229 protein-coding genes (2 of these 229 only partly in view) are annotated in these 221825 nt (G+C 67.4%); 111 read left to right on the top strand and 118 right to left on the bottom strand.

The features are described 5' to 3' along the window. The 9 genes from NGM07_RS16595 to NGM07_RS16635 form a co-directional block, all read right to left on the bottom strand. Positions 1-191: the beginning of an aldo/keto reductase gene (locus tag NGM07_RS16595; protein WP_253513551.1), read on the bottom strand. It extends 655 nt beyond the left edge of the window; 191 of the gene's 846 nt are visible here — the first part of the coding sequence; the start codon lies at positions 189-191; the stop codon falls past the left edge of the window. Between the two features lie 485 nt (positions 192-676). After that, positions 677-1444 (bottom strand): adenosylcobinamide amidohydrolase, encoded by a 768-nt coding sequence (locus NGM07_RS16600; RefSeq protein ID WP_253513552.1) that lies wholly within the window; start codon positions 1442-1444, stop codon positions 677-679. Then, positions 1437-2447 carry an aminotransferase class I/II-fold pyridoxal phosphate-dependent enzyme gene (locus NGM07_RS16605; RefSeq protein ID WP_253513554.1) on the bottom strand — a complete coding sequence of 337 codons (1011 nt, stop codon included), beginning with the start codon at positions 2445-2447 and terminating at the stop codon, positions 1437-1439. The genes NGM07_RS16600 and NGM07_RS16605 overlap by 8 nt, the downstream gene beginning before the upstream one ends. Continuing rightward, a complete protein-coding gene (locus NGM07_RS16610) occupies positions 2434-3039 on the bottom strand; it encodes an NTP transferase domain-containing protein (protein ID WP_253520232.1) in 606 nt (201 codons plus the stop codon). The genes NGM07_RS16605 and NGM07_RS16610 overlap by 14 nt, the downstream gene beginning before the upstream one ends. Continuing rightward, positions 3039-3836 (bottom strand): adenosylcobinamide-GDP ribazoletransferase, encoded by a 798-nt coding sequence (gene cobS, locus NGM07_RS16615; RefSeq protein ID WP_253513556.1) that lies wholly within the window; start codon positions 3834-3836, stop codon positions 3039-3041. The genes NGM07_RS16610 and cobS overlap by 1 nt, the downstream gene beginning before the upstream one ends. Next, positions 3833-4777, bottom strand: a complete 945-nt coding sequence (gene cbiB / locus NGM07_RS16620) for an adenosylcobinamide-phosphate synthase CbiB (RefSeq protein ID WP_253520233.1) — start codon at positions 4775-4777, stop codon at positions 3833-3835. The genes cobS and cbiB overlap by 4 nt, the downstream gene beginning before the upstream one ends. Next, positions 4774-5397: an HAD family hydrolase gene (locus NGM07_RS16625; protein ID WP_253513558.1), complete on the bottom strand. Its 624-nt coding sequence runs from the start codon at positions 5395-5397 to the stop codon at positions 4774-4776. Before NGM07_RS16625 ends, cbiB begins: the two co-directional genes overlap by 4 nt. A gap of 134 nt (positions 5398-5531) precedes the next feature. Further along, the gene (locus NGM07_RS16630; protein ID WP_253513560.1) at positions 5532-6233 is read right to left on the bottom strand and encodes an NADH-quinone oxidoreductase subunit B; all 702 of its coding nucleotides are present in this window, start codon (positions 6231-6233) and stop codon (positions 5532-5534) included. 248 nt (positions 6234-6481) lie between these two features. Beyond that, complete coding sequence (locus NGM07_RS16635; protein ID WP_253513562.1) at positions 6482-7684, bottom strand: M24 family metallopeptidase; 1203 nt, start codon at positions 7682-7684, stop codon at positions 6482-6484. A gap of 389 nt (positions 7685-8073) precedes the next feature. Between NGM07_RS16635 and NGM07_RS16640 the strand changes: the two genes are divergently transcribed. Next, entirely contained in the window at positions 8074-8703 is a 630-nt protein-coding gene (locus NGM07_RS16640; protein ID WP_253513563.1) for a twin-arginine translocation signal domain-containing protein, read from the top strand. A 39-nt stretch (positions 8704-8742) separates the two neighbouring features. Here the strand turns inward: NGM07_RS16640 and NGM07_RS16645 are convergent, their stop codons facing one another. The 4 genes from NGM07_RS16645 to pth2 all read right to left on the bottom strand — a co-directional run bounded on the left by NGM07_RS16645 (position 8743) and on the right by pth2 (position 12849). Beyond that, positions 8743-9726 (bottom strand): transcription initiation factor IIB, encoded by a 984-nt coding sequence (locus tag NGM07_RS16645; protein ID WP_253513565.1) that lies wholly within the window; start codon positions 9724-9726, stop codon positions 8743-8745. A 283-nt stretch (positions 9727-10009) separates the two neighbouring features. Beyond that, the gene (truD, locus tag NGM07_RS16650) at positions 10010-11368 is read right to left on the bottom strand and encodes a tRNA pseudouridine(13) synthase TruD (protein WP_253513567.1); all 1359 of its coding nucleotides are present in this window, start codon (positions 11366-11368) and stop codon (positions 10010-10012) included. Positions 11369-12011: 643 nt separating this feature from the next. Next, positions 12012-12470 carry a hypothetical protein gene (locus tag NGM07_RS16655; protein ID WP_253513569.1) on the bottom strand — a complete coding sequence of 153 codons (459 nt, stop codon included), beginning with the start codon at positions 12468-12470 and terminating at the stop codon, positions 12012-12014. 40 nt (positions 12471-12510) lie between these two features. Then, complete coding sequence (gene pth2, locus NGM07_RS16660; protein WP_253513571.1) at positions 12511-12849, bottom strand: peptidyl-tRNA hydrolase Pth2; 339 nt, start codon at positions 12847-12849, stop codon at positions 12511-12513. Between the two features lie 81 nt (positions 12850-12930). Here pth2 and NGM07_RS16665 point away from each other — a divergent pair, with 81 nt between their 5' ends. The 5 genes from NGM07_RS16665 (at position 12931) to NGM07_RS16685 (ending at position 16662) form a co-directional block, all read left to right on the top strand. After that, positions 12931-13554, top strand: a complete 624-nt coding sequence (locus NGM07_RS16665) for a YIP1 family protein (protein WP_253513573.1) — start codon at positions 12931-12933, stop codon at positions 13552-13554. 72 nt (positions 13555-13626) lie between these two features. Then, positions 13627-14346: a Yip1 family protein gene (locus NGM07_RS16670; protein ID WP_253513575.1), complete on the top strand. Its 720-nt coding sequence runs from the start codon at positions 13627-13629 to the stop codon at positions 14344-14346. A 79-nt stretch (positions 14347-14425) separates the two neighbouring features. Next, on the top strand, positions 14426-15064 hold the full coding sequence (dcd, locus tag NGM07_RS16675) for a dCTP deaminase (RefSeq protein WP_253513577.1): 639 nt from the start codon (positions 14426-14428) through the stop codon (positions 15062-15064). Beyond that, positions 15061-15960: a thiamine-phosphate synthase family protein gene (locus tag NGM07_RS16680; RefSeq protein WP_253513579.1), complete on the top strand. Its 900-nt coding sequence runs from the start codon at positions 15061-15063 to the stop codon at positions 15958-15960. Before dcd ends, NGM07_RS16680 begins: the two co-directional genes overlap by 4 nt. A gap of 96 nt (positions 15961-16056) precedes the next feature. Beyond that, positions 16057-16662: a HalX domain-containing protein gene (locus NGM07_RS16685; protein ID WP_253513581.1), complete on the top strand. Its 606-nt coding sequence runs from the start codon at positions 16057-16059 to the stop codon at positions 16660-16662. 81 nt (positions 16663-16743) lie between these two features. On the opposite strand, the gene NGM07_RS16690 is transcribed toward NGM07_RS16685, so the two are convergent. After that, the gene (locus NGM07_RS16690; protein WP_253513582.1) at positions 16744-18039 is read right to left on the bottom strand and encodes a sensor histidine kinase; all 1296 of its coding nucleotides are present in this window, start codon (positions 18037-18039) and stop codon (positions 16744-16746) included. Positions 18040-18645: 606 nt separating this feature from the next. Here NGM07_RS16690 and NGM07_RS16695 point away from each other — a divergent pair. Then, positions 18646-19254 (top strand): DUF7344 domain-containing protein, encoded by a 609-nt coding sequence (locus NGM07_RS16695; RefSeq protein WP_253513584.1) that lies wholly within the window; start codon positions 18646-18648, stop codon positions 19252-19254. A 29-nt stretch (positions 19255-19283) separates the two neighbouring features. Here NGM07_RS16695 and NGM07_RS16700 read toward each other — a convergent pair whose 3' ends face one another. Together NGM07_RS16700 and NGM07_RS16705 are read right to left on the bottom strand one after the other, a co-directional pair. Further along, entirely contained in the window at positions 19284-19559 is a 276-nt protein-coding gene (locus NGM07_RS16700) for a DUF8593 domain-containing protein (RefSeq protein WP_253513586.1), read from the bottom strand. 135 nt (positions 19560-19694) lie between these two features. Continuing rightward, on the bottom strand, positions 19695-19937 hold the full coding sequence (locus NGM07_RS16705; protein ID WP_253513587.1) for a DUF8593 domain-containing protein: 243 nt from the start codon (positions 19935-19937) through the stop codon (positions 19695-19697). Between the two features lie 115 nt (positions 19938-20052). Between NGM07_RS16705 and NGM07_RS16710 the strand changes: the two genes are divergently transcribed. Further along, positions 20053-20787: a class I SAM-dependent methyltransferase gene (locus NGM07_RS16710; RefSeq protein ID WP_253513589.1), complete on the top strand. Its 735-nt coding sequence runs from the start codon at positions 20053-20055 to the stop codon at positions 20785-20787. A gap of 17 nt (positions 20788-20804) precedes the next feature. On the opposite strand, the gene NGM07_RS16715 is transcribed toward NGM07_RS16710, so the two are convergent. Beyond that, positions 20805-21554 carry a 4-phosphopantoate--beta-alanine ligase gene (locus NGM07_RS16715; RefSeq protein WP_253513591.1) on the bottom strand — a complete coding sequence of 250 codons (750 nt, stop codon included), beginning with the start codon at positions 21552-21554 and terminating at the stop codon, positions 20805-20807. A 434-nt stretch (positions 21555-21988) separates the two neighbouring features. Further along, positions 21989-22825 carry a pantoate kinase gene (locus tag NGM07_RS16720; protein ID WP_253513593.1) on the bottom strand — a complete coding sequence of 279 codons (837 nt, stop codon included), beginning with the start codon at positions 22823-22825 and terminating at the stop codon, positions 21989-21991. Between the two features lie 187 nt (positions 22826-23012). Here NGM07_RS16720 and NGM07_RS16725 point away from each other — a divergent pair, with 187 nt between their 5' ends. Continuing rightward, positions 23013-23870 (top strand): formate/nitrite transporter family protein, encoded by an 858-nt coding sequence (locus NGM07_RS16725; RefSeq protein WP_253513595.1) that lies wholly within the window; start codon positions 23013-23015, stop codon positions 23868-23870. Between the two features lie 137 nt (positions 23871-24007). On the opposite strand, the gene aspS is transcribed toward NGM07_RS16725, so the two are convergent. The 7 genes from aspS to NGM07_RS16760 all read right to left on the bottom strand — a co-directional run bounded on the left by aspS (position 24008) and on the right by NGM07_RS16760 (position 32738). Further along, on the bottom strand, positions 24008-25309 hold the full coding sequence (gene aspS / locus NGM07_RS16730) for an aspartate--tRNA(Asn) ligase (protein WP_253513597.1): 1302 nt from the start codon (positions 25307-25309) through the stop codon (positions 24008-24010). Positions 25310-25472: 163 nt separating this feature from the next. Further along, positions 25473-26084, bottom strand: a complete 612-nt coding sequence (locus NGM07_RS16735; RefSeq protein ID WP_253513599.1) for a TetR/AcrR family transcriptional regulator — start codon at positions 26082-26084, stop codon at positions 25473-25475. A 195-nt stretch (positions 26085-26279) separates the two neighbouring features. Next, complete coding sequence (locus NGM07_RS16740; protein WP_253513601.1) at positions 26280-27080, bottom strand: ABC transporter permease subunit; 801 nt, start codon at positions 27078-27080, stop codon at positions 26280-26282. Continuing rightward, positions 27073-28095 (bottom strand): ABC transporter ATP-binding protein, encoded by a 1023-nt coding sequence (locus tag NGM07_RS16745; RefSeq protein ID WP_253513603.1) that lies wholly within the window; start codon positions 28093-28095, stop codon positions 27073-27075. The genes NGM07_RS16740 and NGM07_RS16745 overlap by 8 nt, the downstream gene beginning before the upstream one ends. Before the next feature lie 263 nt (positions 28096-28358). Further along, positions 28359-29081 (bottom strand): phosphoglycerol geranylgeranyltransferase, encoded by a 723-nt coding sequence (locus NGM07_RS16750; RefSeq protein WP_253513605.1) that lies wholly within the window; start codon positions 29079-29081, stop codon positions 28359-28361. A 135-nt stretch (positions 29082-29216) separates the two neighbouring features. Continuing rightward, on the bottom strand, positions 29217-29942 hold the full coding sequence (locus NGM07_RS16755; RefSeq protein ID WP_253513607.1) for a CBS domain-containing protein: 726 nt from the start codon (positions 29940-29942) through the stop codon (positions 29217-29219). Between the two features lie 276 nt (positions 29943-30218). Continuing rightward, positions 30219-32738: a DNA topoisomerase I gene (locus NGM07_RS16760; RefSeq protein ID WP_253513608.1), complete on the bottom strand. Its 2520-nt coding sequence runs from the start codon at positions 32736-32738 to the stop codon at positions 30219-30221. Positions 32739-32955: 217 nt separating this feature from the next. On the opposite strand from NGM07_RS16760, the gene NGM07_RS16765 reads away from it, so the two are divergent. Next, complete coding sequence (locus NGM07_RS16765) at positions 32956-33537, top strand: hypothetical protein (protein WP_253513610.1); 582 nt, start codon at positions 32956-32958, stop codon at positions 33535-33537. A 98-nt stretch (positions 33538-33635) separates the two neighbouring features. Further along, the gene (locus NGM07_RS16770) at positions 33636-35030 is read left to right on the top strand and encodes an MATE family efflux transporter (RefSeq protein ID WP_368410314.1); all 1395 of its coding nucleotides are present in this window, start codon (positions 33636-33638) and stop codon (positions 35028-35030) included. Between the two features lie 446 nt (positions 35031-35476). Here the strand turns inward: NGM07_RS16770 and gatB are convergent, their stop codons facing one another. Beyond that, positions 35477-36973, bottom strand: coding sequence for an Asp-tRNA(Asn)/Glu-tRNA(Gln) amidotransferase subunit GatB (gene gatB / locus NGM07_RS16775; protein ID WP_253513614.1), 1497 nt, complete (start codon positions 36971-36973; stop codon positions 35477-35479). A 166-nt stretch (positions 36974-37139) separates the two neighbouring features. On the opposite strand from gatB, the gene NGM07_RS16780 reads away from it, so the two are divergent. From NGM07_RS16780 to NGM07_RS16790, 3 genes are read left to right on the top strand one after another with little or no spacing between them, the layout of a single operon-like run. Then, positions 37140-37409, top strand: a complete 270-nt coding sequence (locus NGM07_RS16780; RefSeq protein ID WP_253513616.1) for a DUF7518 family protein — start codon at positions 37140-37142, stop codon at positions 37407-37409. Between the two features lie 21 nt (positions 37410-37430). Further along, positions 37431-41009 (top strand): chromosome segregation protein SMC, encoded by a 3579-nt coding sequence (gene smc / locus NGM07_RS16785; RefSeq protein WP_253513618.1) that lies wholly within the window; start codon positions 37431-37433, stop codon positions 41007-41009. Beyond that, positions 41002-42330: a segregation/condensation protein A gene (locus NGM07_RS16790; RefSeq protein WP_368410217.1), complete on the top strand. Its 1329-nt coding sequence runs from the start codon at positions 41002-41004 to the stop codon at positions 42328-42330. The genes smc and NGM07_RS16790 overlap by 8 nt, the downstream gene beginning before the upstream one ends. Before the next feature lie 124 nt (positions 42331-42454). Here the strand turns inward: NGM07_RS16790 and NGM07_RS16795 are convergent, their stop codons facing one another. The 6 genes from NGM07_RS16795 to NGM07_RS16820 all read right to left on the bottom strand — a co-directional run bounded on the left by NGM07_RS16795 (position 42455) and on the right by NGM07_RS16820 (position 47974). Next, positions 42455-43216, bottom strand: coding sequence for an SDR family NAD(P)-dependent oxidoreductase (locus NGM07_RS16795; RefSeq protein WP_253513619.1), 762 nt, complete (start codon positions 43214-43216; stop codon positions 42455-42457). 117 nt (positions 43217-43333) lie between these two features. Further along, on the bottom strand, positions 43334-44188 hold the full coding sequence (gene mtnP / locus NGM07_RS16800) for an S-methyl-5'-thioadenosine phosphorylase (RefSeq protein WP_253513621.1): 855 nt from the start codon (positions 44186-44188) through the stop codon (positions 43334-43336). Between the two features lie 131 nt (positions 44189-44319). Continuing rightward, positions 44320-44658 (bottom strand): DMT family transporter, encoded by a 339-nt coding sequence (locus NGM07_RS16805; protein ID WP_253513623.1) that lies wholly within the window; start codon positions 44656-44658, stop codon positions 44320-44322. Positions 44659-44782: 124 nt separating this feature from the next. Beyond that, positions 44783-46648, bottom strand: coding sequence for a PhoX family protein (locus NGM07_RS16810; protein ID WP_253513624.1), 1866 nt, complete (start codon positions 46646-46648; stop codon positions 44783-44785). Positions 46649-46868: 220 nt separating this feature from the next. After that, entirely contained in the window at positions 46869-47126 is a 258-nt protein-coding gene (locus NGM07_RS16815; protein ID WP_253513626.1) for a hypothetical protein, read from the bottom strand. A gap of 140 nt (positions 47127-47266) precedes the next feature. Continuing rightward, complete coding sequence (locus NGM07_RS16820; RefSeq protein ID WP_253513629.1) at positions 47267-47974, bottom strand: phosphoribosyltransferase; 708 nt, start codon at positions 47972-47974, stop codon at positions 47267-47269. A gap of 194 nt (positions 47975-48168) precedes the next feature. Here NGM07_RS16820 and NGM07_RS16825 point away from each other — a divergent pair, with 194 nt between their 5' ends. Beyond that, a complete protein-coding gene (locus tag NGM07_RS16825) occupies positions 48169-49548 on the top strand; it encodes a chymotrypsin family serine protease (protein WP_253513631.1) in 1380 nt (459 codons plus the stop codon). 94 nt (positions 49549-49642) lie between these two features. Here the strand turns inward: NGM07_RS16825 and NGM07_RS16830 are convergent, their stop codons facing one another. Next, entirely contained in the window at positions 49643-50176 is a 534-nt protein-coding gene (locus tag NGM07_RS16830; RefSeq protein WP_253513633.1) for a hypothetical protein, read from the bottom strand. 81 nt (positions 50177-50257) lie between these two features. Then, positions 50258-50926, bottom strand: a complete 669-nt coding sequence (locus NGM07_RS16835) for a helix-turn-helix domain-containing protein (RefSeq protein ID WP_253513635.1) — start codon at positions 50924-50926, stop codon at positions 50258-50260. Between the two features lie 52 nt (positions 50927-50978). Here NGM07_RS16835 and NGM07_RS16840 point away from each other — a divergent pair, with 52 nt between their 5' ends. Continuing rightward, complete coding sequence (locus NGM07_RS16840) at positions 50979-51884, top strand: PhzF family phenazine biosynthesis protein (protein ID WP_253513637.1); 906 nt, start codon at positions 50979-50981, stop codon at positions 51882-51884. Positions 51885-51919: 35 nt separating this feature from the next. Here NGM07_RS16840 and NGM07_RS16845 read toward each other — a convergent pair whose 3' ends face one another. Further along, entirely contained in the window at positions 51920-52072 is a 153-nt protein-coding gene (locus tag NGM07_RS16845; RefSeq protein WP_253513639.1) for a hypothetical protein, read from the bottom strand. Between the two features lie 158 nt (positions 52073-52230). Here NGM07_RS16845 and NGM07_RS16850 point away from each other — a divergent pair, with 158 nt between their 5' ends. The 6 genes from NGM07_RS16850 to NGM07_RS16875 all read left to right on the top strand — a co-directional run bounded on the left by NGM07_RS16850 (position 52231) and on the right by NGM07_RS16875 (position 57994). Next, complete coding sequence (locus NGM07_RS16850) at positions 52231-53199, top strand: AIR synthase family protein (RefSeq protein ID WP_368410315.1); 969 nt, start codon at positions 52231-52233, stop codon at positions 53197-53199. Between the two features lie 154 nt (positions 53200-53353). Next, positions 53354-54421, top strand: a complete 1068-nt coding sequence (locus NGM07_RS16855; RefSeq protein ID WP_253513642.1) for a glucose 1-dehydrogenase — start codon at positions 53354-53356, stop codon at positions 54419-54421. Next, positions 54418-55065 (top strand): transcriptional regulator GfcR, encoded by a 648-nt coding sequence (gene gfcR / locus NGM07_RS16860; protein ID WP_253513644.1) that lies wholly within the window; start codon positions 54418-54420, stop codon positions 55063-55065. Before NGM07_RS16855 ends, gfcR begins: the two co-directional genes overlap by 4 nt. 283 nt (positions 55066-55348) lie before the next feature. Next, positions 55349-55690, top strand: coding sequence for a glutaredoxin family protein (locus tag NGM07_RS16865; RefSeq protein ID WP_253513646.1), 342 nt, complete (start codon positions 55349-55351; stop codon positions 55688-55690). 192 nt (positions 55691-55882) lie between these two features. Further along, positions 55883-56458: a DUF7110 family protein gene (locus NGM07_RS16870; RefSeq protein WP_253513648.1), complete on the top strand. Its 576-nt coding sequence runs from the start codon at positions 55883-55885 to the stop codon at positions 56456-56458. Between the two features lie 564 nt (positions 56459-57022). Beyond that, positions 57023-57994 (top strand): phosphoadenosine phosphosulfate reductase family protein, encoded by a 972-nt coding sequence (locus NGM07_RS16875; protein WP_253513650.1) that lies wholly within the window; start codon positions 57023-57025, stop codon positions 57992-57994. Between the two features lie 246 nt (positions 57995-58240). Here NGM07_RS16875 and NGM07_RS16880 read toward each other — a convergent pair whose 3' ends face one another. Together NGM07_RS16880 and NGM07_RS16885 are read right to left on the bottom strand one after the other, a co-directional pair. After that, a complete protein-coding gene (locus NGM07_RS16880; RefSeq protein WP_253513652.1) occupies positions 58241-58435 on the bottom strand; it encodes a DUF7333 family protein in 195 nt (64 codons plus the stop codon). 87 nt (positions 58436-58522) lie between these two features. Then, positions 58523-59263 carry a hypothetical protein gene (locus NGM07_RS16885; protein ID WP_253513654.1) on the bottom strand — a complete coding sequence of 247 codons (741 nt, stop codon included), beginning with the start codon at positions 59261-59263 and terminating at the stop codon, positions 58523-58525. Positions 59264-59445: 182 nt separating this feature from the next. On the opposite strand from NGM07_RS16885, the gene NGM07_RS16890 reads away from it, so the two are divergent. Next, positions 59446-61758 carry a PAS domain-containing protein gene (locus NGM07_RS16890; protein WP_253513656.1) on the top strand — a complete coding sequence of 771 codons (2313 nt, stop codon included), beginning with the start codon at positions 59446-59448 and terminating at the stop codon, positions 61756-61758. Positions 61759-61803: 45 nt separating this feature from the next. On the opposite strand, the gene NGM07_RS16895 is transcribed toward NGM07_RS16890, so the two are convergent. The 3 genes from NGM07_RS16895 to NGM07_RS16905 all read right to left on the bottom strand — a co-directional run bounded on the left by NGM07_RS16895 (position 61804) and on the right by NGM07_RS16905 (position 64122). Continuing rightward, the gene (locus NGM07_RS16895; RefSeq protein ID WP_253513658.1) at positions 61804-62313 is read right to left on the bottom strand and encodes an SHOCT domain-containing protein; all 510 of its coding nucleotides are present in this window, start codon (positions 62311-62313) and stop codon (positions 61804-61806) included. A 63-nt stretch (positions 62314-62376) separates the two neighbouring features. Next, positions 62377-63210 carry an aldo/keto reductase gene (locus NGM07_RS16900; protein WP_253513660.1) on the bottom strand — a complete coding sequence of 278 codons (834 nt, stop codon included), beginning with the start codon at positions 63208-63210 and terminating at the stop codon, positions 62377-62379. Positions 63211-63315: 105 nt separating this feature from the next. After that, on the bottom strand, positions 63316-64122 hold the full coding sequence (locus NGM07_RS16905; protein ID WP_253513662.1) for an aldo/keto reductase: 807 nt from the start codon (positions 64120-64122) through the stop codon (positions 63316-63318). Positions 64123-64237: 115 nt separating this feature from the next. On the opposite strand from NGM07_RS16905, the gene NGM07_RS16910 reads away from it, so the two are divergent. Further along, positions 64238-64942: a helix-turn-helix domain-containing protein gene (locus tag NGM07_RS16910; RefSeq protein WP_253513664.1), complete on the top strand. Its 705-nt coding sequence runs from the start codon at positions 64238-64240 to the stop codon at positions 64940-64942. Between the two features lie 288 nt (positions 64943-65230). Here NGM07_RS16910 and NGM07_RS16915 read toward each other — a convergent pair whose 3' ends face one another. After that, the gene (locus NGM07_RS16915) at positions 65231-66073 is read right to left on the bottom strand and encodes an SDR family oxidoreductase (protein WP_253513665.1); all 843 of its coding nucleotides are present in this window, start codon (positions 66071-66073) and stop codon (positions 65231-65233) included. Positions 66074-66194: 121 nt separating this feature from the next. On the opposite strand from NGM07_RS16915, the gene NGM07_RS16920 reads away from it, so the two are divergent. From NGM07_RS16920 to NGM07_RS16950, 7 genes are all read left to right on the top strand, one after another. Next, entirely contained in the window at positions 66195-67619 is a 1425-nt protein-coding gene (locus NGM07_RS16920) for an ABC transporter substrate-binding protein (protein ID WP_253520236.1), read from the top strand. 3 nt (positions 67620-67622) lie between these two features. After that, entirely contained in the window at positions 67623-68456 is an 834-nt protein-coding gene (locus tag NGM07_RS16925) for an ABC transporter ATP-binding protein (RefSeq protein WP_253513667.1), read from the top strand. A gap of 361 nt (positions 68457-68817) precedes the next feature. Next, entirely contained in the window at positions 68818-69516 is a 699-nt protein-coding gene (locus NGM07_RS16930) for an ABC transporter ATP-binding protein (RefSeq protein ID WP_253513669.1), read from the top strand. Next, on the top strand, positions 69513-70583 hold the full coding sequence (locus tag NGM07_RS16935; RefSeq protein WP_253513671.1) for a branched-chain amino acid ABC transporter permease: 1071 nt from the start codon (positions 69513-69515) through the stop codon (positions 70581-70583). The genes NGM07_RS16930 and NGM07_RS16935 overlap by 4 nt, the downstream gene beginning before the upstream one ends. A gap of 229 nt (positions 70584-70812) precedes the next feature. Then, positions 70813-71979: a branched-chain amino acid ABC transporter permease gene (locus NGM07_RS16940; RefSeq protein WP_253520238.1), complete on the top strand. Its 1167-nt coding sequence runs from the start codon at positions 70813-70815 to the stop codon at positions 71977-71979. Further along, a complete protein-coding gene (locus tag NGM07_RS16945; protein WP_253513673.1) occupies positions 71976-73007 on the top strand; it encodes a 3-oxoacyl-ACP synthase in 1032 nt (343 codons plus the stop codon). The genes NGM07_RS16940 and NGM07_RS16945 overlap by 4 nt, the downstream gene beginning before the upstream one ends. 237 nt (positions 73008-73244) lie before the next feature. Continuing rightward, positions 73245-74579: a S8 family peptidase gene (locus tag NGM07_RS16950; protein WP_253513675.1), complete on the top strand. Its 1335-nt coding sequence runs from the start codon at positions 73245-73247 to the stop codon at positions 74577-74579. Between the two features lie 53 nt (positions 74580-74632). On the opposite strand, the gene NGM07_RS16955 is transcribed toward NGM07_RS16950, so the two are convergent. Next, on the bottom strand, positions 74633-75865 hold the full coding sequence (locus NGM07_RS16955) for a digeranylgeranylglycerophospholipid reductase (protein ID WP_253513677.1): 1233 nt from the start codon (positions 75863-75865) through the stop codon (positions 74633-74635). Continuing rightward, entirely contained in the window at positions 75862-76023 is a 162-nt protein-coding gene (locus tag NGM07_RS16960) for a hypothetical protein (RefSeq protein WP_253513679.1), read from the bottom strand. Before NGM07_RS16960 ends, NGM07_RS16955 begins: the two co-directional genes overlap by 4 nt. A gap of 278 nt (positions 76024-76301) precedes the next feature. Here NGM07_RS16960 and NGM07_RS16965 point away from each other — a divergent pair, with 278 nt between their 5' ends. Beyond that, the gene (locus NGM07_RS16965) at positions 76302-76601 is read left to right on the top strand and encodes a hypothetical protein (RefSeq protein WP_253513681.1); all 300 of its coding nucleotides are present in this window, start codon (positions 76302-76304) and stop codon (positions 76599-76601) included. A 91-nt stretch (positions 76602-76692) separates the two neighbouring features. Here NGM07_RS16965 and NGM07_RS16970 read toward each other — a convergent pair whose 3' ends face one another. After that, positions 76693-77556 carry a 2-oxoacid:ferredoxin oxidoreductase subunit beta gene (locus NGM07_RS16970; protein ID WP_253513683.1) on the bottom strand — a complete coding sequence of 288 codons (864 nt, stop codon included), beginning with the start codon at positions 77554-77556 and terminating at the stop codon, positions 76693-76695. Next, entirely contained in the window at positions 77553-79310 is a 1758-nt protein-coding gene (locus NGM07_RS16975) for a 2-oxoacid:acceptor oxidoreductase subunit alpha (protein WP_253513685.1), read from the bottom strand. Before NGM07_RS16975 ends, NGM07_RS16970 begins: the two co-directional genes overlap by 4 nt. 205 nt (positions 79311-79515) lie before the next feature. On the opposite strand from NGM07_RS16975, the gene NGM07_RS16980 reads away from it, so the two are divergent. From NGM07_RS16980 to NGM07_RS16990, 3 genes are all read left to right on the top strand, one after another. Further along, complete coding sequence (locus NGM07_RS16980) at positions 79516-80166, top strand: ferredoxin--NADP reductase (RefSeq protein ID WP_253513687.1); 651 nt, start codon at positions 79516-79518, stop codon at positions 80164-80166. 170 nt (positions 80167-80336) lie between these two features. Further along, a complete protein-coding gene (locus tag NGM07_RS16985; protein WP_253513688.1) occupies positions 80337-80651 on the top strand; it encodes a YbjQ family protein in 315 nt (104 codons plus the stop codon). 322 nt (positions 80652-80973) lie between these two features. After that, positions 80974-82890 carry a S8 family peptidase gene (locus NGM07_RS16990; protein ID WP_253513690.1) on the top strand — a complete coding sequence of 639 codons (1917 nt, stop codon included), beginning with the start codon at positions 80974-80976 and terminating at the stop codon, positions 82888-82890. A 13-nt stretch (positions 82891-82903) separates the two neighbouring features. Here NGM07_RS16990 and mce read toward each other — a convergent pair whose 3' ends face one another. Further along, a complete protein-coding gene (gene mce / locus NGM07_RS16995) occupies positions 82904-83287 on the bottom strand; it encodes a methylmalonyl-CoA epimerase (RefSeq protein ID WP_253513692.1) in 384 nt (127 codons plus the stop codon). Positions 83288-83357: 70 nt separating this feature from the next. On the opposite strand from mce, the gene NGM07_RS17000 reads away from it, so the two are divergent. Further along, positions 83358-84146, top strand: coding sequence for a helix-turn-helix domain-containing protein (locus tag NGM07_RS17000; RefSeq protein ID WP_253513694.1), 789 nt, complete (start codon positions 83358-83360; stop codon positions 84144-84146). Positions 84147-84559: 413 nt separating this feature from the next. Here the strand turns inward: NGM07_RS17000 and NGM07_RS17005 are convergent, their stop codons facing one another. Beyond that, positions 84560-84919, bottom strand: a complete 360-nt coding sequence (locus NGM07_RS17005; protein ID WP_253513695.1) for a DUF7979 domain-containing protein — start codon at positions 84917-84919, stop codon at positions 84560-84562. 263 nt (positions 84920-85182) lie between these two features. Between NGM07_RS17005 and NGM07_RS17010 the strand changes: the two genes are divergently transcribed. The 3 genes from NGM07_RS17010 (at position 85183) to NGM07_RS17020 (ending at position 87342) form a co-directional block, all read left to right on the top strand. Then, positions 85183-86076 carry a halocarboxylic acid dehydrogenase DehI family protein gene (locus NGM07_RS17010; RefSeq protein WP_253513697.1) on the top strand — a complete coding sequence of 298 codons (894 nt, stop codon included), beginning with the start codon at positions 85183-85185 and terminating at the stop codon, positions 86074-86076. A 353-nt stretch (positions 86077-86429) separates the two neighbouring features. Continuing rightward, positions 86430-87236, top strand: a complete 807-nt coding sequence (locus NGM07_RS17015; protein ID WP_253513699.1) for an alpha/beta fold hydrolase — start codon at positions 86430-86432, stop codon at positions 87234-87236. Further along, entirely contained in the window at positions 87196-87342 is a 147-nt protein-coding gene (locus NGM07_RS17020) for a hypothetical protein (protein WP_253513701.1), read from the top strand. Before NGM07_RS17015 ends, NGM07_RS17020 begins: the two co-directional genes overlap by 41 nt. 308 nt (positions 87343-87650) lie before the next feature. Here the strand turns inward: NGM07_RS17020 and NGM07_RS17025 are convergent, their stop codons facing one another. The 4 genes from NGM07_RS17025 to NGM07_RS17040 all read right to left on the bottom strand — a co-directional run bounded on the left by NGM07_RS17025 (position 87651) and on the right by NGM07_RS17040 (position 91002). Further along, positions 87651-88664 (bottom strand): alcohol dehydrogenase catalytic domain-containing protein, encoded by a 1014-nt coding sequence (locus NGM07_RS17025; protein WP_253513703.1) that lies wholly within the window; start codon positions 88662-88664, stop codon positions 87651-87653. A gap of 557 nt (positions 88665-89221) precedes the next feature. Beyond that, a complete protein-coding gene (locus tag NGM07_RS17030; RefSeq protein ID WP_253513705.1) occupies positions 89222-90076 on the bottom strand; it encodes an arsenite methyltransferase in 855 nt (284 codons plus the stop codon). After that, on the bottom strand, positions 90069-90449 hold the full coding sequence (locus tag NGM07_RS17035; RefSeq protein WP_253513707.1) for an ArsR/SmtB family transcription factor: 381 nt from the start codon (positions 90447-90449) through the stop codon (positions 90069-90071). The genes NGM07_RS17030 and NGM07_RS17035 overlap by 8 nt, the downstream gene beginning before the upstream one ends. A 208-nt stretch (positions 90450-90657) precedes the next feature. Beyond that, entirely contained in the window at positions 90658-91002 is a 345-nt protein-coding gene (locus NGM07_RS17040) for a DUF7344 domain-containing protein (protein WP_253513709.1), read from the bottom strand. A gap of 518 nt (positions 91003-91520) precedes the next feature. Between NGM07_RS17040 and NGM07_RS17045 the strand changes: the two genes are divergently transcribed. Together NGM07_RS17045 and NGM07_RS17050 are read left to right on the top strand one after the other, a co-directional pair. Next, a complete protein-coding gene (locus tag NGM07_RS17045) occupies positions 91521-91787 on the top strand; it encodes a HalOD1 output domain-containing protein (RefSeq protein WP_253513711.1) in 267 nt (88 codons plus the stop codon). Positions 91788-91961: 174 nt separating this feature from the next. Then, entirely contained in the window at positions 91962-93278 is a 1317-nt protein-coding gene (locus NGM07_RS17050; RefSeq protein ID WP_253513712.1) for a M14 family zinc carboxypeptidase, read from the top strand. A 149-nt stretch (positions 93279-93427) separates the two neighbouring features. Here NGM07_RS17050 and NGM07_RS17055 read toward each other — a convergent pair whose 3' ends face one another. The 3 genes from NGM07_RS17055 to NGM07_RS17065 all read right to left on the bottom strand — a co-directional run bounded on the left by NGM07_RS17055 (position 93428) and on the right by NGM07_RS17065 (position 97081). Further along, on the bottom strand, positions 93428-95110 hold the full coding sequence (locus tag NGM07_RS17055) for an acyl-CoA mutase large subunit family protein (protein ID WP_253513714.1): 1683 nt from the start codon (positions 95108-95110) through the stop codon (positions 93428-93430). Between the two features lie 696 nt (positions 95111-95806). Continuing rightward, positions 95807-96385 (bottom strand): GNAT family N-acetyltransferase, encoded by a 579-nt coding sequence (locus tag NGM07_RS17060; protein ID WP_253513716.1) that lies wholly within the window; start codon positions 96383-96385, stop codon positions 95807-95809. 234 nt (positions 96386-96619) lie between these two features. Next, entirely contained in the window at positions 96620-97081 is a 462-nt protein-coding gene (locus NGM07_RS17065) for an MGMT family protein (RefSeq protein WP_253513718.1), read from the bottom strand. 129 nt (positions 97082-97210) lie between these two features. On the opposite strand from NGM07_RS17065, the gene trpC reads away from it, so the two are divergent. Genes trpC through NGM07_RS17085 form a run of 4 tightly spaced genes read left to right on the top strand, consistent with a single transcriptional unit; the run spans position 97211 to position 100897 of the window. Then, on the top strand, positions 97211-97969 hold the full coding sequence (trpC, locus tag NGM07_RS17070; RefSeq protein ID WP_253520239.1) for an indole-3-glycerol phosphate synthase: 759 nt from the start codon (positions 97211-97213) through the stop codon (positions 97967-97969). Then, the gene (trpB, locus tag NGM07_RS17075) at positions 97966-99261 is read left to right on the top strand and encodes a tryptophan synthase subunit beta (protein ID WP_253513719.1); all 1296 of its coding nucleotides are present in this window, start codon (positions 97966-97968) and stop codon (positions 99259-99261) included. Before trpC ends, trpB begins: the two co-directional genes overlap by 4 nt. Further along, complete coding sequence (gene trpA / locus NGM07_RS17080) at positions 99251-100069, top strand: tryptophan synthase subunit alpha (protein WP_253513721.1); 819 nt, start codon at positions 99251-99253, stop codon at positions 100067-100069. Before trpB ends, trpA begins: the two co-directional genes overlap by 11 nt. Before the next feature lie 27 nt (positions 100070-100096). Next, on the top strand, positions 100097-100897 hold the full coding sequence (locus NGM07_RS17085) for a 2-amino-3,7-dideoxy-D-threo-hept-6-ulosonate synthase (RefSeq protein ID WP_253513723.1): 801 nt from the start codon (positions 100097-100099) through the stop codon (positions 100895-100897). 314 nt (positions 100898-101211) lie between these two features. Here NGM07_RS17085 and NGM07_RS17090 read toward each other — a convergent pair whose 3' ends face one another. Further along, positions 101212-101862, bottom strand: coding sequence for a hypothetical protein (locus NGM07_RS17090; protein ID WP_253513725.1), 651 nt, complete (start codon positions 101860-101862; stop codon positions 101212-101214). 203 nt (positions 101863-102065) lie between these two features. On the opposite strand from NGM07_RS17090, the gene mfnA reads away from it, so the two are divergent. Together mfnA and NGM07_RS17100 are read left to right on the top strand one after the other, a co-directional pair. Further along, positions 102066-103115 carry a tyrosine decarboxylase MfnA gene (mfnA, locus tag NGM07_RS17095; RefSeq protein WP_253513727.1) on the top strand — a complete coding sequence of 350 codons (1050 nt, stop codon included), beginning with the start codon at positions 102066-102068 and terminating at the stop codon, positions 103113-103115. 44 nt (positions 103116-103159) lie between these two features. After that, complete coding sequence (locus tag NGM07_RS17100) at positions 103160-103804, top strand: DUF3267 domain-containing protein (RefSeq protein ID WP_253513728.1); 645 nt, start codon at positions 103160-103162, stop codon at positions 103802-103804. Positions 103805-103838: 34 nt separating this feature from the next. On the opposite strand, the gene NGM07_RS17105 is transcribed toward NGM07_RS17100, so the two are convergent. Together NGM07_RS17105 and NGM07_RS17110 are read right to left on the bottom strand one after the other, a co-directional pair. Next, positions 103839-104255: a rhodanese-like domain-containing protein gene (locus tag NGM07_RS17105; protein ID WP_253513731.1), complete on the bottom strand. Its 417-nt coding sequence runs from the start codon at positions 104253-104255 to the stop codon at positions 103839-103841. Between the two features lie 130 nt (positions 104256-104385). After that, entirely contained in the window at positions 104386-105054 is a 669-nt protein-coding gene (locus NGM07_RS17110) for an HVO_2922 family protein (RefSeq protein WP_253513733.1), read from the bottom strand. A 91-nt stretch (positions 105055-105145) separates the two neighbouring features. Here NGM07_RS17110 and NGM07_RS17115 point away from each other — a divergent pair, with 91 nt between their 5' ends. From NGM07_RS17115 to NGM07_RS17125, 3 genes are all read left to right on the top strand, one after another. After that, positions 105146-105715, top strand: coding sequence for a YqaA family protein (locus NGM07_RS17115; RefSeq protein WP_382193691.1), 570 nt, complete (start codon positions 105146-105148; stop codon positions 105713-105715). Positions 105716-106184: 469 nt separating this feature from the next. Further along, positions 106185-108320 carry a methionine--tRNA ligase gene (gene metG, locus NGM07_RS17120; protein ID WP_253513735.1) on the top strand — a complete coding sequence of 712 codons (2136 nt, stop codon included), beginning with the start codon at positions 106185-106187 and terminating at the stop codon, positions 108318-108320. 92 nt (positions 108321-108412) lie between these two features. Beyond that, complete coding sequence (locus tag NGM07_RS17125; protein ID WP_253513737.1) at positions 108413-109261, top strand: class I SAM-dependent methyltransferase; 849 nt, start codon at positions 108413-108415, stop codon at positions 109259-109261. A gap of 520 nt (positions 109262-109781) precedes the next feature. Here the strand turns inward: NGM07_RS17125 and NGM07_RS17130 are convergent. After that, complete coding sequence (locus NGM07_RS17130) at positions 109782-110066, bottom strand: GYD domain-containing protein (protein ID WP_253513739.1); 285 nt, start codon at positions 110064-110066, stop codon at positions 109782-109784. Positions 110067-110177: 111 nt separating this feature from the next. Here NGM07_RS17130 and pyk point away from each other — a divergent pair, with 111 nt between their 5' ends. After that, positions 110178-111926 carry a pyruvate kinase gene (gene pyk / locus NGM07_RS17135; protein ID WP_253513741.1) on the top strand — a complete coding sequence of 583 codons (1749 nt, stop codon included), beginning with the start codon at positions 110178-110180 and terminating at the stop codon, positions 111924-111926. A 15-nt stretch (positions 111927-111941) separates the two neighbouring features. On the opposite strand, the gene NGM07_RS17140 is transcribed toward pyk, so the two are convergent. After that, on the bottom strand, positions 111942-112394 hold the full coding sequence (locus tag NGM07_RS17140; RefSeq protein WP_253513743.1) for an ester cyclase: 453 nt from the start codon (positions 112392-112394) through the stop codon (positions 111942-111944). Positions 112395-112880: 486 nt separating this feature from the next. On the opposite strand from NGM07_RS17140, the gene NGM07_RS17145 reads away from it, so the two are divergent. The 6 genes from NGM07_RS17145 (at position 112881) to NGM07_RS17170 (ending at position 116535) form a co-directional block, all read left to right on the top strand. Continuing rightward, a complete protein-coding gene (locus NGM07_RS17145) occupies positions 112881-113075 on the top strand; it encodes a DUF7312 domain-containing protein (RefSeq protein ID WP_253513745.1) in 195 nt (64 codons plus the stop codon). 191 nt (positions 113076-113266) lie between these two features. Then, complete coding sequence (locus tag NGM07_RS17150; RefSeq protein WP_253513747.1) at positions 113267-113809, top strand: NfeD family protein; 543 nt, start codon at positions 113267-113269, stop codon at positions 113807-113809. 124 nt (positions 113810-113933) lie between these two features. Continuing rightward, a complete protein-coding gene (locus NGM07_RS17155) occupies positions 113934-115094 on the top strand; it encodes an SPFH domain-containing protein (RefSeq protein WP_253513749.1) in 1161 nt (386 codons plus the stop codon). A 138-nt stretch (positions 115095-115232) separates the two neighbouring features. Next, positions 115233-115610, top strand: coding sequence for a hypothetical protein (locus tag NGM07_RS17160; RefSeq protein WP_253513751.1), 378 nt, complete (start codon positions 115233-115235; stop codon positions 115608-115610). Then, complete coding sequence (locus NGM07_RS17165) at positions 115603-115764, top strand: hypothetical protein (protein ID WP_253513752.1); 162 nt, start codon at positions 115603-115605, stop codon at positions 115762-115764. The genes NGM07_RS17160 and NGM07_RS17165 overlap by 8 nt, the downstream gene beginning before the upstream one ends. A 159-nt stretch (positions 115765-115923) precedes the next feature. Further along, positions 115924-116535: a winged helix-turn-helix transcriptional regulator gene (locus tag NGM07_RS17170; protein WP_253513754.1), complete on the top strand. Its 612-nt coding sequence runs from the start codon at positions 115924-115926 to the stop codon at positions 116533-116535. Between the two features lie 689 nt (positions 116536-117224). Here NGM07_RS17170 and NGM07_RS17175 read toward each other — a convergent pair. Continuing rightward, positions 117225-117470, bottom strand: coding sequence for a DUF7123 family protein (locus NGM07_RS17175; RefSeq protein ID WP_253513756.1), 246 nt, complete (start codon positions 117468-117470; stop codon positions 117225-117227). Positions 117471-117949: 479 nt separating this feature from the next. Here NGM07_RS17175 and NGM07_RS17180 point away from each other — a divergent pair, with 479 nt between their 5' ends. After that, positions 117950-119803: a flippase-like domain-containing protein gene (locus tag NGM07_RS17180; protein ID WP_253513758.1), complete on the top strand. Its 1854-nt coding sequence runs from the start codon at positions 117950-117952 to the stop codon at positions 119801-119803. A 36-nt stretch (positions 119804-119839) separates the two neighbouring features. Here the strand turns inward: NGM07_RS17180 and yjjX are convergent, their stop codons facing one another. Next, positions 119840-120418 (bottom strand): inosine/xanthosine triphosphatase, encoded by a 579-nt coding sequence (yjjX, locus tag NGM07_RS17185; RefSeq protein ID WP_253513760.1) that lies wholly within the window; start codon positions 120416-120418, stop codon positions 119840-119842. Positions 120419-120481: 63 nt separating this feature from the next. Beyond that, positions 120482-121288, bottom strand: a complete 807-nt coding sequence (locus NGM07_RS17190; RefSeq protein ID WP_368410316.1) for a cobalamin-binding protein — start codon at positions 121286-121288, stop codon at positions 120482-120484. A gap of 278 nt (positions 121289-121566) precedes the next feature. Here NGM07_RS17190 and NGM07_RS17195 point away from each other — a divergent pair, with 278 nt between their 5' ends. From NGM07_RS17195 to NGM07_RS17210, 4 genes are all read left to right on the top strand, one after another. Continuing rightward, positions 121567-122529, top strand: coding sequence for a transcription initiation factor IIB (locus NGM07_RS17195; protein WP_253513764.1), 963 nt, complete (start codon positions 121567-121569; stop codon positions 122527-122529). Between the two features lie 90 nt (positions 122530-122619). After that, positions 122620-123654, top strand: a complete 1035-nt coding sequence (locus NGM07_RS17200; protein WP_253513766.1) for a DNA-methyltransferase — start codon at positions 122620-122622, stop codon at positions 123652-123654. A 31-nt stretch (positions 123655-123685) separates the two neighbouring features. After that, positions 123686-124354 (top strand): type I 3-dehydroquinate dehydratase, encoded by a 669-nt coding sequence (locus NGM07_RS17205; protein ID WP_253513768.1) that lies wholly within the window; start codon positions 123686-123688, stop codon positions 124352-124354. Between the two features lie 448 nt (positions 124355-124802). Then, positions 124803-125264 (top strand): zinc ribbon domain-containing protein, encoded by a 462-nt coding sequence (locus NGM07_RS17210; RefSeq protein ID WP_253513771.1) that lies wholly within the window; start codon positions 124803-124805, stop codon positions 125262-125264. A gap of 6 nt (positions 125265-125270) precedes the next feature. Here the strand turns inward: NGM07_RS17210 and NGM07_RS17215 are convergent, their stop codons facing one another. From NGM07_RS17215 to ppsA, 4 genes are all read right to left on the bottom strand, one after another. After that, positions 125271-126437: a 3-dehydroquinate synthase II gene (locus NGM07_RS17215; RefSeq protein WP_253513772.1), complete on the bottom strand. Its 1167-nt coding sequence runs from the start codon at positions 126435-126437 to the stop codon at positions 125271-125273. Positions 126438-126530: 93 nt separating this feature from the next. Beyond that, positions 126531-127985, bottom strand: a complete 1455-nt coding sequence (locus NGM07_RS17220; protein WP_253513774.1) for an extracellular solute-binding protein — start codon at positions 127983-127985, stop codon at positions 126531-126533. Between the two features lie 59 nt (positions 127986-128044). Then, positions 128045-129124: a hypothetical protein gene (locus NGM07_RS17225; RefSeq protein ID WP_253513776.1), complete on the bottom strand. Its 1080-nt coding sequence runs from the start codon at positions 129122-129124 to the stop codon at positions 128045-128047. Positions 129125-129533: 409 nt separating this feature from the next. Then, on the bottom strand, positions 129534-131885 hold the full coding sequence (gene ppsA / locus NGM07_RS17230) for a phosphoenolpyruvate synthase (RefSeq protein WP_253513778.1): 2352 nt from the start codon (positions 131883-131885) through the stop codon (positions 129534-129536). A gap of 228 nt (positions 131886-132113) precedes the next feature. Here ppsA and NGM07_RS17235 point away from each other — a divergent pair, with 228 nt between their 5' ends. From NGM07_RS17235 to NGM07_RS17245, 3 genes are all read left to right on the top strand, one after another. Beyond that, complete coding sequence (locus NGM07_RS17235) at positions 132114-132539, top strand: hypothetical protein (RefSeq protein WP_253513780.1); 426 nt, start codon at positions 132114-132116, stop codon at positions 132537-132539. 282 nt (positions 132540-132821) lie between these two features. Continuing rightward, a complete protein-coding gene (locus tag NGM07_RS17240) occupies positions 132822-133925 on the top strand; it encodes a phosphotransferase family protein (protein WP_253513781.1) in 1104 nt (367 codons plus the stop codon). Positions 133926-134087: 162 nt separating this feature from the next. After that, the gene (locus tag NGM07_RS17245) at positions 134088-135356 is read left to right on the top strand and encodes an HAD family hydrolase (RefSeq protein ID WP_253513783.1); all 1269 of its coding nucleotides are present in this window, start codon (positions 134088-134090) and stop codon (positions 135354-135356) included. A gap of 45 nt (positions 135357-135401) precedes the next feature. On the opposite strand, the gene NGM07_RS17250 is transcribed toward NGM07_RS17245, so the two are convergent. Both NGM07_RS17250 and NGM07_RS17255 read right to left on the bottom strand, forming a co-directional pair. Next, complete coding sequence (locus NGM07_RS17250; RefSeq protein WP_253513785.1) at positions 135402-136970, bottom strand: right-handed parallel beta-helix repeat-containing protein; 1569 nt, start codon at positions 136968-136970, stop codon at positions 135402-135404. A 399-nt stretch (positions 136971-137369) separates the two neighbouring features. Then, complete coding sequence (locus tag NGM07_RS17255) at positions 137370-137642, bottom strand: MoaD/ThiS family protein (protein ID WP_253513786.1); 273 nt, start codon at positions 137640-137642, stop codon at positions 137370-137372. A 100-nt stretch (positions 137643-137742) separates the two neighbouring features. Here NGM07_RS17255 and NGM07_RS17260 point away from each other — a divergent pair, with 100 nt between their 5' ends. After that, positions 137743-138663, top strand: a complete 921-nt coding sequence (locus NGM07_RS17260) for a dihydrodipicolinate synthase family protein (RefSeq protein WP_253513788.1) — start codon at positions 137743-137745, stop codon at positions 138661-138663. 237 nt (positions 138664-138900) lie between these two features. Beyond that, a complete protein-coding gene (locus tag NGM07_RS17265) occupies positions 138901-140139 on the top strand; it encodes a mandelate racemase/muconate lactonizing enzyme family protein (protein ID WP_253513790.1) in 1239 nt (412 codons plus the stop codon). 59 nt (positions 140140-140198) lie between these two features. Here the strand turns inward: NGM07_RS17265 and NGM07_RS17270 are convergent, their stop codons facing one another. Next, complete coding sequence (locus NGM07_RS17270) at positions 140199-140477, bottom strand: hypothetical protein (protein ID WP_253513792.1); 279 nt, start codon at positions 140475-140477, stop codon at positions 140199-140201. A 293-nt stretch (positions 140478-140770) separates the two neighbouring features. Between NGM07_RS17270 and NGM07_RS17275 the strand changes: the two genes are divergently transcribed. The 3 genes from NGM07_RS17275 (at position 140771) to NGM07_RS17285 (ending at position 144027) form a co-directional block, all read left to right on the top strand. Continuing rightward, complete coding sequence (locus tag NGM07_RS17275; RefSeq protein WP_253513794.1) at positions 140771-141985, top strand: MFS transporter; 1215 nt, start codon at positions 140771-140773, stop codon at positions 141983-141985. Positions 141986-142062: 77 nt separating this feature from the next. Then, on the top strand, positions 142063-142359 hold the full coding sequence (locus tag NGM07_RS25610) for a DUF8530 family protein (RefSeq protein WP_382193654.1): 297 nt from the start codon (positions 142063-142065) through the stop codon (positions 142357-142359). A 3-nt stretch (positions 142360-142362) separates the two neighbouring features. Beyond that, the gene (locus NGM07_RS17285; RefSeq protein WP_253513797.1) at positions 142363-144027 is read left to right on the top strand and encodes a methyl-accepting chemotaxis protein; all 1665 of its coding nucleotides are present in this window, start codon (positions 142363-142365) and stop codon (positions 144025-144027) included. A gap of 314 nt (positions 144028-144341) precedes the next feature. Here NGM07_RS17285 and NGM07_RS17290 read toward each other — a convergent pair whose 3' ends face one another. From NGM07_RS17290 to NGM07_RS17315, 6 genes are all read right to left on the bottom strand, one after another. After that, positions 144342-144692, bottom strand: coding sequence for a HalOD1 output domain-containing protein (locus tag NGM07_RS17290; RefSeq protein WP_253513798.1), 351 nt, complete (start codon positions 144690-144692; stop codon positions 144342-144344). Positions 144693-144762: 70 nt separating this feature from the next. Next, the gene (locus NGM07_RS17295) at positions 144763-145431 is read right to left on the bottom strand and encodes a helix-turn-helix domain-containing protein (RefSeq protein WP_253513800.1); all 669 of its coding nucleotides are present in this window, start codon (positions 145429-145431) and stop codon (positions 144763-144765) included. 162 nt (positions 145432-145593) lie between these two features. Then, positions 145594-146136, bottom strand: coding sequence for a peptide-methionine (S)-S-oxide reductase MsrA (msrA, locus tag NGM07_RS17300; protein WP_253513801.1), 543 nt, complete (start codon positions 146134-146136; stop codon positions 145594-145596). A 136-nt stretch (positions 146137-146272) separates the two neighbouring features. Then, the gene (locus tag NGM07_RS17305; protein ID WP_253513803.1) at positions 146273-146674 is read right to left on the bottom strand and encodes a DUF488 domain-containing protein; all 402 of its coding nucleotides are present in this window, start codon (positions 146672-146674) and stop codon (positions 146273-146275) included. Positions 146675-146720: 46 nt separating this feature from the next. Beyond that, on the bottom strand, positions 146721-148133 hold the full coding sequence (locus NGM07_RS17310; RefSeq protein WP_253513805.1) for a serpin family protein: 1413 nt from the start codon (positions 148131-148133) through the stop codon (positions 146721-146723). 144 nt (positions 148134-148277) lie between these two features. Next, positions 148278-148922 carry a rubrerythrin family protein gene (locus NGM07_RS17315; protein ID WP_253513807.1) on the bottom strand — a complete coding sequence of 215 codons (645 nt, stop codon included), beginning with the start codon at positions 148920-148922 and terminating at the stop codon, positions 148278-148280. Positions 148923-149002: 80 nt separating this feature from the next. Between NGM07_RS17315 and NGM07_RS17320 the strand changes: the two genes are divergently transcribed. Beyond that, the gene (locus tag NGM07_RS17320) at positions 149003-150208 is read left to right on the top strand and encodes an MBL fold metallo-hydrolase (RefSeq protein WP_253513809.1); all 1206 of its coding nucleotides are present in this window, start codon (positions 149003-149005) and stop codon (positions 150206-150208) included. A 105-nt stretch (positions 150209-150313) separates the two neighbouring features. On the opposite strand, the gene NGM07_RS17325 is transcribed toward NGM07_RS17320, so the two are convergent. From NGM07_RS17325 to NGM07_RS17335, 3 genes are all read right to left on the bottom strand, one after another. Further along, on the bottom strand, positions 150314-150535 hold the full coding sequence (locus NGM07_RS17325; protein WP_253513810.1) for a hypothetical protein: 222 nt from the start codon (positions 150533-150535) through the stop codon (positions 150314-150316). Positions 150536-150749: 214 nt separating this feature from the next. Then, complete coding sequence (locus tag NGM07_RS17330; RefSeq protein WP_253513812.1) at positions 150750-151550, bottom strand: hypothetical protein; 801 nt, start codon at positions 151548-151550, stop codon at positions 150750-150752. Positions 151551-151580: 30 nt separating this feature from the next. Continuing rightward, positions 151581-151817 (bottom strand): hypothetical protein, encoded by a 237-nt coding sequence (locus NGM07_RS17335; protein ID WP_253513814.1) that lies wholly within the window; start codon positions 151815-151817, stop codon positions 151581-151583. A 412-nt stretch (positions 151818-152229) separates the two neighbouring features. Between NGM07_RS17335 and NGM07_RS17340 the strand changes: the two genes are divergently transcribed. Both NGM07_RS17340 and NGM07_RS17345 read left to right on the top strand, forming a co-directional pair. Further along, entirely contained in the window at positions 152230-152823 is a 594-nt protein-coding gene (locus NGM07_RS17340) for a flavin reductase family protein (RefSeq protein WP_253513816.1), read from the top strand. Then, positions 152820-153770: an AAC(3) family N-acetyltransferase gene (locus NGM07_RS17345; RefSeq protein WP_253513817.1), complete on the top strand. Its 951-nt coding sequence runs from the start codon at positions 152820-152822 to the stop codon at positions 153768-153770. Before NGM07_RS17340 ends, NGM07_RS17345 begins: the two co-directional genes overlap by 4 nt. Before the next feature lie 6 nt (positions 153771-153776). Here the strand turns inward: NGM07_RS17345 and NGM07_RS17350 are convergent, their stop codons facing one another. Further along, positions 153777-154118 (bottom strand): 2Fe-2S iron-sulfur cluster-binding protein, encoded by a 342-nt coding sequence (locus tag NGM07_RS17350; RefSeq protein ID WP_253513819.1) that lies wholly within the window; start codon positions 154116-154118, stop codon positions 153777-153779. 121 nt (positions 154119-154239) lie between these two features. Here NGM07_RS17350 and NGM07_RS17355 point away from each other — a divergent pair, with 121 nt between their 5' ends. Together NGM07_RS17355 and NGM07_RS17360 are read left to right on the top strand one after the other, a co-directional pair. Continuing rightward, entirely contained in the window at positions 154240-155610 is a 1371-nt protein-coding gene (locus tag NGM07_RS17355; protein WP_253513821.1) for a geranylgeranyl reductase family protein, read from the top strand. Positions 155611-155846: 236 nt separating this feature from the next. Further along, positions 155847-155996, top strand: a complete 150-nt coding sequence (locus tag NGM07_RS17360; protein ID WP_253513823.1) for a hypothetical protein — start codon at positions 155847-155849, stop codon at positions 155994-155996. On the opposite strand, the gene NGM07_RS17365 is transcribed toward NGM07_RS17360, so the two are convergent. The 4 genes from NGM07_RS17365 to NGM07_RS17380 form a co-directional block, all read right to left on the bottom strand. Further along, complete coding sequence (locus NGM07_RS17365; protein ID WP_253513824.1) at positions 155997-156449, bottom strand: SRPBCC domain-containing protein; 453 nt, start codon at positions 156447-156449, stop codon at positions 155997-155999. A gap of 259 nt (positions 156450-156708) precedes the next feature. Further along, entirely contained in the window at positions 156709-157455 is a 747-nt protein-coding gene (locus NGM07_RS17370) for a proteasome assembly chaperone family protein (protein WP_253513826.1), read from the bottom strand. Positions 157456-157550: 95 nt separating this feature from the next. After that, complete coding sequence (locus NGM07_RS17375; protein ID WP_253513827.1) at positions 157551-157916, bottom strand: hypothetical protein; 366 nt, start codon at positions 157914-157916, stop codon at positions 157551-157553. A 74-nt stretch (positions 157917-157990) separates the two neighbouring features. After that, a complete protein-coding gene (locus NGM07_RS17380; protein WP_253513829.1) occupies positions 157991-158269 on the bottom strand; it encodes a hypothetical protein in 279 nt (92 codons plus the stop codon). 135 nt (positions 158270-158404) lie between these two features. Here NGM07_RS17380 and NGM07_RS17385 point away from each other — a divergent pair, with 135 nt between their 5' ends. Beyond that, a complete protein-coding gene (locus NGM07_RS17385; protein WP_253513831.1) occupies positions 158405-159313 on the top strand; it encodes an RsmB/NOP family class I SAM-dependent RNA methyltransferase in 909 nt (302 codons plus the stop codon). Next, positions 159310-159810, top strand: coding sequence for a DUF7122 family protein (locus tag NGM07_RS17390; RefSeq protein WP_253513833.1), 501 nt, complete (start codon positions 159310-159312; stop codon positions 159808-159810). Before NGM07_RS17385 ends, NGM07_RS17390 begins: the two co-directional genes overlap by 4 nt. Before the next feature lie 18 nt (positions 159811-159828). On the opposite strand, the gene NGM07_RS17395 is transcribed toward NGM07_RS17390, so the two are convergent. Continuing rightward, positions 159829-161427: a DUF790 family protein gene (locus NGM07_RS17395; RefSeq protein WP_253513835.1), complete on the bottom strand. Its 1599-nt coding sequence runs from the start codon at positions 161425-161427 to the stop codon at positions 159829-159831. A gap of 261 nt (positions 161428-161688) precedes the next feature. On the opposite strand from NGM07_RS17395, the gene NGM07_RS17400 reads away from it, so the two are divergent. After that, entirely contained in the window at positions 161689-162045 is a 357-nt protein-coding gene (locus NGM07_RS17400) for a hypothetical protein (RefSeq protein WP_253513836.1), read from the top strand. A 56-nt stretch (positions 162046-162101) separates the two neighbouring features. Here NGM07_RS17400 and NGM07_RS17405 read toward each other — a convergent pair whose 3' ends face one another. After that, positions 162102-163547 carry a DEAD/DEAH box helicase family protein gene (locus NGM07_RS17405; protein WP_253513838.1) on the bottom strand — a complete coding sequence of 482 codons (1446 nt, stop codon included), beginning with the start codon at positions 163545-163547 and terminating at the stop codon, positions 162102-162104. A gap of 170 nt (positions 163548-163717) precedes the next feature. Between NGM07_RS17405 and NGM07_RS17410 the strand changes: the two genes are divergently transcribed. From NGM07_RS17410 to NGM07_RS17445, 8 genes are all read left to right on the top strand, one after another. After that, on the top strand, positions 163718-164173 hold the full coding sequence (locus tag NGM07_RS17410; RefSeq protein WP_253513840.1) for a luciferase domain-containing protein: 456 nt from the start codon (positions 163718-163720) through the stop codon (positions 164171-164173). Positions 164174-164287: 114 nt separating this feature from the next. Beyond that, on the top strand, positions 164288-164944 hold the full coding sequence (locus NGM07_RS17415) for a nucleotide exchange factor GrpE (protein WP_253513842.1): 657 nt from the start codon (positions 164288-164290) through the stop codon (positions 164942-164944). 200 nt (positions 164945-165144) lie between these two features. After that, a complete protein-coding gene (gene dnaK, locus NGM07_RS17420) occupies positions 165145-167064 on the top strand; it encodes a molecular chaperone DnaK (protein ID WP_253513844.1) in 1920 nt (639 codons plus the stop codon). 140 nt (positions 167065-167204) lie between these two features. Beyond that, positions 167205-168380: a molecular chaperone DnaJ gene (dnaJ, locus tag NGM07_RS17425; protein ID WP_253513846.1), complete on the top strand. Its 1176-nt coding sequence runs from the start codon at positions 167205-167207 to the stop codon at positions 168378-168380. A 394-nt stretch (positions 168381-168774) separates the two neighbouring features. After that, positions 168775-169341: a type 1 glutamine amidotransferase domain-containing protein gene (locus tag NGM07_RS17430; protein ID WP_253513848.1), complete on the top strand. Its 567-nt coding sequence runs from the start codon at positions 168775-168777 to the stop codon at positions 169339-169341. A 61-nt stretch (positions 169342-169402) separates the two neighbouring features. Further along, positions 169403-170488 (top strand): CPBP family intramembrane glutamic endopeptidase, encoded by a 1086-nt coding sequence (locus NGM07_RS17435; protein ID WP_253513851.1) that lies wholly within the window; start codon positions 169403-169405, stop codon positions 170486-170488. A 44-nt stretch (positions 170489-170532) separates the two neighbouring features. Next, positions 170533-171420, top strand: a complete 888-nt coding sequence (locus NGM07_RS17440) for a hypothetical protein (protein WP_253513853.1) — start codon at positions 170533-170535, stop codon at positions 171418-171420. 431 nt (positions 171421-171851) lie between these two features. After that, positions 171852-173885: an AMP-binding protein gene (locus NGM07_RS17445; protein WP_253513855.1), complete on the top strand. Its 2034-nt coding sequence runs from the start codon at positions 171852-171854 to the stop codon at positions 173883-173885. Positions 173886-173912: 27 nt separating this feature from the next. On the opposite strand, the gene NGM07_RS17450 is transcribed toward NGM07_RS17445, so the two are convergent. From NGM07_RS17450 to lonB, 6 genes are all read right to left on the bottom strand, one after another. Then, positions 173913-174329: an Ig-like domain-containing protein gene (locus NGM07_RS17450; protein WP_253513857.1), complete on the bottom strand. Its 417-nt coding sequence runs from the start codon at positions 174327-174329 to the stop codon at positions 173913-173915. 47 nt (positions 174330-174376) lie between these two features. Then, on the bottom strand, positions 174377-174901 hold the full coding sequence (locus tag NGM07_RS17455) for a GNAT family N-acetyltransferase (protein ID WP_253513859.1): 525 nt from the start codon (positions 174899-174901) through the stop codon (positions 174377-174379). Between the two features lie 64 nt (positions 174902-174965). Continuing rightward, positions 174966-175553: a GNAT family N-acetyltransferase gene (locus NGM07_RS17460; protein ID WP_253513861.1), complete on the bottom strand. Its 588-nt coding sequence runs from the start codon at positions 175551-175553 to the stop codon at positions 174966-174968. Next, the gene (locus NGM07_RS17465) at positions 175553-176077 is read right to left on the bottom strand and encodes a GNAT family N-acetyltransferase (protein WP_253513863.1); all 525 of its coding nucleotides are present in this window, start codon (positions 176075-176077) and stop codon (positions 175553-175555) included. The genes NGM07_RS17460 and NGM07_RS17465 overlap by 1 nt, the downstream gene beginning before the upstream one ends. A 61-nt stretch (positions 176078-176138) precedes the next feature. Further along, positions 176139-176945, bottom strand: a complete 807-nt coding sequence (locus tag NGM07_RS17470; RefSeq protein ID WP_253513864.1) for a hypothetical protein — start codon at positions 176943-176945, stop codon at positions 176139-176141. Between the two features lie 128 nt (positions 176946-177073). Further along, positions 177074-179083 carry an ATP-dependent protease LonB gene (gene lonB / locus NGM07_RS17475; protein ID WP_253513866.1) on the bottom strand — a complete coding sequence of 670 codons (2010 nt, stop codon included), beginning with the start codon at positions 179081-179083 and terminating at the stop codon, positions 177074-177076. A gap of 170 nt (positions 179084-179253) precedes the next feature. Here lonB and NGM07_RS17480 point away from each other — a divergent pair, with 170 nt between their 5' ends. From NGM07_RS17480 to NGM07_RS17490, 3 genes are all read left to right on the top strand, one after another. Next, complete coding sequence (locus NGM07_RS17480; RefSeq protein WP_253513868.1) at positions 179254-179772, top strand: nicotinamide-nucleotide adenylyltransferase; 519 nt, start codon at positions 179254-179256, stop codon at positions 179770-179772. Positions 179773-180364: 592 nt separating this feature from the next. Further along, complete coding sequence (gene pyrF / locus NGM07_RS17485) at positions 180365-181171, top strand: orotidine-5'-phosphate decarboxylase (RefSeq protein ID WP_253513870.1); 807 nt, start codon at positions 180365-180367, stop codon at positions 181169-181171. Between the two features lie 45 nt (positions 181172-181216). Beyond that, entirely contained in the window at positions 181217-181483 is a 267-nt protein-coding gene (locus tag NGM07_RS17490) for a DUF7520 family protein (protein ID WP_253513872.1), read from the top strand. Between the two features lie 87 nt (positions 181484-181570). Here NGM07_RS17490 and NGM07_RS17495 read toward each other — a convergent pair whose 3' ends face one another. The 3 genes from NGM07_RS17495 to NGM07_RS17505 all read right to left on the bottom strand — a co-directional run bounded on the left by NGM07_RS17495 (position 181571) and on the right by NGM07_RS17505 (position 183465). Continuing rightward, positions 181571-182155, bottom strand: a complete 585-nt coding sequence (locus NGM07_RS17495; protein WP_253520241.1) for a trimeric intracellular cation channel family protein — start codon at positions 182153-182155, stop codon at positions 181571-181573. 26 nt (positions 182156-182181) lie between these two features. Next, on the bottom strand, positions 182182-182943 hold the full coding sequence (locus NGM07_RS17500; RefSeq protein WP_253513873.1) for an SAM hydrolase/SAM-dependent halogenase family protein: 762 nt from the start codon (positions 182941-182943) through the stop codon (positions 182182-182184). Positions 182944-183108: 165 nt separating this feature from the next. Then, positions 183109-183465, bottom strand: coding sequence for an ester cyclase (locus NGM07_RS17505; protein WP_253513876.1), 357 nt, complete (start codon positions 183463-183465; stop codon positions 183109-183111). Between the two features lie 84 nt (positions 183466-183549). Here NGM07_RS17505 and NGM07_RS17510 point away from each other — a divergent pair, with 84 nt between their 5' ends. Further along, positions 183550-184650, top strand: coding sequence for a pyridoxal phosphate-dependent aminotransferase (locus NGM07_RS17510; protein ID WP_253513878.1), 1101 nt, complete (start codon positions 183550-183552; stop codon positions 184648-184650). A 45-nt stretch (positions 184651-184695) separates the two neighbouring features. On the opposite strand, the gene NGM07_RS17515 is transcribed toward NGM07_RS17510, so the two are convergent. The 3 genes from NGM07_RS17515 to NGM07_RS17525 all read right to left on the bottom strand — a co-directional run bounded on the left by NGM07_RS17515 (position 184696) and on the right by NGM07_RS17525 (position 186918). Continuing rightward, on the bottom strand, positions 184696-185607 hold the full coding sequence (locus tag NGM07_RS17515; RefSeq protein ID WP_253513880.1) for a glycosyltransferase family 2 protein: 912 nt from the start codon (positions 185605-185607) through the stop codon (positions 184696-184698). 44 nt (positions 185608-185651) lie between these two features. After that, positions 185652-186359, bottom strand: coding sequence for a class I SAM-dependent methyltransferase (locus NGM07_RS17520; RefSeq protein WP_253520242.1), 708 nt, complete (start codon positions 186357-186359; stop codon positions 185652-185654). Positions 186360-186513: 154 nt separating this feature from the next. Further along, positions 186514-186918 carry a PPOX class F420-dependent oxidoreductase gene (locus NGM07_RS17525; protein WP_253513882.1) on the bottom strand — a complete coding sequence of 135 codons (405 nt, stop codon included), beginning with the start codon at positions 186916-186918 and terminating at the stop codon, positions 186514-186516. Between the two features lie 153 nt (positions 186919-187071). On the opposite strand from NGM07_RS17525, the gene NGM07_RS17530 reads away from it, so the two are divergent. From NGM07_RS17530 to NGM07_RS17545, 4 genes are all read left to right on the top strand, one after another. Further along, positions 187072-187341, top strand: coding sequence for a MarR family transcriptional regulator (locus NGM07_RS17530; RefSeq protein ID WP_253513884.1), 270 nt, complete (start codon positions 187072-187074; stop codon positions 187339-187341). A gap of 99 nt (positions 187342-187440) precedes the next feature. Beyond that, on the top strand, positions 187441-188256 hold the full coding sequence (locus NGM07_RS17535) for an MBL fold metallo-hydrolase (protein WP_253513886.1): 816 nt from the start codon (positions 187441-187443) through the stop codon (positions 188254-188256). Between the two features lie 58 nt (positions 188257-188314). Continuing rightward, the gene (locus NGM07_RS17540) at positions 188315-189067 is read left to right on the top strand and encodes a YkgJ family cysteine cluster protein (protein WP_253513888.1); all 753 of its coding nucleotides are present in this window, start codon (positions 188315-188317) and stop codon (positions 189065-189067) included. 407 nt (positions 189068-189474) lie between these two features. Next, positions 189475-189891 carry a TRAM domain-containing protein gene (locus NGM07_RS17545; protein WP_253513890.1) on the top strand — a complete coding sequence of 139 codons (417 nt, stop codon included), beginning with the start codon at positions 189475-189477 and terminating at the stop codon, positions 189889-189891. A 117-nt stretch (positions 189892-190008) separates the two neighbouring features. On the opposite strand, the gene NGM07_RS17550 is transcribed toward NGM07_RS17545, so the two are convergent. Beyond that, on the bottom strand, positions 190009-190749 hold the full coding sequence (locus tag NGM07_RS17550) for a hypothetical protein (RefSeq protein WP_253513892.1): 741 nt from the start codon (positions 190747-190749) through the stop codon (positions 190009-190011). 107 nt (positions 190750-190856) lie between these two features. On the opposite strand from NGM07_RS17550, the gene NGM07_RS17555 reads away from it, so the two are divergent. Further along, positions 190857-191486, top strand: coding sequence for a DUF106 domain-containing protein (locus tag NGM07_RS17555; RefSeq protein ID WP_253513894.1), 630 nt, complete (start codon positions 190857-190859; stop codon positions 191484-191486). A gap of 25 nt (positions 191487-191511) precedes the next feature. Here NGM07_RS17555 and NGM07_RS17560 read toward each other — a convergent pair whose 3' ends face one another. Continuing rightward, positions 191512-193239 (bottom strand): radical SAM protein, encoded by a 1728-nt coding sequence (locus NGM07_RS17560; RefSeq protein WP_253513896.1) that lies wholly within the window; start codon positions 193237-193239, stop codon positions 191512-191514. A 312-nt stretch (positions 193240-193551) separates the two neighbouring features. Here NGM07_RS17560 and NGM07_RS17565 point away from each other — a divergent pair, with 312 nt between their 5' ends. The 3 genes from NGM07_RS17565 (at position 193552) to NGM07_RS17575 (ending at position 195326) form a co-directional block, all read left to right on the top strand. Next, positions 193552-194664, top strand: coding sequence for a hypothetical protein (locus NGM07_RS17565; protein WP_253513898.1), 1113 nt, complete (start codon positions 193552-193554; stop codon positions 194662-194664). A gap of 87 nt (positions 194665-194751) precedes the next feature. Continuing rightward, positions 194752-194910 (top strand): DUF7559 family protein, encoded by a 159-nt coding sequence (locus tag NGM07_RS17570; protein ID WP_253513900.1) that lies wholly within the window; start codon positions 194752-194754, stop codon positions 194908-194910. Then, positions 194907-195326 (top strand): Hsp20/alpha crystallin family protein, encoded by a 420-nt coding sequence (locus NGM07_RS17575; protein ID WP_253513901.1) that lies wholly within the window; start codon positions 194907-194909, stop codon positions 195324-195326. Before NGM07_RS17570 ends, NGM07_RS17575 begins: the two co-directional genes overlap by 4 nt. Before the next feature lie 63 nt (positions 195327-195389). Here the strand turns inward: NGM07_RS17575 and NGM07_RS17580 are convergent, their stop codons facing one another. The 8 genes from NGM07_RS17580 to NGM07_RS17615 all read right to left on the bottom strand — a co-directional run bounded on the left by NGM07_RS17580 (position 195390) and on the right by NGM07_RS17615 (position 201602). Beyond that, the gene (locus tag NGM07_RS17580) at positions 195390-196580 is read right to left on the bottom strand and encodes an NAD(P)/FAD-dependent oxidoreductase (protein WP_253513903.1); all 1191 of its coding nucleotides are present in this window, start codon (positions 196578-196580) and stop codon (positions 195390-195392) included. Beyond that, positions 196577-197347: a creatininase family protein gene (locus tag NGM07_RS17585; protein ID WP_253513905.1), complete on the bottom strand. Its 771-nt coding sequence runs from the start codon at positions 197345-197347 to the stop codon at positions 196577-196579. The genes NGM07_RS17580 and NGM07_RS17585 overlap by 4 nt, the downstream gene beginning before the upstream one ends. Positions 197348-197422: 75 nt before the next feature. Further along, complete coding sequence (locus NGM07_RS17590; RefSeq protein WP_253513907.1) at positions 197423-197935, bottom strand: DUF8215 family protein; 513 nt, start codon at positions 197933-197935, stop codon at positions 197423-197425. A 170-nt stretch (positions 197936-198105) separates the two neighbouring features. After that, positions 198106-198888, bottom strand: coding sequence for a DUF7388 family protein (locus tag NGM07_RS17595; protein ID WP_253513909.1), 783 nt, complete (start codon positions 198886-198888; stop codon positions 198106-198108). 428 nt (positions 198889-199316) lie between these two features. Beyond that, on the bottom strand, positions 199317-199592 hold the full coding sequence (locus NGM07_RS17600) for a hypothetical protein (protein ID WP_253513911.1): 276 nt from the start codon (positions 199590-199592) through the stop codon (positions 199317-199319). A 19-nt stretch (positions 199593-199611) separates the two neighbouring features. Then, positions 199612-200214 carry an NUDIX hydrolase gene (locus NGM07_RS17605; protein ID WP_253513913.1) on the bottom strand — a complete coding sequence of 201 codons (603 nt, stop codon included), beginning with the start codon at positions 200212-200214 and terminating at the stop codon, positions 199612-199614. Between the two features lie 110 nt (positions 200215-200324). Further along, a complete protein-coding gene (locus tag NGM07_RS17610; RefSeq protein WP_253513915.1) occupies positions 200325-200849 on the bottom strand; it encodes a DUF7109 family protein in 525 nt (174 codons plus the stop codon). A 66-nt stretch (positions 200850-200915) separates the two neighbouring features. Next, the gene (locus tag NGM07_RS17615; RefSeq protein ID WP_253513917.1) at positions 200916-201602 is read right to left on the bottom strand and encodes a helix-turn-helix domain-containing protein; all 687 of its coding nucleotides are present in this window, start codon (positions 201600-201602) and stop codon (positions 200916-200918) included. Between the two features lie 174 nt (positions 201603-201776). On the opposite strand from NGM07_RS17615, the gene NGM07_RS17620 reads away from it, so the two are divergent. Further along, on the top strand, positions 201777-202166 hold the full coding sequence (locus NGM07_RS17620) for a DUF7344 domain-containing protein (protein ID WP_253513919.1): 390 nt from the start codon (positions 201777-201779) through the stop codon (positions 202164-202166). 70 nt (positions 202167-202236) lie between these two features. Here the strand turns inward: NGM07_RS17620 and NGM07_RS17625 are convergent, their stop codons facing one another. Continuing rightward, the gene (locus NGM07_RS17625; RefSeq protein ID WP_253513921.1) at positions 202237-202410 is read right to left on the bottom strand and encodes a hypothetical protein; all 174 of its coding nucleotides are present in this window, start codon (positions 202408-202410) and stop codon (positions 202237-202239) included. Positions 202411-202672: 262 nt separating this feature from the next. Here NGM07_RS17625 and NGM07_RS17630 point away from each other — a divergent pair, with 262 nt between their 5' ends. Continuing rightward, on the top strand, positions 202673-203344 hold the full coding sequence (locus tag NGM07_RS17630; protein ID WP_253513923.1) for a helix-turn-helix domain-containing protein: 672 nt from the start codon (positions 202673-202675) through the stop codon (positions 203342-203344). Between the two features lie 132 nt (positions 203345-203476). Next, a complete protein-coding gene (locus tag NGM07_RS17635; RefSeq protein ID WP_253513925.1) occupies positions 203477-203863 on the top strand; it encodes a DUF7344 domain-containing protein in 387 nt (128 codons plus the stop codon). A gap of 55 nt (positions 203864-203918) precedes the next feature. Here the strand turns inward: NGM07_RS17635 and NGM07_RS17640 are convergent, their stop codons facing one another. Then, on the bottom strand, positions 203919-204743 hold the full coding sequence (locus NGM07_RS17640) for an amidohydrolase family protein (RefSeq protein ID WP_253513926.1): 825 nt from the start codon (positions 204741-204743) through the stop codon (positions 203919-203921). A gap of 182 nt (positions 204744-204925) precedes the next feature. Here NGM07_RS17640 and thsA point away from each other — a divergent pair, with 182 nt between their 5' ends. Then, the gene (gene thsA, locus NGM07_RS17645; RefSeq protein WP_253520243.1) at positions 204926-206488 is read left to right on the top strand and encodes a thermosome subunit alpha; all 1563 of its coding nucleotides are present in this window, start codon (positions 204926-204928) and stop codon (positions 206486-206488) included. 228 nt (positions 206489-206716) lie between these two features. On the opposite strand, the gene NGM07_RS17650 is transcribed toward thsA, so the two are convergent. The 3 genes from NGM07_RS17650 to NGM07_RS17660 all read right to left on the bottom strand — a co-directional run bounded on the left by NGM07_RS17650 (position 206717) and on the right by NGM07_RS17660 (position 209837). Next, positions 206717-207526, bottom strand: a complete 810-nt coding sequence (locus NGM07_RS17650) for a DUF1801 domain-containing protein (protein ID WP_253513928.1) — start codon at positions 207524-207526, stop codon at positions 206717-206719. Between the two features lie 187 nt (positions 207527-207713). Further along, complete coding sequence (locus NGM07_RS17655) at positions 207714-208793, bottom strand: SDR family oxidoreductase (RefSeq protein ID WP_253513930.1); 1080 nt, start codon at positions 208791-208793, stop codon at positions 207714-207716. Positions 208794-209021: 228 nt separating this feature from the next. Further along, on the bottom strand, positions 209022-209837 hold the full coding sequence (locus NGM07_RS17660) for a GHMP family kinase ATP-binding protein (RefSeq protein ID WP_253513932.1): 816 nt from the start codon (positions 209835-209837) through the stop codon (positions 209022-209024). A gap of 188 nt (positions 209838-210025) precedes the next feature. On the opposite strand from NGM07_RS17660, the gene NGM07_RS17665 reads away from it, so the two are divergent. Then, positions 210026-210598 (top strand): hypothetical protein, encoded by a 573-nt coding sequence (locus NGM07_RS17665; RefSeq protein WP_253513934.1) that lies wholly within the window; start codon positions 210026-210028, stop codon positions 210596-210598. A 22-nt stretch (positions 210599-210620) separates the two neighbouring features. Here the strand turns inward: NGM07_RS17665 and NGM07_RS17670 are convergent, their stop codons facing one another. The 4 genes from NGM07_RS17670 to NGM07_RS17685 form a co-directional block, all read right to left on the bottom strand. After that, positions 210621-211352, bottom strand: coding sequence for a hypothetical protein (locus NGM07_RS17670; RefSeq protein WP_253513936.1), 732 nt, complete (start codon positions 211350-211352; stop codon positions 210621-210623). 78 nt (positions 211353-211430) lie between these two features. Beyond that, a complete protein-coding gene (locus tag NGM07_RS17675; protein WP_253513938.1) occupies positions 211431-212399 on the bottom strand; it encodes a nucleotidyltransferase family protein in 969 nt (322 codons plus the stop codon). Positions 212400-212550: 151 nt separating this feature from the next. After that, positions 212551-212952: a DUF7344 domain-containing protein gene (locus NGM07_RS17680; protein ID WP_438267713.1), complete on the bottom strand. Its 402-nt coding sequence runs from the start codon at positions 212950-212952 to the stop codon at positions 212551-212553. Between the two features lie 60 nt (positions 212953-213012). Then, positions 213013-214752, bottom strand: a complete 1740-nt coding sequence (locus tag NGM07_RS17685; protein WP_253513943.1) for a bacterio-opsin activator domain-containing protein — start codon at positions 214750-214752, stop codon at positions 213013-213015. A 105-nt stretch (positions 214753-214857) separates the two neighbouring features. Here NGM07_RS17685 and NGM07_RS17690 point away from each other — a divergent pair, with 105 nt between their 5' ends. The 3 genes from NGM07_RS17690 to NGM07_RS17700 all read left to right on the top strand — a co-directional run bounded on the left by NGM07_RS17690 (position 214858) and on the right by NGM07_RS17700 (position 216588). Next, complete coding sequence (locus NGM07_RS17690) at positions 214858-215142, top strand: transcriptional regulator (RefSeq protein ID WP_253513945.1); 285 nt, start codon at positions 214858-214860, stop codon at positions 215140-215142. 348 nt (positions 215143-215490) lie between these two features. Next, positions 215491-216009: a CinA family protein gene (locus NGM07_RS17695; RefSeq protein ID WP_253513947.1), complete on the top strand. Its 519-nt coding sequence runs from the start codon at positions 215491-215493 to the stop codon at positions 216007-216009. 96 nt (positions 216010-216105) lie between these two features. Next, positions 216106-216588, top strand: coding sequence for a metal-dependent hydrolase (locus NGM07_RS17700; protein ID WP_253513949.1), 483 nt, complete (start codon positions 216106-216108; stop codon positions 216586-216588). Between the two features lie 375 nt (positions 216589-216963). Here NGM07_RS17700 and NGM07_RS17705 read toward each other — a convergent pair whose 3' ends face one another. After that, complete coding sequence (locus NGM07_RS17705; protein ID WP_382193622.1) at positions 216964-217722, bottom strand: PHP-associated domain-containing protein; 759 nt, start codon at positions 217720-217722, stop codon at positions 216964-216966. 290 nt (positions 217723-218012) lie between these two features. Between NGM07_RS17705 and NGM07_RS17710 the strand changes: the two genes are divergently transcribed. The 5 genes from NGM07_RS17710 to NGM07_RS17730 all read left to right on the top strand — a co-directional run bounded on the left by NGM07_RS17710 (position 218013) and on the right by NGM07_RS17730 (position 221556). Continuing rightward, complete coding sequence (locus NGM07_RS17710) at positions 218013-219167, top strand: acyl-CoA dehydrogenase family protein (protein WP_253513951.1); 1155 nt, start codon at positions 218013-218015, stop codon at positions 219165-219167. Between the two features lie 30 nt (positions 219168-219197). Further along, positions 219198-219857, top strand: a complete 660-nt coding sequence (locus NGM07_RS17715; protein ID WP_253513953.1) for an HAD family hydrolase — start codon at positions 219198-219200, stop codon at positions 219855-219857. 401 nt (positions 219858-220258) lie between these two features. Continuing rightward, positions 220259-220942: a helix-turn-helix domain-containing protein gene (locus NGM07_RS17720; RefSeq protein WP_253513955.1), complete on the top strand. Its 684-nt coding sequence runs from the start codon at positions 220259-220261 to the stop codon at positions 220940-220942. 141 nt (positions 220943-221083) lie between these two features. Continuing rightward, complete coding sequence (locus tag NGM07_RS17725) at positions 221084-221377, top strand: DUF7344 domain-containing protein (RefSeq protein WP_253513957.1); 294 nt, start codon at positions 221084-221086, stop codon at positions 221375-221377. Next, positions 221374-221556: a hypothetical protein gene (locus tag NGM07_RS17730; protein ID WP_253513959.1), complete on the top strand. Its 183-nt coding sequence runs from the start codon at positions 221374-221376 to the stop codon at positions 221554-221556. The genes NGM07_RS17725 and NGM07_RS17730 overlap by 4 nt, the downstream gene beginning before the upstream one ends. Positions 221557-221595: 39 nt before the next feature. Here NGM07_RS17730 and NGM07_RS17735 read toward each other — a convergent pair whose 3' ends face one another. Then, a protein-coding gene (locus NGM07_RS17735) for a DUF7565 family protein (RefSeq protein WP_253513961.1) crosses the window boundary here: on the bottom strand, positions 221596-221825 show its 3' portion. The gene runs 76 nt beyond the window's last position; 230 of the gene's 306 nt are visible here — the last part of the coding sequence; the start codon falls outside the window, past its right edge; its stop codon occupies positions 221596-221598.

The following is a 221825-nucleotide window of genomic DNA, read 5'->3' on the forward strand; positions in this document are numbered from 1 at the left end:
TCGGCGTCGGCCAGCACGTCACCGATTTCGGCCTCGTTCATGTAGCCCTCGGCGGTGTCGACGTGGGTGTAGCCCGAGTCGAGGGCGGCCCGCACCGAGTCGCGGACGTCGTCGTCGTGGAGCTTCCACGTTCCACAGCCGACCAGGGGCATCTCGTCGCCGCTCGGCAGGGTCACTGACGGTGTACTCATACCGCCCGCAGGTGTGAGGCGTATCGCCTTCAATCGTGGGACTTCCCTCGCTTCTTGCCGAGAGCGCGGGCCGTCTTCCTCGAATGGTGGCGTGCATCAAATAACGGGGTAATACCGGGGAGATTATACCGAACCCGACGAGAACCGAGGCTATGCCCTCCGAAACGAACGCGCTCTTGCAGTCGATACGCCACTGGTTGCGAGTAATCGCGCTTTTACTCGGAATCGGACTGATCACGTTGGCCCACATCGGTTACGTCCAAAACGCAACGCACCTTCTGTACTGGCAGAGTCTCGTATTTAGCGTCGTTGGCGTACTCGGCAGCGTCGTCGCGCTCGGTGCGGGTATACGGATACTCGGCAGACGCTCACGTTCCGAGTCCGTCGACCGGTCGACCGAGTAACCGAATCGCTCGATTCGTGGTTTCGACCGAGCACGGACGACAGCGAGGTCCCGAACCGAGAAACACCATCATCAACCACTACTACGGCTCGAACGTCTCCGCCGTCCGGTCGGTCGTGACGCCGTACTCGGCCGCCTCGACAGACTCGGGCAGGGCAGTCTCGGCGTAGCGCGACCGGAGACTCTCCCGGAGGGCGTCGCGCACGCACGCCCTGGCGGCCGCGCCGACGGACGTTCCGCTCCCCGCGAACGTCGCCGGTTCGCCCGCAGGGTCGCAGGCGGCGACCACCGCGTCGGTCGTCGTGCCTGGGAACCCCGTCTCGGCCAGCAGGGTCGCGGTCTTGGCCTCGACGGCGACCGACAGTAGCGTCGCGAGGCCGGCGTTGTCGAGCGCCCGCGTCGTCCCGACGACGACGTTCACGGTGCCGGGTCGCCACTCGTCGGTTTCGCGGGTCGACCGTTCGGCGTCGTCCGACCCCTCCGACGCCTCCGAGTCGCCGGACCCGGCCGCCGCGGCGGCCGGGTCCGGCGACGCCAAATCGACCATCGGGAGCGCCGCCGGGTTCGAGACGCCCGCGGTGACGACCGCCTCGACCGACCCCCGGCGCGCCCCGCGGGCGTGGCGGAGGTCGACGCCGGTCAGTAGCGCCGGGCCGGGTTCGGCGAACCCGGCCCGGTCGCGGCGCTCGGCGACGTAGTCGTCGAGGTCGGTGCGGTCGAATCCTTCGGGGACCGAGACGTTGTAGGCGGCCGCCGCGTCCGCGAACCCGCCGGCCCACCCCGTGGAGAGCCACCGAGTGTCGGGTCGGCGCAACCGGAGCGCGTCGGCCCGCACCGTCGTCTCAAACATCGCGCATCACCGCCAGCAGGCGGTCGTTCTCCTCGGGGAGGCGGACCGCGACTCGAACGTGCGAGTCGAGGCCACGGAACGTCGTGGCGTCCCGTATCGCGATTCCGCGCTCGCGGGCGGCCGCGACGACCGCCCCGGGGTCGCGCTCGCCGACGTCGACCAGCAGGTAGGGCGCCTCCGAGGGGTGGACCTCGAAGCGCTCGCCGAGCGCGTCGGCCATCCTGGCGCGCTCGCGCCGGACGCGTTCGCGGGTTTCGGCGACGAACGCCCCGTCCCGGAGGCAGTGCGCGCCCACCGCGGCGGCGGGCGTCCCGAGGTTCCACGCCCGACGCGCCGTTTCGAGCGCCTCGCGCTCCTCGCCAACCCCGACCGCGAACCCGGCGCGCAGGCCCGGCAGGCCGAACAGTTTGGTGAGCGAGCGCGCGACCACGACTCCCTCGGTGTCCGCGAGCGACGGTCGGTCGGTGAACCCCAGGAACGCCTCGTCGACGACGAGCAGGCAGTCGGCGTCCCGGCATTCGGCCGCGAACGCCCGGAGTGCCTCGTCGTAGGCTCGGCCGGTCGGGTTGTTGGGGTTGCAGACCACCGCGGCGGCGCGGCCGGCGGGGTCGGCGTCCAGCACCTCGGCGGCGGGGACGAACTCGGGGTCGCCGCCCTGCAGGCGCACCTCGCGGGCGTACTCGCCGAAACTCGGGTACGGGACGAGCACGGAGTCGCCGGGCGCGACGCTCGTGGCGAACGCGAGTCGGAGCGCCGCCAGACCGCCCGGCGTGGGGACGACGCGTTCCGAGTCCTCGACGCCCGCGAACTCGGCGGCGGCCGCCCGGAACTCGGGGTAGTCGTCGTTCGGGTACGACCGCGAGGCGTCGAGCGCGTCGGCGTAGACTTCCTCGACGCCGTCTGGCGTCTTCGGGTTGGTGTTCGCGCTGAACTCCAGCAGGTCGGGGTCGTCGCTCCCGCCGTGGGGGACTCGCCCGACCGCCCGGACGCTATCGGGGTCCATCGTCGCCTCCCGGTTCTCTCGGCGGGGAATCCGACAGCAGTTCCGCCGCGAGTTCGGCGTCCGAACGTCGGTTCACGTTGACCGCGAATCGTGCGTCGTAGGTCGTGTACATGGTGTCTCGGTCGGCGTCGGCGACGACGTTGGCGCCGGTCGGCGCGAGTTCCCGGCCCCGGCCGTCGCCGTCGGGTTCGAAGGTGGTGTCTGCGCTCGCGCCCAGCGCGCGCTTCAGCGCGGCGGGGACGCAGACGGTGAGCGACCCGCCGTCGAAGGCGTCGAGGACGTCGTCGACGGCGTCGCCCGCTAGCAGGGGCAGGTCCGCTGCGACCGTGAAGACCGGCTGGTCGACGGTTTCGAGCGCGACCTGGAGGTCGGCGACGTAGCCCTCGCCGGGCGTCTCGACCACGCCGAGCGAGTCGCGGGCGGCGGCGTACTCGCGGGTCGCGGGAGCGTGGGGCGAGACGACCGCGTAGGTGGTATCGACCCGACTGTCGGCGAGTGCGTCGGCGACGCGCTCGACCATCGGGACGCCACCGACCTCGAACAGCGGTTTCTCGCGCTCGGCGTCGAGGCGGGTGCCGCGCCCGCCGCACATCAGAAGCGCGTCCACGCGAGCACCTCCGAGAGCAGTCCATTTGTGAGTCCTACGCGGAGTCCCGCGTCGAGCGCGACGACGCCGGCGTGGAGTCCCGCGAGTCGGGCGAGTTCGTTGGTCGCGCCGAAGGCGTCGCCCGAGACGCCGCCGAGCGCCCGCCGGGTCCAGCCCAGGACCGCCAGCGACGCGACGAGTGCGCCGGCGAGCGCGGCCGCGCCGACCCAGCCGAAGAGGAGAACCGGGGCGGCGACGGCGGCCGCGGCGAGTAGCGCCGTCGGCCCGTTGTCGGTGAACCCCGAGCCGAGTCCCTCGTGGGCCGGGTCGCCGAGGCAGGCGAGGCCGGCCATGCCGAGTTTCGCGCCGACCTCGGCCGCGACGACGACGGCGACCGCTGCGAGGGGCCGAACCCGGGCGAGCGCCAGTCCCGCCAGCGCGAGGCCGGCGACGACGAGCGCCAGTGCGAGCACCGCGCCGACGCCCGCGTCGGTGTCCTTCATCACCGCGCGGCGGTCGGCCGAGTCGCCGTGGACGACCGCGGCGTCGCCGAGGTCGGCGACGCCGTCGGCGTGGTTGATGCCGGTGACGGCGTAGACGGCGAGGAGGTACGCGAACGCGGCGGTCGGCGCGGGGAGTCCGAGGAGGAACGCGACCGAGACGAGCGCGCCGACGACCCACCCGGCGAGCGGGAAGGCGGCGGGCGTCGCCCGGAAGGCGTCCCACGCTCGCCGGTCGCGGCCGGTCGGCAGTCGGGTCAGGAAGCCCAGCGCGCCCCGGACCGCGCTCACGATTAGGGTCACGGAATCACCTCCGAAGCCCCGAAGACGAACAGCACCGAACCGACGTACGCCAGCGCGCCCGCGACGCCGACGATACGAATCCCGGCCAGCGACGTCTCGACCGTCGGGAATCCGGCTCGTGGGTTGAGCGCATAGACGCCGGGCTTCTCGAGGCGGGCGTCCACCGCCGCCGCCAGCGTCGCCATCGGCCACCCCGAGTTCGGCGAGGGCGGCGCGTCGGCCCACCGTCGGGCGGCGACCAGCGACCCGGGCGCGAGCGCGGCGAGCGCGACGAGCGCCGCGCTCGCCCGCGCGGGGAGCCACATGACGGCGTCGTCGAGTCTGGCGCTCGCCGTGCCGTGGGGTTTGTGGGGGTAGCCGAGCATCGAGTCGAGCGTGTTGACCGCCTTGACCCACGCGGCCGCGCCGGCCGCCAGCGCGAGCGAGACGGGCGCGAGCGCGGCGAACGCCAGCAGGGGCGCGACCAGGCCGTCGGCCAGGTTCTCGGCGGCGCTCTCGACCGCGGCGCTCCGGACCTCGCCGGCCGACAGGTCGGCGGCGTCCCGACCCGCCAGCCAGCGCAGGCGCTCGCGGGCGGTCGGGAGGTCCGAATCGGTCGCGAGCGCGACTTCGCGGGCTTTCCGATAGAGCATCCTGAGGCTGGTCGCGCTAAAGAGTGCGAGTCCCGCGATGAGGACGCCGGCCCAGGGCGCGAGTCGCCCCGCGAGCGCGGTCGCCGCGGCGACCGCGCTCGCGGCCAGGAGCGGAAGGACGACGGCGACGGCCAATCCCGCAAATTGCGGTCCTGGCCGTCGCCACTCGCGGTCGAACGGGGCGACGAGCCTTCCGAACCAGGCTACCGGGTGGAACCGGGTCGGGGGTTCGCCGACCGCCAGGTCGAGCGCCAGCGCCAGCGCGACGGCCCACACGGGGTTCGCCGGAAGTTCGACGGCGGGATTCATCCGTTCGTCTCCAACCACGTCGGGAACTCGACCAGCGGAACCTCCGACACGAGGACGGCCTCGCCGCCGGCGTCGGCGACGCCGCCGTCGGTTTCGGGGTCGTCGCCGACGTGGACGAGGTCCTCGACGGGTGCGCCGAGTTCGTCGGCGCAGGTTTCGAACGCCCGCGGATGGGGCTTGCGCCACCCGCAGGCGACGCTGGTCACGACGGCGTCGAAGGCGTCGCGGTCGAGGTCCGAGCGGATCACGGTTCGGCGGGCGAGTTCCGGCACCGAGCAGTTCGAGAGCAGTCCCACCGGACCGCGCTCGCTCGCCGCCCGGACCGCCTCGACCGCGCCCGCTCGCGTCTCGACCTCGGGGTCGAACGCCGCCACGACCGCACGCCGGGCGGCGTTGCCCGGCGCGTCGACGCCCCTGCTGGCGAGTGCGGCGCTGACGTGGGCCGGGAGCGGAACTTCCGCGCCGGAGGGAGCGTCGACGTGGACCTCGCGGTAGGCGTCGCCCCAGTCGTCGGGGACCGCCACGTCGCGCTCGCGGAGTTCCGCGGCGACGGCGTCGGCGGGGTCGCTCGGCCGGTCGGCGTCCACGAGCGTCCCGAAGAGGTCGAACGATACTGCCACTACGTCGGTATTAGGGCAAGTGAACTTGAAGAATTCGGAGCGACTCGGCCGCCTCTCGGAGCGAACATATGGACCCACTACCCGCCGGTATGCGAGCGCGGGGAACGCGACGCTCGTCGACTTCAGTCACCTCCTTACGGCGAATCGGCCCAGTTGTAGCGCATGACGAGGGTGTCCTCGTCGATTTCGCCCGCGAGTTTGTCGACGAGTTCGTCGCGTTCGAGGTCGCCGAACTGCTCGAGTTCGTAGGGTTTGACCGTCACCGGACTCGACTCCCCGTTTGCGATGCGCTCTTGCAGTTTCACCACGCCGTAGATGAGCGCCTCGGGCCGCGGCGGACAACCGGGAACGTGGATGTCGACGGGGATGACTTCCTCGGCGCCCTTGATGACGTTGTAGCCCTCCTGGAACGGGCCGCCCGAGATGGAACAGACGCCCATGTTGACGACGAACTTGGGTTCGGGCATCTGGTCGTAAACTCGCTTCATCCGCGGGGCGAACTTCGAGACGATGGTCCCGGGCACGATCATCACGTCCGCCTGCCGGGGCGAGGCTCGCGGCACCCCGGAGCCGAAGCGGTCGAGGTCGTGCTTGACCGCGTAGGTGTGCATCATCTCGAGGCTACAGCAGGCGATGCCGAACTGCAGCATGAACATCGACGAGCCCCGCACCCAGTTCATGAACTTGTCGAACTTCGTGAGAATGAACGGCGAGGAGCCGAACGCCTCCCGAAGCTTCGAGTTGAATCGGCTGTCGACGCCCTCCCTCCGCGCCTCACGCGTCTTGGTCTGTGGTGCTGTACTCTCGTGAATCGCGTCCCGCGGTTCGTTGCTCATTGTCCGTCTGTACGCTCCCGGGGACCGGGCCTGACCGCCGAGTGCGGAACTCCCCTCCCAGAAATACCGCGTAGAAGTTCGTGCGTGGCCCCGTCGGTCCCTCGACTGGCGTTCTTCGGCGAGCACGAAGAGTACTCTGGCCTCGTCCAGACAGTTCTCGAACCGTCTCCGTCATCGCCTGCGAGCGCCCGAGTGCGGCGGAGAGACGGTCGTTGCGGAACGCGATTCAGACGTGACCTTCGCCGACGCTACTCGACGGCGATGACGTTCGATTCGAGGTCCCGCGGGAAGTAGGTCAACCACTCGACGCCGTCTTCGGTGATGGCGACGGTGTCCGAGTGGCGATACCCGTACTCGTCGGTGTAGATGCCGGGTTCGATGGTGTAGACGTGGCCCGGTTCCATCTCGGCGTCTCCCTCGTCTCTGGTTTCTCGGCCCTCGCAGTGGGCGGTCCACCCACGGTCGATGTACGGCGGTTCGTGGGCGCCGAGACCGATGTTGTGCCCGACGTGGTGGCGCGCGAGGTCGGCGACGCCCTGCTCCTCGAAGTAGTCCCACACGGCTTCGTCGACGCTGGAGACGGGGACGCCCGGCCCGAGCGCGTCGATGGCGATGGTCTGGGCTTCGAGCATCAACTCGAAGTAGTGGGCCTGCTCGTCGGTGGGTTCGCCCAGGAACATCGTCCGTTCGAGTTCCGAGAAGTAGCCGTCGACGTTCGCGCTCGCGCCGGTGATGAGCACGTCGCCCTCCTGCAGGCGGCGGTTCGCGGTGTGGCCGTGGGGCAGGGCGGTCTGCTCGCCGGTGATGTAACCCGCGAACGCCGGGCCGTCGCCGCGAGTGCGCGGGACGTACTCCGAACCGAGCGTGTCGAGCATGGTTCTGGAGGCCTCCATCGACGCCCGCTGGCTCACGGTCGCGGGGTGGGCGCCGACCTCGGTGTAGTCGGCCAGGTAGCGGTGGGCGAGGTTGCCCCACCGCGCCGACTCCCGTATCAACTCGACCTCCGCGTCGGATTTAGCCCACCGCATCCGGTCGACCCAGTTCTGGGTTTCGACGGTCACGAACTCCGAGAGCTTCGGCCCCTCGTAGCCCATCACGCCCGGCGCGCCGTCGGCGTCGGCCGCCACGGACTCGGCGCCGAGGTCCGAGAGCATCGACGCCGCGGTTCGAATCGGCTCGCCGCCGGGGTAGTCGAAGTAGTGGTGGACGGCGTCGACGCGCGGGTTGGCCTCGACGCGCTCGACTTCGAGGCGCGGCACCGTCAGTTCGACGCGGTCGTCGGTGACCGCGAGCGCGACCGGCCGCTCGGTCTGGATGTGGTCGAAGCCCGTCAGGTACTCGATGCTGGTCGCGCCGAACCAGACGCCCGCCTCGGCGCCTGCATCGGCGATGCGCTCGCGGACGGCCGCGAGTCGGTCGGCGAACTCGGAGTCGGGTACGCGGGTCGGCATTTGCTACGAGCGACGGAACGCGCCGTGTTAAACGTTCACCCGCAGGCAAATCGGCCGGCGACGCGACGACCCATCGGGTCGTCGGGTCGCCGATTCGTCTCTCGTGTCGACTCCTCTCGCGTCGATTCTTCTCACCTGGACTCCTCTCGCGTAGATTCTCCGCTCGGATAGGCGACACTTATCGAGAACGCCGACCCGAGTCAGACGCGGGGACCGACGGTTCGCTCGGCCTAACTCCGCGCCCGCGGTCCAAATACGGGATTTCGAACGGGAAACGCCCGATTTCCCGCGTAAATCTGCCTTAATCCGGTTTCAAGCCGTCTGAACCGGGGTTGAGGGCTGTACGGATTCAAACGGCTCGACGGCGTCCGGATGACCTGGGAGAACAGATGGTTGACCCAGAACAAGACGCTGATACGAACGACACGATAGACCGACGAACGATACTGAAGGGGACCGCCGTCGCGGGGTTCACCGGCGCCGGACTGACCGGCGCCGCGAGCGCCCAGTCCTGGAAGGAACTCCGGTTCGACTCGGTTTCCGAGGAACTGTTCTCGTACACCGTCAGCGTGAGCGGGGAACTGAAGCGCGCGCCGAACCGGGACGGGGGCGACGAACTGGTCGACGAGAACACGGCGCGGGGCCGGGCCAGGGGCGGCAACCACGACGACTGGTACTTCACGGGCGAGATTACCCAACTCCAACTCAGCGGGCCGGGGAAGGTGTACGTCGACGGAGAACTCGTCGAGGACACCACCGACGACAGCGGGGACCTCCCCAACACGGTGACTATCGAGTCGAAGGGCGAGAAGGTCCGCTATCGGTTCCAGGTCGGCGGAGACGTCGAAAAGGCGGGCGAGGCCGGCGGCACCGACGAGATAGACGGCCACCGGGTGCGGGGCACCGTCGGGACGAGCGACCCCGACGACGAGATAGACACCTACCGGTACTCCGGCGATATCGCGTTCGACGATCCGTCGGGACCGCTGTCGGTGACGCTCGACTTCGGGGACGAGTAGCGGAGGCGACGGGCCTGCGGCCCGGGCGCGCCGGACTGCTCAGCCGTGGATGCCCATCGCTTCGATTTGCTCTTGGTAGCGGTTGCGGATGGTGACCTCGGTGACCTGCGCGACGTCTGCGACCTCGCGCTGGGTCTTCTTCTCGTTACAGAGTAGCGACGCCGCGTAGATGGCGGCCGCCGCGTACCCCGTCGGCGACTTGCCCGACAGCAGGCCCTGCTCGGAGGTCGTCTCGATGATCTCGTTGGCCTTGGCCTGGACTTCCTCGGAGAGGTCGAGTTTCGAAGAGAACCGCGGGACGTACTTCTTGGGGTCGACGGGCTTCATCTCCAGGTCGAGTTCCTGGGAGACGTACCGATACGTTCGGCCGATCTCCTTGCGCTCGACCCGCGAGGCGCCCGAAACTTCCTCCAGACTGCGGGGGATGCCCTCCATCCGGCAGGCGGCGTAGAGCGCGCTGGTGGCGACGCCCTCGATGGAACGACCCCGGATGAGGTCTTCCTTGAGCGCCCGCCGGTAGATGACGCTCGAAACCTCACGAACGGAGCGTGGTACACCGAGCGCGGAGGCCATGCGGTCGATCTCGCTGAGCGCGAACTGGAGGTTGCGCTCGCCCGCGTCCTTCGTCCGGATGCGCTCTTGCCACTTGCGCAGACGGTGCATCTGACTGCGCTTCTTCGAGGAGATAGAACGGCCGTAGGCGTCCTTGTCCTTCCAGTCGATGGTCGTGGTCAGCCCCTTGTCGTGCATCGTGTTCGTCGTGGGCGCACCCACGCGGGACTTGCTCTGGCGTTCCTGGTGGTTGAACGCGCGCCACTCGGGGCCGCGGTCGACGTTGTCCTCCTCCAGAACTAGTCCGCACTCCTCGCAGGTGACCTCGGTTCCGTCCGGACTCTTGATGAGTTTCGCGGAGTCGCACTCCGGACACTCCTGCTTTTCGCCGCGTTGGGCCTGCTCCTCCCCTTCCTGGGCTTCCTGCTTCGTCTGTTCGCCTCGTCCTTGCCGGCGCCTAGTTCTCTCCACCCTTCGAATTTATCGAGGGGAAAGGTAAGACTTGTGTGCAATGTCGAACGGATGCGAGAGGTTGTCACGCAAAGGAATCGCGGCGGTCCGGTCGCGCTCCCGTCCGGCGTTCTGCCGCACCTGTGGGAGTCATTTCGGCTAGTTCTCGGGGCTTCCTTCGCGTATTTCGCCGGCCGTCCTTCCGCGTACACCCCTTCCGGCCACCCTTCCGCACACCCCTTCCGCACACCCCTTCCGACTGCCCTTCCGCGTACCCCTGCCGGTCGGCCCGACCCGCGTCCGTTCACTCGTCCGCCGGGTCGGTCTTGAGGAACTCCCGCAGGACCACCGTCGCGTACGACCCCTTCGGGAGCGCGAACGCGAAGGTCGGCGGGTCCGAGTCGACGTCGAGGTCGGTCCGGACAAGCACCGCCCGGCGGGTGCCCGTCGAGTGGAACTCGCCCGGGAGGTCGAAGTCGCTCGGTTCGAGGCCGAGGTCGTCTAACACCTCGCGCTCTATCTCGCCCTGTTCGCCCTCGGCGAGTTCGGTTTCGGTGCCGACCAGCGGGACGGTCACGAACGCCCGGCCGCGCTCGCAGTGGCGCGCGACCGTCTCGACGCGCTTTTCGGTCACGCGCTGTTCGCGGTCGACGTCCGGGAGCGTCAGGCCGTCGACCGTCTCCGAAAAGCAGACCACGTCGCCGGCCACCGGACGGCCGAAGGGCAGTCCCCGTTCGAGTCGCTCGCTCAGGATGCGGTTGAACGCGTACGACTGGGCGGCGTTGACGAACAGGCGCTGGAGGTTCGAGGGGACGGCCTCCAGGGCGGTCCGGAAGTCTGCGGGGTCGTCGCCGCCGGTTTCGACCAACGAGGACAGCATCGCGCGCTCGAACCCCAGGCGGTTCGGCAGGGCGTCCAGCGCGGCCTTCCAGTCCCGGTCGGCGAAGGCGTCCTCGACCTCCCGGCGGGCCCGCTGGGTCCCCTCGGGTTCGGAGTCGTAGGGGTTCCCGACGTAGGCCCGGACCGCCTCCTCCCACTCCCCGTCGGCGACCCGCAGGCCGACCTCGTGGGTGACCGGCCGGCGACTCCCGAAGCGCTGCTGGCCGAAGAAGTTCGGGACGCCGACCGTCGGCGGTTCGTCGCCGCTCGCCGGCGGTCCCGCGCCGGCGAACTCGGCCAACTCCTCGCGCACCCGCTGGGCGTTCTCTGGATGCTCGGCGTCCCGGACCGTGATCTCGAACTCGTTGCCCGCCAGGTCGCCGAACTCCAGTCCGCGACCCGCCCGGCCCAGCGCTTCGATTTCGGCGTTTCGAATCTCGACGCCGTCGAGGGCCTCGGGGTCGACTTTCCGGAGGGTGAAGAGCTGAGTCGTCACTGCGTGCTTGTCCTTGGTGCCGGCCCACGAAACGCGCTCGCGGCTGATTCCCAGCGCGTCCGAGAGTCGGCGCGCGAAGTCGTTGGTGTCCCAGCCCCGGAGCGTCGCCCGGAGCACGAGGTGGGCGTACGCCCCGGGGTCGGCGTCGAGCGGTTCGGCGTCGAAGCGCTCTATCTCCCGGACCCGGAAGTCCTCGCTGTCGACCTTGATGCGGCCGCCGACGCCGTCGGCGTCGCTGACGAAGTGTTCGATGCCGACCGCCCGCTCGACTGGGTACGCCTCGCGCATTCGTCTCCCGGTTGGTGGCGGGGTCGCTTGTATCTGACTTCCTGCGACCGGGGGTTGGTGGATGTTTGTGTGAATGGAGTCGGTCGAGATGTTGGCGGTACGAAAACGCAGGGGTAACTACGATGACCGCGACCGCTTCGAAAGCCACAGCACGCTCACCGTGGCACACAGCAACGACGATGACCGTAACCGCCCCGAAAGCCCCCGACCGCTCGCGGTCGGCCCCTTTCAGTCCCGCCCTGCCAGTTGGTCAGCCGAGCGTTCCTCTGGATTGGTTCACAGGCGGTTTCGAAGGCTGAACGCCACACATGGCGCGCGCTGGCGCGGTCCCGCGGTTTGGGTCCGCGCCATCTTCGTGCGAGGGATGAGCATCGCAGGCCGTCAGGCCGAGAAGCGCAGTCGGTTGGGGAGGGTGTGGCCTGCGGTTGCGGTGCTGTTTGGGTGGATGAAAGGGGCCGGCCGGTCGCGTATACTTTAGTCGCCTCTGCAGGCCACTATTCTCGCCGAGCGCCGCAGGCGCGAGGCATGAATATCCTGCAGAGCGACCGCGAGCGGGCGGGGGCTTTCGGAGTCATCACTGTCTTGGCTGTCTCGGAGGGTGCATGGCGAGCAGATGGAGCTTTTTGGCTGTTCTCGGTGTCCATCACCGTGGTTGTCCGTGACGGCCCGCTACCCAGTACGAACCGTCTCCCCCTCGACACCGAACGTCCGAACGTTGCAGGAACGTCGGTTCCTCGGCCAACCCGTACTCGAAGAGGACGCGGAGACAGACCGTGCCGGTCGTCCTCCGGCCGACCGACAACTCCCCGCGGACGGTGTGGTCGTCGACCACGCCGTGCACCGCGACGGGGCCGAAGCTCTCGCCCGGGTCCCGGACGACGGTTTTGCTGGTCCCCGGGGCCACCTCACGCGACACCCACTCCCCGAGTCCGTCGCTCGTCTCGACGACGAAGTGGAACGCGTGCCGGGCGTCGGTCCCGTTCGCGAGTTCGACGTCGACTCGCCGGACTTCGGCCGTGCTCTCGCCGAAGCCCGCACACCCGGCGAGCAGTCCGACCGCGGTGCTACTTCCGAAGAGGAAGTGGCGTCTGGTGGAGGGCATCTCCCGGGAGGTCGCAGCGAGGCGACGAGAGTGTTCGCATCTAGAACAGCGAGAGGTCCCCGGTGACGCGGTCGACGATTTCGTCGTCGCCCGGTCCCACGGCCAGGGCCGTCACGGTGCCGGGGTCGAGTTGGGTGTGGCCGGCGTCCCGGACGACTGCGTGGGGAAGCCCCTCCGCCCGGGCCTTCTCGGCGAGTTCGAACAGTTGGCTCTCGCCGCTGGCTTTCAGCACGACCTTCTTCTGGCCCTCGCCCTTCCAGGCTTTGCGGGCCTTGCTCCCGGTTTCCTCGTAGGCCGACAGCGAGGCGTGGGCGACCTGGGCCGCCAGTTTCCCCTGCCCCATGCCGATGTCGGTCCGCGCGACGATGGCCTGCTTCATGGTCCGAATTCGACCGGCGGGGCGTATAGCTTTGATGATAAGCGGGGCGTACTTTTGTCACCTCGCGCGGTAGTTCCCGGCGTGAGGGGCACCGACGTCCCGGGATGGTTCGACGCGCTCGTCCGTCCGGACGCCTTCTTCGAGCGGCGGGTGCCGATACGGGACCTCGGCCCGGCGAAGGTCCTGTTCGCGGTCACGCTCGCGGGGACCGTCCCCGTCGCCGTCGCGACCGTCCTCGCCTCGCCCGCCTCGCCCGCTTCGCCCACCTCGAACCGGACCCCTGCGGCCGTCGTTTCCGCGATTGCCGCCGTCTTCGTCGGTATCGGCGGTGCGGTCCTCCTCGCCTGGCTCTTCGGGAGCGTCCTGTTCTGCGTCGGCGCGTGGCTCGTCGGCGGGTCGTTCGACCTCTCGGAGACGGGGTCGGTGATGGCGTACGCGATGGGGCCGCTCGGGGTTGAGTTCCTCCTCGTTGCGGCGCTGGTCGCGGCCACGGCCGGCGTCGGCGCCGTCGCCGAGTTCGACGCGTTCGTCGGCCACCTCGACGGGGGACCACCCCCGTTTCGGACGCTCGCGCTCGTCACGAGTTGCTGGCAGGCGTACGTCGCGACCTTCGGCCTGAAGCACGCCAACGACCTTCCCCCGCGGCGCGCCGCGCTCGTCTCGGCCGCGTTCGTCCTCCCGACGGTCGTCGAAGCGCTGGCATGACCCGTCGCTCGCCGGGTAGTTTCACCGACGAAAGAGACAAAACTTTTACCGGAACGCCGAGCGGTCGGTCGTATGGTCCTGCAAGCCCTCCTCCACCCGGACGACTACTTCGCCGGGCGGTCGCCCTCGCTCGGCCGTGCGTTCGCCGTCGTCCTCGTCGTCGCGCTGATTACGACGACCGCCGTCGGCGCGTTCGGCTGGCTCCTGAGCGAACGCATCACCGCCACGACCGAGATTCCCAATCAGGAACGACCGCCGGACTGGGTCTGCGACGGCGAGTCCGACACCGAGGCCGAGTCGATGATGCGCGAGAACTGCGACGAACCGAAGACGAAGACGGTCCAGGTCGGCGACCTCATCTGGAAGGCGTTCGGCGAGAAACTGCCGCTGTTGTTCGTCGGGTCGCTGCTGGCGTGGCCGCTGTACGCAGCGGGCCTCCACGTCGCCTCCGCGGTCGTGGGTGGCCGGGGGAGCTTCCTCGACACTCTCGCGGTCACCGCGTGGGGAATCGCTCCGAACGCGCTCCAGGCGGTCGTCGGCCTCGGTCTGCTCGTCGTCTCGCTCGACGGCCTCGACCTCTCGGGGTCGAACCCCGAGATGCTCGCCTCGCAGGTCCAGTCGCTGACCGTCCGCGCGCGCGGCGGCACGACGGCGGTGAAGGTCGCGGGCGCGTGCTGGCAGGGCTACGTCTGGACGTTTGGATTGAAGCACGCCCGCGACCTCCGGACGGGAGAAGCCGCGATCGCCGGCGGTGGAATCGCGCTCGTCGCCCTCCTGTTCTCGTTCGCCTGAGCGACCGTCGCATTCGACGGCTGCGCGGCCTCGCTTCAGAGACCGTGTCCTTTACGCACCTCCGCGCTAACCCCCGAGTATGATACTGTCGGACGCCGACATCCTCCGCCGTCTGGAGGACGGCGACCTCGCGGTCGAACCCTTGGACGACCCCGACCTGCAGATTCAACCCGCCAGCATCGACCTTCGACTCGGACGCGAGTTCCTGGAGTTCCAGCACGCCAACATCCCCTGCATCCACCCGGACAGCGAGCAGGAGGTCTCGGAGTACGTCAGCGAGACCGTCATCGACGACGGGAACGAGTTCATACTCCACCCCGGCGACTTCGTGCTCGGCACGACGAAAGAGCGCGTCGAGATTCCCGCCGACCTGCTGGCCCACGTCGAGGGCCGGTCGTCGTTCGGCCGCCTCGCGGTGGTCATCCACGCCACCGCCGGCGTGGTCGACCCGGGCTACTGCGGCCAGATTACCCTCGAACTGTCGAACCTCGGCACCGCGCCCGTGGCGCTCAAACCCGGCACCCGCATCTCTCAGCTCATCTTCACGGAACTCAAATCGCCCGCCGAGCGCCCCTACGGCGAGGACCGCGGCTCGAAGTACCAGGACCAGTCGGGTCCCCAGGCCTCCCGCATCGGCGGCGACCACGAGTTCGGCGGCGACCAGAAACGGACGTCGGGCGCCGACGGGAAGACCGGCGGAGGCTCCACCGAATCATGAGGTTCGCCGAGGAGATCGTCGTCGAAGAGTTCCTCCCGACGGTCCGGTCGATGCTCGCCGAGGACCTCCGCGACCGGGGGCTGACCCAGAGCGAGGTCGCCGACCTCCTGGGAATCAGCCAGAGTGCGGTGTCGAAGTACGCCAACGGCGAGGTCGAGCGCAACGACCGGTTCCTCGACGACGACCGGGTGAAGAACCTCGTCGCCCGGGTCGGCGAGGGACTGGCGGAGGGGACGATGAGTCGGATCGAGGCGCTGGTCGAGATAGAGGTGCTGATTCGCCGCCTGGAGGACCGCGACCTCGTTTCAGAACTCCACGAACTCGAGATGCCCGAACTGTCGGGCCACGGCGGCGACTTCAACGTCCACGACCCCGAGGGCGACCTCCGGACCACCGAGCGGGTTCGGTCGTCGCTCCGGCGCGGCGTCCGCATCATCGAGAGCGCCAGCGGGTTCGCCTCGCTCATCCCCGCCGTGGGGTCGAACCTCTGCGAGTGCACGCCCGACGCCGACGGCATCGACGACGTGGCGGCCATCCCGGGCCGCATCTTCGACGTAAAGGGGCAGGCGACCATCCCCGGCGACCCCGAGTTCGGGGTCAGCGAACACGTCGCCTCGCTCCTGCTGTCGGCCCGCCGGGCGGGGAGTCCGGCCCGCGCGGCGCTCAACGTCCGCTACGACCCCGACATCGTCGCGGCCCTCGAAGAACTCGGCCACGAAACCGCCGAGTTCGACGCCGAGTACGACGACCTCGACGCGGCGGTCGGGGCGGTCATGCGCGACCACCCCGAGGCGACGGTCCTCTATCACACCGGCGGCTACGGCATCGAACCCATCGTCTACCTGCTCGGCGACGACGCCTCGGCGGTTGCGTCGATGGCCCGGAAGCTACTCTGAATCGCCGGCGCTCCTTTTCCCGGAACTCCGGAGCGGCGTGACATGTCGCTCGAAACGCTTATGCTACCGGAGACGAACTCGGCCAGGAAGACGAAGATGGACGAATCAGACGCGCCGACCGTGCTCGTCATCGAGGACGAACCGGACCTGGGTCGGCTCTACGAACTCTGGCTCGAAGACGACTACGACGTCAAACACGTCGAAACCGGCGAGCAAGCGCTCTCGGCGCTCGACGATAGCGTCGACGTCGTCCTGCTCGACCGCAGGCTCCCCGGGATGTCCGGACGGGCCGTCCTCGAAGAGATACGCGAACGCGACGTCGACTGCCGGGTGGCGATGGTGACCGCCGTCGACCCGAGTTTCGACGTCGTCGAGATGGGCTTCGACACGTACGTCACGAAGCCGCCGGACCGCGAGCAGTTGCGCGACGTCGTCGCGCAACTGCTCGACCGGGCGACGCTGGACGAGCAGATGCAGGAGTACTACTCGCTGGTTTCGCGCCGGGCGGCGCTGGAGACCGAATTCTCGTCGGCCGAACTCGCCGACAGCGAGGCGTACGCCGTCCTCGTCGAGCGAATCGAGCGCAAGCGAGCGGCGGTCGACGAGTCGCTCGGCGACGTCGGTTCCCACGACGTGTTCGTCGATTCGGTCCGCGAAGTGCTGGGGCCGGGGGACGGCGACGCCGTCTGCGACACCGACTGAGCGTCTCGTGATTTCTCGTTCGTCGGACGGTGACTCCGCGACGGACGAGACGCGTCTCGTCCGTCGCGAAGCCACTTTTGCCTACCGCTCCGCCGCACGCGGGCCGGGGCGCGCAGTATCGGGTCGAACCTCGGACGCCGAGTCGTCGCTCTCCGATGGCGAGGCGACGCCGGGCGCCGGCACGCGCGGAAGTTCCACGACGAACGTGGTTCCCTCGGGGCCGGTATCGCGCAGTTCGATGGACCCCTCGTAGCGGTCGACTAGGGTCTTCACGAGGTAGAGGCCGAGTCCGTGGTCGTCGCTCGTGTCGCTCCGCTCGAACAGCGTGGCGAGTTCGTCCTCCGGAATCCCCGGGCCGTCGTCCGAGACGCGGACGACCACGGTGTCGGGTGTCGTTTCGACGGTGACGTCGAGACGGACCGTCGCGCCGTCGCGTTCGGCGGCGTCTTCGCGAGCCCGCGAGCGAGGGCTCGTCGAACCGTGTTCCACGGCGTCTTCGCGAGCCTGCGAGCGAAGGTTCGTCGAACCGTGTTCGACGGCATTCGAAAAGAGGTTCGAGAACACGCGGTGGAGGAGGTCGTCCGCCGCCGCGTACGCGTCCTCGGCCACGGACGACTCGACGTCCCCGGAGGCGTCCCGGAGGTTCTCGAGTTCCTCGGTTACCACGTCGCCGACGTTCGTCGGTTCGCGTCGGGCGTCGTCGCCGGTCGCCTTCAGGAGCACCCGCACGTCCCTGATGACCGAGGTCATGCTTCGGCTCTGGCGTCGAATCGTCGCGAGGTACTCGACCGCCTGTGGGTCGGCGGCGTACTCCTCTTCGAGCACCGCCGCGTAGCCCTCGATGACCGTCGCGGTGTTCAGCAACTCGTGGCGGAGCAGGCTGTTCATGTAGTCGAGCCACTCCTGTCTCGCTTCGGCCTCCTCGGCCCGGACGGCGGCGCGCTCGGCCGCGCGCTCGCGCTCTATCGCGCGGGCCTCGACGATGCCGATGAAGAGGCCGAAGTTGGCACCGACGCTCGCGGCCCACCGAGTCCACCCGACGAGGAAACTGCTGTCGGTCGGCCCCCACATGACCATGATCGGCACGTTGACCGCGAGGAAGCCGAGCAGTCCGGCCGAGAGCCACTTGCCCACCCGCGGATACCGGTCGGCGTCGAGCGCGCCGCGTTCGAGCGCGTACCCGCCGTACATCAGGCCGGCGCAGAACGGCACGGTAATCGCGAAGGAGACGGCGAAGTCGGCCGACAGAAAGCGGTCGAGCGGCCCGGTGAAGATGAACAGCCACTCGCCGGCGAACGTGAACAGGAAGGCGACACCGAGGCCGACGAACAGCCGAGGAATCAGCTCCGGGTTGCGCCGGAACGCTGCGTCAGTCATCGGGCAGAGGAATCCGACGATTCCACTTAACGCTTTCTTCGAATATGAAATCTGATAACCGATTCGCGATTCTCAGAGAGACGCGCCGGTTTCGACCCCGGTTTCCGAATCGGGGTCGCGCGATTCGCTTCCGGCGCGGTGGAACCGGTGAAGTCAACCTTCGGGCGCGTGTCCGTCGTGACCGGTGGTGCGATTCCGGACGTTCGTCCGGGACGCGACCACCGTTTGTGGCGGTCGTGTCTGTTGAAATCGCGTCCGGAACGACGACATTCTCAGCGATGACATACGTGCCACTCGAGGCACGCGTCTCTCGGACGAACGGAATTCCGCGCTTCCACGGTCAGCGGTCGTAGAGCCGGCGCTCTTGCCGATAGTGGACCGTTCTTCCTCGAACTGAAGATTACCGAACGGTCGAAGGAACTCTCCGCTCGGAAACACGCTGGTACTCACCGCCGGCCGGTCGGTGATGTGCGAATAACAAAGTCCGATACGACCCGTTGAAACCCACGATGGGTCGAGCGCCACCACGTAGGAGAACGACGGGACAGACAGCCGTTGAACGCCGACGTTCGTCCAGCGACCGACCGAGGCCCCTCTCCGGCGACCATGAGTAGTCGCGAGCGGGTCGGGTCGGACGCTTCGGACGGCGCCGCCGTGATCTCGACGGATACGATCGTCGAAGCGATACAGAACCCTCGACGGCGGTACGCGCTCTACTATCTGCACAAGCACAGCGGTTGGGTCGACCTCGAAGACGTGGTCCTGCAGGTCGCCGCGTGGGAGCGGTGCCGGACGCCGGAGGAGGTGACCGCTTCCCAGCGGCGGTCGGTCTACACGTCGCTGTACCAGACCCACCTGCCCTCGCTCGCCGGCGACCGTCTCGTCGAGTTCGACAAGCGACGGAACAGGGTTCGGGGGCTCCTCGACAGCGAGAACTTCGACCTGGTGCTCGCCAACGACTCGCGCACCTCGACGGCCACGGACGGCGTCTGTCTCCTCACGACCGTGGCCAGCGTCGCGCTGGTCGCACTCGCCTGGCACGACCTCACGACCGTCGGACGACTGCCGGCGCTGTTCGTCGCGGGGACGGTCGTCCTGCTGTTCTCGCTGTCCAGCCTGGTCCACTGGTACGACTGGTATCGGTGGCAGTTGCGAACTCGGGAGATGCCGCCGGACTTCTCGGTCGCCAGGACGGACGACGCGGGCCGGAACTGACGGCAGAAACCGACGCCGCGGTCGCGAAGCTACGTCTCCGGCCGGGTCCGCAGCAGAATCTCGTCGTCATCGACCACGTCCACCCAGCCCTCCCGGAGCGCGAAGGCGTCCTCGTCGGGTTCGGCGTCGCCCCACCCGAGTTTCGCCTTGACCTCCGCGGCGAGGCTCGGTTCGGGTTCGACGTAGGCGGTCCCGTCGCGCACGTCGACCACGACGCCGATCTTCTCGTCGTCGGCGTTGATAACCGTCTTGCCCTCGTCGGTTTCGTCGAACTCCATGCGGTCGATTTCGACGGCCGCGCCCATTACGGCTGTGGCCCTCGGGTCGTCGTCGCTCGTCCCTGGCGGTCGCCGCGGGCGAAGAAAAACGAGTCGAACTCGTGCGTCACCCGCGCGTTTGCGCCGACGGCGTCGGCGCGAACGCGCGGCCTCGACCGGAGTTCAGTAGTCCTCGGCCAACACGACCTCGTCGTCGGTTATCTCGGCGATGCTCTCGTCGTCGAGCGCGTAGGTTTCGGACTCGGTGCCGCCGGACCCGAGTTCGGTCCGCATCTTCTCGACTGTCGACTCGTCGGCGCTGACCTGGGCGCGTCCGTGGGTCACCTCCGCCACCGTTCCGAGGCGCGTTCCCTCGCTGTCGACGACGGTCTTGCCCGTCTCGTCCTCGGTGAGTGCGACTGTCATTGCGCCGCAAAATAGGGTGTCCCAACTCATTACGTCACCGGCCGGCGTCGCGGACGACCGGCGTCCGGCCCGTCTCGGCCGCACCCATTTAGTCGCGGGCGTCGTAGGCCGGAGCATGTCAGCCGACGCGACGGCCGCCGCTCAGCGGTTCTACGGCCGGTGGTCCGACTTCTACGACCTGCTCGCGCGCTCGACGCCCGGACTCGGCCGCCTGCGCGAGCGCGCCGCCGACGCGCTCGCGCTCGAACCGGGCGACACCGTGGTCGAGATGGGCTGTGGCACCGGCGCGAACTTCCCGCACCTCCGCCGACGCGTCGGCCCGGCGGGTCGCGTCGTCGGCGTCGACTTCACCCGCGGGATGCTCGAACGCGCCCGCTCGCGTTCCGAGGCGGCTTCGCCGCCTCGGAACGCGAGCGGGGAGCGAACCGACCCGCGAGCAGTCGACCGCGAGGGCTGGGAGAACGTCCACGTCGTGCAGGGGGACGCGACCGACGTCGAGTTCTGCGAGCCGCCGGACGCGATACTGGCCACCTTCGTCGTCGGGATGCTCGCCGACCCCGCGCGAGAGGTGCACCGCTGGGCCGACATGCTCGGGCCGGGCGGTAGTCTGGCGCTGTTGGACGCCGCACAGACGACTCGCTGGTTCGGCTGGCCCGTCAACCAGGCGTTCCGTGGGCTGGTCGTGGCCTCGGCGCCGGGCGACAGGAAGGACTACGCGGAGGCGCCGTGGACGATGCTCGACCGCCGGGTCGCCGACGCGCGCGCCGCGCTCCGCGAGCGCGCGTCGGCGACGACCCACACCGAACACGCGCTCGGCGTGGTGCGGGTGACGGGCGGGCGAATCGAGTAGCGACCCGGGGACCGTCCTCAGTCGAGGTCGCCGCCCCGAATCGCTCGTTCGGCCGCTTCGAGCGCCGCCTCGCGGTCGAACGACGCGACGATAGCCCGCAGTTCCTCGTCGCTCGCGTCCCGAAGGTCGCGGGCGTGTTCGGTCATTCTCGGCACGGCGCGGATGACGTTGTCCACGATGGGAATCGTCGCGCTCCGGGCCGACCGCGACATCGGGTTCAGGTCGATCACGATTTCGGTCTTGCCCATCTCGGCCAGCGCCTCCGCCCGGTCGCCGTCCTCCAGGGGCACGACCACGACGTCGGCCTCGTAGATGCCCTCGGCGTCGACCTTCGCGCGCTCGTGCTCGATGCCCGGGATGCGGGCGTCGGCCGCCAGGCCGAGGACCTCCGCCGCGCCGTGGTCCCGGAGGTGGTCGGCGATAGCTCGCATCCGTTCTTCGGTCCGGTTGAACAGGTTCACCTCGATTGCCGCGCCGGTGGCCTCCGCGAGCGCGACCACCTCTTCCGGGACCAGCGCGGCGAGGTTGCCGTTGACCGAGAGCACCGGCTTTTCGGCCAGCAGCAACTGGGCCGCGGCCGCGCGCTCGGCCTCGTCGGCGCTCTCGGTGGTTTCCTCGCCGAGGAGGTAGTCGAAGGCCTCGCCGCGGCCCTGCGCGATGAGTCCCTGCTTGCTCGTGATGCCCTTCTCGACGCCCTCCTCGATTCGGTGGCGCGTCAGCAGCGACTCGTAGCGCGGGTGGTCCTCCGGAATCTCCACGTCGCTCATACTCGGGTCTCCGCAGGGACGCGGGAAAAATCAGTCCATCTCCAGCGCAAGCGCGCACCTTCGAGTGTCGGCGTAACCGCGAAGGAGAACGTTTCCGACCGCTCGTTACGGAATACGACTACGACCGCGAACGAGAACGCTTCGAAAGCCCCCACCCGCTCGCGGTCGCTGGCCGGGATATCCGGGTCGGGCCTCGCTCTGCGGCTTCGCCGCTCTGCCTCGCGGTTGCCCTCGCTGTCGCTCGGACAACCGCGCGTGCGGCCCTCCCCGAATAGTGGCCCGCCCAGGCGACCACGTCCTTCGGACGCGAGCGGGCGGCCCCTTTCAGTCCCACCTGCCGGCTGGTTAGTGGAGCGCTTCCGGTGGATTGTGTCACCGAGCGCCTTCCGTGGACTGTCCGACCGAGTACTCATCGTCCGACGCTTCGCGCCGACCTACTCCGTCATCAGGGTCGCGCCTGTCGGATGTATCTCGCAGGTCTCGGCGTCGTAGCCCGCGTCGGTCAGTCCCGTTCCGAGCGCGAAGACCGTCTCGCCGAGCATCGCCATCGCGGCCTCGCCGCCCTCGTCGTGCACGTCTTCGAGGACCGCGCGCACGTCGTCGGTGAGCAGGCCCGCCTCCTGGGCGAACTCCTGAGAGGCGTCGACGAACGTCTGGAGCGTCGGCTCTTCGACCAACCGAACCAGCATGTCGACGCCGACACGCGAGAGCCGGGAAGTGTCGCCCGAGAGCACCGACTCCGTCGAGCGCTCGCCGAGGGTGAGATACTCCACGCGCGACCGAGCGGGCACGCCGTCGAGTCGGCCGTAATCGGGCGCGCCGGGGTCGAGTCGGACCGGGACGCCGCCGCGGGCCTGGGCGACCACGTCGCCGAGTCCGGTGCCGGCCTCGACCTCCGCGGCGTGGGCGACCGCGACCAGTTCGTTCTCCGAGCGCCGGCAGTCGAAGGCGGCGTTGGCGGCCAGCGCGGTGCCGAGCGCGGCCGCGCCCGAGACGCCGAAGCCCGCGCCGACCGGGAGGTCCGTGCTGGCGGTCACCCGGGCCTCGACGTCGAGGTCGTCCAGCACGCGGGTCACCGCCTCGAAGGCGGCGGGTTCGTCGTTCAGTTGCATCGCCGTCTCCTCGGCCGCCTCGACCGTCACCGTCACGCCGTCCGAGAGGGCCACCCCCGCGCCGCGCGACCCCGCTTGCTCGGGGTCGTCGTCCTCGTGGACGCTGAAGAAGCCGGTAACGTGGCCCGGCACGAACGCCCGCGCCGACTCGTCGTTCATGAGTCGGGGTGGGCACCGCTCGCTTTTAACGGTTACATATCGCGACGCGTATCGTAACGGTGGGGCGTCGTCGCACGGTACCGCGGTCGCGTCGGAGCGCGGTCCCGCCACATCCGATTTCGCCGTGGCCGCCAGTCTCTTGGGGCAATTCCACCTAGCTAGGCCACTCGATGGAAGGTTGGTATCCGTGAGCTCCGGACCGAGTGGAAACGATTCGTCGCCGACCTCGTACCGCGAGATACTGATACTCGAAATCGAGGAGGGGTTGAGCCAACTCCAACGGCCGACGTCCGGGCTGTTTCTCTCGGGGCTGTCGGCGGGGCTGGACATCGGTTTCGGGCCGTTCCTGATGGCGGTGGTGCTGACGATGAGCCAGGGCGCGTTCTCCGAACCGCTGACCGGTATCCTGCTTGCGAACGCCTACGCGGTCGGTTTCATCTTCGTGGTCGTGGGTCGGTCCGAGCTGTTCACCGAGCACACCACACTCGCGGTCGTTCCGGTGCTCAACGGCCAGGCCTCGCTCCGGAGCCTCGCGAGGCTCTGGACCGTCATCTACGTCTCGAACCTCATCGGCGGCGCGCTGTTCGCCGCGCTGGCGGTCTACGTCGGTCCCGGACTCGAGACGGTCCACCGGGGGGCGTTCGTGGAACTGTCCCGCGACCTCGTGAAGTACTCGTGGTCCATCACGCTCCTCGCGGGCATCTTGGCCGGGTGGATGATGGGGCTGATGACGTGGCTGGTCGCCGCCGGCCAGAACACCATCAGCCAGGCCGCGTTCGTCTGGCTGGTCGCGGTCGCCATCGGCATCAGCCACCTGCCCCACTCCATCGCGGGGAGCGTGGAGGTCCTCATGGGGATGTTCGTCAGCGACAGCATCTCGGTCTGGGACTTCTTCGACTTCCTGCTGTGGAGCACCATCGGCAACGCCGTCGGCGGCACCATCTTCGTCGGCCTGTTGAAGTACGGCCACGGCGTCCGCTCCGGCACGACGAAGGAGGAGATCGAGGTGTCGGTGGACGGCGAGGAGCGGGAACAGCGGATGTGAGCCTCGTTCGTCTTCCGTTTCGTGGCTCGGTCGAAACGCGCTAAACCGCCGGTTCGCACGGCGAGGATTTGGCCGCAGAAGCCCCAGTAAGCGAGAGTAGAGATAGAAACGAGAGTGGTGAGTCGTGAGTCGCCAGCCTACGGGCTCAGGCGCTGGCGGTCCCGCGGGAAGAGGACGGCTTCGCGGATGTTCTCCAGGCCGAGCATCGTCATGACGAGGCGCTCGCCGCCGAGCCCCCAGCCGGCGTGGGGCGGCATGCCGTACTTGAACATCTTGGTGTAGTAGTCGAACGCCTCGGGGTCGAGGCCCTGCTGTTCGAAGCCCTCCACCAGCTTCTCGTAGCGGTGTTCACGCTGGCCACCCGAGACGAGTTCCATCGTCGGGTGCATCATGTCGAAGCCGGTCGACAGTTCGGGGTCGTCGTCGTGGTCCTTGATGTAGAACGGCTTGATTTCGCTGGGCCAGTCGGTGATGAAGTAGTGCTCGCCGACGTCGTCGCCCAGCGCCTTCTCGCCCTCGGTGGGCAGGTCGTCGCCCCAGACCAACTGCTCGTCGAGTTCGCCGGTGGCGTTGATGCGCTCGATGGCCTCCTCGTAGGTGAGTCGCGGGAAGTCGCCCGACGGCGCCTCGAAGTCCTCGTAGCCGAGCGCTTCGAGTTCGCGCTGGCAGTTCTCGGCGACGCCCTCGTAGGCCGCCTTCACGACCGTCTCGCAGGCGTCCATCGCGTCGGTGTGGTCGAAGAAGGCGCTCTCGAAGTCGATGGAGGTCGCCTCGTTCAGGTGCCGGGGCGTGTTGTGCTCCTCGGCGCGGAAGATGGGGCCGACCTCGAAGACGCGTTCGAGTCCGGAGCCGACCATCAGCTGCTTGAACAGTTGGGGCGACTGGTTCATGAACGCTTCCTGGCCGAAGTAGGTGATGGGGAACAGTTCGGTGCCGCCCTCGGTGCCGGTCGCGACGATCTTCGGCGTGTTGATCTCGGTTGCACCGAGGTCGCGGAAGGCGTCTCGAACGGAGCGCAGGACCTCGGCGCGAATCTCGAAGATGGCCTGCTCTTCCTCCTTGCGGAGGTCGAGCGTGCGGTTGTCGAGTCGGGTCGAGAGGTCGGCGTCGACCTTGCCCGAGGGGTCGAGGGGCAGTTCGGGGTCGGCGGGCGCGACGACCTCCAGGCTCTCGGGGACGATCTCGACGTCGGTCGGCGCGCGGGGTTCCTCCTCGACGTCGCCGGTGACCTTCACGACGCTCTCGCGGGAGACGTTCAGGCCCGTCTCCACGAGGTCGTCGTCCATCTCGTCTTTCTCGAACTTCACCTGAATCTTGCCGGTGGTGTCCCGGACGATGAGGAAGGCGATGCCGCCGAGGTCTCGAATCTCGTGCGCCCAACCCGCGACCGTGACCGCGTCGCCGGGTTCGGCGTCCGCTGTGTAGGTTCGGTCTTCCATGAGTACTGATTTCTGCGGCGTTCTCTTAAACGCCGTCATTTCGTCGGAAGGAAATCGCGCCGTTAGCCACGTAGCTGTTGCGGAGGCGTGGGAACGCGTAGCGCACGATGCGCCACGCGTTCGCCATCGTCGCGGCCGGTTCCCCGTCGAACTGTCCGACGCCCTACTCCGCGGCGTCCCGGACCATCCCGGCCGCGAGCGTCGCGATGAACTCCTCGCGGACGGCCTCGTAGTACTCGTCGTCGTGGAAGTCCTCGCGGTGGTACGGCAGGAACTTCGCGACGCCGAGGACCCCGGCGAGCACGTCGACGTCCGCCTCGCGGATTCGGCCCTCCTCGCGCCACCGTTCGAGGTACGGCGCGAGGAACGCCACCGACTGCTCGCGCCGACCCCGCATCTCGGCGTCGGTGAACTGCTCGGTGAGTCGCCGGAGGTCGTCGTCGACCACGAGGCGGTGGACCAGCGGGTTCGTCTCCATCGAGTCGCACAGCAGGGTGAGGAAGGCGACGATGGCCTCCTCGGGGTCGTCCTCGGCCTCGAACGACTCGGCGATGATATCCTCGGCGAGTCGCTCGCCCTCCTCCTGCATGATCTCGAAGTAGAGACGCTCCTTCGAGTCGTAGAACTGGTAAAAGGTGCTGTTGGCGATGTCGACCGGGTCGGTGAGGTCGGCGATGGTTGTCTTCTCCAGTCCGTAACGGGTGAAGAGGTCGCGGCCGGTTTCGCGTAATTGTTCGCGTATCCGCTCGCGCTCGTCGTCGCCGAATCCCCTCATCGTCGTCCCCCGGGTGCGCTCGGCGTCTCGACGTCGGTCGTCTCGTCCTTCGTCGTCGCGTCTCTCGGTTTTGCGTCGTTCGATGTTGCGTCCTTCACGTTCCCGTCCTTCGGTTTCGTTCCCTTCGCTTTCGCGTCCTTCGCCTTCACGTCGTTCACTCTCCGGTCGTCGGATTTCGGTGGCTCGGTTCGGACCTCACGCGATGTCCACCCGGCGGAACCACCACGCGCTGACCGCGACGAGCGCGGCCGTACCGACGAGCAGGACCGCCGCGCCCGCCCAGTCGTACTCACCGCTTACCAGTACCGTGGTCGGGTCGTAGTACCGCATGGGGCTGATGGCACCCAGCCACGCCAGGTCGGCGGCCGAACTGATGGATTCCAGCAGGAACAGCGCGAACACCGCGCCCAGACCGCCCCGCTTGGCGACGTCGGCCTCGTCGAAGAGCACCGACAGTAGCAGGCCGATGCCCCCGCAGGCCAGCAGGTACGGCACCGACAGCAGGTGGACCATCACCAGGTCGGCGACCGCCACGGACTCGCCGATGGCGGCCACGCCGACGTACACCGCCGCGCCCACGATCAGGTTGAGCGCGAGCACGCCCGGCACCAGCGAGAGGAACTTGCCGACGACGACCGACCGCCGGGAAACCGGCGCGGCCAGCAGGACGTCCATCCGGTCGCGCTCGACGTCGCCGGCGATGAGGCCGCCGGCCTGGTAGGCGACGTAGATGCCGAGCATCAGCAGCCAGAAGAACTGGTAGAGTTCGACGGCCAGGAACCCCTCGATGGTCGAGAGCGGAATCGCGCCGGTCGCGCCGAACGCCGCCTTCATCGCGGGCGGCAGGCTCTCCCAGTAGGCGTCGAGGTCGACGCCCGACGACGCCATCGACGGGAACAGCGCGACGAACAGCAGCGACATCACCGCGAGCAGTCCCGCGACGACGAGCACACCCTTCAGCTTTCGCTCGGCCTCGTATTGGGCGATTTCACGCATCGTCGTCACCTCCGTTAGACGCAGTCTGACGCGCTTCGGACTCGTCTTCCGAACCGCCGGTAGTCGAGACGGCGGGCGACGCGGTCGGCGAGTCGTCGGTCGGCAGGTCCGTCGCCGCCTCCGCGGCGTCGCCGACGTCTCCGTCGTCGTAGAACCGCATGAACACGTCCTCCAGCGGCGCTTCGTCTATTTCGAGGTCCCGAACGCTGTAGCCCCGGAGGTGGTCCAGGAGGGTGTCGAACTCGCCGGTGAACATGAACGCGGCCTCGCCGTCGCTCGCCTCGAGGTCGTGGACGCCCGCGAGGTCGAAGTCCGCGGGGTCGAGCGCCCCCTCGACGCTGACCTCGACGCGCTTGCCGCTCCGGTGGAGCAGGGTTTCGATCTCTTCGAGCGCGACGAGTTCGCCCCGGCGGATGATGCCCACGCGGTCGCAGACCCGCCGCACCTCGCTCAGGATGTGGCTCGAGAAGAAGAACGTCGTGCCGCGCTCCTTCTCGGCCTCGATGAACTCGTAGAAGCGGTCCTGCATCAGCGGGTCCAGCCCCGAGGTCGGTTCGTCCATGATGACGAGGTCGGGGTCGTGCATGAACGCCAGCACGATGGCGAGTTTCTGGACGTTCCCGCGGGAGTACTCGCCGACCTCGCGGTCGACCGGCGCGTCGAACGTCTCCAGCAGTTCGGCGCTCCGCTCGTCGCCCTTGAGTTCGGCGTGGTACTCCACGATGCGGCGGCCGGTGACCCCCTCGTCGAGTCCGGGGTCGCTCGGCAGGTAGCCGATGCGGCGCTTGGCCTCGATGAGGTCGGCCTCGTCGGTCACGTCTCGGCCGAGCACGGTGGCCTCGCCCGCGGTGGGCGCGATGAACCCCAGCAGGGTTCGGATGGTCGTCGTCTTTCCCGCGCCGTTCGGCCCGAGGTAGCCGAACACCTCGCCCTCCTCCACCTCGAAGGAGAGGTCCTCGATGCCCCGCGTGTCGCCGTAGAACTTCGTCAGGCCGTCGGCCGCTATCGCAGTCATAGTTCTCTCGACTGAGAGTTAGGGGCGAGAATATATGAATGAATCGTTTTTTCATTTTTGAAGCCGCGAGAGGCGTCTTTCCGGCGGTTTCAGCGGACGGCGGAGGAATTCGGAACTCGAACCGACGGTGTCCGAACTCGGACACCTCGGGGCTTATCGCGAGTCGAAGACGGACAGACGGACCGCGGTCGCCACGGCTGGCGGTTCGCGGTATTCAGCAAGAGAGAAACGGAAAACGACGGGCCGTCGGCGGACGCCCCGACTCAGACCGACTCGACCTGCGCGGAGTCGGCGTCCTTCGCGCCCTCGACGGTCTCGCGGACCGCCTCGACGCCCTCGTCGTGGACCAGGTCGCCGACGACCACCACGTCGGCGTGTTCGGCCATCGTGTGCGCGGAGTCGTAGTCGCGGACGCCGCCGCCGTAGAAGAGGGTCGACTCCTCCAGTGCGTCGGCGGCGGCCGCGACGACTTCGGGGTCGCCGAAGGTGCCCGAGTACTCGACGTAGACGATCTCCTGGCCGTACATCCGCTCGGCGATTTCGGCGTAGGCCGCGACGTCCTCGGGCGTCTGGTCGCAGTCTGCGGCCGTGAGGTCGGCGACGCTCGCGTCGGGGTTCATCACGATGTACGCCTCGGTGGTCGTGCGCTCCCAGTCGACGTCGTCGATGCGCGCCCACTCCTTGTGTGCGCCGGTGACCCACGAGACGTCGCCGGCGTTGAGCACGATGGGCACGAGGTAGCCCGAGAGGGCGTCGTCGTCGACCACGACCGCCGGATTGCTCGGCTCCTGGTAGATAGGCACGTCGTACTTCGCGCAGGCGTCGATGACGCGCTGCATCTTCTCGGTCGTCATGTCCAGCGTCCCCCCGATTTCGAGGGCGTCGGTGCCGGTTTCGCACACGTCCTCGAAGGTCTCGCCCTCCACCAGCGTCTTGTCCGGGTCCAGCTTCACGATGTGGTCCCACTCGTCCCACGGCGCAGTCATTACCAGTGTAATCAAAACTGCCGGCTAAAACCCCTTCGGAACGGCCACCGGTCGGCGGACCTGACCGCCGACGCGTTCGGCGTGAGCCGAAAGACCGCCCGGGCGTCGACGGTCACGCCCCGAAGCGGTGTCGGGTCAGTATCGCGGGGACTGCGCCTCGATGATTCGGCTCACGTTCTCGAACTCCTCCGTCAGCAACACGGTGATGTCGTCGAGCGACACGATACCCCGAAGCGTGCCTTGGTCGTCGACGACCGGAGCGCGTCGGACGCCCCGGTCGCCGAGATTTCTGGTCACCTCGAAGATGTTCTCGTCCTCCCGGACCGTAAAGAGGTCCTCGCTCATGACGTCGCCGGCCCGTAACCGGGAGACGTCCGGGTTGTCTTCGAGTTTGAGCGCGATACTGCGGTCCGTGACGATGCCGACCGGTCTGTTCTGCTGGACGATTACGATCGACCCGACGCTCTCGCGGGCCATCTTGCCGACCAGTTCGGTGACGGGCGTGTCGGGCCGGGCGGTGACGACGTCCGTCGCCGCGATTTCGCCGATCGTCACCGGCCGGAGCGCCTCCCACTGCGGTTGCTGGGGCGGTTGTAGCTGTTGGCCGCCGCCCGTTCGCCCGGTCTGTGAGCCCTGCTGTTGGGCCATCCGCTGTCCCGTTCGTCCGGTCGATTGCTGGTACTGCCACCCCGACTGCGAGCTGCCCTGCTCCGAGGATCGCTGGTTCGGCCGCTGGCCGGATTGGAACTCCGTCGCCTGGCCGGACTGACGCGACGACGACTCTCTGCGCTGGCCGTACCGCCGCTGGACGTCTCGCTGTTGGCGTTGCTGGTCTGTCGGTTCGTATCTCCGTTCGGTCATGGAAAGTCACCGCCGGACGGCGTCGCGGTCGTCCGGCGCGAGGACCGACGCGACGCGCGAGAATAAAGCGGCGGCACGGTTCACGCCGACGCTTCACGTCGGTTCAGTTCGTCCGCGGCGGAAATCGAGACGCGTTCGATACAAGCATCGGTTTCGAGAGGCGTCGGTCCGTCTGCCCGTGATTTCCGAAACCGTTCAGCGGCGGTTCGCGCGGTATTCGTCAGATAACGTCGCCAGAAGGTGCGTCTCCGTTCGGGAACGTCGTCCGGCCGAGGGTCAGTCGGCCTTCACCTGCCAGCCGCGGAGTCGGTCCTCGCTCACGCCCTGGACCTGCGAGGCGACCGTCTCGACTTCCGCGGACTTGAGGTCCTCGATGCTCTCGATGCCGGCCTCCGCGAGCTTCTCGGCGGTCTTCGCGCCGAGGCCGTCGAGGGTTTCGAGGTCGCTCCCCGAGTCGCTCTCGCGGGCCTTGAACTCCCGGTAGTTGCAGATGGGACAGCCAAGTTCCCACGGTTCGTCGCCGGAGTGGACGACCAGTTCGGGCAGGTCGTGTTCCTCGCAGCGCTCGTCGGTGACCTCGATGTCACCCCGGCGCGGGAGCGGCAGCGAGTAGTCGCAGTCCGGATACCGGGTACAGCCGACGAGCCGCGAGCCGTTCTGGAGGCGCTTGATGGCGAGTTCGCCGTCGTCGTGTTCCTCGCCGCACTCGGGGCACTCGCCGATGACCTCGTCTTCCTGCTCGTCGGCCTCCTCGGCCTTGCAGAGCGGGCAACCGTGGACGAACGTCTGGCGACCCGCGAGCATCTTGACGTGGTGGAGGCCGTGGTCCTCGCACTCCTCCTCGAGCAGGAGCGGCTTACCGGTGTTGGGCAGCGGCAGGGTGTAGGTGCAGTCGGGGTAGCCGTCGCAGCCCACGAAGTACGAGCCGTTTCGGCTCTGGCGGATGAGCAGGTCGTGGCCCGACTCCGGGCACGGGCCGAGCGTCTTGTCGGCCTTCATCGACTTCTGGAGCAGGTCGCCGACCTCCTCGCGGGACTCGTGGAGGCTGTCGAACACCTGCTGGAGGTACTCGCGGGACTCGTCGGCCACGTCCTCCAGGTCCTGTTCGCCCTCCGCGATGGCGGTCATGTCGCGTTCGAGTTCGCTGGTCATCTCCTCGCTGACGACGAGTTCCGCGAACTCCTCGGCGGCCTCGACGACCGCCTTCGCGAGCTGGGTCGGCCGGGGCGGGTCGCTCTCGACGTAGCCGCGGTCGTAGAGCTTCTGGATGGTTTCGTGGCGGGTCGCCTTCGTCCCGATTCCCATCTTCTCCATCGTCTCGATGAGCCGCGACTGGCCGTACCGGCGGGGCGGCTGGGTCTGCTTGTCCTCGATGCGGGCCTCGGTGACGCCGAGCGTCTCGCCCTCGGTCACGTCCGGCACGTAGTTCTCGGTGGTGTTGAAGTAGGGGTAGACTGCGTGGTAGCCCTCCTCGACCAGGCGCTTGCCGTTGGACTTGAGCCTGTGGTCGCCGATGGTCGCGACCACCTTGAGGTGCTCCCACTTCGCCGGGTCGGCCACCGTGGCGAAGAAGCGCCGGACGACCAGTTCGTAGACGTCCCACTCGGCGTCCGAGAGGTCGCTCTTGGTCGGGATGTCCTCGGTCGGGTGAATCGGCGGGTGGTCGGTGGTCTCCTCGTCGCCCTCCGTCGGGGTTATCTCGTCGGCCTCCAGCAGCGCCTCGGCGTCGTCCTTGAAGTGGTAGTTCGCCGAGAACGTGTCGAGCAGCTCCTCGGGGTCGAGGTCGTCGGGGTAGACCGTGTTGTCGGTCCGCGGGTAGGTCATGTAGCCCGCGGTGTAGAGATCCTCGGCGATGCTCATCGCGCGCTGGGCCGAGTAGCCGAGACTGCCGGCCGCCCGGATGAATTGCGTGGTGTTGAACGGCGCGGGCGGGTCGTCGGTGCGGGTCCGCCGGGAGACGCGGTCGACGGTCGCCTCGCTCGCGGTTTCCAGGTCGGCGAAGACCGCCTCGGCGGTTTCCTCGTCCCAGACGCGCTCGGCCTCGTTGTCGTCCTCGTCGAGGTAGAAGTACTGGGCCTCGAAGGGCAGTTCCTCCTCGTCGGTGTCGGCCTCCGCCGCGCGCTTCTGGAGGTCGGCGAACATCTCCCAGTAGTCTTCGGGTTCGAACGCCTCGATCTCGCGCTCGCGGTCGACGATGAGCTTCAGCGTCGGCGACTGGACCCGGCCGACCGAGATGAAGTCGTCGCCGAGTTGCCGCGCGGAGAGCGAGAGGAACCGGGTCAGCGCCGCGCCCCAGATGAGGTCGATCTCCTGGCGGGCCTCGCCCGCGGCCGCCAGGTCGAAGTCGAGGTCGTCGGGGTCGGCGAACGCGTCGGTGACCTCGTTCTTCGTGATGGAGGAGAAGCGCACCCGCTGGATGGGCACGTCCTCGTTGACCTCCCGGACCAGTTCCCAGGCCTCCTTGCCGATGAGTTCGCCCTCCCGGTCGTAGTCGGTCGCTATCGTCACCGTGTCGGCCTTCCGCGCGAGGATGCGCAGGGTGGCGACGATGTTCTCCTTCGTCGCCTTCTTCTCGATGGGCGCCTCGATGAGTTCGACCGGTTCGACGTCGCGCCAGTCGTTGTACTCGTCGGGGAAGTCGACGCCCACCACGTGGCCCGACAGTCCGATACAGCGCTTGCCGCCCCACTTGTAGACGTTGACGCCGTTCTTGCGCTCGGCCTCCGCCGACTCGCCGCTCAGGATGTCGGCGATGCGCCGGGCGGCGTTGTCTTTCTCCGTGATTATCAGCTCCATGTTCCACCTCCGGCTAACCGATGTCGTTCGTCAGTCATTGTATCTGGCTAAGCAAACTGAACTGGTAAAGGTTTCGCCGAGGAGAAATCGCAAGCGGGCGGCGGGACAAGGCGGGCGTGCGCGGGCGGATGCATACCCGTGTACGAGGGGACGTGCGAGGTTCGGGGACGAGCGTCGTGGGAGCCAGGTTTATGTAACAGAATTGAACACTTCGCGTATGGCCTTCCCGACCGGACTCGTCCCCATAACGGCGTTCGTACCGACCGTCGGCGTCGCGGTTCCGGTCACCATCGGCGCACAGCTGTCCTACCGCCGCGGAAGTTCGTTCGGCGGGGCGCTCCGCGCCGCGCTCGCGGAAGCCGGCCTACTCTACCTCGTCGGCGTCCTCGTCGTCTGGGCGATGGCGCGAGGACTCACTCTGGGGAAGGCCGCGGCGATACTCGTCACCGGCGGCATCGCCGCGTTCGTCTTCCTGACCGCCCTTCCGCTGTTCGTCGGGCGACTGTTCGTCGAGCGCGTCGGCGGCGTCGATTCCGAAACCGCGTTGCGGTACGCGACCTACGGCTGGCCGGTCGCAACGGTCGTCGCGTTCGGTATCTTCGTCGCTCCCGGCGGACTCGCCACGAACGCCTTCTTCGACCTCGGCGGCGAGCGAATCTGTCTCGGCGGTCACTGTGGTATCGACGCCCGGTTCGCCGGAGCGGTCGTCCTCGAACTGCTCGTCGTTCTCGGTCCCGGAGTCGTCGGGACGACGCTTTGCTCGTCGATTTCGGCGTCCGGTGGCCCGAGGCGACTGTAGCGGAATCCGGCAGAGCCAACGGGAACCCCCGCGCTTAAGAGCGGTTCGCACGACGTTCCGGCGAGAGCGTGACGAAGCGAACCGAGAGCCGCGTGGACATGACGACCGGCGCGGTAACGCCGAAACTCGCCAGCCTGGCGTGGCCGCTGGTCGCCGGCAATCTGCTCCAGACGGTCTACAACCTCGCGGACATGTTCTGGGTGGGTCGAGTCGGCGCGACGGCCGTCGCGGCCGTCTCGCTGATGTTCCCGACCGCGTGGCTGTTCGTCTCCATCGCGATGGGCCTGACCGCGGCGTCGGTCGCGCTCGTCTCCCAGCACGTCGGCGCGGGCGAGGACCGCGCCGCCGACAACGTGGTCGCCCAGACGACCCTCCTCACTGTCGTCGTGGCGCTCGCGCTGTCGGCGTTCGGCTACGCCTTCCGGCGACCACTCGTCTCGCTGGTCGGCGCGGAGGGGCAGGTGTACGCCTACGCGCTCCAGTACATCGAAGTGCTGTTCGTCTCGATTCCGTTCACGTTCCTCTTCTTCGTCTTCCGGGCGGTGTTGCGCGGCGCGGGCGACACGCGGACCGCGATGTGGCTGATGGTGTTCTCCGCGGGGATGAACGTCGTGCTCGACCCGCTGTTCATCCTCAGCTACGGGCCGTTCCCGGCCTGGGAGGTCCGGGGCGCCGCGGTGGCGACGCTCATCTCGCGGGTGTTCGCCGCCATCGTCGGCGTGTACATCCTCCTGCGGGGCGACTGGGGCGTGAAACTGTACGTCTCGGACCTGCGGCCCGACTGGCCGGTCTTGAAGAAACTCGTCGACGTGGGCTACCCCGCGACCATCGACGGTGCGGCCCGGAGCTTCGCGGCGGTCGCCATGGCGGCGCTGGTCGCGCGGTTCGGCCCGATTCCGACCGCGGCCTACGGCGTCGGCGTCAGGCTGATGTCCGTCTCCTGGACCGTCTCAGGCGCCGTCGGACAGGCGGCCGCTACGGGCGTCGGCCAGAACCTCGGCGCCGACACCCCCGACCGCGCCGCGGAGGTGACCTGGAAGGCCACCGCGGGGACGATGGTGGTCCTGTTCGGGGCGGGCGCGCTCATATTCGCGTTCCCCGACGAGGCGATTCGACTCTTCGTCGACGACCCCGACGTGGTCGCGGAGGGCGTCGACTTCCTCCAAGTCATCGCGCCGTTCCTTGCCTTCTTCGGCGGCCTGATGGTGATACAGGGCGGCTTCCGCGGGGCGGGCAACACCCGGGCGGCGATGGCCCTCTCCTTCCTCTCGCGCTGGCTGATGCGGATTCCGGCCGCGCTCCTGTTCGCCTACGGCTGGACGCTCCCCGTGGGGTCGGTCACCCTCGCCGGACTCGCGTGGGGCGTCGACGGCCTCTGGTGGGCCTGGTCGTTCTCCGCGTTCGGGTCGTTCCTGCTCGGCGTCGCGTGGTTCAGCCTCGGGCGCTGGCGGGAGGGCGTCGTGGAGAAACAGCGACCCGCGCCTGGCGACTGAGGCACGAATTCCCGAAGTTCGAACGCGAGACGGCGGGCCGGTCGTCGGCGACGCTCGGTGATTCGGGCCACGGGACGCGCTCGGCGAATCAACCGGCGGGTAGGACTGAAAGGGGCCGCCCGCTCGCGTTCACGTGGTCGTCTCAGCAACCCCTATTCGGTGAGCGCCGGCAGGCGCGAACCGGATATGTTGCTGAGCGACCGCGAGCGGGCGGGGGCTTTCGAGGCAGTCAGGGTTGCTATTGTTGCCGCAGTCACGCCGTACTGATTCTTAGCAGTCATACTTCCTGTCGCACGAACGCTTAAATCGGAAACCGCGACCAAAACTCGACGTGACCTGAGAACGGCCGCGAGGGAGCCTCGGCGGGAGCGCGGCGCACCCCTCGCGAGTCGGACGCCTACAATTCGGAAAAGCGCCGCCTGTTCGCAACGAACGACGAGAGTCGCTCAGTCGTCGGCTTCGTCCAGTCGCTCGCGGAGCAACTGGTTCACCGACCCGGGGTCGGCGCTTCCGCCGGTCTTCTGCATGACCTGCCCGACGAGGAAGTTGAGCGCGCCGCCCTCGCCGTCGTAGTAGTCCTCGACGGCGTCGGGGTTCTCCTCGATGGCCTCGGTGACCGCGCCTTCGACCTGGCCCTCGTCGGCCTTGCCGAGTCCCTCGCGGTCGATGATGGTTTCGGGGTCATCGCCCCCGTCGAGCATCTCGCGGAGCACGACCTCCTCGGCGTTCTTGGTGGTAATCTCGTCCTCGGCGACCAGTTCCACGAGGTGCGTGAACTCGTCGAGTCGGTCGTCGACGTCGGTGATCTCCATGTCGCGGTAGTTGAGTTCGCCCAGCAGGTTGTCGGCGACCCAGGTCGCCGCGAGGTCCGGGTCGTACTCGCTGGCGACGTCCTCGTAGAAGTCGGCGACCTGTTTGGTGGAGGTGAGCTTGCTCGCGGCCTCCCGGCTCAGGCCGTACTCCTCGCGGAATCGCTCGCGGCGGGCGTCGGGGAGTTCTGGAATTTCGAGCTTCTGCTTCCAGTCGCTGACTTGCAACGGCGGCAGGTCGGCCTCCCGGAAGTAGCGGTAGTCCTTCTCCTCCTCCTTCGAGCGCATCGAGACGGTGATGCCTCGGGACTCGTCCCAGTGGCGCGTCTCCTGTTCGACCTCGCGGCCCCGCTGGACCGCGTTCTTCTGGCGAGTCGCCTCGTAGGCCAGCGCCTTCTCGGCGCCCTTGTGGCTGGAGATGTTCTTGACCTCGGTTCGGTTGGCCGACGCGAGCGTCTCCTCGCCGATGGCGCCGTCCTCGCCGACCTCGTCGCCGGGCACGACGCTGAGGTTGGCGTCGATGCGGAGCGAGCCGTCGCGCTGGCTGTCGAAGACGCCGAGATACTCGAGCACCTCCTCCAACTTCGCGAGGAACGCCCGGACCTCGCTCGCGCCGCGGAAGTCGGGTTCGGTGACGATCTCCATCAGCGGGACGCCGGCGCGGTTGTAGTCGACCAGCGTGTAGTCGGCGGTGTCGATGTTGCCGCCCTGGTGCTGCAGGCTGCCGGGGTCCTCTTCGAGGTGCGCGCGCTCGATGCCGACGGTGCGGCGCTCGCCCTCGACTTCGATCTCGAGTTCGCCGTCCTGGCAGACCGGCGCGTCGTACTGGGTGATCTGGAAACCCTTCGGGAGGTCGGGGTAGAAGTAGTTCTTCCGGTGGAAGGTCGTCTCCTCGGGGATGTCGGCGTCGATGGCCTTGCCGACCTTGACGGCCGACTCGACGGCGGCCTCGTTGAGCACCGGGAGCGCGCCCGGCAGGCCGAGACACACCGGACAGGTGTGGGTGTTCGGCTCGTCGTCGGCCACGTCGGTCGAACACCCGCAGAAGATCTTCGTGTCCGTCTCCAGCTGGACGTGGACCTCGAGTCCGATGACGACCGCGAGGTCCGATTGCTGGACAGCCTGAGCAGTCATTGCAGGTCGGTTCGGGGCGTGAGCGTTAAAAGGCTGCGGGACGCCGCGACGGCCGGAGTCGGTTTCCGACCGCCACCGCTCGCGGTTTCCCCGCCCGGCGTAATGGCCAACATTCTGATATTCGTCTGACGTACGTTTATGTATCTACCGTCGGGGTACACAGGTAATGAGCGACGCCGAGGAGCGAGTCGACGAACTCGAAACGAAGGTCGGACGACTCGAGGCGACGGTGCAGGGGTTGACCGAGGAACTCGTGGAGGTCCACGACCGACTCGAAACGCTGGAATCGGAGCGGAGCGAGTCGACCGAGACGACGAACGCCGGCCGCACGCGCACACGAAACGATAAAAGCGACGAATCTAAAAGCACAGAGTCCCAGGAAGAAGACGAGACGGGGGGAGATTCGGAGTTAGGCGACGACATCATCGTCGCGTAGCGGCCCCCGCTACGAGCAACCATGCACATCAAAAAGCTCGTCTTGGACAACTTCAAGAGCTTCGGACGTACCACCGAAATCCCGTTCTACGAGGATTTTACCACGGTCAGCGGTCCGAACGGTTCAGGCAAGAGCAACATCATCGACAGCGTCCTGTTCGCGCTCGGACTCGCCCGTACCCGCGGTATCCGTGCGGAGAAACTGACCGACCTCATCTACAACCCCGGTCACGCCGACGACGGCGGGGCCGATCACGGGACCCGTGAGGCAAGCGTCGAAGTGGTCCTGGACAACAGCGACGGGAAGGTCGACCGGGCGCAGGTCGTCAACGCCGCCGGTTCGGACAACGTCGGTGACGTCGAGGAGATCACCATCAAACGCCGGGTCAAACAGACCGACGACAACTACTACTCCTACTACTACCTCAACGGTCGGTCGGTGAACCTCTCGGACATCCAGGACCTGCTGGCGCAGGCCGGGGTGACCCCCGAAGGGTACAACGTCGTCATGCAGGGCGACGTGACCGAGATCATCAACATGACGCCGTACGAGCGGCGCCAAATCATCGACGAGATCGCGGGCGTCGCCGAGTTCGATGCGAAGAAGGAGGACGCCTTCGAGGAACTCGAAGTCGTCAAAGAGCGGGTGAGCGAGGCCGAACTCCGCATCGGGGAGAAACAGGAGCGCCTCGAGCAGCTCTCCGACGAGCGCGAAACCGCCCTCGAATACAGGGGCCTCCGCGAGGAGAAGGAGGAGTACGAGGGCTACGTCAAAGCCGCGGAACTCGAAGAGAAGCGGACCGACCTCCGCCACACGCGCGAGGACATCGAAGAGCGCGAGGAGGAACTCGCCGAGTTACAGGCCGAGTTGGACGAGCGGCAGGGGAAGGTCATCCGCCTCGAAGACGAACTCGAGGAACTCAACGCCGAGATCGAGCGGAAGGGCGAAGACGAACAGCTCGAGATCAAGAGCGAGATAGAGGCCGTCAAGGGCGAGATCGGCCGACTCGAAGACCAGATCGAGTCGGCCGAGGAGAAGATCCAGGACGCGGAGAACACCCGCCGACAGGCGTTCGTCGAGATCGACCGCAAGCAGGAAACCGTCGACGAACTCGCCGACGACGTCCGGAGCGTCAAGATCGAGAAGTCCTCGCTGAAGGCCGACGTCCAGCAGAAGGAGGCCGACCTCGCGGAGGTCGAGAAGCAGATCGAGGAGGTCGACACCGAGTACGACGAGGTGAAGGCCGACCTCGCCGAGAAGAAGTCGACGCTCGAGGAGTACAAGAGCGAGAAGAACGACCTCCAGCGCGAGAAGGATCGCCTGCTCGACGAGGCCCGGCGGCGGTCGAACGAAGAGAGCGAGAAGGAAGCCGAGTTGGAGCAGGCCCGCGAGTCGATTCCCGAACTCGAATCGAAACTGGACGACCTCTCGGCCGAACTCTCGAAGGCCGAGAAGAACCGCGCCCAGATAGACGAGGTGGTCGGCGACCTCAAACAGCAGAAGCGGGAACTCCAGGGCGACCTGGACGACGTGGAGGACAGCCTCCAGGCCAAACAGCAGGAGTACGCCCAACTCGAAGCCAACGCGAGCGAGAGCGGCGACTCGTCGTTCGGCCGGGCGGTTTCGACCGTGCTGAACGCCGGTCTACAGGGCGTCCACGGCGCGGTGGCCCAACTCGGTAGCGTCGCCGAGAAGTACGCCACGGCCTGCGAGACGGCCGCGGGCGGCCGTCTCGCGAACGTCGTGGTCGACGACGACGGCGTCGGCCAGCGGTGCATCGAGCACCTGAAGTCGCGGAACGCCGGGCGGGCGACGTTCCTGCCGATGACGGAGATGCACCGGCGCAACCTCCCGTCGGCCCCGAACGCGCCCGGCGTGGTCGACTTCGCGTACAACCTCGTCGACTTCGACTCCCAGTACGCGGGCGTGTTCGCCTACGTGCTCGGCGACACGCTGGTGGTCGACGATCTCGACACCGCTCGCGACCTGATGGGCGACTACCGCCTCGTGACGCTATCGGGCGAACTGGTCGAGAAGAGCGGCGCGATGACCGGCGGTTCGAAGGGCGGGTCCCGCTACTCGTTCTCGAAGTCCGGCAAGGGCCAACTCGAACGGGTCGCCAAGCAGATCAACGACCTCGAAGACGAGCGGCGGTCCATCCGCGAGGACATCCGGAGCGTCGAGGACCGACTCGACGACGCCCGGGACCGCAAGACCGACGCCGGAGATCAGGTGCGCTCCATCGAGTCGAACGTCGAGCGCACCGAGGAGAAGCTCGGTTCGGCGAAGTCGCGCATCGACGCCATCGAGGCGGAACTCGAGGAGATGGCCGAAGAGCGCGAGGCGGTCAACGAGCAGATGGCCGACATCGAGTCGGAAATCGAGGCCCGGAACGCCGACATCGAGGAGGTCGAGGAGGCCATCGCCGAACTCGAAGCGGAACTCGCCGACTCCCAGATTCCGGAACTCACGGCCGAGGCCGACGAGATCGAGGCCGACATCGACGACCTCGAAGACCGGATGGACGACCTCGACGGCCGGCTCAACGAACTCCAACTCGAGAAGCAGTACGCCGAGGACGCCATCGAGGACCTCCACGACGACATCGAGACGGCTCAGAACCGCAAGGCCGAACAGGAGGAGAAGATCGCGGAACTCGAAGACGAGATCGAGGACCGCGAGGAGGTCTTGGAGGAGAAGCGCGAGGCGGTCGCCGACCTCGAAGACGAACTCGCGGAACTCAAAGACGAGCGCAAGGACCTCAAGGAGGACCTCCGTGCCGCCGAGAAGGAGCGCGACGGAAAGCAGTCGGAGGTCGAGTCGGTCCAGAACCGCCTCGACAGCCTGCGCCGGAGCGCCGAGCGCCTCCAGGAGGAGGTTTCGGAACTCGAAGGCACCGTCGAGGAGTACGACGCCGACGAGATTCCCGACCTGAACGAGGTCAAACGGAACATCTCGCGGCTCGAACGCGAGATGGAGGCCTTAGAGCCGGTGAACATGCTGGCCATCGACGAGTACGACGACGTCAAATCCGACCTGGAGGACCTCGAAGAGCGCAAGTCCATCCTGGTCGAGGAGCGCGAGGGCATCCGCGAGCGCATCGACTCCTACGAGGCCCAGAAGAAGGAGACGTTCATGGAGGCCTACGAGGCCATCGCCGAGCAGTTCACCGACATCTTCGAGCGACTGTCGGCCGGGACGGGCGAACTCCACCTCGAGAACCCCGAGGACCCCTTCGAGGACGGCCTGACGATGAAGGCTCAGCCGGGCGACAAGCCCATCCAGCGGCTCAACGCGATGTCGGGCGGCGAGAAGAGCCTGACCGCGCTCGCGTTCATCTTCGCCATCCAGCGATTCAACCCCGCGCCGTTCTACGCGCTCGACGAGGTCGACGCCTTCCTCGACGCCGCGAACGCCGAGCGGGTCGGCGAGATGGTCGACGAACTCGCGGGCGACGCCCAGTTCATCGTCGTGAGCCACCGGTCGGCGATGATGGAGCGCTCCGAGCGCGCCATCGGCGTCACGATGCAGGGCGACAACGTCAGCACCGTCACCGGTATCCAACTCGGCGATAGCGGGGAGGTGCCGGCCGATGACTAGGGAGACTCCGGAGGAGTCTCCGAAAGGCGAGCGGGGAGGAGCGGAGCGACGACCCGCGAGTAGCGAGACGCGCGAGTCGAGCGAGACTCCGAAGGAGTCTCGGAAGAACGGCGAAGCCGTGAGCAAGGAATCGCCGGACGCCTCCCGGGACCCCGATGCCGAACCGCGAGCCGACGGCGTCTCGACGAGCGAAGCGAGTCGAGGCTCGTCAGAGCTGCGCTCTGACGGCGGCGAGCGCGAGCGAAGCGAGCGCGAGGCTCGTCGGGGAGCGAAGCGGACCGACGGCGGCATCCCGCTCAACATCGCGGGCCACGAGGAGGAGAAGCGAAAGCGCGAGCGGGAGGGCGAGGAATCGGACCTCCCCGGCGGGAACGCGCCTGAGTCGCCGGCGGTCGGCGGCGACTCGGGTGCGGACGGGTCGGACGACGGCGGTTCCACCTCCGAGGACGGCGACGCCATCCTCGACGAGGTGGCCGCCGACGTGCCCGATTCGGACGACGACGAGGGCGAACCGGTCGAACTGCTGGTCCAGTTGGCCGAGGAGGGCGAAATCGAGCCGTGGGACATCGACATCGTGACGGTCACCGACAAGTTCCTCGACCGCCTCGACGGCTCGGACCTCCGGACCTCGGGCCGGGCGCTGTTCTACGCCAGCGTCCTCCTGCGGATGAAGAGCGACGCCCTGCTGGCCGACGACGAGGAAGAGGAGGAACCCGAGGACCCGTGGGCGGAGTGGGGGCCGGACGCCGAGATGCCGATGGAGGGCGAGGACGGCGACTTCCCCGCCTACGACCCCGTCAACCAGCTCGAAGCCGAGATGGAACGCCGCCTCGACCGCAAGAGCGCCCGCGGGTCGCCCGAGACGCTCGACGAACTCGTCCGGGAACTCCGCGAGCGCGAGCGCGGGTCGTGGTGGAAGGAGTCCCGGAGCTACGACACCTCGAAGTCGCCCCACGGGTTCAGCCGCGGGACCCAGACCCTCGACTACCACACGGGCGACGACATGCGGATGGACGACGAGCCCTCGGAGGACGAGGCGCTCGGGACCGCCCACGACGAGCACATCGAGGTGGTCATCGACGACGTGCAGGTCGAACTGGAGCGCCAGTACGACGCGGGCCGCGAGGAGGTGCTGTACGCCGAGATCGACACCGTCGGCGGCACGCGCATCGAGACGTTCCTCGCGCTGCTCTTTCTCTCCCACCGCGGCGTCGTGACGCTGGAGCAGGACGACCTGTTCGGCGACCTCTGGGTCATCGACGCCGCGACCGCCGACGCAGAAACCGACGACTCCGACGAGGCGGAAGCGATAGCCGACTAGCTCGGTGCCGACTCGTTCGAAACCCTTTCTCCGGCGTGTCAGTACTTGCGAGGAGCGGTGCGCGACGCGCGGCGCGAATCGACAGCGAAACCGCTCGCCGGAGACGGTCGGTATCGTCGGGAGGCTATTCGGCGGGAGAAACGAACCGCTCGGTGCCCTTCTCGACCAGGGAGGGCAAGCGCCGGGAGAGGTACAGTCCGAGCTTTGTCTGCCAGTCGGCGGCAATCACCCGGTCGGTCGACTCTATCTTCCCCGCCAGTTTCCGGCCGACGTCGGCGGGGTCGCGCAGGAGCGACGCCGGATAGCCGAGTTGACTCGCCGAACGGGTGTTCGTCAGCGGCGGATGCATCAGCGTGCACGCCACGTTCTCGTGTCGCAGTTCCAATCGCAGCGAGCGGACGAGCGCCTCGATAGCTCCCTTGGTCGAAGCGTATCCGGAGAGTCCGGGATGGCCGACCAGTCCGGCCCCGGAACTCACGTTGTGGATGATACCCTCGTTCCGTTCTCGCATGGAGGGTAAGACGGCGCGAATCGCCCGGACGTACCCGAAGTAGTTCACCTCGAACTCGCGTTTCGTGTCGGCGAGCGTCTGGTCCTCGAAGGAGGCGAAGTTGAATATCGAGGCGTTGTTGACGAGGATGTCGATTTCGCCCCACCGGTTTCTCACCTCCGCGACGGCCGCCTCGACGTCGTCGTCCACCGTGACGTCACACTCCAAGAAGCGGACCCGCTCCGGGTACGATTCCTGTAGGGGTTGGACGCGTCCGCCGTCGATATCGAGTCCGGCGACCTGGTAGCCGTCTTCGACCAAGGAGGTGAGCAGGTGATAGCCGATTCCCTCGTTCGCGCCCGTGACGACGACTCGTCTCCCCTCGGTCGGGTGCATTACCTACCTGTTACGTCAGAGATAGCTATCAGCGTGGCGGTGAACCGCCCCGAAATCGCTCCCGATGTGTCTCTCGGCGCGACTCTCAACTCGGAGAAGCCCCCACTCTGCGGTCGTCTACTCCAGGTACTCGCCGACGAACGCGTCGACGCGCTCGCGGGTTTCGTCGGGAATCGCCTCGGTGGGCGTGTTGATGGTCCCCTCCAGCGCCGACCCGCAGTCGCAGTCGCGCTCGTCGGGCAGCTGGCGGATGGCGCGCTCGACGACCTCCTTGATGGCGTCTTCGTTCTCGGCGGCGTTCTCGAGCACCTCCTGGAGGGTCACCTCGCTGTCCTCCTTCCAGACGTCGTAGTCGGTGACGCCCGCCACCGTCGCGTAGCACATCTCGGCCTCGCGGGCCAACTTGGCCTCCGGGATGGTCGTCATGCCGATGACGTCCCAGCCCTGCGCCCGGTAGAACTCGCTCTCGGCGCGGGTCGAGTACTGCGGCCCCTCGATGCAGACGTAGGTGCCGCCCTTCTGGTAGTCGGCGTCGGTCGCGGCGTCGCAGGAGTCGGCGAGGTGGTCGACCATGTGGGGGCAGTACGGCTCCGCGAAGGGCATGTGGACGACGATGCCGTCGCCGAAGAACGTCGAGTCGCGGTGCTTCGTCCGGTCGAACGTCTGGTCGGGAACCACGAGCGTCTGGGGCGCCAGTTCCTCGCGGAGGCTCCCGACCGCGTTGCTCGACAGCACGCGCTCGACGCCCATCTGCTTCAGGGCGTAGATGTTCGCCTTGTACGGCGCGTTCGTCGGCGTGTGCTGGTGGTCCGGGCCGTGGCGGGGCAGGAACGCGACCTCTTCGCCGGCCATCTCGCCGACCGTGACGGGCGAACTCGGCTCGCCGAACGGCGTCGTCAGTTCGACCTCGCGGGTGTTCTCCAGAGGCAGGGCGTCGTAGATGCCGCTGCCGCCGATGAAACCGATGGTCATGAACTACAGTCGGGCGGGCGACCACTAAATGGCTACTCATTGGGTCGCGGTCTGCGTGCGAGCGGTCGACGGTCGGTGGGCGGGCGCGTAGGCGTCCGACAGTCAATGGGCGGGCGTGCGAGCGGTCGACGTCAATGGGCGGGCGCGTAAGCGTCCGAGAGGACGTTGAGGACGACGACGCCGGCGACGATGAGCGCCATCCCGACGAGGCCCGCGACGTCCACGGTCTCGTCGAACAGGAGGACGCCGATCAGCGCCGCGGCCACGATGCCGACCGCCGACCACGTCGCGTACACCAGCCCTATCGGCAACTCCTGGAGGGTGAGGCTGAGGAGGTAGAACGAACCGACGTACCCGACCACGACGACGAGCGACGGGACGACGTTCGTGAACCCGTCCGAGAACTTCAGCGCCGCGGTGCCGCTCACCTCGGCGGCGATGGCGCCTGCCAGGTAGAGGTACTCGCGCATGCGTTCGGCTCTGCGCCCACTCACCTTAAAATTTCGAGATGTTGCCGCTCGCGAACGAGGTCGCGCCCGGCGCGACCTCGTTCGCCGACCGCACGTCCGGCGTCGTCGCCGGGAGAACCCGCGGTCAGTTCCCGCGACCGGGGTCGTACACCCAGAGCATGTTCGGGCGGTGGAGGTCGCTGTCCTCGCCGATTATCACCCGACCGTCGGGCATCACGACGAGGTTGTCGGGGTTGGCTACGGCGTTCTCCGGGTCCACGGTCGAGGAGGCGTCGGTGAGTTTCGCCATCCCCTCGCCGGCGAGGCTCGTCGCCGCTTTCGCGGCCTTCTGGACGCCCTTGGCGTTCGAGTCTCCGCCCGAGTCACCCGGCGCGTCGCCGTGGTCGTGACCGCGGCCGCGCTCCTCGGCCGGGTTGAACGCGCAGTCCCGACAGACGTTCTCCTTCGAGTTCGGGTGGGCGTCGTAGGGGCACCCGCCGCAGACGTTGGCGTTCGGCCCGCCGACCACGACCGGTTCCATCCGGTGGACGTCGTAGTTTCCGTCGAGGCGCATCCGGTAGACCGCGCCGTAGTCGTTGCCTTCGAGTCGAATCCGGTCCTGGGAGTCGTCGCCCTCGCCCGTGGCCTCGTTCGGGCGCATCGTCTCGTTGACCTCGGACATCGCCATGTAGAGGAAGTCGCCCGGCTTGGCGCCCGGTCGGACGTTGACGCCCTCCATCTTGCGGAACTCGTCGGTCGCGCCGACCGCCGCCGCGGCCTTCCGCGATTCGAGGAACGCCGCCCGGTCGTCGTCGGCCTCGCCCCTCGCCCACGCCTCGATTTCGGCGTCGGTGACGTAGTCCGGGTCGGTCGAGGGCTTCTGGTCGTACTCGGCGATCCACGACTCGACCTGGTCGTCGGTCGCGTGGCCGAGTTCCACCCACCGGAGGCCGAAGCTCACGTCGGCGGGGTCGTCGACGCCGCCCTGCTGGCGGGCCCGCGCGGCGTAGAGGGTGCCCGACGAGAGGTCGCCCGCCTCGTCGGCGACGAACTTGAAGAAGACCGTTCCGGTGCCGTCGTCGCTCATGTAGACCGTCTTCCGGTCGGGCATCACGACCGCGTTCTCGTGGGAGAACCGCCCCATCGCGTAGTGCTTGGTCGGCGTCGGGTCGTCACCGGTCGGGTCGGCTATCTCGACGATGTAGCCGTACCGGTAGGCGTTTCCGAACTCGCCGAGGTACTCCTCGACGGCCGCCTCGCCATTGCCGTAGGTCTGCTCCTCGGAACTGAACCACGCCGCGGCGTCGGGTTCGTACTCCTCGGAAGTCAGCGGCGTCCCCCACGGCGAGACGGTGCCGAAGCAGTTGTTCCAGGTGCCCTCGACCGGTCGGAAGTCGAGGTTGCGCTTCTCCTCGACGGTCCAGGCGCCGGTGTCGCCCTTCTGGGAGAGCGTCATTCGGCTGACCATCCCGGGCTGTGTCTCCCAGTTGGTGAAGAGGTAGCCGGCGTCGCTACCGTCGTCGGCGGGCACGAACCCGTTGAAGTCGGGGCTCGCGCCGTCGGTCATCGGTTCGCCGTCGGCGGAGTACGGAATCCCGAGTTTCCGGCCGTCGACGGTCTCGTCGCCGCCCTCGGCGAGCACCTGGTACTCGCCTTCCGCAGTCTTGACCCGCGTCGCGGTCGACTTCGGGGGCTGGACGCTCTCGAAGTCGCTCGGCAGTCGGGTCACGTCGACGCCCGCGACCGCGCCGACCGCGCCCGGCCGGTACTCCTCCTCGGCCGCCTTCGCGGGGTGCTGGACGTTGAAGAACAACTGGCCGTCGTCGGTGAGGAAGATGCCGGTGAACTCCGCGCCGGCGACGGTGGTCGCGAACCGGTTCAGCGTCGGCTCGTTCGGTCCGTGACCGCCGCGTCCGGACCGCGCGCCCACGATGCCCGACCCCGCGTTCAGTCCGACCGACAGCGCGATGAGCGATTCGAGCGTCTCCCGTCGCGTTATATGTTCCCGCATGGACGGATAGAGGAACGCATTCGCCCACCTTCATTCTTCTGTAAGATTAATAAATTAATCTACCGTACTCTCTGTTCGCTCCGTACCGCTACCTATCCGTTTCGTTTACCAATCCGATTTACGACATCTCCGACTCGGCGGTCGAATCGCAGGTCGGTTCGCGAACGTGCGCGCCTCGAAGTGGCGACCCAAATCGGCGTGTTCGCCGGTACGTTCGAGGTCACGCCGCGCGACGTCGACCGCGAAGCCGCGTGTAGGCGACGGTGGAAAACGCCCCGAGACAGACGACCAGTCCCGCGACGCTGACGCCGAGAACGAGCAGGTGCGGAACCGACGGGAGGTTCGTCACGACGAACGCGGCGGCGAGGCCGACGATACCGGCGGTGAGCGCAAGTCGGTCGGACCGCGTCCGTGACCTCGGAACGAGCGTTCCCAGTACTGCTATCGAGACGAGCAAGTGGAGGTTGTCGATGGGCATCGTCGAGGGGCGTCCCTGGCCCTCGCTTTGCGGCGTATCGTCATCAATCTGGGGTTTCGTCTCCGATGCGAGGGCCGGTCGCGCGGTGCCCGGCGAAACTCGCCGGGGCGCTCCGGCAGGGAGTCGCCACAGCGTAACTCCTACACGCCGCCCACGTTCTCGATCAATCGCCACTCCTCGCCGTCGGATTCGATCGCGTCGCGGCGCTCCATCTCCGAGAGCACCTCGTCCATCCGGTCGGGTTGGGCGATCTCCATCTCGATGCGCTCGACGTCGTGGAACTCGCTCAGCAGGCGGCGGAGTTCCTCGGTCGTGAACGTCTCACCGTCGGCCTTGTCCATCACGCCCGCGGTGATGTCTATCATGTCCTCAATGAAGTTCCACGGGTAGACGATCCAGGCCCACTCCTCGAGTTGCTCGCCGACGTAGTCGGGGTCGAACTCGCTGGTCTGGAGCAACTGGAGCGTGGCGGTCCGGACCTCGCCGGCGTCGCGGTCGGTGACGTACTCGTAGGCGCGCTCGATGGACCCGCCGGTGTCGGCGATGTCGTCGATGATGAGTACGTCCTTGCCCTCGACGCTCCCCTCCGGCATCGGGTAGCGGACCTCCGGGTCGCCGGACTTCTGGGCGGTGCCGACGTAGTGTTCCATCTTCAGACTGGTCAGGTCGTCGAGGCCGAGGAAGTCACAGATACAGCGTCCCGCGAACCACCCGCCGCGGGCCAGCGCGACCACCACGTCCGGTTCGAAGGAGTCCCGCTTGACCTGGTCGCTCACGTCGCGGCAGAGACCGTAGATGTACTCCCAATTTGTAATCGTACACTTGAACTCGTCCGGGAGATCGCTCATACCACCTTGCGGGTCGCACCGCGGCACACTTAACGGTTTACAGGCGGCGCTCGCGGGCGCTGTCCCGGCGTTCGCGGCTCCGCCGCGGTACTTTTCGACCGCCGAGGAGATACGACCACCGAATCGGGCCGGTACTACTATTGTCGGCGGCGACCTAAAATTACTCTCTCGGGGTCGAAACCCCGTGGTGTGCCATGCCCAGTTCCGAGGACTTCGAACACTTGCTCGACTGTCGAAACGTACTGGCCGTCGATTACGACGAGGAGACCGACACCGTCACGGTGTTCGTCTCGCAGAAACTCGACCCGGACGACTTAGACGAGGCCGACGACGTGACCAAGCAGGTCCCCGACCGGAACGTCGAGGTCGTCGACGCGGGCTACGGCGAGGAGCGCGACGGCTTCGACGCCCTGGGGGTCGTCGAGATTCCGGACGCCCAGCACGACCGCAAGGACCGCCATCGGCCGGTGGTCGCGGGCGTCAGTGAGATCAACGCCGACTCGACCGCCGCGACCGCCGGGCCGTATCCCGCGCGCGTCACCGACCCCGACGCCCCGAGCGCGACGTGGGCTGAGGGTGTCGCCGCGGACGAGACGGTCCGGCTGTCGAACAACCACGTCTACGCCCGGGTCAACGCCGCGGAGTTCGGCGACGCCATCGTCCAACCGTCGCCCCGCGACGGCGGGAGCCTGCCCGACGATAAGGTGGGCGAACTCCGCGGCTACGTCCCCATCGAGGAGGGCGCGGTCGTCGACGTGGCCGCACGGTCGGCCGACCCCGAACGCGAGTCGCCGGAATACCACGAACTGCCCGTCGAGTGGCCGACCGCGATTCGCCGCGAGGGCTACCGCGAACTGCGGGGCGAGACGGTGACCAAAACCGGCCGAACCACCGGCGTCTCCTCGGCCTCGGTCCAGGCGGTCGGCGCGAGCGTCCGGGTGAACTTCGGGCCGGAACACGGCACACTGACCGTGCGCGACCAGCTCATCGCCGGCCCGATGTCGAAGGGCGGCGACAGCGGTTCGCCGGTCTTCCGGGACGAGAACGGCGAACTCGTCGGCCTGCTGTTTGCGGGCTCGGCCAACCAGACCATCTTCAACAAGGTCGCGAACGTCGAACGCGAGTTGGGCGTCGAACTGCTGACGAGCGAGGAGGGCGGCGGTGGTGGAACCGGCGGTGGCGACGGTGAGGGCGGTTCGGGAGGCGGAGACGGGACAGGTGGAAACGGCGGTTCCGCTCCCGGAGAGGGTGACGGTGCGGACCCGCCGACCTACCGCCGGACGTTCGAGGAGACGGTGACCCTCTCGATGTCGGTGCCCGAACTCGTCCTCGAATCGTTGACGGTCACCGCGCCGCCCCGGCCCGGCGGGACGGTCGAGGCGACGGCGACGGTGGCCGGCACCGCGCCCGGAACCTGCTGGCTCGAAGTCGAAGGGACTCGACTGGAGTTCGACCTGACCGCCGACGACGAGCGCGACGGCCGGTACGTCCGGCAGGTGTCGGTCGGGGTCGAAGCGCCCGACTCGGCGGGCGAGACGTTCGACGTGAGCGTCACCGGCGGCTACGTCGTCTGAGCGCGACCCCGGGTGACGATGTTCGCCGGGCTCTCCCGCGTTCTCCCTCGACCCGGCCCCGGCCGCGCTGCGGCCGGGGTCGGGTCGCGGACGTTCACCGAACGCTCGGGTAGCGCCGCACGCCCAGGTACGCCTCCTGGGGGACGTACTCGCCGTCGCGCAGCAGCCGAACCGCCCGGGCGGTGGTGTAGTGGTTGCCGTCGGCGACGTACGGCGTCGCCGACCCGCGGCGGAAGAGGACGGGTCGCTCGGTCGGCGGGTCGCCCGACGCCAGCCGGCGCACGTGGTCGACGTCGATGTCCTCGAAGGTGCCCCGGAGGTCCGAGTCGAGGATTCGCCGGGCCGCCCCGAGGATGGTGCCGTCGGGCGAGAGTTCTCGCCAGGACTCGTGGGGCGGCCCTTCGATGACCCGGAGTCGGCGGAACGCCGACTCCGAGAGGGTCGTCCGGTACCACGCCACCGGCGAGCGCCAGACGAACGCCGCCTGGAACGGCTGGAGCGCGAACAACTTCCCCATCAGTTCCCAGTCGGACTCCCGGCCGGTGAGTCGGTGTTCGGCCTCCTGCTTGCGTAGTTCGCGGGCGAGCCAGTTTCGGACGACTTCGTTCTGCGAGACGCGCTCTCTCACTGGGCGACCGTTACACCGTCGGTCGTGAAAAGCGAACCGTCACGGGGCTGCCGGAACCGGGGTTTCGACCGCTCCGCCCGTTCACTCGCGCCCGAGGTCCCGCGCCGAGCGCGTCAGCAACACCTTCTTCAGCACCTTGTCGGCGCCCCGGCGCACCCGCTCCGAAATCGCCTGCTCGGAGACGCCGAGTTCGTCGGCGAGGTCGCCGAGCGTGACCCCGCGAGGGACCTCGAAGTACCCTTCCTCGACCGCGCGGGTGAGCGCCACGCGCTGGGGGTCGGTGAGGTCGAAGACGTAGCCGCCCTCCTGCTCGTCGGCGAGGGTGTACACCCGGTCGAGGTGGAAGCTGATGTCGTGGTCGGTGCAGTAGTTGTGGAACGCCGCGAGCCCCGAGTGGTCGTCGAAGCGGATGCGGAACTTCCACTCGTCGTCGCCGTAGGCTTCGAGGATGGTCGCATCGGTTTCGGCGATGCCGTGGATGAGGCTCTCGACGTTCTCGTCCCACGCGACCCGGTAGAGCGCGCTGTCGTCGAGTCGGTCCAGCGCGGTGAGTTCGGTCACGTAGGGACTCGACCGGACGGCCGCCTCGAACTCCTCGAAGCGGTTCCCGCGGACCCAGATGTACGGCATCACCTGCCGGGAGGCCGGGACCACGCGCTCGAGTTCGACGACCGTGTCCGGCCCCTGCGCGAGCACCCGACCCAGCAGGAATTCGTCGGCGGAAATGGTGAACTCGGCGACGACGCTCATCGACGGAGATAGTTCACCAAGCAATAATACTCCTCCGTCCGTTCGACCGCGTATGCGAACACTCCGCGCCCTCCAAGTCGACGCCTTCGCCGCCGAACCGCTCGCCGGGAACGCCGCCGGGGTCGTCCCCGACGCCGACGACCTCACCGAAACCGAGATGCAGGCCATCGCCGCCGAACTCGCGGTGAGCGAAACCGCGTTCTTCCGCGAGAGCGACGCGGCCGAACGACGCGTCCGGTACTTCACGCCCACCACGGAGGTCGACCTCTGCGGCCACGCGACGATTGCTTCTCACGTCCATCTACACGAAGACGGCCGCGTCGACCCCGGCACCCACACCCTCGAAACCAACGTCGGCGTGCTCGAGATCGAAATCGAGGACGACGGCACGGTCTGGATGACCCAGGACGACCCCGAGATTCGCGAGGTCGACCTCGACTACGAGCGAGTGGCCGACGCGCTCGGCATCGACCACGCCGCGCTCGAAGACGTGGGCGCCGACCTCCCGCTGGCGGTGGCCTCGACCGGCCTGCCGTTCCTCGTGGTGCCCGTGAACTTCCTCGAACACGTGAGTGCGATGGACCCCGACCTCGGCGCGATAGAGGCCGTCAGCGAGGACGTCGACGCGACGGGAATCTACGCCTTCACCTTCGACGCCCTCGAACCCGACTCGACGCTCCACGGCCGGATGTTCGCGCCGGGGGCCGGCGTCCCCGAGGACCCCGTGACCGGAACCGCGAGCGGTGCGACGGGGGCGTACCTCCGGGAGTTCGAGGCCTTCGATTCGGAGTTCCCCGAGGAGATGACCTTCGAACAGGGCCACTTCGTCGACCGCCCCGGATACGTGCGGGTTCGAATCGAGGACGAGGTCCGGATCGGGGGCCGGGCGGCGACGGCGCTCGACGGCGAACTTCGAGTGCCGGAGATGGAAGACGACGACGGCATCATCGAGGCGTAGACCGGAGTCGAACGCGAACCGAGAGTCCGCGGCTCCTACCGCACTCTGTCGAAGACCGTCCCGTCACACCGCTTGCACGTCCGGCGGTTGAACCGGTAGGTCGTCCCGCAGGCGTGGCACCGCCAGGTCGGCCGGAACACGTCCAACTGCGAGTCTAGCTTCGATTTCAGCGATTCCAGCGCGTTCATGCGTCGTCTACGCGCCGACAGAATATCGGTCTATCGCCAGCGACGCCGACTGGCGGACCGGGCGTCACCGAAACGTCTCTGGGCGTCGGCCGACGCCCCGGCGGCCCGAACGCCGTGTCGCCGAAATTACGTACCCTCCGCGCGAACGTCCCGGCATGCTGGGAAAACTCGACCCCGAGGACCTCGCGAACTTCGTCTTCTCGCGCACGGGCGCGAGCGACGAGGACGTGGTGATGGGACCGCAGTACGGCGAGGATGCCGCGGCGATTCGGTTCGGCGACCGCCTGCTGGTTGCCAGTTCCGACCCGCTCTCGCTGGCGGAGGAGCGTCTGGGAACGCTCGCGGTCAACGTCGCGTGCAACGACGTGGCGACCTGCGGGGCCGACCCGCGGTGGCTGACCAACGTCGTCTTCCTCCCCGACGACGACCCCGACACCCTGGACGTGCTGACGAGCCAGATCGACGCCGAGGCAGAGCGTCTCGGCGTGGCCATCGTCGGCGGCCACTCCGAGTACGTCCCTGCGCTGGAGCGCCCGATGGTGTCGATGACCGCGCTCGGGGTCGCCGACGAGTACGTCCCGACCGGCGGGGCCGAACCCGGCGACCGAATTCTGCTGACCAAGGGCGCGTCCGTCGAGGGCACCGCGATTCTGGCCACCGACTTCCGCGACGAAATCGACCTCCCCGCAGACGTCTTCGAGCGCGCCGAGTCGTTCTTCGGCGATATCAGCGTCGTGCCCGAGTCGGCGGTGCTCGCTCCGCGCGCGACCGCGATGCACGACCCGACGGAGGGCGGCGTCCTCAACGGTCTGGTGGAGATGGCGACCGCCTCGGGGGTCGAGATTGCGGTCGAGCGGAGCGCCGTCCCCGTCCGCGAGGAGACGGCGGCGCTCTGCGAGGCGATGGGCGTCGACCCGCTCCGCATCTTCGGGTCGGGCGCGCTCCTGGCGGCGGTCCCCGAGGCAGCCAGCGACGACGCGCTGGCCGCGCTCGACGACGAGGGCATCGAAGCCGCCGAAATCGGCAGGGTGCGGGAACCGGGAGACGATGGCGGCCCCGGCGTCCGACTCGACGGCGAACTCTACCGGGACGGCGTGCGCGACGACCTCTACGAACTCTGGGAGTGATGGCAGTCCGAATCCGGCGCTCGCCCGGTTACGGCCGACGATGTCGGCCGTAACCGGGCGAGCGTCGACCGTCGGACGACCTTCTCGTCGACGGTCCGAATCTTTACTCAGTATAGAATAAATCTTTTTGACCTCCGGGGTCCAAGCGCCGGGTATGCAAGCAGTCGTCATCCGCCGCGGCGAAACCTCGCCCGCGGTCGAGGAACTACCCCGACCCGACCCCGAACCCGGCGAAGCGCTGGTCAGGACGCTCCGGGTGGGCGTCGACGGCACCGACCACGAGGTCATCGGCGGGAGCCACGGCGGCTACCCCGGCGGCGAGGACCACCTCGTGCTGGGCCACGAGGCGGTCGGCGTGGTCGAGGACCCCCACGACACCGACTTCGAGGTCGGCGACGTGGTCGCTCCCACGGTCCGCCGCCCGCCTGCGACGGGCGCCAACGAGTACTTCGAGCGCGGCGAACCCGACATGGCACCGCCGGAGGCCTGCGTCGAGCGGGGCATCGACCGCGCCCACGGCTTCATGGCCGAGTACTTCACTAGTCCCGAGGAGGCGCTGGTCCCAGTCCCCGAGGAACTCGCCGAGTGGGGCTTCCTGGTCGAACCGGTCAGCATCTCCGAGAAGGCCATCGAGCACGCCGTCGCCTCCCGGTCGGCGTTCGACTGGAACCCCGAGTCGGGGCTAGTGCTCGGAAACGGGAGCCTGGGCCTACTCACGCTCGCGATGCTCGACCTGCGGGGATTCGAGCGCACGTACTGTCTCGGACGCCGGGACCGCCCCGACCCGACCATCGACATCATCGAGGAACTCGGCGGCATCTACGTCGACTCGCGCGTCACGCCCGTCGACCGGATTCCCGACGTCCACAAGCCGATGGACTTCGTCTACGAGGCGACCGGCTACGCCAAGCACGCCTTCGAAACCATCGACGCGCTCGCGCCCAACGGCGTCGGCGCGCTGCTCGGCGTGCCCGAACCGTGGGAGTTCGAGATAGACGGCGGGCGACTCCACAAGGAGTTCGTGATGAAGAACAAGGCGCTGGTCGGGAGCGTCAACTCCAACCGCCACCACTTCGCGGCCGCCGTCGAGACGCTCGGCGACCTCCCCAAGTGGCTTCTGGAAGATCTGGTGACGGGCGTCCACGGGTTGGACGACTACGAGGCAGCATTCCGGAACGACGAAAGGACAATTAAGACTGCGGTACAATTCTCCCAGATATGAAGAACATAGACGACCTCATCGAGAGCGCGGCCGAGTTGGCCGAGCAGGGGCTGTCGAAGGGCGAAATCGCCGACGAACTCAACGTCTCGCGCGAAACCGCGAGTTGGCTGGTCGAACGCAGCGGCGCGGGCGACCCCGTGGCCCGGACCGCCCCCACCGGGACGGACGCCGGCGGCCCCCACGATATCCACGTCGACTGGTCGGCGCTCGGCCGCGACAGCAACCGGCTCTACCACGCCGGGGCCGCGATGGCCGACCTGCTCGCGAAGCAGGGCGAGGAGATAGACCTCACCATCGGCATCGAGAAGGCGGGCGCGCCGCTGGCGACCACCGTCGCGCGCGAACTCGACACCGACCTGGGCACCTACGCCCCCAGCAAGCACCAGTGGGAGGAGGGCGACATCGAGGACCTCGGCGGCACCTTCTCGCGCAACTTCGCCCAGATTCGCGACCGCGAGTGCTACGTCGTCGACGACACCATCACCAGCGGGACCACGATGACCGAAACCGTCGAAGCCATCCGCGAGGCCGGCGGCACGCCGGTCGCCTGCTGCGTCCTCGTCGACAAACAGGGCGTCGAGGAGGTCAGCGACGTGCCGGTCCACTCGCTCATCAACGTCGTGCGCGTCGGCAACGACGAATAACGACGGGGCGAACCGGGAACCGCGAGAGCCGACCACCCGTCCGCCGGCGAAAGTCGACCAATCAACCGCCGACGAGAGCTACCCCGGCCAAACCACCGGGGGGCTTTCGAGACATCGTTCATCGCGGTAACGGTCGTTCCTGAAGTGCGTCGAGGATTTTCGAGGCTGTCGCAGTTACTTTGTCCTCCCTCGCCATTCACGAACGGCTCGTCACGCACGCGACCACACTCTCCCGCGAATCGCCAACGCAACTTCTTTGCGCGCCGGGCGCCTATCGGTGAGTATGACTTTCCAACCCGAGAGCGAACTCACCGAGGAGGAGGCCAGCGAGGCGGTCGAATCGGCCATCGCCGACAACGACGTCGTCCTGTTCATGAAGGGCAACGAACTGATGCCCCAGTGCGGCTACTCCCAGCGCGCGCTCGAACTGATCTCGAAGTACCGCGACGACTACGAAACCGTCGACGTGCTCCCGGCGTTGCCGGAGTACCGCGCGGCCCTCGACGACCACAGCGGGTGGGAAACCATCCCCCAGACGTTCGTCGACGGCGAGTTCGTCGGCGGGAGCGACGTGTTGGCCGAACTCGACGAACGGGGCGAACTCGAAGCGACGCTGTCGTCGTAGGACCCTCGCAAGCCGTACCGAAAGGAGAGGGTCTATTTGTCTGCTCCTCGTACTGGAACACAACCGAAACATGACCCGAAAACTCGTTTCCGCGTTCCTGACGACTGAGCGAAACAGTAGGTCATATATGTTCGGACGACCTACATACCCGTGTATCGTGCCGCCAGCCGGGAACCTGCAGGTCAGCTACAAATGACGGGGCAAGTGTACCGACTCCACTCGACGCTCGAACTGCCGCTAGAAACCGTTTACGACTACTTCGAAGAGGACCCCGATCTTCCGCCGGAGATCGCCAGCGTCGACATCACTCGCCGCAAGAACACGCTCATCATCAGCGCGGTCGCTAACGACGAAACCATCAGCAAGTATACGCCGACCGCGCAGTTGAAGGCCAGCATCTCGGAGACGCGGGTGTTCACCGAGGAGGAACAGGAGAAGCGCAACGGACCGCGGTGGGCCGACGACGACGAGGAGGAGGACGAAGAGCCGCTCGGCGAACTGATCGAGATGGCCGCGTTCAAGGGCGACCGCGAAACCGTCCTCCAGAACACCGCCGTTCAGTATCCGATGTTCCTGGTGCTCTGTGACCTCGCGCGCCTCGCCGAGAAGGGGACGCTGACCGCCATCACCGAGGTCGACGGCGAACTCCAGGCGACCCGCATCGTCGAGGGCGAGGACCGCCCCGCGACCATCGAAGTGGTCGAGGGTCCGAGCAAGAACGAAAACGCCTCTAGCGGCGTCAACTGGCGGGACAACGAGTTCATCTAGACCACCTTTTTTCTTCGTCGGGTGGCCACGCGGCGCGGTGCGCCGCGTGGCCACCGCTCTCTACTCGCGGCACCGTCGGACCTTCCGGTCCGACGAGCCCTCGGTCACTTCGTTCCCGAGAACTTCGCCGCTCGCACGGCTCGTGGGAGCTTCGCTCCCACGGTGCTCGAAAAAAGCTGGACCAAAAAAGGACACGCGGCCGAGATCAGTCGCTTCGCGACTCGTCTCGGCCGCATCTTCTACTGCTGGCGCGCAGACTGCGCGCCCGCGCCCGAGCTCGTTTGTCTCGCCTATCGTTACAACGTCCCGAGCCCCACCGGCCGTCGCGCCCTCGCGTCGTTCGGACGCTCGCGGTTGGGTTTGCCTGGCGTTCCGTTTGCCCCTCCCTTTCGAGATTCGTTCGCACGCCGGCCACCAGATTCTTGTAAGGTCCGTGCGTCAGAGCCTCCCAACAGAGACTGCCTGAAACGCCCGTAAGCGGCGCGTACGGCGGAGTTCTTATCCCCTGCCGCGTCGAACAGCCGAAAAGCACTTTACCGTGGTAATTATATCTAATTACGTACGATGCCGGAAGACTTCCCGAACTACGTCGACGTCGACTACAGTGACGGCGAAGGCGAAGAGCCCGAAGACTACGCTTCGATGGAGCACAAGATCGAGAAGGCCATCGATGTCACGCGCCAGGGCCTCGAAGAGTACGAGAACCCCGCCGTCATGTGGACCGGCGGCAAGGACTCGACGCTCACGCTCTACTTCATCAAGGAGGTCGCCGAGAAGTACGACCTCGAGACGCCGCCCGCCGTCTTCATCGACCACTACCAGCACTTCGACGACATCCACGACTTCGTCGACAAGTGGGCCGACGAGTGGGACCTCGAAGTCATCTACGCGCGCAACGAGGACGTCGGCGAGTACGCCGAGGACAACGACCTCGAACCCGGCGACGACATCCCCATCGACGCGCTCAACGAGCACAACCAGCACCACGTGCGCGACATCCTCGAGTACGAGGAGGACGAGTTCCCGTTCCTGCTGGACACCTACGTCGGCAACCACCTGCTGAAGACGGTCGCGCTCAACAACGCCCTCGAAGAGTACGACATCGACGGCGTCATCTCCGGCGTCCGCTGGGACGAACAGGAGGCCCGCGCCGACGAGACGTTCTTCAGCCCGCGCCACGACCCCGAAATCTACCCGCCCCACGACCGCATTCAGCCAATCCTCCAGTTCGACGAGCGCGCGGTCTGGGACACCTTCTGGCACTACGTCGTGCCGGACACCGTCGAGGAGTACCCCGACGACGGCCACGTCCCGCAGTCCTACGACGACCTGCCGAACGACCTCACCCAGGACGACATCCCGGTCAGTCCGAAGTACTTCGCCGGATTCCGCTCGCTGGGTAGCGAAGTCAGCACCGAGAAGTCCGACGAGGAGCCGGCGTGGCTCCAGGACCTCGACAGCACGACCGAGCGCGCGGGCCGCGCCCAGGACAAGGAGGACCTGATGGAGCGCCTGCGCGACCTCGGCTACATGTAACACGACCTTTTGCTGCGCTCGGAGGTTCGCCTTCGGCGAACCTCCTCGCTGGCAAAACGTCGGTGAAAAGCACGGCGTCACCACCTACCGTCGCAGGAGAGACGGCTTCGCCGTCTCCCTGCTCCGTCGGTGGTTCCTTGGCCCGCTCGCTCACTGCGTTCGCTCGCGGTAGAGTAGATGCGGGTCGACCGCACCGCAGTCGGAAGGTCGGTCGAGCGACGTTTTCTCGTTTCTTTCGATTCTCGCTCAGCGGTGGGTGGCGCGGTACTCGCCGTGTTTGACGCCGAGGAAGAGCGCTATCAGGCCGAACACCAGCATCGAGGGAGCCACCATCATCAGCACCGTACTCGTCGCCATTACTCCCATGGCGATGAGGCCCGCCGTACCGACGGCGACGATCGCTAATAGTGCCGCGGCGGTCACAGGTACGTTAAACTCCATGTGCGGAGCGTTCGGACGAGAGGTGCAAAAGCGTTGGTCCGGTTCTCGGAATCCGAGAATCCCGGTCACGGACCTTCCAGGTGGTGTCTACGACTTCTTGGGCCGAATCACGTTCGCCAGCGAAACCACCAGTCCGAGGAGCCAGCCCACCGGCACCGCCAGCGCGAACCACATCCCCACGTAGCCCAGCCCTTCGAGGGCGAACCGCTCGCGGAGGACGGTGTTGATGCCCCAGACGTTGAGGGGGTTCTCGAGGAGCCAGACCGCCAGCGTGTAGCTCTTGGGGAAGATGACCGACGACAGCGACGGCGAGTAGAGCGCCGCCACCACCGGCGGGAGGAAGATGGCGGTCATCGCGAACGGGTAGGCGAACAGCACCGTGCTGGCCCGGCCGCCGTAGGTGCCGGTGAGATACGCCAGCGCGGCCGCGACGGTGGCGACCCCGCCGGCGGCCGCCACCGCCAGGAAGCCCGCCTCAGAGAAGCGGAGCTTCGCCAGCGCGGTCAGCGCGCCCCACGCCAGAAGCGACAGCAGGACGACGCCGACCACGCCGAGTCGGGTCGCGGTGCCGTCTATCTTGCGCGTGTAGTACCGGGTCGCGAAGCCGAACAGCGCCAGCGGGTAGAGCACCCCCACCACGGGCGTCCCGACGACGCTCCACAGCCGATAGGCCACCCGGCCCGACGTCGAGGAGGGCTCCCACTTGCCGAGGACGCCGCTGTCGCCGCCGCGTTGGCGCGGGAAGAACAGCGCCATCCAACTCTCGTGCAGTCGCTTCAGGTCGTACCGGACCGCCCCCACGAATCCGGTGTTCGTTCCGCCGTGCATCTACGGTTTTGTACGACGCGGATACTATCAAGTTTCTGGGTTGCACGTCGCCGGAACTGACCGTTCCGAGCGGTGGTCCTCGAAACGGTCGGTCGAAGCGACCTGGTCGGACCGATGCCAGGAGGGGCCGCCCGCCGACGCGAACCTTTATAAGTCCGGTTTATGTATCCGCCGAGAGACAAATGGCCGACCGCATTCGTGCGCTACTGGTCGACGACGACGCCGCGGTGTCGGAGTTGACCGCGACCTACCTCCGGCGGGTGGGCGACTCCATCTCGCCGACCGTCGAAACCGACCCCGGGGCGGCGCTGGACCGCCTCGAACGCGAGGAGTTCGACTGCGTGGTGAGCGACTACGACATGCCCCGGATGAACGGCCTCGAGTTTCTCGACGCGGTGCGGGACGTCGAACCCGACCTCCCGTTCGTGCTGTTCACGGGGAAAGGGAGCGAGGAGATCGCCAGCGAGGCTATCTCCGCCGGCGTCACCGACTACCTCCAGAAGGGTACCGGCACCGACCAGTACGAGGTGCTCGCGAACCGCATCGAGAACGCGGTCGCCCAGCACCGCGCCGAGCGTCGCGCCGCCGAGGCCGACCGGCAGGTTCGGCGCACGTTCGAACGCATCACCGACGGCTTCTTCTCGCTCGACGACGACTGGCGGTTCCGCTACGTCAACGAGCGCGCCGAGCAGTTGCTCGACCGGACCGAGGCGGAACTGCTCGGTGAGCGCGTCTGGGAGGCGTTCCCCAAAGCGGTCGGGACGCCGTTCCAGACGGAGTACGAGTGCGCGATGGAGACCCAGGAGGCGACCACCTTCGAGGAGTACTACGCGCCGCTGGACACCTGGTTCGAGGTGCGGGCCTACCCCGCCGAGGACGGCCTGTCGGCGTACTTTCGGGACGTGACCGAGCGCAGGCGGATGGGTGCCGAACTTCGGGAAACCAGGCGCAAGATCGAGGCGCTGTACGACGTGGCCGCCCGCGCCGTCTCGTCGACGACGCCCGACGAGATATACGACCTCGCGGTCGAGGCGGCCGAGAACATCCTCGAGTTCGACCTCTGTACGGTCGACGCCGAGGCCGACGGCGTCCTCGTCTCGCGGTCGGTTTCGAAGGTGGTCTCCACCGACGGCTACTACGCCGAAACCGACGTCGACGCCGAGCGCAACCTCGCGGCCCGGGCGTACCGCGAGGGCGAGACGATCATGGTCGGCGACCTCCACGAGGCCGACGCGGTGCCCGCGGAGAGCGAGTACCGGTCGGCGATGACCGTGCCGCTCGGCGAGTTCGGCGTGTTCCAGGCGGTGTCGAAGGAGTTCGACGGTTTCGACGACGACGACCGCGAACTGACCGAGTTGCTCGCCACGCACCTCACCGAGGCGCTCCGGCGAATCGAGTCCGAGCGGGAGGTCCGCGCCGAGCGCGACCGGTTCGCCGCGCTGTTCGAGAACGTCCCCAACGCAGTCGTGACGTGCGTCTACGAGGACGGCCGCCCCGTCGTCCAGGCGGTCAACCCGGCGTTCGAGGAGACGTTCGGCTGGGGTGCGGACGAGATCGTCGACGAGAGTCTGGACGAGTACGTCGTCCCGTCCGACCGGCGGAGCGAGGCCGACGAACTGAACGCGCAGGCCCAGCGCGGCACGTACGTCGACGGTCTGGAAGTCAGGCGCGAGACGACCGACGGGGTCCGGGACTTCCTGCTCCACACGGGACCGGCCCGCAGCGACCCGGACGAGCCGACGACCGAGGACGTGAGCGTCTACACCGAGATCACCGCCCAGAAGGAGCGCGAGCGGACGCTGGCGCGCCAGAACGAACGCCTCGACGAGTTCGCCAGCGTGGTCTCCCACGACCTGCGCAACCCGCTGAACGTCGCCCAGGGTCGCTTCGAGATGCTCGCCGAGGAGACGGAGAGCCCGCACCTCGACCCGCTGGGTCGGGCGCTCGACCGGATGGACGCGCTGGTCGCCGATATGCTGGCGCTGACGAAGGGCGGCGAACCTGTCGAGAACGCTGCCGCGGTGGAACTCTCGGCCGTGGCCGCCGACGCGTGGGCGACCGCCGACACCGCCGACGCGCGCCTCCGAGTCGCGGACGAGGTCACGCTCTCGGCCGCCGCCGGCCGGTTACGACAGCTACTGGAGAACCTGTTTCGGAACGCGGTCGAACACGGCGGCGCCGACGCGACCGTCACCGTCGGGGCGCTCGGCGACGCGTCGGGAGGTAGGTGCGGCGGCGAGTCCGGAAACGGGCGCACCGGGCCACCTGGCGGCGACTCCTCCGAGTCGCCGCCAGAGGGCTTCTACGTCGAAGACGACGGGCCGGGCGTGCCCGAAGGCGAACGCGGACGCATCTTCGACCACGGCTACTCCACCGCGAAGAACGGGACGGGCTTCGGCCTCGCCATCGTCGCCGACATCGCCGAAGCCCACGGCTGGACGGTCGAAGTCGGCGAGAGCGAGTCGGGCGGTGCGCGCTTCGAAATCAGGACGTGAGTCGTTTTCGAGAATCGACGGCCCGGGAGCGCGTCGACGCGACGTTCACCGGTTCCGGGGACGCTCGAAGCGCGCCATCTCGTCGGCGGTGCTCGACCGCCGGTTCTCGGTCGCCGCCGGTTCGGACCGCCGCGCGCCGGTCCCCATCACGGCGTCGAGTCGGCGCTCGAACTCGTCGCGGGTGAGTTCGCCGGCGGCGTACCGGCGCTTCAGCACGTCTTCGGCGTCCTGGCGGTTCGCCCGCGGCGTCGCCGCACCCTCGGGGTACGCCGACGGCGATTCGACGTTGCCGATGAGCGAGAGGTACACCGGCCAGAGGGTGACGACGCCGAGCAGGAACGCCGGAGGGCCGACGACGGTCCCGAACAGTCCCGTCACGAAGGCGGTGAACGTGGCCGCGGGGCTCAGCATCTCGATGCCGCCGAAGAACAAGATGGGCGCGAGGACGAGGGCCGTGCCGCCCAGCAAGGTCCGCCCGAGCGTGCCGTCGGGCGTGTAGTGTTCGACGAGTCGGTGGAGGGCGCGCAGGGTGGATTCGTCGGCGGACTCGGTCATCGCCCCACACGTCGCACACCTCTCAAAAAAGTGTTTTGTTCCGCGAACGAACACAAAATACGGTCAGTTCCACGGCGCGAATCCCGGGTCGACCTGCCGGGAACGCTCGTCGATACCGTCTATCGTCGCCACGTCCTCGTCGTCGAGTTCGAGGTCGAGCGCGCCGAAGTTGTCGCGGATGTGCTCCTCGCCGGTCGCCTTCGGGATGGTGGCGACGCCGTCGCGCTGGAGGAGCCACGCCAGGCTGACCTGCGCGGGCGAGGCGTCGTGCTTCTCGGCGACCTCGACGATTTCGGGCACGTCGAAGACCTTCCCGCGGGCCAGCGGCGAGTAGGCGACGACGTTCACGTCGCGCTCGCGGCAGTGAGCCAGCAGGTCGTTCCGGGGCAACAGCGGGTGCATCTCGACCTGGTTGGCGAACAGCGGCGCGTCGAGCGCGTCGAGCGCCGCGTCGACGTCCTCCGGTCGGAAGTTGCTCACGCCGACGTGGCGAATCAGCCCGTCGTCGCGGAGTTGGTCGAACGCCGCGAGGGTGTCCTCGGGGTCGTACTCGTCGGCGGGCCAGTGGACGTACAGCAGGTCGAGGTGGTCCACCCCGAGTTTGTCGAGGCTCTCCTTCGTCGAGTGAATCACGTCGTCGTACGAGAGGTTCGCGTTCCAGACCTTGGTGGCGAGGAAGTAGTCCTCGCGGCCGACGTCGGCCCGCGAGAGACCCTCGCCGACGTACTCCTCGTTGTCGTATATCTGGGCGGTGTCGACGTGGCGGTAGCCCATCTCCAGGGCAGTTTCGACGCTCTCGGCGCACTCTTCGGGGTCGGTGTTCTGCCAGGTGCCGAGGCCGAGGCGCGCCGTTCCGTCCAGCGTCGGCTCGTCGGTGGTCTCCGTGGACTGAGCCATAGTACTTCCTGTTGGGCGAGCGCGCCGATAGGGGTTACGGCGTCGGAAATTCGCGCTCGTTTCGGCGCCGAGTCGACGACTCGACTCGGCATAGCGAGATTCTCGCTAGTTCCACGGCGCGAACTCGGGATCGCCGAGTCGCTCGCGCCGGTCGATACCGTCGATCGTCGCGAGGTCCTCGTCGTCGAGTTCGAGGTCGAGCGCGCCGAAGTTGTCCCGGATGTGCTCCCCGCTGGTCGCCTTCGGGACGGCCGCGACGCCCTTCTCGAACAGCCACGCGAGACAGACTCGCGCCTCGCTGACGCCGTGCTTCTCGGCGACCGTTTGCACCTCCGGAACCTCGAATATCCGGCCGTGCAGCAGCGGACAGTACGCGACGAGGGCGATGCCGCGGCGCTCGCAGTACTCCCGGAGTTCCGTCTGCGGGAGCAGGGGGTGGCACTCGACCTGGTTGGCGACAATCGGAGCGTCGCAGACCTCCCGGGCCTCCTCCAGCAGGTCGGGCGTGAAGTTCGACACGCCGACGTGGCGAACCAGCCCGTCGTCGCGCAGGTCGGCGAACGCGCCCAGCGTGCCCTCGGGGTTGTAGGTGTCCGTCGGCCAGTGGACGTACAACAGGTCGACGTACTTGAGGCCGAGGCGGTCGAGGCTCTCGCGGGCGCGCGCCGGCACGTCCTCGGCCGCGAGGTCGTCGTGCCAGAGCTTCGTGGCGACGAACACGTCCTCGCGGGGCACGTCGGCCCGGGCGACGCCCGCGCCGACCGCCGCCTCGTTGTCGTAGTACCGTGCGGTGTCGACGTGGCGGTAGCCCGCCTCCAGTGCGGTTTCGACGCTCTCGGCGCATTCCTCGGAATTGGTGTTCTGCCAGGTACCGAGGCCGAGGCGAGGGACGACCGAACCGTCGTCTGTCATGTCACTCGGTTCGAGGAACGACCGCGGCATATTCGTTTCGCCGAAATCTGACCGGTACGGAGGGAAACACTTTTGCTCTCGCTGTCGTACGAGACAGGATAACAAGGTCAGACCGATGATCGACATCACGATGGACATGGAGCAGTACGACTGCCCGTTCATCGACACGACCGACGACCACGCGGTCGGCTTCTCGGCCATCCAGTGGGACTTCGACCGAGTCGCCGACCAACTGGAGACTCGAATGGTCGTGGAGGGTGAGGACCGCGACTCGCTCGACGCCGGCCTCGCCGCCTTGCGCGACCACGACAATATGCGCGACTACGCTCTGCTGACCCGCCGGGACAACGTCGCGCACATCCGGACCGTCATCGGCGAAACCGAGGCGATGGGCGCGATTCGGGACAACGGCGGCTACATCACCGGCCCGTTCTACATCGAGGAGGGGAGCGAAGTCTGGCACGTCGGCTTCGACACCGTCGAGGGCGAGGACACCACCCTGGCCGAACTCGAACGTAACAACGAGTTCGACGTGCTCGACCGCAAGAACACCGAACTCCCCGAGATGCAGGGGTTCGTCCAGAACGCCGGGGCGGCGATGACGCTCATCCAGGGCTGTCGGGACCTCTCGGACGTCGAGCGCGAGACCCTCGAAACCGCGGTGTCGGACGGCTACTTCGAGAACCCCCGCGGGGCGACGCTCGGCCACCTCGCCGACGAGTTCGACGTCTCGAAGCCGGCGGTGTCGAAGAACCTCCGGCGGGGCCAGCAGAAGATGATCCAGCGCGTGGTGGACGCGTTGGAGGAACTCGAGGAGTGATTTTGTTCGGGTTGGTGTTCGAGAACTGAGGGGGTAGTCGTTACGGCGACCACCTCGAAAGCCCCCGCTCGCTGGCGGTCGTTCCGCGGGATATTCGGCTCGCGGCTTCGCCGCTCGCCGAATAGTGGCCCGTCGGAAGCGACCAAGGGCCTGCGGCCCGCCAGCGAGCGGCCCCTTTCAGTCCCACCCTTCCGGTTGACCGGCCGAGCACGCTCCGGTGGTTGGTGTCACCGCGCGCGACCGGACCGAAACCGGTCGCGCGCAACTCTCCGAAATCGCGCTCCGACGCTACTCGTAGGTCAGCGTCATCCCGTCGTCGAACCGCAGGTCGCCGCCGTTGAGGTGGCTGGCGTGCTTCGAGAAGCCGAAGACGAACAGGTTCGCGACCTCTGCGGGCGTCATCATCTCGGTGGTGCGCGACTGGCCGAGCATCACGTCCTCGACGACCTCCTGAACCGAGATGCCGCGCTGTTCTGCGGTGTCGGGAATCTGGTCGGTGACTAGCGGCGTCTTCACGTAGCCCGTGCTGACCGAGAACGACCGGACGACGCCCTCGCCCTCCGCGGCGATGGACTGGGTCAACCCCCGGAGGCCGAACTTCGCGACGTTGTAGGCCACCTTGTCGGCGGTGACGTAGTGGCCGTGGACCGACGCCATGTTGCCGATACAGCCGAACCCCGCCTCGCGCATCAGCGGCAGGCAGTGCTTGGTGAGTTCGACCGGTGCGCGGACCATTACGTCCTGCATCGCGTCGTAGGCGTCCATCGGGAACTCCTCGATGGGGTCGATGTGCTGCATTCCCGCGACGTTGGCGAGGTAGGCGACGTCGCCGTACTCGGCGGCCGCCTCGACGATTTCGGGCACGTCCTCGCGCAGGTCGCCGGCGACGGTTTCGACGCGACCCTCGACGCCGAGTTCGTCGGCCCGCTCGGCGGTTTCGGCGAGTCCCTCCTCGTCGACGTCGGTGCTAACGACGGTCAGGCCGTTCATCGCGGCCGCCAGCGCGGTGGCCCGCCCGATGCCGGACGCGGCGCCCGTGACGAGACAGACGTTCTCGAACGCGAATCGGTCGTCGTCGACGACGAGCACGTCGTCCGCGGTCAGTTCCGGGGCGGCGATCTCCTCTGACATGGGCGAGGGGACGGTGGGGACCACCGAAAAACGCCGGGTTAACGCGTGAGCGGTCGGCGGCTGTTCACATGTTAACCCCCCAGTATTTGCCGAAGAGGAGACACTGTTCCAATCTGTTATGGTGGATGACAGCGTTTCACGGCGGCGATGGCTCACTGCGCTCGGCGCGACCGGTGCGGCCGGTCTGGCCGGTTGTATGGGCAGTGACGAGAGCGGACAGAACACGACGACCGACGGCGGCACGACCGGTGACGACTCAGGCATGACGGAAACGACGGCGAAGACGAGCAAGCAGTCGAACGTCTCGGGCAAAGTGAAGATCGGCGTGCTCCAGCCGACCTCCGGCGACCTCAAGTACTACGGCCAGCAGGCGTTGTGGGGCTTCTACTCCGGGCTGGCGTACAAGAACGGCGGCGACCCCATCAAGAAGGCGACCACGGGCACCCACACCGCGACGGTCGGCGACGTCGAGTACGAACTCGTCGTCCGGGACACCAAGTTCAAGGCCGACACGGCCCAGTCGCTGGCGACCGACCTCGTCCAGAACGAGGAGGTCGACCTGCTGTTCGGCTGTACCTCCTCGGGGTCGGCCAACCGCGTCATCAAGACGGTCGTCAAGCAGGCCCAGGTCCCGATCATGGTCGGACCTGCGGCGTCGGCCGACATCACGTCGAGTTCCGAGACGTGCGGCAACCTCGTGTTCCGCGCGAGCGAGAACACCGCGATGGACGCCCGGTCGGGCGGCAAGTACGTCGCTAGGGAGTCCGACGTGAGCAAAGTGTACCTGTTCGGCGCCGACTACTCGTTCGGCAAGGCGGTCGTCAACAACTACGAGCAGGTGCTCAAAGACGAGGGCGTCGAAATCGTCGGCAAGAAGTTCGTCCCGCAGGGCTACTCGGAGTGGAAGGGCCTGCTCGACAACGCTCAGAAGGCGGGCGCGGAGGGCATCGTCGGCGGGTTCACCGTGGCGACGCTCCCGAAACTGTTCACCTCGTACCTCAACGGGAACTACGACTACCGCGTGTTCGGCGGCTTCGCCACCCGAATCACCAACGCCATCGTGGGCCAGACGCTCCAGAAGGCGCTCGGCAAGCCGCTGACCAAGGAGAAGCTCCGGAACTCGAAGCTCGGACCGTTCACGACGCGCTACCACTGGAACCAGTACGACAACGAGATCAACAGCGCGTTCGTCGACAGCTACACCAAGACCTACGGCACCGTCCCCGATCTGTTCACGTCCGGGACGTTCACCGCCGCCTCGGCCATCGTCCAGGCGGTCCAGCAGAGCGGTTCGACGAAGGGCGCGGACATCGCCGAGGCGCTCCGCGGGATGACCGTCGCGGACACGCCCAAGGGGAAGAACGGCTACACCTTCCAGAAGTACAACAACCAGGCCCGGTCGGCGATGACCGTCGCGAACCCGGTCCCGACCACCGACCAGTGGGCCGATAGCTGGAAGGCCGCCATCATGCCCAGCAAGCCGCTCTCGACCATCCCGGCCGACCAGGCGACCATCCCGAAGAGCGGCGTCAACTGCTCGCTGTAGGCCATGTTACGAACTTCGGGACTGACGAAGGAGTTCGGCGGCCTCACCGCCGTCGACGACGTCGACTTCGCGCTCGAAGCGAACGAACTCTGCTCGCTCATCGGGCCGAACGGCGCGGGCAAGACGACGTTCTTCAACCTGCTGACCGGGACGCTCTCCCCGACGCGCGGAACCATCGAACTGCGGTCGGGGGACGGCGACGGTGGCTGGCGCGACATCACGGACGAGGAGCCACACGAGACGGCGAGCCTCGGGGTCCACCGGTCGTACCAGATCACGAACGTCTTCCCGACGAACACGGTGCTGGAGAACGTCCGCGTCGCGGCGCAGGCCCACGGCGACGACGCCGCGAAGTTCTGGCGCAACGCCGGCGCCTTCGAGGACCACATCGAGGAGGCCTACCGCATCCTCGACCGGGTCGGACTCGCCGAGGAGGCCGACACCCCGACAGAGAGCCTGAGCCACGGCGCCAAGCGCCAGTTGGAGGTCGGGGTCGCCCTCGCGGGCGACCCCGACGTGCTCCTGCTCGACGAACCGAACGCCGGCGTTTCCTCCGAGAGCGTCGACCGCATCATCGACCTCATCGAGGACGTGGCCAGCGACCACGCGGTCCTGCTGGTCGAGCACAATATGGACATCGTGATGAACGTCTCCGACCGCGTGGTCGTGCTCAACCAGGGCGCGGTCATCGCCGAGGGAACCCCGGAAGCGGTCCGGGGCGACCCGAAGGTCCAGGAGGCGTACCTTGGCGGCTACGAGGCCGGTAGTCTCAGCAGAGACGCGGAGTCGGACGCGGCGTCCGACTCCGCGTCGGACCCCGAGGAGGGAGCGGCGTGACGCGAGCTTTCGGGGTTCGAATCGGGACGCGCTCGGAGGGACAACTGCCGGGTGGGACTGAAAGGGGCCGCCCGCTCGCGGCCGAAGGCCGTGGTCGTCTCAGCGACCCCTATCGGGCGAGCGGCGGAGCCGCGAGGCGTGAATATCCTGCAGAGCGACCGCGAGCGGGCGGGGGCTTTCGAGACGTTTGTCGCATCGGATACAGTCGTTCACGGCGAGCGGGCGGTGGCTTTCGAGGCGGTCACTGCCTCGGTTGCCGTGGTGCTTTGCGGCGAGCGACCGGAAAGTCTCCAGCTAGCGGTCACTCGGCCAACACAGGCCGTGACACGACCGAATCCATTTCGATCAGAGAGGTGATTTCGTGAGTTTACTCGAAGTCGAAGACGCACACACCTACTACGGCGAGAGCCACATCCTCGAAGGCGTCTCGCTCGAAGTCGAGGAGGGCGAAGTCGTCGCGCTCGTCGGGCGCAACGGCGTCGGCAAGACAACCACGCTCAGGACCATCCTCCAGTTGACCCCGCCGCGGGAGGGCGCGGTGCGCTACCGCGGCGAGGACGTGACCGGCGACGACACCCACGAGGTGGCCTCGCGGGGCGTCGGCTGGATTCCGGAGGGCCGGCGCATCTTCACCCAGCTCTCGGTCGAGGAGAACGTCCGCGTGGCGGTGCCCGACGGCGAGAACGTCGACGAGGGCGTCGAACTCGCCTTCGAGACGTTCCCCGACCTGCGCGAGCACCGTGACCGGGACGCCGGCAACCTCTCGGGCGGCCAGCAGCAGATGCTCGCCATCTCGCGGGCGCTGGTCGGCGACAACGACCTGCTGTTGGTCGACGAACCCAGTGAGGGCCTCGCGCCGCTCATCGTCGAGCGCGTCGCCGAGGCGCTGGCGGACGCCGCCGCCGACACCACCATCCTGCTCGTCGAGCAGAACCTCCCGCTGGCGCTCGACCTGGCCGACCGCTTCTACGTCATCGACAACGGGCGCGTGGTCGAGGAGGGCGACGCCGCGAGCGCGTCGGCCGACGACGAGCGACTCAGGAGGTATCTGAGCGCATGAGCGGAATCGCACTCGCCGGTGCGAGCGCCGGCGCGAACTCGCTCGCGTTCGCACCCGCGAATCCGGTCGTGCTCGCCGGCTTCGTCGACGCGCTCGGCCAGTTCCTGCGACCCGGCAACCTCGCGTCGGTGTTCGTCGACGGCCTCTCGAAGGCCGCCATCTACGTGATGATCGCCGGCGGACTGACGCTCATCTTCGGGCTGATGGGCGTGCTCAACTTCGCCCACGGCTCGCTGACGATGATCGGCGCGTATCTGGGCGGCCTGCTGATGGTGACGGCGGTCGGCGGCGGGTCGGGTCCGGTGACGCGACTCCTGCTGTTCTTCGTCGCGCTGGCGGCGACGTTCGCCGTCCTCGCCGGCCTCGGCGGGGCGATGGAGGTCGGCCTGATACGACGGCTGTACGACCGCCCGCCGATTTACCAGATACTGCTGACCTTCGGGTTGACGCTGATACTCGACGAACTGGTCCGCATCGTCGTGTTGTTCTACGGACTTCAGCCGACCAGCGACTGGCAGGCCGCGCTCGGCACCAAGCCGGCGTTCCTCTCCCAATCGGTCGAGATCGGGGGGCTGTCGGTGGCGGGCCTCGACCTCTTCGAAATCGCGCTCGGCGCGCTCACCGTCGCGGCGCTGTGGGCGTTCCTCACCCGGACGCGGTACGGCCTGATAATCCGGGCCGGGAGCGAGGACGCCGAGATGACCGAGGCGCTCGGCATCGACGTGCGGCGGGTGTTCACCGTCGTCTTCGCGCTCGGCGCGGGCGTCGCGGGCGCGGCCGGCATGCTGCTGATGTGGGACCCGGCGTGGGCCGCCAGCGTCCCGCTGGGCGCCGACACCCTGCTCCCGGCGTTCGTGGTCGTCATCGTCGGCGGCCTCGGCACGTTCCGGGGAACCGTGGTCGCGGCGCTGCTTGTCGGGATGGTCGACGCGGTGATGACCTGGTGGTTCGTCAACGAGATCGAGTTCGCCGGTCTGCCGGAGATGACCATCTTCCTCATCCTCGTGGTGATGCTGATACTGCGGCCCCAGGGCCTGTTCGGCGTCGAGGAGGTGGGCGGCCATTAGCCCCGAGAACCCCGCGGCCCCGTCGGACGCCTCCGACCCCGATTCGGACGCGGGCGCGGTGACGGGCGACGCCGACCCGGTCGACGACGTGGACGCTCCGACCGACGCGGCGGCGGAAACCGCGCCCGACGACTCCCGGACTGAGTCGGCGACGTCGTGGCCGGTCCGCTACGCGCGCGAACACCTCGCGCACCTCGCGGTCGTCGCGTTCCTCGCGGCGTACCCCGGCATCTACTCGGTGCTGGTGACCTCGCCGCTGGGCGCGGAGATGACGACGGTGCTGCCCGACGTGGAGACGATGATAACCGTCTTCTACTTCGCGCTGTTCGCCATGTCGTTCGACTTCATCAGCGGCTACACGGGCTACCTGAGCTTCGGCCACGCGGCGTTCTACGGCACGGGCGCGTACTTCGTCGTGCTCGCGTCGAACGGGAAGATTCCGTTCGTCGCCGTCGACACGCCGTTCGTCGTCCTGCTGGTGCTGGCCGGCCTGGCCGCTGTGACGCTCTCGCTGCTCATCGGCGCGGTGTCGTTCCGGCTGACCGGCGTCTACTTCGCGATGATCACGCTGGGCTTCTCGCAGGTGCTGTACGTGTTCGTCCGCGGGTGGGACTACGCCGCGAGCAACCCGCGGGACGGCCCCGCGGTGCTCGAACGCACCGAACCGTTCAGCGTCGGCGTGCCCGGCGTTGACTCGCTGAACCTCGCCATCGGACAGCTCTCGGGCGACGAGATAGAGGGGCTGTTCGGCCTGCTCAACTTCAGCGCGACCGAAGTGTCCTACTACATGGTCGGACTGGTCGCGCTGGTCTGTTACTTCGCGATGCAGCGCATCATCCACTCCCCGTTCGGGAAGGTGATGGTCGCCATCCGCGAGAACGAGGAGCGCGCCGCGGCCATCGGCTACGACACCTTCTGGTACAAACTGGGCGCGTTCGCGGTGAGCGCGTTCTTCGCCGCGGTCGCCGGCGGCCTGCTCGCCGGCTTCCAGCGGTCGGTGTCGCCCGAGAACTCGTTCTACTTCCTCGTGACCGGCGACGCCCTGCTGGCGGCCATCATCGGCGGCTTCGGCACGCTCGCCGGGCCGCTGTACGGCTACCTCTTCGACGAGACGGTCACCGAGTTCCTCTCGAAGACCGGCGAGGGCGGCGGCCTGCTCCCCTACCTGCGGAGCCACCTCGGCGAAGGCACCCTCTCGACGGAGGTCTACAACGGCCTGACCGTCCAGCAGGGCATCGACACCTTCCTGAACGGTCACGCCGCCCTCTACGTCGGCGTGGTGTTCGTGCTGTTCGTCCTCTTCGTGCCGAACGGCCTGCTCGGGACCGTCCGGGACCGCCTCGGCGGCCCGGTCGGGAAGGAAATCGCCGAGCGACTGCGGAGTGACGAGAAGTGAACAGGGAGAACGCCGACCCCGAAATCGCGCTCACGGGGTACGGAATCTACGTTCCCGAGGAAGTCGTCACGGGCGCAGAAATCGCGGCACGGAGCGGCATTCCCGAGGAGGTAGTGGTCGAGAAGATGGGCGTCGAAGAAAAGCGCGTGTGTCCGCCGGACGCCGACCACGTCACCGACATGTGCGTGAAGGCCGCCGAACGCGCGCTCGCCGACGCCGACCTCTCGGCCGAGGACCTCGATATGGTGCTGTATCATGGCTCGGAGTTCAAGGACTTCGTGGTGTGGAGCGCCGCCGCCAACGTCGCCGAGCGCATCGGCGCCGACGAGGCGTTCGCCGCCGAGAGCTACGCGCTGTGCGCCGGTGCGCCGCTCGCGCTCCGCCAGGCCAAATCCCAACTGCTCGCCGACAGCCCGGAGAAAATCATGCTCGTCGCGGCGAGTCGCGAGGAAGACCTCGTGAACTACGAGAACGAAGACTCGTCGTTCATGTTCAACTTCGGCAGCGGCGCTGGCGCCGCCGTCCTCGAAATCGACCCCGCGGACGGTCGCGCACGCGCGACCGTCGGCGAGAGCGCCGCCGTCACCGACGGAAGCTTCTCCGAGGACGTGGTGATGCCCGCAGGCGGGTCCAGAAACCCACCGAGTCACGCCACGGTCGACGCAGAACTCCACTCGCTGGACGTGCCCGACCCCGAGGGGATGAAAGAGCGCCTCGCGGAGGTGAGCCTGACGAACTTCGAGAAAGTCGCGGACGAGGCGTTGACGCGGTCGGGCTACGACCGCTTGGACCTCGATTTCGTCGCGCTCACCCACATGAAGCGGTCGTTCCACGAGTACCTGACCGACCGCCTCGACGCCCGGAACTACTATCTGGACGAGTACGGTCACGTCCAGAGCGTCGACCAACTCCTCGCGCTCGACGAAGGCCTCTCGCGCGGCCTGGTCGAACCGGGCGACGTCGTGCTGTTCCTGGCCGCCGGCACCGGCTACACCTGGGCCGCCACCGTCGTCGAGTGGCGCGGCTGACCGCGGGCGAGGCCGAACCGATGGCAGACCGGCGGCACCGACGACGGGTCGTCGGTGCCGCCGGGATTTTCTCTGGCTCCGACCCCGTTGAATTGGCCGACAGCGCCCCCGAACCCGTCCAATGGCTTTACCGTCGGGGTCGGCGTGGCGTACTCACGTGACTCCGACGGAACTCGTCGAAGCGCACGCGGTCGAATCGCACGCCACCGTTCCCCCCGCTCGTCGTCCCGCCGCACCATGACCGACGAGTCCGTCTCGCGCCGTGGACTGCTCGCGAGCGTCGGCGCCGGGTTGGTCGGGACGGTCGGGCGCGGCCGCGGCCGCGAGGCGTCCCGGACGGCGCGCTACGTCGTCGGGACCGACTCGCGGGCCGCGGCCCGGGTCGCCGAGTCGCACGCGGCGGCGGTGAACCACGCGCTCGACTTCGGCGACGTCGGGGGCGCCGTGACCGGCCAGTTCGATTCGGCGGCCGCCGACGCGCTTGCCGGCAGGGACGACGTCCGGTACGTCGAGGAGGGGACGACCTTCCGGCCGCTGGCCGGGGAACGGACCGCGGCCGACCGGGCGCGCGAGCAGACCGTCCCCTGGGGCGTCGACCGCATCGACGCCGACGTCGCCCACGAGGCGGGTCACCGCGGCGACGGCGTCGACGTCGCGATCGTCGACAGCGGCATCCTGCCCGGCCACCCGGACCTGCGGGAGAACCTGGGCGAAGGGAAGGCCTACGTCGACTGCTGGGCCGACGCCAGACCGACGTGCCGGCTGAAACCCAGCGGTACGAGCTTCGAGTGCTTCATCGAGGTGACGCTGTGCGCGACCGACTGGGGCGACGACCTCCCCAACGGCCACGGCACGCACGTCGCGGGGACGGTCGGCGCGGTCGACAACGACGCGGGCGTGCTCGGGGTCGCTCCGGCGGCGTCGCTCCACGCGGTCAAGGTCATCAACGCCGGCGGAGTCGCCCGTGACGTCGACATCGCGCGGGCCGTCAAGTACGTCGCCGACCGGGGATGGGACGTCGCCAACCTGAGCTTTGGCAACCTCGCCGCCAGTCGGTTGCTCGCCGACGCCTGCCGGTACGCCGACGAGCGCGGCGTGTTGCTGGTCGCGGCCGCCGGCAACGGCGGGCCGCGCGACCGGACCGTGGCCACGCCCGCGCGGTTCGGGACGGTGCTCGCCGTGAGCGCGACGACCCGGGCCGACCGCGTCGCCCCGTTCTCCTCGCGCGGGCCGGCCATCGACCTCGCGGCGCCCGGCGCGGACGTCTGCTCGACCGCCAAGGCCGGCCGGTACGTCGACTCGGGCACCTCGATGGCGGCGCCCCACGTCAGCGGTGTCGGGGCGCTCCTGATGGCCGACGGGTACTCGCACGAGGAGGCCCGCGAGCGACTCCGCGAAACCGCGGAGGACCTCGACGCGCCGGCCGAACGGCAGGGCGCGGGACTGGTCGACGCCGCGGCGGCCCTCGACCTGGACTCGGACGACGACGGCGTTGGTCGCGGGGTGTGTCATCCGGCCGGCGAGGTGCCGGGTACCGGGGCTGGCGGAGTGAGCGGGTCGGAAAACCGGTAGCGGACCGCGCCCGCCGACCGACGGTTGGCCGGCGGGAGAACTTCGAGTCGGACTCAGACGCCGAGGCGCTCCCGGGCGAACCGCGCCAGTAGCGGCGCGTCCTTCAGGTGGAGCATCTTCCCGATGGCCCGGAGGTTGCCGACGTTCGCGTCGCTCAGGATGTTCTCGTTCAGTCGGTTCAGGTCGGCCATCAGGGTGTCGTAGCGCTCGTTCGGCGCGAGGTAGAGCAGTTGGGTCATCAGCAGGCGGGTCCGCATCTGGGGCGCCACCTGGTTGTGCCAGAGTTTGTCGTAGATGGAGAGCTTCTCGGCCGACGTGTCGCCGTCGCTCGCCATGAAACACCGGTCGGCGGTCACCGCCGCGGCCCGGCCGGACTTCATGCAGGTGTGGATGCCCTCGCCCCACAGCGGGTCGATGGTCGGCACCGTGTCGCCGACGGCCATGAAGTTGTCCGTGCTCAGCCCCGTCGGCATCTGGATGTGGGCCGACCCGCGGTGCTGTTTCCCTTCGAGTCGCTCGGCGTCGGCGAACCGGGGGTCCGAGTCGAGCCAGTACTGGAGGTAGTCGTCGATGCCCATCCCGTCCTTGCCGTAGTCGCGGTGGGCCTGGTTCTGGATGTAGCAGAGGCCGACCTTCGCGGTGTCCTCGCCGGTGTGGAAGATCCAGGAGTAGCCGCCGGGCGCGAGGTCGTGGTCGAGTCGGAGCATCATCGCGTCGTTGAGGTCGGCGTAGCCGTCGGCGTCCATGTCGACGCCCGCCATCTCGAACTCGATACCGATGGCCTGGTTCTCGCGCTCGAGGTCGCTCACGCCGAGTTTCTTCGCCAGCGGCGCGGCGGGACCGGTCGCGTCGATTATCACGTCGCCGTACACCTCCTGCTTGCCGCCGTAGCGGACGCCGACGATCTCGCCGTCCTCCATCACGGGTTTGTTCACCCGGGCGTCGAACCAGTACTCGGCGCCCTTCTCGCGGCCGTCCTTCACCAGGTAGCGCTTGAAGTCGGCGAACTCCAGGACCGCGCCCGGCTGTTTCCGGGTGAAGTGCTCGTTGGGCGATTCGAGGACGACGTCGTCGGTGTAGTGCATCACCACGTCGTCGGGGATGCCGAACGACCCCATCATCGAGGGGAAGGTGCCGGCAGTCGACTTGTTGCTCTGGCGCGGGAACTCGTCCTCGTCCTCGGCTTCCAGGACAACGACATCGTAACCCCGCCGGGCCAGGTCGCGCGCGCACTGGGCGCCCGCCGGGCCCGCGCCCGCGACCACCGCGTCGAAGTGCTCGGTCATGGCTCCTCGCCCCCGTTTCGTCTCGTTCGAACCGGTCGGTCGTCGGCGACCGGGCCGTCGGCAACCCCGGCGACGAGACGCCCGCCCGAGGCGCTCGCCGACCCGCGCCGCCGACTCGCCCCGCCCCCGACGAATCCGTCGTATACGTCCGCAGTCATCTCTACTGCTCGTAATCACCACTCCCATAAAAAACGGACGCAAACGCTCCTCTCCGTGCATTCTGTTGGCATCGCGCGGGCAAAAGAAGGAGACGACTCGGAATCGGAACGTCTCCGCGAATCGGTGAGTTGGTCGTCGGTCCCGGCGGCCAGGTCGACCGTACTCGTAGACTTCGAGTCGACCGTGTTCACCGGGGTCGTCGGTGGCGGCCAGGACCACGACCGGAAGTCACAGATCCCAAACAGTAATCATCCGCGGCGTGGAACTGGCTCGTACGATGGACCGACCCTGGACCACGACGGCGTGGGCGCTCGCCGACTACGCCCCGGACGCGGTGTTGGGGGTGGTACTGGCCGTCGTTCTCCCGTTCCTCGGCCTCTACCTGTTCGCGCAGGTGTCGAGATTCTACAGACTTCGCCAGCGCGACGTCGTCGGTCCGCACGTCGTCGAACCGATTCGACGGGAGTACGGCCAGTCCGTCCAGTATCACTACCGCTGCAAGTACTGCGGGATGGAACGCGAGCGCAAGGCATTCTTCCGCGACGAGGACTGCGAGGGCTTCGAAGCCGACGAGTGACGGCGACTCGCCCGGACGGTGCCTGTCGCTGTCGGCCGGTGAAAACACGAGAAATCGACCCGCTACCGTGAAGACGAACTCGAAACGCGGTTCAGTAGAACTCGCGGACGAGGTCCATCGCGCCCTCGGGCGCGCCGTCCGGAATCTCGGACATGTTCTGGTCGAGGCCGTGGAGTTCGTGGTAGGGCACGCTGTTCTCGTTCTGGTAGATGACGCCCTGGTACTCCTTGTCCGCGTCGAGGATCTTCTCCTTCGCGGCGTCGTAGTCGGTCGGGTCGTGGCCCTCGTCCTCGAGGTCCACGATGGAGTCGCGGAAGTAGTCGTAGGTGTCGACGTCGTTGAACGTCACGCACGGGCTGAAGACGTTCACGAAGCCGAAGCCGTCGTGCTCGATGGCCTTCCGGACGATCTCGGCGTGACGCTGGGCGTCGGTCGAGAACGACTGGGCGATGAACGTACCGCCCGCCGACAGCGCTAGCGCGAGGGGGTTGACCGGCGGCTGTTTCGGTCCCTCGGGGGTCGTCGAAGTTTCGAAGTCCTCGCGGCTGGTCGGCGAGGCCTGGCCCTTCGTCAGCCCGTAGATGCGGTTGTCCATGACGATGTAGGACATGTCGACGTTCCGGCGGACCGCGTGGACGAAGTGGCCCGCGCCGATGGAGTAGCCGTCGCCGTCGCCGCCCGCGACCATCACTTCGAGGTCGGGGTTGGCGAGTTTGACGCCCGTGCCGACGGGCAGGGCGCGGCCGTGAACGCCGTGGAGCGCGTAGCTGTGCATGAAGGTGCCGATCTTACCGGAGCAACCGATGCCCGCGACCACGAACGTGTTGTCGGGGTCGTTGCCGGTTTCGGCCAGCGCCTTCATCATGCCGTTCATCGTGCCAAAGTCCCCACATCCGGGGCACCACGTCGGCTGCTTGTCGGATTTGAAGTCGGTGAATCTAACCTCTGAGCTCATGCTTGGACCTCCTGAGAGAGTTTGTTCTGGATTTCCTCGGCCAGTTCGTCGGCCTTGAACCGCACGCCGTTGTACTTGTTCACGCGGTCGAGACGGGTAAGCGCGTCGCGTTCCAGCAGGTTGGCGAACTGCCCGGTTTCGTTACACTCCACGACGATGACGTTGTCCGCCGCCTCGATGTCCTCCGAGAGGTCGGGACGCGGGAAGATGTACGGCACCGAGAGGAACCGGACGCTCACGCCCTCCTCGTCGAGGTACTCGATGGCCTCGCGCATCGGGCCCTCGTTCGAGCCCCACGAGATGACGAGGTTGTCTGCGTCGGCGTCGCCGAACTCCCGGGGCGACCAGTCCTCTTCCTCCTCGGCGGTCTTGACCTTCTGGTTGCGCTTGTCGACCTGCTCGACGCGGATCTCGGTGTCCTCGGTCCGGCGACCGAGCGCGTTGTGTTCCAGACCGGTCGACATGTGGGCGCCGCCGGCCGTGCCGGGGAACGCCCGCGGACTGATGCCGTCGGCGGTCGGGAAGTGGGGCTGGAACCGGCCCTGCTCGTCGGTCCAGGCCTCGATCTCGTCCTCGTCGACGACCTTGCCGCGTTCGATTTCGACGGCGTCCATGTCGAACACCTCGGGTTCGAATGTCTGCTCGGTGACCGCCATCGAGAGGTCCGAGACGAGGAAGACGGGCGTCTGGTACTTCTCCGCGAGGTTGAACGCCTCGACGGTCTTCTGGAAGCACTCGCCGACGTTGGTCGGCGTGACGACGAACCGCGGAATCTCGCCGTGGCCGCCGTACAGCGTCATGTTGAGGTCGCCCTGCTCCTGCTTGGTCGGCATCCCGGTCGAGGGACCCGAGCGCATCACGTCGCAGATGACCAGCGGCGTCTCGCTCTGGGCGATGAGTCCGAACGTCTCGGTCATCAGGTCGATGCCCGGCCCGGAGGTCGCGGTCATCGAGCGCGCGCCGGCGCGCGCCGCGCCCAGCGCCATGTTGATGGCCGACAGTTCGTCCTCGGCCTGGACGACCTCGCCGCCGAACTGCTCGATGCGGCCCGAGAGGTACTCCATCACGTCGGTCGCGGGCGTGATGGGGTAGCCCGAGTAGAACCGACAGCCGGCGGCGATGGCGCCCATCCCGATGGCCTCGTCGCCGTTCAGCAGGACGTAGTCGTTGTCGGTGGTTTCGAGGTCGTAGTCGAAGTCGTGGTCGAACTCCTCCTGGACGTACTCCTGGCCGAGTCGAGCCGCCTCCTTGTTGTTCTCGACGATGGACTCGCCCTTGCTCCCGAACTTCTTCTCGAGCGCGCTGTCGAGGTTCTCGATGGGAAAGTTCGTCGCCTCGCAGGCCGCGCCGAGCGCGACGACGTTCTGCATGATGGCCCCGCCCGCGTCCTCCGCGAGCGACTGGAGCGGAACGTCCAGACCGATCATGCCCTCGGGCACCTCCACGTCGGCCATCTCGGTGCGCTCACCGTCGTAGATGATGACGCTGCCCTCGTGGAGTTCGTCCATGTTCTCGTCGATGGTGCGCTCGGTCAGCGCGACCAGGATGTCGAGGCGGTCGACGACGCTCTCGACGCGCTCGACGCCCGTGCGAATCTTGTAGGCCGTGTAGCCGCCTCGAATCCGGGACGCGAAGTCCTTCGAGGTGTACACGTGCCGTCCGGCCCGGGAGAGCGCCTGCGCGAAAATCTTCCCGGTTGAGTCGATGCCATCACCGGCCTCCCCGCCGATGGCCCAGTTCAAGTCTTCTGGCATTCCTAACTAGCGGGTTACCTACGCCAAATCAAAAGCCTTCTGAAGCCATTCAGTCTTCGTTCGTGCGATACGATAACTGCCGGCAACTACTACCGGATTCCCCGCGCCGAACCGGGGTCGGGTCCGGGCCGCGGGCCGCTGGGACGGGAGCCACCGCCGGACGCGTCGCGGAAGGCCTTTTTATCGGCCCACCCAACGGGGTCACATGGACGGCATGGAAGTCGCAGTGGAGTCTGTCGAGACGGTCGGCCCGGATACGGTCGCGCTGGTTCTGGAGACGCCCGACGGATTCGACGCCGCGCCCGGGCAGTTCGTGCAGTTGGCCGCGACGATAGACGGCGAGGAGGTCACCCGCCACTACACCCTCTCGTCGCCGGACGCCGAGGGGACCTTCGAGGTCACCGTCGAGGTCGACCCCGAGGGGTCGCTGAGTCCGTACCTCGCCGACCTCACCCCCGGCGACCGGGTCGAGGTCGCCGGACCGTTCGGCAACTCCTACTACGAAGGCGAGGACGGCGTCGTGGTGCTGGCCGGCGGGCCGGGCGTCGGCCCCGCCGTCGGCATCGGCGAGCGCGCGACGGAGAACGGCGGGGCGGTCACCATCGTTTACGAGGACGACCAACCGGTCCACGAGGACCGACTGGCCGCGCTCTCGGCCGCGGGCGCGAACGTCGCCATCACGACCGACGTGACCAGCGAGGACGTCGTCGCGCTCCTGGCGAACGCGACCGGCCAGGTGTTCGTCTACGGCTTCGCCGACTTCCTGGACGAGGCGACCGCGGCGCTCGACGCCGCCAGACTCAGCCCCGAGGAGGCAAAGACCGAGAACTTCGGTCCCGCCCCCGAGTCGTCGTAGCGAACGTCTCACGTCTTTTCGACGCGATTCTCCGATTCCGTGACCTTCGAAACCCGAACGAAGCGAGCGGTAACCCTCATGGATTCGCGCCCGCGACCTGCGGTTCGATTTCGCACGCGCTTCGGGTCAGCTTCGCAACAGCTATCGCGTCGCCCGCGAGTCCGCCGGACGTGATAGTCACCAACACCGAAACCGTCGCGGGTCGCGAAATCGCCGAGAACCTCGGTCTCGTCCGGGGCAACACCGTCCGGGCGCGGAACGTCGGCCGGGACATCACCCAGGGGTTGCGGAGCATCGCGGGCGGCGAACTCAAAGCGTACTCGACGCTGATGGCCGACGCCCGCGAGGAGGCGATAGCGCGGATGGAGGCCGAGGCCCGGGACCTGGACGCCGACGCCGTGGTCAACGTCCGGTTCGTCACCGCGGAGGTGACCACCGGCGGTGCCGAACTGCTGGCCTACGGTACCGCGGTCAGACTCGACTGACTCGCGAGCGCCTCCGGTTGTCCTCAGACCGACCTCAGACCGACCTCCGGCGTCGAACCACGTCCGGCCTCGACGGAGGGCCGGAGCCGACCCGTCCCGACCGGCCAGAAGTGCCTGCGTGCGGACAAAAGTCGCTGTACTTCGAACCGGGAGGGACGTACCGAGGGCCGCCCGACCACGACACCGTATCGCGGAACGAACCTGTCGCCAGATATACTATCTCTCGTTCCTCTTTAACGTCTTCTGCAGGTAGACGGAAGATAGAAATAGTGGTGTCGGACACCAAGAGGGGATGCCCGAAAAACGAGTTTCGAGGCGGAGTGTGCTGAAAGTCGCGAGCGGTTCGGTCGCGTCGCTCGGCGCGAGCGGCCTCGCCGCGGCCGGACCCGGCGACCGTGTCGAGGTGAACGTCGGAGTCGCGTCGGGTCGCGGCCGCGCGGCCGCGACTCGCGCCGCCAGCGACGTCGTCCGGACGTTCGACTCGCTCGGCGTCGTGACGATTCGGGTGCCGGAACGGGCGCTCGCCGGACTCCGGCGCAACCCCCACGTCCGGTACGTCGAGCGCAACGGCACGTACCGCGCGCTCGGCGAAACCACGCCCTGGGGCGTCGAGCGAATCGCCGCCGACGTGGCGAACGCGAACGACTTCGACGGCGAGGGGTCCCACGTCGCGATTCTCGACACCGGCATCGACGGCAATCATCCCGACCTGCAGGCAAACGTCGGCGCCGGGGTTTCGCTCGTCGACTGCGGCGGGGTCGACTGCCCGAACGACTGGTCGGACGACAGCGGCCACGGCACCCACTGCGCCGGCATCGCGGGCGCGACCAGCAACGCCGAGGGCACGACCGGGGTGAGCACCCGGACCACGCTCCACGCCGTGAAGGTGCTCGACTCGGAAGGCTATGGCACGTGGTCGGACATCGCGGCCGGCATCGAGCGAGTCGCCGACGAGGGATGGGACGTCGCCAATCTGAGCTTCGGCGGCGGCGGGTACTCGTACGTCGTCGCGGAAGCCTGCACCTACGCCGCCGGAAAGGGCGTCCTGCTCGTCGGGGCCACGGGCAACGCGGGCCCCTGCACGGACTGCGTCGAGTACCCCGCGAAGTACGACGAGTGCCTCGCGGTCGGCGCGACCACGAAAGACGACGAACTCGCCGACTTCTCGGCCACCGGTCCCGAAGTCGAACTCGTCGCGCCGGGCGAGTCCGTCTACTCGACGACCGTCGACGGCTACACCCGAAAGAAGGGCACCTCGATGGCCGCGCCCCACGTCAGCGGCGTCGCCGCGACGCTGATGGCGGACGGCCTGACCGCGGCGGAGGCCCGCACGCGCCTCCGGGAAACCGCGACCGACCTCGGCCTGTCGAGCGATGAGCAGGGGTCGGGGCTGCTCGACGCCGCGGCCGCCACCGGTGTCGGCGAGCGCGGGACGCTCGCGTTCGACCAGCCGGATTCGGGGACCTGGTTCGACGAGACGCTCTCGCGGGCCTACGGCGACGCCGTCGCCGTGGTCGGCCCGCTGTCGTTCGACGGCGCCGACCCCTCCCACGTCCGCGTCTGCGGCCTGCGCGACGTCGACGAAGGGGCGTTCCGGTACAAGATAGAGGAGTGGGACTACCTCGACGGCGCCCACGTCGACGAGACGGCCCACTACTCCGTCTTCGAGGCGGGGACGGTCGGCCGGGCGGAGGGGAGCGCGACCGCCTCCGCGAGCGGCGTCACCCTCGAAGTCGGCGCGGTCGAAACCGACCAGCGGTTCGCTCGAGTCGATTTCGCGCGCGAGTTCGCGAGCGCGCCGGTGGTCGTCAGCCAGCCCCAGACCAGACGCGGCGGGGAGGCGGTCGTGACCCGGAACCGGAACGTCTCGGCGTCGGGCTTCGAGGTCGCGCTCGCCGAGCAGGGCCGGGGTCCGCACAAGCACGAGCGGATCGGCTACGTCGCGCTCGAACCCGGCGTCGGCGCGCTCGGCGGAACGACCCTCGAAGTCGGCCGGACCGCCGACGCCGTCGACCACGGCTGGCACCGGATCGACTTCGAGCGAAGCTACGACGACCCCCACTTCGTCGCCGACATGCAGACGTACCACGGCCCGGACACCGCCGGCCTCCGCTACCGGAATCTCACGGGGAGTAGCGTCGAAGTCCGCGTCGAGGAGGAAGAGAGCGTGGACGCCGAGACGGCCCACGGCACCGAAGTCGTCGGCTACGCCGTCTCGGAGGGGACCGGCGCGTTCTGAAGGCGAATCTCACTTAGTGCTGGACGAACTCCACCAGGATTCCGCCGGTCGACTTGGGGTGGAGGAAGGCGACGTCGTGACCCCACGCGCCGGGTCGGGGCTCCTCGTCGACGAGTTCGACGCCGTGGTCGCGGGCGCGTTCGAGCGCGGCCTCGATGTCGTCGGTTTCGAGGGCGACGTGGTGGATGCCGGGACCGTTGTTCTCCAGGTACCGCGAGACGGTGCCGTCTCCGAGCGGTTCGAGGAGTTCGAAGTAGCCATTTCCGAGGTCGAGGAAGACGACCCGCAGGCCGTCGAACTCCTCCTCGTGGGCGACCGGCGCGTCGAAGAGCGCGGCGAAGCGCTCGGCGAGGCCGTCGGCGTCGTCGGTCGCGATTCCGGCGTGGTCGAATTGCATACGGGCATTGCTTCGTGCGGATGCGGTATAACGGTAGTTGGTCGCGCAGTTTCTTTATCCAGAAGTACTCGTGAAGGCCTCGGTATGTACGAAGCGTGAACTGGACGAGATGTACTCGTCACGTCCCACGCAGGGTTACAGGACTCTATGCCCGTGGGCTTATCTCTCTCCGTCCGTTTGGTCGCGTATGAGCGTTATCGCTGAATTTACCGTTCCAGCGGACACGCTTGCCCTCTCCGAGACGTTAACCGCAACCCCGGAGATGATCGTCGAGATCGAACGGGTTGTCGCACACGACGAGAACCGTGTGATGCCGTATTTCTGGGTTCGAGGCGATGACTACACCGCGTTCGAAACGGCGGTGAACGACGACCCCACCGTCCAGAACGTCACGAAACTCGACGAATACGAGGACGGCATCCTCTACCGGGCCGAGTGGACGCAGAACATCGAGAGTCTCGTCTACGCCTATCTCGAAACCGGAGCCACGATCGTGGAAGCGACCGGACGGTCGGATAACTGGGAACTCAGGATGCGATTCGACGACGAACAACTCGTCACCGACTTCCGAGAACATTGCATGCGGAACGAGATTCCGTTCGAGTTGAACCGCCTCTACCATCCGACCGAACCGATGGCGGGCGGCCAGTTCGGTCTATCACCGAAACAACGGACGGCGCTGCTTGCGGCCGTCGAACACGGTTATTTCGATATCCCACGTGCGGTTTCGATGGACGAGTTGGCAGACAAACTCGGCATCGCTCAGCAATCACTCTCGAAGTTGTTACGTCGTGCCCATCGGAATACGGTTACGAACGTCCTGACCGTGAGCCATCCTGACGATGACAACACGGCGTAGCGCCAGCACCACTCTCGCAGGGTCGAGCGACTAGACGCCGCCTGCAAAACGACACCGTGTATAAAAGATACGTATATACGCACCACAGGCCCATTCCTTCGTATCGTCTACGATTCGCCAATGACAGACGAAGCAGGAAATCTGCGTAAAATATCAAATCTCGGGGGAGGCCGGGCAGAGAGCTGACAATCGCAAGCCGCCACAGGAAAACGGGCGGTGGAACATCTTGCTGACGCACTAGATGCGGAAGAACGTGCCGAAAAGGAGTTCCACATTCGAGAGGCACTCCAACTACTCAATATCGAAGGGCGATAGATTCGCACCACGTGTCGAGCACGGACTATCTCCCTTCATCAAGTCGTACCTCTCGGAAGTTGACGGGACGGTTAAACAGAAGACATACGGCTGTTAGGTCAGAGCCGACTGGTCGTTTTCGACGCAGGGAGTCTATGGAACGGCCACAAAACCTCGTAAGTCCGATTCTGATACCGGACGGCACGGTTCTCGATCCACACCTGTTCGTCGACACCGTCTGGAATCCGTACGTAGTTATCCTCGTCGTTGAGTGCCTGTTCGAACACACGTTGTTGGTCGGGACCGAGATCCGAGAATGCGACCGTCTGATTAATCGAGTTGTCGCTATCAGCCGGGGTTACGTCAAGATAACTGGCGGTCGTATGGCCGTCTAAATCGAGTTCGGTCAGGAGGACACCACCGACACTCACCACGAGCAACAAAACGATACCCAGACCAATCCAGTAGCGGTGTTTCATATCCACGGATGAGTAAGAGGCTTGTGAGTGTTTTCTGTTCAACAAACCTGTCTTGACTGTTAGTGCAACATTCACAGTCGCACCACAGACTGGCCGATTCAGAATCCGTACTATCGACTGGGTCGGCCACTGCAGTACACGTTCACTCCAAGAAAACGTGCGATACTCGACCGTCGGCGAATCGTCGCGTACGGACGATTGCGGCTGCGGAGGGACAAACCGGGTGGCAGAGGCTTGATGTGCGGACGCGCCGCACGGGACGCATGGACACGAGCCAACAGCTGTACGAGCACGAGGCGACCGGCTGGCGGCGCGGGGTCTACGACGACATCCAGGCGACGTTCCGTGCGCCCGTCGTCAACTGGATATTCCGGGCGCTGATGGCCAACGAGCCCGATTTCACCCGCTACCTCTGGGGACAGGTCAAGCCGACGTTCGAAACCCGCGCGTTCGGTCGCTACTCGGTCGGGTACCGCGACGCCGTCCTCTCGGCCGTCGAAGCGGGAGAGACCGACCGTTCCGGCGTCCCGCGCTACCGCCGAACCGACCTCGACCTCGAACCGGCCGCGTTCCGGGAACTGCAGGGGCAGGTCGCCACCTTCGACGTGGTCGCGCCGCGACTCGCGGCGCTGTTCGAGGTCGCCGACCGGTCGCTCCGGGGCGAATCGGTGGGCGACGCCCTCGACGAAGGCGAGCACGCCGCGACCGAACCGCTCCCACCGGAACTCGACCGCGACCGCGGCCTGTCGCCGACGATGGTCGACGACCCGCCCGCGGAGCTGTCCGACACCGTCGACCGTATCAGGTCGTTCCACGGCTTCGACGACGGCCTGCCGAGCATCTACCGGTGTCTCGCGCAGTGGCCGCCGTACCTCCAGACGGCGTGGGACGACCTCGAAGAGAGGTTCGAATCCGACGACTTTGACCGGGCGTGCGAGCGCGCCGACGAGGTGACCGGGTCGTTCGTCGACTCGCTGGCGTACCCGCCGCGGCTCTCGCCCGACGACCTGCGGTCGTTCGGGATGGACGACGAGTCGATAGCAGGGTTGCAAGAACTGTTCGAGACGTTCAACCGCGGCCCCATCGAGACGGTGCTGCCCGCGCTTCACGTCTACGCGGCGACAATCAAGGTTGAGGGCCGGCGGGAGATGGGGTGAGAATACGAACCGCAGCGGACGCTCAGACCGAGCGCGACTCGTACCTTATAAATCACTTCTCTCTTCATTGGTAGAGGAGAACGGTACCGCCGTCGCCATTGTTCGCCGTGACCAATAGATTCCCGTTCGCAACTCGCTCGCGTTCCGGTTCAACGACGACCAGGTGACCGACAAGACGAACAACAGCGGCGCGTACTACAAGTCGACGACCGACCACTACAATAGTGCCTTCTACTACTTCGTGAAACTGCCCGATTCATGGTACATCGCGCTCCTTGGTCAGACCCTGCTGAATTTTCACGCGATGGTGCTATGCTAATGTGTGTCAAATGAGAACGGGGGTAGAACCATCCATGGCAGAAGCAACACCACCAGACACAGGTGGGGAACTGGAAACAGTCACGTCCGTAGACGGGACTGAGATTGCCTTCGAACGGACGGGGAGCGGGCCACCGCTCGTGCTCGTCGCTGGGGGCGGCGCGAACGATCATACTCGGTGGGAACTGGCTGGCGTCCGTCCCACCTTCGCAGAACACTGCACCGTCTATGCGATTGACGGGCGCGGACTCGGCGCGAGTGGCGACGCTGACGAGTATGAACTAGAACGCGAGTTCGAGGACGTGGCAGCCGTCGTCGAGTCGATCAACGAACCCGCCGTCCTACTTGGGCATTCGAGTGGCGCCCTGATAGCGTTAGAGGCAGCGCTGCGAACCGACAATCTCCGTAAACTCGTCCTGTACGAACCGCCAATACCGGTTAGTAACCACTACCCCGACGTTGGAGATGCAGTCGCTAAAATGGAGGCACTGATGGACGAGGGACAGCACGAACAGGTGCTCATCCTGTTTCTGCGGGAAGTCGCTAACATCCCGCCCGACGAAATCGATGCGCTCCGTGAAGCCCCGAACTGGCGGAGTCGAGTGGACGGGGCCTTCACAATCCCCCGTGCGATTCGAGGAATAAGCGAATACGAGTTCGACGCTGCTCGATTCACAGACATGACCACGCCGACGTTGCTGTTGGCCGGCAGCGAGAGCCAGCCATTCACCCATGCCGCCACGGAAGCACTCGACAAGGCACTCCCGAACCCCCAGATCGTCACGTTCGAGGGGCATGGACATGACCTGCCAGCTCCGGATGCTCAAGGACGGAGACGCTAAAGACGGTGGCTACCGCCGCCTGGCGCTCGCGGGCATCGTCCTCGGCGCTGCTGCTGGTATGGTGTTCGCTGCCATCGTGTACGTGATGATCGCAAAACCCTGGTGAGCCGGGTCGGGTGTCGGCTTGTGTGGAATATAGGGCGCGTATCGGTTACAGGTACATCCTCAGCCGACAACCATAGAATCGACACGAACCGGTGAAGCGAGGCAATGAGGAGAGAACTTGTGAAGTGAGCGTTGCGGTGTCCTGATGAACGTGGCCGCGGGAGGAGTAATCGTGATTTTACTAATTTCGATTTCCCTATCTGTGCAATGGTGCCCATCGCAAGGAGCGACGCAGTCCGTGTTGTTAGAACGGCTGCCAAATACGGTTTAGAAGTTCGGAACTGGCGGTTTGGGAAAATACCAGTACTTTCAGTTCGTCACGATGAGCTTCCCAACGCTCTCGCGGTTCTGCATCGCCGTGAACGCGTCTGCGGTTTCCTCAAGAGGATACGTCTCGTCGATTGTGGGAGTCAGGTCGCCGGCGTCGACGAGCTCAACTAGTGTCTGGAGGTCTGCCTGCGTCCCCATCGTACTGCCAATGATTCGCTTGTGGCCCAAGAACAGGTCCGGAATATCGATTTCAGAGCGGCTTCCCGCAGTTCGGCCACAGACGACCATGTGTCCACCCCGTCGAAGGACGTCGAGTCCGAGGTCGGTGTACTGGCCACCGAGGTGGTTAATCACGGAATCCGGTGTCCCGATATCACTCACCGCACGACGGAGGGCATCGGAATCTGTCCCTTGAATCGCATGATCGAGGCCCAACGCCTCGACCTCCTCGAGTTTGTCCGCTGACGAAGACGTACCGATGGTTCTCGCACCGAAGATACCGGCAAGCTGGACGCTCGCGACACCGACACCGCCTGTCGCGCCCGGAATGAAGACGAGGTCGTTTGGACCGACGTTCGCCTGCCGGAGCATATGATAGGCGGTCATGTATGCGGTCGGGAGGGCGGCCGCAGTCGTCGTCTCGACAGACTCCGGAAGCGTGATGAGTCGGTCCGCCTCGACCCGAGCTGTCTCTGCCAAGCCGCCATGATCGAGCGAGTAGTACTCACAGCGGTTCTCAGGGCCTTCACGGCAGAACCGACAGACTCCGCAGGTTTCGTTCGGGCATAGAACGACTCGCTCCCCGAGTTCGACCTCGGTCACGTCATCACCGACGGCGCGGACCGTCCCGGCTACGTCGAGGCCACTCACGAATGGGAGGTCGTCCGCATCGACCATCGCGGAGTCGCCTTCGAGGATCCAGAGGTCGTGGCGATTGATGGCGCACGCTTCGACGTCAACGATTGCTTGTCCAGCACCTGGTTCGGGCGTCGGTTGGTCGATGATCGAGACTCCCTCGGGGCCAGTGAGTTCGGTGAAGGCTGCAGCACGCATTACCCCGTGGTTCGGCTGCGAGTACAATAGTTACTGTTGGAGGATGAACTCCGTTCTACCCAGTGTCAGTCTCCTCGCCGACGAACCCGGAGTAAAGTCGGATTCATGAAATCCGTCGTTGGTGCTTTCGGCGACGCTACCGGGCATAGCCGCACTCCGCTGATGCTTCCTGTGGGTCAAGGCACGTCACGTCATCGGTGGTCGGAGGCGGGGTAATCGTAATCCGAACTCTGCCGGCGACGTCGAACGCGAATCCCCGACACTCCTCGAAGCAACGGACCAGTCTCTGGGCGCGGCGCGCGCCGAAGGAGAGACTGGTGAGGGTCACGAGGGTAACGATACCGGCCAGCGGCTGACTTACGACCCAAAGCGCGAAGGGTATCACAGCCATCATGGCGTAACTGATGAGGATACTCCGCCACGTGGGGTGGTGCGGAACTGAGTAATCTCTTGGAGCAGACGGTGGTCTGCACATATCTTCGTTGTGGTGTCTCAGTGTCCGTCTTCTCGAAGCGATGCAGTACGGTCGGTGAAGTGTCCGTTCTTCGCCAGTGCGGTCACTCCGATTCGCTTCCGAGAGCGGATTCGGAGTTCGGTGCTGGCTTCTCTCCAGTTATCGTCGCTGCGATGAGATAGTCGCTCAAATCGCGGTCGTCGTCCCACTCACGGATGAACTCGTCGCTGTCGGCTTTCGGCTCGATGGAAACGCCCGTAAATCCAGCATCACGCAACATTGCCTCGAGTGCGGGAATGGTCGATGCTCCGCCGACGCAGGCCGCCACTGACGTTGGATCCGCCTGGAGAGTTGCTGGGAACTCGGTCGTCTGGACGACGTCCGAGATGGCCAGGCGTCCCCCCGGGCGGAGGACGCGAGCTGCCTCATCGAAGACCTGCGGTTTGTCTGGTGAGAGGTTGACAACGCAATTCGACAGAATCACGTCCACAGACTCGTCGGCGACTGGAAGGTGTTCTATCTCGCCGAGTCGGAACTCGACGTTCGTCGCGTCGTTCGTCTCGATGTTTCCGCGAGCCTTCTCGACCATCTCGGGCGTCATATCGACACCGATGACGCGGCCATCCGTCCCGACTTCGCGGGCTGCGAGGAAGCAATCGAACCCACCACCGGAACCGAGGTCCAAGACGGTTTCTCCCTCTGTAAGGCTAGCAATCGCGGTCGGATTGCCACAGCCGAGGCCCAGGTTCGCTCCTGCGCTGACGGCATCGAGGTCGTCGGCGGCATAGCCGACCTGCTCTGAGCGTTCATCAGGCGAATCCCCACAGGATTCGGTGTCACCGCAGCACGACGAGGATTCCGTGGCAATCTGTTTGTACCGCTCGCGCACGGCGGTACGCTGTTCGGAGGCTGTGAGCCGTTCACCATCCCGGTCGGTGGTCGATGTGTTTTCACTCATCAGTGAGTGCCCTCGTCTCGTCGAGTACGCTCAGGAGTCGTTGCGCGCGAGGGGTTGCGGTGTAATACCGCCATCGCCCCTCCTTTCGTCGTTCGACCAGGCCGGCGCTGAAGAGCCGTGAGAGTGCTTGACTGACTGCTCCTTGACTTACACCGAGCGTTGGCTCTAGTTCACAGACGCAGATGCCGTCATCGTCGGACTCGGCGATGAGTCGAAGTGCCTCGTACCGAGTATCGTTTCCGAGGGTTGCGAGCGTCTGGACGTCTGCAGCCACCGCCGATTCTGTCAAGGGGTGTTCGACCGGACGGCAACAGTCTGCTGTTCGCTCGTCTTTGGCGCCGGGGAACTGGTCGTCTGACTTTTGCCCACTCATTTTAGCACATCCTAATATTAGAGTCTGCTAATATAGCTGTTTGGGGTATCATTCAAGCACTACAGAGAAGAAACGTGTGAAGAGGGCAAACTATCGAAGGTGGAGACGCCGATGAACTCGTAGAGACTCCGTCGTCGAATGTGGCCTCCAACCGCTCATCTCCCGTGCAAAAATCTCGGTAGATTCAACCTCATCCGTTGGGGCGTGGCTAAAGGAGTTCTCTCAAATTTAGAGCTGAGAGGTCATAGCGAAGTTGGACTGCGTCGTATTCCTGTGTGTATTCGAGAAGACTTGCGTCCTCCATCTTCGGGATATGCGAGTGGTAGAGGTCAAGATAGACTCTCTTCACGCTTTCTGCGGGAACTTCGCTGAGGGTTTCGGCATCATGTTCTAATCGCGCTACTTCATCGGCTAAATCTGCGAGCGTCATCGGAGTCGCATACGTTTCAAGGCAATAGAGAGCGTAGCGTCGCCGTTCATGAGATAATACCTCAAACAGGGTGTTATACGTCTCCTGTTTCTCCTTCTCCAAACGATTGACATCCTCAAACATGGTAACTATTAGCATAACCTCTTGTCTATCAACCCATAATACTACCCCCTCATATACGTGGTGTTGCGAAGTCCCTCACGAGAAATTCCAACGAAGATATGCCTCAATGGAGAACTCCATCGTCCACTTCACATCCCATGTCGGACCTCGCTGAGTAGCGTCGCACCAAATGCCGAGGAGAGTAGTCGAGATTCTACCTCGCCCAAACCGAATCAGGGAAGTTGTCCTGTTCGACACGCTGATCGTGCTTCCAATTATCTCCTCCCACGCTCGCTTCATCTTCGTATTCCAACATTGTCGCCCCAACCGAGTATTTGGCTTGTGGTTGTTGTCAGCCAACTCAGCAGGATGTGTGAGACGAAACCGTTGACAGTATTGGCGCTTGGTCCCAAGGGACTCGCAGCGCTACTCTCGTCTCTATCGCATCGTCCCTCTGTCTAAAAATCGTTACCAATTATGCCATCTATTTTCGCGCCTATGGTTAGTCTTTTTACCCTGTAGTAACTATTTCCGGCAACATGAGCGTAAGTAGCTTCCAACCGACAGAATCCGAAGACCAGGGCCTTATCTCACAAATCGTTAGCGGGATTGCAGACGCGAAAGGCGTCGATACCTGTGACATCGAACCGCTCCACCGCTCTATTGACCCAGAAGCACTCGTGGACCTCTTTTCCGACACCGTTAGTGGAGAAGAACGGAACGACGGCATGGCTGCCTTCACCCATTCTGACTGCAATATCGTCGTCTGTGCCGACGGTAGTATCGACGTTTTTCCGACAGAATGACGAAATGGCGGTGAGTGGTTTCTTGACGTTAGTGCCTCTCGCCATCACGTTGGTTTTGCGATAGTACGGCCAGTAGTGATATGAAGAATCAAGCGAGTTGTTCCAGCTGGGTTTCGAGTATGATATATCCGATGAATGCCTAAAGTATCTTCCTCGAAACCAAACAATAAAGCCATGAAGCGCAGAACGTTCATCAAGGCGACCGCCGGTGCATCGTTCGGTCTAGCGACGCTTGGAACGGCAAGCGCCGCCCCAGACAGGGACAAGTACCGTCCAGGCGGCCCACAACGTGGCAGTCCCCACTCGATCAATCTCAACGCGTTCCACACCAACGCCGAGCTGGCCAGTGAACTCGCAAAGATTGAACAGCAAAGTGGACGTGTCTCGCTCCGTGAAATCGGCCGCTCTGCTGGACGCAACGACCCACTCTGGGAGGTGAAGGTTGGCGACGGCGATACGAAGGTTCACCTCATCACGCAGATTCACGGTGACGAACCGATCGGGACAGAAGTCGCGCTCAAACTAATCAGGACGCTTGGGACGAGTAACTCCCAACAGGTTGAGCACATCCTCGAGAACCTCTCGTTCACCATCATCCCGCGGGTCAATCCCGACGGTGCGATGTACCACTACGACTACGACGGAGATGGGGACAGCGAGTGGGTCGGCCGCCGCCAGAACACCCAGGCGTGGGACGGTGAGTCGCGGTACAAGCCGTACTACCACTCGACCGATCCGGCCGGCGACCCCGGCTATGACATGAACCGAGACTTCAACATTCGGCCACCCTCGGAGTTCAACCCTCGGACGGACGACCAAGCAACGTGGTGGGCCGACGAACAGTACATGGACATGCCCTACGAGGGCCACACTCTGTTCGCGAGCGGTCTCCGACTCACGCCGGAGGTCCGAGCCGTGACCGAGTCGTTCAACGAAGCCAACGCCGATTATGCAATCACCCATCACCACAAGGGCGGCGACCTCTACCCGGGGACTGGCGACGGGAACAAACCGCCAAAACAGACGCTGATGAGCGTGATGGCGCCGTACGGCCCAGACTACCTCGACCGCTCGCCGTTCTACCCGGACGACCATACGCCCGTTTCGGAGGCCGTCAACCCCTTCCTCGATTACGACACCAGTACGCGCTCGATCAAGCTGAACTCGCTCGTCATCGACGCACTGGCCGAGCGCGGTAACAGCATTTTCGACAGCATCACCCGCTACGGCTACTACCCACTGTGGGGGTCGTATCTCGACGCCCTCTGCCCGAACCTCGCAAATGGTGGCGATACTGCCGCGGGCATGCTCTACGAGGTGGCCTACCAGACCGACCATCTCGGCCAGAAGAGCATCGGCCGGATGATGGAACTCACGAAGGTCGGCTTCCTCGAATCGTTCGACGCACTCGCCGACGACCCCACGCTCGGAGCCTATAGTACTGATTCCTACTTCGAGACGCCCCTCTACGGCGAGGAGATCATGCGGTAAGATTCTCGAGCCGTAGAGAATTCCGTCTGTCATACCCATCTCTCATATGGCGTGCAATTTTTCGTGTGTAGAATCGGATTCAGGGTGAGTAGCAATTAGCGCATTCCAATACACCGTAGCAGAACGAAGGTGTTGTATCGGTTGAGCCTTCAGACCGACCCGCCGGGGTGGTACTCGCCGAACACGTCCCGGAGGACGTTGCAGATCTCGCCCACCGTCGCGTACGCCTTCACGGCGTCGACGATGTAGGGCATCACGTTCTCGTCGCCCTCGGCGGCCTCCCGGAGCGCAGACAGGGTCGCCTCGACTTCCTCGTCGTCGCGGTCGTCCTTCACCGATTCGAGGCGGTCGATCTGGCGCTGTTCGTCCTCCTCGGTGACCTCCTGGATGTCGACCTCGGGTTCCTCGTCGACCTCGAACTCGTTGACGCCGACGATGACGCGTTCTTTCTCCTCGATCTCGCGCTGGCGTTCGTAGGCGGTGTCCTGTATCTGGCGCTGGACCCACTGGCTCTCGACGGCCTGGAGCATCCCGTCCTTCTCGTCGACGGTGTCGAGGATGTCGAACGCCTCCTCCTCGACGCCGTCGGTCAGGCTCTCGACGTAGTAGCTTCCGGCGAGCGGGTCGATGGTGTCGGCCGCGCCCGACTCGTGGGCCAGAATCTGCTGGGTTCGCAGGGCGGTCCTCACGCTCTCCTCGGTGGGGAGCGCGAGCGCCTCGTCCTTGCCGTTGGTGTGGAGGCTCTGGGTGCCCCCGAGCACCGCCGCGAGCGCCTGGTAGGCGACCCGGACGATGTTGTTGTCGACCTGCTGGGCGGTGAGCGTCGAACCGGCGGTCTGGGTGTGGAACTTGAGCTGTTTGGACTTGGGGTTCTCGGCGCCGAAGCGCTCCTCCATGATGGTCGCCCACATCCGCCGGGCCGCGCGGAACTTCGCCACCTCTTCGAGGACGTTGTTGTGCGCGTTGAAGAAGAAGGAGAGCTGAGGCGCGAATTCGTCGACGTCCAGGCCCGCGTTGAGGGCGGCTTCAACGTACTCGATGCCGTTGCCCAGCGTGAACGCCAGTTCCTGGGCGGCGGTCGCGCCCGCCTCTCGGACGTGGTAGCCCGAGATGGAGATGGTGTTGAACTTCGGGGTTTCCGCGGCGCAGAACTCGAAGATGTCGGTGATGATGCGCATCGACGGCTCGGGCGGGTAGATGTAGGTGTTGCGCGCGATGTACTCCTTCAGGAGGTCGTTCTGGATGGTGCCGCGCAGTTCCTCGCGGTCGACGCCCTGTTTGTCGCCCACCGCGATGTACATCGCCAGCAGCACCGAGGCGGGCGCGTTGATGGTCATCGACGTCGAAACCTCGTCGAGCGGGATGCCGTCGAAGACCGTCTCCATGTCGGCCAGCGAGTCGATGGCGACCCCGGACTTGCCGACCTCGCCGGCGGCCATCCCGGCGTCGGAGTCGTAGCCCATCTGGGTCGGCAGGTCGAACGCCATCGACAGCCCCGACGAGCCGTTCTCGATGAGGTACTTGTACCGCTCGTTGGTTTCCTCGGGGGTGCTGAAGCCGGCGTACTGGCGCATGGTCCAGAGTCGCCCGCGGTACATCGTGGAGTAGACCCCGCGAGTGTAGGGCTCTTCGGCGGGGAAGCCCAGGTCCTCCTCGTAGTCGAGGTCGGCCACGTCGTTGGGGGTGTAGATTGGCTCGACGTGCTGGCCGCCCGTGTCGGTCGTGAACTCCTCCTTGCGCTCGCCGAAGCGCTCGACCGTGGGCCCGCGCGTCTCCTCGTCCCACTCCTCGCGCGCCTCGCGTATCTCCTCGAGGTCGTCCGCGTCGAACATTGTCTAGGCCGACGGGCGGGCGTCTCTTAACGATTGGCGGATTGACTTTCGCGAAGTGGGTGGTCGGGAGTTGGTGGGCGAGGAGTCCTCGAATACTGGTCAGCGACCCCAAGAAACGGAGCGGAGAACAGCCAGAAAGCCCCCGGCGCTCGCGGTCGCTCCGACGGATATCTGCGTTCTCCGCACCGCCCACGCAGATAGGGCCGTCGGAGACGACTAAAGTGAACGCGAGCGCCTGGTCCCTTTCAGTCCCGCCCGGGGGATGAATTAGCCGAGCGCTTTCGGTGGTCGGTGTCACCGGCCGAAACGAACCTGGACCGACCACCCGGCGCGTGCTGGCGCGGCTCGCGGTTTGAGCCGCGCCTTCTTCGCGCGAGGGACGACCGAGCGCCTCGAAGAGGCGCGACGGAGTCGGCTGGGGAGGACGTGGCGGTTGCGGTCGGGTGGATGAAAGGGGCCGCCTGCTCGCGCTGGCATAGTCGTCTCAGCGACCCCTGTGCGTGGCGCGGCGAAGCCGCGCCGCGGATATGTCGCTGAGCGACCGCGAGCGGGCGGGGGCTTTCGAGGATGTCACTGCGATGGTCGTCGTTGTTCTCTCTGGCTAGCGGGCGGGGGCTTTCGAGGTGTTCTCCGTCCCGGTCGTCGCCGACGTAGTGGTATTCAGTAACGAAGAGAAACGAATTCTCGAAACAGGCACTATCCCGTATCGTACTTGTAGGTCGCGCTGTCGGGGTCGATGCCGAAGTCCTCGGCGCTCTCCTCGGGTTCGGCGTCCTGCTCGCGGGGGTGGGCGCCCTTGAATCGCTCTCGGAGGCGGTCGGGCATGACAAACTCGTCGACGTCGAGGCGCATCCCGACCGCGTCGGGGTCCAGGCTTTCACGCTTCGTTTCGAGGCGCTCGCGGAGTTTCTCCGGGAGGTCGCTACGGTCGACGCCCCCGAAGCCGAACTGCGCGAGGTAGTCGGTCGCGCTCGTCAGCGCGTACACCTCCTCGAACCCCTTGTCGCCGGCGTGGTCGACCAGGCGTTCGACCACGTGGGCGCCGACGCCCTGGCGCCGCCAGCTATCGAGGACCCCGATGCTCGTGAGTTCGCAGAATTCGCCCTCGTCGGTCTTGTGGATGCGGATGCGGCCGAACCCCGCCTTCGCGTTCGAGCGCTCGTCGATGGCGACGACGTAATCCCGGGAGCGGAACGCGGTTTCGTCGAGACCCATCGCCTCGATGTGGTCGAGCAGCCAGACCTCCTCTCTGTTTTTCGCGTCCCGGACGTACATGCGAGAGAGTAAGGCGGTGTCCGATAAAAAGGTGTGGCGCCAGAAACAGTTTCGGGCGGAACGGCGCGGAGAGTGCGTGCTGGCTGTGATTACTTCGAAAGTAACCATTCTACCGTGACCGTTCTACCGTGACCGCCACTCACACGATACAAATGAAACCGCACCGCCAGCGCGCGCCGGGTCGAAGGTGAAGACCGTTTGCGCCGAGCCGAATTCGAAAACCCGCGAAAATTCCTACAGGTCTTCCAGCGAGCGAAGCCGCTGTTCGACCGTCGGCGGCGCGGCGCTGGGACCGTCGCGCACGCGGTGATCCGGAATCAACAGCGGCGCGGGGTTCTCGTCGAGGGCGGTGCGAACCATGTTCAGGTCGTCCTCGTCGGTGTGGTCGACCCCGCTGGTCATCCGGGCCAGCGTCTCGACGTTGATCTGTTCGCCGTAGGGAATCTCGCGCACGCGTTCGAGCACGGCGCGCTGGTCGGTGGGCATCGTCAGCGCGATCTCGACGTCCGAGAAGTCGTCCTCGACGCCGCCGAGGTAGTCGAAGATGCGGTCAAGGAGTTCGTGTTCCGCGTCGGCCTCCTCGTCCGGGGCGTCCGGGAACGAGACGCTGAGCACGCGCCCGCTGGCGATGCCGAGTTGGACGTACCGCTCCAGGTACGGCGATTCGCGCGCGAAGATGCCGGCCACGTCGTCCATGGGTCGGGTTTCGGGCGGTCCGGACTTGAAGATTCCGCGCCCGAGTCGCCCTCGAACGACGCGCGGCGCCCGGGGCGACGTCCCGACGGCGCAAGTCTTATGTACAATTCCGTCCGTTGATGCACAATGATGAACGACACTCAGGAGCTCGCACCCGCGGTCAGGTCCATCCTCCGGACCGCCGAGGAGCGCGGCGACCCCGACGGCGACCCGCTGTCGGTCGACGCGCGGTCGCTACCCGCGGCCCTGTCGTCCGCCGAGGCCGACGGTCACGTCCCCGTCGTCGCAGAGGTGAAGCCGACGAGTCCGACTACTGAGGGCACCCGAGACGCCGACCCCGTAGAACTGGCCGAGGAGATGGTCGCGGGCGGCGCGGCCGCGCTCTCGGTGCTGACCGAACCCGAGCACTTCGGCGGGTCGCCCGAGAACCTGCGCCGGATTCGCGAGACCGTCGACGTCCCCGTCCTCCGGAAGGACTTCCTCGTGAACGAGTCCCAACTCGACACCGTCGAAGCCGATGTCGTCCTGCTCATCGCGCGGTTCGTCGGCGACGACCTCCCGAAACTCCTCGACGCCGCCGAGGACCGCGGCTTCCAGGTGCTCGTCGAGGTCCACGACCGTGACGAACTGGAGCGCGCGGTCGAGGCCGGCGCCGAACTCGTCGGCGTGAACAACCGCGACCTCGGGCGACTCGAAGTCGACCTCGGTACCTTCGAATCCGTGGCACCCCACGCGCCCGAAGACGCGACGCTCATCGCCGAGAGCGGTATCGCCGCGCCCGCCGACGCCCGGCGGATGCGCGAGGCGGGCGCCGACGGCCTGCTGGTCGGGAGCGCCATCATGGACGGCGATATCGCGGCGAACACCCGGAGGCTGACGGGCGCATGAGCCGAACCGGCGATTCGAAGTTCGGCGACTACGGCGGCCAGTACGTCCCCGAGGTGCTGATGCCCGCCATCGAGGAACTGACCGACGCCTACGTGCGCTACGTCCTCGACAACGAGGACGGCTTCATGGACGAGTTCCGCGAGCGCCTGCGGGACTTCGGCGGGCGACCGACGCCGCTCCAGCGCGCCGACGCACTGAGCGACCGCTACGACCGCGAGGTCTACCTCAAGCGCGAGGACCTGGTCCACGGCGGCGCGCACAAACTGAACAACGCCCTCGGGCAGGTTCTGCTGGCGAAGTACATGGGCAAAGAGCGAATCGTCGCCGAAACCGGCGCCGGCCAGCACGGCACCGCCACCGCGATGGCCTGCGCCCACCTCGGCATCGACTGCGAGATATACATGGGTCGGACCGACATCAACCGCCAGCGCCCCAACGTCTTCCGGATGCGCATCCACGACGCCGAGGTGAATCCGGTGGACGTCGGCTCCGGGACGCTCAAGGAGGCCATCAACGAGACGATGCGCGACTGGGCGACCAACGTCGAGGACACCCACTACGTCATCGGCTCCGTGGTCGGCCCGCATCCGTTCCCGAAGATGGTCCGGGACTTCCAGGCGGTCATCTCCGAGGAGGCGCGCGAGCAGATTCGCGAGAAGGCGGGGCGCCTGCCCGACAGCGTGGTCGCCTGCGCGGGCGGCGGGTCGAACACGATGGGCGCGTTCCACGAGTTCGTCGGCGACGAGGACGTCTCGCTGGTCGCGGTGGAGGCCGGCGGGTCGGGTCTCACCATCGACGAGGACGCGGGACTGGCGCCCCACTCGGCCTCGCTGTCGTCGGGTGAGGAGGGCGTCCTCCACGGCGCGCGCACCAAACTCCTCCAGAACCGGGACGGCCAGATCCTCGAATCCCACAGCGTGAGCGCGGGGCTGGACTACTCGGGCGTCGGCCCCGAACTCGCCTACCTCGCCGACGAGGGCCGGGTGACGCCCGCGAACGTCGGCGACGACGCCGCGCTCGAAGCGTTCCACCGACTCTCCAAGCTGGAGGGTATCATCCCCGCGCTGGAGTCGAGCCACGCGCTCGCGTACCTCGAAAAGGTAGCGGACGACGGCGCGTCGACCGGCGACGCGCCGTCGGCCACATCCGAGGTCGCCGAGGACCTCGGCGACCTCGTGATCGTCAACGTCTCCGGCCGGGGCGACAAGGACCTCGACACGGTCATCGAGGAGAGCGAGAAGCGCGACATCGACGCCGCGCCCGCGATGGAGGTGTTCGAGAATGGGCAGTGACATCGAGGCGGCCTTCGAAGACGGACCGGCGCTGGTTCCCTATGTCGTCGCGGGCGACCCGGACCTCGACGCGACGAAGGAGTACGTCGAGGCGCTGGCGCGGGGCGGCGCCGACGTCATCGAACTCGGCTTGCCCTTCTCCGAACCCATCGCCGACGGGCCGACGATACAGAACGCCATCCGGCGCGCGCTCGATGCGGGCACGACGCCCCGCAACTACCTCGAATTCGTGGCCGAACTGGACGTGGACGTGCCTATCGTCTGCATGACCTACTACAACCTCATCTACCAGTTCGGCGAGGAAGAGGGAGTCGAGCCTTTCGTCGAAGCGGGCGCCGAGGCGGGCCTCTCGGGGCTCATCGTCCCCGACCTGCCCGTCGAGGAGAGCGACCCCCTGCGCGAGGCCTGCGACGAGCACGGCCTCGACCTCGTCTTCATCGTCGCACCGACGACGACCGACGAGCGACTCGACCGCATCACCTCGCAGGCGTCGGGGTTCGTCTACGTCCAGGCACGCCTCGGCACGACCGGCGCCCAGGCCGACGTGAGCGAGGCGACCCACGAGAGCCTCGCGCGACTGGCGGACTCGACGGTTCCCAAGGCGGTCGGCTTCGGCGTCAGCGAGCGCGAACACGCACGTGAGATCGTCGGGGCTGGCGCGGACGGCGTGGTCGCCGGGAGCGTCTTCGTCGACATTATTGCCGAGGGCGAATCCGTCGCTGACCGACTCGAAGCCAAAGCCCGCGAACTCAAGGCGGGCGCGCTCGAAGGGACGGACCAGAAAGTACCGGAACCGGAACGCACATAACCGGCCATTGCTACACTCTCACATACTATGAACACGAACACGGGAATCGCGGCACGGCTCGAACGTATCGGGACGGACGGGAAGTACGTAATCGTCCCGATGGACCACGGAATCACGCTGGGGGCGGTGACGGGGCTCAAGGACATCGAATCGACCATCGACGCGGTGACGCGGGGCGGAGCCGACTCGGTTCTCACACAGAAGGGAATCGCGCCGCGCGTCCACCCGCACAAGAACGAGAAGGGGTACATCGTCCACCTCAACGCCTCCACGTCCATCGGCCCGAACTCTAACGACAAGCGACTCACCGGCACCGTCGAGGAGGCGGTCCGGGCGGGCGCCGACGCTGTCTCCTTCCACATCAACGTCGGCAGCGACTACGAGCGCGAACAGGTCGAGGACCTCGCAGAAGTCACGGCCGACGCCGCCAACCTCGGCATGCCCGTCCTGGCGATGTCGTACGCTCGCGGGCCGGGCGTCGACGAACACGACGCCGAGAGCCTGGGTCACGCGGTCCGCCTCGCCGAGGAGATGGGCGCCGACGTCGTGAAGACCGCCTACAGCGGCGACGCCGAGAGCTTCCGGCACGTCGTCGAGTCGACCGGCCTCCCGGTCGTCATCGCGGGCGGCGCGCCCGAGGGCGACCGCGCGACCCTCGAGAACGTCCGGGGTGCGATGGACGCGGGCGCGGCCGGCGTCTCGATGGGCCGGTCCGTCTTCCAGCACGACGACCCCGAGGCCATCGCGCGAGCGGTGTCGGCGGTGGTCCACGAGGGGTACTCCGCGGACGAGGCGCTTCGGGAAGCGGGGCTGGCGGTCGAAGCCTGATTTCGGGGGTTCGGAGTAATAGTGATTTGAAGGTCGGCGATTCGAGTTTTCACGGACGAGAGGGCGCGTGCAGTCGCCGCTTTATGCGGCGACAACCCGCGCGAGGGATGACTGAGCGCCGACAGGCGCGACGGAATCGGCTGGGGAGGCGTGTGGTCTGCGGTTGCGGTGGCGGTACTCAGTTGGGTCGTGCGAGTGGCGGTACTCGCTGAAGTTCGAGGGTCGACGACGCCGAACGTCCACCCGAGAATGACTACGAGAGGGGTTGAACTACCGACTGCGCTACGCAGAGCGTGAATCGAGCAGTAGATAGGTCACTCTCCGTCGGAGGTCATCGAGTCCACTTCCCCACGCATCTCCTCTAACGATTCGATGAGGTCGTCGATGCGTTCGTCAGCACGGTCGTAGTCGTACCAGAGGCCGAGCGTCCACAGTCGGTTCCGTATTCCCTCGACGTACGCGTCTATCTCCTCGTCGGGAGAGAGTGCCTGCTGGTCTGCGAGGAAGTGCAATACGCTCCACCAGCCGACAGGCACGGGCCCCTCCTCGGGGTAGGTGTCGACGGGTGCGAGTCCCTCGTCAGCGTCGAACTCCTCGAAAACGTGCTTGGACATCCGGCTAGTGAGGAACTGAAGGCGGACGGTCATCTCCTCGCCGCGGGGGCCGAACTTGTCGCTGTCGTCCTCGGGGCCGACTACTTTCCAGTCGCACGCGAGGTCGTCTTCGACCAACGTCTCCCACCTGTCCGATTCGTGTTCGATGATGGCTTCGACGTCGCCGCGCAGATGAACTCGGACTTCGCCACCGTCGTCGTGCGGTGCGTGCCCGTAGCGAAGGAAGCCGACGTCCCGACACCAGTCGCGTTCACGAAGTCGTTCCATCGCCGGAAGGACGTATTCGCGGACGAACTGCTCGTCTCCCTCTTCTCCGGTCGTCTCGAACACGACCGTGGTCCGTTCGACCATGCGTTCATCTGTCGTGTACGCTGGATACATTTTTCGTTGGGAGAGCCCATCTCGGGAATCTGCAGTCACGTACTGCACTGCGCGTCTATCGTCCCGCCCTTCGTCGGACACGCTGTTGACGACGGACCGTCACGTCCCAGTCGTCCCCTCAACACCCGTCGCAGAACAGAACCGATAAAGCCACCCGACAAGAATGCTCCTCCATGCAGCGAGCGCCGCAGGACTTCGGGCGCGTCCTCTCGTCGATGTGTACGGTGCCCCACCCCGACGCCGCGGAGGCCGCCCGGCGGTTCCTCGCCTCGAACCCCGGCGACCCGACCACGTATCCGGCGGTCGCCGAACTCGAAGCCGAAGTCGTCTCGACGCTCGGCGAGATAACGGGACTCGCCGACCCGCACGGCTACGTCGCCAGCGGCGGCACCGAGGCGAACCTCCAGGCGGTCCGGGCCGCCCGCGACCTCGCCGAGGCCGACGCGCCGAACGTCGTGGCGCCCGAGAGCGTCCACTTCAGTTTCCAGAAGGCCGCCGACGTGTTGGACGTGGAACTCCGACTCGCGGCGGTCGACGACGACCGGCGCGCCGACCCCGCCGCGATGGGGCGACTGGCCGACGCCGACACCGCGCTCGTCGTCGGCGTGGCCGGCACCACCGAGTACGGCCGGGTCGACCCGATTCCCGACCTCGCCGACGTGGCCGCCGAGGTCGACGCCCTGCTCCACGTCGACGCGGCGTGGGGCGGGTTCGTCCTGCCGTTCACCGACCGGGCGTGGAACTTCGCCGACGCCCCGGTCGACACCATGACCATCGACCCCCACAAGATGGGCCGGGCGCCGATTCCGGCCGGCGGCTTCCTGGCGCGCGACGACCGGGTGCTGGACGCGCTCGCGGTCGACACCCCGTACCTCGAATCCACCTCGCAGGCGACCCTCACCGGGACGAGGAGCGGCGCGGGCGTCGCCGGCGCGCACGCCGCCCTGACGGCGCTGTGGCCCGACGGCTACCGGGAGAACTACGAGCGCGCCCAAGCGAACGCCGAGTGGCTGGCCGACGCGCTCGCCTCGCGGGGGTACGACGTCGTCGAACCGGTATTGCCGCTGGTCGCGGCCGACATCCCCGAAGAGACGGTGGGGGCGCTCCAGGCGGAGGGCTGGCGGATTTCGCCGACCGGCGCGGGGGAACTGCGCGTCGTCTGTATGCCCCACGTGACCCGCGAGATGCTCGAATCGTTCGTCGCCGACCTCGATTCGGTCTGAACGGCGGTTTGGTTTTTTCCGTCGGTCCGTCGTCTACCGGACCGATGACGGACACGGTTTCCGACAGGTCGACCGCGGAGTCGCCGCCCGAACCGCCTGCATCCAGTTCGTCGAAGAAGTCCCCGCCCGGCCCGCCGGACCCTCCCGAGGGCTACGACGACCCGACCCAGTTCTCGTATCCCGGACTCTGGCTGTCGGTGGGGTTGCTGGTGCTGTTCGTCCTCTCCGTCGCCGGCTTCGGCGAACTCATGGCCGCGATTCGCGGCGGGGCCCCCGAGTACACGGTGGGGCTCACCGGTATCGGCGTCGCCGCCGCCCTCTCGGTCGCCACCGTCGTCGTCCACGAACTGGTCCACGGGCTGGCGTACCACCTACTGGGCTACCGGGTCAAGTACGGCATCGCGCTCAACATGGGCGCGGCCTACGCCGCCGCGTTCGGCCAGTTCCAGACGCGGCAGGACAATCTGGTGGTCGGACTCGCGCCCCTCCTCGCGTTCACGCTCGCCCTGACGCCGCTGCTCGCCGCGCCGCTCCCGGTCGCGCTCGCGGCGTTCCTCGCCCTCGTGGTCAACACCTCGGGGGCCACCGGGGACCTCTACCTCACGTGGCGACTCCTCCGGATGCCCGAGGGGACGCTACTGTACGACGTCGACATCCGACACTCGTACGCCTACTACCCCGAGGAGTGACGGCCGACCATCTTCACCGCGAACGCCCGTCGGGCTACTTGTAGTCTTTCTGCGGCACGTCGACGACCTCCTCGCCGGCCTCCTGCCAGGCGGTGAAGCCGCCTTCGAGATGTGCGACGTCCCGGTAGCCCATCTCGCCGAGTCGCTCGGCGGCCAGCGCCGAGCGCCCGGCCGCGTTACAGTAGAGGATGTAGCGCGTCTCGGGGTCGAAGAACTCCTTGTAGTACTCCGTCTCGGGGTCGGCCCAGAACTCTATCATCCCGCGCGGCGCGTGCTCGGCGTCGGGAATTGAACCCTCGATCCACACCTCGCGGATGTCGCGGACGTCCACGACCACGGTGTCGGCGTCGGCGTCGTCGAGTTCGGCTCGCAGTTCCTCGACCGAGACCGACTCCACCGCCTCGTCGGCCGCCTCGGCCATTCCCCACGCCGTCCGGTCCAGTTCGGTCATCGGCGCGGAGTACAGGCTCCGACTCGAAGAAGGTTGCGACGCGATGGCACACCGGGGTCGACAGTGTCGGCAGAGTCGGCGGTGTCGGCTACGACGGCAACGCCGTCACAGCGGCAAGCGGAGATACCGGCTACGACTCGGCGGTCCCCTCGGCCCCGGACTCGGTTTCGGTCGCCGGGCTCCCGTTCTCGTCCTCTCCTTCGACGTCGGTCGCCGCGCCGAGCGCGTTGCGCTTGACGCTCCGGACCCCGTTCTTCGCGCCCCGCTTGGAGGCGTAGCCCTGGCCGGAGTCGGCGATGACGTTGCCGTTGTCGTGGACGAGCCGCCAGCGCCACTTCTCGTCGCTGCCGCGGTACACCTCGAACGTCGCCTGAGCGGGCGGTTCGAGCGCCCTGATGGCGGTGCCGTCCGTCTGGGTCATCTCGGTGCCGCCGCCGACGCGGGGTCGTCGCTCGACGGCCTTTCCGGCTAACTCGCGGCCCTTCCGGGTGACGGCGGGCGCGTAGCGGTCGAGCGTCTCGACGGTGTCGACGACTTCGCCCACGACGCCCGACGAGGACTCGCGGGCGAGCATCCGCTCGCCGTCCCGATACAGTGCGAAGTGCAGGCCCTGCCACTCGACGCCGCCCTCCTCGGGGTGTTCGGGGAGGGAAACCTGCGCGCCCTCCTCGGTCCACGTGCCGTCGCGGCGGTAGTCCAGCGAACAACTCAGTGCCGTGGTTTCGCCCTCGTCGCTCCGGTAGGCGACCCGCAACCGGACGCGGGGGTGGGCGACGAGCGTGTACTCGCGGTCGAACATGGTACCGTATCTACGGCGAGCAGTCGTATCAGTCTGTTCGCCGACCGGAGTCACAAGGTCTAAAACGCACTCCTGCGTCCGTCCACACGTGCTGTCACTCGTCGCCGAATCGGTCCTCCTCGCCGATAACGTGGTCGCGTTCTCGTTCTCGTTCGGCTGGCTGGAACACGCCGTCGAGACCGCGACCGGCTGGGTCGGCGTCCTCCTCATCGCGGTCTACTCGTTTCTCATCGCCTTCGCGCTGCCCGGCGTGAGCGAAGTCGTGCTGGCCGCGCCGCTCGACCTCGGCCTCTCCCGGCCGATGCAGCTCGCGGTCATCATCTTCGTCAGCGGCGTCGGCAAGGCCGCCGGCAGCGTGCTGGCGTTCCACATCGGCCAGGAGGCCAAGAGCTCCGGCCCCATCATCCGCGCCCTCCGGGACTCGCGCTTCGACGTGGTGGAGTGGTCCGAGAAGAAGACGGTTAGGCTCGCGAAGCAGTGGGGCTACCTCGGGATGGCGGCCGCGCTCTCGGTGCCGTTCTTCCCCGATACCCTCTCCATCTACGCGTTCGCGGTCCTCGAAGAGGACTACGTGAAGTTCGCGCTGGCGACGTTCGTCGGCAGCGTCGGCCGCCTCCTCGTCACGCTACTGGTCATCGGGTCGACGGTCGCGGTGCTGTGAAACGGAGCGGGTACCGACCGCGGGCGTCCCGGCGAACATTTAAGTTCGACGACAGTCTACGGTCAGTCGTGCCCGCGACGGCCGACGTCCCGACGGCTTCCCGCCCCATGCGTACGCTCAGCGACGCGTAACGTCGGGAGGACCCGCTCGGACCGGTTCGCGGACGGTTTTTGCGGCGGCGAAACTCGACTCGCCGACCGAACTGCGCCAGTCGCGACCGACTCCCGACCACGCTCTCGCGGAGCGCCGCCGAGAACTCGGCGGCGCTCCTCGCTTGCAGTCGTTCGCCGCGACTAGCTCGTCACGGCGATGGACTGCTTAGACGACTGACGACCACGACGCTACCACGACGAACCACCACGACCAACCCCATGCACGAACGCGAACGCTTCGACCGCGGACCCGAGAGGAATCGCACCCGAACGCGGAAATCGGCGGGTTTTACACCCGCGAAGGAGGACTGGATAGTATGAGCCACGACGACTTCCCGACGGAGAACCCGGCGGTGGTCACGTGCGGCCTGCCGTACGCCAACGGCGACCTGCACATCGGCCACCTCCGGACGTACATCAGCGGCGACGCCTACGCCCGCGCGCTGGAGAAACTGGGTCAGGAGACCGCCTTCGTCTCGGGGTCGGACATGCACGGCACCCCGGTGGCGGTCAACGCCGAGAAGGAGGGCGTCTCCCCCGAGGAGTTCGCGCTCCGCCACCACGAGAAGTACGAGGAGACGTTTCCCCGCTTCGGCGTCGAGTTCGACAACTACGGCCACACCCACGACGAGACGAACACCGAACTCACCCAGGAGTTCGTCCGGTCGTGGATTTCGAACAATCACGTCTTCGAGAAGGAGATTCAGGTCGCCTGGGACCCCGAGGCCGAACAGCCGCTGCCCGACCGCTACGTCGAGGGCACCTGCCCGTACTGCGGCGCGAAGGCCCGCGGCGACGAGTGCGACGAGGGGTGTCAGCGCCACCTCGAACCCGGCGAAATCGAGGACCCGCGCTCGACGCTCACCGGCAACCCCGCCGAGTACCGCGCTCGGGAACACAAGTTCCTGCGGCTATCGGACTTCCAGGACTACCTCAAGGGCTTCATCGAGCGCCTCGAAGGCACCAGCAACGCCCGCAACCAGCCCAGAGAGTGGATCGAGGGCGAACTCCAGGACCTCTGCATCACCCGCGACATGGACTGGGGCATCGACTACCCGGACCAGGAGGACGGCGAGGAGGACCTGGTGCTGTACGTCTGGGTCGACGCTCCCGTCGAGTACGTCGCCTCCACGAAGCAGTACTCCGAGCGGGTCGGCGCCGACGCCTTCGACTGGGAGGAGGCCTGGAAGGCGGGCGCGCCCGACGCCGGCGATGCCAACCCCGCCTGGAATCCGACCGACACCGGCGAGATAATCCACATCATCGGCCGCGACATCATCCAGCACCACACCGTCTTCTGGCCGGCGATGCTGCGGGGCGCGGGCTACAACGAACCGCGGGCGGTCATGGCCAGCGGGTTCGTCAACCTCGACGGGGCGGCGTTCTCGACCAGTCGGAACAGAGCGGTCTGGGCCGACGACTACCTCGAGGAGGGATTCCACCCCGACCTGATCCGGTACTACCTCACCACGACCGGCGGCTTCCAGCAGGACGTCGACTTCTCGTGGGAGAAGTTCCAGGAGCGGGTCAACGGCGAACTCGTGGGGACCCTCGGCAACTTCGCTTACCGGAGCCTGCTGTTCGCGGCGCGCAACTACGGTGGCGCGCCCGACGTCGACGCCTCGCAGGAGGTCGCCGAGCGCATCCGCGAGGCGACCGAGGACTTCGAGGCCGCGGTCGGCGACTACTCGCTCAAGAAGGCCGGCGACGCCGCGGTGGCGCTGGCGGGCTTCGGCAACGAGTACATCCAGCGCAACGAGCCGTGGAACCTCACCGACGAGGACCCCGACGCCGCCGAGCAGGTCATCTACGACTGCGTCCAGATCGCCAAGGCGGTCGCGGTGCTGTCGGCGCCCATCCTGCCCGAGAAGTCCCAGACGCTCTGGGAGCAGTTGGGCGAGGACGGCTCGGTCCACGACGCCGCGCTCGCGGACGCCCTGGAGTCGCCGCCCGGCGAGTTCGGCGAACCCGACGAGCTATTCGAGAAGATAGAGGACGAGCGCGTCGAGGAACTCAACGAGAAGCTCGAAGCCCGTATCGAGGCGGCGACGGCCGAGGCGGAGAACGACGAGGACGAAACCGACGACGAATCCGAGGAGGACACCGTGAGCGACGATATCGAACCCATCGACGACGACCGCATCAGCTTCGAACAGTTCCAGGACCTCGACCTGCGTGTCGGCGAGATCGAGGTCGCCGAACCCATCGAGGGCGCCGACGACCTCGCGCGCCTGGAAGTCGACATCGGCGTCGAAACTCGCCAAATCGTCGCGGGCATCAAACAGCTCCACGACCTCGACGAACTGCCGGGCGAGAAGGTGGTCATCGTCGCCAACCTCGAACAGGCGGAACTGTTCGGCGTCGAGAGCAACGGGATGGTGCTGGCGGCCGGCGACGAAGCCGACCTGCTGACGACCCACGGCGACAGCGAACCGGGCACGAAGGTCCGATAGCGCGCACGGACTCCCCGTAACGATTTTTTCGCGACCCGTCCGAAAGTTGCGCGAACCGACAGCTATCCCGTCCCGCGGAGCGAAGCCGCCGCATGGACGATTCGACGGACGCGGGAGATTCGACGGACGCGGACGACTCGGAACGCAAGCGCGAGTCGATGGCGTCGTTCGGCGCGGTCGCCGACGCCTACCGGGAGAGCGCGGTCCACCGTGAGGGGTCGGACCTCGAAACGCTGGCGTCGTGGTGCGCCGACGCCTCGCGCGCGCTCGACGTCGCCTGCGGCGCGGGCCACACCGCGGGCGCGCTCGCCGACGCCGGCGTTCCCGACGTGGTCGCGGCCGACGCGAGTCCGGAGATGGTCCGGACCGCGGTGGAATCGTTCGGCGTCTCCGGGAGCGGAGCGGCCGGAGGCTCGTCGGAGCTTCGCTCCGTCGGCGTCGGCGGCACTGCCGCCGACGCCGAACGCCTTCCGTTCGAGGACGACGCCTTCGACGCGGTGACCTGCCGCATCGCCGCCCATCATTTCCCCGACTCGCAAGCGTTCCTCGCGGAGGTCGCTCGCGTCCTCGCGCCCGGCGGAACCTTCGCCTTCGAGGACATCGTCGCGCCCGAAGACGACGACCTCGCGGACTTCTTCGACCGGTTCGAGCGACTGCGCGACCCGACCCACGCCGAGGCCCACTCGCGGTCGGAGTGGAAGCGACTGTTCGAAGCGGCGGGGTTCGACGTCGCGGAGTCGCTGACGATGCGCAAGGAGATGGACTACGAGTCGTGGGTCGAACGGACGGGTCCGGACGAGTCGGCGCGGGAGACGCTCGCGGAACTGGTCCGGACGCCCGAGGCCGAGGCGGTGTACGGGGTGCGCGTCGACGGCGCGGACGGTGACGTTCGGGGGTTCGGCAATCGGAAAGTGTTGATTCGGGCGCGGAACGGGGAGTAAGTTCGCAGGGTTTCTTCGACTGCTTCGAGCCGTGTTGCACACTCGGCAAAGACGACGACCGCTGCCAACGCGACTGCCTCGAAAGCCTAGCCTACTGACCGTGAATCACAGCACCGACAGTGCCCTAGAACTTCCCGAAAGCCCCCGCCCGCTCGCCACCGGTAGACGGTCCTGCTCGCTCCCTGCGGTCGCTGCGCGGGCTGCGACTACCGAGATCTCGTTCGCTTCGCTCACGAGACGGTCGCTCAGCGACATATCCGGCTCGCGCCTGCGGCGCTCGCCGAACAGGGGTCGCTGAGACGACCAGGTACACGCGAGCGGGCGGCCCCTTTCAGTCCCGCTCCCTGAATGGGTTCTCGGGCGTTCCCGGTAGTCAGTGTCACCGGGCGTTCTCGGTAGCCGGTATCACCGAGCCATTGCGAGCCGCCGCGTCGCCGGCCGCCGACTGTAGGTAGGGCCACCGCTGGTCGGTGCGTCGAGTCGAAAGAAACGGGAGACGAGTCGAGACGTGCGGAGAGGCTCAGATATCGTCGACGACCTGGGCCAACTGCTCGGTCGGGATTATCTCCATCGTCTGGGAGTCGAAGCCGTACCGTTCGAGCGCGAGCCCCGCCTGAAACGCCGCGTCCCGTCCGGGGGACTCCATGATGACGAGGAAGTCGTACTCGCCGAGGATGGCGTAGGTGTCGGTGAGCTCGGCCTCGTGGTCCTCCAGGTCCCTCCGGATGTCCCCCCACACCGAGGTGAACTCCTGGGGGTTCTGCACGTCCTCCCGAACGTTGACGAGCGAGGCGTACTTCGGCATATCTGTCCCATGGGGGAGGGCGCAATAAAGCGGTTGTGGCCGGGAGGACCCGAGAACTCGACCGCGAGTTAATCGCGGGGGTTTTTTGGGCGAAGCGTCGTATCTCCGGGCATGAGAAACGCGAAGATCGTCTGTACGCTGGGACCCGCCTCCGACTCCCAGTCGACGGTCCGGGAACTGGCGGAGGCCGGGATGACCGTCGCGCGCCTGAACGCCAGCCACGGCAGCCACGAGGACCGCGCGCAGTTGGTCGACGACGTCCGCCACGTCGACGAGACGACCGCCGACCCCCTCGCGGTGATGGTCGACCTCCAGGGACCGGAGATTCGGACCGCCGAGGTCGAGGAGCCGATTCACCTGGACACCGGGTCGACGGTCCGGTTCTTCGAGGGCGACACCGCCACCCCCGAAGAGGTCGGCCTCTCGTACTCCATCACCAACGTCGAACCGGGCGACAAGGTGCTGCTGGACGACGGCCGCATCGAGACGACCGTCCGAGAGGTCGAGGACGGCGTCGTCGTCGCCCACGTCGACAGCGGCGGGCGACTGTCGAGTCGGAAAGGCGTCAACGTCCCGGGTGTCAACCTCGACCTCGACGTGGTGACCGAGAAGGACCGCCGCGACCTCGAACTCGCCGCCGAGAAGGACGCCGACTTCGTGGCCGCGAGTTTCGTCCGGAGCGCCGAGGACGTGTTCGAGGTCGGCGAGGTGCTTGAGGAGTTCGGCGCCGACATCCCCATCATCGCTAAAATCGAACGCCGAGGGGCGGTCGAGAACCTCGACGAGATCATCGAGGCGTCCTACGGCGTGATGGTCGCCCGAGGCGACCTGGGCGTCGAGTGCCCGCTCGAAGACGTGCCGATGATACAGAAGCGCATCATCCACAAGTGCCAGCGGGCGGGCGTGCCGGTCATCACCGCGACCGAGATGCTCGACTCGATGGTCCACGCCCGCCGGCCGACCCGCGCGGAGGCCTCCGACGTGGCGAACGCGGTCCTCGACGGCACCGACGCCGTGATGCTGTCGGGCGAGACCGCCATCGGCGACGACCCCGTCCGGGTCGTCGAGACGATGGACCGCATTGTCCGGGAGGTCGAGGAGAGCGACGAGTACGAGGAGATACTCGAACAGCGGGTCCCGGCCTCCGAGGACGCCCGCACCGACGCGCTGGCGCGGTCGGCCCGTTACCTCGCCCGCGACATCGGCGCGTCGGCGGTCGTCGCGGCCAGCGAGTCCGGATACACCGCGCTCAAGATAGCGAAGTTTCGGCCCGCGGTCCCCGTGGTCGCCACGACGCCCAACGACGACGTGCGCCGCCAGCTCGCACTCTCGTGGGGCGTCAACGCCCAGTACACCTCGATGGCCGAGGGCGTCGACACCATCATCGAGGACGCGGTGCAGGCCGCCCTCGACGCCGGAGTCGCCGACTCGGGCGACACGGTGGTCGTTCTCTCGGGGATGATGTCCGAACTGGAGGGCGCCAACTCCACCAACATGCTGAAGGTCCACGTCGCCGCCGAGACCATCGCCACGGGCCGCAGCGTCGTCACCGGCCGGATCGCCGCGCCCATCGCTCGGACGCGGGACGGCGACCTGACGGACGTGCCCGCGGGGTCGATTCTGGTGGTCGAACCCGAGTTCGACGCCGAGTTCACCGGCGACGCCTCGAAGTTGGCGGGCATCGTCGACGCCCGACCGGGGATGACCGGCTACCCCGCGATGGTCGCGCGCGAACTCGACGTGCCGATGATAAGCGGCGCGCCGCTCGACCCGAACGTCCACGACGGCGACGTGGTGACCATCGACGCCGAGCGCGGCGTCGTCTACGAGGGCGACATCACCCACGCCGACCGGAAGTAAAAGGAGGCGTTCGACTCACTCCTCGGCCGACGGCGCCGATTCGAAGAGGTCGGCCGGAATCGCGCCCACCTGCATCAGCATGTTCAGCAGGTTCACCTCGGCCCACGTCTCGGCGAGTTTGCCGTCCTCGAAGCGGTTGATATCGATGCCGTTGATGGTCACCTCCTCGTTGGTGGGTTCGACGTTCCCCATCTTGCCGACGTGGGTGCCCCGCTGGGTCCAGCGCGAGACGACGTAGTCGTCCATCGCGAGAAGTTGGTCGATCTCGATGGGACCGTCGACGATGCTCGCGCCCATCTCGGCCATCTCGCGGTACTCGTCGCGGCCGCGTACCGGTTCGGGCATCGAGGGGTCGTGGAGGACGTAGTCCTCCGCGACGAGTTCGTCGATGGCGTCGTAATTCTTCTGCTCCCAGACCTCCTCGGTGATGCGTCGGTGGAGTCGCTCGTTGTCCTGTGTCGTGGCCATGGTTCTCTCGGCGTGGTACCGCAATCGCCGGTTCCGACGACGACCGCCCGAATCTTAGTTATGAAGCGGTGGGAATCGCGGTATCTGGCCGTGTTCCGGGAAGTCGTACTGAAGGACCCACATCGCGATCGGTCGTCTTTCACACCGTCGCGCTCCCGCCGAACGGTCCACCGGAACCGACCGTCCACCACCGCGCGATTCGGCGACTGTCGCCGGCGAGGCAACTCGGCGAAGCCGAGTTGCCGGAAACGCCCGGTGGAACGAACACCGGAGAGCGCTCGGGGAACCGTACGGCGGGAAACGCTCGGTGATTCAGTCCCTCGGAAACGCTCGGCCGACCAACCGACGGGGCGGGGACTTTCGAGGCGGTCACGGTCGTTACCGATACTCTCCGCTCGTCACGAGGAGGAACGGAAGAGAATCCCACCGGGCGGACGTTCGCCGTAGCCGCCAACCCTTTTGTCCTCCGAACCCCTACTCGCGCCCATGTCGGATTCGGACACGGACTGGCGGTACGACGTCGACGAGGTGGGCGAGGACGACCCGGAACCTCCCGAACGACCCAAACGCGAGGAACTCGAACCCGGTTCGCCCACCGCCGAGAACGCGCTGTTCGTGGTCCTCGGCGCGCTCACCGTGCTCGTGGTGTTCGGTCGACTCGTGCTCCTGGCGGGCGCGTAGTTCGAGCGAAGACGACGGCGCGCCCTCGCCCCGTCTGTGCGATTCTCGTTCGTGCAGTTTCTACCACGGCCGTTCTACTCCGCCTTCGCGACCCGCGACTCGCCCCGACTCGCGGCGCCGCGTTCGCCCACCGTCGGGTCGGGGGCGCGTGGTTGCAAAACGTTAACCGGTCGGACTCCAAAGGTGAACGCATGGCGCTGTTGGACTCGCTCCCGCTGCTGTTGGTCGTCGCCGGAATCGGCCTGGCGATGGCCGAGGCGCTCATCCCGGGCGCTCACTTCATCGTGCTCGGGGTCGCGCTCCTGCTCGCGGGACTCGTCGGGATGGTGCTCGGCCCGGCCGCCACGCCGCTGGTGCTGGCGGCGCTGGTGCTGGGCTTCGGCGCCGCGTCGCTGTGGGCCTACCGCGAGTTCGACTTCTACGGCGGCAAGGGCGTCGCACGTACCAGCGACTCCACCGCGTTGAAGGGTCAGACCGGCCGGGTGACCGAGCGGGTCACGCCCCACGACGGCCAGATAAAGCTCCACGAGGGCGGGTTCAACCCCTACTACGCCGCCCGGAGCATGGACGGCGAGATTCCCGAGGGGACCGAGGTGATGGTGGTCGACCCCGGCGGCGGCAACGTCGTCACCGTCGAACCGCTGGAGGCCATCGAGGACCCCATCGACCGCGAACTCCGCGAGGAGCGCGAACGACGCGAGCGGGAGACCGAAACCGACGCCGAAGAGATCTGAACGGGCCGGCCGCTCGGGTTCGTCGACTCGTCGGCCGCGAAACCGGTCGAGAGAATTATTTTCGACGGCGGCGCGGCGACGATGAACAGAATACTTAACACGTTGTCATACCAACACCCGAATTATGCCGCTACTACCACTGCAGGCAACCCCCGCGGGTGGCTTCACGATAGTCGCCTTGCTCCTGCTCGTGCTGGCAGTCGTCGTCATCTGGTCGTCGGTCGAGATCGTGCAGGCGACCGAGAAACGCGCGCTGACGGTGTTCGGCGAGTACCGCAAACTGCTCGAACCGGGCATCAACTTCGTGCCGCCGTTCGTGAGCGCGACCCACAGCTTCGACATGCGAACGCAGACGCTCGACGTGCCCCGCCAAGAGGCCATCACGCGCGACAACTCGCCCGTGACCGCCGACGCCGTGGTGTACATCAAGGTGATGGACGCCCGGAAGGCCTTCCTCGAAGTCGAGGACTACAAGCGCGCCGTCTCGAACCTCGCCCAGACCACCCTCCGGGCCGTGCTGGGCGACATGGAACTCGACGACACGCTCAACAAGCGCCAGGAGATCAACGCGAAGATCCGCCGCGAACTCGACGAACCCACCGACGAGTGGGGTATCCGCGTCGAGAGCGTCGAGGTTCGGGAGGTCAACCCGAGCAAGGACGTCCAGCAGGCGATGGAGCAACAGACCTCCGCGGAGCGCAAGCGCCGCGCGATGATTCTGGAAGCGCAGGGTGAGCGCCGGAGCGCCATCGAGAAGGCCGAGGGTGACAAGCAGTCGAACATCATCCGCGCCCAGGGTGAGAAACAGAGCCAGATTCTGGAAGCGCAGGGTGACGCCGTGTCGACCGTCCTGCGGGCGAAATCCGCCGAGTCGATGGGCGAACGCGCGGTCATCGAGAAGGGCATGGAGACGCTCGAATCCATCGGTCAGGGCGAGTCGACGACGTTCGTCCTGCCCCAGGAACTCTCCTCGCTGGTCGGCCGCTACGGCAAGCACCTCACCGGCAGCGACGTGAAGACTGACGGCGAGTCCCTCGACAGTCTCGACTTCGACGCCGAGACTCGCGAACTCCTCGGACTGGACGACATCGACGAGATTCTCGGTCAGATAGACGAGGAGGCCGAGATGGACGTCGAGGCGATGGAGCAGGAGGCCCAGGCCATCAAGGAGGGCGAGGACCCCGCCAACATCAAGAGCGCCGACGAGGTCATCGAGGAGATGGACGAAGAGGAGCCGGCCGTCGAGGACGTCGAGGCCGAGATGGACACCGAGCTCGAACAGTAGGAATCGTTCGCTCCCTCCGGCGAACGTCTGACGAATCGGCGATATATCACTTCGATTTTACGGAAACTATTACTCACGGTGCTTCGTGCCACTCGGTGACGCGGCGGACCGACGAGTCCGCGATTCGTCGACTGGAACATGGCACGCGAGTACGCGATCGAACCGAGTGGTATCGAGTCGGGCGGTGATATCGAGACGGGCGACGGCATCGAGTCGAACGCCAGCGCCGAGGCGAGCGGCGTCGAAACCCCCGCGGGAATCGAAGTTCCGTGTCCCGCCTGCGAGCGACGGTGGGAGTGCGACCGCGCCGACGAACCGACCTGTCCGCGGTGCGGTGCGTCGTTCTCGGTGCGCGTTCGCGACCGGTTCGCGCTGGTCGAACGCGAGGGGTGGACGGTCGCGGTGGCGTTCGAGGCGGCGACCGAAGCGACCAGAACTGACGTGACGTCGCCCGGAACCGAAGCGACGACCGAAACCGACGAAGCGGTCGAACGGAGACTCCCCGGCGATGGGTGACCTGTCGGACAGACTGTCGGCCGCGCTCGACGGTCCGGACGTCGAGAGCGTCTACGAGTGCGCCCACTGCGGCGCGGGTCAGGACCGCTGGGCCGACGACTGTTCGCGATGCGGCGGCGTGGTCATGCGAGTCGTCCTCAAGGGACTTAAATAAGAATTGGTTTTTGAAACGCACCGTTCGCTGAAACTAATTTCTCGCAAGCCGCGACGGACGCGTCGAGGGCTCTCGGTGTGTCCGTCGGGACTTCTCGGGTTCGTGACGGTCCCCTAAGCGAAGGTGTTTTAATCCTTCGTACCGACGTTTCCTTTGTAGATGGTTGAGCGCACCGAAGTGGATGAAAATAAGCGGGCGACGCTCCGTCGGTTCGCGGTTCTGGGGGCCGCGACGCCGCTCTCGAAGTTCCGAGAGGACGGCGACGGCGGCGAGAGCGAGGCACGCGATGCGATCGCGGGCTACGTCGCCACCACCCCGGGCGCGCACTTCTCGAAGATTCGCGACGACCTCCAACTCGGCACGGGAGAGGCCCAGCACCACCTCCGGCAGTTGCTCGACGCCGGCGCGGTCGAGAGCCGCCGAGACGGCGACTACCGGCGGTTCTTCCCGGCCGAGCAGTTCTCGGCGTTCGAGCAGGTGGCGCTGGGCTACCTGCGGCGGGACACGGCCCGCGGGATGCTCGCGGAACTGCTTCGGAACCCCGACGCGACCGGCGGCGACTTGGCGGCCGCGCTCGACGTCTCGCGACCCACGGTGAGCAAGTACGCGACGAGTCTGGAGGAGGCCGGCCTGCTCGACCGCGAGGACGGCTACGCGGTTCGCCGTCCGGAGACGGTCATCACTCTGCTGATCAGGTACGCCGACTCGTTCGGCGCCGACGCCGCGACGTTCGCGGCGGACGCCGACACGCTGATCTCGTTCGACCCCTGAGACGTAGCCCTGGCTGTTTTATCGCGGGTTTCGTTGCCAGTTCCGTTCGTGAGTGACGGTTAGAACTCGCCACGACAGTTGGAGGTGGTTAGCTGAACCAAGCGTCCTGCTCACGTTCAGGAACCACGATGTCCGTGCGGCGAAGAATTGACGATATTGGTGTCACAAAGCGGTCTGCTCGCACGATGCAACCGAGTGACCGCCCCGCCACCGCCGTCGGACCTTCGGTCCGACGAGCCTGCACTCGCTTCGCTCGCGCAGACCTCGCGCGGAGATGGCGCGACACGGGATCGCGCCAGCACGCGCCTGTTCGGAGAGTTCATCTCGCGCTATGTATCACCATTTCCTCGGCGTGCGGCGGCGCAGGCGAAGCCTGCGTCGCTCGTGCGAGGGACGAGCGAGTGAGCGCCAGCGAACGAGGGAGTCGGCCGGGGAGATGCGTGGCTGTCGCGGGGCGGTAGCAGTCCTCATTTGTGGAGTGCGAGTAGCGGTCGGTGTCACGGCCATAACTCTAGTCGCGGGCCACGCTGTGCGAATCGAATGACGTGGTAACGTCTCTCCGGAGGCGATGAAAGACAGAAGAAAGCGGAGGATGACGACGGAAACCCACGGACGGCGGAAGCCACCGCGCGGCGCGTTCGTCGCGCTAGTCGGTCGCGGGTGCGACCGTGTGCGGAATCGGAATCTCCTCAGACCGTGACCTTCCAGGTCGTCGACGAGGAGTAGCCCCACTTCTCGACGTCGACGTCGAACTCGCCGTCGGCGATGGCGGTCATGTTCGCGCCGACCTCCTTGGCGGTCATGTCGAGTTCGTCGCCGATGAGACGCGACTTGAAGTACGTCTTCATCTGGCCCTTCTCGCGGAGGAACTGGAGGATGCGCTGTTGTTTGTCGGTCAGGGTCGTCGCGGTCGTGCCAGCAGCGGTGGTGCTCATGGCTATTTTCGTGTAACGGAGAAACCGTCTTAGTGGATTTGGTACGCCCGGTTAACACGGCGCTGTGTTGCGATTTCGTCCCGAGTTGAATCGAACAAAACCCGCCCGGGAGGGGGTGTTGGTACGGTCGGTTAACGACCGGTTTCACCGACACGTCGTTACACGGTCAGTGCGAAACGGACAGCGAGTGCGAACGCGTCCCACGTTCGGGAGACGGTTGCGCTCGGTGCGACCGACCAACGCTCGTCGAGTAACACCGGCTTACCTCCGTAAAACGGTCAGAAACGCCGCATTAATCGGGGCACAACCGGCTCGGCCGGGGACGAGCGGAACCGAGGCCCGGAGAGCGACCGTCGGCCGCGGCCGGTCGGCCCCGAATCGTTTCGACCTTTCACGTCCGTTCAGGCCGAACTTAGGCGGGTGGACGGTCGACAACGGAGCAGAAGGTTCATAGGTGGCCGTGGCGACTGAAATCGATAATGAGCGGTCGTACCGTCGAAGTGAGCGTCGTCCTTCCCGCCTACAACGAGGAGGCGACCATCGAGAACACGGTCGAGACGACGCTCGCTACGTTAGAGTCATTTCTTCCCGCGGGGAGCTTCGAGGTCATCGTCGCCGAGGACGGGTGTGACGACCGCACGCCCGAAATCGCCGACGAGATGGCCGAAGCCGACGAGCGGGTCCACCACTTCCACAGCGACGAGCGACTCGGCCGGGGTGGGGCGCTGAACCACGCGTTCCGCGCCGCGAACGGCGACACGCTGGTCTACTTCGATACGGACCTCGCCACCGACATGCGCCACCTCGAAGAACTGGTCGAGAGCGTGCGGTCCGGCGAGTACGAGTTCGCCACCGGGTCGCGCTGGATGCCCGAGAACGTCGCCGACCGGCCCGCCAAGCGGGACGTCGCTAGTCGGGGGTTCAACGGGCTGACCCGGACGTTCCTTAACTCTGAACTCCGGGACCACCAGTGCGGGTTCAAGGCGTTCGACCGGCGGGCGCTGTTCGACGTGCTGGAGGACACAGAGGACGAACACTGGTTCTGGGACACTGAGGTGCTCGTCCGCGCCCAGCACCGGGGCTACGACATCCACGAGTTCTCGGTCGACTGGACGCCGAAAGGCGACTCCAAGGTCGATATCGTCCGGGACGTCTTCGGGATGGGGAGCCAGATTCTGCGGTGCTGGTGGGAGTTCTCCGTCCAGCCCCGCATCACGCGCCGAGTCTCCATCGTCGCCGGGGTGTTCCTCACCCTCGTGGCCGTCCTGCTGATGGGCGAGTACCTCCCGATGAAGCAGGTCCTCGAACACATGAGTTCGGCCGACCCGATGCTGGTCGGCCTGGCCGCGCTGATCTACGTCATCTCGTGGCCCCTCCGCGGAACCCGGTACAGGGACATCCTGGAGGAACTGGGGTACACCGAGGACGCCGGCTTCCTGACGGGGGCCATCTTCGTGAGCCAGACGGGCAACCTCGTGTTCCCCGCTCGGGCGGGCGACGCGGTCCGGGCCTACGTCGTGAAGGCCCGGCGGTCGATTCCGTATCCGACCGGATTCGCGTCGCTGGCCGTCGAGCGGGTGTTCGACCTGCTGACCATCACGATGCTCGCGGGCGTGGTCCTCATCGGACTCGCGCTCACCGGCGCGACCTCCGGCCTCGAATCGACCCTGTTCGGGTCGACGCCAGCGGGCGGCGAGTCGGCCGGCAAGTACGGCGCGGCCGGCCAGACCGCCCTCTACGTCGCGGGCGGCGTCGGCCTCGCGGCCATCCTCGCGGTCGGGGCCATCGTCGCCAGCGCCCGCTCGGACCGCAACCTCGTCCGGGGCGTCGTCTCCCGACTGAGCAACGACTCGTACGCCGACTACGTCGCGGGCGTCATCGAGCGGTTCACCGGCGACGTCCAGACGGTCGCGGGCAACCGGAGCGCCTTCGCCACGGTCGGTGCGACCAGTCTCGCCATCTGGACGCTCGACGTGGTGACCGCGCTGCTCGTGCTGAGCGCGTTCCCGAGCGTCGAACTCCCGATTCCGCTGCTCGCGGGGGTCTGTTTCTTCGCGGTCAGCGTGGGTAACCTCGCGAAGGTCCTGCCGCTGTCACCCGGCGGTGTCGGCCTCTACGAGGGCGCATTCACCCTGCTGGTGGTCGGCCTGACCCCGCTCGGCTGGAGCGTCGCGCTGGGCGCGGCCATCCTCGACCACGCAGTCAAGAACATCGTGACGCTGGTCGGCGGCGTCGCCTCGATGTTCGTGTTGAACGTCTCGCTGACGACTGCCGTCGAGGAGAGCAAGGACGCCCGAGCGGCCGCCGACCCGGCGGAACCAACCGACGACTAGACGGTTTCGTTTTCCCGACGTTCCTCCCGAAAGGGGCTACTCGTACAGTCCTGTGACGAACGGTCCGAGCGCGCCGGCCACGGCGTCGGCCAGCGCACCCTCGCGGTCTACGATGCCGGCCGTCAGCGCGCCCGCCGCGCCCTGCTTCTTCGCAACGTCGTCCTCGCCGAGTACGTCGTCCATCACCGGCCCGAGTTCCTCGCCGTCACGGATTCGGTCGGCGATAGCGTCCGGGAGGCGCAAGCGCGGTCCCGCGCCGCGGCCGACGCGTTCGCCGTCGGTCGCGGCGGCCCACATGACCAGGAAGAGGCCGTCGACGCCCTCGGCCTCGGCGACGCCGCCTTCGAGGCCGACGCCGAGGTCGTACTCGCCCGAATCGAGGGCGTTCCGCGCACGGTTCTCGGCCCCGGCGACGGTTTCGCGCTCGCCGAACGGCTGTTCGCTCACGCCGGAGGCGACCGCGACCGATTCGACCGCGACCGACTCGACTGGAGTCGAGTCGGTCGCGGTCGTTTCGGACGCCGCGGTGTCCGACGCGGTCGATTCCAGGCTCTCGAAGGCCGCCTCGGTCGCGCGGCGCTTGACGGGGTTCGTGCTGCCGACGCCGACTCGCATGGCCGGCCAGAGACGCCCGGCCGACTTGGGGGTTGCGTTCGCCGCCGGGCGAGTCGTCCAGTTCTACTCGCCGACCAATCCCGGATGGAGCTTCGTCGCCAGCGTCTCGACGCCCTCGATCAATCGCGGACTCGGCTGGTTCAACAGCGAGTCGTCGACGACGTGGACGTTCCCCGCCTCGACCGCCGGGAGGTCCCAGCCCCGGTCGGCGACCGTCGAGGGGTCGACCCGGTCGCCCCGGCCGCAGACGTGGAGGACGACGTGTTCGGGGGCGGCGGTTTCGACCGCGGTTCGGGAGATCTCCCGGGAGCGCTCGCCCGGCGCGACGAAGGGACACCGTCCGCCGGCGGCCTCGACCGCCTCGGGGACCCAGTTGCCCGCCGCCATCGGGGGTTCGGACCACTCTTCGCAGTAGACCACGGGTCGCTCGAAGTCGGCAACGAACCGCCGGACGCGGTCGAGTCGGCTTCGCGAGCGCCACGCGAGGTCGTGGCCCCGCCGGGGGACGCCGAGCGCGGCCCCGATTTCGGCGAACGACTCGACGACCTCACCCAGGGTCGTCGGCGCGAAGTGGACGACCTCGTGGCCGCGGTCGCGGAGCGCCGCGGCCACGTCCGCCTGGAGGTCGTCGGCGGTCAGCACGAGGTCGGGGTCGCAATCGTCGACCGCGTCGTAGTCGGGGTTCAGCCACCCGCCGACGCGGACGAGGTTCTCGCGGGACTCCGTGCGGGCGCTCGCGTCGAGTTCGCAGTGGTGCGTGACGCCGACGAGGCGGTCGGTCGCACCCAGTGCGCGGGCGGTTTCGGTCGCGCTCGGGGCCAGCGAAACCACGCTCGGGGAGTTCGTGTCGCTCTCGGTCGTATCGCTCATGCGGTCGGCGTCACCTCTCGCCTCGTCCTCGGCGGTCGAACGGGGTAAATCGTCCGACATCGCGTCGGGTAGACAGCTTCTCGTTTAAATTTTTCCTTCACTCGAAGTGGACCGCCCGTTCGAACCGCCGTGGTAGGCGTTCACGCGCCCCCAGGTCTTGATTCCGTAACACCTAAATAGCTTTCGGAATAACGGAAAGTTAAGAACTGAGGCCGGGTTTTTCAGGTTTTCCCCTGCCCGGTAGCTCACGCCATCTCGCGGTAGCGAGGAGTCTCACCATGACCGATACGCGCATACGAACTCGACAGTCGGAGGAAGAGGTAACCGAAGAAACCGAGAGCGGTACCGCCTGCCCCGAGTGCAGCGGAAAGCTCATCAGCGACAGCGAACACGGTGAAACCGTCTGCCAGGACTGCGGTCTGGTCGTCGAAGAGGACAACGTCGACCGCGGCCCCGAGTGGCGCGCGTTCGACGCGAAGGAGAAGAACGAGAAGTCGCGGGTCGGCGCGCCGACCACGAACACGATGCACGACAAGGGACTGTCGACCAACATCGACTGGCGTGACAAGGACGCCTACGGTAACTCGCTGGGCTCCCGCCAGCGCGAGAAGATGCAGCGCCTGCGCAAGTGGAACGAGCGATTCCGGACCCGCGACTCGAAGGAGCGCAACCTCAAGCAGGCGCTCGGCGAAATCGACCGGATGGCCTCCGCGCTCGGCCTCCCGAACAACGTCCGGGAAACCGCGTCGGTCATCTACCGGCGCGCGCTCGACGAGGACCTCCTGCCCGGACGGTCCATCGAGGGCGTCTCGACCGCCTGCGTCTACGCCGCCGCCCGACAGGCCGGCGTTCCGCGGAGCCTCGACGAGATCGGCGACGTGAGCCGAGTCGAGAAGAGCGAGGTCGCTCGGACGTACCGCTACGTCGTCCGCGAACTCAGCCTCGAAGTCAAGCCCGCCGACCCCGAGAGCTACGTCCCGCGGTTCGCCTCCGGTCTCGGCCTCTCCGACGAGGCCGAACACCGTGCCCGCGAACTGCTCCGGACCGCCAAGGAGCAGGGCGTCCACAGCGGCAAGTCGCCGGTCGGCCTCGCCGCAGCCGCCGTCTACGCCGCCGCGCTCCTGACCAACGAGAAGACCACCCAGGCGGAGGTCAGCGACGTGGCCGACATCAGCGAGGTCACCATCCGGAACCGCTACCACGAACTGCTCGAAGCCGAGGAAGCGCCCGCGGCCATCTGAGGTCGGCCGCCACAGACACTCCTAGTAACTTCCACCCGCTCTCGAACCGAAAGAGAGTTCTATCGTCTGCGCGATGAGTCAAGGGAGCGGATGGAGACCGAACACCGGATTCACGTCGACGACGCCCGCGCGATGGAGCAGTTGGCCGACGACTCCGTCGAACTCGTCGTCACCTCGCCGCCGTACCCGATGATCGAGATGTGGGACGAACTCTTCTCCGAACTCGACCCCGCGGTCGGCGACTTTCTCGCCGCGGGCGACGGCGACGCCGCCTTCGAGTCGATGCACGAGGCGCTCGCGCCCGTCTGGGACGAACTCGCCCGCGTGCTTGTCCCCGGCGGCATCGCCGCGGTCAACGTCGGGGACGCCACCCGGAGCGTCGGCGACGGTTTCCAACTCTATCCGAACCACGCCGAACTCATCGACCGGTTTCGGACTCGCGGCTTCGACCTGTTGCCCGACGTGCTCTGGCGCAAGCCGGTCAACAGCCACGCCAAGTTCATGGGGTCGGGGATGGTCCCCCCGAACGCCTACGCCACCCTCGAACACGAGTACGTGCTCATCTTCCGGAACGGAAGCGGGTCGCGGTCGTTCGAACCCAACGCCGACCGGCGCTACGAGGCGGCGTACTTCTGGGAGGAGCGCAACGACTGGTTCTCGGACCTCTGGACCGACGTGCGCGGCGAGGCCCAGGACCTGACGGGCGAAGAACCCCGCGAGCGCTCGGGGGCGTTCCCGTTCGAGGTGCCGTACCGGCTGGTCAACATGTACTCGGCGTACGGCGACACCGTGCTCGACCCCTTCTGGGGGACCGGCACGACGACGCTCGCCGCGATGGTGGCCGGGCGCGACTCGGTGGGCTACGAACTCCGCCGCGAGTTCCGAGCGGCGTTCGACGACCGAATCGAGGGTGTCGAGTCGTTCGCCGACGACGTCGTCGGCGAACGACTCGCCGACCATCGGGCGTTCGCGGCCGGCCGAGACGACCTGGAGTACGAGGCCGAGAACTACGACTTCCGGGTGATGACCGACCAGGAGCGCCGAATCCGGCTCTACACGGTGGCGGAGTGTCGGCGCGAGGGCGACGACTACGCCGTCTCCCACCGGCCGTTCGACGATAAGTAGCCTTTTGAGCGCGGCGGGCGCACGCCCGGCCATGGAGTTCGAGGAGTTCGTGCTGGCGGCCAGCGTCACGGATCTCGACGCCGAGCGCCGGGCGCGCGAACACGCAGACGCGGTGGAGTTTCGGATGGACCTGGCCGACGACCCGCTCTCGTCGCTCCGGGAGTACGACGGCGAACTGCCGATTCTCGCCACGAACCGGGCGACGTGGGAGGGCGGCGAGGCCGACGACGAGGGGCGACTCGACGCGCTGGCCGAGGCTGCCGAACTGGCCTGCGTCGGCGCGGTCGACGTGGAACTGAAGAGCCTCACCGCCGGCGAGGCCGAAGCGGTCGCCGAGCGTGCCCGCGAGGCGGGGACGGCGGTCGTCGCCTCGGTCCACGACTTCGAAGCGACGCCCTCGCGGATGGACATGCGAAGTCGACTCCAGTTGGCCACCGAGCGCGCCGACGTGGGGAAACTCGCCGTCACGGCCCGGAGCAGGAGCGACGTGCTCGACCTGCTCGCCGTGACCGACGAGATGGCGACCTCGGGCGCGCGCGTGGCGACGATGGCGATGGGCGAACCGGGCCGCCACTCGCGGGCCGTCGCGCCGCTGTACGGCTCCAGAATCGGCTACGCGCCCGTCGACCCGGGCGACGCCACCGCACCGGGTCAGTACGACCTTGCGACGCTCGCGCGCCTCGTCGAGCAGTTGTCTTGAGTGGACGGGGAGACGCCGACTGCGAGCCTGCGACTGCTCGGCCGCGACGCGGCCGAGCAGTCGCGCTAACGCTGCGAGGAGGCGGGCGACCGACGCGACGACGGACCGACGGGCGAACACGTCACTTCTTGGTCCCGTTTTCCTACTTAAGCGCTCGTGCGCCGGGCGGCTTTCGACGGTTACAGCGGCGAAGCGCCCGCACGAGTCGTCCCGCGGTCGGCTTCAGCGTATCCGCCGCGAGCGAAGCGAGCGGGCCGAAGAACCTTCGAAGGAGCGACAGCGATGTGGCTGGCAGAGCCGCCTCGCTCGGAGCGAACGAGGCGGTGACGACGCGCTTTTCGTCGACGTTTTGCCAGCGAAACGCCCGCGAGCCGACGGCTCGCGGACGTTGAGCGCAGCAAACGGTCGGGCGCAAGCTTAAACATCCCTCGTCGGTTATCCCCGTCTAGTGACTCATACGAAATCCGAAAAGCGTCCGTGGCTGGGCGCAGTGTTGGCGTTCTTCCTGCCCGGACTCGGGCACGTCTACCTGCGCGAGTGGCTCCGCTCGCTCATGTGGTTCGGATTCCTCCTGAGCGCCATCATCCTGTTCGTCCCGATTCCGGACTCGGCGGTGGCGGCCGCCCAATCCGGCGGCCTCCAGGCGGCGTGGAACGCCGCGGTCGAGGCGACGTCCGACCTCCCGCTGGAGGCGCTACTGCCCATCTGGGTCGTGCGCCTGTTCAGCGCCATCGACGCCTACTGGCTGGCGCTCCGGGGCACGACCGACGCAGAGGAAGAAGGCGAGCGGTGTCCCGCCTGCGGCAAACCCGTCGACGAGGACCTCGACTTCTGTCAGTGGTGCACGACGCCGCTACCCGAGCGCGAGGGACCCAACACCCCGACCGAAGAAACCGCCGTCTCCCACTGAGGAACGCTACTTCTCGATGATGCTCTCTTCGACCGTCTCGCCGAAGTGGCGAGCGCCGCCCTCGCGGTAGACCAGAAGTTCGTCGCCCTCTTCGAGGTCGGTGACCGCGGCGCGGCCCGCGCTGGTGGGCACCTTGATGGTTTCCGCGTTCTGCAGCAGCGTCTCGACCCGGTCGCCGTCCTCGAACTCGACCTCGACCCGGAACATCGGACGCTTCTCTATCTTCACCCGGCCGACCGTCGCCTCGCGGGTGTGACCGTCGAGGTCGACGACCTGCACCTCGTCGCCCGATTTGAGCTCCGAGAGATACTTCGTACCGCCGTCGGGGGTCCGGACGTAGGCGTGGACCGCGCCCGCGTTCACCCGGAACGGCCGGGAGGCGACGTACGGCGACTCGGCGGTTTCGGCGTGGACGAAGAACAGCCCCCGTGACAACGACCCGACCAGCATCCCCTCGTCGTGTTCGAACAGGCTCCCGGTGTCGACGCAGACCCGGTCGGCGCTCCCGGTGCGCTCGACGGCGGTGACGGTGCCCCACTCGAAGTCGAGGCGTTCGCGCTCGGCCTCGTCGCGGACCTCGACGGTCCGGCGGATCTCGTCGGGGTCGTCGGCGTCCAACAGGACGGCGTCGCTGCCGAGTTCGAGCGTCTCGAACGCGGTCTTGGCCTCCTCGGCGGAGGTGACGCCCGCGACCAGTTCGGTTTCCTCGCCGATACGCGCGATGAGGTTCTCCAGCGGGATGATGGTCCAGTCCTCACCGACGACGATGGTGTGGTCGGCCTCCTGGGCGGCGGCCTCGGCGAACGCCTCGTAGTCCTCGCTCAGGATGCGGACGTACGCGCCGTCTGCGCGGTCGTCGTCGCGCCGGAGCGTCGAGAGGTCGGCCGACCCCGAGAAGTCGGCCGGGAGGTCGACCGTCCCGTCGCCCTCGCCGTCCTTACCCACGACGTAGGTGTCCGGTCGGGCGAGGTCCTCCGCCTCGTCGATGACCTGTACGTCGCCGTTGGTGAACGCCGCGACGTTCACGTCGCCGAGTTCGCGGACTCGACCGACGTCGTCGGCGTCAACCAGCACCCAATCGATTCCCGCTTCCAGTCCCGCCGTGATTCGCTTCCGGCGGGCGTCCCAGTCGCCGACCGCGTCGTCGGCCTTGAGCCATACGGAGCGCGTCATGTTCGCACGCTTGCGGCGCGACGGCTTGAACGTGGCGAATCCGACAACGGAGAAAAAGCGAATCGGCGAAAGCGGACGCCGCGGGTTCGGCGCTCAGGCGCTCTGCTCGATGGCCTTGATCGACTGCTGGAGCTTCTGCATCGCCTGCTGTGGTTTACCGCCCGGCGCGTAGGCGCTGTTGACCTGCTGGGCGATCTGCGTGGACTCCTGGGGCCAGACGACCGTCACCGGTCGCGGCAGCGCGGCCTGTGCGGCCACGCGAAGCTGTTCGACGTACCGGCCCATGATAGGCACCTGCTTCGCGCGCTGGCGCTTGAGCAGGTCGACGTTCGGCGGCACCCAGCCCAGTAGCTCGAACAGCCGGAACATGAAGTCCTCATTCATCATCGACTTGATGACCTGTATCGCCGCATCCTGTTTCTTCGAGTTCGGATTGACCGAGGTGAGCCACCCGCCCAGCGCCGAGGTCGGCCCGCCCGTCGCGGGAAGCTGGGCCTGCTGTTCGGTCTTGGCGTACGGAATCGGCATCACGCCCAGGTCCTTGCCGAAGGCGTCCTCCGCGCCGTTGGTGCGGATGGAGTACGTCCAGTTGCGGTGGGCGACCACGTTGCCCGCCGTGAACGGCTTGCGCGAGGGCTCCTCGGACCACTGGAGCACCGCCTGCGGCGCGATCTGCTTGTACCCGTTCAGCGTGTTCTGCGCGTCGGGTCCGTGGATGAGCGACCGGACCATCCTGACGGAGTCCACGACGGGCTTCTGTGCGAGCGTGACCGGCCGTTGACCGATGGGGCCGAAGAGGTTCTTCCTGGGATTGCCGAAGTACGCGCCGCCCCAACTCGTGATGAACTCGTTGAAGTCGCAGCACGACAGCCCCTCGTAGGCCTTCGCCTGGAAGCTGAAGCCCATCTTCGTGTTGGTCTGCTGCTGGACGTCGGCCACGATGTTCGAGAACTGCTTCCACCGCATCGACTCGGTGGCCCAGCTCTGCTTCGGAGCGTGTCCGGCCTCCTCGAAGAGGTCTTTGCGGTACTGTATCGTCGCGATGTCCGGGAAGAACGGCACGCCGTAGATGTTGCCGTTCTTGCTCTGGCCGGTCTTCGCGAGCTGCTGCAGGTACTGGTTGCGGACCATCTTGACCTTGTTCTGGGGCAGTTTGTCGGTCAAGTTCAGCAGCTGGTTCCGCCGGATGAACGGGATGGTCCACCCGCTGTCCATCATCATCAGGTCCGGTTTCGACCGCCCCGCCGACAGCCACTGCTGGTACTGCGCCCGGCGATTGCCCGTGACGTTCGGACCCGCCAGCACGCTAATCTCGATGTCGTTCGAGAGGCCGACGTCGTGCAGCGCCTTCTGTAAGGCGCTCTCGACTCCCTTGACGTTGGAGTCGGCCGCCCACTGCACGGTCGTCGTCCCGCCCTGGTTCTGTACGTTGCCGACCGTTCCCTCGTCGAGATAGCCGGACAGACCGACCGCCGCTCCCGACGCTCCGACGCCCTCGACGAACTGTCGCCGAGAGATACCGCTGTCGGCACCGTCGTCTCGTGTCATTATCTGTCAGTCCCCCGGATACAGGCACGGTAGACCGCCGTAAAACGGCTTTGGTCGGGCTACTCGCCGAACCGACCGGAAAAAACGTCCGCCCGCGCGGCGGTCGCCTCGTTCGACGCGCCGACGGTTTCCGCGGTCGTCGTTCGGTTCGACGGTCGGGTCGTCGCGGTCGTCGTCCCGCTCGTCACGGTCGTCGTGGCGACCGTCGTCGTCCCGTTCGTCGCGTTCCGTTTGGGGATGGCCGCGCTCACCCACGACGGGCGTTCGACGCCGTCGGCCGACAGCGGCGCGAGTTCGAACGCGTAGTGAACCCGCGTCCGTTCGGTGCCGTTGGCGGCGTCGTACACCGCCGTCATGTTCAGGCTGGTGACGCGCCCGCTGGGTGAGACGACCAGCGTCGCGTCGAACTTCGAGACGTTCGCGTCGGCCGCCTTGGTCGCTTCGAGCACCACGACCGGACGGCCACTGCGGCGTTCGACGGCGACGCGCTCGAACGTCCCGGACGACAGCGCGAGTTCGAGCAGCCACGTCTGGGTGACCTGCGATTCGAGGTCGGCCCGCGGCAGGTGGGCCAGCGTCTCGTCGGGGACGCCGAGGTTGTCGCCGGTCCGGTTGAAGTGCCGGAGTTGCGTTTCGTTGTGTCGCGCGTAGCGGACCACGGTGTCGGTGTCGTTGGCCCAGATGTCGGTGCCGACCCGCGACGTCTCGTTGTCGAGGTGGCGAACGCTCTCTGAGTGGAGGACCAGCGGGTCCAGGCCGGCTCCGACGAAGCCGCGCTGTTCGGTGGTCTGGTAGCTGGAGCCGACCGAGACGTTCGACCGGAACCGGAACGCGAAGCCGGTGGCGTTGAGGACGCTCCGGTGGGCGGCGACCAGCGCCGAGGAGTTCTCGACGGCGGTCCCGTTCACGCCCGGCGGGAGCACGGCCTTCCGGGTCGTCGTCCCGGTCGGCGTGGCGACGCGCTTGCGGTCGGTAGTGTCGGTCGCCGCCACCGGGGTGGTGGACGAGGGTTCGGTCGTCGGCGACTCGGTGGAGGGCGCGGACGCCGGCCCTTCGGTCGCGGGGGCCACGATGCTTCCGGTCAGCCCGGCCGACGCCACGAGCGCGAGGACGACGAGTACGGCTATGGCTGAACGCATTCGTCGGAGATACGACGGCCTATGCCAATAAACCGGCGACATCGTGCCGAGTAGTTTCCGGGTTTAGTGCCCTCTTATGAACGATAAGCCCCGCTTACGTGCCGAACTTATTCACGCCCCAAAATCGCGTTATTCGCCGGCTAAACGACAGGAAGATCGGCGCCCCGCAGGCGGTTCCGCGGCGTACGTGCCCGACCGCCGGGCGCGGCGCGCCCGGCGGTCGGGCCTCGGCCCGTCCGAAACGGCGCGACGACCGGAGAACGATGAGGTCGTCCGAAGCGCGTCACGACGGTTTGAACGACGGTGAAACGGCCGGAGAACGGCGTGACGGGCGAAAGACGATGCGACTGGCCAGAAGCACGACGTGACGGACGAAAGAAGACGCGACGGAAAAAACGGCGACCGCCTATCAGCGCACCGAGTCGAGCAGTAACTTCTGCTCGACGCGCTTGACCTCGTGCTGGACGTCCCGGACCGCGTCGATGTTGGCCGAGATGGAGGACACGCCCTCGTTGACGAGGTGCTGGACCATCTGGGGCTTCGAACCGGCCTGTCCGCAGATGCTCGTGTCGACGTCGTGTTCGCGACAGGTCCGGATGGTCTGGGAGATGAGTTCGAGCACCGCAGGGTGGAGTTCGTCGAAGCGGTCGGCGACGTTCTCGTTGTTGCGGTCGACCGCCAGGGTGTACTGGGTGAGGTCGTTGGTGCCGAACGACGCGAAGTCGATGCCCTGTTTCGCCATCTCCTCGACGCCGAGCGCCGAGGCGGGCGTCTCTATCATCACGCCCCACCGGCGCTTGTCGGGGTCGATACCTGCCTCGCCCATCAGGTTGCGGGCCTTCACGACGTCCTCGGCGTCGTTGACCAGCGGGAACATGATTTCGACGTTGTCGTAGCCCATCTCGTAGAGGCGGGCGAACGCCTCGAGTTCGTGGGCAAACACGTCGGGTCGGTCGAGGCTTCGGCGGATGCCCCGGTAGCCCAGCATCGGGTTGTGCTCGCTGGGTTCGTCGTCGCCGCCCTCCAGTTGCCGGAACTCGTCGGTCGGCGCGTCGAGGGTGCGCACCCGGACCGGCCGGGGGTAGAACTCGTCGGCGACCCCGCGGATGCCCTCGACGATTTCGTTGACGTAGGCGTCGACGCCGTGGTCGTCGATGTACTTCGCGGGCGTCTTGTTGGTCGAGAGAATCATGTGCTCCATCCGGAGCAGTCCCACGCCGTCGGCGCCCGTCGCGGCCGCCCGCTCGGCGGCCTCCGGGATGGAGACGTTGACCTTCACCTCGGTCGCGGTCATCGGCTTGACGGGCGTCTTCGGTCGGGCCTCCTCGATGGGCTCGTGTTCGTCGTCCTCGGTCGTCCGACGGCCCTCGGTGATGGTGCCCTTGTCGCCGTCGAGGGTGACGACCTGGTCGTCTTCGAGCGTCGAGGTGGCGTCGCTGCTACCGACCACCGCGGGACAGCCGAGTTCGCGCGAGACGATGGCGGCGTGGCTGGTCATACCGCCCTCGTCGGTGACGATGCCCGCCGCGCGCTTCATCGCGGGCACCATGTCGGGCGTGGTCATCTCGGTGACGATGATGTCGCCCTCGCCGACCTTGTCGAGCTGGTCGAGTTTCGTGACGATGCGGGCCGGACCGCTGGCGATGCCGGGACTCGCGCCGAGGCCGCTGACCAGCACCTCGCCGCTGGACCCGCCCGCGTCGGCCGACTGCTCGCCGCCGTTGACGCCGCTGGCGGCCTCGACCGCGCCGCTCCCGTCGGCGATGCCCTTCGACTCCGCCGACGCCGACGCGTCGGCGTCGGCGACGCTCGAATCGTCGTCGATGGTGGTGATGGGCCGCGACTGGAGCATGAAGACCTCGTCGTCGACGATGGCCCACTCGACGTCCTGGGGCGTGCCGTAGTGGTCCTCGACGCGCTCGCCGAGTTCGACGAGGCGAGCGACGTTGGCCTCCGAGAGCACCTGCGCATTGCGCTTGTCTTCGGGTACGTCGCGCTCGACGGTTTCGCCCGTCTCCTCGTCCTTCTCCATCATCATCTTCTTGTCGGCGATGGTGGTTTCGACGACGTCGCCGGTTTCGCGGTCGACGACGTAGTTGTCGGGCGAAACCGACCCGGAGACGACCGCTTCGCCGAGGCCCCAGGCGGCCTCGATGATGATCTTCGACTCGCCGGTCGAGGGGTGGCTGGTGAACATCACGCCGGACTTCTCGGCGTCGACCATCCGCTGGACGACGACCGCGATGTCGACCACGTCGTGGTCGAAGCCCTGCTCCTGGCGGTAGTAGATGGCGCGCTGGGTGAACAGCGACGCCCAGCACCGCTTGACCCGCTCGACGAGGTCCTCGCGGGTGACGTTCAGGAAGGTTTCCTGCTGGCCCGCGAAGGAGGCGTCGGGGAGGTCCTCGGCGGTCGCCGAGGACCGGACCGCCACGAACGCCTCGCCGTCTTCGAGGTCGTCGTAGGACGCGACGATCTCCTCGCGCATCTCCTCGGGCATCTCCGTCTCGAGGATGAGTTCCTTCGCGCGCGACTGGGCTTCTGCGAGCGCCGCGGAGTCCTCGGTGTCGACGTCGACGGCCTCAAAGAGTTCCTCCTCGATCCCGGTCCGCTCGATGAACGACCGATAGGTACCCGCAGAGACGACGAACCCCGTCGGGACCGGCAGGCCGGCGCCGGTGAGTTCCCCCAGCGACGCGCCCTTCCCGCCGACCAGTTCGAGGTCGTCAGCAGTGATTTCGTCCAGCCAGAGTACAGCCATTGTGTGCGTGTGAGAGAACACGAAGGCTCATAAAGAATGTTGCGACCGGTTCGTTACGGAAATATTTACTCGCGAGCGTATTGCTTCCCGACCGCGACGGCAAGTGTTTCCGGGCGGGGCGCGGGTTCGCCGGCCATCGAGCGTCGCGATGCAGACCGGCAGAACGACTTTCACACCGGCCGACACGACAACGGATGGTTTTATGTCCCGGCGTTCGTGTCACCGCCCATGGACGCGAGCAGTTCGCTTCGGTGGGCAGTGTACTTCGTCGCGCTGGCGGGCGTCGCGACCCTGTTGGGCGCGGGATTCCTCGGCGTGGGGGTCGTTCTGGGACTCGGGGCGGCCTACGACCAACTGGCGAGCGGTGCGGGCCTCGGGACCGCCGCGGCCACCGCGGCACCCGGCTTAGTCGTCGTGTTCCTCGGCGTACTCCTGTGGGCCGTCGGCGTCGCCGCGGCCTTCTTCAAGGTCGTGACCGAGGCCACCGAGGCCCAGATGCGCGAGCGCTTCGACGGCGAACGGGTCAAGAGCGACATCCTCTCCGTGCTGGACGAGCGCCTCTCCGAGGTCGAACACGACGCCGCCGAAACCCGGCGGCAGGTCGCCGAGATGAAGCGCGAGGACTCGGCGGAGGGCTTCGAGTTCGGCGACTAGGCGTGCGACGGAGATGCGGCGAAGAGATTGGCCGGGAGGGAATCGATGGTCGATTGCCGGGACCGCGGTCTCGAACCGTGACGGCGACTGCTATTCCGATTACGGGGACGACAGCGACCGGCACTCTCACGGTGTAACTGAAACCCCACCGCGAGGGTCGCGCGTCGGTTCTGTGGATCGGATTTCGACAACCCGGAGACGGTGGTTTCGGAAGGTTTCGCCCCGCGGTACTCTTTCACGAACCGGGGGAAGGTTTCTACCGTCCCGATTCGAATCGGACGTATGAGCGACGAGAGCGCCGAAAGCGGCGAAGGTGAGCAGTTCTCCGGTGACGTTCTCGGCCGGATGGTTCGGGAAGTCCGTCCGGAGTGGACGCTCCGGGCGGCGACGCCCGCCGAGGAGGGGACCGACGTGGTGTACTTCCTGACCGTCGACACCGGCGAGGGGACTCGCGAGTGCGTCCTCAAGGCGTGCGAGTTTCTCGACCCGGAGGCGTTCCGACCCGAACCGTATCTGCTCGACCTGCTCGACCGGCGCACGTCGATTCCGGTGCCGGGCATCGTCGGCGCGGTGGACGACCACGACGACCTCCCCGCACCGTTCTTCCTGATGGAGCGCCTCGACGGCGAAGTTCGCGAGGGCGATGCCCGGGACCTCGCCCCGGAGGCGATGGAGCGCATCGCCCGCGACGCCGGGCGGAACCTCGGGCGACTCCACCGACTCGGCGAGTTCGAGCGGTTCGGCCCGCTCCGACTCGCCGGGTACGCGGACGAGAGCGCCACAGGGCGGAACGAGGCCCGCGGCGAAACGCCGCGGCGTTTCGCCGCGGGCGACCGAACGCTGACGCTCGGCGAGTCGACCCGCGACTCGTGGCGCGAGCGATTCGAGGAGGTGATAGACTCCTGCCTCGACAACGTCGAGGCGAGATTCGAGGACCTCGTCCCCGACCTCCGGGCGTTCGTCGCCGACCGCCTCGACGCGCTCGACCGGTCGTTCCCGGCGGTAATCGGTCACGACGACTACCGCCTCGGGAACCTGCTCGTCGACCCCGAAACCGGCGAGACGCACGCGGTGCTCGACTGGGGCAACGTCGCCACGATGGAGGCCCAGTGCGAACTGGTGGACGTCGAACAGTACCTCTGCGAGTGGGCACCCCACGACGACCCACTCCGAGAACGCGTCCGGGCGTCGCTCCTGGCGGGCTACCGGGAAACCAACGAAATCGACCGCGACGACGACTACGAGCGCCGCCGGGAACTCTACCTCGCGACCTCGCGGCTCTCGCCGATGGTCTGCTTCTCGCTCTGGAACGAGGGTGCCGGCGAGGACGCGCGCGAGGCGACTGCGAAGAAACACCGAGAGGCCGTGCTGGAGTTGGTCGGCTGAGTTACAGCCGCCTCCTCCGTTGCGACGCGTCGTAACCGTCGTTTTTTCTAGCCCGCGTTTCGTGGTCGCGGCGACGTCCGCGGGCGAGCACCGGCGACCCCGACGTTCGCACCGTCCGCCCCGACCCCGACCTTTATCCCCCGAAACGACCCCATTCCACGCATGGAGCGTTACGACCAACTCTATCGGCTCTACGACGAGTTCGACGCCGCGACTCTCCGGGCGTACCAGAACTTCGTCGACGTGTTTCCCCCCGTCGACTCCCGGGTCGCGCTCGAACACTGGCAAGAGGCAAGCGACGAACTCGCCGCCCGGAAGGACGAGATTCGCGAGGCGTTCCCCGCGGTCGGCGAGACGTTCGCCGAGATCGCCGCGCGGGCGACCCGCGACCAGGCGTTCACCGCGCTCGACCTCCACGCCAAGTACGACCGCGGGGTCAACGTCCTCGTCCTCGACGTCGACGAGACGCTGCGCTCGGCAGGGGGCACCGACAACGAGATTCCCCGCGAGACGCTCCACCTACTCACCGAGTTCCACGAGAACGGCGTCCCCATCGTCATCTGTACCGGCCAGACCCTGGAGAACGTCAAGGGGTTCATGATTCAGGGCCTCGGGAGTGAAATCGTCCACTCGGGCGACCTCGCCATCGTCTACGAGGCCGGCACCGGCGTGTTCACGCCCGGCCACGGCGCCGACACCAAACAACTGCTCTACGAGGACCTGGACGCCGACGTCCGAGCCATCTTCGACGACGTGCGCGCCCGCGTCCTCTCGGAGGCCCCCGAGGAACTCCGCCGAGGCTGTCACCTCCAGGGCAACGAGTTCAACGTCACGATGAAGCCCAACTTCGAGACGGGGAGCAAGCGCGCCCGCGAAGTCATCGACGAGGCACTGATATACGAACTCGACCTGCTGGGCGACGCCGTGGTCGCGCGGGTCGAGGAGGGGGACGCGGACGCCGACGACGAAACGAGTCGCGCCAGCGAGTGGGCGCGGGCCTACTACGCCGCCCAGGACCCCGAAATCCGCGCGGTGCTCGAACAGGCGGGCGAGACGCCCGCCTGTTCGCCCGAGGACGTCCCCGAGACCGTCGCGGCGCTCTTCGAGCGCATCGACGTCGCCTACTACGAGGCCGACGCCGCCGAAATCGGGAGTCTCGAACTCAACAAGGTGGTCGGCGTGGAGGCCGCCTTCGACGTGCTGGGCGTCGACGACCCCTTCTCGGTCGTGATGGGCGACTCCAAGAGCGACCTCCGGGTGATGGAGTGGGTCGCCGAACACGACCGCGGAATCGGAGCCGCGCCCGAACACGCCTCCCGGGACGTGCTCGACCACGTGGTCCGGACCGACGAACTCGTCTTCGACCGCGGGAAGGCCGGCGACGTGCTCCGGACGGTGTACGCGCTGAACCGACTGGCGAACCTGGGGTGAGTCGCCCGCGAACGGGGGACGGCTCCGACCGGAAACCCGCTCGGGCTATCCGGCCGTCTCGTTCTCGGCCGCCGCGGTGGTTTCGTCTCCGGCCACCGTCGCCGTCTCGTTTCCTTCCGCGACGGTCGCCCCGTTCTCCGCCGTCGGTTCGGGGGACGTCGGCTCCGGCGGTTCCGTCCGGTCAGCGCCCCGTTCGTCGGTTCGGCCGCCCGGACGCCAGTCGATGCGCATCTCTCGCAGCGAGGCGTCGTCGCTCGTGTTCGCCACGACGAAGCCCGCGCCCGCCGTCGTTCGATTCGTCGCCGCGACTCCGGTTCGGTTCGCCGCCGCGTCGTCTCCGAGACGCTCGTCGGTTCGGGCCAGCGCGACGTCGGTGCCCACGAACGAGACGCTCGCACCGCCGGTCGTGAGGTTCCGGACCGTGTTGTCTCTCGACCCGGCCCACGAGTAGTACGTCCAGTTCGTGTTGTTCGCCGCGAGCGTGTCGGCGACGAGGTTTTGGCTAGAGTTGTTGACGACGATTCCAGCGGAGTAGCCGGCCATCGCGGTGAACTCGTCCGTCCCGGTCGTGTTCGCCACGACGTTGCCGACCAGCGAGTTGTTCGTGCTGCCGAGGATGAGCGAGATTCCCGCGTGTCCGTTTCCGGTGACCTCGTTGTCGGTAATCCGGTTTCGCTCGCCGGCGATGAGGAAGATTCCGTCGAACTCGTTCGCCCGCGAAGCGGTGTCGACGACTCGACTGTCGTTCACCCCGTCCAGGACGATGCCGCTCGCTCCGCTCCGCTCGACCGTGCTGGAAGAGACGCGAACCGACGTGCTGTTGAACACGTAGATGCCGGACTCGCCGCTCTCTCGGGCGGTCGTCCGGTCGACACGCAGGGCCGAACTGTTCTCTGCGTACAACCCCCACTGGTTTCCGTCGAGCGCGCTCTCGGTGACCGCCACTCGGCTCGACCGGTGGATTTCGAGGCCGTCGCCGTTCCCCGTCACCCGCACGTTCCGCATCGCGCCGTTAGAGACGTCGTCGTAGTAGATGCCGAAGACGAACTCCCGAACCGTCACGTCGGTCACGGTCACGTTCGTCAGCGGAGTCGACGCGTTGGCCGCGATGCCGGTGTTGGCCCACTCGGGGTTCGAGGGCGTCGGATAGCTGACGTTGACGGTCCGATTCTTGGCCGTGTCGTTCGCGCTCGCGTTCGCAGCGTCGTCGGTCGGGCCCGGGGTCAGTTCCGTCGTCTCCGGGGCTGCTTCTGCCGTCTCGTCCGGTCCGGCGGTGGTACCCGCTTGGGTCGTCTCGCCCGTCTCGTTAGGGACGATACCGTAACTCGCGTTGGCGAACGCCTCCAACCGGGACCGGTTCTGTACCCCGTCGATCGTGTGACCCCGGCCGTCGAGGACCACGTCGCTGGTTTCGATTCGGATGCAGGCGTCCTCGGAACTGTCGGTGATGTTCGCGGTGAGAACGTAGCGACCCGGTTCGGTGATGGTGGTACACGATTCGATGCTATTGGTCTGGAGTCTGTCCGCACTTCTGTCGATGCCGACGCCGGCGTACCCGAACGGGACGACGGTCAGGAGAACGACGACTCCGAGAACGGTGAGGGTTCGCCACATAGGTCGACCAACCGGCGACCGAATCTTTGTTATTTGGTAGCACCCAACGCTGTAACGCGGCGTACGGTGTGAGTCTGCTGCGAATCTATCGGCTGTCCCCCACGCTTTACCCCGAATTTTGCGCGCCCCTCGTCGCCGCGCCTCCACGCTCACACCGGTTCGCCCCGCGGCGACCGCCGAAACGGATGGCCGACCCGTTACAGAGGGTGGTTACGCGGGTGCAAAATCCGATTGCCTGTCAGGTCAGATGGCACGGTCGAGAGCGTCAAAACGCCGAGGGACCTGTACGTCTCGCGCAGCTCGCAGCGGAAAATCGGAAAGGCGGCGAAATCGGGGAAGAACGGAGACGAGATGCCGGAAAGACCGGAGAACCGAGGGACAGGAGGACCGAAACGGGGCTCAGACGTTCAGGCTGAACCGCACGGTGTCGCCCGACTCCAGCGGACTCGCGGTCGAGAGCGTCTCGGTCGAGTCGACCGATTCGCGCACGACGATGGTGTCCGAGCGCAGGCGCTCGCCGTTCAGGACGCCCGCCCGAACCTGCGGGCCGTACGTGTCGGCCAGTTTTTCGACGACTTCGCCGAGCGTCGCACCCTCCCGAACTCCCACGCGGGCCTCGTGGGTCCCCGTCCGCGCTACCAGCGTCCCCGTGAGTTTGACGGTCACGTTCATACCTCCCACTCTAGCGTCCTCCGACTAAAAGTTTACTCACTCTCGAAAAAGTCCTGCCGGGACGAAACCGCTTAAGGACGCGGCCCGCCACGGTTCGAACATGGCAGACAACGCTCCGAAACCCGGTAGCAAGGACCCGCTGGACCTGCACGGCGTCGTCCCGCCGACCATCACCGCGTTCGACGAGGACGAGTCGGTCGACTACGACGCGACCGCGGCCCACGCCCGGTTCGTCGTCGACCGCGGCGCCCACGGTGTCTTTCCGCTGGGGACCAACGGCGAGTTCCCGCTACTCGCGCCCGACGAGCGCGACGAAGTGGTGGAAGCCGTGGTCGAGACGGTCGGGGACGACGCCCCCGTCATTGCGGGCGTCGGCGCACCGAGCACCCGCCAGACGGTCGGTCACGCCGAGCGCGCCGAGATGGTGGGCGCCGACGGCGTGGTCGTCGTGACGCCGTACTACTACCCGGTCGACCACGACGCCGCGGTCGAACACTACCGCCGCGTGGCCGAATCGGTCGACCTGCCGGTGTACGTCTACCACATCCCGAGCAAGACGGGCAACTCGCTGTCCCGGAAAACGGTCGACGCGCTCGCCGAGATAGACAACCTCGTCGGACTGAAGGACTCGAGCAAGGACGTGCCGTGGCTCGGCCAGGCCATCGACGACCACCCCGAACTGACGTTCCTCGCCGGGTCGGACTCGCTACTGTTCCCCGGCCTGGAAATCGGCTGTTCGGGCATGGTGAGCGCCGTCGCCAACGTCTTCCCCGAACTCGTCGTCGACCTCTACGAGGCCTACGACGAGGGCGACGAGGAGCGCGCCCGGGAACTCCAGAGCGACGTGTACGACGTTCGCGACGCCCTCAAGCGCGGGCCGTACATGGCGGGGGTCAAGACCGCGCTGTCGGTCCGGGACGTCGGCTTCGACCCCGGCCCGCTCCGGAGTCCGCTCCGCCAGATGGACGACGACGACCGCGCGGCGCTCGAAGACGACCTCTCGAACCTCGGCCTGCTCTGACCGCCGGCCGCCGCAAATCTTCCACTCGGTCGCGCTCGCGAACCTCTCTATGCCTATCGCGCTCCCGTCCCGGCCGCGGCCGGGACGGGAGCGCACCCCGCGAGAACGGCCCGGAGCTTTTTATTCGGGGAGGTGGTCGTCTCGACCACGTAGCGAGCGGGTGGTCGACCGCGGAACCGGTCGACCGGCGCCTCCGTATCCTCTAAATTTTTACTACTGGCCGAGTAATCCGGTAGCATGGGACGTAACTACGAGTCGCTTCACGACCCGAACGCCGAGTACACGATGCGGGACCTCTCGGCCGAGACGATGGGCGCGACGGGCCAGCGCGCCGGTCTGCGCGACATCGAGATCACCGACGTCCAGACCACGATGATCGACGGGAACTTCCCGTGGACGCTGGTCCGGATCTACACCGACGCGGGCATCGTCGGCACCGGCGAGGCCTACTGGGGCGCGGGCGTACCCGAACTCATCGAGCGGATGAAGCCGTTCGTGGTCGGCGAGAACCCGATGGACATCGACCGCCTGTTCGAACACCTCGTCCAGAAGATGAGCGGCGAGGGCTCCATCCAGGGCGTCACCGTCACGGCCATCTCGGGCATCGAAATCGCGCTCCACGACCTCGCGGGCAAGGTGCTCGACGTGCCCGCCTACCAGTTGCTCGGCGGGAAGTACCGCGATAAGGTTCGGGTGTACTGCGACTGCCACGCCGGCGAGGAGGCCGACCCCGAGAGCAACGCCGACGAGGCGGAGCGCGTGGTCGAGGAACTCGGCTACGACGCGCTCAAGTTCGACCTCGACGTGCCCTCGGGCCACGAGAAGGACCGCGCCAACCGCCACCTCCGCAACCCCGAAATCCAGCACAAGGTCGACATCGTGGAGGCGGTCACCGAACGCGTCGGCGACCGCGCCGACGTCGCGTTCGACTGCCACTGGACGTTCTCGGCCGGCAGCGCCAAGCGCTTGGCGAGCGCGCTCGAAGAGTACGACATCTGGTGGCTGGAAGACCCGGTCCCGCCGGAGAACCACGACGTCCAGGCCAACGTCACCCACTCGACCACCACGCCCATCGCGGCGGGCGAGAACGTCTACCGTAAACACGGCCACCGCCGCCTGCTCGAAGAGCAGGCCGTCGACATCGTCGCGCCCGACATGCCGAAGGTCGGCGGGATGCGCGAAACCCGGAAAATCGCCGACATGGCCGACACCTACTACGTGCCGGTGGCGATGCACAACGTCTCCTCGCCGGTCGCGACGATGGCCAGCGCCCACGTCGGCACCGCCATCCCGAACTCGCTGGCGGTCGAGTACCACAGCTACCAGCTGGGCTGGTGGGGCGACCTCGTCGAGGAGGACGTCATCGAGGACGGTTACGTCGAGATTCCCGAGAAACCGGGCCTGGGCGTGACGCTCGACATGGACGTCGTCGAAGAGCACATGGTCGAAGGCGAGACGCTGTTCGACGAGGCGTAGCCGAAGTCGAGTTCGAAAATCAAAGATTTTCGGTGTTCGACCGAACAGCGGGACGCTCGCTACTCGTCCCGAAGTGCATCTGCGATAGATTCGAGTTCGGCCTTCCGGAACGGACGTTCGGCACTGCTCGGGTCGGCCTCGTCTAAGCGACCTATCCTCCAGAGAACGCCCGCCCGCATCTGCGGTTTAGAGGGCAGACGGTCCACATCGATATCGTAATCCACGGCGTCGCAGAGCGCCGCGAGCGCTTCTTTGGTGAAGGCGGTCGATTCGACGCGCTCGTGTCTGTCCACCGCTCGTCGGATTTCGTTCCTGAGGTCGTCGACGGTCCGTGTCACGCGTACAGTGGTGACCGGCCTCGTTCTGTAAGTTCCGGTCGAGCGTCGAACGGGCGTCTGACTCGCCCCCGAAATCGCGCACGGTCGCCCCTGTTGGGCGAGGGCCCTTTCGACGACGGCGTCCGGCGAGACGACGAATCCCGCGAATCGACAGCCCCAGCACCCTGAAACCAGCACCCCGAAAGCACCAAACGTTTACCCACGTGGCCGTCGCAGGTCCGTCCTCCACCGGCGAGCGCGTCGGGTCGCAGTCGCGAACTGCGTGCTCGCTCGGAGCTAAACCGGGGGAATCCGTGACGACGGCTAGTCGCACGCCGGCCGCCGTGCCGTGGCGCTCGCCCACCGTCAGAGTCGTCTTCGCCGCCACCGCGCTCGCGCCGCTGGGCGTGCCGCTGGTCGCCCCGGCGCTCCCCGTGGTGAGGGCCGCCTTCGGCCTGAGCGACGCGGCGGCGAGCCTCCTCGTCTCCGTGTACTTCGTGACGGGCATCGTCCTCTCGCCGTTCATCGGCCTACTCGCCGACCGGTGGGGTCGACGACTGGTGCTGGTCCCGTCGCTGTTCGTCTTCGCGCTCGCAGGGGGCGCGATAGCCGCCGCGCCGAACTTCGAGGCGATTCTGGCGATTCGACTGCTCCAGGGGACCGCCGCCGCGGGCATCTTCGTCACGACAGTGACACTCATCGGCGACGCGTTCGACGGCGTCCAGCGAAACGCGGTGCTGGGGGTCAACACCGCGGTGCTGTCGGCGGGCGCGGGCGTCTACCCGCTCGTCGGCGGCTACCTCGCCACGCTGTCGTGGCGCGCGCCCTTCCTCGCGTACCTCGCCGGACTCCCCGTCGCCGTCTTCGCGTGGTTCGCGCTGGACGAACCCCGAGCGGAGCGCCACCGGGGCGGCGTCGCCTACCTCCGACGGGTGGCGCGAACGCTGTCGACGCGGGCCGCGGCCATCCCCTACGGCACCGCGCTGGCGACCGAACTGCTGTTTTTCGGCACCGTCCTCACGACCGTCCCGTTCCTGTTCGCGCGCCGGTACGACCTCTCGCCGGTCCACATCGGACTGGTCATCACGGCCGTCGAGGCGACTTCGACCGCAGTCGCGGCCGCGAACGGCCGACTCGCCCGGCGGTTCTCCGACGACCGAATCGTCGCGCTCGGCTACGCCTGCTACGGCGTCGGCCTGCTGACGGCGTGGGTCGCGACGTCACTCGCGCTCGTGGTCGCCGGCGTGGTCGTCGTCGGCGCGGGCGTCGGTCTGACCCTGCCCTCCGTCGACGCGCTGTTGAGCGACCTCGTCTCCCGGGAGTACCGTGCCGGCGCGTTGAGTCTGCGCAACTCCGCGACGTTCCTCGGGCGGGCCGCGGGGCCGATCCTGTTCGCCGGGGTCGCGACCGAGACGGGCTACCGGCCGTTGCTCCTGGCCGCAGGTCTGTTCGCGTTCGCCGGCGGTTCCGGAGTACTCTTCCTGAGCCGAGGGGGAAGAACCGGGAGCCGCGACGCCCCCGGAACATAATTATCTTCCGTTAGAATCTAGGCAACGTTTTTGTCACCCCTTCGCACAGGGGCCACCGTGAATGGTGAACGAAATCTATGCCAGATGCGCTAACAGTACTAGACCCGAAGGAAATCGTGCTAGCTTGTGTTGCAATTATCGGATTATTTCCGGTAGTAATCCACTATCGTAACGAGTCGAAGTGGTTCACGGCGGGCTACGCGATGCTGGTCGTCGCGGCGGTGGCCACGAACGCCGAGGCGTTCGCGTTCGGCGATTTCTTCAACCTCGTCGAGCACGGCGCGGGACTCATGGGGTCGGGCGTCGCGTTCGCGTTCGCCGCCCGCGAGCGCCGCCGGACGCTCCTGACCGAGCGGGCCGAAGGGGAGGTCTAACCCGTGGTCGACGCGACGGCGGTCTTCGACGTGGTCGCGGTCGTCGCGTACGTCGTGGCCATCGCGTACGGGCTCCGCAACTATCGGTTGGGCGGGGTCGAGGCGAGTTTCTGGACGAACTTCGCGTTCGCGTCGTTCCTCGGCCTGCTGTGGGTTTCCACGGTGTCGCTGGAGTGGCTCGGTATCGAGGGCGAACTGCTCGACGTCATCGGCGTCTCGCTGCTGGCGGTGACGACCGGCGTGTTCGCCGTCGCCGCCACCGGGTCACTCGCCGTCGTCGAGGACCTCAAGACCGAGAAGCGCGAAACCGAGGCCTCCCGCCGGGGGGCCGAGGAGTCCCGCGACGAGGCCGAGCGCTCGCGCCAGGACGCCGAGTCGTCACGGCAGGACGCGGAGGCGGCCTGGAAGGACGCAGAAGAGTCCCGGAAGGAGGCCGAGACGTTCAACGAGGCGCTCCGCCGGAAGGCCAGGGAGTACGAGTCGGTGATGGAGCAAGCGGCCGCCGGCGACCTCCGCGTGCGGATGGACCCCGAGAGCCGCGCGGCCGTGATGCAGGACATCGGCGAGACGTTCAACGAGATGATGGACGAGTTGGAGCGGACCGTCCGCGACATCCGGTCGTTCGCCGACGAGGTCACCCACGTCAGCACCGAGGTCGACGCCAGCGCCGAGGAGATTCGCACCGCGAGCGCGGAGGTCGGCGAGTCGGTCCAGGAGATCTCCCACGGCACCGACCGCCAGCGCGAGAACCTCCGGGAGGTCGTGGGTGAGATGCACGGCCTCTCGGGGACCGTCGAGGAGATCGCGGCGTCGGCCGACCAGGTCGCCGCGACGGCCGACCAGGTTTCGACGATGGGCGCTCAGGGCACCGAGTCGGCCGGCGCGGCGGTCGACGGGATGACCGACATCGAAACCACGACCGACCGGACGGTCGCGGAGGTGGAGTCGCTGGCCGAGGAAATCGGGGAGATCGGCGAGGTGGTCGAGGTCATCCGGGCCATCGCGGCCGAGACCAACCTGCTCGCGCTCAACGCCTCCATCGAGGCGACCCGCGCGGGCGACGCCGGCGACGGCTTCGGCGTGGTCGCCGCCGAGATCAAGGCGCTGGCCGAGGAGGCCAACGAGGCAACCGACCGTATCGAGGGACTCATCCACGACATCCAGCGTTCGACGGCCGAAACCGTCTCGGAGATGGAGACGATGGGCGAGGGCGTCGACCGCGGCACCGACACCGTGACCGAAGCCCTCGACGCCCTGGAGGAGATCGCCGACAGCGTCGGCCAGGTCGACGTCGGCGTCCGGGAGATCAGCGAGGCGACAGACGACCAGGCGACCTCGACCGAGGAGGTCGTCAGCATGGTCGACGACGTGACCGCGGTCGCCGAGCGGACGGGCGACGAGGCCGAGAGCGCTTCGGCGGCCGCCGAGGAGCAGGCCGCCTCGCTGTCGGAGGTTTCGGACCGCATCGCGTCGCTGGCCTCGCAGACGTCCGACCTCTCGGAACTGCTCGCCGGCTTTGAGGTGGGCGGCCGTGGCGAGGAGCGTGCTCCCGCCACGTCGCCCACCGCGGGCGGCGGTGATCGGACCGTCACGACCGACGGCGGGCGACCCGAACGCCGTCCCGATTTCGAGTTCGTCTCGAACCCCGACCCGACCGCCAACGAGTGACGTTCGGGGCTTCTCGGCCTCGGTCGGTTCGAGGGACCGATTGCTGCCGGGGTTGACGTGACGCGTCGGACGGCGGTCCGGCGTCTCGACGGCGAATCGGCTTCGATTCCGCCGGGCGCTCGCGACTCTCGACCGAACCGGTTCCCCCGAATAACGACTACCACAGGCTCCGGCGTTCTATCGTCAGAGGAAGTATCGCCACCGATGTTCACAGCGCGAACATTCGAACACGTGCGCGCTGAATCCGCCCTCCGTCTCCTCGGTACTCACGTACTCTCCGAATCCACGTTGGCACTCTTTACAGAGGCCCCCTCTCATTTGCGAGGTTCGCGGTCCGGCGAAAGCTCGCGTACCGACACGGTGTTCGTGCCGGTAACGGACACCTCGTATCCGGCATAGGGAAACGAAACTTCCACGTCTCGGTCGGACGACCCGGAGCAGAGACCGTCGAGCGCGTCCGGATTCACTGCGTCGAAAAGCGGCGGAAGACATCTGCTCTCACCGTCGGTCGCGACATCCTCGCTCCGGGGAGCCGAAGGGCGACCGCTAATCTCCCTGACCGCACTGAGAACTGCGTCAGCCACCGTCTCCCCTTCGCCGAGGTGGTAGTCCAGCGCGACGCTCTCGGCCTTCGCCGACTCGCCAGTAAGAGAACCCTCGCTCATAGATAACGATTGTTTGGCGTGGAGTGAGGTTGCCAGTTACCGTTAACTATGGAAGCCTTTCAAGTAGCGGTCAATCCGGGGCGTCGTCTCCCGGCGTGTAATGCGCGATGGTGCTCTTGAGGAGATTCCGCGTTCCTCGTCGAAGGCGGTCGGCGAACGCGGGCCGCGAGATGTCGAGTCGGTCGGCGAGCGTTTCGAGGGTCGTCTTCCGCGATTCGTCGTAGTATCCCTCGTTGACCGCCAGGAGCAACGCCTCGTACTGGTTCGAGGTGAGGTTGTACTCGTCGCCCGCTTCCATCTCGGCGAGCGATTTGAGTCGGACGAGTTGCGCGTCGATGTCGCGGTCGGCGCAGTACTGCTGGAACGCCAGAATCGCGTCCGAGTCCTCGGCGCGAAATTCGAAGGTCCAGATTTCGCCGGTCCCGACCGCCGACAGTAGCGTGAGACCGGCTTCCGTGATCGCGGTGAGGACGCCTTCGACCCTCTGATTCCACGTCGCTCGAAACAGACCGCGGTCGTCGAGGTCGTCGATGAGCGCGACCGACTCGAAGGCGGTTTCGTCGTCGAGGGCGTCTTCGATGTGCGAAGCGTCGTTGTTGCGAATCCAGAAGTACGGCAGGACGTACTCGTTCGTCGGGACGACGCGTTCGAGTTCGACCGTCGCGTTCGGGAGGTGTTCGAATATCCGACCGAGCGGGAAGTCGTCGGTTGGGACGGTGAACTCCGCGATGGTCGCCATGTCGGGACGTTCAGGGTCGCGAGACGGAAAAGGAGCGCGACTACCCCGTGAATCTTGAAAAGTTACGTCGCGTGGCGCTTCCGACGGGAGACGGTGGCGGAGTCGTTCGGTACGACCGTGGCAGTGTGACGCCGGGCGGTTTTCCCGGACGCGGCGCGTCGACTACTGCGTGACCTTGTCTTTGAACTTCTCGCGAACCTTCTGGACCTTCGGCTCGGCCTGAATCGAGCAGTATTGGTCGTTGGGGTTCTTCTCGTAGTAGTTCTGGTGGTACTCCTCGGCCCGGTAGAACTCCTCCAGCGGTTCGATCTCCGTGACGATTTCTCCCTCGTCGTAGGCGCCCTCGGCTTCGAGTTCCCGGACGAACGCCTCGACGGTTTCCTTCTGGGCGTCGTCGTGGTAGAAGACCGCCGAGCGGTACTGGGTGCCCACGTCCGGCCCCTGGCGGTTGAGCTGGGTCGGGTCGTGGATTGTGAAGAACACCTTCAGCAGGTCCTCGTAGGCGACGACGTCGGGGTCGTACTCGACCTGCACGACCTCGGCGTGGCCGGTGTCGCCCGAGCAGACCGCCTCGTAGGACGGGTCCTCGACGTGGCCGCCGGCGTAGCCCGAGGTGACATCGGTCACGCCGTCGAGTTCCTCGAGTGCCGCTTCGATGCACCAGAAACAGCCGCCCGCGAGGGTGGCCTTCTCGGTTTCGGTCATTGACCGGAGGTAGGGGCCGGGGACAGTTAGGCTTGCGGGAAGCGGTCGATTCGGGTCGGACGTGAGTCCAGACACCTGGAGCCCGGGCGCCGACGCAGTCGCGTCGGCGCCCGGGCTTCAAGCGTCCGCCGTCCGTCTACGTCCCCTTCCGGAGTTCCTCGACCAGCGCGACCCGGTGGCACCGCTTGTCGTCCAGGTTCTCGAAGCAGACGAGGTAGACCGGCCGCGACTCGGCGACCTCGCGAATCCGGTCCATCGTTTGCTGGGCGTCGGGCGACGACCGGAGGTGTTCGCGGTACACTTCGTCGAAGTTCAGCGCGTCCCACGCTTCGTTGTGGCCGCGCTCCTCGGTCAGAATCTTCGCCGCCGAGAGCAGGTGGTCGGGCGGCGCGACGGCGGGCAGGTTCTCGTCTATCGCGGCGTTGAGCCACCGGGTCGGCCGGCGGCAGACGCCGAAGACCGCCGCCTCGTCCGGAATCTCGACCTTGTCGTGCTGGATGGCCGCGAGGTAGGTGTGCCGGAGGTTCTCCTCGGTCATGACTCGGTGTGGCCTCGCCGAGGAGTAATGCGTTGCGCCGATTCGTCTACTCGCTCGACTGGGCCGCGCCGGCGTCCGCGACCTGCCCGGCGAACAGCAGGGTTCCAGTTTCGCGGTCCCTGATGAAGAACAGAAACGGCCGGTCGACCACCATCTCGAACGGCTCGCCCGTGGAGGTTTGCGCGGCCGTGTCGGCGACGACGGCCGTCGCGGCGGCCGCTTCGGTCCCCTGCTCGTCCACGCTGACGAAGCTCTGGTGGATCACGTCGTCGATGCCGAGCGAGTTGTCACCCTCCCCGTCCGTCATCCCCGAGAAGTTCGCGCCGGCACCGAACGCCGCGGCCATCCCGAGGTCCGAGAGCACTTCCCAGAGCGCGAACTTCGAGCGGTACTCGAACCGCGGAAGCGTAATTGACCCCTCGCGGGGCTCCAGCGACCCGACGAGTTCCGAGAGTCGGTCGCCCGACAGCGACCGGCGGAACCGCTCGAACTCCCCCTCCGCCGGGAGGACGACGACCATCCCCACCTGCTCGCCGGCGTAGGGCAACTCGATTAGCTGGTGGCCGTCCGCGGACGCGTAAGGGAAGATTTCGCGCTGGGACATCAGCGGCACCGTCGCCTCGGTCCCGTCGAGCGCCGCGAAGGTACCGTCCTCGGTGTTCTCCGCGGCGAACTGCGTCTTCCAGTTCGCTCGGAAGTAGACCGCGTTGGTCAGAATCAGCCGAGTCGCGGTCGAGACGACTCCGCGGGCGAGCAGGTCGCGTATCTTCCCCTGGGTCCGCTCGGCGACCCAGTCGTTGACCGTACGGCGCGCCGCTTCGGGGTTCGACGCGAAGTCGACGCACCGGAGGCCCGCGCCGTAGTTCCGGTCGAGGAGTTCGAGGAACGACTCCCGAAACGGGAAGCCCTCCTGGCCCCAGAGCGCGTTCGCGGTCGACAGTTCGAACGGTGTCGCCTCGCGGTACGCCGGTGTCGTCTCGGTTTCTGCGGTCGCGTCGTCCCCGCCGTTTTCGGTCCCGCCGGTCGTCGTCTCTGGCGCGTCGTAGGCCGCGAACTGCTCGCGGAGTCGTCGAAACGCCGCGTGCACGCTGTTCCGGGGAAAGTGCAGCGTCTCTCGCATCTGGATCTTCGTCGACCCGCGCGCCCCGGCGTAGGTCATCGCCAGCGCGGTCGAGACGCTGTACGGCGAGACGAACACGTTCGGGTCGTCGGCTTCGCCGGCGAGGCGGTCGAGCAGGTCGAGCGCGAACGCCGTGTTGCCGGCGATGACGGCTTCGGTCGGGCTCTGGGGCGCGTCGTCCGTCTCGTCGGTCGCTACGGGGATCGTCGTTCGCCGAACGGTCTTCTCGGGGTTCGCGGTCGTCCCGGGGGCCGATTCGGTGCCGGTACAGCCGGCGAGCAGGCCGCTCACCGCGAGGGCCTTCGAGAGGGCGAGCACGTCGCGGCGGTCGAGGCTCATACCCGGGGTGCGACAGCGGTCGCTAAACCCCTTGGGGAGACTGAAAGAACCGTTGCACCAATCGACCGTCGGGCGACGGATGCCCGTCGTTCGGCACGCCGAACGGCTGACGTCCGCAGTTCGCTCACTCGGCCGCGACGCCAGTCAACACAGCGGCTTCGGGTCCAGTCCCATCCCCTCCAGGGTTTCGGCGTAGTCGTCGTAGGCTACCCGAACCGTCTGCTCGGCGACGTCGCGGGCGCGCTCCCAGTCGTCCTCGCCGTCGCAGCGCGTCGCCAGTAGCTTCGCGCCCTCCTCGGCGGCCTGGCGCGTCTCGGCCCGCAACTCCCGGACGACGTCGGCCCGGCGCTCGTCGGCCTCGTTGACGAAGAAGTTGACCACCTGGACCTGGGCGCGGTCGCCGACCAGCGACCGGCCGACGAGTCCTGCGGCGCGTTCGACCGTCGTACTCAGCCCGCGCAAGTGTTCGTGCATCGGGTCGACCTCGCCCGGTGATTCGTCGAGGTCCCGGTCCTCGCCGTCCAACTCCGCTACCACGCGGTCGTAGTGGTCGCCCTCGGTGCGCGCCAGCGAGGCGAACGCCTCGCGGGCCTCCTCGTCGGCCTCGGTTTCGGCCCACCCCGAGAACGTCTCGCGGGCGGCGGCCTCGCTTCGCGCGAGCGCGCCCAGCACCGCCTCGGTCGTCAGGTCGGCGTCGGTGAGCGCGACGACCGACTGCTGGGAGCCGAGCCGGTCGAGTTCGGTGGCCTTGGCCTCTCTCACGGCGTCGACGAAGCTCGCGGGTTCCATGGCCGTCGCTACGCCGTCGCGACGCTTGAAAGTTCGCGAGCGTGGCGCACTTTTTACTCGCCGAGCGCGTAGTATCTCCGATGACCGACGTAGCCGAGGAGTCGTCGATTACGTCCGACGAACTCCACGAGCGGATCGCCGCCGGCGAGCGCGTCACGCTCCTCGACCTCCGAAACCGCAAGGAGTTCGAGTCGTGGCGCGTGGAGGGCGAGAGCGTCGAGCGCGTCCACGTCCCGTACGCGAAGTTCGCGGCCGCGAAGGCCCGCGGCGAAGTCGGCGACTTCGCCGCGGACCTCGACCTCGAGGAACCGGTGGTCGTCGTCTGCGCCCGCGGCGAAACCAGCGCCGCGGTCGCAGACGCGCTGCGCGAGACGGGCCTGGACGCCCGGAACCTCTCGGACGGCATGGCTGGCTGGGCGCGCGTCTACGTCTCCCGGGAACTTCCGACCACGGGCGTGACGGTCCGCCAGTACGATCGGCCGGCGACCGGTTGTCTCTCCTACCTCGTCGTTTCGGACGGACAAGCGGTCGTCGTCGACCCGTTACGCGCCTTCGTGCGGCGGTACGTCGAAGACGCCGCGGAACTCGACGCGGAACTCGTCTTCGCCGTCGACACCCACGTCCACGCCGACCACCTCTCTGGCGTCCGGGCGCTCGCCGCCGAGGGCGACGGCGTCGAAGCGGTCCTCCCGGCGGGTGCGCGCGACCGGGGCCTCGCGTTCGACGCGCACCTGCTCGACGACGGCGAGGAACTCGAAGTCGGCGACGCCGTCCTCCGGGCGGTCCACGCACCCGGCCACACGACCGAACTGACGGCGCTCCGCCTCCTCGCCGACGACGCCGCGCCGACGACCGACCGCGAGGACCAGCCCGTCGACCTGCTGTTCTCCGGCGACGCGCTGTTCGCCGAGAGCTTCGGCCGCCCGGACTTAGAGAGCGGCGAAGAGGGCGCGGCCGACCTCGCGGCCGCCCAGTTCGAGACGCTCCGGACGCGACTCCTCTCGCTGCCCGGCGAGACGTTGCTCGCGCCCGGCCACCGGACGCCGACCGCCGAACCCGCCGCCGACGGGACCTTCACCGCCCGCCTGGAGGAGGTCCGGGCCGCGCTCGCGCTCCCAGACGACCGGGAGGCGTTCGTCGAGCGGGTGCTGGAGTCGCTGCCGCCCCGCCCCGCCAACTACGAGCGCATCGTTCCGGCGAACCTCGGCCGCGAAGACGCCGACGACGAGACCGCCTTCGAGTGGGAACTCGGGCCGAACAACTGCGCGGTCGACGCGGCCGACTGAGCGTTCGGGGTGCGCGAGCGGGCGTCCGCGTCCGGACTATCGCCGAAAAAGAGGGAATCGTCGAGGAACGCCGAACCGAGCCGAACCGAGCCGAACCGAATCGAACTACGCGCCGTCGTTCTCCTCGTCGGTTTCGACGTGTCGACCGTCCTTGCGGTCGTGTTCGGCGTCGTCGTCGGGGAGCGTGGCGGCGTCGGACTGCTCGGTTTCCTCGGGGTCCATCTCCTCGTCGACGCGCTCCAGTTCCTCCTCGACCTCCTCGTCGCGCTCCGCCTGCATCTCTTCGCGGCGGTTCGTCTCGCCTTGGGCGGTTTCCTCGTCTACCATGCGTGCTAATCGGTCCCGAACGTTCTTTGGTCTGGTGGCTCGCTCGTCACGGTTCGCCGAGGGACGGCGAACCGACTCGGGACGCGGTGCTCGCGGGCGGTCACGTTCGCACTCGGCGGCGACCGAGAAGATAGTGAGTGGGAGGTCGGCCGCGAACTCGGTACGCGCCGTCGGCGATTCGGGCGCCGACGGCATCGTCGTACCGACCGCTGACTCAGCAGTCTTCGGAACCGCCGGAGTCGTCGGAGTCCGTGGAGTCGTCCGACTCGCCGCGCGCGTTCGATTCGTCCAGGTCGGCGCTGAAGGCGATACCCGTCGTCTGGCCGAACACCTGCTCGCCGTCGACGGAGAGGTTCGCACTGCCCTCGGCCGCCGCCGGGTGCCGGACGACGAACGTTTTCTCGGAGTTCGACTCGACCGTGACAGTGCCCGAGACGCTCGTGTTGGGGGCGGCGTAGGTGGCGGTGATCGACTCGTCCGTCGGGTTGGCGATGCGGTACTCGGCGAGGTCGTCCTCGTGGTCCACGGCGAGCGCGGTCCACGTGACGTTCGTGCCGACGGCCTCGGCGGGGACGCTCTCGGCCTGGTCCACTGCCGCGTCGCTGGTGTGACCCCAGCCGGCGGGGATTCGCGACCCGTTGTGGTAGCCGACGATTTCGACGTTCTCTTCCTCGCCGGTTGGAATGTTCACGTACGTCCCGCTCCGCGCAGGGAGCGTGTAGGTCCAGTTCCGGTCCGTGTCGTTCGCCTCGAGCGTCACCTCGACGCTCCCGTCGTTCCAGTTCCGGAGCCGAAGCGTCAGGAGGTCGTCCTCATCGTCGAGACCGTTCGCCCACAGCGAGATGTCCTCGCGGTCCGGGTGGCCGAGTTCTCGCCGCTTCTCGCTCGTCTCGACGTTCGCTATCTGTTCGCCGTCGCGGTAGACGAGTAAGGAGTCGTTCCGGATGTCGTCCGAGCTGAAGTGCTCCGTGAAGCTATCGCCCGGCGCGAGTTCGTACGTCCGATTGCTCGTCACGTTCTGGTTCTCGAGCCGGCGAGTCTGCCCTCAGCTTTCGAGACGGTAGGAGATGTCGACGCGCTGTTCTCCGCGGTTCGTGATGCGGTACTTCGCGATACCGTCTTCGACGTCCGTGGACACGGCCGTCACCGCGACGGCGTCCGCGCTCTCGTTGGCGCTGCCGCCGCTCGATGCGACGGCGCCGACCGCGAACGAACCGACGACCACCGACGCGACCATCGCTACGGCGAGCATCGCGTTCGCCCTGCGTGTGTTGTGGAACATGGCGTATCAGTTTCGTGTTACCCGTCGGCGACCGACAGAATTGGCCGACCGGCGTCGAGGACGGTCGTACCGGCAACGACGGTCGAGACGGGTTACGGAACCGACGAGTACGTCCAGGCCTTTTCCTATCGGGTCGCTAAGGAGATTCGGGGGAGTCGGTGTCCCGAATCCCGGCCACGGAACGCGATTACGCCGTGGATATTCCGCCTCGGTCCGTCGGGCGCGGAGTTCCGCGCCCGACGGACCGAGGCCAGCGGCCCTCGGCCGGTTTTGACGGTGCCTATCGGAAGCTCCGTCGCGCAGTCGCAGTCGTGGGCTGTTCGTCGCGTCCTCGCGGTTCGTCGCGCCGGAGAACGCCCCGCCGAATCGCCGAAACCACAACGCCCAGGGTTACCCGGACCTTTCCACGGATATGGACGTAGACCCCGACGCAGTGCCGTCGCTGTACCGGACGCTCGCGGGTGCGGTCGTCCCCCGGCCCATCGCGTGGGTCAGCACGACCGACCCCGAGGGGGTGGACAACCTCGCGCCGTACAGCTTCTTCAACGTCGTCGCGGTCGACCCGCCGGTGGTCATGTTCGCGCCGGTGGACGACCCCGAATCGCCGGAGGGGCTGAAAGACACGCCCCGGAACGTCCGCGAAACCGAGGAGTTCGTGGTCAACGTCGTCACCGCCGACCTCGCCGAGGCGATGAACGAGACGAGCGCGACCCTCCCGGCGGGCGAGAGCGAGTTCGACCGCGCCGGATTGACCCGGGCCGAGTCGCGGAGGGTTTCCCCGCCGCGGGTCGCCGAGTCGCCCGTCGCCTTCGAGTGTTCGCTGTACGAGATGCTCTCTATCGGCGGGTCGACCATGGTGCTCGGCGAGGTCGAGTGGGTCCACGTGGCCGACGAGGTGACGACCGACGGGGCGGTCGACGTGGAGAAACTCGACGCGCTGGGCCGACTGTCGGGGAGTCTGTACGCGACGACCGACGAGCGGTTCTCGATGGAGCGTCCGCCGTGAGCGACGACTCGTCGAAATCGGGGGAAGCACGGGCGGTCGAGCGGGCCGACGAACCCCTGGCGGTCGAGCGACTCGCCGACGACCTCCGGGAACTCGGCGTGACCGGCGAGACAGTGCTCGTCCACTCGTCGCTGTCGGAACTCGGGTGGGTCGCGGGCGGCGCGCCGACCGTCGTCGACGCGCTGATGGAAGCGGTGACCGAACGCGGGACGCTCATGATGCCGACCCACTCGACCCAGTACTCCGACCCCGCGGACTGGGAGAATCCGCCGATTCCGGACGACTGGGAGACGAGCGTCCGGGCTTCCATGCCGCCGTACCGACCCACCGTCACGCCGACGCGAGGGATGGGCGCGATTCCGGAGTGCTTCCGGACGTACCCCGACGTCGTCCGGAGTCGCCACCCGACCTACTCGTTCGCGGCGTGGGGCGCCGACGCCGACGAGGTGGTCGGCGACCACGGCGTCGACCACGGCCTCGGCGAGCGGTCGCCGCTCGCGCGGGTGTACGACCGCGGGGGGTTCGTCCTGCTACTCGGGGCCGACCACGACAGCAACACCTCGCTCCACCTCGCCGAACACCGCGCCGACTACGAGCGGACGGTCGTGACCAACGGCGCGCCCGTCCTGCGCCGCAGGACGGGCGCGCCGGACGACGAGGCGGAATCGAGCGCCGAGGGCGCGCCGGACGACGGGAGCGAACCGAGCATCGCCGACGTGACCGAATCGGGCGACGAAACCGAATCGGCCGACGGCGAGCGCGAGTGGATCTCCTTCGAGGAGATCGACTACGACTCGGGCGACTTCCGGCGGGTCGGCGAGGCCTTCGAGCGCGACCGCCCGGAGGCGGTCGCGCGCGGGCGGGTCGGTCGTGCGAACGCGGCGCTCCTCGACCAGCGGGCGCTGGTCGACTACGGCGCGGCGTGGTTCGAGAAGAATCGCGAGTAGCGCGGCTCAGTCGTCGTCGGCGGCGGTCGCGGGTTCGCTCGTCGCCTCGGCGTCCTCCTCGATGCTCGGCGGGTACTTCCCGCGGTCGAGTTTCAGGTCGCTCTCGGGCCGGGCCATGCAGGTCAGCGCGTAGTCCTCGGCCTCCTCGTCGGTCAGGCCGCGGGCCGCGGCCACGGGTTGGGCGACCTCGCCCTCGACGATCTCTGCCGAGCAGGCCAGACACATCCCGACGCGGCAGGAGTACTCCTGGGCGACGCCCTCTTCGATGCAGGCCTTGAGGATGGTTTCCTTGTCGGAAACCTCGATGGTCTCGCCCGTCCCGACGAACTCGACGGTGTACTCGGTCATACCGCGAGGTACGAAACTCCGTCACTTCACTCTTTATGCCCGCCGTCGGTCGCTGTGGCCCCGCCGAGCCGACAGATTCCGGTATAAAGAGTTTTGCCCCTTCCGTCGCGTAGCCGAAGACATGGCTACGCACGAGCACGACATCGTCGTCGTCGGCGCCGGGACCGGCGGTTGTTACGCCGCCGCCACCGCCGCCGAAGCGGGCTACGATGTCGTCGTCGTCGAACGCAAGAGCGAGGAGGAAGCGGGCCACATCGCGTGCGGGGACGCCCTCAAGGGCGCCGACGCGTTCCCCGAGTCGATTCCCAAGTCCCAGATTCAGTCGGCGTTCACCAACACCGACGTCGACCACGGGCGCTTCGAGATTCCCCAGGAGGACACGGTCCTGGAGATTCCGGTCCCCGGCGAACTCGCGGTCATCGACCGCTGGGAGTACGGCCGACTCATCATCGAGGGCGCGAAGAAGGCGGGCGCGCAGTTCCACTACGACACGGTCGTCAAGGACGTGACCCAGCGCCAGGACGGGCGCGTGACCGGCGTCCGGGGCAAGCGCGACGGGAGCGTCCAGCGGTACAACGCCGACGTCGTGGTCGACGCCGCGGGGTCGCTGTCCATCCTGCAGGACAAGGCCGACCTCGAGGACGCCACCTTCGACACGAACGTCACCTACTCGCAGTTCTGCTCGGCCTACCGCGAGATCGTCCGGGTCGACGAACCGGTCGAGTGGGACGACGCGCTGGTGTTCAAGCCCACCAAGCGCGCCGCGGGCTACCTCTGGTACTTCCCGCGGACCGACACCGAGATCAACGCCGGATTGGGTTTCCAGATGAACGAGGAGCCGATGAAACTCGTCGAGGACCTCAAGCGCGACCTCCGCAATCGGCCGGAGTTCCGCGGCGCGAAGGTCGAGGACAAACTCGGCGCGGCGCTTCCCACCCGGCGGCCATACGACTCGGCGGTCGCCCCCGGATTCATCGCGGTCGGCGACGCCGCGGGCCACGTCAACCCCACCACGGGTGGGGGCATCGCCGGCGCGGCCTACGCCGGCAAGTACGCCGCCGAGGCCGCCATCGAGGCCATCGAGGACGGCGACACCGGCGAGGCCAACCTCTGGGAGTACAACGAGCGCGTGATGGACCACTTCGGCGCGCGCTACGCCGGCCTCGACGTGTACAACGTCTTCTCGACCGCGGTGGACGTCGACGACCTGATGAGCCTCCTCGCCGCGCTCCCCGCCCAGAAGCTCGCGGAGGCGCTCTACTCGGGCAGCGCCAACATCGGCGCGCTACTCAAGATACAGACCGCCATCAAGTCGTGGGGTCACTGGGACCTCATCTACGACCTCTACCAGACCAAGCGCAGCGCCGACGACCTCATCGACCACTACGAAACCTACCCGCGTCACCCCGACGGACTGGCCGCCTGGCAGAACCGCCGCGACGCCATCATGGACGAGGTCTACGCGACGACCGGGGCCGAGCCTAAGTACTAACACCCACCTTTTTTCGTCGTCGGGTCGCTGATTCGCCGAAGGCGAATCAGCCACCGCTCCTCGAAAAAATCTGGACCAAAAAAGCACACGCGAGTGAGACGGCCGCGTGATGCGCGGCCGTCTCACTCGCATCTTCGACTGCTGGTGCGGGCGCTTCGCGCCCTGCAGGACGTTAGCGAAGATTGCGCGAGCGCGACTCCATCAGACCTTTCCCCCTCTCGTACCTCTGTGGCGATATGAGTGACGACACCGAAGACGCGGTCGAAGAGTTCTTGCGGGAGACTGACACCGTGTTCGGCGAGTACGACAAGGGCTACATGAACGCCGACGTGGCGCTGGAGCGCATCGAGAACCAAGTCGAGGAGTTGCGCAAGCGAGTCAAGTAATCAGGGCTCGGACGTGGTTTCGGCCGCATACCGACTTTCTGCTCGCTCTGCGAGCGCCAGGTTCATCGCCTCGTAGTCGCGCTCGGCGTCGTCGGCCACGACGAACCGGACGAGGACACCCCTGAGGCGCTCGCGATTGACGAACCGCGTGCGGTCGTCGCCGAGCGGTTCCAGTTCGAACGTGTGCCGACCCTCGAACAGCCACGGCGAGAGGACGGTCCCGACCCACTCCAGCTTTCGCCGGGGTTCGAGGGCGGTCACGGTGACGTTCATCGACCGACTCCGCGACCCGCCGGGTTGGACCTTGATGTCCACCTCGGACCCCTCACGCAGGTCGCCGTTCGCGGCGGTGACGTGCGGGTTCCACTTCGGGTACGTCGAGAGGTCCGTGAGTACGTCCCAGACGACGTCCGACGGCGCGTCGATTTCGAGTTCAGTCCGTATCTCGCGCATCGGTCAACCGGGATACGGCGCGGCGTCGAATGAGTCTGGTGGCGACTACGGCCCACAGAATTGCATAGCTCGGCCGGACAATCCACCAGACAGCGCGCCGGAGGCGCGCGCACCAGAAACCCCGAAGATGCGCTCAGGCCGAGTCGCCGTGGCGACTCGGCCTGAGCGCGTGTGCTTTTTTGGTCCAGATTTTTTCGAGGAGCGGTGGCTGATTCGCCTTCGGCGAATCAGCGACCCGACGACGAAAAAAGGTGGGGTCCTATTGGAACATCCGGAGCGGCTGGGCCTGCGAACTCTCGTCGGACTCGGCCTCCTGCATGCGCTGGGCGAGCTGTTCTTTCTGCTCGCTTATCTCCTCGGCCCGGTCGACGAGGTCGTCGGTGTCGACCTCGATGCCGGTCAGCGGTGCGATGCCCTGTTCGATGAGGATATGGGCCGCCTCCGGGTCGGGGAACTGCGGGTCGCTCTGGACGATGAGTCCGAGCGCGTCGAGGTCGCGGTCGGCCGCCTCCGAGAGGAGCGCCCCGGTCGGACCGCTGATCGCGCCGCGTTCGTCGGGCGTCCCGACGTCCACCTCGTCGAGCAACTCGCCCGCCGTCCCGCTGGCGACGCCGTACAGCGACGGAATATCGTCGGGCTGTTTCTGGTGGGGCATACCGCTCATGTAGATGGGCGTGGCCTCCCGGTCGGCCAGCCAGTCGGTGACGCAGGCGGCGAACTCCGTGGCGGCCGAGGCCGACACCGGCACGTCGCTCTGGAGCGCCAACAGGTCGTTCCGCTCGTCGGCGTACAGCCTGACCGGCGGTCGGACCTCGCGGTTGTCCTCCTCGTAGACCGAAATCTGGGGGAGCCCCTCGCAGTCGACGCTGGCGAGGTACGTCATGTCGAACTGCTCGACCAGGTGGTCGGTGGCGAGTTTGCCGACCAGACCGACGCCCGGCAGCCCTTCGACCATCGTCGGCTCGTCAAGCTCAACGTCCTCGGCGCGCACGGTGACGGTTGCCATGCGTACAGAATGGGCCAGCGACCGCATAAAACCGGGGGACCGTCGAGGTACGGAACACAGTTCGCGCAGCGTTTCGCCCCCCGGTCGGGGGACGCTCACCGCTCCGCGACCGGTTCGCGGGTTTCGCAGTGGGGGCACTTCGCGCGGTAGCGCCCGAGGTCGCGGCCGCACCCCCGGCAGGGAAACGCGTCGGTCGGCAGACCGGTTTCGACGTCGGCGGAACCGCCGAGCGGGTGCCACCCCGACCGGACGACGAGCACGCCCCCGGCGACCAGGAGGCCGCCCGCGAGCAGCGGTAGAGGGTCGAACGCTGCGACGTTGCTAGGGTCCAACCCGGTCGAGACGCTCCGGAGCACGCCGGTCCCGAAGGGAGCGACGCCCGGAATCGCGACCACGAGCGCCAGCAGCGCCAGTCGGAGGACGAGGCTTCGGGTCGGACCGTCCTGTCCGCCACGGTTCATGACCGCACGGATTCATGAATAGAATAAAACGATTTCGAACGTCGCCGTCCGGACTCCCTCGGGTCCTCGGCCGGTCACTTCCCCTGGTCCGGCCACCCCTCGTCGTCCGGGTCGGAGGTGTACGCCAGTTCGAGTCGGAGCCTCGCCGTGCACTCGACGTTCTCCACATCGAAGTCGATTCCCTCGACCTGCTCGTTCAGGTAGCCGTTGCACCGCTCGTGTTCGATGATGTTCTGTATCGTCGCCGGCGACCCGCACTCCGGACAGTCGAAGTAGTAGCCGGTTCGGCTCTCGTGTATCGCGTCCGGGTCGAGTATCGTGCGGGCGGCGCCGTCGTCGGAGTCGTTCGCCATGGGTGGGGTGACGGGCGTCCTACTGGTAACGGCTACGGCCGGGTCGCGGCGGGCCGACCGCAGTTGCCGTCGGCCCGCCGCTGACGCTCGTCGGTTCCGAAACCCACAAACGCCGCTCACCCGAAGCCTCCGGTGATGGACGAACTGGAGCGGTACGAACCGCTGATAGAGGACTTCGACGCCTTCCGCGAGGCCTGCCGGCGCCCGCTCCCGTCGGTCGTCCGGGTCAACACCCTCAAGACGACCGTCGAGCGCGCCAAGGCGGCCCTGGACGAGGAGGGCGTCGGCTGGGAGGACCGCGAGTGGTCCGAGACGGTGCTCGAACTCGACACCGACGGCCCGGGCAGCACGTGGGCTTCCTTCCACGGCTGGATTCACGGCCAGGAGGAGGTGTCGGCGATTCCGGCCGAGGTGCTCGCGCCCGAACCGGGCGAGCGCGTCTGGGACGCCTGCGCCGCGCCGGGCGGCAAGACGACCCAGCTCTCGGCGCTGATGGACGACGAAGGACTGGTCGTCGCCAACGACAACAACCTGGGTCGGCTCTCGGCGCTCCGGTTCAACACCGAGCGACTCGGTGCGACCAACGTCGCGGTCACGAACCGCGACGCCCGGAACTTCTCGTTGGAACCCTTCGAACTCGACGCCTTCGACCGGGCGCTGGTCGACGCGCCCTGCTCGTGCGAGGGCACCGTCCGGAAGAACCCGACGGCGCTCGACGACTGGACCGTGAACCACGTCCGGAGCGTCGCGGGCGTCCAGAAGGGCATCCTCCGGCGGACCATCCAGGCGACGAAGGAGGGCGGGACAGTGGTCTACTCGACCTGCACCTTCGCGCCCGAGGAGAACGAGGCGGTGCTCGACCACGCGCTCGCCGAGGAGGACTGCCGCCTCGTCGAGTTCGAGGTCGGCCTCGACTCCCGGCCGGGCGTGACCGAGTGGGACGGCGAGGAGTACGACGAGAGCGTCCGGAAGGCGAAGCGGTTCTACCCGCACCTCGAAGACACGGGCGGGTTCTTCTGCGCGAAACTGGAGGTGGAAGGATGAAGCACGACGGCCAGCAGTTCGACCGCCTGCCCGCGACCCCCGACGACCGCGAGGTCGAAGGACGGGCCAGCAGACGAGAGGTCGTCGACTGGTGGCACGAGCGGTTCGGAATCGACCCCGAGACGTTCGACGGCTACACGTTCTGGGAGAAGGGGAAAGGCAAGATTTGGATTCTGCGCGGCGACACGGCCTCCCCGATCCGCATCGAGGCGCTCGGCATGGCGTTCCTGCGGACTCGCCAGGAACACTGGAAGCCGACGACGAACGCGGTCCAGCGGTTCGGCCGCGAAGCGACTCGGAACGTCGTCGAACTCACCCGCGAACAGGCCCGCACGTTCGCCCGGGGCGACGACCAGGAAATCGACTGGGACGGCGACTGGGGCTATCTGGTCGCGGCCCACGAACTCGCGGGCGACCGCGAACCGCTCGGCGTGGGACTGTTCCTCCACGGCGAACTCCAGAGTCTGGTGCCGAAGGGCCGGCGGCGGGACCTCTGAGCGCGCGCCTTCCGGACCTCACTTCTCTCGTATCGTCCCGCCGGTCAGCCCCTCCCACTCGACGGCGTAGCCGAGTTCCGACAGCACCGCGCTCGCGTCCTCGATGCCGCGGGCAGAGAGCAGGTCCTCGACCGCCGCGTAGTCCGTGCCCGCCTCGATCTCCTCGTCGAGTTCCGCCAGCACCGCCGGCCGGACGAGCGTCCGACCCACGCGCTCGTGGTCGGGGAACGCCTTGTCCTCGATTACGTCTTCGCTCACGCCGTGGGCGGCCGCGAGCGCCTCGAAGGTCGCGACGTCGGCCTCGGGGGCCAGTTCGTCGGGCAGGGCGGCGGCGCTCTCGGCGACCAGTTCCTCCTCGTAGCGCCGGAGCGCGTCGCGGACGTCCTTGACCCGAATCGTCCCCGAGTACGGAATCGCGCGGTGGTCGCGGGCCGCGATCTCCTCGCCGACGCCCAGGCTCTCGTCGACGGCGACCAGCAGTTCGACGTCCTCGACCGTCTCCAGTTGGCTCAACTTCTTCTCGACGTACTCGGGGGTCCAGAAGCCCATCACCTCGAAGAACACCCGGAAGTCGGCGTGTCCACCGTCGGACTCGTCCGACGAACCCCCGCTCGCGACGCTCGCGGGGAGATAGTCGAAGGCGAAGTCCGGAATCATCACGCGCGCGCCGGTTTCCAGCGGTTCGGGTTCCCGTGCGAGTTCCCAGTCGAGGCCCAGCGACTCGAAGCGGGCGGCGAAGTCGGCCTCTACGCCGCTGTCGAAGGTGACCTCCGCGACGGGTTCGACCCCCGGCACGCGCACGGGGTCGTCGTCCGAGAGGTGGAGTTCGCGGTCGGTGCCGTAGTCGTCGATGGTCGCCGTGAGCGTCCACGAGTCGGCCTTCGCCGCGGTCCGGAGCAGGCGCGCGAACCGGGTGCCGTAGCGGCGAGTCGAGCGAAAGAGGGCGTCCGGGCCGGTGACGACGACCTCGCGGTCGGACACCCCTCGCTCTCGACTTTCTCCGTCGTCGGTCTTGCGGATTTCGTACATCAGCCGAAGGCGCTTGACCGCCGACACCAGCGCCTTCGGGTCGGCGGTCCGGACCCGGAGTTCGGTCGCGTCGAACAGCGCGGTTTGGGCCAGCGAGAGGTTGTACTGCGCCAGCAGTTCGTCGGGGTCCCACCGGGCGTCGAACTCGGCGAGCACCTGGCGCTCTTCGAGGTCGGCGTACAGCGATTCGGCCACCGCGTCGGCGCCGATTTCGCCGGCGGAGAACCCGGAGTCGAGGCGCTCGCCCGCGCGGGCGAGCACCTCGGCGCGTTCGTCGGCCGTGACCGCGCCGACCGCCTCGGCCTCCTCGAAGGCGACCCGGCGGGCGCGCGTCGGGTCGACCGGCGCGCGCGTCTCGAAGACCGCCTCGCGCTCCAGCAGTTTGGCGAATCCGCGGACCAGTTTGAAGTCCTCCGCGTCGGTTTCGAGGTCCTTCAGCGCCGCGTCTAGCGTCTCGCGGGACTCGCCGACGTGGCCCTGGTAGGTGCCGAGGACCCGCGCGGCCAGCGGGCGGTCCTCCCGGTCGGCGAACTGGGGGTGGAAGCCGCCGCCGGCCCGGGAGACCCGCAGCAGGTCCTTGGTGAGCATGCCGATTCCTTGGCGTCCGGCGCACAAAAGCGGTCGGATACCGCCCACCGGGAGCGTTGTCGGGTCGCCGACGCCCCGCGCTGGAGGCGTCGGGCCATCGCGCGCCGGGGGCGAAGCGCGGTTCGCTTCGCCGGGCGAGCGCCCGAAATCGACCCGACCAGTCGGACGACTGATTCCATCGAAATCTACTTTCCCAGGGCCTGTCACCCGCGTTGGTCCGAATGCAGAAAGCTCATCCCGCTGGACTCTGAGGGGTGGAACATGCGCCGACGCGACACGCTACGAACCGCCGCCGGAGCCGCCGCCGCGACCCTGGTCCCCCTCGCCGGTTGCTCGGGCGGAGCGTCCGAAGGGAACGCCTCGCTTTCGGTATCGAACTTCAAGTACGAGAAGGGCGACGGCGGAAAGCTAGACGTCCTCGTCACCGTGAAGAACGGCGGCGCGAAGGAGGCGACCGGAACCGCCTACGCCACCGTCGAGACCGGTGGCCACGCCGCCCGGCGGTCGAAGAAGGTGACCGTTCCGGCCGGCGAGACGAAGACGACCCGGCTGTCGTTCGACTTCGCGTTCGAGCAGTTCGAGAAGAAGGGGACGCTCAAAGTCGACGTCCGGTCGTAGGCCGGACCGCCGTCCCGACGCTGCTGCCGTCTCGTTTCTCTCCGCGAACGTCCCGACTACCGCCTGCGGTCCGCGACGCGCTCCTCGGCCGTCTCGGCGCTCACGACCTCGTACAGCAGCGCGCTGTCGCCGAGCGACGACCGGGTCGCCGCACGACTCTCGGTGTTCTCGGTGTTCTCGGTGTTCTCGGCATCCTCGGCGTCCTCGCCGTCGGATTCTGTCTGGGCGGGGTCCTTCGGTCGGAGGATGCGACCGAGTCGCTGGGTGAACTCGCGCTCGCTCCCGCTGCCCGACAGCACCACCGCGACGTTCGCGTCGGGGACGTCGACGCCCTCGTCCAGCACGTTCGAGGTCACGACCCGCGAGTAGTCGCCCTCGCGGAACCGCTCCAGAATCTCCCGACGCTCGGCCGCGCCGGTCTGGTGGGTGATGGCCGGCAACAGGAATCGCTCCGAGAGCTGGTAGACGAGGTCGTTGTGGGCCGTGAAGACGATGACCCTGTCGTCGCGGTGGCGGTCTAGAATCTCTTCGAGGACCTCGACCTTCGCGTCGCTATTCATCATGATCGCACGAGCGCGCTGTTTGGCGAGCAGGGCCTCTCGGGCCCGCGGGTCAGACCCCGACCGCTTGACCAATTCCTGATAGTCGCTCCCGCTCCGCATCTGGATGTTCGACTGGACCAGGTAGTCGGTGAACACCTCGTTCTCGGCCTCGTAGCGCTCGCGCTCCTCGTCGGTGAGTTCGACTTCGAGGCGCTTGATATCGTAGGGCGCGAGGTGCTCGCCCGCGAGTTCGTCGGGCGAGATGGCGTGGACCTTCGGGCCGACGAGTTCGGCGACCACCTCGTGGGCGTCGTCGGGGCGCTCGAACGTCGCGGTCAGGCCCAGGCGGGCGGGCGCGGCCAGCAGGCGGGCGATGTCGCGGTAGCCCTCGCCGCCGAGGTGGTGGACCTCGTCGAAGACGGCGAGGCCGAAGCGGTCGCCGAGTTCGTCGGCCCGGAGGTACGCCGAGTCGTACGTCGAGACGGTCAGCGCCTCGACGCGCTGTTCGCCCCCGCCCAGTTGGCCGACCGGGACGTCGAACTCCGATTCGAGTTCGCGGCGCCACTGCTCTAGCAGGTCGATGGTGGGCACGACGACGAGCGTGGCGGTCCGTAGCGTCTCGATGGCCTCGATGCCGATGACGGTCTTGCCGCTCCCGGTCGGGAGTTCCAAGACGCCTCGCCTGTCGGCGTCCTCCCACGCTTCGAGGGCCTCGCGCTGGTACGTCCGGAGTTCGTAGTCCGACGATATCTCGGGGAGGTCCGGTGCGTCGAGCACGCGGTCGGCGAAGGGGACGCCGCGCTCCCGGAGGTAATCACGTAGGGCGGCGTAGCGGAATCCGGGTGCTCGCCGGGTCTTCGAGCGGGCGTCGGCCTCGGTGTGGGGGAGGGTCGACGCCTCGGACCGGTCGTCCTCGACTCGAACCGTCCCTTCCTCGTAGGTGAGCGTGACCTCGGACACTGTTGGTCGTCCCTCGGGTTTCCGTCGGCTTAAGCGGTCCGTCGTCCCTTCGACGGGAGCGACCTGGCACGGGCGAGGTCGTTCCCGTCGGGCGGCCACGTCGCCGGACCCTCCCCGCTTTCGGGCACGTCGGTTAAGTTGCCCGAAAGCGTTGGTTCGACAGGGACACTATGGGAGAACGAGACCAGCGCCAGACGGCGAGGCTCGTAGACCGAATCATCGAGGAGGTGGCGGCGTGGCCCCACGTCAACACCAACGAACACCGCTTCGAGGGCCGGGAGTTCACCCTCGGCCCGCGCGAGGTCGGTCACGTCCACCGCTGGGGCATCGTGGACGTTCCCTTCACCAGGCGACTCCGCGACCAGCTCATCTCGGAGGGCAAGACCGGCGAGCACCACGTCGTACCCGAGTCGGGGTGGACGACCGGCTACATCACCGACGAGGACGACGTCGAATCGGCCATCTGGCTGCTCCGACTCTCGTACCTCTACCACGTCAAGACGCTCAAGCGGACGCCCGCGGGCGCCGAGGAGTTCCAGGACGTCGACGTGGACGCCGAGTTGGACGAACTCGGCGTCAGCGACGAGGTCCGGGCGGCGTTCGAGCGCGAACGGCCGCAGGAGTGAGTCGGATTCTCTCCGCCGCCGCGTTTCTCGTCTGGCGGTTCGTCCGCACCTGACGCCGCGCGAACGCGACACCGTTTCTGAATCCTTAAACGCGCCCAACCGTTTGTGTCTCGTATGACCGACGAGGAAGCCACCGGGCAGGTGCGAGAGGACGCCGACGACACCGAAGCCGAGGCGGACACCCAGGCCGACGAAGAGGCCGTGGACGACTCCCTGGGACCGAAGAGCACTTCGCTCATCGCCAAGGTCGCCATCGAGAACGACTCGCTGGCCGACGACCTCGAGTCTCACCTCGCCGACCTCGAAGCCGAGGCCGACGAGACGGCCGAGGTCCGCGAGCGCGCCGACGAACTTGAGTCGAAACTCAAGCGCAAGCAGGCCGACTTCCAGAACTACAAGAAGCGCGCGAAGAAGCGCCAGGAGCAGATGCAGGCGCGGGCGACCGAGGACCTCGTGGAGAACCTGCTCGACGTGCGCGACAACCTCGTGCGTGCGGTCGAGGACGACCACGAGAACGTCGAGAGCCTCCAGGAGGGCGTCGAGATGACCCTGAAGGAACTCGACCGGGTGTTCGCCGACGAGGACGTCGACGAGATCGCCCCCGAACCCGGCGCTGACACCGACCCCCAGCGCCACGAGGTGATGATGAAAGTCGAGAGCGACCAGCCGGAAGGCACGGTCGCGGACGTCTATCAGCCTGGCTACGAGATGGGCGAGAAGGTGCTCCGGGCCGCGAAGGTCACCGTCAGCGACGGGTCGGGCGACGAGTAGACGCGGCTCGTTTCTCTCGCGGGAACTATTTCTTCAGTGATACGTCTGCGGAGGAGTAGAATTGCGGTCAGATATATAAGTACCACATCGGCAGACGGCGGAGGATTCAAAAACCGCAAGCGGGCGACGGGTTCCGTCTGGAGCGCCGAACGCCGAAACTAGCAAGGCTTAAACGGTCGAACGCGCAAGATACCGACAAGATGGCGAGTAACAAGATTCTGGGAATCGACCTCGGAACCACGAACAGCGCGTTCGCGGTCATGGAGGGCGGCGACCCGGAGATCATCGTCAACGGCGAGGGCGACCGCACCACGCCCTCGGTCGTCGCGTTCTCCGACGACGGCGAGCGACTCGTCGGTAAACCGGCGAAGAACCAGGCCGTCCAGAACCCCGAGCGCACGATTCAGTCTATCAAGCGCCACATGGGCGAGGACGGTTACACCGTCGAGATCGACGGGGAGGAGTACACCCCCGAGCAGATCTCGGCGATGATCCTCCAGAAGATCAAGCGTGACGCCGAGGAGTACCTCGGCGACGACGTCGAGAAGGCCGTCATCACGGTCCCGGCGTACTTCAACGACAAACAGCGCCAGGCGACCAAGGACGCCGGCGAGATCGCCGGCTTCGAGGTCGAGCGCATCGTCAACGAACCGACCGCGGCGTCGATGGCCTACGGCCTCGACGACGAGTCCGACCAGACCGTTCTCGTCTACGACCTGGGCGGGGGCACCTTCGACGTCTCCATCCTCGACCTGGGCGGCGGCGTCTACGAGGTGGTCGCGACCAACGGCGACAACGACCTCGGCGGCGACGACTGGGACGAGGCCATCATCGACTACCTCGCCGAGGAGTTCGAGAACGACCACGGCATCGACCTCCGCGAGGACCGCCAGGCGCTCCAGCGCCTCAAGGACGCCGCCGAGGAGGCCAAGATCGAACTCTCCTCCCGGAAGGAGACCGACGTCAACCTCCCCTTCATCACCGCGACCGACTCGGGTCCGGTCCACCTCGAAGATAGCCTCACCCGCGCGAAGTTCGAGAGCCTTACCTCCGACCTCATCGACCGCACGGTAGAACCGACCGAGCAGGCGCTCTCGGACGCGGGCTACGACAAGGGCGACATCGACGAGGTCATCCTCGTCGGCGGTTCGACCCGGATGCCCCAGGTCGCCGAGAAGGTCGAGGACCTCACCGGCCAGGAGCCGAAGAAGAACGTCAACCCCGACGAGGCCGTCGCGCTCGGCGCGGCCATCCAGGGCGGCGTGCTCTCCGGCGACGTCGACGACATCGTGCTGCTCGACGTCACCCCGCTCAGCCTCGGTATCGAGGTCAAGGGCGGCCTCTTCGAGCGCCTCATCGAGAAGAACACCACCATCCCGACCGAGGAGAGTAAAATCTTCACCACCGCGGCCGACAACCAGACCTCGGTGCAGGTCCGGGTGTTCCAGGGCGAGCGCGAGATCGCCGAGGAGAACGAACTGCTCGGCGAGTTCCAGTTGACGGGCATCCCGCCGGCGCCCGCCGGAACCCCGCAGATAGAGGTCGGGTTCAACATCGACGAGAACGGCATCGTCAACGTCACCGCAGAGGACCAGGGCTCGGGCAACGCCGAGGAGATCACCATCGAGGGCGGCGCGGGCCTCTCCGACGACCAGATCGAGGAGATGCAGGAGGAAGCCGAGAAGCACCGCGAGGAGGACGAGGCCCGCCGCGAGCGCATCGAGGCTCGCAACGAGGCCGAGAGCGCGGTCCAGCGCGCCGAAACCCTGCTGGAGGAGAACGAGGAGAACGTCGACGACGACCTCGAATCCGACATCCGCGACGAGATCGAGCACGTCCAGGAAGTGCTGGGCGACGAGGACGCAGACACCGATGAACTTCAGGACGCCACCGAGAGCCTGAGCCAGGCGCTCCAGGAGATCGGCAAGCAGATGTACCAGCAGCAGGCCCAGGCCGGCGCTGGCGGTGCCGGCGCCGGACCGGGCGGTGCCGGTCCCGGCGGCGCGGCCGGCGGCCCCGGCGGCATGGGCGGCCAGGCCGGCGCGGGCGCCGCTGGTGGCGACGACGAGTACGTTGACGCCGACTTTGAGGACGTCGACGACGACGAAGAAGACCAGTAGGGACGACGAAGACGAGCAGTAAGAACTGACGGCGAATCGACGCGCGACGACGAACGACGCGCGTCGTCCGTTGGCGCGCCGGCGAACCGGCGCGCCAACGGACCCTTCAAGTAACTCCGTCGTTAAGCGAGGAACAACGAATGAGCGAGGACTTCTACGAGGTACTCGGCGTGAGCAGGGACGCCGACGAGGACGATATCAAGCAGGCCTACCGACAGAAGGCGACCGAGTACCACCCCGACGTGAGCGACGACCCGAACGCCGAGGAGAAGTTCAAGAAGGTCAAGAAGGCCAAGGAAGTGCTGACCGACGACCAGAAGCGCCAGGCGTACGACCAGATGGGCCACGACCGCTTCGAGCAGGCCGAGAAGCGCGGCGGCTTCGACGGTGGCGCGGGCGGGACCGGCGCCGGCGGCATGGGCGGTCAGGGACCCTTCGGCGGCATGGGCGGCCAGGGTGGAATGGGCGGCGGCATGGGCGACATCTTCGAGCAGTTCTTCGGCGGCGGCGGTCGCGGCCGCCAGGCCAACCGACCCCAGCGCGGTAGCGACCTCCGCACGCGACTGAACATCTCGCTCGAAGACGCCTTCGAGGGCGTCGAGCAACAGGTCACCGTCCGCCGGCCGGAACGCTGCGACGTCTGCGAGGGCGAGGGCCACCCGCCCGACACCGACTCCCACACCTGCCGGGAGTGCAACGGGAGCGGCCAGGTCACCCAGGTCCAGCAGACGCCGCTCGGACGGGTCCAACAGACCCAGACCTGTCGGCGGTGCGGCGGCGAGGGCGAGATATACGCCGAGACGTGCTCGGAGTGCGGCGGCGACGGCACGGTCCGCCGCCAGGCGACCCTCTCGGTCGAGGTGCCGGCGGGCATCGCCGACGGCCAGACCCTCCAGATGGAGGGCGAGGGCGCGCCCGGCCCCAACGGCGGGCCGAACGGCGACCTCCTCATCGAGATCTCCGTCGAGGACCACCCGGACTTCGAGCGCGAGGGCGACGACCTCCGCCACAAGCACGCCATCTCGTTCCCGCAGGCGACATTCGGCGACACCGTGGAGGTGCCGACCGTCGACGGGAGCGTCGAGATGGACGTCCCCGCGGGGACCCAGAGCGGCGAGACGTTCCGCCTCCAGGGCAAGGGGATGCCCCGCCTGCGACGGCGCGGCCAGGGCGACCTCTACGTCCAGGTTCAGGTCGTCACCCCGACCGAGATGAACGAGGAGCAGCGCGAGGCGCTGAAGGAGTTCGCCGAGGCCGGCGGTGAGGAGGTTGAGGTCGAACAGGGCTTCTTCGAGAAGATCAAGAACTCGTTTTGAACGCGGTTTCAGCGTTAGATTCTATCCGTCTCGGTCGTTCTCCGTGCGTTCTCGGCCACATTACTGATTCTGTGCTTTCGACCGTGACTGTGCGACCGCACTGCCACCGCCACCGAACCGCTACTGCACCGTAAACCGCCACCGCGACCACACTGCAGACCGCCACTTACACGACCCAGATGAGTACCGCACCGCAACCGCCACACGCCTCCCCAGCCGATTCCCTCACTCGCTTCGCTCGTTCGCTCATCCCTCGCGCGTATTGGCGCGGCCCCAAACCGCGGGACCGCGCCAGCGCGCGCCGTGACCTACGGACGACTCTTCGGAACCGCCGACTCGCCTTCGGGCGGTCGGCCCGTCGGCTTTTCCGCGTCCGTCCCTCAGTTCGATTCGAATGAGCCAAACCAGCCAGCAGTCGCTCGACGGGGCGACGGTCGCCGTCTTCGTCGCGCCCGAGGGCACCGAAGACGTCGAGTTCGCCCGGTCGAAAGATGCCGTCTCGGACGCCGGAGCCACGGTCGACGTCCTGAGCTTCGAATCCGGCGAGGCCCGGACCGTCGACAACGACCTCGAATGGGCCGAGGAGTACGAGGTCGACGCGACGTTCGACGAAGTCTCCCCCGACGACTACGACGGACTCATCGTCCCGGGCGGTACTGTGGGGGCCGACAAACTCCGCGCGAACGAGGACGCCGTCGACTTCGTCCGCCAGCACGTCGCCGACGACAGGCCCGTGGGCGTCATCTGCCACGGTCCGTGGGTGCTGGTCGAGGCCGACGCGGTCGATGGCCGGACGCTCACGTCCTACCCCAGCCTGCAGACCGACGTCCGGAACGCCGGCGGCGAGTGGGTCGACGAGGAGGTCGTCACCGACGGGTCGCTGGTGACGAGTCGCAAACCCGACGACCTCGACGCGTTCTGCGAACACGTCGTCGAGGAACTCGCGGCCGTCGCCGAGTAACGGCGACCGACCGCACGCCGATACCCCCGATTTTTCACCACCCGCGCCCTACGTGGAGTCGATGGCTTCCGCGCCGTTCTACGGGTCGTTCGCCGTCGTCACGTTGCTGGTCCTCGCGTCCCTCATCGTGCTCGCACGGGCCTCGCAGACGATGTTAGAGGGCGGCGACGCCGAAGATGCAGGCGAAGAGGCCGGCCCGGACGACGAAAGTCCGGACGACGAGACCCCGGACGCGAGCGACGCCCGCGACGGACCACCCGACCCCGACCCGGAGCGCGACGACTCCCAGCGCGGCAACTCGACGCTCCCCGCGACCGGCGCGGCCCGCATCGAACGCCACGCCCGCAACCGAAACGAGTGGAACGACCCGCCGGGCGTCGAAATCGAAGAGAATCACTCCGAGGAGTCCGCCGACGGGCCGTGGTCCCAGGACGTAGAGAGTCCGTGGGGTGACGACCCTGCCGAGCGGGACGCCCGACGGGCGGCCGACGCCGAGGCCCGGCGCGCTCGCGAGCGACCGCGGGTCCGCGAGCGCGAGGACATATCGACCGGCGCGCTCCTGGCGAACGTGGCGCTGAGTCAGGGCCTATTCGGCGCGGTGATTTTGGCGGCGGCGTGGCTGGCCCGGATTCCGCCGAGCGCGCTCGGGGTGACCGTCGGCGACCCCACGAGCACCGGTTTGCCCGCGCTGGCGGTCGGCGTCGGCCTCGGCGTCGCGCTGTACGTCGCCAACGAACTCTCGTCGGTGGTCGCCGACTCGGCCGGCATCGAGTACTCCGAGGGCCTGCGCGAGGCGCTCGCGCCCGACACCGCCCGGGGGTGGGCGCTTCTGTTCGGCGCGGTCCTACCCATCATCGCGGGTTTCGAGGAACTGCTGTTCCGGGCCGCGCTGGTCGGCGCGTTCGCCGCGGGATTCGGCGTCTCGCCCTGGCTACTGGCAGTGTTCTCGACGGTCGCGTTCGCGGTCGGTCACGGCGCGCAGGGGCCGGGCGGCGTCGCCGTGACGGGACTGCTCGGGTTCGCGCTGGCCGCGGCGTTCGTCCTCACCGAGAGCCTGCTGGTCGTGGTCGTCGCCCACTACCTGGTCAACGCGCTGGAGTTCGGCGTGCACGAGGGACTCGGCGTCGAGTGGACCGACCGGGGGTGAGCCGACCGAAACGCTTTCTCGGTCACAGGTCAGATAGCCTGACAATGAGCGACCTCCACGAGGCGGACGCCGGCGAGGCGGCCTCCGCGACGCCGGACCCCGCCGAGACGGACGCCGACGCGACGGACCCCGTGTTCGGCTTCATCGCCGGCGTCTACGCCGGCGCCCTGCTCGCGCCCGCGGTGACGATACTCGCGTCGCTGGGACTGACCGACGACCCCGCGACGCTGTTCTTCAGCTTCTTCGGGTCGGTGCTCTCGTTCGCAGTGCTCGTCAGCTGGGTCGCCCGCCGGGAGTCGGTCGGGCCGCGAATCGGCCGGTCGCAGTGGGTCTGGCTCGCGGTCGTGGCCCCGTTCGGTTACGGCGCGGTGATGCTCGGCGGAATCGCCGCGGGGTTCCGGGGAGCGTTCGTCGGCGCTTCGATGGCCGGGATGATAGCGGGGATGTTCACCGGCATGGGGTTCGCCGTCGCGGCTCGGAACCGCTACGCGAGGGCCGCCCTCGACGGGAGCGAGGAGTACGTCCGGTTCGACGCCCGCGCGCCCGAGCGCGACCGGCGACTCCACTACGCGGGCCTCGCGGTCCTCGGGACGGTCGCACTGGCCGGGCCGGTGCTCGCGGCGCTGACCGACGTGGACGCCGGCCAGGACCTCTTCGTCTACCTCCTGCCGTTCATCGGCGGACTGCTCGGGTTGACCAGTCGGCGAACCTACGCGGTCACGGACGCCGGACTGCTCGCCGACCAGGGCGTCTCCAAGAACCTCCGAGCGTGGGACCAGTTCGAGGGCTTCTCGGTCACGGACGACGCCGTGGTGGTCCGGCGCACCGGTTGGTCGGCGTTCGGTCTTCGGGACGTTCGGCGAGACGCCACGGACCTCGAAGACGTCGAGGCGGTCGCCGACGCGCTGGCGAAGTTCCTGCCGCGGAAGTAGCGGACGCGACGATAGAACGCAAAACGGGCTTCCGAGAACGCTCGGGGAGACGGACTGTCTTTTACTCGTCCGAACTTCCACCGGTGGCGCGCGTTGGCGCGGCCCCGCGGTCTGTCTTCCGGCGGTTTGGGGCCGCGCCCATTCGCGCGAGGGACGACCGAGTGAGCGCCGGAGGCGCGAGCGAAGGAGTCGGCTGGGGGGGGCGTGTGGCTATCGCGGTCGCGGTGCGGTGGCTGTGCAGTAGTCGTACCGGTAGTAGAAGATGCGCTGAGGCCGAGTCGCCACAGCGACTCGGCCTCAGCGCGTGCCCTTTTTTGGTCCAGCTTTTTTCGAGGAGTGGTGGCTGACGCGCCTGCGGCGCGTCAGCGACCCGACGACGAAAAAAGGTGGAGGGGAAGCTACTTGACGTGTGCCCGCAATTTTTGCGATATATGGACACCCTCGAAGACGTAGACGAGATCGTCCACGAACCCAGCCGAGAGTTCGTGGAATCGACCAACGTCTGGCAGTTCATGCAGGAACACGGCATCGAGGATTACGAGGAGCTAATCGAGCGGACCACCACGGAGATGCCGGGCGTCGAGGCGTCGGGCGTCGAGTGGTTCTGGGACGAACTGGTCGACTACCTCGGCATCGAGTTCTACGAGGAGTACGATTCGATCCGGGACGACAGCGAGGGGCCGCAGTTCTCGAAGTGGTACGACGGCGGGAAGATAAACGCCGCCCACAACGTGGTCGACCGCCACGCCGCGCCCGACAACGAGACTCGCAACAAGGTCGCCTGTATCTGGGAGGGCGAGGACGGCGAGGTCCGGGAGGTGACGTTCCACGAACTCCACCGTCAGTCGAACAAGGTGGCCAACGCCCTCGAAGCGCGGGGCGTCGGAACCGGCGACACCGTGGGCCTGTACATGCCGATGGTGCCGGAGGTCATCGCCATCCTCTACGGCGCGTTCAAGGTCGGCGCCGTCGCCGTCCCCATCTTCTCGGGGTTCGGCGTCGACGCGACCGCGACCCGCATCGAGGACCCCGAGTGCTCGGTGCTGTTCACCGCCGACGGCTTCTACCGTCGCGGGAGCGAGGTGTTCCTCAAGAACGCCGCCGACAAGGCCATCGCGAAGGCGGGCTACGTCGAGCACACCATCGTCTACGACCGGTTCGGGAGTCGTACTCCCGACGGCGACGGTGACGCCGACGCCGACGCCGACATCCCGTGGGACGACGACCGCGACGAGTGGTGGACCGAGGCGGTCGAGAGCCAGTCCGACGAGTACGAGACGAAGTCGCTCGACGCCGACGCCGAGTCGATGCTGCTGTACTCCTCGGGGACCACCGGCAAGCCCAAGGGCATCGTCCACACCCACTCGGGCGCGCTGATGCAGGCCGCCAAGGAGATCTACTTCGGCTTCGACCACAAGCCCGGCGACCGGTTCTTCTGGGTCAGCGACATCGGGTGGATGATGGGGCCGTGGACGCTCATCGGCAACCACGCCTTCGGCGGCACCGTCTTCATGTACGAAGGCGCGCCCGATTATCCCGACCCCGACCGCTTCTGGGAGATGATCGACCGCCACGCCATCTCGACGTTCGGCATCTCGCCGACCGCCATCCGCGCCCTGCGCAAGTACGGCGACGAGTGGCTGGAGGGTCACGACCTCTCCAGCCTTCGCCTGCTGGGGTCGACCGGTGAGCCGTGGGACCCCGAAAGCTGGCTGTGGTTCTACGAGAACGTCGGCGGCGGCGAGGCGCCCATCATCAACATCTCCGGCGGCACCGAGATAATGGGCTGTTTCCTGATGCCGTTGCCCATCCAGTCGCTCAAACCCTGCACGCTGGGCGGGCCGGGCCTGGGCATGGATATCGACATCGTGAACTCGCAGGGCGAGTCCATCGCCGACACCCACGAGCGGGGCTTCCTGGTCGCCCGCGACTCCTGTCCCTCGATGACCAAGAGCCTCTGGGAGGGCGACGAGCGCTACCTCGAGGAGTACTGGTCGACGTTCGAGGACCCGCCGCTGTGGGACCACGGCGACTGGGCGCAGAAGGACGAGGACGGTTTCTGGTTCCTCCACGGCCGCGCCGACGACGCCATCAACGTGGCGGGCCGGAAGGTCGGCCCCGCAGAGGTCGAAGGCGCGCTCATCGACCACGAGGCCGTCAACCAGGCCGCCGCGGTCGGCGTGCCCGACGACACCACCGGCCAGGCCGTCGTGGCGTACGTCATCCTCGAAGACGGCCGCGCGGTGAGCGACGCGCTTCGGGAGGAACTCCGCGAGCAGGTCGGCGACGAACTCGGCAAGCCGTTCAAGCCCCGCGAGGTGCTGTTCGTCTCCGAGTTCCCCAAGACCCAGTCGGGCAAGATTATCCGCCGGGCCATCGAGGCGACCTACACCGGCGAGGACCTGGGCGACATGAGCAGCATCGAGAACCCCGACGCGCTGGACGAACTCGAAGCGGCGCAGTAGGGCCTGAAGGCGGGACGAGACGCCGACTCAGGCGCAGATTTGACCGACTTCGACCGTCGCGTTGGCCTCTATTCTAATCTCGGTCGTACACCGGTCGTCCGGCCCCTCGATTTCGAACGACTCGGGGTTGCGGTCGTCGACCGCAACCCCGAGTCGGTACCGCTCGCCGACCGCCGTCGCGTTCTCGAAGGAAACCCGCGCTCCGGCGTCGAGGCGAACCGTCTTCGAGAAGACGGTTCGGCCAGTTTCGTTCGCCGGCGAAACTTCGATTCGGACGGTGTGGTTCGCGTCGTCGCCGTTCGTGAGGTGGAGGTCGTCCATCGCGGGCGGGGCGTGCCCGATTCCGAGGAAGCCGAACGCGACCACGCCGCCAGCGACGGCCCCGACGACCGCGAAGGCCGTCAGCCAGAGCGTGAGCCCGCGGAAGAACGTCGAGTCGGCCATTCGTCGGGAGTGCCGACCGGAAAGTAGTAAGTCTTCTGTCGCGTCCGTCACTCGTCGCCGACCCACTCCTCGCGGAGGATGCCGAAGTGAACCGTATCGACGTGTTCGCCGCTGACGAACGCGTTCTTCCGGAATCGGCCTTCCTGCTCGAAGCCGAGTTTCCGGAGGAGGTTTTTCGAGGCGTCGTTGAACTCGTACGTGAACGCCTGTAACGCCGGCTTGTCGAAGTTGTCGAAGACGTATCCGACGAAGAGGCCGACCGCTTCCGTCGCGTAGCCGTTTCCGTGGGATTCGGGGACGAGCCAGTAGGAGAGGAACGGCCGCGCTCCGGAGAGCGACTCGACTTGAACCAGTCCGATCGGATCGCCGTCTACGGAGACGAGTAGACGAACGCTCTCGTCGTCTTCACTGTCGATGTCGTCCGCGACACGGGATTCGTTACGAGGGATGGTGTGTCCGAGTGGTGTTCGCAACTCCGGGTCGTTGGACGCTCGCTGGAGAAACGCAGCATCGTTGGACTCGACGGGGCGGAGACGCACACGTTCGCCGCGGAGGAACGTCGTGTTCGGCATGCAGTCCCCTCGTACGGATACGGGATAGCCGTTGCGAAAATCGAACCGGGCCGAACCGTACCGTCTACTCGCCCTCGACCCACTCCTCGCGGAGCAGGCCGAAGACGTACTCGTCGCGGTAGTCGCCCTCGACGAACCGGTTCTCGCGGAGGACCGCCTCGCGTTCGAAGCCGAGGCGTCCGAGCAGCGCCTGCGAGGGTTCGTTGTGCGAGAAGACCCGCGCCTGAACGCCGTGCTTGTCGTGGCTGGCGAAGAAGTAATCGAGCAACAGCGTCATCGCCTCGGTGGCGTAGCCCTCGCCCTGGTACTCCGGCAGGACCCAGTACGACAGCAGCGGCCGGTCCCAGTGGACCTTCATCACGTTGACCACCCCGACGGGGGTCGGCTCGCCGTCTCCGTCGGCGTCCTCGCCCGCCCCGCGCCCGCCGTCGCCCTCGGTCGGTTCGCGGCAGACGAGCAGGTTAATACCGTCGTCTTCCTCGACCCGCTCGTCGAGGGTTTCGGCTATCTGGCCGTCGTTCTCGGGAAAGGACATGCCGAGGGGCGGTCGAACCTCGGGGTGGTTGCGGCCGCGCTGGAGGAACTCGGCGTCGTCGCGTTCGACGGTTCGGAGCGCGACCCGGTCGCCGCGCTCGAAGACGACGCCCGGCATCAGACACCCCACTCCTCGCGGAGCAGTCCGTAGTGCACGGTGTCGCGGTACGCGCCCCGGACGTACCGGTCCTCGCGGAGTCGGCCCTCCCGCTGGAAGCCGAGGCGTTCGAGCAGTTTCCACGAGGCCTCGTTGTAGGCGTACGCCTGGGCGTAGAGGCCGCGGGCCTCGAACGTGTCGAAGACGTAGTCTATCAGCAGCGAAACCGCCTCGGTGGCGTAGCCCTCGCCCTGGTACTCCGGCAGGACCCAGTACGACAGTTCGGGCCGGGTCCACCGCGCGTGCATCGCGACCACCTGGCCGACGGGGTCGCCGTCGACGCAGACCAGCAGGTTGACGCTGCCGTCGTCTTCGACGCTCTCTTCGACGTACTCCTCGGCCTGACTTCCGTTCTCGGGGTCGTCGAGTCCCAGCGGGACGCGCACGTCGGGGTCGTTGTGCGCCCGCTGGACGAACTCCGCGTCGTCGCGTTCGACGGTCCGGAGCGAGACGCGTTCGCCTCGCTCGAAGAGGACACCTGGCATGGGTAGTCCCACGAAGGGTCGCGATAAAGCGATTTCCCGAACTGCCGTTAAGTAAGTATTTCTACAGTTCGAGGGCCGCCGCTGGGAGCGTCCGGTCCTCTGGCGCGTCGGCACCACTTCCGTCCACGACCGCACAATCGCCGACCGACTCGTCGGTCGGCAACAACACCGCCGCGCCCGCGAGCAGGGGCGCGAGGACGCCCGCGACCACCGCGCCCGGTTCGGTCAGCGGGGCGCGGACCGCGACCTCGTCGCCGGGTTCGAGGTCCCACGTCTCGGCGACCCCGCGGGCCGCTCCGAGCAGGTCGGCGTGGGAGAACGCCCGACCGCCCGCGACGAGCGCGCTCGTCGCGGGCGGCACGGGCGTCTCGGGGAAGGCGGGGTTCTCGCTCCAGACGTCGCGCTCGAAGTGGTGGGTCGCGGGGTCGTCCGGCGGGTCGCCGTAGCCGACCCGCTGGCCGCCCGCCGCGAGATTGTAGTCGGAAACCGACTCGCTTGGCGCGACGACGACCCGGGCCTCGACCGACGCCTCACTGCCGGTTCGTCCCGCACCGCCGCGGCGCGGGACGAACCGCGTCGGCGCGCCGAGGAGCGCGGCGCCGAACAGCGCCAACAGCGCTTCGGGTTCGGGGTCGGCGGCGACGGCGACCGCGGCGTCGTGACTGGAGGCCTCGCTCCGCTCGCCCGCCGAGTCCGCACTCGCCACTTCGTCGTTCGCGTGGACGCCCAACCGCCGGAAGAAGTTGCCCGTCTTCCACGCGGTCGTGCAGAAGCGGCGGTAGTCGTAGCTTCGGCCGGTTCGCGGGGCGACGACCGCGGGGTCGCCGCCCCGACGTTCGCGGGCCACCAGGTCGCCGAGCGTCTTCATGAGCGGTGGTTGGGAGGCGACCGGGAAAGCGACGGCGGTTCGCTCGCCGGATTCGGTCGTCGGAACGCGCGGCCGACGGCCGTCGCTGGCGGGTCGAAAAACGAAAGAAGGTGTCGCGTTACGTCGGCTTACTGCGGGCTCGGACTGCCGCTGCCGCGACCGACCTGCCGTTCGAGGGCGGAGCCGGTGATGTTCTTCAGCCGGTCGACCAGGCTGTCCTTCTCGGCCTCGCCCGCGAGGGCGACGTCGAGCACTTCGCTGATGTGGGAGACGGGGATGATCTCGATCTGCTCCTCGTACTCCTCTTCGATCATCACGTCGTCCTCGTTGGCCTTCGGGATGATGACCCGGTCGAGGCCGGCCTTCGCGGCGGCCTCTATCTTGTGGGTGACACCGCCGACGGGCAGGACGTCGCCCCGGACCGACAGCGAGCCGGTCATGGCGAGGTCCTGGTGGATCGGGATGTCCTCCAGTGCGGAGATGACCGCGGTGGCGACCGTGATCGAGGCGGAGTCGCCGTCGACGCCCTGCTGGCCGGCCTGGACGAACTGGATGTGGACGTCCTTCTCGGAGATGTCCTCGTCGCTGAACTTCTTGATGATGGCAGAGACGTTCTGGACCGCCTCCTCGGCCATCTCCTTCAGCTGACCCGTGGCGATGACCTGGCCGGGCCCCTGCGAGGGGGTGACCTCGGCCATCACGGGCAGGACGATGCCGGAGTCCTCGCCCATGACCGCCAGGCCGTTGACGCGGCCGGTGACCTCGCCCTGGTTGACGGTGAGTTCGTAGTCCTTCCGGCGCTCGATGTAGTCGTCGGCGACCTGCTGTTCGATGGAGCGGCTCCGGCGCTTGGCCTGGAGCACGTCCTCGCGGGTCGTCTGGTCCTTGTTCGCGGCGCGGGCGATGTCGCCCGACACCCGGACGAGTCCGCCGAGGTCGCGCAGGCGGAGCGTGAGGTGGTCCTTGCGGCCCGAGCGGCGCTGGGCTTCGAGGATGATCTCCTCGACGGCGTCCTCCGTGAAGTGCGGGAGACGGCCGTCCTTCTCGACCTCCTGGGCGATGAACCGGGTGTACTTCCGGCGCATCTCGGGCGTGTCGTCGATGGTGTCGTCCATGTACACCTCGTACCCGTAGCCCTTGATACGGCTCCGGAGCGCGGGGTGCATGTTCTCCATCGCGTCCATGTTGCCCGCCGCGATCATGATGAAGTCGCAGGGGACAGGTTCGGTCTGGACCATCGCGCCCGAGGAGCGCTCGGACTGGCCCGTAATGGAGAACTCGCCCTCCTGGATCGCGGTCATCAGCTTCTGCTGGGACCGGATGTCGAGCGTGTTGATCTCGTCGACGAACAGCACGCCCTTGTTGGCCTTGTGGATTGCCCCCGGCTCCACGCGGTCGTGGCTGGGCGTCTCCATTCCGCCGGACTGGAACGGGTCGTGACGGACGTCGCCCAGCAGCGCGCCGGCGTGGGCGCCGGTGGCGTCCTCGAAGGGCGCGGTGGTCTGGTCGGCGGTGTTGACCAGCAGGTTCGGAATCATCGCGTCGTTGCCCCGCGAGCCGTAGCGGAACGCGAGATAGATGACGCCGGCCGCGAGAATGCCCAGCAGCGGGCGCTGGGCGATGAGGAGCGAGTACCCCACCACGATGGCGATGATGACCCACATCAGGAACGAGCGCATCTGGTTGCGCTTGCGGGCCTCTTCCTTGTGCGCGTCGATGATCTGTTCGCCCTTGCCGGCCGGGACCGTCCGGACCTTCGGCTCGTTGCCGTCGTCGGGGTTGTGGTAGACGAGAACGTCCTGGAGGTCCTCCTTCGGGAGGAGTTCGCTCATCGCCTTCGCCAGCATCGACTTGCCCGTCCCGGGCGTGCCGATCATCATCACGTGACGGCGCTGCTTGGCCGCCTTCTGGACGACGTCGCGGGCGTGGTCCTGCCCGATGACCTGGTCGACCAGTCGGTCGGGAATCTCTATCTCGTCGGTCGTATCGATATCCAACCCACCGAGGAGGTCGTCGTCCGGCACTTCCTCGTCGGCGATGTCGGTTCCGATATCGCTACCGAGGTCCTCGAACTCCGAGCCCCCCTGCTCGTAGGTCTGCTCCGGCGGCGGAGCGTCGTTATCGGTATCGTTACTCATAGAACTGTCCTTTGCGTACCCGAATTGAGGGCTGGCGAACTGATATACTTTCTCCCTGCGGCCGATTCTCGGGCTTCGGCCCGATTCTGTCTGAGAGCACCTCACGCTCGCGTTCGCGGCGTTTGCCGCGACTCGCCATCCTTATAAAACGTGGCCACGGAACGTCAACCATGAATCGCGGGTTCTACATCGGTCGCTTCCAGCCCTTCCACAACGGCCACCTCAGCGTGGTCGAAACCATCTCCGAGGAGGTGGACGAACTGGTGCTGGGCATCGGGAGCGCCGGCGACTCGCACACCCGCCACGACCCCTTCACGGCGGGCGAGCGCATCATGATGATCACGAAGTCGCTGGTCGACCTGGACCTGGTGACCTACGCGGTGCCCATCGAGGACCTCGACCGCAACTCCGTGTGGGTGAGCCACGTCCAGAGCATGAGCCCCGACTTCGACATCGCCTACTCGAACAACCCCCTCGTCATCCAACTGTTCACCGAAGCGGGCGTCGAGGTCCGTCAGTCGCCGATGTTCAACCGCGGCGTGCTGGAGGGCACCGAAGTCCGGGACCGCATGGTGAAAGGTGAGAACTGGGAGAAACTGGTGCCCGACGCCGTCGTCGAAATCGTCGAGGAAACCGGCGGCATCGAGCGCATCCAGAAGGTCAGCGACTCGGACTCGAACGGGGAGTAATCCGACGCTAATCGTTCCGCCGTAACTGTTCCTGCAACTCCGACTGTATCGGCAACTGCTACCGTGTCTGTATCCGCGACTGCTTCTGCCACCGCGACTGCAAGCAGACCGCTACTCGCACGATGACGATGAGTACCCGCACCGCAACCGCGCCGCCACGGCCACACGCCTCCCCAGCCGATTCGCTCACTGCGTTCGCTCATCCCTCGCGCAACGAATGCGCGGCCCTGCGGTTTAGGGCCGCGCCAGTGCGCGCCGTACCTCCAGACCAACAGCGAGCATCTTCACCGCCGACGTGGCGCGTGTAGTTTGTCGGCTCCTTGTGAGCCGACGAACCGCGCGAGGGACGACCGAGTGAGCGGAGCGAACGAGGGAGTCGGCTGGGGAGGCGTGTGGCCGCGGTCACTCATGTGGGTCGTGTGAGTAGCGGTCTGCGGTGCGGATACAACTCAGTCTCGTCGTCCTCGCGTAGGCCGTCGCCGTCTTTCGAAGACGAAGACTCGCTCCTTCCGACAACGCAGACACAGTTCCATCTCGGAAGTCGTGAGGAGTTTCGACGCCTTTGTATCCCGCGTAGCGAAATCACGTCCCAATGGCCGCGTTCTTCGACCGCCTCGCCGACCGCATCGCCGAGATCGACAGCGTCGTCTCGGTCGGCCTCGACCCGGACACCGACCGCCTCCCCGAGGAAGTCCGGGACGCCGACCTGCCGCGTTGGGAGTTCAACCGCCGAATAATCGACGCGACCCACGAGCACGCCGCCGTCTTCAAGCCCAACGCCGCGTTCTACGAGGACTCCGACGGCTGGCGCGCCCTCGAAAAGACCGTCGAACACGCCCGGACGAAGGGCGTGCCGGTCCTGCTCGACGCCAAGCGCGCCGACATCGGCAACACCTCCCGGCAGTACGCGAAGGTGCTCGACTCCGTCGACGCCATCACGCTCAACCCGTTCCTGGGCCGGGATTCGCTCGCGCCGTTCCTCGACCGCGCCGACGCTGGCTGTTTCCTGCTCTGTCGGACCTCCAACCCCGGCGGCGCCGACGTCCAGGAACTCGAACTCGACTCCGGAAAGTTGGTCTACGAGGCGGTCGCCGACCTCGCGAGTTCGTGGAACCGGAACCGGAACGTCGGCCTCGTGGTGGGCGCGACCACACCCGAGGAACTCCGGGCGGTCCGCGAGCGCGTCCCCGAACTCCCGTTCCTCGTCCCCGGCGTCGGCGCCCAGGGCGGCGACGAGGAGGCCGCCGCCGTCCACGCCACCGCCGAGAACGGCGCGGGCCTCGTGAATTCGACCCGGGGCATCATCTTCGCGGGCGAGGACTCCGAGGCGGCCTTCGACGTGGCCGCCGGCGAAGCTGCGGCCGACCTGAAAGCCCGACTGAACCGGTATCGAGACTGAGTTCGCATCGACACGCCTAATCGGTCGGAGTCCGAACCGCCGACCGTGACCACAGAAACCGAGACGCGGTCCGGACGCCCGCTGTTCGCCGCGGCCGGGGCCGTCGTCGTCCTGATGGCCGCCGTCATCGGCGCGGTCGTCGGCGCGACCGGCGAGGCCCGCGGGGCGACGATGGAGTTCTTCGGCGTCACCCTGTTCGGGATGACGCCCGTCTCGATGGCCGTCTTCGGCGTGCTCGTGACCTCCGCGGTGCTCGCGCTGGTGTTCGGCCTCGTGAGTCTCGCGTCGCGGTACGACGCCGAGACTCGCTGACCGACCCCGAAATTCGCCGGTTCGCCGAACGGCCACGAACGCTGAACGACCCAGAAACCCGTCGATTTTCGTCGCGAACGCTCCCGCTCAGACGGTCGGTAGCTCCCAGTCGTGGCGAATCGCCAACAGGCGCAGGCCGAAGACGAACGCGGCGCAGACGACGGCGCTCGCGCGCCGCCCCGCACCCGCCGAAATAGCGACCCAGAAGACCACGCCGCCGAGCACCGCGCACGTCGCGTAGAAGTCCTCGACCAGGACGAAGGGGACGTTCCGCAGAAGGACGTCGCTAACGAGGCCGCCGCCGACGCCGGTGACGGTGGCGAGGACGACCACGCCGAACGGCGAGAGGCCGGCGGTCGTCGCGACCAGCGCGCCGGTGGTGGCGAACGCCGAGAGGCCGACCGCGTCGGCGAGCAGGACGAGCGAGTGGTCTGTCGCACCCATTTCGAGGCGCGCGAGCGCAACCGCCAGGCCGACGCCCACGAGCGCGACGCTCACGTCTGTCGTCGACCGGAGCGCCACCGGCACGGTGTCGACCAGCAGGTCGCGGGTGACGCCGCCGCCGAGGGCGGTCATCACGCCCAGGACCGCCACGCCCAGCAGGTCGAGGTCGGCGTCTGCCCCGCGCAGCGACCCGACGACCGCGAACGCGAGTAGCCCGATGACGTTCATCACGCCGAAGGGGTCGAGTTCCACGGTCAGCGTTCCAGTCGGACCTCGTCGCCGACGCTCAGTCCGAACGCTTCGTCGCCGCGACCCCGGTTCGCAGCGAGTTCGACGTTGCCGTGACTCCCGACCGTGACGAGGCGCTCGCCGGGGGCGACTGCGGCGTAGGCGGCCGCGACCGGCGCCGACTCGCCGCCGATTTCGACGCGCTCGCGGTCGGCGAGCGCGTCGCCGGGGATGTTGGTCACGACGTTGCCGAAGCCGTCGACCACGAGCACTTCGCCGACGGTGGTTTCACCTTCAAGCGTCGGTTCGGGGAACCGGAGGTCCTCGAAGTCGTCGGCGGGCGCGATGTCCTCGCGCTCGTCGAACGCGTCGACGCCCGCCTCGTGAATCTCGGCGGCGGCGGGCGCGAACACGTCCCGGCCGTGGAACGTCGAACTCTCGGGGTCCAGATACTCGACTTCGAAGACCTCGACTTCGGCGCCCGCCTCGTCGGCGAGTTCGCGGGCCGCCGGGAGCAGGACGCCGTTGTCCGGCCCCACGAGGGCGTGGTCGCCCGCCCGAATCGCCAGGGCGGCCCGCTCGGTGCCCACGCCGGGGTCCACGACGACGAGGTGGACCGCCGGCGGGAAGTACGGTAGTACCTCCCGGAGCCAGAACGCCGCGGTCCGGACGTCCTGGCGGGGGAAGTCGTGGGCCACGTCGACGAGCCTGGCGTCGGTCCGCTGTAGCATCACGCCCTTCATCGCGGCCGGGTAGGGCGTGCCGAAGTCCGAGGCGAGCGTTATCATGGTCGGGAGTTGGCGGCCGGACCTCTAAAGGGTACCACTTCGCCGCGGAGGGCTTCAGCCGGCCGCGCGGTCGGCGACTGCCGACCGCGCGGGTGACCTAACGGAGTGCGTCGCCGACCGGTGCGGGCGACCCGACGAAGCGGGCGGCCCACCGGAGCGCGCCGCTCACACCTCGTCGCGGTCGGTGTAGGTCCACCGCTCGGCGATCCGGCCGTCGTCGTCGAAGCGGTGGAAGTCGGCGAAGCCGAACGACACCGACTCGCCGCCCTGCGTGCCGGTGAACCGGCCGCGAACGGCGACGGTGTCGCCGTTCGCCACGAGGTCGTGGAGTTCGTGCGTGCCGTCGGAGAGCGGCCGATCCTCCAGGTAGAACTCGCGGAACTCGTCCATCCCGTCGAGGCTGGCCTGGCCCGGCCGGTCGTAGGTCACGTCGGCGGCGAACAGCGAGAACACCGCCTCGTACTCCTCGGCGTCGATGTGCTCGTAGTACGCCCTGACCGCCTCGGGGTCTGCGTTCGCCATATCGGAACGTCGACGCGCCGGGGGTTGTCGCTTTCGGACCCGGAAGGAGAAAGAAACACCTACGCCGGCCACGAGGGTGCCGACATGGACTACGAGACGCCGCTGTTCTTCCACGTGATGCAGTACGCCCAGTCCGCCGACCGGGACGTCGTCGACATGGTGAGCGGCAACCCCGACTGGGGGTCGCCGCCCGCGCTCGCGGAGGGACTCCACGAGTACGCCGACCTCGGCGGCGACGACTTCCAGTACCCGCCGAGCGAGGGCCTGCTCGAACTCCGCGAGGAGATCGCCGACCGCCGGAACGTCGACGTCTCGCAGGTCGTCGTCACCAACGGTGCCGGCGAAGCCAACTACCTCGCGATGGCCCGGGCGCTCGAACGCGAGCGCGGGTCGGAGTTCGTGCTCACCGACCCCGTGTATCCGTACTACCCCGGCAAGACGAAGATGCTCGGCGCGACGGCGCGGTACGTCTCGACCGACGACGACGGGACGCTCGACCCGGCGGCCGTCCGGGAGGTCGCGAGCGAGGAAACCGCCGCCGTCGTCGTCAACACGCCCAACAACCCCACCGGCGCGGTGTACGACGAGACGACGATGCGCGAACTGGTCGCGGTCGCCGAGGACAACGACGCGCTGCTGGTGAGCGACGAGGTGTACGACCACTTCGACTTCTCCGGGAAGTTCACCTCCGCGCTCGAGTTCGACTCCGACCACCGGGTCGTCACCAACTCCTACTCGAAGTCGCTGGCAATCACCGGCTTCCGGGTCGGCTACGCCGTCTTCCCCGAGTCGCTGGTCGACGTCGCCAAGACCCGCCACATGCTGACCAACGTCGCCACCACCCGGCCGGGCCAGTACGCGGTGCTCGAAGCGCTCCGGAACACCGACCTCGACTACTACGCCGCCAACCGGCGACTGCTCGAAGAGCGCGTCGCGACGTTCACCGACGCGCTCGACGCGGCGGGCGCCGACTACACCAGCCCCGACGGCGCGTTCTACGTGATGGCGCGGTTCCCGGAGTTCCCCGGCACGCTCGCGAACGTCGAGCGACTCGTCGACGAGGCGGGCGTCGCGGGGATGCCCGGCGAGGCGTTCGGCACGTCGCGCGAGGAGTGGCTCCGGTTCGCGCTCGTCTCGCCGAGGGTCGAGGAGGCCGCAGAACGGTTGGCCGACTTCTTCGCGTAGCGAGGCGACGAGGCGACCCGAATCGTCGCGCGGCGATGACCTCGCTCAGTCTTCCTCGCGCCAGTCGTATCGCTCGACCGCCCGGTCGGCCCGCGAAGAGAGCCCGTGGGGGTTGCGGGTTTCGCTCCGGTCGGCGAACCAGGCGCGGACGCCGTGGGCGGCGCCGACGGCGATGTTCGAGACGACCCGCTTGCCGCTTCCCATCCACTCGGAGGGTTCGCCGTCGCCCCTAATGACCTCGCAGGCGGTGCCGGCGGCGTCGCGGACCGCGTCCCGGAAGGTCCGGCGGAAGACGCCGGGCCGCGGGCCGTAGTTCTTCACGAGGCGGTAGGCGAGCGCGCGGTACTTCCAACCCCAGTCGCGTTCCTCGCTGTCGTCCTCGTCGTTGCAGGTTACGCAGACCTGCGGCGACCACTCGACGTCCCGGCCGGCGCTCGCTAGGCGGTGGGCGACGTCGCGTGAACCGCCTGTGACCAGGTACTCGTCGAAGCCGTCGACCGCCTCGATGGTTTCGCGGGTGAACGCGACGTTGCCGCCGTCGAAGTAGGTGACCTCCCGGCCGCCGATGGTCCTGGACTCCTCGGATTCGGTGGTCATCCCGGCCCGCACCGTCCGGTGGACCGGGCCGGTGACCGCGTCCGTGTCGGCGTCGGCGAGCGCCTCCCGGACGCCGTCGGCCCACGAGGGTTCTATCGCGTGGTCCTGGCCGACGAGCGCGACGATGTCACCGGTCGCCTCCGTGATGCCGGCGTTACGCGCGACGTTCAGTTTCCGGTCCGAAACCTCGACCAGCACGTCCACGTCGTCGCGCTCCTGCACCATCCCGGTGGTTCCGTCGGCCGACGGGCCGTTGACGATGACGACCTCGGCGTCCGGCACGTGGGCGGCCAGCGCGTCCAGCGACGCGGCTAGCCGTTCGCGGCCGTTGAGGGTCGGAACCACCACGGACAGCCTCATACCCCGGAACCTCCCGCCGGAGGCTTAAAAGCAGTTCGGCTTTTTCACTTGACTCGGGCGCTCCAGTACGACACCGACGCCAGGTGGTCGCCGACGGCCGATTCGCCGAGAGAGGTGTCGACGTTTCGGATGGGGCCGGCTATCTGGCCCGGAATCTTCCGGTAGAAGCCGTAGGGCAGTATCCAGTCGTGCTCCTCGTCGGCGAGTTCGAGGTCGGCGTCCGACAGCAGTTTCTCGACCTCCCCGCGGGTGTAGAGGCGCGACCCCATCGGGAGCAACCAGTTGTAGATGCTCCGGGTGCTGGCGGCGTTGAACGTGTCGAAGACGACCCGCTCGCGGGCGACCCGGCGCATCTCCGAGAGGAACGTCGCGGGCGTGTCGGCCAGGTGGAAAAAGCGCATGGCGAACACGGTGTCGAAGTAGTCGTCCGGGAACGGCAGGCGTGCGGCGTCGCCGCGCATGAACTCCAGGTGGTCGGCGACGCCGGCCTGCCGGGCTTTCGTTCGGCCCTGCTGGAGCATCGGTCCGGAGATGTCGAGGCCGATGATGTCGGCCCCGCGCTCAGCGAGCATCACCGTGAACCGGCCCGTACCGCAGGCTATCTCCAGAATTCGCTCGTCCTCCAGCGGGCCGATGGCGTCGAGCACGGCCTGCTTCTCCCGGCGGTCGATGAGTCGTCCGCCGCGGGAGAATCGCTTCTCGTCGTACTCTTCGGCGACCTCGTCGGCCTGGTACCACTCCTCTCCTTTCACGGCTCTCATGGAACTGTAGTCCGTCGGGGGACTAAAACGGTACTGGATGCGACTCGTCGCGGACCGGTCGAGCGCCGGGCGATTCGGGACAGTCTCCGCGGGTCGGACGCCGGCGTCCGACCCGGAACTCGAAATCGAAAGCGACCCTCCGCGTTCACTCCCCGCCGGTCACGACGCGGTCCGGGCGAATTCGGATGATGACCCGCGGGCCGGACTCCTCGCCGTGGTTGGGGTACTCCTCGACGTCCATGTACCGCCGCGCGAGTTCGTCGATGTGTTCGACCGCGCCCTCCTCGGTCACTTCGACGACCTCGCCGCGGACCGAGACGTACCGGTACGGGTCGTCGGGGTCCATCACGCAGATGCCGACCTTGGGGTCGCGCTCGACGTTCTTGGCCTTGCGTCGGCCGCGAGCGGTGTTGACCAGCAGGTGGTCCTCCCCGTCGCGGTCGATCCACACCGGCGTCACCTGCGGCGCGCCGTCGGGCATCAGCGTGGCGAAGTTGGCGAACGTCTCGCGCTCGAACAGGTCTTGGAACTCCTCGGGTATCGATTCCATACGCCATCAGTTGCGTCTCGGGCGACGTAATTTTTGCCGCCCGAACGTTCCGCGAAACTAATATAAGGCATGATTATACTTCCTTTAGGTCCTAAGACTGTACTGACGCCCATATAGCCAACATTCATGAAGGGGCTACGGAGTGAGTTAAACATGAGCACGACCACGGACGAGCCCACCGTCGCTGAGCAATCAGTAGAAGACTACCGCGAACGCCTGCGCGAACTGCCACCCAGCGCCAAGCTGGTCGCGAAGGTGCTGGAAACCGACGCGCCGCTCTCGCAGGGCCAGCTCGCCGAGGAGTCGCTGCTGCCCGACCGCACGGTGCGCTACGCGCTCAACCGGCTCGAAGAGAAGGACCTCGTCGACTCGCGCTACAGTTTCCAGGACGCCCGCAAGCAGGTCTACTTCCTCGACCGGTAGGACTTCTCCGCAGTTCGTTCGATTCTCCGTCTTCGCCCGTCGAGCCGCCGCAACGCCGAACCGCCCACGCTTTTCGTCCCGGATTCCGACTCCAGAGCCATGCACGTTCGTCGATTCCCGGTCCCCGTCGACACGTTCGCGCCCGGCGGGACCACCAACGCCTACCTGCTCGGCGACGCCGACGACGCGGAGACGATTCTCGTCGACCCCGCCGGACGCACGGACGACCTCGACCGCGCGGTGGAAGCGAGCGACGTCGCGCACGTCCTGGTCACGCACGCCCACCCGGACCACGTCGGGGGAGTCGCACACTACGCCGACGAAACCGGCGCGACGGTCTGGGCGCGCACCGGCCGCGAGGACCGCTTCGAAGCCGCAACGGGAGTCGCGCCCGACCGGACCTTCCGCGAGGGGACGACCGTCGGCCCCGCGACGGTGATGGAGACGCCCGGCCACGCACCCGACCACGTGGCTCTAACCACCGACGCGGGCGTGCTGACGGGCGACCTCGTCGTCGCGGAGGGGAGCGTCGTCGTCGGCGCCGACGAGGGCGACGTGCGGGCGTACCTCACCTCGCTTCGGCGGCTCTACGCCCGCGACCCCGACCGACTGTACCCCGGACACGGCCCGGAAATCGACGACCCGCGGGCGATCCTCGAACGGCTGATTCGCCACCGACTCGACCGCGAGGCGAAGGTGCTGGCGGCGGTGAGCGGCGGCGCGACCGGAATCGACGAGATTCTGGACGCCGCCTACGACAAGGACCTCTCGGGGGTGCGCGACCTCGCTCGGAGCACCGTCGCGGCCCACCTCGAAAAGCTCGCCGTCGAGGAGAAGGTGTCGTGGGACGGCGACGCCGCTCGCGGCGCGAGCGGCGTCGCCACGTCCGAGCGAGACGGGCCGGACCGCGCATAGCCGCCGCGTCCGCGTCCGCGATAGCGGCCCTTTTGGTCGTTGGGACGAACCCTCTCACGTGGAGAGCCTGGAGACCGAACTGGAGCGCGCCCGCGACCTCGACCCCGACGAACTGGCCGACGCCATCGAGTCCATCGGCTTCGAGTGCACGCGCTGTGGCGCCTGCTGCAAGGGCGCGGAACCGCGTTCCGCGGACGGTCGAGTAGCGAGGGACTCTCCGAGTCCCTCGAACCGTGCGAACGGTGGTAGCCGCGAGCGGACGGCCGCGTCGCGGGACGCCGAGGCCGGCGACCCGCACACCGCGACCGTCTTCCCGGACGAGGTGCGCGACCTCCAGTCGGCCACGGACTACGATTGGCGGGACGTCGCCCGCCCGATGCCCTACGGACTCGACGACGACGGCGTGGGCGAGACGTTCGAGTGGGCGCTCCAAAACGACGCCTGCGGCGACTGCACCTTCTACGTGGAGGCCGACGACGGGACCGGCGCCTGTGCGGTCCACGAGGACCGGCCGCTAATCTGTCGGACCTACCCCTTCAGCGTGGCGCTCGGCGGTACCAGCCAGCCGATGGGCGAGGCTGTCGATAATGCTGGCGTGGTCCGCGCCCACGAGTGCGAGGGCCTCGGGCGCGACATCGACCGCGAGCACGCCGAGGAACTCGCCGCGGCGCTCAAGGAGCGCGCGGTTCGGGAACTGGAGGAGGCCATCGGCGTCCGCGACGCCTACGAACCGACCGACCCCGGCGACGGCGCGGTCGTCCACGACTCCGAGGGCGCGAAGCGACCCGACGGTTCGGAGTACGAGGGCTGAACGCCGCCGCGACGACGGCCGCCGCGGCTACGACCGAGAGCGAGCCGATTTCGAATCTGAACCTCGGCACGCCGAGCGTTGGCCTCGGTTTCCGAAATAAACGTTCGGACGAGGTGCCCGAAGGTGTGTCAGCGCCCGCAGACGAACGGGCGCGGCGGCGGCGGTGTCGCAGGGCGCGAAGCGCCCGCACTGACCACTGCACTGCGAGCGAAGCGAGCAGGCCAAGGAACCGTCGACGGAGCGTCCGAACGAAGTGAGGACCGACAGGAGACGGTGACGCCGTGCTTTTCGTCGACGTTTTGCCAGCGAGAAAGTTCGCCTGTGGCGAACTTTCGAGCGCAGCAAAAGGTCGGTCGCAAAACTCTTTACCTATTGACTGCTTGCATCCGCATGGAGGCGTATTAGCCTTGGAGATCTCTGACAAACTCCTGTGTCTGTTCAGCGCTGATGTCACTATTGAAGACGACAAGTACGTCGTCGAAGTACCGCGGCGGGAGGTCGACTCCGGGTCGATCCAACCCGGCGAGACGTATCGCGTCGCGCTCATATCGAACGACTCGGAATCTACCGAATCCGAGTCGAAGAGCGAGAGCACCAACAAGAGCGGCGGCCCGCCGTCGGAACCGCAACCCCCCGTCGAGGAGGGCGAAATTCGCTACGTCGAAGTCGAGGATATCGGCAAGCAGGGCGACGGTATCGCCCGCGTCGAGCGAGGTTACGTCATCATCGTTCCCGACGCCGAGATCGGCGAGCGTGTCAAAGTCGAAATCACCGAAGTCAAGTCGAACTTCGCGGTCGGCGAGATCATCGAGGAAGACTTCTAATCCGCTTTTGCGGCGAAGGGGTCGGCGGGACGCCGCCGACCCCTCGCCGCCGCTTTTAACCCTCAGTCGACGCCAGAGCGCGGGCGATGTCGGCGAACGAGCGCCGGAGAACCGCGCTCACGGCGCTCGTTCGCCGACGGATTTCGTCGTCGCTCCCTCGACGAGCGCGTCCACGAGGTCGGGTTCGACCGTCCAGACGCCGTAGTAACTGTCGGGGTCGCGCTCGACCGCGACCAGCGCGGCTTTCGCGGCGTCGTTGCCGTCGCCGTCGAACGCGACCAGCCAGGTCCCCGCCAGGGCGTGGTGGCCCTCGTGGACGACGAACGACTCGGGGTCGCCCGACACGAACGCCTCGTTCTCGAAGACGTGGACCTCCACGCCCCCGTCGGCGATGCTCTCGTACAGCCGCCACTGGTCGTCCATCGAGGCGAGTCGCTGCTGGCCGCCGACGTAGAGGCGGCCCGCGCCGGCGCGCCACGCCAGCGTCTCGACGCGCTGGGAGAGCGTCCGCAGGCCCTCGCGGTCGGGGTAGCCGGCGAGAAAGAGCGTGTCGGTCGGCGCGAACGCCGAACCCGCGTCCGAAACCGCCCGACGTGACCGCTCGATTCCGGAGTTCGAGTGGACCAGCGCGCCGCTGACGAGTTCGCTGTCGTGGAGGACCGCGAACTCGTCGTCCCGGTCGTCCGCGACGGTCGTTCCGACCGTCACGTTCCGGACGTCGAGGTAGTCGCCCAGCGTCGCCCCGAGCGTTTCGAGGTCGCGCTCGGAGCAGTCGGTGTTGAACGCGGCGAGCGTCAGCCCGTCCGGCACCATCTCGGCCGATACTCGCCGCTCGTCGCCGATGTCGGGGTCGGTCATGGAGAACGTACCGTCGCTTCGGGCGAATTTTCCATAAGCGTAGCGGCCGGGGGCTCGCCCGCGTCCGCCGGGCAAGATTGATAACGACTCGTTAGAAAGTTGACTATGTGGCGACCGAATCGGCGCGCGGGTGGACCGCCTACGACAAACTCGCCGGACTCCTCGCGCTGGCGCTGATGGCGGGGTACTACGTCGGCCCGATACAGCGAGCGGTCGGAACGACGATGCAGGCGCTGCTCGGCCCGGCGGCCACGCTGGTCCCGTTTTCGGTGCTGATGGTGCTGTTGGCGGGGACGACCGGACTCTCGTCGGTGATTCTGCACGCGAAGCTCCGGAGCCAGGAGGGGATGGAGGAGGTTCGCGAGCGGATGACCGACTTGCAGGACCGCCTCGACGCCGCCCGCGAGCGCGACGACGACGAGGCCGTCGAGGAACTGCTCGACGAACAGCGGGCGGTCACGCTCCGGATGCTCGCGGGGATGAAGTCGCAGTTCCGCCCCGTCGTCTGGAGCATGCTGGTTTCGATTCCGGTGTTCCTCTGGCTTCGCTGGGTGTTCGTCGCGCCGAGCGTGGCCGTCGCACCCGCGGCGCTCGCGCTCCCCGTCGTCGGTCCGATAGCCTGGACCGCCAGCCTCGTCGGCCCGGTGAAGGTCTGGCTAGCGTGGTACGTCGGCTGCTCGCTGTCGACCGGCGTCCTCGCGCGGCGATTGGTCGCGCGCTTCGCGGGGTCGGCGTAGTCGATTCTCCTGCCTTTTCTCCGGTTCAGTCCGCGCTCTCCGGTTCCTGGGCGTCGGCGAACTTCGAGAGGTCGACGCCGACCTCGGCCTCGAGGTCGGCGGGCGACTCGTAGGGGCGGTTGACGACCACGTCGCCCGCCCGCCGCTTGCCGAGGCCGGGAATCGCGGTGAGTTCGTCCATCGACGCGCCGTTCAGGTCGAGCGGGTACGGCACGCCGGTCACCGACCGGTAGCCGTGGTCGACGACCGCCACGTCGACGGTCCGGCCCAGTTCGCGTTCGCCCGGAATTCCCACCAGTAGCGGGTAGGTGCCGAGTTGCCGGCCGAACGTCCGGCCGTCCTGGTGGTACTCCAGGTGGACGTCCGGCAGGACGGTGCCGGCCGGCGCGAGTCGCTGCAGCATGGGGTTGTCGACGTTCTCCCGGACGCGGGTCTTGTACTGCTTGAACAGTTTCTTGTGGTCGTTGGCGATGTCGGCGCCGACGTCGCTCATCTCGGTGCCGTCGAACGCCATCACCTGCCGGATGTTGACCCGCCGGAGCATCAGCCCCGCGTCGTAGACCCGGTTCAGGAACGCCTCGTTGTGCTCGAACGTCTCGCGGCGCTCGCCTTTGAGTCCGTGAAGCAGGTTGATGCCCGGCAGGAGTTTCGGCAGGCGGTCGGCGGCCGACTCGCCGTGCGTGGGAGCGTCGGCGGGGTCTTCGCCGGGTCGCCACCCCGCTTCCTCGTTGACGATTTTCACCGCCTCGAAGCACTCGTCGGCGGTGACGTTCAGATTGTTCTCCTCCTGGACGACGGGGTCGGCTGATTCGAGGCCGAAGGCGGCGGTGTCGCCGGGCGTGTTGTGTTCGGCGATGACCCGGATGCCCTCGCGGGCGAGGTCGGGCCACTCCACGACCGTGATGGGGTTCATGTTGTCGAGGTGGAGCGTACCGAGGTCGGGAGCGACCTCCCGGATGCCGCCGTACAGTTCGCGCAGGGCGTCGGGGTTCGGCTTCTCGCCGTCGCCGCCGTAGGCGAGGATATCGGCCTGTCTGCCGAGTCGGAAGTGGCGCGCGCCCCGCTCGTAGAGGCCAGAAACCTCCTCGATTACCGAGCGCGGTTCCCTGAAGGAGGGGTTGCCGTACAGCGGTTCCGTGCAGAACGAACACCGGTAGGGACACCCCCGGGAGGTTTCCATCTCGCAGATGAGGTAGTCGGGGTGGTTGGGGTGCTGTTCGATGACGAACGCGCCCTCCTCGGCCCAGCGGTCGATCTCGGCGTTGTCGCGCATCCGGTTGCCGAACCCCTCCAGGCCGCTGTTCAGCAGGTCGTACACCGCCGCCTCGACGTCGCCCTTCGCCACGAAGTCGAAGTCCAGGTCGTCGCGCTCGGTTTCGGTGCCGCCGGCGTTCTCGTCGCCGACACCGAACTTCACGGGGCCGCCCATCAGACTCGTTCCCCGGGCGGTCCAGGCCATCTTGCGCACCTCGTCGGGTTCGGCGGGCGTGCCCCCGACGTACTTGCCGGGGACGGTCATCCCGCCGATGTAGACGAAGAGGTCGGCCTCCTCCACGTCGCGCCACTTGTGGGTGTCCTCGCGGAGTTCGTCGATGGTGTGATAGGTGACGTTCTCGGCGGGGACGCCCGCGTCCACGACCGCGCCGGCGGTGTACCGGGGGTACGTCGAGATGTACGGCGGCACGCCGAAGTGGGCCGGTTCGTCGACGTACCCGTCCACGAGGGTCACGTCGAGGGTCGCGAGGTCGGTCATGGGGGTGAGTTACTGCTCGAACGGTAAAACCGTGCGGATAGGGGTCGGAGCCGACCGGCGGTGCGACTCGGGAGTTCGACCCGACCCTCCACCGCGTCGCCGGCAACCTGGAGGCGAGCGTGCTCTGCGTTATGCGTCGAGAGCATACGTGCGAAAACGATGCAATTTACTTCCTTACCGTTTCACCCGTTTACGAACTATTTAATTCGACACCGACGGTAGAAATATATTCACATTTCAGGTCAGGCGAAATCTGGAAATCCCACAGGAGACGGATAACAAAGGCCAATACGGCATTTCCCTGCAAATGCGATGGCATTCGAACTGAGCCGACGTTCGTTCCTCGCCGCGACGGCGGGGAGCGTGGGCGTCACTCTCCCGACGGCACGTTCAGCAGAGAAGAACGAACAGACTAACTACGTCCTCAAACAGGGCGATAGCTGCGTTCCGGTCGTTCCGCTCTCGGGCGACGAGCCCGTGGAGGAGTTCTACGACTACCGGACGCCGAACACCGACCCGAAGAGTTTCAAGTACGCCTCCTTCGGGACGACCGACCTCCAGCGCGAGAACACGAGCATCGTCTTCCTGTACGACGGCCCCGAGGGCCTGAGCCTCGTGGTCGTCCACGGGAAACTCGGCGCCGACGACGACGGCGGGTCGGTCACCATGGGCTTCGCCGGACTCGCGGGCGGCGAGTGGGCCGTGGGCGACGACATCTACGACGCCGACACCAATTACGACGAGTTCGGCCAGACCGACGACGGTTGGCGGGTCGACTGGACGTACGCCGGCGGTCGGACCGACGGCGGCGCCTACCGCGGCCTCGGCGAGGACTTCGAGGTCACCGTCACGCCGAACTTCAACGAGGAGGCCAACCTCTACGGCGAGCACTACGACGGCACCATCGAGGACTGGCAACTGCTCTCGGGCGATAGCAGCAGTCCCGAGCGGACCTCGCTCTCGATGAGCGAACCGGTCACCATCCGCGCCGGTACGTGCGGGTCGAGCGGTTCGGGCGGGTCGGGCGGCGACGGGAAGAAGGACGAGTCCGGTCCCGTGAACGCGAACGCGACGCTCGTCCAGGACCGCGTGAACCCCGAGAGCAACGGCCGCATCCAGGTCGCGCTCCGCTCGTCGGCCACGTTCGACGCGACGACGCTCAACGTCGGCACGGCGACCTTCGGGCCGAACGACGCCCACCCGAAGCACGCCGAGACGACAGACGTCAACGGCGACGGCCGACCCGACCTCCTGTTGCACTTCCGGGTGGCCGACACCGGCGTTAGCTGGGAAACCGGAACGATGACGCTCGAAGCCGAAACCGACGAGGGACGGACGGTCACCGGCGAGGTCGAGGTCAAGGTCGTCCCGCAGAAGGGCAAGCAGGGCGGCGACGAGAAGACAGACGAGAAAGAGAACTGCTAGGTTCACGGCGAACGCGTCGATTCGAGCGGTACGCCCTTTTCTTCCCCGTCCGAAAACTGTATCACCGAACGGGAGCAACTCCTTACCATGCCCGCGACGCTCGAAGTGAAGTGTACCAACGACGACTGCGAGTTGGACATGTTCGAGATGCACTACACCTACGACATGCCGGACGACGTGGGGCTGACCGACTTCGAATGTCCGTACTGCACGCGAACCGACACCCTCGAAGAGATCGAACTATGACCCTGCGGGACATCGGCCGGTCGTTCGGCAGCGCCGTCCTCCAGCGCGTCGGCCGGGCCGCGAGCAAGGTCCAGGAGTCGAAGCCCCTTCCCGTGGACCTCCTGGAGAGCGACGACGCCTACCTCGTCATCTTCGACGCGCCCGGCGCGACCGGCAGCGACGTGCAGGTCCGGTACGCCGACGGCGCGGTGCTGGTCCGCATCGACCGCTTCCGGGACTTCCACGAGGGCTTCGAGATGCTGTTCCCCGGCCGCGGCCTGTCGCTCGACGGTCGGGCCGACCTCCCCGCCGACGCCGTCGTCGACGCCGAGGAGGCGACGGCGACCCTGACCGAGAACGGCACCCTCCACGTCGAGGTCCCCAAGCGGGAGAGCGCGACCGAGTCGGACACTGCCGCGGCCGAGTCCGACGCCTGAACGCCGGCTTTCGTGCGAACCGCCGGACCCCATCCTCGTTCTATCCTTCCCGTCGACCCCGAGTTACTCGACTCCCATCCCTTCGACGACGTCGAACTCCTCGTCGCCGGCGAACCGGGTCGGGTCGAACTCGGGCACCGGGTTCTCGCCGAGCACGCACTCGGCGACCGCCTCGCCGAGCGCCGGCGCGCGCATGAACCCGTGGCCCTGCCACCCCGCCGCGACGTAGAGGCCCTCCCGGAGTTCGCCCAGTAGCGGGTCGCGGTCCGGCGTCGCGGTGCAGAGGCCGGCCCACGACTTCCGGACCGGTCCCTCGAAGCCGTCGAGTCGGTAGGCCAGTCGCTCGCGGGTCACCTCGCGGAAGTCCCGGTCGGCCGCGCGTTTCCAGTCGTCCGGGTCGCTCTCGACCTCCTCGGTGCCGTCGCCCGCCAGCAGGCCGGCCGGGTGGGGCCGGAGGTAGTAGCCGCCGGTCGCGTCGTACACCATCGGCAGGTCCCCGCCGTAGGCCGCGGTGAGCGCCTGCACCCGGTAGGGCTTGAGCGGAATCGGGACGCCCGCGGCGGCGAGCAGTCGCTTGGTGTGGGCGCCCGCGGCGACGACCACCGCGTCGAACGCCTCGTACTCCGCGAACTCGGCGGCGGTTCCGCCGGCCGGCCCCGCCGCGTCGCTCGCCCGCTCCGGGTCGGCCGCCGACCGGCGGCCGATCCGGAGCGGATTGCGCTCGACGGCGGCCTCGACGCCGGTCAGGAGTCGCGCGCCCACCTCGCGGGCCTTCGCCGCCAGCAGTTCGGCGTAGGTCGAGGGAATCGCACATCCGGCGTTCTCGGCCACCGCGGCCACCCCGACGTCGGCCCACTCGACCCGCGGGAACCGCTCGCGGAGCGTCTCGCGGTCGACCAGCGCCACCTCGCGGTCCTGGGCCGTCATCCGAGGCACCTGCCGGCGGACGGCCTCGGCGCGTCGCTCGTCGCCCTCGCGGGCGAACCAGACGTACGGCGCTTCGCGGAACTCGAAGTCGCCCTCGCCGGAGAACTCGCGGAAGCGCTCGATGGCCCGGTCGCCGACCCGGGCGTCCTCGGGCGCGGCGAAGGCGTCGTAGAGGACGCCTGCCGCCCGGCCGGTCGACGCGTGAGTTCCGCCGATCTCGCCCCGCTCGAAGAGGGTGACCGCGGCGCCGCGCCGCGCGAGGTCGTAGGCGGCGGTGACGCCGACCGCGCCGCCGCCGACGACGGCGACGGAGACGTTCGGACTCACTTGTGCTCCCGCGGCCAGAGGGCCGCCAGGTCGCGCTCGGCCAGCCAGTCGACTAGCGCCGCGAGGTCGTCGCCCGCGGCGTCGAGCAGTTTCTCGCCGATTTCGGCGGTTCCCTCGGTGGGGTCGCCGACCGCGCCGCTCTCGGTGAAATCGACAGCGTCGAAGCCGACCGGCGCGCCGCGGACGGTCTTGCCCCACGAGTCGGCGCCGTTCTCCTCGGCGTCTTCGAGCGCGGCCTCACGCACGAGGTCCGGCGCGGCCGCGAGCATCGCGCTCGTCTCCACCGCGTCGGCGTGGCCGAGCGAGGTGTCGAGCAGGTCCTCGACGAGCGCGTCGAGGTTCGACCACCAGTTCCACGGCGTCGCGAACGCGACCTCGTCGTCGCGGAGTCGCCGGGCCGCCCGCCGGAGTGCGTCGGAATTGCCGCCGTGGCCGTTGACGATCACGGTCTTCCGGACGCCGTGGGAGGCGACGCTCGCGACGATGTCCGCGACGTAGTCGGCGAACGTGTCGGGGTCGGTCCACAGCGACCCGTGGAACTGCCGGTGGTGGGCGCTGACGCCGACCGGGACGGTGGGGAGCACCACCACGTCCTCGCGGTCGGCGACTCGCTCGGTGACGGCCTCGGCCGCGAGGAAGTCGGTTCCGAGCGGCAGGGCCGGGCCGTGCTGTTCGACGCTCCCCGTCGGGATGAGGGCGACCTCGGTTTCGGCGAACGCGTCGGCCGCGGTCGCCGTGGTGTGTTCGTGGAGAGAGTTCCGTCGCATGCGCGACTGGAAGGCTGTCGAGCACTTAGGCGTACGCCCGCCGGAAAATCGGGCGTAACTCGGGACCGGAGAACGTCACCCGGAAACGAGTTCGTAACACTCCTCGGCGACCCGGGGGAACGCGAGCGTCGCCGCCACCGCGACCGCGAGCGCGAAAGCGACTCCGACGAGCGCCGAGTCGGTCGCGACGAGCGTCCGGGTGCCCCCGTAGGCGGCCAGCCACAGCGTCGCGTTGAAGTAGACGACTCGCAGGGCCACCAGCGCGGGCGTCACCGAAACCCAGCCGAGAACGTCGGTGCCGGGCGGTTCGAACCACCCGCCGCGAATCGCGGTGGCGACGACCGTCGCTCCGGCCCAGGCGACGAACGCCATCGTCTTCACGCCGAAGAACCGGAGGTCCTCCGAGAGCAGGAAGTAGTACAGGACCGGCAGCGCCGACAGCGAGACGTCGGCGAACACCGCCACGAGGTCGTTCACCCAGCGTCCGAAGGCGTCGGTTTCGGCCGAGGTGACCCGGCCGTCCCCGTACCACGTCTGGCGGCGCTTCGAGTGGGCGGTTCGGGCGTCCCGCGCGGGGTGTTCGCGCATGGCTACAGTTTTTGACGTACCCCGCGCTCGAACTTTGCAGTTTCCCCCGTAGGTCAGTACGGCCTCGAACACGGTGCGGCGCACAGACGCGACGGCGCGGACGCGCCGTCGGTCTGGCCCGCAAAACGGTCGGTGGTCGGCCGATGGTCGGCCGGTGGTCGGTCGGCGCCTCAGGCGACGAACTCCTCGATGCCGCGGGCGGGGTAGCCGACCACGATGTCGGCACCTGCTTCCTTCAGCGCCGCGACCCGCTCGCCGACCCGTTCGGGCGTGCCGACCAGCGCGTAGTCACGGGTGGCCGCCGACAGCACCTCGCGGGCGCGTCCCGTCGCGGCAGCGCCGGTCGCCGCGCCGTCAGGGAGCGCCGACCGGACGGGACCGCGGCGGGCGGCGTAGGCGCCCACGGCGTCCAGCACCGCGTCCTCGTCGTCGGTGAGGACCGTAGGCGCGTACACCGCGATTTTGCCGTCGAAGCCGGCGGCGCGGAGCGCCCGGAGGTCGCGGCCGGTGGTCCGCGAGAGGAGTTCGAACTGGGTCGCGCCGGTCGCCATCGCGAGGCGCTCGACGCCCTCGGTGCCGACCCAGGCGGTGGGGTCGCGCTCGACGGCCGCCCGGAGGCGACCCGCGACCGCCCGCTTTCGCTCCTCGGCGTCGAGGTAGGCGGCGTGGCCCGCCACCGCGACGAGGCCGACGCTCGCGGGCACCTCTGCGTAGAGCGCGTCGTCCCCGAGGGGGTCGAAGCCGTCGGCCCGGACGGGCGCGGTGAGTCTAACCTCCTTGGTCCGGGCGAGCGACTCCAGCACGTCCCGGTCGGGGAGGTGTTCGCGACCCTCGTAATCGACGGTAATCGTCTCGAAGGGCAGTTCGGCCGCCCGCGAGACGTCGCACTCGGCGGGTTTGAGCGCGGCGGCGTCCAGTCCGGTCGCGGCGAGAGTCTTTCCAGTGGTCAACATCGGCGTACACCTCGGTCAGCGTCGCTCAGAACTAGTCGTCTACTGCTCGTGCGGAACTCGATCCATCGTCTGTGCGACCATGTGACCTCTCGTACCCGCGGGACTCCCAAAAGCCTATCGACGGTGGGGGATTCTTACCGGACTTCGCTCGTGGGAGAGGGGTGCGAATCGGCCAACTGGCCTTCTACTCGGCGCGCGCTGGCGTGACTCCGCGGTTTGGAGTCACGCCCACGTCGCGCGAGGGATGACTGAGCGCCGATAGGCGCGAAGGAATCGGCTGGGGAGGTGTGTGGCGGTGGCGGTGCGGCTACTCATGTGCATCGTGCAAGTAGCGGTCTGCGGTGCGGTCGCGGTGGCGGTAGAAGAACGAGGAGTCGCGATAGCAGTTCTACCTGACGTCCTTCGCCTATCTCCCGTCTAACGACGACTCACTCCCCGCGTCCCCGATACCAGTAGATGAAGACGAGAATCGGTATCACGGCCACGACGGCGTAGTGCCACTCGTTCGCGAACACGGGCGGCAACCACAGCAACAGGACGACGACGTACCCCACGAGCGCCCCCAGCACCGTCCCGCCCTTCGCGTCGCCGAGGTACTCCGCGAGCGCGCCGACGGCCGCGAACAGCACCACCGCCGCGAGCGCGACGACGACTTCGTCGAACGACGAGAGGAAGCCGTGACCGGGGTCGAAGAAGTCGGGCATCGTGCGAATCGGGCGGATTCTATCCGCCCCGAACGTCGGCGTCGGGGTCCACCACGCGGTCTATCTTCTCGGGCGCGCGCCAGTCGGTGGTCAGTTCCAACAACTGCACCAGAATCCGGCCCGTCGCGCCCCAGACGGTGTAGCCGCCGACGTGGAAGAAGTGGACGACCGCCTCGCCGTAGCGGGGGTGTTCGCGGCGCTCGTTCTCGTAGTTCTCGGGGTCGAGGAACCCCGAAACCGGAAGGACCGCGATTTCGGCGACCTCGCGCTCGTCGGGCGTGTACTCGCGGTCGGGAACCCGGGCGACGTAGGGCGTGACGGCGTAGCCCGTGGTGGTCCGGATGTCGTCGAGGCGGCCGACGACCTCCGCCTCCTCGGCCCGGAGGCCGATCTCCTCCTCGGCCTCCCGGAGCGCGGTCGCCTCCAGGTCCGCGTCGCTCGGTTCGCGGCCGCCGCCGGGAAAGCTCATCTGGCCGGCGTGTTCGCCCAGGTGGTCGGCGCGCTTGGTGAACAGGAGGTGGTCCTCGCCGTCGCGTTCGACCACGGGGGCCAGCACGGCGGCGTCGCGCCGCTCGTCGGTGACCTCTCGCGGAACGTGTTCGGCGACCCGGCCCAGTTCCATACGTCAACGTCGTACCCGGTCGCCTTAATTCGAACGTTAGCCGCGTCCGGCGCGGGTCGGCGAATCGTGACCCGGCGGCCCAGCGAGCAGTCGCGTTCCCAGCGCCCGAACTACTCGAACGCCCGGTCGAGCGTCTCGCGCACGCGGTCGGCCTCGACGGGTGCCCACGCTTCGAGGTCGTAGCTCGCATCCAGCAGTTCCCGGGCGCGCTCGGCGTCGCCCGCGGCGGCGACGGTTCGACTCTCCTCGTGCAGGCGCGCTTCGACCGACGACCCCAGTATTTCGCGGTCCACCTCGCGGTCGGGCACGTCCATGATGTGGGGGAGGTCAGGGCCGTTCTCGGGAACCGACGGGAACGCCGTCGGGCCGGCGACCAGCAGCGTTTCTGTTGGTTCGCCGTCGGCGGAGGGCGATTGCCCGCCACCGTCGGTGCTCACCTCGCCGCCCTCGTCAAGGTCGTACTCCACCAGGTAGTAGCCCTCGACCGCGCGCTCGATCTCGGCGGCGAACGCCTCGCGGTTCACGTCTTTGCCCTGCTTGAACGCGAGTTCCACCAGCGCCTGCTCCAGTTCGTCGTGGGTGAGCGCGCCGAAGAGGTCCACCACTCCGGCGAGTTCGTCGGTCGTGTCGGCCATTACCGGGGTGGGTACGTCCCAGCGGCTTAGTTGTTCGGGACCGGCGTTCTCGGCCCTGCGGCGGCGTCACTCCTCCTCTTCGTTCTCGCGCTCGGCCTCCGCGTCCGGGACCTCGTCGTAGATGGTCGCCCTGACGAGCGCCTGGGTAGCCCGCCTGAGTCGCTCGGAGATGGCCTGCCGGGAGACGCCGAGCACTTCCGCGAGGTCCTCCAGTTCTGCCTCGCGGGGAATCGAGAAATAGCCCATCTCGGTCGCGGTCCGGAGCGTCTCGTACTGACGGTCGGTCAGCCCGAACGTCTCGCTGCCCCGACCGCCCGCGCTGTAGAGCTGTCGGAGTTCGAACCTGAGTCCGTGTTCGCGGCAGAACTCGGCGTACTCGCGCAGGCTCTCCCGGTCGGGGAACCGAATCCGCGCGCGCCAGCCGTTTCCCGACCGCTCGGAGGAGACGAACACGCCGCCGAGGTCGGCCCAACTGTTGTAGGTCATGAGCGTCTCGCCCTCGGCGGTGAGTTCGACCTGGTAGAGGCGCTGGTCGTCGACCTCCGCGAGCACGTGGGCGTCGCTGACCGTCGGGTCGTCGGCGAGCGCCACCTCGAACGTCTCGAAGTCGGTCCCGGAGACCCAGAACGCGATGGCGAACGGCTTGGGCCCCCGCGACGTCTGCTGTTCGATGGAGATGTCGGCGTCGGGAGCGGCCGCCAACGTCGCCTGTAACACCGGGGTTTCGAGGTAGAAGTCGGCGATGAGCGTCATGGGAACCGTACCACCGGTTCACCTATAATATTCCCGGCTAATTTTTAGCTCGCCGGATTGGGAATATTCTGCCGGAGGCCGCGCGGAACGTTTGGGACGGAACGAAAATTTAAGTAGTGGAACGCTCGGGAGGGCGGTCGCGTTTTATTATTCGAATGGCGGTATCGATGGACGATGGTAGGTGGAAGCTTAGGTGCGACCCCGAGCGAACGTATCGACTCCGCATGTTCTCTGCTGGCCCACTCGCGTCGCCGCGTCGTCCTCTACGCTCTGCGGGGGTGCGAGACGGTGGCCGTCGACGAACTCGTCGACGCGATACTTCGGGACGAGGGAACGACGGCGGCGACCGACCAGAAGCGAGAGCGAGTCCTCACGTCGCTGTACCACAAACACCTCCCCAAACTCGCCGACGCGGGCGTGATAGATTACGACTTCGAGGACGGAACGGTGGCTCCGGCCGGGATGGAACGCCTCGAACCGCTTCTGGGGACCGTGCTGCGCCACGAGACGAGCGTCGAACCGGGGTCGCTGGGGTTCGGCGACTCGGGGTACGGACTGTCGTAGGGAGACGCGCCGACTCTTCGTACGAGGACGTCACCTTCCGAGTGACGACGCTCCCCGACCGCGGTTCGTCTCAGGACGGAGCGTCGTCGCTTCGCACGTCGGTCGACTCGACCGCTTTCACGTCCCGAGAACCGCACTCGCAGACGCCCGAATCCGTCGGCAGAATGAGTTCCCCGTCGTGTTCGCGCGCCACGTAGACGTTTCCGCAGTCCGGACAGGAGACGATTAGACTGGAACGGCTCATGGACCAACCACCGGGTGAAACCACGGTTGCTTGAATATTAAACGTACTCGTACTCCCCGCGGTTCGCCGCGGGACGCGCTCTCCGTCGGGTACGCCGACGACGCTCTCTCGTCGCGCGGAACTCGATTCGGCGATGCGCTCTCGACGCGCGGAACTCGGTCCGGCGACCGACCTCGTCGGACGGACGCCGACGCAACAAGGTATTACGGACGCCGCCTCGCGTGGCAACAAGACATACCCGAATGCGACGCGTACCCACGCTATGAGCGTCATCCTCGAGTTCTCCGTGGACGGCGACGCGTTCGCGCTCGGGCAGGTGTTGTCCGGGCCGGCCGACCTGCGGTTCGAACTCGAACGCATCGTCCCGACCGGTGACGCCGTCATGCCGTTCGTCTGGGTCACCGGCACGGGTTTCGAACAGTTGGAGCAGGAAGTGCGCAACAGCGACCGGGTCAGGGAGGTCCGCGCCCTCGACAAGGTGGGCGACAGCGCGCTCTACCGAATCGAGTGGGACGAACCCCACGAGGGACTCATCGAGGGCATCGCGGAGGCCGAAGCGACGGTCCTCGAGGCCCGCGGGAACGAGAACGGTCGGGGCCGGTGGACGTTCCGACTCCGGTTCAACGACCACGACAGGCTCTCGCAGTTCTACAACTTCTGCACCGAGAACGACGTGCCGCTCCACATCGAACGGACGTACACCCTGACCGAGGACACCGAGCGTGGCAAGCGCTTCGGCCTCTCCCAGGAACAGCGCGAGGCGCTGGTGTTGGCGCTCAAGCGGGGCTACTTCGACTCGCCCAGTCGGGCGAGCCTCGGCGACCTCGCCGACGAACTCGGCATCTCCCAGCAGGCGCTCTCGGACCGGATTCGACGGGGGAACGAGACGATCCTTCGGCGCGTGTTGCTCTCGTCGGTTTCGGACTTCGAGTGAGACTCCTTCGGCGGCGGGAAACTTTCCCCTCGGTTATAAAAGCGTTGTAGGTACAACGGGAGGGCATTTTTGGTTCCCCTTTGTGGTTCCGTACGAACCGTGTCCACTGATAAGGAGTGTAACCGTTCGTCGGTGTCGGATACGCTCGACGAACTGCTGTCGGCGCTCGCCGACGACGACCGGCGGCGCGTGCTGGGCTACTTCTACGACACCTCGGAGGACGTGGCGACGGTGGACGAACTCGCGGCCTACCTCGCCGACGGGTCGCGGTCGGCGGCGCCGGCGGAGCCGGACCCGATTCGGTCGGCCGGGCGGGGGCGTTTCGCCTCCCGGCTTCACCACTCGGTGCTGCCGAAACTGGCCGACGAGGGCGCCGTCGAGTACGACCCTCGAAGCGAGACGGTCCGCTACCGGGGCGGGCCGGTGTTAGAGCGGTTGCTGGAGCGCGCCGCCGACGTGGGCGACGAAGGGACGGAGCGCGTCGCGAGCGACGGGGCCGGCGGAGAGCGACGCGAGTGAGGGTTCGCGCGAGCGCGAACGGGGAGTTCGGCCGAGGGCGAGTGACCGCCGGCGGTCACTCGCCCTCGGCCGACAGGCCGGGGACGACCCGCGACGGATTCTTGTCGAAGACCTTCCGCATGGCGTCCTCGGGCACGTCGAGGGTCAGAATCTCCATCACGGCGACGTTCGGGTGGGAACTCGGCGCGCCGCTCCCGAACAGCACCCGGTCGGGGTGTTCCATCACCGCCCGCTCCAGCAGGTCGCGGTAGCGGACGTAACTGGTGTCGAGGTAGCACTCGTCGTGGCGCTCCAGCAGGTCGATGGCGTCGGTCATCAGGTCGCGGTTCAGCGGGTGGCCGCCGAAGTGCGCGAGCACGACCGGGAACGACCGGGAGAGCAGCGTCTCGGCCGCCGCCTCGGGCGAGTAGCCCTCGCCGGCGTGGACGAGGACCGGGAGGCCGACCGATTCGAGTTCGTCGAGCACCTCGTCGTCGGGCAGGCCGTCCTGGACCGGGTCGAGTTTGAACCCGTGGAACCGGTCGTCGTAGGCGTACTGCTCGACGTCGCCGGGCGAGGTGTGGTACTCCTGGCGGCGGGCGGCGAGGTTGCGCAGGCGCGAGGAGGCGGCCCCGCCGGGGTCGCGCGGCCCGTTGATGCGGGCGAACGCCAGGAACGGCCGGTCGACGCTCCGGCGCGCGACGGCGTTGTTCGCGCTCACGTAGTTGTCCTCCCGGCGCGGCCCGGGGAAGACCACCGACCGAACCACCCCCGCCTGGTGCATCTCCCGCTCCAATCTGTCGGGACTGATCGCCCGACCGCGCGTCTGGACGCCGCCGGCGTCGGCGTTCAACCGCGCGTGTACGTCTACCACCCGAAATCTGTGCTCCAACTCCAGCATCAGTTCGGCCAACGGATACCCCCTATTTTTTCGTATCGGTCGCGCGCCCGCCGCGGCGGGCGCGCGACGGTTCGTTTCGGGGGCGGCCGGTCGCGAGCCGAGGGAAATACTTATATAGAATATCAAACATCCTTATCACTGGGGATTCAAGCATGTCAGAGTCAGGATTCGGACAGCGACGCATGGGCGGTCGACCGATGTTCGTCCTCGCCGAGGACACCCAGCGAACCCACGGTCGAGACGCCCAGACGTCGAACATCGCGGCCGGCAAGGCCGTGAGCGAGGCGGTACGGACCACGCTCGGCCCGCGCGGGATGGACAAGATGCTGGTCACGGACACCGGCGACGTGACCATCACCAACGACGGGGCGACCATCCTCAACACGATGGACATCGAGCACCCCGCCGCCCAGATGATCGTCGAGGTCGCCGACGCCCAGGAGGAGGAGGTCGGCGACGGCACGACCACCGCGGCGGTGCTGGCCGGCGAACTCCTCGCGAAGGCCGAGAACCTGCTCGACGACGACGTCCACCCGACGACCATCGTTGAGGGGTACGCCCAGGCCCGCGACCTCGCGGTCCAGGCCGTCGAGGACCTCACGCTTGACGAGGAGACCGACGACGACCTGCTCCGGTCGGTCGCCGAGTCGAGCATGACCGGCAAGGGGACCGGCGACGTGACCACCGAGCGACTCGCCGAAGTGGTCGTCGACGCGCTCCGCCACGCCGAGGGCGACGAGGGCGTGGTCCGGGACAACGTCCGCGTCCACACCCAGACCGGCGCCTCCTCGTCGGCCACCGAACTCGTCGAGGGCATCGTCAGCGACGCCGAGCGCGTCAACAAGAACATGCCCCAGTCGGTCGAGGACGCGACCATCGCGGTCGTCGACGAGAAACTCGGCGTGCGCGAGGCCGAGATCGACGCCGAGTACAACGTCGAGAGCGTCGACCAGCTCACAGCCGCGATGGACGCCGAGGAGCGCCAGCTCCGCAAGTACGCCGACGACCTCGAAGCGGCGGGCGTCGACGTGGTGTTCGCCACCGACTCCATCGAGGACCGCGTGGCCGCCTCGCTGGCCGACGCGGGCATCCTCGCCTTCGAAGACGTGAGCGACGACGAGGCTCGCGCCGTCGCCACGGCGACGGGCGCGAGCCGAACCGGCAAGGTCGAGGACATCGAGGACGCCGACCTCGGCCGGGCCGACGGCGTGCGGGTCCGGACGTTCGGCGACGAGGACCTCGTCTTCATCGAGGGCGGCGCGGCCGCCGAGGCCGTCACGCTCCTCGTGCGGGGCGGCACCGAGCACGTGGTCGACGAACTCGAACGCGCGCTCGAAGACGCGCTGGACGTCGTGACCGCGGCGCTCGACACCGGCGGCGTGGTCCCCGGCGCGGGCGCGACCGAGATCGCCATCGCCGACCGGGTCCGCCAGGAGGCCGCGGGCGTCGAGGGCCGCAAGCAACTCGCGGTCGAGGCGTTCGCCGACGCGGTCGACGTGCTCCCGCGCACCCTCGCGGAGAACACCGGGATGGACCCCATCGACGGCCTCGTCGACCTCCGCTCCGGGAACGAGCAGTCCGAGGGCCGCGCCGGCATCATCGCCACCGGCGAGAACGGCGAGGTCGGCGACCCCGTCGAGGCGGGCGTGCTCGACCCCGCGGCGGTCAAGCGCGAGGCGCTCGAGAGCGCCACCGAGTCCGCGACGATGATAGCCCGCATCGACGACGTCATCGCGGCGGAGTAGCGGGAACAGCCCGAATCGGGCCGAACGGTTTTTTGCGGCGACGGTAAGCTCCGGGATTACGGCGAGTCGACAGTGTAGCGAGACTGCGCAGAACAACTACCGGAGATATCGTAGGAACGCGCCTCGAGGAAGTCGCCGTTGGAATCGAACGCGACGGAGTGTACAGCCATCGTGCACCCTGGATGTGGGATTCGTGACTGCCGTACGGCTATCGCACCGGCGCGGGATTCACGACCAGCCCATCCCCGGATCGTCGGCGGCCTGTCGCACCCAGGAAGCGACCTGCTCCTCGTCCAGCGTATCCGTCTCCTCCACGTCCAGTGCCTGTCTCTCGGGGGCCGTCCCGCTGGGCGGCTCCGGTTCGAGGTACGACTCGGACACGAAGGACAGTTTCACGTGTTTCGAGAACGCACTGAACGACGCGAACCACCCTCGGTTCTCGACGCCGTAGAACGGCTGGTGATACCTCACGGCGCGTCGCACGTCGGGCACTTCGCGTTCGATTATCTCGTCGAATCGCGTCGCGACCTCGCGCTTCCAACCCGGCAGCGCCGCAATGTACGCCTTCACCGCCGCCGACCCGTCGGTGTCGTCACCTCTCCGCGCCGCCTGGTACCGTTTCTGCCGTTCCTCCCATTCCTCCTGCGTCGGAACCCGGTCCGATAGCTCGATTTCCCCGAGGTCTTCGTCCGCGACGGTTTCCTCCCCCTCTCGGCCCGACATCGCCGTCACGACCAAAATTGGATCTCGCTCGTCCGACTCGGAGAACAGGTCGAAGTCCACCCGCAACGTCCCCCCTCGCCAGTGGCGAGCAAAACCCACCCAGCCTTCGGCGCGGTCGTCACGGGCGTCTCGCTCGACCCGGAACAGACCCATCAAGGCTGGAACGACGTCGGCACCCCATTGGAGCCCCTTTTCCGGGTCCGTGAAACGAACTCCCTCGTCGTGGTCGGCACCGTAGTATGGTGCTCTGATCGCCCGGTTCGCCATCACGAGTTCGGAGACTCGCTGGGCCGTGAGTGGGTCGGACGCGCTCATACTCACCAGCCGATATGTGGGAAACTGTTATCAAGATTTCCGGCGTTCACGGAACGACGGTTTCGGTCCCACAGAATCGAAACAGATTCGCTCTCCGTGTCGAACTCGCCCGCCGTATTCAGCGCGCGACCTCCGTCGCAAGCGGGATATTTCGGCTGTACCCGGAAAGAAAGGAATCGGCAGCCGCCTACCGCCTGCGCTGCTCGGCGACGACCGGCCGGCGTCGTCGCGTCCGCTCTGACTCTTCGTCCCGACCGCGGCGCTTCCGGTAGCGCGAGTACAGCGCCAACCCGACCGCCCCGAGGCCCGCGGCGACCGCGCTCCGCAACCGGCCGCGCTGGGCGAGTCGAGTGTAGAGGCTCGTCTCCGAGACGTGGCCCTCGTAATCGCCGCGCTCTTCGAGTTCGCCGGTCGGCTCGTCGATGTTGTCCGGCGTTCCCGCCCGCGGCGGGCGGTCGCCCTTCTGGAGCGGGACGAACAGTTTCTCCATGACGACGTCGGTCAGCCGCGACGCGTAGTACCCCATCTGCGAGAGGTTCTTCGCGCCGCCGCCGACGAGCACGTCGCGTTGGGGTCGTTCGGCGGCGTCGAGAATCGCCCGCGCCACCGTCTCCGGAGCGTAGATGGGCGGCGGCAGGCTGGCTTCCTCGTCCATGTAGTTCTTCGCGTGTTCGGGGTACGGCGTGTCGATGGACGTCGGTTTGACCAGCGTCACGGAGACGGGCGCGCCCTCCTCCTCCAGTTCCATCCGCAGGGCGTCGGTGAACCCCTTCACGGCGTGTTTGGAGGCCGAGTAACTCCCCTGGAGCGGGATGGCGCGGTCGGAGACGACGCTCCCGATGTTGATTATCGCGCCGCCGCGCTCCTTGAGGCGGTCGGCGGCTTCGAGCGACCCGTACAACAGGCCCCAGACGTTCGTCTCGAACTGGTCGCGCATGTCCTCTATCGGCGTCTCGTCCAGCCTCCCATAGAGGAACGCGCCCGCGACGTTGACCCAGGTGTCGAAGCCGCCGAACTCAGCCTCGGCGGTTTCGGCGATCTTACGGACGTCGTCGCGGTCGCGGACGTCGGCGACGACGTACGCCGCCTGGCCGCCCTCCCGGCGAATCTCGTCGGTCAGCTCCTCCAGGGCGTCCTCGCTCCGGGCGGCGAGCACCACGCGAGCGCCCCTCTCGGCCGCCATCCGGGCGGTCGTCAGGCCGATGCCCGACGACGCGCCCGTGATCACTATCACCTGTTCTTCGAGCGGTTCGAGTTCGACGCTCATCGGTCGCGGCCCTCCGTCCGGGGACGCGAGTCGTCGGGGCCGGACGCGTTCGGCCGTGGCTGTGCCTCCGAACCGGCGGTAACCGCGGGCTCCGTTCGAGTCATCGTGGGTTCTCCGACCCCGCGCGGGGTCAGTCGTAGAAGGGCAACGACGTCCTTAATCTCGGTGGCTGTCGCGGAAGGTGCTCGACGGCGTGCGGCGTCGAATTCGACGCCGCACGCCGTCGTTCTACGGTTCCTCCCCGTCGCCCAGAACGTGCGCGCCGTCCGAACAGACGCGAGTCCGCTCCTCGAAGACGCCCTCGACGCCGACCGCGAAGACCGTTTCGCCCACCATCGCCATGCTCGCAGTACCGCCCGACGCCTCCGCGTCGGCGACCGCGCCCTCGACCTCGGGCGTCGGCAGGCCGACTTCCCGGGCGAACGCCCAGGCGACTTCGGTCACCTCGGCGAGCGACGGTTCTTCGGGGAGTCCCTCGATAGTCTCCGTGCCGACCTCCGCGATGCGGGCCATCAGGTCGTCGTCGGCCAGCGCCTCCTCGGTCGAGATGGGGCCGAAGCTGACGTACTCGACGGGCGTCTCGCGCTCGAACCGACGGATTCCGTCGGCGTCGCCGACCACGAGGCCGCCTCGGTCCTGGACGAACACGTCGCCGAGTCCGGTGCCGGCCTCGACCTCGGCGCGGTGGGCGACGTCGACCAGTTCCTCGCGCGAGCGGCCCAGGGCGAACTCCCGGTCGGCGGCGAGGACCGTCGCCAGCGTGGCCGCGCCGCTCGCGCCGAACCCGCGGCCGATGGGCACCTCCGCGGTGAGGTCGACGCGGGCGGTCGAACCCAGCGAGTCGAGGGCGAGTTCCACGGGTTCGAATGCGGTGGGCGAGCCGTCGACGGCGACGACGGACTCGGACTCGGACTCGGGTTCCTCAAGCGGGGTCACGTCGGCGACCACGCCGTCGGCGACAGCGAAACTCGCGCCCATCGACCGGTCGGCATCCTCGACGGGGGCGAAGACGGCGGTGACGCTTCCGGGGGCGAAGGCTCTCATACCACACTCTGGGTCGTAATTCCTTGTCAACCCTCGGATGGAACGAGGCGGACTTGATACCGGGGCGGAAGTCCGAGAAACCAGCACCGAACGGGACGGCGTACCGACCCGATTACGGACGAATCGGCCCGCAGTTCGACGGCTCGCCCGTAATCCTTCTTTCCGTGGCTCCCGTTTCTGCCTAGTCCATGAGCATCGAAACGCACCTCGGGCGCGACGAATCCGAGTCCGTCTCCCCGACCGACGTGATGCGCTACTGGCTCGGCGAGGAACTCGACGACGAGGACTCCGATTCGGACCTCGACCCCGACGAACTCGCGACCGAACCGACGCTCCGGGAGGAACTCCTCGAACGGAAACCCATCGCGGGCCGGGTGTTCGCGTCCGAGACGGCCGAGTGGTACGACGTGGAACTGTCCGCCGAGGAGCTAAAGAACCTCCGCGTGGTCGTCGGCGAGCACGACGAGGACTGGCGGGCGATGACCGACGACGACCGCATCGAGTCGGTCGCCCGGCGAATCCTGGAGGTCGACGACCTCTCGGAGTTCGACGAGGCGACGCCCAAGAACCTGGACAAAGTCGTCGGACTCGCCGAGGAGTTCGCCGACTCGCGGCCCGAGAGCCGACTCATCGTCGTGAAGGAGGGCGACGACCCGGCGTACGTCGCGGACGGCAACCACCGCGCGGTGGCTCACGTCCTCTACCTGCTGAACGGCGGCGAGTACGAGGGCCACCGGGCGTATCTGGGAGTCCGGGAGTAGTCCGTCCGTGTTGGCGGTCGCGTTATCGACCGTCCGGACGCATACAACCGGATTCCTCGAACGAGTCGAACAGTTCGAACAGCGGTGTCACGTCCGCCTCGGCGTAGTCGAACAGGAGTCGCTCCAGTTCTCGGTACGTGAGAGTGTCCTCTAGTCCCGCAGAAATACCTGCCACGTACTGCTCGCCCAGGGTCGTACCGATGTGCCACCCCTCGACTACCTCTTCGGTGCGGTTCAAATTGCGGAGGAAGTCGTCGCTGACGTCGTAGTCGGCGTATTTCGTCTCCGCGGTCGGAACCGACCGAGCGGTACACACCTTCTCGAATTTCGGAAACTCGTGATTCTTCCAGATAAGGTCGCCGTGGTGCTCGATTGCGGGGAACTTCAGGTCGATCTGCTTCTCTTCCAGCGCGCGCATCCGGTCGAGTGCACGGTCGCTGAGTCCAGCATCGTCGGTTTCTCTCGCCCAATTCAGCAGGTGAACGAGGTCAAATCCGCTCCCGTTGTACGTGAGAACGTCGTCGAACTCGCGGCCGTCGAGCCAATTCGTCGTCCGCCCGAGCAAGTCGGCCGTGTGGGTCGGCTCCCATCCACCCTCTCTGAAGAGAACCTCAGTCTCGATGGGGTCGTTCTCGTCGGAGCGGTACCCCAGCGCGACGGCGACGAGTTCGAAGTAGTCCGTGTTATCGTACTCGCCGTCCGGCGGCTCTTCGTGCGGGCTCGCTGTCTCGATGTCCACTGCGACAGTTCCCATCGAACGCGAGAACTGTCGCTATTCGTCAAAGTATTTTCGTTCGAGGTCTTCTGCGAACGAAACGGTACCGGCGGTCGCTCAGTTGCCGTTCAGAATCTGGGTGTGCGCGCCGATGAGCGCGCCGGCGAGGTCCATGTTCTCGACGTGGGTCTTCTCGTCGATGATGGAGTCGCGGATGTCGCAGTCGACGATGGTCGCGTTCGGGAAGACGATGGAGTTGTTGATGCTGGAGTTGACGACCTCCGCGCCGGGCATGACGTGGACGTTCTCGCCGATGGTGGTGTTCTCGACGGTGGCGCTGTCGGCGATCTCGTTCTGGCCGTCGAGCTTCCACGAGACGGCCTCCAGGTAGCTCTCGGGCGTGCCGATGTCGTACCACGCGTCGTCGAAGGTGTAGGCGTACACGGGCTTGCGGGCCTGGAGCCACTGGACGAACCAGCCGGGTTCGTCGGGGTTGTTGCCGTCTTCGAGGTACTCCTCCAGCATCGGGATGGTGTCGGCGGTGAAGGCGTAGCACGCGATGGAGACCAGCGTGCTCTTGGGGTCGTCGGGCTTCTCCTGGAAGTCGACGACCTGCTCGCCGTCGAGTTCGACCAGCCCGTAGGACTTCGCGCGTTCGCGGGTCCCGACGTCGTAGGCCGCGAGCGTCGACGCGCCCTTCTCCTGGAAGTAGTCGACGAAGTCGGCGACGTCGAAGCTGATGAGGTTGTCGCCCGCGATGACCAGCGTGTCCTCGGAGATGTTCTCGCGGTCGAATAGCTGGGCGAGCGCGCCCACGACCCCGAACTTCTCGTCCTCCTCGGTGGTGTCCTCGACGGTGAGTTTCGGCTTGTCGAACTCGCTCTGCTCGATGTGCGTCTCGAAGTCCTCGGCGAACCGCTCGTTGGTCGAGACGTACACCTCGTCGATGCGGTCGTCGGCCTCCAACTCGGCGAAGATCTGGTCGATGACGGTCGAGTCGCCGACCGGGAGGAACATCTTCGGCCGGTGTTTCGTAATCGGCCACAGACGCGTCGCGTACCCGCCCGCGAGAACGACGGCTTTCATACCTCGAACGTCGACCCGGCGCGGTAAGTCCTTTTTCCTTCCCCCGTTCGTTCGCCGGGAGGGCGGCCCGTCGGCGGCGACGGCGTCGCTCCGAGAAATCGTCGGTTCGCTGAGTCGGCGCGGTCGAGGCGTCGGTCGATTCCCGGCCGGGCTACGCTTCGAGAACTTCGCGCTCGTGGGCCGAGGCGAGTTCGAGCAGTTCCGGAACCACGTCGCCGCCGCGGTAGCGGACCGTCTCACTCCGCTCGTCGTACTCCACGAGGCCGGCGTCGGCCAGTTTCGGCAGTTGCCGGTGGTGCAAGTCGGCGACGATACGGTCGCGTTCGTCCTCGTCGGCCGTCTCCCCCTTCCTCCCGACGATGCAGTCGATCAGTTCGTCGTAGTCGGCCACGTCGTTCTCCACCAGATACGCGAGCATGCGACGGCGTCGACCGTCGGACAGCACCTCGAATAGAGCGTCCACCTCCGAAGTCACGAGCGACCGGAATTCGGAGTTCGACGTGACGCTGTTCGCCGCCTCACCCTCTCCGTCAGTTGAATGTTTTTCGCTCATACTTACGCCGCGTTACGAATCAGTAGATTCCCCTCGTCAATGAACGGGCTCCCTAACCATTTAGGTACTCCCCTCGCCCGCGTCGTCGAAGAACGCTTCGAGCAGTCCGGCCTGCGCTTTCCGGAGGTGCTGGTGGAGCGTCGGCGAGGAGATGCCCAGCGACTCGGCGACATCCTCGGCGGTGCTCTCGCGGGGCCAGTCGTAGTAGCCCGCGAGATACGACGCCCGGAGCGCCCGCCGCTGGGCGTCGGTCAGTCGCTCGTCCACCGCCCGCCGGAACTCCGAGGCGGTTCGGACCTCGCGCTCACACTCGCGCTTGGCCAGCAGTTCGACCCCGGAGTAGGCGTTCCTGACCCCTTCGACGACCTCGCGCACGTCGGCGGCGGCCGGGAGTTCGGCGACGACCCGCGACTCGCCGTTCTCGGTGACCGCCTCCGTGGTCCTCGCGCCGTACTCAGAGAGGGTCACGACGAACGACCGCTCCGCGGCGACGAACTCCAGCAGGTGTTCGTTCCCCCGGTCGCTGACGACGCGCATCCGCTCTATCGCGTCGCAGTCGGCGGCGTACTCGCGAACCGCCGCGGGGTCGGCGCCCCGCAGCGACTGGTAGAACACCAGCGTCCCGTCGGTTCCGGCGGTCGTCCCTTCGAGGCGGAGGTGACAGCCGAGGCGCTCGGAGAGGTCGACCGAGACCGACTCGCGGCCGGCCACCCGGAACTCGAGTTCGACCACCGCGTCCGACAGCGCGAGTCGGCGGTGTTTCACCGCGTTGATGGCGAAGCCGACGACCTCCCCCAGCGTCGCGAAGGCGTCGGACTCCCGCTCGCCGAACGCCATCGCGCGGTCGGACTCGACGACCAGCACGCCGTAGGTGGCATCGCCGTACCGAACCGGCACCGCGACGGCCGACCCGCTCTCCCGGTCGAGTATCCCCCGCCGATTGCGTCCGGACGACGAATCGTCGGCGACGTTTCCAATCACCGCCGGTTCGCCGGTGCGGAATGCCCGCACGACCGGATTCTCGGCGTTTTCGCTCGCATCGAAGTCGCCCACGAGGTCCGGCGTGCGCTCGTCGAGTCCCGCGCCGACGAGGTCCCGAACCTCGTCGGCGCAGGGGTCGAGGTCGGCTATCCAGGCCGTCCGATACAGTTCGGAGTCGACGATGCGGTCGCAGACGGTCCGTTCGAGTTCCTCGCGGGTCGCCTCGCCGATGAGGTCGACGACGACCCCGCAGACGACCCGATTGATGCGGTCGAACGTCGCCAGCGCGTCGCGCTGGCGCCGGAGTTGGCGTTCGCGCTCGTGGCGCTCGGTGACGTCCCGGCAGACCGAGAACGTGCCCGCGAGGTCGCCGTCGGGACCGTAGTAGGGCGAGCAGGTCGTCTCGAAGACGCGCTCGCCGTCGGCCACCGGGAGGCGCTCCTCGTCCGTCCGGCGTTCCTCGGTTTCGAGCACCGCCCGCTCGCGCTCGCGGAGGTCGCGGGCGGCCTCCGGGCCGAACAGTTCCTCGTCGGTCGCACCCAACATCTCGGACTCCGCTCGACCGACGAACTCGGCGGCCGCCCGATTCGCGAACAGGTAGCGACCCTCGGCGTCCTTGACGACGATGGCGGCGTCGTCGCTCTCGACGATCGCTTCGAGTCGCCGGAAGTCGTCCCGAACGTCGCGGCCGTCGGCGCCGGTTCGGTCACCGGCCGACTCGGTGGGCGACTCCCTGTGCGAGGCGGCGTCGCGGTTCGTGGCCTCTCTGCTCGCCGTCGCCGACCCCACGCCGGCGTCGCCGGAGTCAAATGTCGTCATTCGGTACCAACCCACATTGGTACGCGGTGTTACAAAAATCCCCCGACGGTGCCGTTCGACCTCGACAGGGGGAAGCGTTTTGGTCGCACTGGCCCGAGGGGGTGTATGCGCGAGGCCGAAACGACGACCCGCGAGCGCATCGCCGCCCACCTCCGCGAGACGACCGCGACCCCGAGCGCACTCGCCGCCCAGTTCGACGTCACCGCGTCGCTGGCGGTTGACCACGTCCGACACGTCGCCAGGTCGCTCGACGACGAACAACTGCTCGTCGCGCCGCCGGAGTGCGAGGAGTGCGGGTTCAGCGACTTCGACGACCCGGCGAACCGGCCGTCGCGGTGCCCCGAGTGTAAACACGAGTCGCTGACCGAACCGCACTACAAGATAGAGTGAGTCCGGCCCGGACGAGAAATCGAGACAGTCCATTACTCTTTGAACCCGGCGCACGCTGGCGTGGCTCCGCGGTTTGGAGTCGCGCCCACGTCGCGCGAGGGATGACTGAGTGAGCGCCGGAGGCGCGAACGAAGGAGTCGGCTGGGGAAGCGTGTAGCGCGATGCGGTGGCTGTGCGGTTTCATCTGAAACGTGTAGGTAGCGGTTGCTGTCGTGGTTGGGGCTGCAGTCGCGGTTCGGGTACTGTCGCCGTCGTAGGCGCCGTACCGGCCGCTATCAGGATTACCTCCCCACAGCTAACTACGAAGTGACCCCCACATTCATCCCCACGACCCTCGTCCGACAGAGCATGCGAGAGTTCGCCGACGACCCGCCCGTCGAGGAGCGAATCGGAGACGTCCTGCGCGAGGCCGACCAGACCGTCGCGGTCGCCGAGTCCTGCACCGGCGGCCTCGTCGGGTCGCTGCTGACCGACGTGCCGGGGTCGAGCGACTACTTCGACCGCGGGCTGGTGACCTACTCCTACGACGCGAAGCTCCGGGAACTGGGCGTCTCGCGGGAGGCCCTCGACGAGCGCGGGGCGGTCAGCGAACCGGTCGCGCGCGAGATGGCCCGCGGGGTCCGCGACGCGGCCGGGACGACGTGGGGCGTGGCGACGACGGGAGTCGCCGGCCCGACCGGCGGGAGCGAGGAGAAGCCGGTCGGCACCGTCTTCGTCGGCGTCGCCTACGCGGGCGAGTGGGGGAGCCAGGAGTCCTACTCGACCGTCTCGCGGTACGAGTTCGACGGCGACCGCCGCCAGATTAAGGAGCAGATCGCACGGCGGGCGCTGGAAGACCTGCTGACGGAGGTCGGGTCGAACGACTGACGTCCAACCCGGCGAACCGCAAGACGCGCGTCAGACGACGGACGGAAAGCCTTGAGTCGCCCCCGCCTGAGGGACCAGTATGACGGCGGCGATAGCATGAACAAGGAAGGCCACGTGCTGAACGCGGTCCTACTGAGCATCGGGTTGGGGTACGTCTTCCACCCGGCGGGCGACGTGCCGACGTTCCGGGCCATCGCGGAGGTGTCGGTCCCGGTCATCCTCGGCGCGCTCTTCCCCGACGTGGACACCGCCTTCGGCAAGCACCGCAAGACGCTGCACAACCTCCCCGTGCTGGCGATATTCTACGCGTGGCCCGTCTACTTCGGCAACCTCCACTTCGTCTGGGTCGGCGTGGCGACCCACTACGTCCTCGACGTCGTGGGGAACAAGCGCGGCATCGCGCTGTTCTACCCCTACGAGAAGGAGTACGGACTCCCGACGGGCGTGCCCGTGTCGAGCAAGTGGGCGACCACGGCGACGGTGCTGGTCACCGGCATCGAAGTCGCGGTCGTGGCGGCCATCGTCCACTTCGACCTGCCGGTCGCCGACCTCACGACGACCGTGGCGGGACTGGTCTGAGCGCGCATTCACTCCGGATTTGGCGCGCGCTGGCGCGGCCCCGCTGTTTGGGGCCGCGCCTACATGCGCGAGGTCTGCACGAGCGAAGCGAGTGCAGGCTCGTCAGAGCGTTGCTCTGACGGTGGATGAGCGAACGAGCGCCAGCGAGTGAACGAATCGGCTGGGGAGGCGTGTGGCCGTCGCGGTGCGGTGGTGGTGCGGTTTCATAGTCATCGTACAAGTAGCGGTCGCGGTGGCGGTGCCGTAGGTCGTTTGGACCGTGCGAGTGGCGGTCGCCGTTGGCAGAGTAGAAGCGGTTGCTGTCGGCGGAACGGTGACGATTGCTGTCGACGCTACAGACGAGATACGTGACCGAATCCGGAGACGCACTCGAACTCAGTAGACGCCCTCGAACCGCTCGTCGTAGACGACGTGGTTCGGGTGGGTCGGCTCCATCCCCGAGAGGAACAGGCGGTCTATCTTCCCGTAGGAGTTCTCCCAGCCGAGATGGGCGAACTCGGCGGCACACCGCAGGCGGTGGCTCCACCCGCTCCGATGGACGACCCGGCGGTCGACGCCCTCTTTGAGCGCCGCGACGAGGTCGGCCGCCGAAGAGATTTTGGCCTCGAACTCGGTCCAGACCTCGCCGACCGATCCTCGAAGATGTGCGTACGAGGAGGCGAACGGCGGCAGGTCGAGGTCGGCCGCCAGCCGCTGGGCCCGGGAGCTGTGGTGGGGCCAGTGCTTGGGGTTGTACACCTCGACGGCGTCGATTCGGTCGCGGTACCGCCGGAGGTCGGCCGCGCCGAGCGACACCGTGAGGAACTCCGGGTGGGGCACGAGCACCGCGGCATCCTGCTTGGCGAGTTCGTCCATCGTGTCGGCGAGCGTCAGAAAGTCCGGAATCGGCTCGTCGAGGCCGAGCGCGAGGACGTGTTTGCGCGTGCGCCAGTTGCCGGTGAACAGTTCGCGGCCGGGGACGACCAGCAGTTCGTCGTCGGAGAATCGGGCCGCCCGCTCGCGGACGTCGGGCAACCGGACGAAGTGGGGCGCGTACACCAGCGCATCGAGGCCTCGTGCCTTCGCACGCTCGACGACTCGCTCGTCGAGCGTCTTCACGTGCATGTCGGCCCGAAACGACTCACCCTCTGTCACATCCGAAGGTTGCCACACGGCGATGATAACGATTCTGATTCGAGGAGATTCTCGAAGCGCCCCGACCGCGTCCGGACCGGACGACGCCGGGCGAATTTCGCGAGATTCACCGGGAAAATGTTGCGTGCGTGATTGGACAAATGCCCCGGGACATGACCGGACGAATCTCGCGGAAGTCGACGACCGTTCTTCGACTGAGAGGTCCGGTCGCGGTCGCCCGAGAAGGGTAAACCGACTCGAAGTTGTTTCTCGCCGCGGGATTTAATGCTCGTCGCGCCGGAACGTGACGTATGGAACTGCTCTCCGAGGACATCGTCCCCGAGTACGCCCGCGAGGTCAAGCGGGAGGCCCGCGAGTTCGCCGCCGAGCACGTCGCGCCCAACGCCGAGGAGTGTTTCAGACGCGGCGAGTACCCCTGGGAGATACTCAAGGCCGGACAGGACGCCGGCCTCGTCGCCCAGGACATCGGCGAGGAGTACGGCGGCCGGGGTTTCGACGTGGTCCAGATGCTCGCGCTGGCCGAGGAGTGGTTCCGGGCCGACGCCGGCATCGCGCTGACGCTCCAACTCGCCAGTTTCGGCGCCGAAATCGTCGAGGCACACGGCTCCGTGGAACTGAAAGACGAGTACCTCCGACCCGTCGCCGCGGGCGACCAGATAACCGGCCTCGCGGTTTCGGAACCCGAGACGGGTAGCGACCTCTCAGGGATGACGACCGCCGCCGAGAAGGACGAGGAAACTGGCGAGTGGGTGCTCAACGGCGAGAAGTACTGGATCGGCAACGGCGTCGAGGCCGACTGGATCACCGTCTACGCCCGGACCGGCGACGACCCCGACAACCGCTACGGCAACCACTCGCTGTTCGTCGTGCCGACCGACACCGAGGGTTACGACGCCGAGCACATCCCCGAGAAGATGGGGATGCGCGCGAGCAAGCAGGCCCACATCGTCTTCGACGACTGCCGGATTCCCGAAGACCACCTCGTCGGAACGGAGGGCGCGGGATTCCTGATGCTCGCGGAGTTCTTCAACCACGGCCGGACCGTCGTCTCGGGCCACGGTCTCGGCCTGGCGGCCGCCGCCATCGAGGAGGCCTGGGAGTTCGTCCACGGCCGCGAGGAGTTCGGCCGCACCATCGCCGACTTCCAGGCGGTCCAGCACGGACTGGCCGACATGCGCACCGAGTTCGAGTCGGCCCGCGCGCTGACCTACCGGGCCGCCCAGAAGGTCCGGGACGGCGACGAGGCGGGCCTGTGGGCGGCGATGGCGAAGGTGAAGGCGACCGAAACCGCGACCGACTGCGCCGAGCAGAGCATGCAGTTCCACGGCGGCCGCTCCATCCTCACCGACCGACGCATCGCCAGGGTGTACCGCGACGTCCGCATCCCGGTCGTCTACGAGGGTGCGAACGAGATTCAGCGCAACCTGGTCTACCGCCAATCATAACTATTTTGAGGTTTCGTGCGAACTCGGCCCATGGACGCGGTCTTCTTCGACCTCGACGGCACGCTCGTCGACCTCGACGGGACGTACGACGCCGTCTTCGAGACGGCGCTGACCGACTGCGGCGTGACCCCGCGGCCGGAACACGGCGAGCGCTACAACGAGGCGTTCTTCGAGTACTTCGGCGAGTGCCGGTCCGACCCCTACCGCGAGGCGATGGCCGACCTGCGCGAGGCGTTCGACCTCGACCCCACGGCCGAGGCGCTCGCCGACGCGCTGGTGGCGGCCGAACTCGAACGAACCGAACTCCGGCCGGGCGCCCGCGAGGTCCTCGACGCCCTGGACGCCCCGGACCGACCGCTGGGCGTGCTCACCAACGGCGCGGGGCCGGTCCAGCGCCGGAAGTTGGACCGCCTCGGCGTCGCCGACCGCTTCGACGTGGTGGTCGCCTCCTGCGAGGTCGGCGCGGGCAAACCCGACCCCGAGATCTTCGCGGCCGCCAAGCGGGCACTGCCGGCCGACGGCTACGTCTTCGTCGCCGACGACCTCGAACGCGACGTGCTCCCGGCCCAGCAGTCCGGATTCGCGGGGGTATACCTCCGGAACGAGGCCGACGACGAGGCGTACGTCGAAGCGAACGCCGACCACGCCGTCGAGTCGCTCCGCGAGGTGCCGGCCGTCCTGAACGAATAGGGTAGCGCGCGGTCGCCGGAGGGACGCTCGTCTCCGCCGCCCGCGGAGGCCCGCTCACCAGACGTTTACGTCTGGGGTACCTATCGGGAGGACGGAACGACAAGTTCAGAGAGAGTGTCCATCGGTGCTCCCACGATGGAGGAGCTGATGGGCGGTACACTCCGCATCCGACGTGCGGTTGTAACCATTCGCGTGGTGGTCGCGCGGGACACCCAACAGGACCCGGTGTTCCGCACCATCGCAACCGCACACTATGGCTATCTACGAATTCCGACCAGTCACTCGGTCCCGGTACCTACCGTCGCCTCGTTCGTCAGTCTACCGTCACCTCCGGAGAGAACGCCCCGCTCGGGGCGGTCCGCGAACGCCGGTTTCGGTCGCCCAATCGCGGGGTGGATGACGTGGCCGTCATCGTCGAGTTCGCCATCGCCTCCGAGGCGTTCCCGTTCGGCCGCGCCGTCGGCGGCGACCCGGACGTGACCGTCTCGCTCGAACAGGTCATCCCGCTGAAGGAGGGCCGAATTCCGTTCGTCTGGGCGAGCGGTTCGGACTTCGACGACGTCGAATCGACGCTCCGCAAGAGCGACATCGTCAAGCGCGTCGAGGTGATGACCCGGGTCGAGGACAGCGTGCTCTACTACGTCGAGTGGTACGAGAGTAAGGAGGCATTCATGAACGGCCTCGTTGAGGCCAACGGTGCGATTCTGGACGCTCACGGCGATTCGACGTGGGCGTTCACGGCCCAGTTCAAGAACCACGCCGACCTTACGCGGTTCCACCAGTTCTACCAGGCCCACGACTTCCCGGTCCACATCGACCGAGTCTACTCGCTGAGCGAGGAACCGGGCGACACGTACGGCTTCGGGCTGACACCGCCTCAGCGAGAGGCCCTGGTGGGGGCGGTCGAAGGCGGCTACTTCGCCGTCCCCCGCGAAACCACGCTCGACGAGATCGCCGAGAAGCTAAACATCTCGCGTCAGGCGGCGTCCGAGCGCGTCCGGCGGGGCGCCGAGAAGATACTTCGGAAGGCGCTGTTGGGGCTTTCGGCGAAGGACTTCGAACTCGCGAGCCCCGACGACGAGTAGTTTGACTTAAACGGGCTTGCTATAGCCACCGTTCGCAGACGCCGGTGTACAAATCATGCGCAGGGCAGACCCATCTCGAGATGCTCCTTCTGGCAAACGGGCGATTTTCCCGCGAGAGACGAAGAGCGACCCGAAGACGAGTTGCTGACCATCCTCGCGAAGGAGCACTGCCGTATCGTTTTTCACTACTTCCGCGACCGCGGGACCGAAACCGCGACGGCCGAGGACCTCGTCGGATTTCTGAACCGACGAAGCGACGGCGACGCGACAGCGGACAGCGTCGCGATACGCCTCCACCACTCGGTGCTCCCCCAACTGGCCGAGGCGGGCCTCGTCGACTACGACGCGCGGACCAACGCGGTCCGATACCGGGGCCACCCGGCGCTGGAGATGTGCTTGAACGAGGTCGTCGAAGACGGGGAGATCCCCGCGTGACCCTTCACGGTGCGGACGAACCGCGCAACGGAGACGCCACCGACCGCACGCCGTCGGAGCGGGACGGACGGAACGGTGCGGTCGGCCACCTGCAGCGGGCGCTGGACGCCGACGAACGCGACGAAAAACGGTACCACATTCGAGAGGCGCTTCGGCTACTCCGCCTCGGAAAACGATAGGTCGGTCCCGAACCCCCGGCGGCTCTCGACCGCGGCGGCTCAGATGCCGCCGGTCACTTCGTCGAGTTTGTTCACGACCGCCTGCAGGTCGGCCTCCTCCTCGATGGCGTCCCGGACGCGCTCGCGCCGCCGGACCTCCGCGGCGCTCGCGCCGTAGGCCCGGACGTACTCGGCCCGCGAGTGCTCGTCGAAGGCGTGTCGAATGGCGAAGTAGCCGTCGGGGACCACCGACCCGCAGACCTTGCACTCCGGGCGCTTGTGGTCGGTGG

It is taken from the genome of Halorussus vallis (assembly GCF_024138165.1).
Classification (GTDB): Archaea; Halobacteriota; Halobacteria; order Halobacteriales; family Haladaptataceae; genus Halorussus; species Halorussus vallis.

What these genes read in the sequence shown, in the direction of transcription:
- NGM07_RS17260 (WP_253513788.1), top strand. Translation starts at nt 137,743, where the DNA reads ATGGCAGACAACGCTCCGAAACCCGGTAGCAAGGACCCGCTGGACCTG.
- NGM07_RS16655 (WP_253513569.1), bottom strand. Translation starts at nt 12,470, where the DNA reads ATGCCCTCCACCAGACGCCACTTCCTCTTCGGAAGTAGCACCGCGGTC.
- NGM07_RS17495 (WP_253520241.1), bottom strand. Translation starts at nt 182,155, where the DNA reads ATGAACGTCATCGGGCTACTCGCGTTCGCGGTCGTCGGGTCGCTGCGC.
- NGM07_RS16875 (WP_253513650.1), top strand. Translation starts at nt 57,023, where the DNA reads ATGCCGGAAGACTTCCCGAACTACGTCGACGTCGACTACAGTGACGGC.
- NGM07_RS17370 (WP_253513826.1), bottom strand. Translation starts at nt 157,455, where the DNA reads ATGGCAACCGTCACCGTGCGCGCCGAGGACGTTGAGCTTGACGAGCCG.
- NGM07_RS16970 (WP_253513683.1), bottom strand. Translation starts at nt 77,556, where the DNA reads ATGAGCTCAGAGGTTAGATTCACCGACTTCAAATCCGACAAGCAGCCG.
- NGM07_RS16955 (WP_253513677.1), bottom strand. Translation starts at nt 75,865, where the DNA reads ATGACCGAGCACTTCGACGCGGTGGTCGCGGGCGCGGGCCCGGCGGGC.
- NGM07_RS16960 (WP_253513679.1), bottom strand. Translation starts at nt 76,023, where the DNA reads ATGACTGCGGACGTATACGACGGATTCGTCGGGGGCGGGGCGAGTCGG.
- ppsA (WP_253513778.1), bottom strand. Translation starts at nt 131,885, where the DNA reads ATGGCTGTACTCTGGCTGGACGAAATCACTGCTGACGACCTCGAACTG.
- NGM07_RS17355 (WP_253513821.1), top strand. Translation starts at nt 154,240, where the DNA reads ATGGCTACGCACGAGCACGACATCGTCGTCGTCGGCGCCGGGACCGGC.
- NGM07_RS17600 (WP_253513911.1), bottom strand. Translation starts at nt 199,592, where the DNA reads ATGCCCGACTTCTTCGACCCCGGTCACGGCTTCCTCTCGTCGTTCGAC.
- NGM07_RS17045 (WP_253513711.1), top strand. Translation starts at nt 91,521, where the DNA reads ATGAGCGTAAGTAGCTTCCAACCGACAGAATCCGAAGACCAGGGCCTT.
- NGM07_RS17160 (WP_253513751.1), top strand. Translation starts at nt 115,233, where the DNA reads ATGGCACGCGAGTACGCGATCGAACCGAGTGGTATCGAGTCGGGCGGT.
- NGM07_RS16840 (WP_253513637.1), top strand. Translation starts at nt 50,979, where the DNA reads ATGCGAACACTCCGCGCCCTCCAAGTCGACGCCTTCGCCGCCGAACCG.
- NGM07_RS17450 (WP_253513857.1), bottom strand. Translation starts at nt 174,329, where the DNA reads ATGGCCGACTCGACGTTCTTCCGCGGGCTCACGCTCTGGCTGACGGCC.
- NGM07_RS16795 (WP_253513619.1), bottom strand. Translation starts at nt 43,216, where the DNA reads ATGCACCCGACCGAGGGGAGACGAGTCGTCGTCACGGGCGCGAACGAG.
- NGM07_RS17615 (WP_253513917.1), bottom strand. Translation starts at nt 201,602, where the DNA reads ATGACGCTCATCGCCGACTTCTACCTCGAAACCCCGGTGTTACAGGCG.
- NGM07_RS16695 (WP_253513584.1), top strand. Translation starts at nt 18,646, where the DNA reads ATGAGTAGTCGCGAGCGGGTCGGGTCGGACGCTTCGGACGGCGCCGCC.
- NGM07_RS16885 (WP_253513654.1), bottom strand. Translation starts at nt 59,263, where the DNA reads ATGCACGGCGGAACGAACACCGGATTCGTGGGGGCGGTCCGGTACGAC.
- NGM07_RS17225 (WP_253513776.1), bottom strand. Translation starts at nt 129,124, where the DNA reads ATGCGTTCAGCCATAGCCGTACTCGTCGTCCTCGCGCTCGTGGCGTCG.
- NGM07_RS17610 (WP_253513915.1), bottom strand. Translation starts at nt 200,849, where the DNA reads ATGGCCGACACGACCGACGAACTCGCCGGAGTGGTGGACCTCTTCGGC.
- NGM07_RS16870 (WP_253513648.1), top strand. Translation starts at nt 55,883, where the DNA reads ATGACGGGGCAAGTGTACCGACTCCACTCGACGCTCGAACTGCCGCTA.
- NGM07_RS16900 (WP_253513660.1), bottom strand. Translation starts at nt 63,210, where the DNA reads ATGGCTCAGTCCACGGAGACCACCGACGAGCCGACGCTGGACGGAACG.
- NGM07_RS17220 (WP_253513774.1), bottom strand. Translation starts at nt 127,985, where the DNA reads ATGACACGAGACGACGGTGCCGACAGCGGTATCTCTCGGCGACAGTTC.
- NGM07_RS17525 (WP_253513882.1), bottom strand. Translation starts at nt 186,918, where the DNA reads ATGGAATCGATACCCGAGGAGTTCCAAGACCTGTTCGAGCGCGAGACG.
- NGM07_RS17375 (WP_253513827.1), bottom strand. Translation starts at nt 157,916, where the DNA reads ATGAACCGTGGCGGACAGGACGGTCCGACCCGAAGCCTCGTCCTCCGA.
- NGM07_RS17245 (WP_253513783.1), top strand. Translation starts at nt 134,088, where the DNA reads ATGGAGCGTTACGACCAACTCTATCGGCTCTACGACGAGTTCGACGCC.
- NGM07_RS17435 (WP_253513851.1), top strand. Translation starts at nt 169,403, where the DNA reads ATGGCTTCCGCGCCGTTCTACGGGTCGTTCGCCGTCGTCACGTTGCTG.
- NGM07_RS17665 (WP_253513934.1), top strand. Translation starts at nt 210,026, where the DNA reads ATGAGCATCGAAACGCACCTCGGGCGCGACGAATCCGAGTCCGTCTCC.
- NGM07_RS16980 (WP_253513687.1), top strand. Translation starts at nt 79,516, where the DNA reads ATGGACGGCATGGAAGTCGCAGTGGAGTCTGTCGAGACGGTCGGCCCG.
- NGM07_RS17680 (WP_438267713.1), bottom strand. Translation starts at nt 212,952, where the DNA reads ATGAGCGAAAAACATTCAACTGACGGAGAGGGTGAGGCGGCGAACAGC.
- dnaJ (WP_253513846.1), top strand. Translation starts at nt 167,205, where the DNA reads ATGAGCGAGGACTTCTACGAGGTACTCGGCGTGAGCAGGGACGCCGAC.
- NGM07_RS17085 (WP_253513723.1), top strand. Translation starts at nt 100,097, where the DNA reads ATGAACACGAACACGGGAATCGCGGCACGGCTCGAACGTATCGGGACG.
- NGM07_RS16710 (WP_253513589.1), top strand. Translation starts at nt 20,053, where the DNA reads ATGTCAGCCGACGCGACGGCCGCCGCTCAGCGGTTCTACGGCCGGTGG.
- NGM07_RS17335 (WP_253513814.1), bottom strand. Translation starts at nt 151,817, where the DNA reads ATGTTCCACAACACACGCAGGGCGAACGCGATGCTCGCCGTAGCGATG.
- NGM07_RS17505 (WP_253513876.1), bottom strand. Translation starts at nt 183,465, where the DNA reads ATGGCGAACGCAGACCCCGAGGCGGTCAGGGCGTACTACGAGCACATC.
- NGM07_RS17105 (WP_253513731.1), bottom strand. Translation starts at nt 104,255, where the DNA reads ATGACCGAACTGGACCGGACGGCGTGGGGAATGGCCGAGGCGGCCGAC.
- NGM07_RS17110 (WP_253513733.1), bottom strand. Translation starts at nt 105,054, where the DNA reads ATGTTCGACCGCGAGTACACGCTCGTCGCCCACCCCCGCGTCCGGTTG.
- NGM07_RS16865 (WP_253513646.1), top strand. Translation starts at nt 55,349, where the DNA reads ATGACTTTCCAACCCGAGAGCGAACTCACCGAGGAGGAGGCCAGCGAG.
- NGM07_RS16815 (WP_253513626.1), bottom strand. Translation starts at nt 47,126, where the DNA reads ATGCCCATCGACAACCTCCACTTGCTCGTCTCGATAGCAGTACTGGGA.
- NGM07_RS17130 (WP_253513739.1), bottom strand. Translation starts at nt 110,066, where the DNA reads ATGCCGAAGTACGCCTCGCTCGTCAACGTTCGGGAGGACGTGCAGAAC.
- NGM07_RS16755 (WP_253513607.1), bottom strand. Translation starts at nt 29,942, where the DNA reads ATGACCGAACGGAGATACGAACCGACAGACCAGCAACGCCAACAGCGA.
- truD (WP_253513567.1), bottom strand. Translation starts at nt 11,368, where the DNA reads ATGCGCGAGGCGTACCCAGTCGAGCGGGCGGTCGGCATCGAACACTTC.
- NGM07_RS17620 (WP_253513919.1), top strand. Translation starts at nt 201,777, where the DNA reads ATGGTAGGTGGAAGCTTAGGTGCGACCCCGAGCGAACGTATCGACTCC.
- NGM07_RS17235 (WP_253513780.1), top strand. Translation starts at nt 132,114, where the DNA reads ATGGACGCGAGCAGTTCGCTTCGGTGGGCAGTGTACTTCGTCGCGCTG.
- NGM07_RS16720 (WP_253513593.1), bottom strand. Translation starts at nt 22,825, where the DNA reads ATGAACGACGAGTCGGCGCGGGCGTTCGTGCCGGGCCACGTTACCGGC.
- NGM07_RS17640 (WP_253513926.1), bottom strand. Translation starts at nt 204,743, where the DNA reads ATGCTGGAGTTGGAGCACAGATTTCGGGTGGTAGACGTACACGCGCGG.
- NGM07_RS16835 (WP_253513635.1), bottom strand. Translation starts at nt 50,926, where the DNA reads ATGAGCGTCGTCGCCGAGTTCACCATTTCCGCCGACGAATTCCTGCTG.
- NGM07_RS17020 (WP_253513701.1), top strand. Translation starts at nt 87,196, where the DNA reads ATGACCTGCCAGCTCCGGATGCTCAAGGACGGAGACGCTAAAGACGGT.
- NGM07_RS16805 (WP_253513623.1), bottom strand. Translation starts at nt 44,658, where the DNA reads ATGCGCGAGTACCTCTACCTGGCAGGCGCCATCGCCGCCGAGGTGAGC.
- NGM07_RS17465 (WP_253513863.1), bottom strand. Translation starts at nt 176,077, where the DNA reads ATGCCAGGTGTCCTCTTCGAGCGAGGCGAACGCGTCTCGCTCCGGACC.
- NGM07_RS17575 (WP_253513901.1), top strand. Translation starts at nt 194,907, where the DNA reads ATGACCCTGCGGGACATCGGCCGGTCGTTCGGCAGCGCCGTCCTCCAG.
- NGM07_RS17715 (WP_253513953.1), top strand. Translation starts at nt 219,198, where the DNA reads ATGGACGCGGTCTTCTTCGACCTCGACGGCACGCTCGTCGACCTCGAC.
- msrA (WP_253513801.1), bottom strand. Translation starts at nt 146,136, where the DNA reads ATGACCGAAACCGAGAAGGCCACCCTCGCGGGCGGCTGTTTCTGGTGC.
- NGM07_RS17365 (WP_253513824.1), bottom strand. Translation starts at nt 156,449, where the DNA reads ATGCGCGAGATACGGACTGAACTCGAAATCGACGCGCCGTCGGACGTC.
- NGM07_RS17480 (WP_253513868.1), top strand. Translation starts at nt 179,254, where the DNA reads ATGAATCGCGGGTTCTACATCGGTCGCTTCCAGCCCTTCCACAACGGC.
- NGM07_RS17250 (WP_253513785.1), bottom strand. Translation starts at nt 136,970, where the DNA reads ATGTGGCGAACCCTCACCGTTCTCGGAGTCGTCGTTCTCCTGACCGTC.
- NGM07_RS17140 (WP_253513743.1), bottom strand. Translation starts at nt 112,394, where the DNA reads ATGGCCACGACACAGGACAACGAGCGACTCCACCGACGCATCACCGAG.
- NGM07_RS17585 (WP_253513905.1), bottom strand. Translation starts at nt 197,347, where the DNA reads ATGCGACGGAACTCTCTCCACGAACACACCACGGCGACCGCGGCCGAC.
- NGM07_RS16705 (WP_253513587.1), bottom strand. Translation starts at nt 19,937, where the DNA reads ATGACAGTCGCACTCACCGAGGACGAGACGGGCAAGACCGTCGTCGAC.
- NGM07_RS17025 (WP_253513703.1), bottom strand. Translation starts at nt 88,664, where the DNA reads ATGCGTGCTGCAGCCTTCACCGAACTCACTGGCCCCGAGGGAGTCTCG.
- NGM07_RS17315 (WP_253513807.1), bottom strand. Translation starts at nt 148,922, where the DNA reads ATGGAACCCGCGAGCTTCGTCGACGCCGTGAGAGAGGCCAAGGCCACC.
- NGM07_RS17410 (WP_253513840.1), top strand. Translation starts at nt 163,718, where the DNA reads ATGGGAGAACGAGACCAGCGCCAGACGGCGAGGCTCGTAGACCGAATC.
- NGM07_RS17190 (WP_368410316.1), bottom strand. Translation starts at nt 121,288, where the DNA reads ATGAGCGATACGACCGAGAGCGACACGAACTCCCCGAGCGTGGTTTCG.
- NGM07_RS17295 (WP_253513800.1), bottom strand. Translation starts at nt 145,431, where the DNA reads ATGGCGACCATCGCGGAGTTCACCGTCCCAACCGACGACTTCCCGCTC.
- NGM07_RS17455 (WP_253513859.1), bottom strand. Translation starts at nt 174,901, where the DNA reads ATGCCGAACACGACGTTCCTCCGCGGCGAACGTGTGCGTCTCCGCCCC.
- NGM07_RS16630 (WP_253513560.1), bottom strand. Translation starts at nt 6,233, where the DNA reads ATGAGCAACGAACCGCGGGACGCGATTCACGAGAGTACAGCACCACAG.
- NGM07_RS17380 (WP_253513829.1), bottom strand. Translation starts at nt 158,269, where the DNA reads ATGGCGAACGACTCCGACGACGGCGCCGCCCGCACGATACTCGACCCG.
- NGM07_RS17005 (WP_253513695.1), bottom strand. Translation starts at nt 84,919, where the DNA reads ATGAAACACCGCTACTGGATTGGTCTGGGTATCGTTTTGTTGCTCGTG.
- thsA (WP_253520243.1), top strand. Translation starts at nt 204,926, where the DNA reads ATGGGCGGTCGACCGATGTTCGTCCTCGCCGAGGACACCCAGCGAACC.
- smc (WP_253513618.1), top strand. Translation starts at nt 37,431, where the DNA reads ATGCACATCAAAAAGCTCGTCTTGGACAACTTCAAGAGCTTCGGACGT.
- NGM07_RS16825 (WP_253513631.1), top strand. Translation starts at nt 48,169, where the DNA reads ATGCCCAGTTCCGAGGACTTCGAACACTTGCTCGACTGTCGAAACGTA.
- NGM07_RS16745 (WP_253513603.1), bottom strand. Translation starts at nt 28,095, where the DNA reads ATGACTGCGATAGCGGCCGACGGCCTGACGAAGTTCTACGGCGACACG.
- trpC (WP_253520239.1), top strand. Translation starts at nt 97,211, where the DNA reads ATGAACGACACTCAGGAGCTCGCACCCGCGGTCAGGTCCATCCTCCGG.
- NGM07_RS17090 (WP_253513725.1), bottom strand. Translation starts at nt 101,862, where the DNA reads ATGGTCGAACGGACCACGGTCGTGTTCGAGACGACCGGAGAAGAGGGA.
- NGM07_RS17530 (WP_253513884.1), top strand. Translation starts at nt 187,072, where the DNA reads ATGAGCACGACCACGGACGAGCCCACCGTCGCTGAGCAATCAGTAGAA.
- mfnA (WP_253513727.1), top strand. Translation starts at nt 102,066, where the DNA reads ATGCAGCGAGCGCCGCAGGACTTCGGGCGCGTCCTCTCGTCGATGTGT.
- NGM07_RS17500 (WP_253513873.1), bottom strand. Translation starts at nt 182,943, where the DNA reads ATGATAACGCTCGCCTCGGACTTCGGCACGCCCTACCCGGCCGCGATG.
- NGM07_RS16895 (WP_253513658.1), bottom strand. Translation starts at nt 62,313, where the DNA reads ATGACCGAGTCCGCCGACGAATCCACCCTGCGCGCCCTCCACCGACTC.
- NGM07_RS17040 (WP_253513709.1), bottom strand. Translation starts at nt 91,002, where the DNA reads ATGTTTGAGGATGTCAATCGTTTGGAGAAGGAGAAACAGGAGACGTAT.
- NGM07_RS16700 (WP_253513586.1), bottom strand. Translation starts at nt 19,559, where the DNA reads ATGGGCGCGGCCGTCGAAATCGACCGCATGGAGTTCGACGAAACCGAC.
- NGM07_RS17175 (WP_253513756.1), bottom strand. Translation starts at nt 117,470, where the DNA reads ATGAGCACCACCGCTGCTGGCACGACCGCGACGACCCTGACCGACAAA.
- lonB (WP_253513866.1), bottom strand. Translation starts at nt 179,083, where the DNA reads ATGAGTAACGATACCGATAACGACGCTCCGCCGCCGGAGCAGACCTAC.
- NGM07_RS17065 (WP_253513718.1), bottom strand. Translation starts at nt 97,081, where the DNA reads ATGGACGACGTGGCCGGCATCTTCGCGCGCGAATCGCCGTACCTGGAG.
- NGM07_RS16770 (WP_368410314.1), top strand. Translation starts at nt 33,636, where the DNA reads ATGACGACCGGCGCGGTAACGCCGAAACTCGCCAGCCTGGCGTGGCCG.
- NGM07_RS17385 (WP_253513831.1), top strand. Translation starts at nt 158,405, where the DNA reads ATGGACGAACTGGAGCGGTACGAACCGCTGATAGAGGACTTCGACGCC.
- NGM07_RS16680 (WP_253513579.1), top strand. Translation starts at nt 15,061, where the DNA reads ATGAGGTTCGCCGAGGAGATCGTCGTCGAAGAGTTCCTCCCGACGGTC.
- pyrF (WP_253513870.1), top strand. Translation starts at nt 180,365, where the DNA reads ATGGCCGCGTTCTTCGACCGCCTCGCCGACCGCATCGCCGAGATCGAC.
- NGM07_RS17240 (WP_253513781.1), top strand. Translation starts at nt 132,822, where the DNA reads ATGAGCGACGAGAGCGCCGAAAGCGGCGAAGGTGAGCAGTTCTCCGGT.
- NGM07_RS17535 (WP_253513886.1), top strand. Translation starts at nt 187,441, where the DNA reads ATGCACGTTCGTCGATTCCCGGTCCCCGTCGACACGTTCGCGCCCGGC.
- NGM07_RS17430 (WP_253513848.1), top strand. Translation starts at nt 168,775, where the DNA reads ATGAGCCAAACCAGCCAGCAGTCGCTCGACGGGGCGACGGTCGCCGTC.
- NGM07_RS17440 (WP_253513853.1), top strand. Translation starts at nt 170,533, where the DNA reads ATGAGCGACCTCCACGAGGCGGACGCCGGCGAGGCGGCCTCCGCGACG.
- NGM07_RS16880 (WP_253513652.1), bottom strand. Translation starts at nt 58,435, where the DNA reads ATGGAGTTTAACGTACCTGTGACCGCCGCGGCACTATTAGCGATCGTC.
- NGM07_RS17660 (WP_253513932.1), bottom strand. Translation starts at nt 209,837, where the DNA reads ATGAGAGCCTTCGCCCCCGGAAGCGTCACCGCCGTCTTCGCCCCCGTC.
- NGM07_RS17470 (WP_253513864.1), bottom strand. Translation starts at nt 176,945, where the DNA reads ATGAAGACGCTCGGCGACCTGGTGGCCCGCGAACGTCGGGGCGGCGAC.
- NGM07_RS17595 (WP_253513909.1), bottom strand. Translation starts at nt 198,888, where the DNA reads ATGTTGACCACTGGAAAGACTCTCGCCGCGACCGGACTGGACGCCGCC.
- NGM07_RS17360 (WP_253513823.1), top strand. Translation starts at nt 155,847, where the DNA reads ATGAGTGACGACACCGAAGACGCGGTCGAAGAGTTCTTGCGGGAGACT.
- gatB (WP_253513614.1), bottom strand. Translation starts at nt 36,973, where the DNA reads ATGACTGCTCAGGCTGTCCAGCAATCGGACCTCGCGGTCGTCATCGGA.
- NGM07_RS17650 (WP_253513928.1), bottom strand. Translation starts at nt 207,526, where the DNA reads ATGAGCGCGTCCGACCCACTCACGGCCCAGCGAGTCTCCGAACTCGTG.
- NGM07_RS17625 (WP_253513921.1), bottom strand. Translation starts at nt 202,410, where the DNA reads ATGAGCCGTTCCAGTCTAATCGTCTCCTGTCCGGACTGCGGAAACGTC.
- NGM07_RS17340 (WP_253513816.1), top strand. Translation starts at nt 152,230, where the DNA reads ATGGACGTAGACCCCGACGCAGTGCCGTCGCTGTACCGGACGCTCGCG.
- NGM07_RS17205 (WP_253513768.1), top strand. Translation starts at nt 123,686, where the DNA reads ATGGAGTTCGAGGAGTTCGTGCTGGCGGCCAGCGTCACGGATCTCGAC.
- NGM07_RS17215 (WP_253513772.1), bottom strand. Translation starts at nt 126,437, where the DNA reads ATGACGCGCTCCGTATGGCTCAAGGCCGACGACGCGGTCGGCGACTGG.
- NGM07_RS25610 (WP_382193654.1), top strand. Translation starts at nt 142,063, where the DNA reads ATGCCAGATGCGCTAACAGTACTAGACCCGAAGGAAATCGTGCTAGCT.
- NGM07_RS16765 (WP_253513610.1), top strand. Translation starts at nt 32,956, where the DNA reads ATGGCCTTCCCGACCGGACTCGTCCCCATAACGGCGTTCGTACCGACC.
- mtnP (WP_253513621.1), bottom strand. Translation starts at nt 44,188, where the DNA reads ATGACCATCGGTTTCATCGGCGGCAGCGGCATCTACGACGCCCTGCCT.
- NGM07_RS17590 (WP_253513907.1), bottom strand. Translation starts at nt 197,935, where the DNA reads ATGCGCGAACACCCCGCGCGGGACGCCCGAACCGCCCACTCGAAGCGC.
- NGM07_RS16855 (WP_253513642.1), top strand. Translation starts at nt 53,354, where the DNA reads ATGCAAGCAGTCGTCATCCGCCGCGGCGAAACCTCGCCCGCGGTCGAG.
- NGM07_RS17685 (WP_253513943.1), bottom strand. Translation starts at nt 214,752, where the DNA reads ATGACGACATTTGACTCCGGCGACGCCGGCGTGGGGTCGGCGACGGCG.
- cbiB (WP_253520233.1), bottom strand. Translation starts at nt 4,777, where the DNA reads ATGAATCCCGCCGTCGAACTTCCGGCGAACCCCGTGTGGGCCGTCGCG.
- NGM07_RS16950 (WP_253513675.1), top strand. Translation starts at nt 73,245, where the DNA reads ATGACCGACGAGTCCGTCTCGCGCCGTGGACTGCTCGCGAGCGTCGGC.
- NGM07_RS16820 (WP_253513629.1), bottom strand. Translation starts at nt 47,974, where the DNA reads ATGAGCGATCTCCCGGACGAGTTCAAGTGTACGATTACAAATTGGGAG.
- NGM07_RS17290 (WP_253513798.1), bottom strand. Translation starts at nt 144,692, where the DNA reads ATGAGCGAGGGTTCTCTTACTGGCGAGTCGGCGAAGGCCGAGAGCGTC.
- NGM07_RS17710 (WP_253513951.1), top strand. Translation starts at nt 218,013, where the DNA reads ATGGAACTGCTCTCCGAGGACATCGTCCCCGAGTACGCCCGCGAGGTC.
- NGM07_RS17170 (WP_253513754.1), top strand. Translation starts at nt 115,924, where the DNA reads ATGGTTGAGCGCACCGAAGTGGATGAAAATAAGCGGGCGACGCTCCGT.
- NGM07_RS17265 (WP_253513790.1), top strand. Translation starts at nt 138,901, where the DNA reads ATGGGACGTAACTACGAGTCGCTTCACGACCCGAACGCCGAGTACACG.
- NGM07_RS17445 (WP_253513855.1), top strand. Translation starts at nt 171,852, where the DNA reads ATGGACACCCTCGAAGACGTAGACGAGATCGTCCACGAACCCAGCCGA.
- NGM07_RS17055 (WP_253513714.1), bottom strand. Translation starts at nt 95,110, where the DNA reads ATGTTCGACGCGGACGACCTCGAGGAGATACGCGAGGCGCGCGAGGAG.
- NGM07_RS16910 (WP_253513664.1), top strand. Translation starts at nt 64,238, where the DNA reads ATGATCGACATCACGATGGACATGGAGCAGTACGACTGCCCGTTCATC.
- NGM07_RS16810 (WP_253513624.1), bottom strand. Translation starts at nt 46,648, where the DNA reads ATGCGGGAACATATAACGCGACGGGAGACGCTCGAATCGCTCATCGCG.
- NGM07_RS17325 (WP_253513810.1), bottom strand. Translation starts at nt 150,535, where the DNA reads ATGGTAGACGAGGAAACCGCCCAAGGCGAGACGAACCGCCGCGAAGAG.
- NGM07_RS17015 (WP_253513699.1), top strand. Translation starts at nt 86,430, where the DNA reads ATGGCAGAAGCAACACCACCAGACACAGGTGGGGAACTGGAAACAGTC.
- NGM07_RS17560 (WP_253513896.1), bottom strand. Translation starts at nt 193,239, where the DNA reads ATGACCGACCTCGCGACCCTCGACGTGACCCTCGTGGACGGGTACGTC.
- NGM07_RS17310 (WP_253513805.1), bottom strand. Translation starts at nt 148,133, where the DNA reads ATGAGCCTCGACCGCCGCGACGTGCTCGCCCTCTCGAAGGCCCTCGCG.
- NGM07_RS17515 (WP_253513880.1), bottom strand. Translation starts at nt 185,607, where the DNA reads ATGAGGCTGTCCGTGGTGGTTCCGACCCTCAACGGCCGCGAACGGCTA.
- NGM07_RS17060 (WP_253513716.1), bottom strand. Translation starts at nt 96,385, where the DNA reads ATGTACGTCCGGGACGCGAAAAACAGAGAGGAGGTCTGGCTGCTCGAC.
- NGM07_RS16975 (WP_253513685.1), bottom strand. Translation starts at nt 79,310, where the DNA reads ATGCCAGAAGACTTGAACTGGGCCATCGGCGGGGAGGCCGGTGATGGC.
- NGM07_RS17415 (WP_253513842.1), top strand. Translation starts at nt 164,288, where the DNA reads ATGACCGACGAGGAAGCCACCGGGCAGGTGCGAGAGGACGCCGACGAC.
- dcd (WP_253513577.1), top strand. Translation starts at nt 14,426, where the DNA reads ATGATACTGTCGGACGCCGACATCCTCCGCCGTCTGGAGGACGGCGAC.
- NGM07_RS16750 (WP_253513605.1), bottom strand. Translation starts at nt 29,081, where the DNA reads ATGACTGCGCCGTGGGACGAGTGGGACCACATCGTGAAGCTGGACCCG.
- NGM07_RS17605 (WP_253513913.1), bottom strand. Translation starts at nt 200,214, where the DNA reads ATGGAACTGGGCCGGGTCGCCGAACACGTTCCGCGAGAGGTCACCGAC.
- NGM07_RS17155 (WP_253513749.1), top strand. Translation starts at nt 113,934, where the DNA reads ATGCCGCTACTACCACTGCAGGCAACCCCCGCGGGTGGCTTCACGATA.
- NGM07_RS17200 (WP_253513766.1), top strand. Translation starts at nt 122,620, where the DNA reads ATGGAGACCGAACACCGGATTCACGTCGACGACGCCCGCGCGATGGAG.
- NGM07_RS17350 (WP_253513819.1), bottom strand. Translation starts at nt 154,118, where the DNA reads ATGACCGAGTACACCGTCGAGTTCGTCGGGACGGGCGAGACCATCGAG.
- NGM07_RS16690 (WP_253513582.1), bottom strand. Translation starts at nt 18,039, where the DNA reads ATGACTGACGCAGCGTTCCGGCGCAACCCGGAGCTGATTCCTCGGCTG.
- NGM07_RS17100 (WP_253513728.1), top strand. Translation starts at nt 103,160, where the DNA reads ATGACGGACACGGTTTCCGACAGGTCGACCGCGGAGTCGCCGCCCGAA.
- gfcR (WP_253513644.1), top strand. Translation starts at nt 54,418, where the DNA reads ATGAAGAACATAGACGACCTCATCGAGAGCGCGGCCGAGTTGGCCGAG.
- NGM07_RS16605 (WP_253513554.1), bottom strand. Translation starts at nt 2,447, where the DNA reads ATGGACCCCGATAGCGTCCGGGCGGTCGGGCGAGTCCCCCACGGCGGG.
- NGM07_RS17510 (WP_253513878.1), top strand. Translation starts at nt 183,550, where the DNA reads ATGGACTACGAGACGCCGCTGTTCTTCCACGTGATGCAGTACGCCCAG.
- trpA (WP_253513721.1), top strand. Translation starts at nt 99,251, where the DNA reads ATGGGCAGTGACATCGAGGCGGCCTTCGAAGACGGACCGGCGCTGGTT.
- NGM07_RS17670 (WP_253513936.1), bottom strand. Translation starts at nt 211,352, where the DNA reads ATGGGAACTGTCGCAGTGGACATCGAGACAGCGAGCCCGCACGAAGAG.
- NGM07_RS16935 (WP_253513671.1), top strand. Translation starts at nt 69,513, where the DNA reads ATGAGCGGAATCGCACTCGCCGGTGCGAGCGCCGGCGCGAACTCGCTC.
- NGM07_RS16715 (WP_253513591.1), bottom strand. Translation starts at nt 21,554, where the DNA reads ATGAGCGACGTGGAGATTCCGGAGGACCACCCGCGCTACGAGTCGCTG.
- mce (WP_253513692.1), bottom strand. Translation starts at nt 83,287, where the DNA reads ATGCAATTCGACCACGCCGGAATCGCGACCGACGACGCCGACGGCCTC.
- NGM07_RS17655 (WP_253513930.1), bottom strand. Translation starts at nt 208,793, where the DNA reads ATGAGCGTCGAACTCGAACCGCTCGAAGAACAGGTGATAGTGATCACG.
- NGM07_RS17010 (WP_253513697.1), top strand. Translation starts at nt 85,183, where the DNA reads ATGGACACGAGCCAACAGCTGTACGAGCACGAGGCGACCGGCTGGCGG.
- NGM07_RS17570 (WP_253513900.1), top strand. Translation starts at nt 194,752, where the DNA reads ATGCCCGCGACGCTCGAAGTGAAGTGTACCAACGACGACTGCGAGTTG.
- NGM07_RS17035 (WP_253513707.1), bottom strand. Translation starts at nt 90,449, where the DNA reads ATGAGTGGGCAAAAGTCAGACGACCAGTTCCCCGGCGCCAAAGACGAG.
- NGM07_RS17150 (WP_253513747.1), top strand. Translation starts at nt 113,267, where the DNA reads ATGGCGCTGTTGGACTCGCTCCCGCTGCTGTTGGTCGTCGCCGGAATC.
- NGM07_RS17700 (WP_253513949.1), top strand. Translation starts at nt 216,106, where the DNA reads ATGAACAAGGAAGGCCACGTGCTGAACGCGGTCCTACTGAGCATCGGG.
- NGM07_RS17395 (WP_253513835.1), bottom strand. Translation starts at nt 161,427, where the DNA reads ATGCTCACCAAGGACCTGCTGCGGGTCTCCCGGGCCGGCGGCGGCTTC.
- NGM07_RS16740 (WP_253513601.1), bottom strand. Translation starts at nt 27,080, where the DNA reads ATGCGTGAAATCGCCCAATACGAGGCCGAGCGAAAGCTGAAGGGTGTG.
- NGM07_RS16890 (WP_253513656.1), top strand. Translation starts at nt 59,446, where the DNA reads ATGGCCGACCGCATTCGTGCGCTACTGGTCGACGACGACGCCGCGGTG.
- NGM07_RS16790 (WP_368410217.1), top strand. Translation starts at nt 41,002, where the DNA reads ATGACTAGGGAGACTCCGGAGGAGTCTCCGAAAGGCGAGCGGGGAGGA.
- NGM07_RS17565 (WP_253513898.1), top strand. Translation starts at nt 193,552, where the DNA reads ATGGCATTCGAACTGAGCCGACGTTCGTTCCTCGCCGCGACGGCGGGG.
- NGM07_RS16610 (WP_253520232.1), bottom strand. Translation starts at nt 3,039, where the DNA reads ATGTGCGGCGGGCGCGGCACCCGCCTCGACGCCGAGCGCGAGAAACCG.
- NGM07_RS16760 (WP_253513608.1), bottom strand. Translation starts at nt 32,738, where the DNA reads ATGGAGCTGATAATCACGGAGAAAGACAACGCCGCCCGGCGCATCGCC.
- metG (WP_253513735.1), top strand. Translation starts at nt 106,185, where the DNA reads ATGAGCCACGACGACTTCCCGACGGAGAACCCGGCGGTGGTCACGTGC.
- NGM07_RS17320 (WP_253513809.1), top strand. Translation starts at nt 149,003, where the DNA reads ATGACCGACGTAGCCGAGGAGTCGTCGATTACGTCCGACGAACTCCAC.
- pyk (WP_253513741.1), top strand. Translation starts at nt 110,178, where the DNA reads ATGAGAAACGCGAAGATCGTCTGTACGCTGGGACCCGCCTCCGACTCC.
- NGM07_RS16670 (WP_253513575.1), top strand. Translation starts at nt 13,627, where the DNA reads ATGGTCCTGCAAGCCCTCCTCCACCCGGACGACTACTTCGCCGGGCGG.
- NGM07_RS16780 (WP_253513616.1), top strand. Translation starts at nt 37,140, where the DNA reads ATGAGCGACGCCGAGGAGCGAGTCGACGAACTCGAAACGAAGGTCGGA.
- NGM07_RS16600 (WP_253513552.1), bottom strand. Translation starts at nt 1,444, where the DNA reads ATGTTTGAGACGACGGTGCGGGCCGACGCGCTCCGGTTGCGCCGACCC.
- NGM07_RS16915 (WP_253513665.1), bottom strand. Translation starts at nt 66,073, where the DNA reads ATGTCAGAGGAGATCGCCGCCCCGGAACTGACCGCGGACGACGTGCTC.
- NGM07_RS17630 (WP_253513923.1), top strand. Translation starts at nt 202,673, where the DNA reads ATGAGCGTCATCCTCGAGTTCTCCGTGGACGGCGACGCGTTCGCGCTC.
- NGM07_RS17400 (WP_253513836.1), top strand. Translation starts at nt 161,689, where the DNA reads ATGCGCCGACGCGACACGCTACGAACCGCCGCCGGAGCCGCCGCCGCG.
- NGM07_RS17255 (WP_253513786.1), bottom strand. Translation starts at nt 137,642, where the DNA reads ATGAACGTGACCGTCAAACTCACGGGGACGCTGGTAGCGCGGACGGGG.
- NGM07_RS17550 (WP_253513892.1), bottom strand. Translation starts at nt 190,749, where the DNA reads ATGACCGACCCCGACATCGGCGACGAGCGGCGAGTATCGGCCGAGATG.
- aspS (WP_253513597.1), bottom strand. Translation starts at nt 25,309, where the DNA reads ATGGAAGACCGAACCTACACAGCGGACGCCGAACCCGGCGACGCGGTC.
- NGM07_RS17690 (WP_253513945.1), top strand. Translation starts at nt 214,858, where the DNA reads ATGCGCGAGGCCGAAACGACGACCCGCGAGCGCATCGCCGCCCACCTC.
- NGM07_RS17030 (WP_253513705.1), bottom strand. Translation starts at nt 90,076, where the DNA reads ATGAGTGAAAACACATCGACCACCGACCGGGATGGTGAACGGCTCACA.
- NGM07_RS17675 (WP_253513938.1), bottom strand. Translation starts at nt 212,399, where the DNA reads ATGAAAGCCGTCGTTCTCGCGGGCGGGTACGCGACGCGTCTGTGGCCG.
- NGM07_RS17165 (WP_253513752.1), top strand. Translation starts at nt 115,603, where the DNA reads ATGGGTGACCTGTCGGACAGACTGTCGGCCGCGCTCGACGGTCCGGAC.
- NGM07_RS17180 (WP_253513758.1), top strand. Translation starts at nt 117,950, where the DNA reads ATGAGCGGTCGTACCGTCGAAGTGAGCGTCGTCCTTCCCGCCTACAAC.
- NGM07_RS16735 (WP_253513599.1), bottom strand. Translation starts at nt 26,084, where the DNA reads ATGAGGGGATTCGGCGACGACGAGCGCGAGCGGATACGCGAACAATTA.
- trpB (WP_253513719.1), top strand. Translation starts at nt 97,966, where the DNA reads ATGAGCCGAACCGGCGATTCGAAGTTCGGCGACTACGGCGGCCAGTAC.
- NGM07_RS17125 (WP_253513737.1), top strand. Translation starts at nt 108,413, where the DNA reads ATGGACGATTCGACGGACGCGGGAGATTCGACGGACGCGGACGACTCG.
- NGM07_RS16635 (WP_253513562.1), bottom strand. Translation starts at nt 7,684, where the DNA reads ATGCCGACCCGCGTACCCGACTCCGAGTTCGCCGACCGACTCGCGGCC.
- NGM07_RS17145 (WP_253513745.1), top strand. Translation starts at nt 112,881, where the DNA reads ATGTCGGATTCGGACACGGACTGGCGGTACGACGTCGACGAGGTGGGC.
- NGM07_RS16925 (WP_253513667.1), top strand. Translation starts at nt 67,623, where the DNA reads ATGTTACGAACTTCGGGACTGACGAAGGAGTTCGGCGGCCTCACCGCC.
- pth2 (WP_253513571.1), bottom strand. Translation starts at nt 12,849, where the DNA reads ATGAAGCAGGCCATCGTCGCGCGGACCGACATCGGCATGGGGCAGGGG.
- NGM07_RS17460 (WP_253513861.1), bottom strand. Translation starts at nt 175,553, where the DNA reads ATGCCGGGCGTCGTCTTCGAGCGCGGCGACCGGGTCGCGCTCCGAACC.
- NGM07_RS17305 (WP_253513803.1), bottom strand. Translation starts at nt 146,674, where the DNA reads ATGACCGAGGAGAACCTCCGGCACACCTACCTCGCGGCCATCCAGCAC.
- NGM07_RS16905 (WP_253513662.1), bottom strand. Translation starts at nt 64,122, where the DNA reads ATGACAGACGACGGTTCGGTCGTCCCTCGCCTCGGCCTCGGTACCTGG.
- yjjX (WP_253513760.1), bottom strand. Translation starts at nt 120,418, where the DNA reads ATGCGAGTCGGCGTCGGCAGCACGAACCCCGTCAAGCGCCGCGCGACC.
- NGM07_RS16685 (WP_253513581.1), top strand. Translation starts at nt 16,057, where the DNA reads ATGGACGAATCAGACGCGCCGACCGTGCTCGTCATCGAGGACGAACCG.
- NGM07_RS16640 (WP_253513563.1), top strand. Translation starts at nt 8,074, where the DNA reads ATGGTTGACCCAGAACAAGACGCTGATACGAACGACACGATAGACCGA.
- NGM07_RS17195 (WP_253513764.1), top strand. Translation starts at nt 121,567, where the DNA reads ATGACCGATACGCGCATACGAACTCGACAGTCGGAGGAAGAGGTAACC.
- NGM07_RS16965 (WP_253513681.1), top strand. Translation starts at nt 76,302, where the DNA reads ATGGACCGACCCTGGACCACGACGGCGTGGGCGCTCGCCGACTACGCC.
- NGM07_RS17695 (WP_253513947.1), top strand. Translation starts at nt 215,491, where the DNA reads ATGCGAGAGTTCGCCGACGACCCGCCCGTCGAGGAGCGAATCGGAGAC.
- NGM07_RS16845 (WP_253513639.1), bottom strand. Translation starts at nt 52,072, where the DNA reads ATGAACGCGCTGGAATCGCTGAAATCGAAGCTAGACTCGCAGTTGGAC.
- NGM07_RS17050 (WP_253513712.1), top strand. Translation starts at nt 91,962, where the DNA reads ATGAAGCGCAGAACGTTCATCAAGGCGACCGCCGGTGCATCGTTCGGT.
- dnaK (WP_253513844.1), top strand. Translation starts at nt 165,145, where the DNA reads ATGGCGAGTAACAAGATTCTGGGAATCGACCTCGGAACCACGAACAGC.
- NGM07_RS17390 (WP_253513833.1), top strand. Translation starts at nt 159,310, where the DNA reads ATGAAGCACGACGGCCAGCAGTTCGACCGCCTGCCCGCGACCCCCGAC.